Genomic DNA, 230,686 nt, shown 5'->3' with positions numbered 1-230,686 from the left:
GGAAACCTTAGAGAATACAAGGCAATATGAGGAGCGTCACAAATGGGTGGATCATCAGCTGAAATCCAATTCCATCCTGATTCGCGATAAGTTTCTGGTGAAATGGATCGATCATTTGATGGATGAGGATGAGGTGCGCAAGAACCTTGATTTTTTCGGGCTGCAGATCGGACCAAGCATCGGCATCGTGTTGTTGAAGGTGATGAGCCATCTGGATACCGGCGGCACGCACCGCGCTTGGGACCGGGAACTGCTGGAATTCGCCGCAAGAAACGTGGCTGAAGATGTTGTCCGGTATGAGTCCGCAATAGTCTTCAACGATACGAAAGGCCACATCATCGTACTCGTTACGATGGCTGAAGCAGCGGATTGGCCGGCGCTGGGGGAAAAAATTCAACAACGGCTTGAAACGATCCTCGAAAAGGTGGTTTTGCTGGATCAATGTATTGTAGACGATGGAATTGCCGGAGTACCCGCGGCATACCGGAAACTGGCAGACGAGCTGACGACAAAAGGAAGTTTATCTCCGGTCGTTGTGCTGGCAAAAAAGTTCATTGACCGCAATTATCATCAGCCGGACCTGTCCTTGAGCGAAGTGGCGGACGGGGTGCAGGTGAGTCCCGCGTATTTAAGCAAACAGTTGAAGCGGGAGCTGGGGTTGTCCTTTATCGATTATTTGACCAAAGTCCGGATTCAAAAGGCTATTCAGTTCATGAACGATCCTGCGGCAAAAGTATACGAGATCGCCGAAATGGTCGGTTACAGCAGTCAGCATTATTTCAGCAACACCTTTAAAAAAGTGACCGGCACCACTCCGTTGATCTACCGGAAAGGCCAAAGATGATGAGACGTTCTTTGTGGAGCTGCGGCATATTGATGACGGTCGCCTTGCTGTGCATTTTCATTTGGCATTGCATACAGGTTAACGGCAGGGAAGCCGGCAACGACGTTCGATATTTAATCGGCGTTTCCCAACCGAATCTGTCCGAGCCTTGGCGGGTGGTTATGAACGATGAAATCCGCAAGGAGGTGGAGCAGCGGGGCGATGTTCGCGTGATCTTTACGGATGCGGCCCAGAGCAGCAGCCAACAGGCGGAAGATGTGAAGAATCTGCTCGAGTACGGTATCGATCTGCTGATCATTTCGCTTGACGATCCGGTGGCGTTGACGCCGACGATTAGCGATGTATACCGCAAAATTCCCGTCATTGTCATGGGACGGGGCGTAACCGGTTACGATTATACGCTTTATATCGGAACGGATAACGAGATGATCGGTAAAAAAGCGGGCGAATTCGCCCTTGAAACATTAGGTCCGGCCGGCGGGAAAATCATCGAGGTGCAGGGGCTGAAAGGATCGCCAAGCGTTGAAGAGCGCAGCAAAGGCTTTCGCCAAGCTCTAACGGAAAGTCCTAACATTGAAATCACTGCAACATTTAATGCGGATTGGCAGCGCGACATGGCCGAGGACCTGTTGACAGGGTGGTTCGCTGCACATCGCGGGGTCGATATGGTGTTTGCGCATAATGAAGCGATGGCGCTCGGAGCTTATCGCGCCGCACATCATGCAGGCCTGGACCATTTGGATATCATCGGGATCGACGGGGTCAATTCGGAAAACGGCAGCTTCAAGCTAATCTCGGAAAACCGGTTGACGGGTACATTCACAAGCCCTACCGGCGGTAAAGAAGCGGTCCATTATGGCATTGACATTTTGAACAAAGAGAAAGGCATTCCGAAGAAAGTGATTTTACGGAGTCAAAAAATTACCGCCCGGACGGACATGTCGGTAAAAAGATCGGACCCGGCTAAAGATCGAAGCGACCCGGAAAAGCGTGAAACGACGAAACAGGATGAAGGGAAGTCTATCGTGCTTGGCTTTGCCCAGGTCGGTACCGAAAGCAGCTGGAGGCTGGCGAACACGAAATCGGTGATTGCCGCAGCCAAGGAAGCGGGGATCGATCTTCTTTACGATAATGCGGAGCAATCGCAAGAGAGGCAGATTGAGATTATTCGGCGGTTCATTAAACAAAAAGTAGATGTCATCGCTTTTTCGCCGAAGACCGAGACGGGCTGGGAGGAAGTGCTGCAGGAAGCGAAGGAGGCCGGTATTCCGGTCATATTGTCCGACAGGGAAGTGAAGGTAAGCGACGATACGCTTTGGACGGCATATATAGGTTCGGACATGATGGATGAGGGACGAAGAGCGGCGCGTTGGCTGGCCGGCGAACTGACGGGACAGAAGCGATATCGCATCGTTGAGCTGGAGGGCACGGAGAAGTCTGCACCCGCGGTCGGCCGAAAAAAAGGGTTCGAGGAGGTCATCCGTCAGCACGGCAATTTCGAAATTCTGGGGTCGTACAGCGGAGATTACACCTACGAGGACGGCAAGAAGATGATGGAGACCGCATTGCGGCAACACGGCAAGCTGATTGATGTCGTGTACGCTCACAATGACGACATGGCGCTCGGAGCCATACAAGCGATCGAAGAATACGGGCTTCATCCGGGGAAGGACATGGTCATCATTTCAATCGATGCGACACGCCCGGCGTTCCAAGCGATGGTTACGGGCAAATTGAATATGGCCGTCGAATGCAACCCGCTGCTCGGCCCCCAGCTTATGAAAGCAGTCCGGGATCTAATGGACGGCAAGGAACTGCCGATGAAGATCATCACCTCTGAAGGTGTGTTTACTCAGGAAACGGCAAAGCGGGAGCTGCAAAATCGGGAATTTTAAGCCTGATCGGCCAAGTTTGACACTCACCCCAATTGCTAGTTGTCTCTAACAATTGGGGTGTTCTTGGGTGTCTTTTATATTGCTAAATGGTTATATCATGCCTTAGGCATTTCGTTGAAAAATGCGACATCCTCAATCGGCAATCTTGTCGTCGGGTGCCCGGGCTTCGCCGCCTTACCGATGGCGATAAGCATAATAGGAGCATATCTCTCCGGAATATTGAACGCTTCTACAAATTTAGCATGGTCAAAGCCGCCCATCGGAACCGTATCATAGCCTTTGGCGCGGGCGACAAGCATAAGCTGCATGGATACCAATCCACCGTCAATAGATACTTTTTGGCGAACAGTCTCTATAGGCATGCTCGCAAACAACCCTTGATAGCGTTCCACGAACGATTTAGCCGTCTCTTGGGGCATATAACCCGCATCGACCGCCATTCCGTAAATCTTCTCGGCCAATGTATAACCCTTCAAATCTCCGAGTACCGCAATGACGGCCGAAGCCTCGATCACTTGCTGCTGATCGTTGGCGATCGGAAACAGTTTTTGCTTCAGCTCCTGCGAGTCGATGACGAGGAAGCGCCACGGCTGCAGATTGGCGGCTGAAGGAGCGAGCGTCGCTTGCTGCAAGATTTCGTTCATTTCCTCCCGCGAAATCTTGGCTTCGGGATCATAGTAGCGGACGGACCGCCGATCCTGAATAACGTTGAAAAACTGCTGTTGATCCACCGTTTGGGACAATTGTGTAACGGACATGTTTCTCTCCTCCTCATTATTACTGTGCTTAATACAAGCACAGTATATTTCAAAATAATTACTGTGCTTGCAATAAGCACAGTATGTTTTAAAATAAAATGCAGTCGAACTATCAACTGCAACCTATCCGAGTACAGTATATAACGTTCCGACGCACAATGCAATCCGTAATTATTCTTGCATCAAATCGGCTAACGTATGCTGCTTGAGCAGTTCGACAGTCTGCTTCTGAACTTCTGCCATAATCGCTTCGAGCTTTTGCTTGCCCGAGGCGCATTTCTCTTGAACCTCTGGTTCGCAGCAATCCGATTGTACAGCCAAAAAGATGTCCGCCAGCGTAATTTGATCCGGACGGCGTTTCAGATAGTAGCCCCCGTTTCGTCCTTCTCTCGCTTCGACAATACCGGTGTGCATGAGCTGGGCCAATACCCTGCGGAGAAACGTGGCATGCGATTGGACATCGCAGGCAATAGCCGCGCTGGAAAGCGTTCCTTCGCATTTGGCAAGCAAGATCAGGGCATGCACGGCGATGCCGAAACGCGGCGGTCCGATCTGGACGCTCCGGGTAGATATCATAAAAATCCCTCCTGTTTACAGTGTTGCGTCATAAAAAGTGAAAAAAGCAATCTCTTCGACCCTCGCAAAGCAGGGAGATTGCATCTTTTGGATTGCATTGAGCTGTCGCGTACACCCAGTTAATGAGTTTTATTATACCCGTTATGTTGATTCGTTTCAAAACAATCAGGATAGCCGCTCTCGCCGGACCGTGATACAATGAATTGTTGTTATCATCGTTACCGGAAAGGAAGCACCATGAAAAAGAACGCACCGATCCCAACCGCAATTCCTTTAATCATCGGCATTATCGCCGTTTCGTTTTCATCGATCTTCGTCAAATGGTCTTCGGCCCCCGCGTCGATCCAGGGCATGTACCGGCTGCTCATAACGGCCCTGCTGATGCTCCCGTTTATTCGACCGCATTTGACGGAGCTTAAGTCATTAACCCGAAAAAAGATGCTGATGCTGTTTGCTTCGGGATTTTTTCTGGCGCTGCATTTTTTGCTATGGATGGGATCGCTGAAGCTTACGACCGTATCCAGCTCGACGATTATTTTGGCGCTGGAGCCGGTTTTTATCGTCATCGGCGCATTTTTCATATATAAAGAACGTACGTCGCGTGTGGCCATGGCCGGCATGGGCGTGGCGATCATAGGGGCCGTTCTGATCGGCTGGGGGGATATCGGCGTATCCCGGACCAATCTGATCGGCGATTTGCTGTCGGTTTTCGGCACGCTTGCGGTGTCCGTGCATATGCTGATCGGCCAGAAAGTGGTGCAGCAGGTGTCCTCGTACGTGTACAGTTTTACCGTATTCCTGTCGGCAACGGCCGTATTTGCGGTATATAACGCCGTGTGCGGCATTTCCTTTACAGCCTATCCCGGCAAAGACTGGGCGATGTTTGCGCTGTTGGCGGTCGTGCCGACCGTCTTCGGGCATCTGCTGTTCAACTGGCTGCTGCAGTATGTTTCGGCCACGACGATTTCCATGAGCATTTTGGGAGAGCCGGTCGGGTCGAGCCTGCTTGCGTTCATTCTGCTCGGCGAACAAATGACATGGTTCCAGATCGTCGGGGGAATGCTGGCCATTTCCGGCTTGATCGTCTTTTTAAACGCGGACCGTTTCAAATGGAAACCGAAGGGGAAACAGGCGGCCGAACCGTTAAAATCGGCATAGGGTATTGACCGGCCGTGATTGTGATTAACTTAAGCGCCTAAAGCCTGCAAGCGGGCACTTTTACTCGGAACATCGGGGAAGCTCGATGAAAAAAGTGAAGTGCCCGTTTTCGTGTTTAAGGCCGATGCGCCCGCCGTGCAGTTCGGCGATGTTTTTGGCGATGGACAGCCCGAGGCCGGCGCCGGGGGAGGCGCGATATTCGCTGCGCGACGGGTCCGCCTTGTAAAACCGCTCGAACAGCAGTTTTTCCTGTTCTTTTGCGATCGGCTTGCCGAAGTTTTCGACGGCGAAATAAATCTGCCCCAAGTTATCCAAAAGCCGCACCGTGATTTTGCCGGGTTTAAACGAAAACTTCAGCGCGTTCATTAACAGGTTGTCGATGGCGCGGACCATTTTTTCCGTATCGATGGACGCGTACATCGGCCCCGGATCCCGGATCAAACGCACGGAAAGCGCATTTTCCTGCGCGATGGGTTCGAATTCGTTTATGATCTGTTCAAGCAAACCGCCCAAATCGATTTTTTTTAGCGACAGGTTCGCCGTACCGCTCGTTAACCGCGTGTATTCGAACAAGTCGTCGATCAGCTGCTTCAGCTGCTGCGATTTGTTGTACGCATTGTCGACATAGCGTTTATGCTCCTCCAAATCCAAATTCGCGTAATCGTCATGTTTTAAAAGATTCAAATAACCGATGAGGCTGGTCAGCGGGGTGCGCAAATCATGGGAAACGCCCGTGATCAGCTCCATTTTCGATTGTTCGATCCGGCGTTCGAGGTTGATTTTTTCCTGCAGCTGCTCCGCCATGAAATTGATGCTTTTGGCGACCTCCCCCAGCTCATCTTCGCCGGAATCCGGCAGCCGGTAATCGAGATTTCCGCTTGCGATCGTCATGAGGCCGTCGGCCAGCCTCCGCAAATACCGCACGATCGGCCTTGTCAGCATAAAAAAGAAAAACAAAAACGTGACAACCAAAAACGCAAAACTCCCGACCGGCCCGAGCGATATCAAATTGACCGATAAATAGGCAAGGATATACGACAAAGCAATCATCAGTAAAAAGCTGAACAATGCCGCCCAAAACATCCGGACCCGGATATTCTTTTTCCCTGTCAGAAAGGATGCCAGGAAAGAAAAAAACTCTTTACTCAACTTTGTATCCCACTCCCCAGACCGTTTTAATGTACCGGGGTTCCCGCGGATTGTCCTCGATTTTTTCGCGGATATTCCGGATATGGACCATGATGGTGTTGTCGGTTAAAAATTTTTCCTCTTTCCATACGCTTTGATATATTTTTTCCACGTTAAACACATGGCCGCGGTGGGTGGCCATCAGCTCGAGGATCGAAAATTCGATGGGGGTCAGCGATACTTCCTTGCCGCGAACCGTCACGATATGCCGGCTTTTATCGATAATCAGGTCGCCAATCTCAATGACGCTTTCGCCTGTCTGGGATTGGCCGACGCCATCGCCCGCCAGCTTGATTCGGCGCAGCTGCGCCTTCACCCGGGCCATCAGCTCAAGCGGGTTGAACGGCTTTGCGACGTAATCGTCGGCACCCGTCGTAAGCCCCGTAATTTTATCGATATCCTCGCCTTTGGCGGAAAGCATGATGATCGGGATGTTCATCGTTTCGCGGATTTTGAAGCATGCCTTGATCCCGTCCAGGTTGGGCATCATCACGTCCAAGATAATCAAATCCACGACTTCGCGCTTTAGCAGCTCCAAAGCTTCGAGGCCGTCTTCGGCTTCGAAAACGCGAAGGCCTTCGTTTCGCAAAAAGATATGCACGACGTCGCGAATTTCCGGGTCGTCATCGACGACCAGCACAGTATGTGTCAAGACGAACGCTCTCCTTTCGATTTGTGCTGTTTGAACATATAACGAATGGCTAAAACGGCGGCACCCGCGGCAAACGGGATCCAGACCAGTCTCAGACCATAGCGGTAAGCAAGCTCCCCGATCGTCTGCGCATGGTCCCCGACCAGGCGTCCGACCGTGAAAAAAATCGCCGTCCATACGAGCCCCGTCGTAAACGAGAACAAGGCGTATTGCCTGAACTTCATCTGATGAAGCCCGACGACGTAGGGCATGACATGGCGCACGACCGGAAAAAAATAGCTTATGCATAATGCAAACCTGCCGTACTTTCGGACAAGCCTCTCTGATACATCGATATATTTTTTCATGTTTTTCTTCCGGCGCAGCCGGTCGATCACCGCGTTTCCGAAAAAGCGGCCGAGCGCGTAACCTAATGATAACCCGGAGACGACCCCCAAATACGTTAGCGCAAAGGCGGGCAGCACGTGAAGAAAACCGTTTGCCGTCACGGCGCCTCCGGTCATCACAACGACTTCGTCGGGAACCGGCATGCCGACGATGCCGAGCCACAAAGCGAAAAACAGCGCGGCATAACCGAAATGCTGGATAAACGACAGCAGTGTATCAGCATTCATGGGCCGCACGCTCCTTCCCGCTTTCTCTGAACAATCTCCGCCCGATCAAGAAAAAAAGCATTTCCGACAGGAGGATGCCTCCCAAAACGTCCATGATTACGTGCTGCTTAACGAACAGGGTGGAGGCGATGATCGACCAGGAGATCAGCCCTGCCGCCGTCGTCGCCCGTCTGCCCAGTTTGCATTGAAAGGCTGCCTTCAGGACGATATGGCTGGTCAGGACATGGATGCTCGGAAAGCAGTTATACGGCGAGTCCGTCGCATAGACGAAGCCGACAAGCGAGTTCAAAATGCCTCCTTCGCCGATGTCCGGCCGCGGCAGCGTCGTTTGGAACAAATAAAAGATGCAATAACAAACCGCGAGGCCGATGCAGGTCAACGTCAAGGAGCGGTAATACACTTGCCGGTCCTTCTTGAAAAAGACGACGAACATGAAGAAGACGTAAGGGTACCAGATCAGGTACGGAATGATAAACACGGGCATGAAAGGAATCAGCCGGTCCCATTCGGTGACCAACCTTGCGGTATCGGCACCGCCGTGATTCAGCAAACCGTAAAACACGTTCAGGACGGGAATGGCCAGCAGCCAGCAGAGCGGCAAATAGGCGGCGAATTTTCTATTCATACGTATCATATCGCTTGCGGCAAACGTACACAAATGCCGGAGGGATGTTTAAAGGGACATAATGAACATGTTCAATCTCGAACAGACGGGACAGCTGCTTTTTCATCTGCTGCGAATATTGGAAGGCGATAAACAAGCCGCCGGGCTTCAGCGAGGCGACGATTTCGTCCATCAGACGGTCGCGCAGTCCTTGCGGGAAATTGAAAAAAGGCAGCCCGCTCAAAATGCAGTCCAATTGGTCGACGCCCTCGGCCCGCAGCGTTTCCCGAAGGTTGCACGCATCGGCGTAACAGGCGTACCCGGGGTAATCGTTTGTTAAACGGTCGCGCAGAAGCGTATCTTTTTCGAATAATATCACATCGGCACGGTTTGCGTTGTATTCGCCGATATATTTGGTAATTGCGCCTGTGCCTGCGCCGAGCTCGGCGACGTGCCGGACCTCCCGCCAATCGATCGCCTCAAGCATTTTTTTGGCTAGAAAAGCCGAGCTTGGCGTAATGCTGCCGACTTGTTTCGGCGCTTGCGAAAATTTATACAGGAACAGCATTTTTTCCTGGATGGTTTTCATCATACGATTTCTCTCCCTTGCTTTTACATATCCCCATGCTAAAAAAAATTTCTTGGGAACAAGCAAAGGAAAATCTGAATTATTTCTGAAGATCAGCCCGAAAAAAATACGCCGTACCGGAAGACCGGCATCGGCGTACAGATTAAGCGTTTGGTTCGTTTTCTCCCCATTGTTTCTCTTTCCACATGACGGTAATGGCGAGGCCGATGACCATGACGACGGCGGCAAACAGGTAGGGGTAGTGGATGTTTACGTCAAACAAAATGCCTCCGACGGCCGGTCCGGCGATATTGCCGAGGCTTGTATACGTCGAGTTCATGCCTGCGACGAATCCCTGCTCTTTCCCGGCGGCTTTGGACAAAAACGTCGTCAAGGCCGGACGCAGCAGGTCGAAGGCCAGGAAAATGAAGCTCGTGACCACCAAAACCGTCAAAAATCCGGAGATGAAGGTCGAGACCACCGCCAAAACGGCGCCGACGATCAAACACCATTGGATGAGTCTTTTTTCACCGAGAACGTCCACCATTTTTCCAAACATAAATACCTGCACCACGACTCCGAAGATGGAGCTGATCGTAATGATGGCCGCGATGTCTTTCGGCGTGAAGCCGAATTTATGATCGGAAAACAGGCTGAACACCGTTTCGTAAGCCGACAGGCCGAACGCAAGCACAAATACGATGATAAACGCGATAAAGTAGAGCGGGTGCAGCGATTTTTTCAAATCGCCCATAAAGCTGGTTTGCTTGGAGTTCGATGCCATTTCGGCGAGTTCCGCTTTGGTCAGCGGTTCTTTCAAAATAAAGATCGAGAAAACGCACGCTAAAAAGGCGATGGCCGCCGCAAAAAAGAATGGCACGCGAATGCCATACTCGGCGATAAAGCCGCCGATGCCGGGGCCGATAATAAAGCCGGTGCTAATGGCTGCGGAAATGTATCCCATCGCCTTCGGGCGTTCCTCGACGGTCGTAATGTCCGCCACGTACGCGGTCGCGCTTGGCATGATAAAGGCGGCGCTGAACCCGCCCAGAACCCTTGCCAGATAAAGCACCCAGACGTTTGTGCCCAGCCCGAAAATCAATTCGGATACTCCGAATAGGAACAGCCCTATGACGATGATTTTTTTACGGCCGTAGCGGTCGACCCAGCGCCCTGCAAGCGGGGACATCACAAGCTGGGACACGGCGAAGACGGCGACAAGGGCACCCATCGTTTTTCCCGATAAATGCATCATGTCCATAAAGGACGGCATGACGGGGATGATCAGGCCAACCCCCAGAAACGCAATGAAAACATTGCTCAGCAGAATCAGCAGGACCGCTTTTTGCTCTTTGATTGGTTTTTTCATATCTCAACACTCTTTCCGTAAAAATCAAGGATGCGAAATGCCTCTCCAAAATACGCTCCAGCAGGCTTGCAATTTATCTTCCAGCCGCCCTTCGTCATTATCGTAGACCAGGCTGATCAACATGGAATCGACGATTCCGAGGAAGGCAAGCGTGGGCGTTTTGGCCGTTTCTCCGTAAATGGTCTTTGCTTCGATCCAATCCTCGAATTTTTTTTCTAGTTTTTCCTGAATTTCTGTTTCAATGTCGACGACTTCCTTTTCGATGGCTTTCGCAAGATGCGCGGGCGGGAAGAAGGACATGCGCAGCCAAAACTTCAGCTGCTCGTTTTTTTGGAACAAATCGATGACGAGCCGCAAAAATCCGTACAAATCCCGTTCCGGATGGAACGCGTCGATTCGCTCCATATATTCCAGCTTCGACGTCAGCTCCGCTTCTTTTGCATCCCGCAGCACGTGCAGAAAAAGATCGTCCTTTCCTTTAAAGTGGGCGTAAAGGGACTGCTTTTTCATGCCGACTTCTTCGGCGATTTGGGAAAGGGAGGCTCCTTCAAAGCCATGAATCGTAAAATACTTCAAAGCCGCTTCTTTGATTTCATCGACTTTCACATCATAGCACCTCCAGCTAACGAACGTTCGTCAGTTATCTTAACAGATGATGCCAGGAGAAGCAAGGGCATAATTTTTTTAATAGTAATTATTACGAACAACTTGCCAGCGAGAAAAATGTATGTTTTAATGTTAAACGTAATAATTACGAATAAATGAGAGCTGGTTCGTTCGTACAAACATGTGCGTAAGCAGTAGAGATTTTTTTTTGCCTGTTTTTAAATCGTAATTATTACTATTAAATCAAAACAAGGAGGATACATATGATCCTTTGCTCATTACGCGATATCGTGTTTGGATACGAAAATGAACCTGTGATCCGGAATGTATCCGTGGATATTCATGACGGAGAATTCATTGCCGTCACCGGCCCGAACGGGGCGGCCAAAACGACGCTGTTAAAGCTGATGCTCGGGCTGCTGAAACCATGGAGCGGCACGGTACGATTTTCGGCTGAACTTGGCCAAAGCCGGGTGGCGTACGTTCCGCAGCAGGCCGCGTCCTTTAATGCCGGTTTTCCCAGCAAGGTCATCGAATTGGTCCGATCGGGATGTTTCCCGGAGCTGGGATTGTTCCGCCGTTTCCGGAAGGAGCAGCATGAACGAGTCGAAGAGGCGCTGAAAGCGGCAGGCCTGTGGGAGCTGAGAAACCGGAAAATCGGGGAGTTGTCCGGAGGGCAGAAGCAAAAGGCGTGTGTTGCGAGAGCGATCGTTCAGCAGCCGGATTTGCTCGTTTTGGATGAGCCCGTAACCGGAATGGATTCCGCGAGCCGGGTACGATTTTACGAGTGGATGCGACAGCTGGCCAAAGAAGAAGGCAGGACGGTTATTATGGTGACTCATGGCCTGGACGAAGCCCGAGATTACCTGGATCGCGTGATTTATCTGGAAGGGAAGGAAGAAAGCGATGTTTCAATATGAATTTATGCAGCGGGCGTTTTTGGCCGCCGGACTCATTTCGCTCATCGCGCCGGTACTTGGCGTGTATCTCGTGCTCCGAAGGCAGTCCCTCATGTCCGATACGCTTTCGCATGTTTCGATGGCAGGAGTTGCGCTTGGCACCGTTCTTCATTTCAGTCCGATATTATGCGGATTCCTGTTTGCCGTGTTGGGCGGCATCGTCATCGAGCAGCTGCGGCGGACGTACCGCTCTTACAGCGAATTGCCCGTGGCGATCATCATGACCTCGGGTCTTGCGCTGGCGATGGTGCTGATGAGCCTGAAGACGAGCCTGAACCAAAGCATAACCTCATATCTGTTCGGTTCCATCGTGGCGGTAAGCCGGACGCAGCTGATCATCATCGCGGCCGTAACGCTGGCCGGGCTCCTGTTTTTTGTTTTGCTGCGCAGACCGCTTTACAGCCTGACGTTCGAGGAAGATACGGCTGCAGTCAGCGGGGTTCGGGTCAAGCTGCTTTCATTCGCTTTCGCGGTCGTCACGGGCATGATCGTCGCGGCGGCGATGCCGATCGTCGGCGTGCTCCTCGTGTCATCCATGATCGTTTTGCCCTCGGCGTTTGCCCTCCGTTTTGCAGGAGGTTTCACGTCGGCTGCGATTCTTGCGGTCGCCACCGGCATGATCGGCGTGTTCAGCGGCTTGTCCGTTTCGTATTACACGGATACCCCGCCCGGGGGAACCATCGCGCTGATTCTCGTTGCCATCCTGTTGGTCGGCATCACGGTCAAGCGCGTCGTCAAGCTGGGGGCCAAACGGCGTTTCGCCAAAACGGGAACCAGGCGCACAGCAGCAAACCCATCATACGAATCAAACCCATCAAACGTTACGGAAGGAGCTTTAAAATAATGAAGAAACAATGGATTCCGATTGTATCCGCAGTTACGATCGCGGCGTTGGCCTTTCTAATTTCCGGCTGCGGCCAAAAGGAGGAGGTTTCGACGCCGGCCGGAGCGGAACCGGCAACGACGCAAAATCAAAAGCTGAAAATCGAAGCGAGCTTTTATCCGATGTACGAATTCGCCAGCCAGGTTGCCGGCGATTTGGCGGACGTTCATCTGCTGATCCCGGCGGATACGGAGCCTCATGATTGGGAACCTACTCCGAAAGACATCGAAAATATCGAGAAGGCGGATGTGCTTGTCTATAACGGCGCCGGCCTGGAAGGATGGGTCGATCAAATTTTGGGCAGTTCGGACAATAAAAACCTGAGCGTCGTCGAAGCAAGCAAGGGTTTGGATTTGATCGAAGGCAAGGAAGAACACGAGCATGGAGATGATGCGCATTCGGAGCATGCGGACGGCGAAGAACAGGTTACGACGGAAGATCATGCTGCGGAAGCCGATCATTCCCACGAGCATGAGCACGATCATGATCACGATCACGGAGGATTGGATCCGCATGTATGGCTTTCGCCGCAGTTAGCCGTCAAGGAAGTCCGGAATATCGAAGCTGCCTTGATCGCAAAAGCTCCTGAACATAAAGAGCAATTCACGAAAAACGCGGACGCCTACGTCGCCAAGCTGGAACAGCTGGATGCGGATTACAAGAAGGAGCTGCAAAACGCAAAACGGAAAGATTTCATTACCCAGCATGCCGCTTTCGGATATTTGGCCAAGACTTACGGTCTAACGCAGGTGCCGATTGCCGGGCTGTCGCCGGAGCAGGAACCGTCGGCCTCCGCGATGGCGGAAGTCGTGAAATTCGCAAAGGAGCATCAGGTCAAAACGATTTTCTTCGAGACGCTTGTTTCTTCCCAGGTTGCCGATACGATCGCCAAGGAGCTTGGCGCCCAAACGGCCGTTTTGAACCCGCTCGAAGGTTTGACCGCGGACGAGCAAGCGCAGCACAAGGATTATATTTCCGTCATGCGCGCGAATTTGGAGGCGCTGAAAAAAGCGCTGAATGAATAGGGACGAAAGGGGAAACGCCAAATGACTCGAAACATCGTGCCGGTTACCGTATTGAGCGGGTATCTCGGTTCAGGCAAAACGACGGTGCTGAACCATGTCCTGAACAACCGTGAAGGATTGAAAGTAGCCGTCATCGTAAACGACATGAGCGAAATCAACGTGGACGCAGCGCTTGTGCAATCCGGATCCAGCTTGTCCCGCACGGAAGAGAAGCTGGTCGAGATGACCAACGGCTGCATCTGCTGCACCTTGCGCGACGATTTGCTGCAGGAAGTGCAAAAGCTGGCGGAGGAAGGGCGGTTCGATTATATTTTGATCGAATCGACGGGCATTTCCGAACCGATTCCCGTTGCCCAAACTTTCAGCTATGCGGACGAAACCTCCGGCATCAACCTGGCCGAGCATGCCCGCCTGGACTGCTTGGTAACGGTGGTGGACGCGCACCGATTCTGGAAGGATTTTGCGTCAGGCGAGTCCCTGCTTGACCGGGCGGAGGCTTCGGGTGAAAACGACGACCGGGATGTCGTCGACCTGCTGATTGACCAAATCGAAACCTGCGACGTGCTGCTGCTGAACAAATGCGATTTGGTGGGCGAAGAGGAGCTCGGCCGGCTGGAAGGATTGCTCCGCAAGCTGCAGCCTTCGGCCAAACTGATCCGGACCGTAAACGGCCGGGTAAGCCCGTCCGAAATCATGAATACAGGATTGTTCGACTTCGAAAAAGCGAGCATGTCCGCCGGATGGATCCAGGAGCTGGAAAAGGATCATCATACCCCGGAAACGGAGGAATACGGAATCGGCTCGTTCGTTTACCGCAAACGCGTCCCGTTCCATCCGGAACGGCTGGCGGCTATGATGGCGGACTGGCCTGCCGAGGTGGTCCGGGCCAAAGGACTGGTCTGGCTGGCGGTCAAGGACGATGTCGCCGCATCCTTCAGCCAGGCGGGACCGTCGATTCAGTTCGGCCCTGCGGGTTATTGGCTGGCGGCGATGCCTGAAGCCGAGCAGCGCGACATTTTGGCGGCCGAACCCGACCTCAAAAACAAATGGGATCCGACCTGGGGCGACCGGATGAACGAAATCGTTCTGATCGGAATCGATCTGGATCGCGAAGCAATCGAACGGCAGCTGGATGCCTGCCTGCTCACGCCGGAGGAAATGCGCCTCGACTGGTCGCGGTTCCGCAATCCGCTGCCATGGGCGGCCATTTAAGCCAAAAAGCGAACCGGCTCAGCTTTGCCCGACAACCATGGGATGGGTGTTCCAACATCCGGGCAGACTAGGGGAAAACAGCCATGGAGGTTGGAGCATGAAGGCCGTAACGTACCAAGGACGAAAAAAGGTGGAGGTAAAGGAGATCCGCGATCCCGGACTTGAAAAAAAGGACGACATTCTTGTCCGGGTAACGACGACCGCGATATGCGGCTCGGATCTTCACGTGTATCACGGTTTAATTCCCGGCATGTACGACAATTATGTCATCGGCCATGAGCCGATGGGCATCGTGGAAGAAGTGGGCCCGGACGTGACGCGCGTCAAAAAAGGCGACCGGGTCATCATTCCGTTTAACGTCGCATGCGGACAATGCTACTACTGCCAAAACCAGATGGAAAGCCAATGCGACAATGCCAACGACGCAAAGGATACGGGCGGGTATTTCGGTTATTCGGAAACTTACGGCGGTTATGCCGGCGGGCAGGCCGAGCTGATGCGGGTTCCATTCGGGAATTTCATTCCCTTTGTCGTGCCGAAGGACGCCGAGCTGGAGGATGAGCAAATTCTTTTCCTGTCCGACATTTTGCCGACGGCCTTTTGGGGCGTCGATCATGCCGGCGTGAAGCCGGGGGACACGGTCATCGTGCTCGGATGCGGACCGGTCGGGCTGCTTGCCCAAAGATTCGCCTGGCAAAAAGGGGCGAAACGCGTCATCGCCGTCGACCAGGTCGACTATCGGCTGGAACACGCCAAAAAACATAACAACGTCGAAACGTACAATTTCGGAGCGGTCGACGACTTGGACAAGCAGCTGATCGAACTGACTAAAGGCGGCGCCGACGTCGTCATCGACTGCGTAGGACTTGATGCGAAGCGCACGCCGATGGAAAAGGTCGAGACAGCCTTGAAGCTTCAAGGCGGTTCGCTGGGGGCGTTCGACATGGCGGCCAACATCGTCCGCAAGTTCGGCACGATTTCGGTCGTCGGCGTATACGGATTAAAATACAACCTGTTCCCGTTTGGCCATTTGTTCGAACGGAACATTACGGTCAAAATGGGGCAAGCCCCCGTCATACACTATATGCCGGATCTTTTTGAAATGATCAAATCCGGGGAAGTGGACGCCACCGACATCATTACGCACCGGCTTCCCATGTCGGAAGCGGAGCATGCATACCGCATTTTCGATAACAAGGAAGACAACTGCATTAAAGTGGTGCTGAAACCTTAGCGAGGTTGAGAAGTATAAACGGATTCCCGTGAAAATACGGCGGATCCGTTTTTCTTCTTATATATCCATTCCGGGTCCCCGCAAAATAACTGAAACCGGCCCCAAAGTCATTACGGAATACAATATGTATAGGAGTGAAAATCAAAGTTTCCGTTTCCGTTCGAAGACGAGCTGCCCGAACACGGGCAGCCGCGATGAAGCTTTAGCGCTTGGCGAACCATATCGTCCAAGGATCCTTCTCGACAATCGGGCCGGATCCTTTTATTTTTCCATCAATATACGTTATCAGCTCTTCCAACTCTGCATCCGAAAGTTCATGCAAAATCGAACGTCCGGTGCGCCGCCGCAAATCCTCGAACAATGCCTCGGGACGATCATACACCCTACGTGTCTCCCACCATGTCAGCTCATGAACCTCCCGAAATCCGCTAGTACGAAGCGCATCGGTTACTTTTTTTGAATCATGCCTCCGCGCAACCTCCGTTTCAACAAGCCGGGGAAATTTTTCAAATATAAACCCGCGAATATGGGTGACCGATCCGGGGGATACGCTGTCCTCGGGCGTCCGATCCTGCACGATCAGCGTGCCGCCGGTTTTCAAAATTCTTCGGGCTTCGCGAAAACATGCAGGCAAATCGTTCAGGTGATGGATCAGCGCCCGTTCCAGCACGACATCGACATGCTCCGAAGGCAGCGTCGTCTCGGTTGCAGTGCCTTGAATCCACTCCACTTCATGCGTTTCGCCTACATTTTGTTTCGCCCCCCGGAGCATTTCCGCCGAAAAATCGACGCCGATGACATGCTCGGCTCCAAGGGCAAGCAACGCTTTCGTATAGATTCCTCCGCCGCAGCCAATATCCGCCGCCCATTTTCCTTTTAGCGCCACTTGCTTGGAAATCAGCTCCAGCCAAGAGGCATCCGCGACGCGGGTCGTATAAGAAGTTTGGTTTCTTGGATCATGAAAATCCATCGGCATAACAGAAACTCCTCCTTTTAGTTTCATATAATGAAACCATGTTTTATAAAATGGGATGATTCATGTGTATTATAAAACATTCGAGGCAGATTGGCTACATTTTCTAAGAAATTAGCGGACGTTATAAATTCTTTAGAATTGCCCTCTACTATAAATTCCAGGAGGGGAATTAATAATGAGAGTACTGGAAATCGAACATGTAACCAAAAAAACAGGACGGCGGACGCTTATAAGCGACATGTCCTTTGAAATTATGCAGGGGGATGTTTGCGGTTTCGTCGGCCCGAACGGCGCCGGCAAAACAACGCTCATCCGCATGATTACGGGGCTGGTCAAACCGGGCGAAGGCACCATCCGCATCGAAGGTTTCGACGTGCAGCGGGACCGGATGAAGGCGCTTGGCCAGGTGGGAGCCATCGTGGAATCGCCGATCTTTTTCCCATATATGTCCGGCAGGGACAACTTGCTGAATCTCGTGAAACTGCATGCAGGCATCCCGAAAGAAAACCGCGCCGCACGCGTCGACGAGGTTCTGGCCACCGTCGGGCTGGACGGGCGCGGACGCGATAAAGTCAAAACCTATTCCCTGGGCATGAAGCAGCGCCTCGGCATTGCCCAAGCGCTGCTGGGAAACCCGAAGCTCATCATCTTGGACGAACCGGCCAACGGGCTGGACCCGATGGGGATTCGCGAGCTGCGCAACCTGATTCTGAAGCTGAACCAAACGTACGGCATCACCTTTTTCGTATCGAGCCACCTGCTTGACGAACTGCAGCGGATCTGCAACCGCTTCGTCATCATCAAGGAAGGCCGGCTCGTATGGCAGGGCACGCAGGAAGCGTGGCTGCAGATGGCCGGAACGAGCAGCCTGGAAGACCATTTCGTGGAGATGATGACCACATGAGGGCATTATTTCACAGCGAATGGGAACGTTTGTGGAAACGTAAAATCGCCTGGCTGTTCCTGATCGCCATTCCGCTGATCATTGTCCTGACGGCTAAATATTACATCGGCCATAACGCGTCCGTTCCGCTTGGAAGTCCCGAGCACACGACGGCGCAAAACTTTCCGGTCATGGCCATGATCGAGCAGCTGATCGTCGTGTTTAACGTCGTGGCGCTTGTGCTTTTGACCGTTTCCTTTACGGAGGAATACCGTTCGGGCCAGCTGCGGCTCGTCATGCTGAGGGCATACGGCGGCTCGCAAATATTTTGGGCCAAATGGCTGGCTTTTGCGTCCATGATGGCTTTGTTTTTTATCGTTTATTTGGTTTCGGCGGCAATCGCCGGTTACGTTTTTTTCGAATCTTCGCCGCAGCAGACGTTGTTTTATTACGATCATACCGTTTCAAGCAAATACATGATCGGTTATACGCTCAGCTATTACGGGATGGCTTATGCCTCGATCGTTGGAACGGCAGCCGTCTTTATCGCGATCGGCGTCGTCTCCCGTTCGTCGACCGCGGCCATTGGCTTCGGCATGGGATTTTTGCTTTGTTCCCTCGGATATCCGCTCATCTATGACATGTTCAACCGCGTCACGGGGTTCGGCTGGCCAGCCATGCTGAAATACGTCTCGCTGACGGAAATCCAATTTAGCGGGATCGCGATCATGCTATCAGACAGCGCGGCGGTAAGGGGATGGCATGCCGGACTGTGGATGGTGCTTATACTTGCGGGATATATCGCGGTGTTTACGGCAGCCGCCCGTCTCATCTTCACCAAATCGGATCGCTTCATATAAGGAGGAAATGGATCATGATGCAGCTTTTGCAAAGCGACTGGCAGCGGATATGGAAACGGAAAAAAACTTTTGTCAGTTTGTTGATTTTTGTTGCGATCGTGCTGCTCGACTGCCTGTTTTTGGGCGTGCAGTCGTTCGGCGCGTTCGATAACGTATCGTCGGTGCCTTTGACCGCACAAAATTTTTCGCTTTTTTTGCTTAAGGAAGTCTCATTTTTTCTGGTGCTGATTATCGGCCCGATCCTGATGATCGACAGCTTTAACGGCGAATATCACGGAGGGCAGCTGCGTCTGGTGCTGATCCGCCCGATATCGATCCTGCGGCTGTTTGCGGCAAAATGGATCAATCTGGCCGTCATCATGCTGCTGTTTGTGGCCGTAACCTTTGCCGTTGGGGAAGGTTTCGGGCATCTGCTCAAACCAAGCGTCGACTCCGTCGTGTACCTGAATCCGGAACAGGCTTACGGCCCTGCCGGCGCATTCATATACAACCTGGAATCCTACGGATTGTTTCTGCTGATTCTGCTCGCGCAATTAAGCGTGACCGCGGCCCTTTGCACCCTGCTTCCGAGCCCGATCATTTGTTATCTCGGCTGGATCGGAGTGGCTGTCGGCGGCCTGTACGTTTCGGACACGCTCGGATTTTTGCTGATGGGAATGAGCACCGTCTTCCAATGGATGGCCGGCCGGTACGTTCATGCCTTTCTTTTGCCGGTATTCGGTTGTATATTCCTAGGTTTTGCCGTTACAATGTTGTGGTGGAATCGAAGAAACTGGGTGAAATAGCCCGGAAGCAGGGAGATTATTTTACATGCAGGACAAAATACTGATCGTCGACGACGAGGCCCAAATCGTGTCGCTGATGGAGCAGGCCATGACGGCGGAGGGATATCGGGTGCTGACCGCTTCAAACGGAACCGAAGCGATGAATCGGCTCGGCGAGGCGCCGGATCTGATCATTCTTGACGTGATGATGCCGGGCATAAACGGTTTTGAGCTTTGCCAGATGATCCGCGACGAGGTGGATTGCCCGATCCTGTTCGTCAGCGCGAAGCAGACGGAAGCGGACCGGATTCAAGGGTTGTCCATCGGCGGGGACGATTATATTACGAAGCCGTTCAGCCTGCGGGAGCTTAAAGCGAGAGTGGCCGCCCATCTGCGCGGCAGCAGGAGAATGCGGGAAAGCTCCGCGGAACGGTCCCTGCTCCGGTATGGACGGCTGCGCATCGATTTGAAAGGCCGGGAAGTGCATGTCAACGAATCCGTCGTGCCGATGACGGCCAAAGAGTTCGACATCGTCGAGCTGCTGGCGCTGCATCCCGGACAGGTCTTTTCCAAGGAACAAATTTATGACCGGATCTGGGGGCTCGAAGCGAGCGGAGACGCGAGCACCGTGACGGAGCACATCAAAAAGATCCGCGCCAAGCTGGGCGCAAGGGATCCTTTGAACAGCTATATTTCCACGCTTTGGGGGGTCGGCTACAAATGGGAAAGATCGGATTCGTAGAACGTATGCCCATCAAGCGGCAGCTGATTCTCACCTTCATATGGATCATGGTTTTCAGCGTGGCGTGCACGGTCATTACGCTTGTTTTCGGCGTGGGCTGGATCGTTTCGAACAAATGGATACGCCCTGCGAACAGTTATGAAAACAAAATCCCTTCTCTCGTTGCATACGTCAAATCGCAAGGAGACGCGATCCTCGATCCGATAAGCCGGCCGGAGCTGGAAAAACGGATTCCGGGCGACGGAATTCAATACCAGGCGGTCGATCTTTCCGGGAAACCGCTCTATGGAACGATGCAGGAACGCAAGTTTCCAACGAAGCAAGCGATGATCGAGAACCTGAATACGACCAAATCGGCCGGAACGACGAAATCATTTGGCGGAATGTTTATCCGGAGCGTGCCCGTCATGTCGGCGGCAGGGGATTTAAAAGGGGCTATGCTGTTCCGCTATAAGCTGGAAGCGACCACCGCCGCGTCGGGTTCCAACTGGATCAACCTCGCCATCGTCCTTTATTTCGTCGTCTCGCCGTTTTTATACGTCGCTTTGTTCACGTCTCTGTTTGCTGCGAGGTTCGGAAAACGGATTGCCAGACCCGTACATAATCTCATTGAAGCCTCCAAACGCATCCGCGATCAGGACCTTGATTTTACGATTAGTTATAAGGCGGACAATGAGCTGGGCAAGCTGACCGAATCGTTTGAAAACATGCGCAGCGCCCTCAAGGACGCCTTGCTGAGGGAGTGGAAGCTGGAGCAGGAACGCAGGGACATGATGGACGCGATCGCCCACGATTTCCGCACGCCGATGACGGTTATCCAAGGCAACGTAGAGCTGCTCGCGGATACGCCCGATATGCCCCGGAGCCAAGCCGAAGGCCATCTGAAAGTCATCGAAGACAACATCCGCAAGGTGAACCGCTTGATTCAAGACGTACAGATCGCTTCCGAAAAAGATCTGGAATATTTTCCGCTTCGGGGAGCGCATGTCTCTTTACGGCAATTCGTGCAGGACAAGGAGCGTGAGATCGGTTTCATGTGCAGTTCCCGGCGGGTACGGTTCAGCATTGAATACGAGGATCTCGTGCCGAATGCCGAAGAGGCCGTATTTATGGACGTGCAGCGGATCAGTCAAGTGCTGGACAACCTGATCGCCAACAGCTTTCGATATTTGCCGGCAGAAGAAGGCTGGCTTGGCGTTCGGATCGTGAGGATCGCATCCGCGCTGCAATTCGAAATATGCGACAACGGCCCCGGCTTCAACGATAAGGACATCCCTCATGTATTCAAAAAGTTTTACCGGGGGGACAAAGGGCAAACCGGCCTGGGGCTTTATAGCGCCAAAGCCATCGTCGAGAAGCACGGAGGCAGCATTCGCGCATTAAACCGTCAGGAGGGCGGAGCTTGCGTAGCCTTTACGATCCTGACGGACGCCCCGCCGTCAAATGATGAGGAACATTAAACCGAATTTTGGCGTGGGCGGGATCCGGGTATAGGCGATCCCGGACCTTGATTTGAAGGATCCGGGCGATCCCGGCCTGACGAACGGCGAAAAAATGGCTCCAAAAAAGGGAAACATGAAAAGGGGAAAACAACGAATCAAAAACGGAGGGTATCTCAGACGGGCCAAACGCCGCGCAGGATACCCTTTTTCTATGCCTTAACGCCTCAAGTCGGTATTTTTAGCGCCGCTCCGGCTTATGGAACAATCCCAGCGTAGTTTCAAACCATTGGCTAAAGGTGCCTTGGTCCCGTTTAGCCGTATAAGCCATTTGTCTTTCCTGCTCTCTTCGGATCTTTACGGGATTTTTGCGGTCGGCCTGGTCATATTCGAGCAGTTTTTGATACGTGTAATATTCGAGCATGGTTGCTTCCTCCACTTCATTTGATCTGCTTTCATTATGCGCTGTTCAAAAGGGGCAAAAAAGTGTATACTTACCGAAATGATTTTCCCCTTTTATGATGGCATTGCGTTTGGGAGGGAAGGTTCCATGCTGATCAAAGAACAGTATTTAATGCTCCACAGCCGGTTTTCGAACGGAAAAGAAAGCGGTGTCCCGATCGAAGTGACGCTTGAGGATTTGTCCGAAGCGTTGTATTGCACCGTGAGGAACGCAAAGCTGATCTTGCGAAAGCTTGTCGACGAGGGGTGGGTCGACTGGCTCCCGGGCCGGGGCCGTGGCAATTATTCGCGTATCACGTTTCAAGAGGGAAAAGAAGATTTTTTGTTGAATCTGGCGATCGAACTCGCCCAAGATGGCGATTACCGGCACGCTTTCGAAAAAATAGGCTCCTATAGTGGCGGAACGCAAGCCAAGGAGAGATTCCTCGATTGGCTGAACGGTCATTTCGGCTATAAAAAAGAAGAAGGCGCCGAAGGCTCCCCTGCGACGGACACTTTGATTTTTCCCGTCCTGTATCCGCCGCGGACGCTCGATCCCGCGATCGCAAGCTTTGCGTTCGATTCGCATCTGCAAAGACAAATTTTCGACAGGCTTCTGACCTACGATGAGCGGCTCTGCCGAATCGTGCCCGGCGTCGCCCACCACTGGAGCCATAACGAGGCGGCGACCGAATGGACGTTTTATTTGCGCAAAGGCATTCGTTTCCATCACGGCCAGGAGATGACATCCGCCGACGTGTTGTTTTCCCTGAACCGCTTGCGCCGCAACACGGAAAACGAATGGCTGCTTCGCGAAGTCGAGCGGATCGATGCGCTGGGGCCGCGCGTTGTGCGGATTCGGCTCCGCAAACCGAACCGCATCTTCGACCGGTTCATGTGCTCGGTCGGGGTTTCGATCCTGCCTGCCGATTTCGCCGGTCAGGAGGAAGAAAACTTCTGGAACTTGCCGCTCGGCTCCGGTCCGTTTCGCGTCGTCTCCTTTTCCAAACATCGCATCGAGCTCGCCGCGCATTCCCATTATTATCAGGGCCGCCCGTATTTGGACGGCGTCGATATCGTCATCATGCCTGCGGACTGCAACCCGGAATCGGTCGGTTTTACCTCGGTATTGCATATGATGGACCGGTATAGACAGGAAGATCGGGGGGGAGCGGTTCCCGACCTTAGACAAGGCTGCACGATGTTGTGCTGGAACGTGAAGCGGGAAGGCCCGCAGCAGTCGGAAGCCTTCCGCAGGGCCGTAAAGATGATATTGCATCCCGGCGAGATGATCGCGGAGCTGGGAGGCCCCCGCATCCTTCCCGCTTTCGGATTCCGCCCGGGTGAGAGCCGGGGCCGCGTCATCGACCCGATCCGGCCCGAACGCGTTAAGGCAGCTTTGAAGGAATCGTGTTATGAAGGAAGGCCGGTCCGTCTCGCGGTTTATGACAAATACAAGGATGACGCGGCATGGATTCGGAAACGTTTGTCGGAGTGGGGGATCCGGGTCGAAATCGAGAACCACAAAAATTGGAAGGAAGCCGACTGCACCCTATCCAGCATCGTGCTGGCCGAAGATGAGGTATGCGAAATCGAGACGTATGAGAACGGGATCAACGGATTGCGGCTGTACCTGGATGAAGAGCGCATGGACTGGATCAAATCGCGGATCGACGACGCCTTGGAGGCGGAGAGCGGAGAAGCGAGACGAATGACGTTCCGGGAAATCGAGGAATATTTGCGCGACGAAGCCTCGGTTATTTTTCTCCATCACCGGCAGCTTGACGCCTTCCTGCATCCGTTCGTGCGCGGGATGAGCCTCAATCCGCTTGGATGGGTGGATTTCAAGGATATTTGGCTGGAAAAACATGATTAGCAATAAATAAGGGAGCTCCTGTCGATACGGGAGTTCCCTTATTTTTTCGAGATCTAGTCTTAACCACGCTCCTATATTTCAGATGTCTATTTCAATGCTCCCCATTTCGATCCTTGTTAAATGACATTGTGTAAAATACTTCACAAATTAGACGAACGGGTGTATAATTTGATCGTAATCGATTACACAACATAACGAGGCATCATATAGAGAGGAAGATGGACATGGGACGTTTGGCAGGTAAAGTAGCGGTGATTACAGGAGCAGGCAACGGAATGGGCGCAGCCGAAGCGAAATTGTTTGCCCGGGAGGGCGCCAAAGTGGTCGCTACCGACATCAACGAAACGGCATTGAATGAAATTGTAAACGAAATCAAGAGCGGCGGCGGGGAAGTGCTCGGCTTCAAACATAACGTCGCTTCGGAAGAAGAATGGAAACACATTATCGAAGAAACCGTAAAACAATTCGGCAAAGTCGACGTGCTTGTCAACAACGCCGGCGTATCTTCCACGATGACCATCGCCAACCTGGAAATGGACAAGTGGAACAAAGTGATGGATATCAACCTGAACGGCTGCATGCTGGGCATGAAATACGCCATCCCTGAAATGAAAAAGAACGGCTCCGGCTCCGTCATCAACATTTCCTCGATCGGCGGCCTTGTCGGCATGGCCGGCTCCAGCGCATACACGGCGGCGAAAGGCGCTCTGCGTTCGATTTCGAAAGCCGCGGCCGTCGAATATGCGAAAGAGAGCATCCGGGTCAACTCGGTGCATCCGGGGATCATCGTGACGCCGATGACGGCAGGCACGTTCGGGGAAGCGGAGCCATACTACAAAACGTTTACGCAGCTCCCTTACTTCGGCAACCCGGAAGACGTCGCTTACGGCGTGCTTTTCCTGGCATCGGACGAATCCCGTTTCATGACCGGGGCGGAGCTTGTCATCGACGGCGGTTGGACGGCCCTGTAAACGGCAGGCAGCGGCCAAAAAAATAATAACCCTGACGGATTACGGTCCGTCGGGGTTATTTTTCATTTGATTCAATTTTTCAAAAGGGCGGACCCGGTAAGGGCCTAAAATGGAAAGATTCATTAACATTTCGGCCATTTCCTCTTCGCTGTAAGGCATTTGATTTTCGACCCACCATATAATGAGTTCCAGGAAAGCCGATTCGACATATTTGATGACGACTTCCCTGCGCGCAGACAAGTTGGAATCGTCCGGTTCGGTCATATTGATGCCCGCGGAAATAAAGTTGTGAAGAACGTCCAGCAGACCTGCAGTAAACGCCGCAATCCGGTTTTGGACAAGCAAAGCTTGGTACTGGCGAAAATTTTGGCTGACATGCTTGAACATCCGGATGAAAATCGGGTGGGGTTTGCCGCTGTGAAAATCGAATTGCATCGGATCCTCGGTCGAACTGCGGATCGATTCGCTTAACTCGGCGAGCAGATCGGCAATGCATTGGTTCGCGAGATCCTGTTTATCGTTATAATGCAGATAAAACGTTGCCCGTTTGACGGTCGCCCGGTCGGCAATATCCTGCACGGTGACTTGTTCATAATTATGTTCCTCCAGAAGGTCGAACAGCGCGTTTTTGAGCAGCCTTTGCGTCCGTACGACCCTCGGGTCGAGTCGTTGCTGTTGTGCTGAAGCCATGCCTTCATTCCTCCAAAAATCCTGCTGAATAAAATGGACCCCATAAAGACGGCAAGTCCATTTTACGTTGTAATTCTATCCATCATATAACAGAAAGGAGAAGGATTCAATCGGGCAAAGGGCTGAAGATAAGCGGCACTGGCGCTAAAACTTGAAAATCTGGATCGTTTTCTGCAGCTGGAACACGGCTTGTCTCATCGCTTCGGTTTCCTCCACGACAGCTTCGATGGATTTCATCTGTTCGTTCATCGAAGCGGACACCTGCTCGGTTCCCGCCGAAGATTGCTCGGTAATGGCCGAAATGTTCTGGATCGCGGCGGAAATTTTCTGCGCGCTTTCGAGCATGACATCGCTTTCCCTGGAGAATGCGTTGATCTGCTCGTTTATGTATTGGACGCTTTCCACGATGTTCGTAAAAATTTGCTCCGCTTCGCGGATCATTTCATTTTGCATCCGTACGACTTCCTCGTTCACTTGAATGTTCTCGATCGCTTCGCGGATGCCTTGCTCGATGCTTCTGACGAGCCCGAACACTTCCTGGGTCGATGACGTGGATTCCTCGGCCAGCTTGCGGACCTCATGCGCAACGACGGCAAAACCGCGTCCATGCTCGCCGGCTCTGGCGGCTTCGATCGATGCGTTCAAGGATAGCAGATTCGTTTGCTCGGCCAATTCGGAGATGGTTTTGGTGATTTTATGAATGCCGTACGCGTTTTTGGAAAGCGCGTCGATCGTTTTGGCGACGTTTTCGGTCGCTTCGATGTTTTTGCGCATGCCTTCCGCCTGCTTTTCGACCGACTGGCGTCCTTTTTCCACGAAGCCGAACGTCAGGTCGGACTGCTTTTTCATCTCTTTGGTGGATTTGGCATAGTTGCCGACCTTCAATTCAATGTCCTGGATCGATTCGGTCATGCCGGCGACATCGGCCGATATTTCGTTTGCGCCGATCGCCAGCTCGTTGGAAGCCGATGCGACGGAGGCCATCACGTTTTTCAGCTCCTGGTTTTTGTCGGCGATGCCGCGGCTTGCATCGATGACCCGGCGGGTAATGCCGGATACTTCGTTCAAAATTTTCTTCAGCTTGTCGATCATGCTGTTGAACGAACGGCTGACATCCCCCATGGAGCCGGTTTCGTCGACGCGGTTCGTAAAGTCGCCTTTGGCGATCGCGGCCGTTACGTTGGCGATGTTTTCGAACGAGGAGGTAAGCGTTTTCTCCACATAACGGGCAAGGGGAAATGTAAGCGCAGCCAAAACGACGACGAATACGACCCCGATGATCAGCTTGCCGATCAGAATGAAGATGACGAGCGCCGGCAGGGCGAACAGAGCGGCGACCATGTAGCACCCGGCAATAACCCGCTGGGAAAGCGGCAGATTTTTTAACCACGACATAGGAAAATAGACCCCCTTAGTATGTACTAATTCTACCATATTATAGCACCGACCCGGTTCTATGGTCTATAAATGTTTACAAAATGAGCCAAAACCGATGATTATTTTGACATAATTCGATATTTTCGCAGCGAAGAGAGCAAAAAAACAAAGCTGCCGCAAGCGCGCCAGCTTTTTCCGCCATTTTCGTTTATGCGATCCAATAACGCCGCCGCCCGATTCGCGAGACGATGCCGCTTTCCTGCATCCAGTTTTGCTCAAGCGCCTCGGGGTTTACTTCCGAGCCCCCTGCCTCGTATTGGGACAGGTAAAGAAAATCGGGGGAAATCACTTGGTCGGTCAGATAGGCGGACACGGTGCTTCCCGGCTTCCGGTGTCTGTTAAGCTTCGCGATGATCGCCTGGGATGAAACGATCCCGATGCCATGGCCGTAATAAAGGTCCTCTTCAAGCTTGACGGTGTTTTCGCCTTGCCATTCGATTTGCCGCGGATTGACGTCCGGATTTTTGAAATACAGCACGTCGCCCGGAAACGACTGGGATACGCCCTGTTTTTCGATAAGGCGCAGATCGCTGTCGTAATGCCAATCGTACAGCAGCAGGTCCGCGAACATCCGATTAAAATCCCTTTCGTGAATACAATCCAGCAGGCCTTTGTACAGGACGATCACGATGGCCGTCGCACATTCGAACCCGTACCGCGGACCGTTGACGAAAATGTCCCGGATGCCCTCGGCCGGCGTGACGTCGGGTCTTAGCTCAAACCCTCCTTGACGGTTCAGATTCCAATACCGCTCGTTGCAATGGGAGTGCTCAAAGTCTTCGAACTGCACGCCGCTTCGCTTCAGCCCTTTGGCCGCTTCGACGATGGCCGTTCTGAGCCGCAGCTCAAACCGCAAATGACCAAGCGAAACGTAACGGAATACCGTAGCGCTGTTGCGCTTCGCATGAACGATTTTTTGCCATAACGGGGGCCAACTCCCGGTTTCCAGCACCGCTTCTTCGTTGCCGATTCGAATCACTGCCTTATCCCGCTCCTTTCGTTATCCTAAGTAGAGCATATGACGCATACAAGCCAGGAAATGTCAAATGAACAGATTTTTAGACGGAAAAACGCCGGATCTTCGGGTTCGTATTGCGATCCTACAGGTTCTCATATACACTTTTGGGAGAGTCATCGCATGGATTCTACGAAAATATCTGACATGGAAACAGAGGACTGGAGTAACCGAGATGAAGAAATTCAAAAAGTTTTACGTCGAGCTGACGAGCCGCTGCAATTTGGCCTGCACGTTTTGCCCGCCAACGCACCGAGCCACTCAATATATTACGCTTGAACAATTTCAGCATACGCTGGATGAAATCAAGCCGTATACGGATTATATTTATTTTCACGTCAAAGGGGAGCCGCTGCTTCATCCCCACATCGACCAGCTGCTCGATGCCGCCCACGAAAAAGGGTTCAAGGTGAACATCACGTCGAACGGAACGCTGCTGCATAAGGCGGGGCACAAGCTGATGAACAAACCGGCGCTGCGCCAGATCAACTTTTCGCTGCACAGCTTCGACGGGCATATCGGTTCCAAGGACAAAGACGCATACATCGCCAAAGTGCTGAATTTCGTGAAGGAAGCGACGGCAAGCTCGAACCTGATCGTGTCGCTTCGATTGTGGAACCTGGATATGGACAACGCCACGAACCTGGAGAAGCAGCGCAACCGCGAAATGCTGGAATATATCGAAAACGAATTTGGCTTGGATTATAAAATCGAGGAAAAGGTCGAGCCGGGCAAAGGCATCAAAATCGCCGACCGGATTTACATCAACATGGACCATGAGTTCGAATGGCCGGATTTGAACGCGGAAGAGGATTTTGGTCCGGGATTCTGCCACGGATTGCGGAACCAGGCGGGCGTGCTCGCGGACGGCACCGTCATCCCGTGCTGTTTGGACGGGGAAGGGGTCATCAATCTGGGCAATATCTACAAAACGCCTTTTAAAGACATCATCGAAGGCGAACGCGCAACGAACATCGTCGACGGCTTTTCCCGCCGCAAAGTGGTGGAGGAGCTTTGCCGGAAATGCGGGTACCGCAAGCGGTTTAACTATAAGGCGAATGGGTTTGCGGAGGAAGCTCTGTGAATTGTAAATAATGATGTATCATTCTGGAGTAAAAAGGGTGCTTGGATACGATTCCCGGTATCGGCCGAGAAATGCTGAGCAAATCTTGGCGGAAATCGGCACCGACCCGAAGAATTAATATCCATCTGTGTTCATGGGCAGGGATTTCTCCAGGTAACCATGAATGTGCCGGAAACGAAAGTCCGGCCGAACACGAAAAGGCAACAAAAAACGGCGTGATGCTCTTGTCGAGGCAACACAATCGGTCGTGAGAACCCGAACACGCACCTTTCCGCACCGTATCATCGGATTGCCGCTCGGAGCGGAGCCGATCGCGCGACGGTTGCCGTCGGTTATACCATTCTCACGACCCTTTATCATTTTTTCACTGCGGGAACAAGATAAGTTGAACTGGGAGCCGATTTTTCTGGAATGAATACGTAACCCGCCTTGTCAGACTCAAATCTCTCTCTAATACATGTTCTGATCCTGCAATCGAATCAGTACTTTGCCAAAACGTCCTTCCTCCCGAATGACGATTTTGCCGGACGGATAGGCTTGCTCTAGATAGTCGGCAATAATATTCCGATTCCGCTCGTCAACAGGCAGACGGTGATGGCCAAGCCAAGTCATTGCTTCCTTCAACGCCGCTTCTTTGGAGATTTCCGTCGTTTTCCCTTCGCGCGTGATCAACGATTCGTATGCATAATCTTTAAGATACAGCAGATGCAATAAATATCCCATTTCTGTAAGTTTCGATTGGTAGGGTTGACCGGTGACGAGCGGCCAAACCTCCTTCACCAGGCTGTGCTCCGTATGAAGTACCGGCATGCTGATATAACAGAACTTTCGAGCGCACTGGAGCACCTTCTCCACGCTCTCCCAATTGTGCACGACCGGACTCATCGAGACAAAGACGAGATCGAAGGCCTGGTTCCAGCCCTTGGCCGCTACGTCAATATCTTCAAACGGTACGGGTACGATCTTCACCTGATCTTCGGCGAAGTTCGAGATGTTTTCTTCCAGCAATTCGATCAGCGGCGGAGAAGTTTCTACAGCGGTTACGCGGGCCCCTCGCTCCGCGAACGGAACCGTGAACACGCCCGATGCGGCGCCAATATCCAAAATGGAGCTGTTTTCGAATTGAACGCCTTGTCCTTCAAGCCAGTTCATGATTCGTTTGGTTCGTTTTTTCCCCTCTTCGCTAAACGATTGTTCGTTGAAGGTCGCGGCCTTATGATCAAAAGATCGGGTAGGATCGATTCCATTCCTTTTCATCCTGTCGATTTTCAAATCGGACTCGTCTTTCCACGCTTTTTCCCATAGGGCTGCATTAAAAAAATCGTCCATGAGTATTCCCCACGCTTTCCTTATGGTTTATGAATTCCCCAAACTGATTCATCCAGCCGCCTGTTCTTGCTCCGACGACTTCCCTTTACGGATAAAGAGACCGAGCACGAGCGCAACGAGCGCGATGATGACGCCGAACCAGAATGCGTTGTTGATGCCGGCTGCAAGCCCTTTGGCGATTTCCGCCGGAGCCTGCGGATCGCTTGAATTGCTCAAATACTGCTTCTGCCCGCTCGACATAATACTGATGTACAGGGCAGTGCCGATTGCGCCGGACACCTGCTGCAATGTATTTAAGATCGCTGTCCCATGCGGGTGCAGATGGCTTGGCAACTGGTTAAGTCCAGCCGTCTGTGCAGGCATCATGACTAGCGCGATGCCAATCATCAGCGCAATGTGAACGGCCACGAGAAAGCCGGAGCTCGTCGTTTCGTCGAAGCGGGTAAATTGCCATAATGAGATGACGGAGATGGCCAATCCCGGGACGATCAGAACGCGCGGCCCAAACTTGTCAAACAGCTTGCCGGAGATCGGGGCCATGAACCCATTGATAATCCCGCCAGGAAGAAGGATCAAACCGGACTTGAATGCCGTTACCAGAAGTACGCCTTGCATAAACATCGGAAGCATGATGGCCGATGAGAAGAAGGTCATCATAAGCACAAGCAGCAGCACCGCGACAAGCGCAAAGGTCGGATATTGAAATGCGCGTAAATCCATGACAGGCTGCTTCAATATTAGCTGCCTCCAGATGAATAGCAACAGCGCCGCACCGCCCGCTACGATCGTCCAGATGACTTCCGGCTGCGACCAGCCGTGATCCCCGGCACTGCTGAACCCATAGACGATTCCGCCAAAGCCGATCGTCGACAATACTATGGATAAGAAGTCCACTCGCGGCTTCGTAACTTCCCACACATTTTTCAAAACAACGGCTCCTATAATAATGGAGAGCAGCGCAAACGGCAGGACAAGGTAAAACAGCCAGCGCCATGAAAGCCCGTCAACGATTAAACCCGATATAGTCGGACCGATCGCCGGTGCGAACATGACGACAAGCCCTAACATCCCCATTGCGCCTCCACGCTTTTCCGGCGGATAAATGGTCATGATGACGTTCATGACAAGCGGCAGTAGCATGCCGGTTCCGATCGCTTGGATAATCCGCCCGACAAGCAGCACCCCGAATTCCGGCGACAACGCCGAGGTGACCGTTCCCGCGAAGAACAGGCCCATCGCCGACAGAAATATTTGCCGTGTCGTGAACCATTGCTGCAGGATTGCAGTTACAGGTACAAGCACACCAACGACGAGCATGTAGGCGGTGGAAAGCCACTGGACCGTTGCCGCAGATACGCCAAACGATTTCATCAATTCGGGAAGGGCGTTGCCCATTAGCGTCTCATTCAAAGCGGCGACGAACATGCCGATAATCAGGGCAAACATGATCGGTCCGCGCTTAATATTCGTTATCGTGCTCATTTTTTCTCCTCCAGCTCCCTGTATTCAGCTCATTGTGGATGACCGCAATGGTTACATCCAAAAGTTGCTTTTCCATCCTTCAAACACCACCATGCACGACCTACAATATCCATAATTAAAGCGCAAGAAGCGTATCACTTCTTGTTTTCCCTATGGGTACAACGCTTGAAAGCTTCATCCAGTACCGACTGGATCGTGTGTTCCCGCAAATATTGGTACAGATGCTGTTCCGCGCCGTACATAACTTTCTCAACCAAGCATACTTTTTTTTCCGGATGTTTCAGTTCCTGCTGTGCAGCCCTCTCTTCCGCTAACAACCGATGCTGCCGCGAACTCGAATTGGAACATTCGAATAACTTCTGTCTTCCTTCAATCACTTAAATCACGTCAAGAAACGTAATCTGATCCGCCGGCCGTGCGAGCTCGTAACCACCGTTCACCCCTGGGACAGCACGCACGATTCCATCCTGCCTCAGCTTGGACATGATTTTGGATAAATAGCTTTCGGATACGCCGAGTGTCCCGGATAATTCCTTGATCCCGATGTTGTTGCAACGCTCCGAGTTTCCCAGATGAATTAAGGCGTGTAGGGCATAATCTGTACTTTTGGAGAACTGCAAGTTTCCCCCTCCCTTCACAGAATTATCATTAATATAGATCTTCGATATCCATAATAAATGATTCAACTCTAATTTGCAATGAAATTCTTGATCCGAAATTCGCTTCTATCGGCGGCTGCATCTCCTTAGGTTGAAAAAATGAAAAATAGTATGGGTTATCCATGAATTTTCCGCCATACAATCCATATTTGATCCGTAAAGTGATGTGTTTCAGCGGACACTAAGATAGAGGAGTAATTCCATAGTTCATTAGAATTTCAGTCTCCCCGAGTGTACTATAAGGGGCATGCACTTCACACGTAATTACAAATAAAAAACATGATTATGACAATCCCTGTCACTATTAGTGAGTATAGTTGAAATAAGCCGACCGATTGTTTTAATCAAGCAGTCGGGGGAAGTTACTCAAGAAAGGGATGAATCCATGATGTATGTACCGGTTGCGGATTTGATCGCGGAATGGAAAAAGGAAGCTGCATTAACCCAAAACATTTTGGACGCATTGACCGATGGATCCTTGCGGCAGCAAGTGTATCCTGAAGGCCGCACATTAGGAAGGATCGCGTGGCATTTTGTAACGAATGTCCCGGATTACCTGAATGAATTTGGTCTTGCGACCGAGCGGGTGCCTGATTCGGATGTAATACCCTCTGCAAAGGAAATCGCCGAGACTTTTAAAAAAATAAGCCGCGATGCGGCCAAAGCGATTGAAGAACAATGGACGGACGACGATTTGAAGATCATCCGAAATGCTTTTGGAAGACAGGAATCGAATGCGTCCATTTTCATGGGATTGATTAAGCATATCGTCCATCATCGAGGCCAGGTCACCGTGCTTATGCGGCAAGCAGGATTAAATATCCCTGCGGTATATGGCCCGTCCAAGGAAGGTTGGATGCAAATGGGGGTCAAACCGCCGGTTTAAAAGCAGCCAGAAAAAACCTTGGCTGTCGTGTTTTGTAGTTAGGATAAGACGAAGAATTTAACATAATCGGGTGGTTTAAGAGCCGCCTCCCAGAAAGCCCAATAGAACAGCGGCGTCAACACCGCCGGTTCATTGGGCTTTTTTGGGGCTGAAAGGATGGGGCACACGGTTTTTTCAGCCCCGGAATGTTCCTCATAGAATCATCGGTTTTATTAGGAACTGGGTTTCTTTTTCAGCCATTCCTCGAACTGATCCGGCGTTCTAACATGATCGTCCAGCACGGCGGTGTAAATATCGAAGCTTTTTACCTCGTTTCCGTATTCTTCACGGGAGGCCCACATATGTTTGATCGCCAGGATGGATTCCCGCAGCTCGGGGGTGAGCCGATCCGGCATCGTTTTGATATGCGCAAGATCGGGCTGCTTGTCCGGTTCATCCACGAACCACAAATCCAATTTCCAATCCTTCCCGCTTTGGGCCCGGTATTTTAACCCGATGTAAAAACCGTCAGGATAGTTGATATCCGTATTCCAGACACCGGTATCGTTCAGGAAGCGAAGCTCTCTGACGCCTTGCCTGATCATCAGTTTCGAAGCGATTTCTGCCACCTGATCCGCGTCGAGTTTAGGGCTTACGACGGTAATGTCCAGATCCCTCCATGCCATTAAACCGAGCGCTGCGCTGCCGACCCGGACAGGGTTTCCCGCCAAAGACAGCATGTCGTTCAAGCCCAGCTCTTCCGCTACCGCATTGGCTTCAGCTTGCAATTGATCCTGAAGCCTCAATAAATCATTTTCGTACACTTTTTTTCACGCTCCGTTTCATGAAGAAGAATAGACTGTATCAGTTAACATGTTATCCGAAATGCCACGGCGAATAAAGCGGCCGGACTTCAACAGCTTTATCCTATAATCCCTGTAATGAACTGCTTATCTATGCCGGTGCGCTTAACAATAACCGCTCCTTCCTATTCCCCATTGGCAGGCAGGTTAGCTGAATTATATTTACTTTCATGCTATGATTATGAATAAGTCAAGATTCAGAGGAGGGAAATCTATGCATTACATCACTGCATGTTTGAAGATTATTAGTGATAAGGACTTAAATGAAATAATGAAGGAGTTCAAAAAGCTTGAGGAAGAAACAAATAAAGAAGAAGGATGCATTAAATTCCATGCGTATCCTCTTGAGCCGTCTGAACGGAAAATAATGCTTTGGGAAATTTGGGGAAACGAAGAAGCTGTTAAAGTCCACTTTACCAAAACACACACGAAAAATGTTCAAAAACAAAATCTAACGGAAGTGGAATGGTTAATTAAAAGTAACGTGTAAAAAGGAGCAGCAATCTCGGAATGTAGAGGAAAATCAACTACATTTGCCCATGCAATTTTTCCCTATAATATAAAATGTATAATCTTTACGCCGAGCAATATCAATCGGGAAGCAATGGCTAAATTGCTCTTTTTTTAGGCTTTAGCCAGTTGAGCTCGCGAAGCGTGCGAAACAAAAATCCACCCGCTATGCGGGTGGAGGGAACAAGGGTTTGACCACCAAGACCATGCCGATAGAATTGAGATGTTCAGGCGGGGTTGAAAGGAATGGTCACAGATGGCAAACAAGAACTATAGTCTAGCTCACACAAAGTGGATGTGCAAATACACCATTGTAGTTATTCAACAAGTGTTGCGAAATATCGTTAGCCTAAACCTGTTAGAAGACAACATTATATGCGCATATGAAGACGTCTAAATGGCGGCTTTTTATATTTTAACGAGATATGGCCATGATGACTTACAAAGTGGATACATCAATCACAAATCGATAACGCACATCGCTGCGGAGGACCCGCTCATAGGCTTCGGTTACTTGATCGGCACCGATCACCTCGATTTTAGGGGCAATGCCGTGCTCCGCCGAGAAATCAAGCATCTCTTGAGTTTCCCGAATCCCGCCTACAAGTGACCCGGCTATGCTGCGACGACCCATAAGTAAGGAAAACACATTATATTGATCGGGTTTACCTGGAGCGCCGACATTGACAAGTGTACCGTCTACGCGAAGAAGCGATAAATACGCATCGACATCAAGATTCGCAGACACGGTGTTTAAGATGAGGTCAAAACGGCCGGCCAACGCTTTAAATGTTTCCGTATCGCTTGTTGCAAAGTAATGATCCGCTCCAAAGCTCAGGGCTTCGCTTTTTTTATCGATAGAGCGGCTCAAGACCGTAACCTCGGCGCCCAGGGCGTGCGCATATTGGATCGCCAGATGTCCGAGCCCTCCAACCCCCAAAATGGCAACCTTTTTACCGGGGCCGACATTCCAATGCTTCAAAGGGGAATAAGTAGTAATGCCTGCACAAAGCAGAGGGCTAGCCACATCCAGCTCCAGATTGTCCGGTACGCGAACCACGAATCTTTCCGTAACCACGATTTTTTGGCTGTATCCCCCGTATGTTGGGTTCCCATCGTAGTCCAATGAATTATAGGTCTGCACCACGCCTTTCGTGCAATACTGTTCCTCACCCTTGAGGCAATATTCGCACTCTCCGCAAGAGTCTACGAAGCAACCTACGCCAACGCGATCGCCAACTCCAAATTTTGTAACATCGGGGCCCACTGCACTCACGATTCCGGCGATTTCATGGCCGGGAACCATCGGGAATATTCCGTCACCCCATTCACCGTATACACTGTGGATATCGGAATGGCAAATCCCGCTAAACTTAATTTCGATTAAAACATCGTCCGACCGCAATTCCCTCCGCTCGATCATGGTCTTTTCGAAAGATGCTCCTGCGCTATAAGCACTTAGTACGCGTGTTTTACACATCATTTTATACTCCTTTGAAAAAGAAATTGGATTGCGATTACAGTATAGTTGTTAAAGTTAACTTTAAGTCAAGCGTATTTTTCTTTGACGATTTATGTATAATCATATTAGCGTTGAAAAGTACTTTGTTATTATTAAGCTTGAATTTTGTTCTCTATGATACAGCCAATAGCTTGGAGGAAGTTGTGATTGTATTGAATTATGTTAAAGTTTACTTTAATAAAAGTGAAGGAGTTCATCATCATGATAAGTATAAAAGAAGTGGCTGAGATGACAGGTGTATCGGCTCCGACCCTTCGGTACTATGAAAGCGAGGGTTTGCTTCCTTATGTAAAACGTGATGAAAATGGAAAACGTCGATATGATCATGAAGACGTGGAATGGGTGCATTTTATTACCGCACTTCGAGCAACAGGCATGCCGATTGTTCAGATCCAGAAATATGTGCGTTTGTTCAAAGAAGGCGACAACACCATGTCGGAGCGCAAAGCGATGATGCTCAATCATAAAAAAGAAATCGAGAAGAAAATAAAAGACCTTTACTATAATATGGATAAAATAAATTATAAGTTGGCATTATACGATGTTCTCGAAGCTCAAATGAATAATGCATCGATAAAAATATAACAAAAGCAACAGGAACCTACTTGCTGTCTATGCTTTGTCCTGTCTTCCGTCTTAGCGGGGGCAGCTGGGCGGAGCTCCTCTTATCATTGTGTTGAAAATATCCATTTTTCGCATCCCACAGCCCAAGCACCAAAAATACTCTTGACCCTGTACCTAAGTACAGAGGGTAAGATGAACTGTGAAGGGGGAACGGTGTATGGCGCATTTAACGATCGGGGAACTGGCGAACCAGGCTGGCGTCCATCTGGAAACGGTGAGATATTATGAACGGCGTGGATTAATCCCGGAGCCGCCGCGTACGAAAGCAGGGTATCGGATGTACAGCGAAGCAGACGTGGATCATATCCGTTGGATTCGGCAGGCCCAGGCGATTGGTTTCACGTTAGAGGAGATTCGCTATTTGCTCATGCTGCGCACCGGTGCAATATGGCCGGAAAAAGAGATGCGAGCCTACGCCCGAGACAAAATAACGGAAATCGAAAAAAAGATCAACCAGTTGGTGGAAATGAAATCGCTGCTGGAATCTGCGGTTAGCCAAACCAACGATTGCCTTGAGTCATGCCCCGTCCTCTGTTTTATAAACGAAGGAGGAGAATCCGATGAGCAAAAAAGTTGAAGTATACTCAGACGGAAGCGAACCTGGCAATGCCGTGGTGGAGCTGGTTCGAAAGCATGCATGCCCCAAATGCGAAATTGTCGTGCGCAATGTGGAGAAGGGGAACCTGTTGACCATGACTGTCTGGTTGGACGGCAAAAAAGTTGATCTCGATAAAGTGACGAATAAAAGAATTAAACCCCATAAAGCGGATGGGCTAGAAGTAAAGTTTTAACCCAAAAATAGCACATGCCAAACGAAACTTAACAGGAAATTGCCATCGATTTTAAGATAAAATGAGTAAAAGGCTAGAGGGTCGATTTAAGAGGAAAAGGAGCCTCACGAATTTCGTGACGCTCCTTTGTTATAAGTTATCAGTCTGCCAAAAGATACGTATTCAAAAAGTCGTTCCTAAACTTGCCCTCCGGATCGCAGCGCAGAAGAAGCTTCCGGAAATCAGGCAGCCGCTCGTAACGGGCCCGCACATCGGCCGGCGGCATGGTGAACAGCTTGGCCCAATGCGGACGGGCGGCAAAGTGGGAAAGGCTCTCTTCGATCAGCGGCAACACTTGCCGCACCGCTTGCCAGTCCGGCTTCCAGGTAAAATGGATCGCGACCGAATCCTGCTTGTAGCAGGGACTCATCCACAATTCGTCTTTTGCAATCATGCGCACTTCGGAAATATAGAGGAGAGGGGAAATATGCTCCCGCAACCGATCGATTGCGCATAAAGCTTCGTAGGCGAACGGCCGGGGCACGAAATACTCGCTTTGCAGCTCCTCTCCGGCGCTTGGGGTGAATTCCATCCTGAAATGGGGTAACCGCTCGAACCAAGGTCCGGGGACGCCCATTTGTTCGCTGCAGTTTTCCGCCGGAAAACCGGCTACGGGATGCACTCTCCCCGAGGCTCTGACCGCCCCGAAAAACTCGGGCCCCATTCCATCTGCGGTGCCGTCCGTTGCACGATGCTTCAGCCAGACTTGGTTGAAGGAGGATGCCTTCCAATCCGTGAACAGGCTGACGCTGTAAGCAGCGGAGGCGATTTCGCCGAAGTGTTCTTCCAGCTTCCCCAAAGGCAGATTTTCGTAAACGTACTGACTCATTTCAAATGCCGGTATGACATCAAGCGTGATTTTGGTGACGATTCCCAGGGCGCCCAAACCGACAGCGGCTGCATTCACCCCCACGTCCTGGTCCCGGGAGAATCGCATGACGGCTCCGTCCGCTCCGACGATCTCCATCGAATGGACCGCGGAGGACAGATTGGCGCTGCTCACGCCGGAGCCGTGCGTTGCGGTTGCGCATGCGCCGGCGACCGTAATATGCGGCAGCGATGCCAGATTGTGAAGCGCATAACCTTGTTCGTGCAGAAAGCGGCACAAATCCCCGTAGCGAATACCGCCTTCCACCGTTACCCGGTGATTTTCGCGGTCCAGCGCAATGACCCGGTTCAGTTTTTCCAGCGAAAGCTGGGCTTCCGGACTGTCCGCGATGCCGTTAAATGAATGCCGCGTGCCCAGCACCTTAATGCGGCGGCTTTTGGCCGCGAGTTCGCTCACTTGCTCCATGGTTTCAGGGACATAAAGTTTTGAAGCGCTGTATTCGTAATTGCCTGCCCAGTTCCGATTTCGATCCATTATGCTCGCTCCCCCTTGATTTCAATATCCATGACCCCATGATAGCAGGGGGCTTGACACGGACTCAACCCTATTTCATGCAATACAGCGGACAGCCGGTTTTCATACATCACAAAAGGCCGATTCACATGCCTGTGAAAGGGCCTTTTGATTGCTGCGCATCATTTTTTTAGTCGAGGGTTTTGCAAAAATCCAAGGAGCGACTTTCAATGAGCAATATAGAGCGAAACGGTTTAATTCGTCTATATATTGTACGCGGGAGCGGCCGGAATCGAATTTTGCAAAAACCTGAGATATAAGCGTCGCGGGTGTCCGTAACATTTTAAGCTCCGGAAATTCGCGGCATCGGCATCGGTTCCTTTCCAAGCTCAGCCCATGCATATTTAAGCAAAAGTTCGGTTTTCAGCGTTGCGTGCGCCGGGTCGTCCCATAAGTTATTCAGTTCACCGGGGTCTTCATGCAGATCGAAGATTTCTCCATAGATTTGATTGTAATAGACCGTAATTTTATAACGCTCATCGACGTAGGTCTTCTGATGAATGGTGGTCGGTTCATGCCTGAATTCGCAGATGGCGTGGTTGCGCGCCTGCGCGGCTTCGCCGAGCCATACCTTCTTCTGGTCGACGCCCGTCATGGCATAAGGAACGGGAAGATCGCACAGGGACAAGAAGGTTGGAGCCAAATCCACCAAAGATTGAATGGCGCCGCTGCGTTTGCCGGCGGGCACTCGTCCGGGATACCGGACGATAAACGGCAGTTTGATCAGGTCCTCGTAATGAAAACCGCCCTTGGCCTGCAAACCGTGCTGCCCGAAAAAATGGCCGTGATCCGTCGTAAAGACGACAATCGTGTTGTCGGCGATACCCAGTTCGTCCAGCTTATCGAGAATACGCCCGATGTACTTATCCATCATGCTGATCATGCCGTAATAGACGGCGACCAGCTTTTTCTTGTCAAAGTCCGTCAGCCGCGGCCTGCTGCCGTATTCATAATAATGATGCGACCGGTAACCGTGGATGCCGAACCCCGTTTCCTGCAGATCGGAAAAGTCGGGATGTTCTTCCTGCGTTTTTGCAAAATGCGGCGGATTGCGGTCGTGTTCGCCCGGCACCATTTCCGGAATCGTAAGCTCATCAGGGGTGTACATCGTATCCCACGGCTCGGGTACGAGGTATTCGGGATGCGGGTCGAAGAAGCTGGACCAGAGGAAAAAGCTCTCGTCATTTTGGTGATACTGCTCCAGCAAAGCGTTTGTCCTTTCGGCAATCCAGGTGTTGTAATGGTATTCTTCGGGAATCGGCCAACGATACGTTTGATCCCGGTCCATGGTACCGGTGGGCGGCAGGAAGTAGTCCCGCCAGTTATGGCAGCCTTTCTCCTCCATCCACAGCGCATAATGCTGCCCGATATGGGCTTCGTTCGTGTGATTCCGGGCCAGTTCCACATCGTCGAATCCGTAAAATCCATCCTTGTAATTTTTCCAAAATTCCAGATCCTGCAGGATGGGATAGGCTTCGAGCGATGGGAATTCCTCCGTGGAGGCCAGAGGCTGAAAATGGGCTTTGCCGATCAATCCGGTTCGATAGCCGGCCTGCTTGAAATCTTCGCCCACCGTATGCCGATCTTCCAGCAATTTGGTTCCAAGCGTCCACGCGCCGTGCTGGCTCGGGTACATCCCGGTAATGATCGAAGCCCGGCTTGGCGTACACGTCGGGTTGGGGCAATACGCCCGATCGAATGTCGTTCCTTCCCGGACGAGCCGGTTCAGATTCGGGGTGCGTATTTCCGGATTAAACGCGCCAATCGTGTTCCAATGCTGCTGGTCGCTGGTGATTAACAAAATGTTAGGTTTTTTCATCCGTCATCCTCCTTGACCAAATTATATTAAACGGGGTGCGCGAACGGAATGGCGTATTGTATGATATATTTATCATTTTGTCAGTTGACGAAAAAAAATAAAACGGAGGGTGCGGACGAATGCTGCAAGAATATGATCATGAATTTGCGGAATTTTTTTATTACACGCCGACCGAAAACGATAACCTCAGTCCCTTTTGGCTCGTGAGAGCGGGTCAAAACACGGCGAAGCCGGGATATCGGATCGGGCCGCGCAGGATTGAATGCTACAGTATTCATTTTGTCAGGGCGGGAAGCCTGATGGTTGAATATAAGGGGCAATCGCGCAGGCTTCAGACGGGGGATGCGTTTTGTCTGTATCCGAACCGGACTTATATTTATTACAAACCGGAAGACGAACCGTCCCTGCAGTTAACGTGGCTGGCCATGGATGGACCGGAGTTGGAAAAGATGCTGCATCTGGCCGGCTTTGACCCGGACGATCCTTGCTCCAGAGGCCGATGGACCCCGGCGCTCGAGCACGTGATCGGACGGCTTTTTGAGGAGTGGAGAAAAGGGAAGACGGATGGGATTGCCGCCTCCCTATGTTTGAAAGGGCTGATGTACCAAGTGTTATCCCTTTTAATCTCAAGCGCCGGATTGACGGATGCGCACCCAAGCCCGGCAGCGACCCCAAAAAGCAAAGCTTCCCTTTGGACCGAATATATCGAATGGCACGCGGCCGAGGGCATCACCGTTCAGCAGGTGGCCGAATATGCCGGACTGAACCGGACCTATTTTTCCACGCAGTTTACAAGGTCCGTGGGCATGACGCCGGCCGAATACATTGCCATGGTCAAAATGGACAAGGCCAAGCAAATGCTGCTCGGAACGTCGGCGGCCGTGACGGAGATCGCTTATTCCCTCGGCTATCCGACGCTGTTTGCTTTTACCCGGGCCTTCAAAAACTATTGTTCGATGTCCCCGTCGCAGTACCGGAAGCAAAATCAAGATTAATCGGCCTAAACAAGAACTATTTGCCTTTCAAGCTGGATGCGCCGGAAAACGGCGGCCGGCTTTTTCGGCATGGCTCCCGCATGGGGATTTTCGTTCCTATTCATTTGTCAATTTGTCAGGCTATCTCGACAAGTTTAATTTTGCCTTTATATAATATGTATACGTTTTCCTGGTTTGAAAATAGAGCCGAGCATTAGGCTGGTTGTCATTTTGTTGCGGAAAATACGAAAGCCTTCCACCTGTTCCATCCGGATCCATAAAAAAACAGAGAGCTCCGCCGCCGGTTTTGGGAAGCGTTTGCAAGCCGGATTGTTCGTCCATCGAAGGAATCAGGCAGGTTCAATACATCGTTTTGAGGAGAGATATGCTATGAAACTTACGACGCTTCGAAGGTGGTTTTGGCCGCAAACGAGTTTTCAGGGGAAAATATTCATGGCCTTCGGCCTGGTCACCTTTTTGTCCATCGTCTCCGTCACCGGCATCGTGTACGTCAATATGCGCGAAACCATCAAGGACAACGCGGTCACCTCGGTCTCGGACAGCATCCGGCAGGCGGATGAATCCCTCAACGTCATGCTGGAGGAGATCGACAGGCTGAACACCGTGGTCGTGACCAATAAAAGCACGGTGATCGATACGATTTTGAGCCCAAACGAGGAGCCTAGTTATGAATGGTTTCAGGAGCAGAAGCGGATTACGGAATTTCTGTCGGGTCTGACCAAGTATAAGCCCTATATTTCCCGGATGGCTGTCGTGGGTTTGAACGGGAAGGTGTTTTTCACCGGCGGTCCTTGGATGGACCGGAGCGTCCTGGGGACCCCGATGCTGAACTATATGCTGCTCAACGGATCGCGCCATGCGTACTTTAAGCCGGAAGGAACGGCGGATGCCATCACCGTCGGGCGCGAGATTCGCTATAACAGCGAAACCGTCGGTATTGTCATGGTCGATTTGGACTACGAATTTATAAAAAAAACCTATGGCGTAAAGCCGACCGCGGACAGCATGCTGTATGTACTGGATGAACAGAACGGGTATGTCTATCAATCGGAATCTTCACCATCCTCCTATGCGCCTCCTCTGGATACGATTGTCGAGATCAAACGGGACATTGCCGGCCATGACACAGTGGTTGAGCAAAAGATCAATGGAAGATCCTACATCGTCGTCAGCCGTCTTTCCGAGTATACAGGCTGGAGCACACTGGCACTGATTCCGCTGGACTCGCTGCTCAGCGAATCCACGCGAATCCGGAATTTGATGGCCGAGGTGTCGATCATCGTCTTTATCGTCATCCTGATCGCTTCGCATCAGGTTTCTTCCCGAAGCACTTTAAACATCCGCCGGCTGAAATCGATGATGATGCAGGTCAAGGACGGAAATTTGTCTTTTCCCAAAACGGAAATCAACTCCAAGGACGAAGTCGGCGAGTTGTATCGCGTTTTTATCAGCATGGTAGATGAATTGAAACGTCTCATGGAAGGCATCCGAACGAGCGAGAAAAAGAAACGCGAGGCCGAGCTCACCGCCCTGCAGGCGCAAATTCGCCCCCATTTTCTCTATAATTCGCTCAACACGATCAAGTATTTGGCCAAGCTGAACGGAGTGCCCAATATCGAAGAGGTGTCCGGTTCGCTCATCGAGCTGATGCGCGGCTTGCTGGGGAATTCCAACGAATTTCTGACGCTGCGCGAAGAACTGGACTATGTGTACAGTTATATTTCGATCGTGAAATACAAATATTTGGAGCCGATCGAGGTGCACACGCAAATTGAAGACGACGCTTTGCTGGAGTGCGGGGTGCTGAAACTGGTGCTGCAGCCTCTCGTCGAAAATGCGATCATACACGGCATCGGTCCTTCCGGGGAAGGGGGATATGTCCTGATTCGCGTTTATGTGGAGCATCATGATCTGCGGATCGAAGTTACGGACAACGGCCGGGGCATGACGCAGGAACAGATGGACGCCCTGCTGGGAGACATGGGTAAAGAGGACGCCCCGTCCCGCTTCAGCGGAATGGGGGTACGCAACGCGCACGAGCGGATCGTCCGGATGTTCGGCGAAACGTACGGTCTGAGCTTATACAGCGAGCCGGGATTGTATACGAAGGTAGAAATCCGCTTTCCGAAAATGCAACATGCAGAACAATCTGAACAAGAGGTGGTCTAACCATGTTTAAAGTGCTCCTGATCGACGATGAGCCGTTGATCGGCAATGTGATAAGGACGTTATTCAACTGGAAGGAGCATGGGTTCGAGTTCGTCGGCGAAGCATACAGCGGGACGGCGGCTTTGACGATGATCGAAGAGTCGCCGCCGCACATCGCGATCATCGACGTGAATATGCCGGAGATGAACGGCGTGGAACTTCACGGGATCATTCGCGAGCGGTATCCGGCCATCAAGACGATCATGCTCAGCAGCTACGACGACTACGATTACGTGCGCGAATGCTTGCGAAGCGGGGCCGTCGACTATTTGCTCAAGCACCGGCTGGATGAACCGCTGCTGCGAAACGTGTTGAACAAGGCCGTTCAGGACCTGCAGCAGGAGAGCAGGGCGCAGGAAGGCAGGCTGGCAAGCCGCAAAATGGAAGAATCGATGAAGCCGGTATTCATTAGAAGCTACATCGCCGACCTGGTAAGGGGGAAGGAGGATGCCGGAACGCTTGACGCGGCCTCCGGGATGGAAAATTTGTATCCTGACGCCGTCAGTTACACGGCAGCGGCGCTGCAGATCATTCCCTTCCTGCTGCTGACGGAGTCATTCAGCGATAGGCAGACGAACCGGCTGGTGCAGCAGGCGGTCGATGTGATGCAGCAAAGCCTTGGAGATATTCATGAACGGACTGCCGCTTATGTAGAGAACGGAAGGGTGGTTGTCGTGTTTGCGTTCAAGGACCGCAGCGAGCATACCGGCGCGAGCGAGGCACACCGCTGGATGGGGAAGGTTCAGCATGCGCTTGAGCTGATGCTGAACCTGAAATCCGCTTATGCTCTTGGGCATCCTTGCACAAGCCTGTCGCAGCTTGGAGCCAGCTACAGATCGGCCGAGAAGGCGCTCGATGCTTCTCCTGCCGGCGAGCCGGATGCCATGGCCGCAGATGCTGATCGGACGAACCCGTCCGCAGGGGGCAGAACGATCGCACCGCAGCTGCGTGTTGCCCTCACCATCGAAGAACAGAAGCAGCTGCTTCTTGCCATGGAAAGTTTGGACCAAGAGAGGCTTCGCCGCCTCATCGCCTCGGTGTGCGGTTCGGTCCGCCATCAGCCGCTCCATTCCCCTGCGGTGCAATTGATCGTCAGCGAGCTTCTGCACACCGGCGATAAAGCTATAAAAAAATCGATTCCCTCGTCTGCGCCCGAAGCCGCCCGGGATGGACTCCCGCCGCGCGGTGATTTGGGGCGGATCGGCAGCATGGCTGAACTGGAGCAATGGCTGCAGTCCTACTTCGCCGCCTTGCTGAACTTGCTCAAACAGCAGCGTACTGCAGGCAGCTATTCCCGGCATGTGTCGCAGGCGATCCATTTCATTTTGGAGCGGTATCAAGGTTATGTCACCCTGGAGATGGCGGCGGGCGCAATCGGGCTCAATCCTTCCTATTTAAGCCGATTATTCAAAGAGGAGACCGGGTACACCTTCTCCGAATATGTGAACCGGGTCCGAATCGATGCCGGGAAGAAGCTTCTGGAGAGCGGGCAATATTCGGTGAAACAAATCAGCAGCCAAGTAGGTTTTACGACGTACAACTATTTTTTCAAAGTATTCAAAGAATTTACAGGTATGACGCCGCATGCCTATTTGAGCAGCCTCCGGCCGGAGATCATGTGACAAAACCGTAAAAATTGTGGAGTAAATAGTCATATTATTAGAATTTGCGGTCATGACGGATGAACTATAATACTGACAGACACCACGGGAAACGCTTACAACAACGGTTCAGAACTACATAAAACGGAGGTCATTCATTCATGTCCAAACACTGGGGAAGAGGCGCGCTGAGCACAGCGCTCATCTCGGCATTATTACTTGCGGGATGCGGTTCCAATAGCGAAAAAGGAGCCGAATCCAAAAACGCGGAGGGTTCATCCGAAACAACGGTCAACGCATCCGGGTTTCCGCTGACCAAAGATCCTATTACTCTGAAGATGTTCACCCGGATTGCTCCCGCCAACGGCCCGTTCAAGGACATGCCTGTTTTCCAGGATTACGAGAAAATGAGCAACGTCCATGTCGAATTCACCGAAGCGCCGACGGACGGCTTTCAGGAAAAGAAAAATCTCCTGTTTGCGTCCAACGAGCTGCCTGACGCTTTTTACCGGTCGGGAATTACGCAGCTGGAAGCAACCCGCTACGGAACGGGCGGCCAATTGATTCCGTTGGAAGATTTGATCGACAAATATGCGCCCAACCTCAAGGGTCTGATGGAGAAATATCCGGAGATCCGCTCGGGCATCACGACGCCGGAGGGCCATATTTATGCGATCCCGGGCATTGTTACTCTCGACGCCGCCCGCACGGACAAAAAATGGATCAACCAGGCGTGGCTTAAGAAGCTGAACCTGGACGTGCCGGAGACGACAGACGACCTGTACAACGTATTGGTCGCCTTCCGCGACAAGGATCCGAACGGGAACGGCAAAAAAGACGAGCTGCCGATGACTGCGCGTCCGCCGGTGCCGGGTCAGGGGCTGCCGATCGTCAATATGATGAGCGGTTCGTTCGGCCTCGATCAACAGCTGGGTTATAACATCAATCTCGTCAACGACAAGGTCGAAATCTGGATGGGCAACGATCGGAACAAAGAGATGCTACAGTATCTGAACAAGCTTTATACTGAAAAGCTGCTCGATCCCGACATGTTCTCGCAGAAGGAAGCCGACTACCTTGCGAAGCAGTCTTCGGGCAACACCGGCTTATTCTTTGACCAGACGAACAACGTGTTCATGCCGATAAAGGATCAATATACGGGCATCGCGCCGTTCAAAGGTCCGCACGGCGATCAGATGCAAAGCCAGGGCGCGCCTGTCGCCCGGGACTTCGGAGCTTTTGCCATCACCTCCGCGAACAAGAACCCGGAAGTCACGATGCGCTGGATCGATTACTTCTACAGCGACGAAGGCTCGACGATGCTGCGTTTCGGCAGGGAAGGCGAGAACTACGAAATGAAAGACGGCATTCCTTATTATACGGAAGCTTTCCTCGCGACGGGCAACCAAGCCAAAATCACGCCGTATGCAGGCGGCGGAGCGCCGCATCTGATCAGCGATAAGGTTGCTTCCTTCATCAATCCTCCGCAGGTTCAGGAAGCGCAGGACAAGCTGACTCCGTTCATGCCGAAGGTTCGTTACGCATCGCCGATGTTCGATGAGAAAACGGCTCAGGAAGTCAACGTCCTGCGTAATGACATCGACAAATATTACGAAGAGCAGAGCGCGAAGTTCATCGCCGGAGCACTCAGCTTCGATAAGTGGGATGAATTCCAATCCACGCTTAAAAAGATGAAAATCGACAAGCTTCAGGAACTGTATCAGCAAGCCTACGACAAGATGGCAAAATAATGGACATCATACGATTTTCCGCATTCGTTAGGAGTAGATGCTTATGAAGAGCGCTCAAGTCCACGCAAATGCTGCGCCGTCCCGGAACATTCCGGGACGGCGGGGCCGTGTATGGAAGCAGATGGCAAAACGGTGGGACCTGTATCTTATGCTGCTGCTGCCCATCGCCTGGTATTTGATTTTTCATTACGGGCCGATGTACGGACTGCAAATTGCCTTTAAAAATTTTAATCCGGCCAAGGGGATCATCGGCAGCAGCTGGGTCGGTTTCGACCACATTCTACGCTTTTTTGATTCGTTTTATTTCTGGAGGCTGCTGTGGAACACGTTATCGATCAATCTGTTCTCGCTGCTCATCGCATTCCCTATTTCCATCTTGCTTGCACTGATCGTCAACGAAATTCGCAGCAAGACGTTCAGCAAAGTACTGCAAAACATTACATTTATTCCGCATTTTATTTCCGTCGTTGTCATCGTCGGCATTCTGAACGTTTTCCTCTCGCCTACCACGGGGCCGATCAATTCGCTGATCGAAGCTCTTGGCGGGTCGCCGATCCGTTTTCTGGAGGAAGCCGGTTGGTTCAAGACCATTTTCATCGGCTCGAACATATGGCAGAACATGGGCTGGCAATCCATCATCTATATCGCAGCACTCAGCGGGGTGAATCCGCAGCTGTATGAAGCGGCTAAGATAGACGGCGCTTCCAGACTGCGGCGCGTATGGCATATTTCCTTGCCGGGCATCGTGCCCGTTATCGTTATTATGCTCATTCTGGATATTGGACATTTCATGGACATCGGTTTCGAGAAAATCCTGCTCATGCAAAATAATTTGAATATCGAATCAAGCGACGTCATATCCACGTTCGTGTATACAACCGGTATTCTCAAAGGCGAATACAGCTATACGGCGGCAATCGGATTGTTTAATTCGGTTATCAATCTAATCCTGCTGCTGCTTGTCAACCGGTTCGCACGCAAAGTATCGGAAACCAGCTTATGGTAAAGGGGGAAAATGAGCATGTCTAATCAAGCTTCCATAAGCCGATCGTCGGAAAAGATATTCGATGCCGTTATATATACCATTGCTGCACTCATCATTTTGATTGTGTTATATCCGCTCATTTTCGTGGTCAGCGCTTCGTTCAGCGATCCGGCGAAAGTATTGAGCGGGGAAGTATGGCTGCTGCCTAAAAACATAACCTTGGATGCTTACACAAACATTCTGCATAACGGGAAAATATGGACCGGATACACCAACACGATCATATATACGGTGGTTGGTACGGCCGTCAATATCATCATGACCGTGTTAGCGGCGTATCCACTGTCAAGACCGGATCTTCCCGGCCGCAAGCTGCTCATGGTGATCATTACGCTTACGATGTTTTTCGGAGGAGGGCTTATTCCTACGTATCTGCTCGTCAAAAATTTGGGACTGCTCGATACGATGTGGGCTTTGATCATTCCCGGTGCGATCGCAACATATAATCTGATCGTGATGCGGACGTACTTTCAAACCAGCATACCATGGGAACTGCAGGAAGCCGCTCATATCGACGGCTGCTCCAACTGGCGGCTGCTGCTAAACATTATTTTGCCTTTGTCCAAGCCAATCCTGGCTGTTATGGTTTTGTTTTATGCCGTCGGACACTGGAACTCTTATTTTAATGCTTTGATCTACATGCGTAATGAAGCACGTTATCCGCTTCAACTGATTCTGAGAGAAATATTGTTGATCAGCCAAACCGACGCCATTGACGGTAACGTCGGACTGGAAAGTAAAGTATTGCTTGCCGAGAGTATCAAGTACGCGGTCATCATGATCTCCAGCCTGCCCATTTTGATCATGTATCCTTTTGTGCAGCGGCATTTCGTCAAAGGCGTCATGATCGGCTCCATCAAAGGGTAAAGACCTTGTCAGACACCTTGATCTACATCGATTCTTTCATAACATCATGCTAATGGAGGTATATTGTGCAAACGAATGCGACGATTACAATCGACTGCAACAGGCCTAAAGAGCATACGGTCAATCCCTATCTTTTCGGGCATTTCGTCGAAGATATCCGCGACCATATGGAAGCGATGCTGGCTTTTCCTTTAAGAGACATGGATTTCGAGAGCGAAAAGGCCGGAGAGATCGCCGTTTCCGGAAGCTGGCTTCCTTATACGAACGGCAGAAACACGCAATATGCGCTGGAGGCGCCGGCCCAAAGGCATTCGGGCCGCGCACAGCGCATCCGGATTTTAAGCGACGACGAGGCTTATGCGGGCATTGCGCAAAGAGCCGCGCTGAAGGGACCGATGGCTTACACAGTCAAGATCGTTGCCCGTGCATCCGTTGAGCTCCGCTATCTGATCGTGGACGCGGTGGATCGGCGGACGGAGGAACTTCTCGGGCGTGTGCAAATAGAACTGGAAAGCCATAACTGGCAGGAATACGAAGCAAGCTTGACGGTTTCACGGAATTGTTCCGACGCGGAGATTCGCGTTTATGTTCCGGAAGATCATCCCCGCTGGATCGATCACGTATCAACAGGCATGCTTTGGCTCGATCACGTGTCTTTGCTTCCTGAAGACAGCATGGGCATGGTGAAACGCGAAGTGATGGATATGACCAGGCCTCTGAATGCGGGAATGATGAGGCTCGCGGGAAATTACATCAGTGCCTACCACTGGGAACACGGCGTAGGTCCTGTTTTGGAGCGGCCCGTGATGTACAACGAAGCTTGGGGAGGATGGACCAGCAAGTACTTTGGTACGGACGAGTTTATCCGATTTTGCCGGGAGCTGCAGGTGGAACCGTTAATCTGCGTCAACGACGGATCCGGTTCGCCGGAGGAAGCCGCTAATTGGGTGGAATATTGCAACGGTAGCATCGACACGCCGATGGGAGCCTTGCGGGCGGCGAACGGTCATCCGGAGCCGTATAAAGTTCAGTATTGGGAGATCGGCAACGAAGTGTGGGGGCAGTGGCAAGTGGGCACTTGTTCCGCTGACCAGTTCGCCGAGCGATGCAAGACATTTGCACTAGCGATGAAAGCCGTTGACCCTTCGATTGCGATTTTGGCTTGCGGACACACCGATCCGGAATGGAACAAGCCGGTGCTCGAAGTAGCAGGCGAATACATCGAATATTTGACGATGCATTTATACCACGGCTTCGGACGTTTCGGAATGAACCGGGATACGCCGGCGGAGGAGCGATACAAAGCCATCGCGACATTCCCGGAATGGACCCGCAAAGATATCGGGCAAGCGGTGGAGCTTATTCGCGCAAATCCGAAGACCCGCCATGTGAAGCTCGCCATTACGGAATACAACACCATGTATTATCCGAACACGAACCGGAAAGGTCTGCCGGACGAACATACACTGGGGGCAGCTGTCGCGAATGCCGCTAATCTGAACGAAATGCTTCGTTCAAGCGACATGGTGCACATCGGCAGCTTCTCCGATCTGGTGAACGGCTGGCTCGGCGGATGTATACGCGTGGGCGACTACTACGCCGATCAAAACAGCGGCAAGATCTCCGGCTGGAGCGGACTGCCTCTCACGGTGTACGGAACGCCGACGTATGAAGTGTTAAAGCTATACGCCAATCGGGGAATCCGGCGGATCCTGCCCGTGGATACGGAGTGCGGCACCTTTTCCGTGCAGTCGCCGAAACAGACACCGGTGGGACTTGATGAACTTCCCGATTTGGACGTTGTGGCCTGTACGAACGAAGACGAAAGCGCCATCACCTTGTTTATCGTGAACCGTAGCCTGCATGAGGTGAAGGCCAAACTTGCGCTCCAATCCTTTGATTTTTCCGGGGAGACCGTCCTGCATGAGATTACGGGGGATTCTTTTGAAGACATCAATTCCGTATTCGAGCCGGATCGAATCGTTTGTACGACCCGAAGCGTCTCCGCTTCCGAATGGAAGGACGGATATCCTTTACGGAAAACTTCAATTTATGCAGTCGAGATCAAGTCAGCGCAGAAAGCAGGAGGAAAGAAATGACGACCAAAGCGTATATCAAGGATTATCCCAGACCCCAATTCGTACGCAAGGATTGGACGAACCTGAACGGAGAGTGGAACTTCCGGTTCGACGACCCTAACACGGGAGAACGGGAAAATTGGCAGGAGAAGTTCACGGAAACGCATAAGATCAACGTCCCTTTTACGTACGAAACCAAGATGAGCGGCATCGGAGCGGAAGAATTTCACCCGAATGTTTGGTACAGCAGACAGGTACTTATTCCAAAAGAAGCTGAGGGCAAACGGGTAATCCTGCATTTTCAAGCGGTTGATCACGTAGCCAAAGTATGGATCAACGGCAAAATGGCCGGGAGTCATCAAGGCGGGTATGCGGCATTTTCCTTTGATATCACGCCTTACCTGGTCTTCGGATCCGAGAATCAAATTACGGTAAAAGCGGAGGACAGCGACAGCTGCACCCAGCCGCGCGGCAAACAACGGTGGACGAAGGACAATTTTGAATGCTTTTACGTCCAAACGACGGGGATTTGGCAGACTGTATGGCTTGAATACGTGGAGGAACAACGGCTAGAGTCGGTTAAAATCACGCCGGATATCGACCGTAATATCGTACGCTTCGATTATGAGGTGAACGGGGTGCCAGCGGCTGGCGATTTGAAGCTGGAGGCTATCGTTACTTTGAAAGACAAGCCTGTAAAACGGGTAAGCTTGGCGATTGATCGTCCTTGCCTGACGGTGGAAGTCGATCTTATCCACGAGGCTAACGGACCATGGAAAAAAAGTCTGTGGTCTCCGCAACGTCCGAATCTCTACGATGTCGAGTTTGTCCTGACCTTGAACGATCAAGTGGTGGACAGGGTGTTTTCCTATTTCGGGATGAGAAAGATTTCGATTGAAAAAGGCAAGGTGCTGCTGAACAATGTTCCGATCTACCAAAGATTGATTTTGGACCAAGGGTATTGGACGGACAGCCATTTGACGCCGCCAAGCGAGGAAGCGCTCATCGAAGATATCGGCAGAATGCTGGAGATGGGCTACAACGGCGTACGCAAGCATATGAAAATCGAAGACGCCCGTTTTCTCTATTGGTGTGACGTCAAAGGCCTGCTGGTATGGTCCGAAATGGCCGCAACCTTCGAGTTCCATGATCGGGCGGTCGAAGCGTTTACGAAGGAATGGGTGGAGATCGTTCAGCAGCAGTATAACCACCCCAGCATCATCACTTGGGTTCCGTTCAACGAATCATGGGGGATTGCGTCCATCCTTCGCGACCCGAGACAGCAGAAATTTACCGAGGGCATTTATCATTTGACCAAATCGATCGATCCGTACCGTCCGGTCATCACAAACGACGGCTGGGAGCATACCGTATCCGACATTTTGACGCTGCATGATTACGTGGAGACCGGCGACGGATTTATGAAACGGTATTCCAATCTGGAGGCGGTCCTCTCTTGCGAAACGACCTGCAACCAATGGAAATATGCCTTCGCGGAAGGATACGCCTACCGGGGACAACCGATTATCATCAGCGAATACGGCGGCATCGCGTTCCAATCGGACAAAGGTTGGGGCTACGGCCATCAGGTCTCTTCCGAAGAAGAATTTACGGCGCGTTTCGAGGGGTTGACCAAGGCGATCAAAAGCGTCGATGCGATCGTCGGTTACTGTTATACGCAGCTTACCGACGTTCAGCAGGAGATCAACGGTCTCTTGTATGAAGACCGCAGCCCTAAACTCCCGCTTGATAAAATTAAAAAAATCAATATGGCATAACCGCACGACGCAAAGCAACCGGAGCCAAAAGAGAACCTGTTTTTCTTTTGGCTCTTGCCATATGACGGGAAGAGGGTGATAGATTCGTTCTCACGCAGGACGCGATACAGAACCATGCTGCGCCTCAGGTGAATTTGAAATGAAGCCAGAGTCAAGCCATCACCGAAGGTACATCTTCAGAAAAAAAGGGAGGAAATTATGAAGTGAAAACGATGCGATGGTTATTTTTGTTAGCGGTTACATTTTCTCTTGTCGCTTCCGTGCCGACGGAAACGCATGCCTATCAAAATCCGCGATCACTGCCGGGCGAGTGGGAGCAGTACGGGCTCGGCGATCCCTACGTTATGAAATTTAACGGGTATTATTATTTGTATGTGAGCACGAGAGACACGGACGACGGTGTCAAGGTGTGGAGCTCCCGGGACCTGGTGAACTGGTCCTATCGCGGTTTGGCGACAACGGACCCGATTACTCATGGCGCGTACGCCCCTGAGGTCGTTTACTGGAACGGCAAGTTCTATATGTACACTTCTCCCGCCGGAAAAGGCCATTACGTCCTCAGCAGCACGAGTCCGACCGGACCGTTCGAAGTCGTAACCGGCAATCTTGGCAAAACGATCGACGGCAATGTGTTTATCGACGATGACGGCTCGTTCAGCTTTTTTCATGCCGGGCAGGGCCGCATCGATGCGGCGCCGATGAGCAGTCCGACCACCATTGGAACAAGCTCGCCAACGGGAATCGGCATGGGGGGCTGGACCGAAGGGCCGACCGTCTTCAAACGCAATGGAAAATATTATATGACTTATACCGGCAATCACGTATTCAGCAAAGGCTACCGGGTTGATTATGCCGTTAGTACAACGGGGCCGCGGTCCGATTATGTGGCCGACAGCCTGAACCCGGCTTTGATCAGTACGGAAGGGCCAATCGTAGGTCTCGGCCATAATTCCGTGGTGATCGGTCCCAATCTGGACACGCATTACATGATTTATCACAATTTGGAGGGCCCTGGCGTTATCGGCCCGCTGCGCCATTTGAACATGGACCGCATCGTTTGGAACAACGATAAGATGATCGTACTCGGTCCAACCACGACACCGCAGCCTGATCCGGAAATGCCTGCGTTTTACGATTATTTCGATCGCCCTTCGATCGGAAACGGGTGGACCAATGTGAACGGAGGCCATTGGGGGATCTACAATCAAGAGCTGATGTGGCAGGATTCGGTCGGCGATACCACCTGGCATAAACAAATTTCGGCAGCGGCGAGCGCATTCGATTACACGGCTGAATTCAATATGAAGGAAATGAAGCGGGGCGCTTCCGCAAGCCCAAGATACGGCGCCACCTTTTCATATAAAGACGAGAACAATTTCGGGGTAGCGATGCTTAGTTCGAAAAACAACCGCCTCGCCACGTTTTTCCGGATTAACGGCGTGGACCAAGCGTGGCAAACGTTCGACCTGCCCGCAGGTTTCGATTATTCGAAGTGGCATACGATCCGCGTTGAAAAATCCGGATCCACGTTTAAGTTTTATGTGGACGGCATGCTGAAAGGAACGCGTACCGCGAACCTGGGTGGAGGCAAAATCGGGGTCCTGACGGAAGACACGCATGCGGATTTCGGCTATGTCGCTTTCAGTAACGACGTAAACGGAAGCAGCGCATGGGATGCTTACAAACCAGTTCCAGGCACGATCGAAGCGGTGCATTATATGAAAGGAGGCGAAGGGGTCGCTTATCATGATACCACCACGAATAATATCGGAGGCGCGTACCGCAATGATGCCGGCGATATTCGTCTGGGCGGCGAAGGCCTGTTCAATCTGGGCTGGAATCAAACCGGTGAATGGTATAAGTATAAAGTCAATGTGGAATCCAGCGGTTATTACGACATCGATTTCCGCATGGCCACCACGATGAGCGGCGTTCAAATCCGCTTGTGGGACGGATCGACGGACTTAACCGGGATCATTGACGTTCCGAATACGGGAGATTGGGAAAACTGGCGTACCGTATCGAAGAAAGGCGTCTATTTGAATGCTGGACAGCGGGAGCTGAAGGTTGAGTTCGTTAAAGGCGAGGCGGATTTTTCGCGGATGACGTTCCATAAAAACGCAGGCGTCACTGCCATTAGCGATAATTTCAACGATGGCAATGACGACGGATGGACACGCTTTGAAGGAACCTGGGCCGTGGAGAACGGCGAGTATAGCTCGGGAAGCAGCACGGGGCCTGCCAAGACGACGATCGGAGACGCAAATTGGACGGATTATACGGTCGAAGCCGACGTCAAGATGATCGACTCGGGAGGCGACGGGGGATTGCTCGTCAGGGTGTCCAATCCTTCCCACGGCACGGAGCGGGGGCAAAACAACTTTGACGCATTGCAGGGATATTACGCCTACTTGACGACAAGCGGCGTGAATCTTGGCAAGATGAATTACAGTTGGAATTTCATCAAAGGATCGCCGCAGAAGTACGCGACGGACACCTGGTATCATATGAAAGTGGTCGTAAAAGATACAAACATTAAAATCTACGTCGACGATATGAATCAACCGAAAATCGATTATACCGACAACAGCCTGAACCCGTTCACGCATGGCAAAGTAGGCTTCAGAACGGCCGGCAAGCATACGCATTTCGATAACTTCAAGGTTTATCCTTAACAGGTCGGTGGTTTTGCGGGGAATCGTTTCAGAGATACCGATTTCAAAAAACCAAGAGCGTGTCATTCGCTCTTGGTTTTTTTTAAGCTCACGACACTGTCGGCAGATGCTGTTTCAGCAGCATCATCAATTGAATGACCATCTCCTCCGCAGGATAAGGCATGGAATTCACGATCCACCATTCAACCAGGCCGGTAATCGCCGAAGCTAGGAATTGCACGGTGATCTCCCGATTCATCCCTGCAGGAAGGCCGTAAAGATTGATTTGTTCCTCGGCTCCCTTCATGATGTATGCCATGATCTGGCTTCGGAACGCATGGGTTCCTTTTCGGGTCAAAAGCGTTACATAAATGTGCGCGTTTTGTTCCAAATATTCAAAGGTTTGAAGCAGCGGACCTTCGGACGAAAGCAGGGATGTGTCTTTCTTTGGCATGCAGCTTTCGTACAACTGCTTCAAATAGGTGTCGATGCACTGATCCAGCAAGTCGTATTTGTCCGTGTAATGCAAATAGATGGTTCCGCGGTTTACATTGGCCCGGTCGGCAATTTCGTTGATCGTGATCTGCTCGATTTTTTTCTCCTTCAGTAGTTCGACGAAAGCTTTGAGAATCGCTTCCTTCGTTTTCGGGATCCGTCTGTCCATCGTTTCTCCTTTCAATTTTTTTGAACATATCGGGTCGATTTGTTGATTTATCGACAAATGCATGGATATTACCGATTGAAGCGATCCTGACGCATTGCTATGCTAAGTCTAATCAACAAACGTTGATAAATCAATATATGTTTAAAAATGAGCAATCGGAGGAAAACATATGAAAGTATTGGTATTTGGGGCTGGCGTGTTGGGCAGCTACTTGGCCCATGTTCTGGTACGGGGCGGACATGACGTTACTGTATTGGCCAGAGGAAAGCGAGCGGAGGAGCTGGAGCGGAACGGGGTCGTCATCCGTCATTATTTTCAGCGCCGAACGACCATCGATCAGGTTCGTGTCATTCGGACGCTGGAAGAGGATGAGGGCTATGATCTCATCTTTGTGGTGATGACCTATTCGGATTTCCCGTCCGTCCTGCCTATTCTGGCTGCCAATCGGAGCCGTCATATCGTTTTGGTAGGCAATAATGCGGATGCCCGCAGGCTGCAAACGGAGCTGCAAAACATGAGCCGAATGGAAAAACAGGTCGCTTTCGGTTTCCAGATTAGCGGCGGCCGCCGGGAAAACGGACGCATCGTCTGCATCCGCGGAGGCGGGCAAATGGTGCTGGGCGGGCTTGACGGTCCGATTCCTTTTCGGCCTTTGCTGGAAAAGGCATTTGGTGCGGTCAAATATAAACTGATCTTTCACGAAGATATGGATGCTTGGCTGAAAAACCACATCGTGCCGATTATAGCGTTAACTTCAGCCTTGTTTGCCAAAGGGGGCAGGCTAAGAGAGCTTGCGAGGGATAAAGAAATGCTCAGACAGATCATTGCGGCCATTGGCGAAGGTTTCGATGTGCTGGAAGCATTGGGATACATGATGACGCCGGCAAGCCAGGCAAAGCTTTTTCGCAAAAATAAACGCACAGCCTATCTCATGCTGAAAATCTATCATCTCCTGCCATTTTCCCGATTCTTCGACGGTTCCTATGACGAAATTGCCTCTTTATTCGAAGCGTTTGGTGAATGGAAGCGGAAATCAGGCATTCCGACGCCCCGCTTGGACGATCTTGAAAGACGTCTGCTTGGGAGCAGATGATCGGACCAGCCGATAGGCATCGGGTGTGCAGGTCCAAATTCGCCGGCCGTTGAGGTTGAGCAATCTGCGAGAAATGAATCCCAGGCAATGTTGATATAATGGATTCATCATACTCTTGGAGGTGGATTTTGGTATGGGCGAGATTGTTCTAACCATGCAGGTGTCGTTGGACGGGATTGTCTCGGACGAGCACAAATGGATGACTTTGAGTGAGGAGATTTTCGAAAATTATCTGGAATATTATAAGACGATCGATACGATCATCGTCGGCAGAAACACATATGCTTCTCTCGCCGATTATTGGCAGCAGGCGGAGAACTCTTCCAAAAATTCGTTGGAACGGGCTATCGCCAAAAAAATGAATGACGTCCCTAAAGTCGTGATCTCGCACTCCGATGTGGAATTAAGCTGGAGAAACTCGGAGTTATGGTTGGTCCATGACCATCAGTCACTCGCTGAAAAACTTGAAGTCCGGAAAAAAGAGTCGGGACGGATATCGGTTGAGAGCGGGGTTAGGACATGGCAATCCTTTATCGAACACAACCTTTACGATGAACTATGGTTGCTTGTCCATCCCGTCATCGCAGCCGCGGGTGAACGTTTATTCGCATTGGCCGGACAACAGCACCCCCTCCAATTAACCGACGCTAAAACCTATTCAAACGGTGTCGTTGGGTTACTTTACAAAAAATAATCGACCCTAAAAAGAAGGACGGTGGAATCATTCGCCCTTCTTTTTTAATGGAATAAACAATCTTCCCATAAGGTTTGAAGTGGAAGGCCTCGTTCTGCTTTGGCTCACAATGTTGTTGAGGCATCATTCGCCCCAAGAATCTTTTTTATTAGAATTCAAGTCGAAAACGGGCAATGGAATCAAAAAATGCTTATTGTACCGAAAAGAGAGAGGGCTGATAATGAGGGAAAAGTGGATAGACGACGAATAAGGGCGATGGACGTCCGAAACGGGACGCGAACGAAGGTGAATGAACACTATTTTAATAAACGGAGGGTGTATCCCGATGGGGGAACAACCGAAAACAAGGAGCAAGCTCCTGTTATTCGAGGAGCCGGCGAATAAATGGGATGAAGCGTTGCCGATCGGCAACGGCCGGCTGGGCGCTATGGTATACGGTCAGCCGGGCCGGGAGCAGCTGCAGCTGAACGAGGATTCCGTATGGTACGGCGGGCCGCGGGATCGAAACAACCCCGACGCCAAAGAAAACCTGCCGGAGATCCGCAGGCTTATATTTGAAGGAAAATTAGCGGAAGCAGAGCGGCTTGCCCGGCTTTCCCTGTCCGGCCTGCCCGAAACGCAGCGGCACTACCTTCCGCTCGGCCGCTTGATGCTTGACATTATGCTTCCAAACGGGAAGCTGGAGCAGTATACTCGAATGCTGGATTTGGACAGCGGCACCGTCACCGTTTCCTTCACGCAAGGTGGCGTTGCGTTCAAGCGGGAACTGTTCGCCAGCCATCCCGATCAGGTGATCGTCGTGCGGATGACAGCGGATAGACCGGGCCAAATCGGCTTTACTGCACGCTTGGAACGAGGCCAATGGCGTTACGCCGACAGGACCGGCAGATTTGGAGACGACGCGATCTGGATGGGCGGAAGTTGCGGCGGCGAAGGAGGCAGCCTGTTCGGGACGGTGTTGAAGGCGGCAGCGGAAGGCGGAGCGGTTAGAGCCATCGGCGAGCATCTCCTTGTGGAGAGCGCAGACAGCGTGACGCTTGTATTGGCGGCCGCAACCACGTTCAGGTCCTCCGATCCGATCGGTGACGCCTTAAAAAGGGCGGAAGCCGCCATACATGCCGGTTATGCCAATTTGCTCCAACGTCATACAGACGATTATCGCGCATTGTTTAGCCGGGTATCGCTTTCGCTAGGTCCATTCGACGCTGAACTTGAATCCATGAGCCTGCCGGACCGCATGGAACGCGTGCGCCGCGGCGGAGCGGATCCGGGAATGTTTGCGCTGTACTTTCAATACGGACGGTATCTGCTGATTTCGAGCAGCCGTCCCGGCTCACTGCCCGCCAATCTTCAGGGGATTTGGAATGAGGATTTCCTCCCGCCGTGGGACAGCAAATATACGATCAACATCAACGCCCAAATGAATTATTGGCCAGCGGAATTATGCGGCCTCTCCGAGTGCCATGAGCCGCTGTTCGATTTGTTGGAACGGATGCGTGAGACGGGCCGTCACACGGCGAGCGTCATGTACGGCTGCAGAGGCTTTGCGGCTCATCATAATACGGACATCTGGGCGGATACCGCTCCTCAGGATTCATACCTTCCCGCTTCTTACTGGCCGATGGGCGCCGCGTGGCTTTCGCTCCATTTATGGGAGCGTTACCGCTTTACAATGGACGTGGAGTTTCTGAAACAGGCTTATCCCACGCTGCGCGAAGCAGCGCAGTTTCTCATCGATTATGTGACTGAAACTCCAGGGGGCGAGCTGGTGACCTGCCCGTCGGTATCCCCGGAGAATACCTACATTCTTCCAAACGGAGAATCGGGCATTTTATGCGCAGGGCCTTCCATGGACACCCAAATCATCCGCGAGTTGTTTGCAGCCGTTCTTGAAACGGAGGCGATACTTGGAATTACCGGGAAGGAAGCCGCCGGAGGAGAGCTGCGGCAGGTGATGGCCAAACTGCCGCAGCCAAAGATCGGCAGGTACGGCCAACTGCAGGAATGGTACGAGGATGTGGAGGAAGCCGAGCCGGGCCACCGCCATATTTCGCATTTGTTTGCCCTGTATCCCGGCAGCCAAATCACGCCGGAAGGAACGCCGGAACTGGCTATAGCGGCCAGAAACACGCTGGAACGGCGGCTGGCAAACGGCGGCGGCCATACGGGGTGGAGCCGGGCGTGGATCATTAATTTCTGGGCGAGGCTCAGGGACGCGGAAGCGGCGGAAGATCATCTCGCGGCGCTTTTGAAGCACTCCACCCTGCCAAACTTCCTGGATAACCACCCGCCGTTCCAGATTGACGGAAACTTCGGCGGGACGGCTGCGGTAGCCGAGATGCTGCTGCAGAGCCATGCAGGCCGGCTTGATTTGCTCCCGGCTCTTCCGTCCTCATGGTCGGAGGGGGCCGTTAAGGGGCTCCGTGCCAGAGGAGGCTTTACCGTCGACATGGAGTGGAAAGAAGGGGAGCTGACGCAAGCGACCGTTGTATCCACCGTCGGAGGGCCATGTATTCTTCATACACGGCGGCCCGTTGCGGTGAAAAAGGATGGAAAAATGATGCTTCATGAGGAAACCCACGATGGCTGTATCTGTTTTTACACGGAATCGGGAGCAGCCTATAGGATCGAAACGGAGAATTTTCTCCCATCAATGTAACAAAGTATAGGGAAATTCCCGAGATCGATCATCCAACCGTACTTCTTCGAGCGTGATGAAAGAATGATGCTGCGCCACCGACAACTTTCCGACGAAGGGATTTGTCTACCGAGGCGTTCATAATGTATGAAACCGATCTGTGACGGGGCGTAGCACAATGAGAAGGAAGCCGATCCTCTTGAAGGATGGGCTTCCTTTTATTCCGGGGACTGCACTGAAAATATCCGTCTCACAATATATCAATTGGATGTTCGTATATATCATTGTTTAAGTCAGAATGGTCATTTACAATTTTTTTAATTTCGTGAATGACGAAGAAATGAACTTTCGTCATTGAATATCTGGGGGTGATCGCCCAGGGTTCCTTTGCATCTTTGTGAAAACGCTCGCTTTGATTTGTCCAAGTTCGGAGTTCCACTGAATCAACACGAATATGCTGGGATTCACGGAGCGAAATGCCGGGAATTCGCATAACGAAGGGAGACGTTAACCATGCTTCGAATCGTAGAAGTTGAAAACGGATTGGTCCAAGGGCTGCCGGCAGCCGACCCCCGCATCACAAGCTTCAAGGGGATCCCGTTCGCCGCTCCGCCCGTAGGCGACAACCGGTGGCGTGCCCCGCAGCCCGCCAAGGATTGGGAAGGCGTGCTTAAGGCGTATGAATTCGCGCCGATCTCGATGCAGGTGAGGCAGGAGATCGACGAAAACAATATCTATACCCGGGAGTGGGCCGTGGAACCGGATATCGCCATGGACGAGGATTGCCTCTACCTGAACGTATGGACACCGGCCAAACACACCGATGAAAAATTGCCTGTCTATGTATGGTATTTTGGCGGTGGGCTTCAGGTCGGCCATACGGCTGAAATGGAGTTCGACGGCGAACGAATCGCCAGGAGAGGGATCGTGGTCGTCACGATCAACTACCGCCTCAATGTGTTCGGATTTTTATGCCATCCCGAAATTACGGCGGAAGCGCCCGAAGCGCCGGCTAACTTCGGCAATCTGGATCAGCAGGCGGCCACAAGATGGGTCAAACGCAATATCGCGGCTTTCGGCGGCGACCCGGACAACATCACGATCGGCGGTCAGTCTGCCGGCGGCGGCAGCGTGATGACCCAGCTGACTTCGCCCCAGAATGAGGGTCTTTTTCAGAAGGCGATTATTCAAAGCGGGATATATACGAAGCTATACCCGGGAACTCGCATGCCTCCGCTTCGAAGTCGTTTGGCCGAAGCAGAACAGGACGGCGTGAAGTTTTTTGAGTATCTCGGCGTATCTTCGCTTGCGGAAGCCCGGCGGCTGGATGCAGTGACTCTCCGCGACAAGGCTGTGCAGTACAAGGGATTCTGGGGCACCGTCGCAGATCAGGTGTTCAGCGTAGGCAACCCGTTTGAATTGTTTCTTGAAAACAAGCGCTGGAAGGTGCCGGTCATGTTTGGCCACACGTCCTCCGAGTTTTTCAGCGTTCCGGACGTTGATACGCCTGAAGACTTCAAGAAGCTGGCTGTTGACATGTTCGGTGAAGATGCAGATGTGTTCCTGGGGCTATGTGATGCCCAGTCGGCCGACATGGATGAGATCAAGAAGAAGGCCTCGGTGAGCGGCATCGAATATGCCATCCGCATAGCCGCACAGGCCAATGCCGATACCGGCTTCGGAACCCCTTTGTATTATTACAATTTTGATGCCGAGATCCCTGGCTGGGATCATCCGGGTACCTTCCACTCGGTGGATCTCTGGTTTTTCTTTGAAACGCTGGCTAAATGCTGGAGGCCGTTTGTTGGCAAACATTACGATTTGGCCCGCCAGATGTGCAATTATTGGGCCAACTTCATCCGTACCGGAGATCCGAACGGGCTGGATTCAACCGGAGAGGAGATGCCGCGATGGGAACCTTATACCCCCGAAGCTCCGTATGGAATGCTCTTTGCCGATCGGGCCGAATTTTTCCGAGAACAGCCGAGCGGGATCATGAAGTTTCTGGTACACCAATATTTCAAGAAAAACAGGCCCGCCCTGCAGCCGAAAGTTTAGATGAGGTGTATTCGAATCTCAACCTTTTGTTTGCTCTTGGAATGATCTTGGCGTATAACCTGTCATCTGTTTGAACTGCCTGCAAAAATGCTCCACATTTTGATATCCGCAGCGGAAAGCGACTTCAGCAACGCTTTGGGTGCTATGTATTAAATATTCTTTGGCCAACCGGATCCGGCAGTTGATGACGTCTTCCATGCAGGATACTCCAAAGGTTTTTTTGTAGATGTTTTGCAGATAGCCCGGACTGATTCCGAGATCATCCGCCATTTTCGAAACCGTCCAGGTATCGCCCGGATCGTTCTGAATGGCGGTTCGAAGTTTCAATAAGTTATAGTACTGAGGCGTAATGCGTTCATGAAAATAAGATTCCAACAGCTTGTTGAACAGCGTCCGAAGCAAACAGTCGATGGAAGAAGCCCTGTAATCCCGATTAAAGTTGTGTTCGATGGTTAACAGTTCAAACAGCTTGCGGCAGTAGTCCGGATCATCCAAGGAAAACGGGATTCCGAACGGCAGCGGCGATTCCGTAATGTAGGGTTCATTGGATTCGAAGCGGATCCAGTCATTGACGAATTGATCGGCGCATGCTCGATAATAAACTTTCTGTTTCGGGCGATAGAGGACAACGCTATGCGTAGGGTATTCCTTAAGATCTCCATTGACCCAGAATTGCGCCGGAGTCTTGGTGACGACAAGGAGCCAGTGATGACCCACGGGAACATCGATAACAAAATTGCTCGGGTGCGTTGTGTTGCACTCAACAAAATGAATACGGGCCAATCCTTATCCCTCCCTGGAAGTATGTCTCTACTATACCATAGGGAGGGAAACATGAACGATAGAGGAGCGGGCGGCTCTAAAACCCCGGGTGTACAGAAAACAGCATCAGCCGGGAGATTGACAGTGAGATGTTGCTATCATTTCTTACAGGTCGTCTTTCGATGGAATCACTTCTGATCAGGAAGCCTCTCCTATTTGGATAGGTTTCTTTTTTGAGCATTTTCCTGTTAAAGTCGGCGAAGTTCAGGCAGGGCGCAAATGCGAGAGTCGGAAAGGAAATAGAATTGTATTTTTGATAGCCCAAATGATGTTTAAAACTTACAAATGCCATTTAGATTATCCATGGTTGTTTTCCGGAAATCCATTTAACATGATCCATGTGCTTGCTGTTTCATCGGAAACCACCGGCTTCGGAACCGATTCTATCGGTTATCATTCGGCATGCGCATGCAAGCTCATTTTTGAAAGCGCTGTACTTTGAAGTGCAGCGTTATCCAAAGGGGGATATTTATGAGGAAGCGTAAGACGATGGTGCTGGTTTGGTGTTTGGTTTTGATCCTAATGGCCTCTTGCAGCAGCGGTTCAGGACGAGGCGCAACCAACCCGGATTCAAGCGGCGGGAATTCCGCCGAGGGAAGCACGGATGCACCCGCGAAGCCGGATGAAAAAGAAGCGGGTGGTACGACGGAAATGGACTTTGATATGGGCGGCCGGACGATCAAATGGGTGTCATGGTACGACGAATCGATCAAAGAAGATAATCCGGACAATATCAAGAAGAAGCAGAACCTGGACGAACTCATGAAAAAGCATAATTTTAAAATGGAATACGTCATCATCGACTATGCGGAGTACGTGAATAAAGTGACGTCATCCCTGTTGGCGGGAGAGCCGATCGGCGACATCATCCGGATGGCAAGACCTTGGATGATTCCGACGCTCGTGAAGCAGGATTTATTCTCCCCGGTGGATGAATACACGAAAAATCAGAACGTGTTTATTCAGCAGTACACGAACGATTATTCGCAGTTTGAGGGCAGGGGCTACGGGTTCAGGGCAGGCATCAACGGCGCTTCGTCGGGTATTTTTTATAACCGGACCTTGATGGGGAAACTCGGCCTCAAGCCGCTGCAGGAATACGTGAACGAAGACAACTGGAATTGGGAGACGTTCATCCAAGTTGCCAAAGAGGCGAACAAAGATACAAACAATGACGGCAAGCTGGATATATGGGGGCTCACTTCCGCTTCGATTTTAGTTCAGGCTTTGGCGGCCAACGACGCAAATATCGTTTCGGAGGGTAAACAAAATCTTGAAGATCCCAAAACAAAAGAAACCTTAAGCTTCATATCCCGCCTCGCAACGGAACACATCGCCAGGCCTACGGAAGGGGGCGATTGGACCGAACCCGGCCAATTTTTCCGTCAAGGGAACACGTTGATGTATGCCGGAAGCGATTATGAGATGGATGGGTTTAAAAAAGATATGCCCGATTTGGATATAGGTTTTCTGCCTTTTCCGAAAGGGCCCAGCGCTACCGAATATCACTCCCATCTTACGATACCCAATTACTTGACGATCCCGAAGGCGGTCGAACATCCCGAGCAATTGGTGTACATCTATGAAAAAATCAACGATATCGAGTCCATCTACGACTACCCGAAACAGTCGACGCTCGAAACGTTGTTCAAAAACGAAGACGATATCCATAATGCCAAAATGGCAGGGGAAATCATCAACGTCGTCGACGGCAAAGACGGGTATCCTTCCATGCCTTATTATGAGCTTGTCGGAGAAATCCTTGAAGGAAAATCCGTTTCCACGGTCATCGGGAAATATAAAGAGCCGTTTCAGGCTTCGATCGATGAAGTTTGGAAAAAGTAGCATTATGTATACCGTTCAGCATAGAAAAGTTCCGAGGCAGGGACTCCTCCTTAAAGATGCTTCTGCCCCGCCTGCTTTCTGGCAGCGGATGGAGGGTAACCCTTCATTTCCTTGAACAACTTGCTGAAATAATAAATATCGTCGATTCCGCACATCTCCGCCGCGTTTTTCACCGTAAAATCGCCGGATGACAGCATCATTTCGGCATTGTTGATGCGAATGCGTTTGACATACTCCTTGATCGTCGTACCGGTACTCTGCTTAAAGAGCCTGCCCAAATAAACGGGATGCAGCTGCAGCGATTCCGCCAATTCGGCGATCGAGAGATTTTCCGAGTAATGTTCTGCAATGTATTCGGTTAATTTCTTGATCCGCGGATCGATCGGCATGGGAGCTTTTCGGTAATAGTTGCTGAGCAGACGGTGGAGGATGAGTTCGAACAAGGCGCGAGCTTGAATGTGGTAAAACGGTTGCTTGCTCATCCATACATGGTTGAATTCGCGAATATATCCCAGAATCTCCTTGGTGATCACTTTCTTCGTGACGCCTTTAAACGGGAGATGAATATGATTATGCGGTTCGGCCCAAAAAAAGTTGAACGGATACGAATGCATGGGGAACTCCTTGAACGTATGGGCTTCCCTGATGCTTCCTTCCGGAACGTAAACAAGGTCGCCTGCTTCGGCAGTGAATTTCTCTCCATTAATATAGTAATTCGCCTTGCCGTCCACAACAAACGTTAGATCGTGAAAATCGATTTTCGCTTTTTGGATCGTCCACTCGGGAAAACATCTGCGGTCTATGAATAGAAAAATATTCGGAACAAGATGGGGATGATGTTCAATTTCCAAGGATACCGCCTCCTATAAGCTAATCATAGATTTTGCTTCAGAAATTTCAAGAGAAAAAAGCAATTCATTCCGTTCATCAATGAAAGGGGGTTTGTCATGATTACATTAACTGGATTCGCGGATGAGATTTCAGCGGATTTGGAAGAACAGCTGGACGTACTCGAATCGGAAGATATTCGTTATCTGGAGCTGCGAGGGGTCTGGGGAAAAAACGTATTGCACTTAACCGAAGAGGAAACGGCAAAGATTAAAGAACGACTGACCCGGCGGGGATTCGGCGTTTCCTCGATCGGCTCCCCCATAGGAAAAATCAAAATCACCGACGATTTTGATTCTCATTTTGCGGATGCCGAGCATGCCATACGGTTGGCGGTGTTTTTTCAAGCCAAGTATGTCCGCATATTTTCATTTTATATTCCGGACGGAGAACATGATAGATTTCGAGAGGAAGTATTCAGTCGCTTGAAACGGCTCGTTCAGCTGGCGAATGATGCCGGAATCGTTCTGCTCCATGAGAATGAAAGCCGTATTTACGGCGATACGGGGGAACGCTGCCGGGACATCCTGGAGGCGGTTTCATCGCCTGGCTTGAGGGCCGCCTTCGATCCCGTGAATTTCGTGCAATGCAAGGTAAAACCCGTGTCCGAGGCCTACCCGCTGCTTGCCGAATATATTTCGTATATTCATGTCAAGGATGCACTAATGGACAATGGATCGGTTGTCCCTGCCGGCGAGGGAGACGGGCAGACGCATTTGCTACTCCAAGAACTGAAGCGGACGGGATATTCCGGATTCATGTCTTTGGAACCCCACCTACAGGCAACCGGAAGATATGCGGGGTTTAGCAAACCCGAATTGTTCGTGGTAGCCGCCAAAGCCATCAAACGGCTGCTGGCTGAACAAGAAATGAAGTGGAACTAACACGTCGCATGACGATCATAGGCGAACGTATCCGTCAAGGGACGGGTTGGTCACCAGGCTTCCCATGATTCATATAAGCGCAGTGTTCGTCTTAGCAAGAGGACTATATATAAGGAGATGATAACAAGATGTCGCGGTTTAAGAAACCCGTTTGTGCATTGCTGGCATGCTTTACGATGTTGTCACTTATATTTAGCGTTTCGGTGTCGGTACCTAATCAAGCTTTGGCGGCGAGCGATGTAACGATCAATTTGTCGGCCGAAAAACAAGTGATCCGCGGGTTTGGAGGTATAAACCACCCGGTATGGATTGGAGATTTGACGGCAGCTCAACGAGAAACCGCATTTGGCAACGGGGACAACCAATTGGGCTTTTCCATTTTAAGAATTCATGTGGATGAAGATCGAACTCAGTGGAGCAAGGAAGTCGAAACGGCCAAAAGCGCGATCGCGCGCGGAGCCATTGTCTTTGCTTCGCCATGGAATCCCCCGAGCGATATGACCGAGACCTTCAATCGTAATGGAGACACGTCGGCCAAACGGCTCAGATACGATAAATACGCTGCGTATGCGCAGTATCTCAACGATTTTGTTATGTATATGAAGAATAACGGCGTGGATTTGTATGCGATATCGGTCCAAAACGAACCTGACTATGCGCATACCTGGACGTGGTGGACGCCAGCAGAAATGCTTCGCTTTATGAAAGAAAATGCGGGATCCATCCAATGCCGGGTGATCGCTCCCGAGTCATTTTCTTACCTGAAAAACATGTCGGACCCGATTCTGAATGATCCGCAGGCTCTTGCCAACATGGATATTCTGGGCGCTCATCTTTACGGAACTCCGTTCGACAACTTTTCTTATCCTTTATTCAAAGAAAAAGGAGCGGGGAAAGATCTCTGGATGACGGAAGTTTATTACCCCAATAGCGATAATCAATCGGCGGATCGTTGGCCTGAGGCGTTGGATGTTTCCTATCATATTCACAAGGCGATGGCGAAGGGGGATTTTCAGGCTTACGTATGGTGGTATATCCGCAGGCAGTACGGTCCGATCAAGGAGGATGGGACGATAAGCAAGCGAGGTTACAATATGGCTCATTTCTCCAAATTTGTTCGTCCTGGTTACGTGAGGGTCGATGCAACGGAGAATCCGGATACCGACGTATATACATCCGTGTATAAAGGCGACAACAAGGTTGTGGTCGTGGCGATCAACAGAGGCATTTCGGCCAAAAGCCAACATTTCGTACTGCAAAACGGAACGGCATCCAAGGTATCTTCATGGGTGACGGACGCCGGACGCAATATGGCCCCCGGATCCATCAATACGTCCGGAAGTTCTTTTGCGGCACAGCTCCCAGCCCAAAGTGTTACAACGTTCGTAGTAGACTTGGGCAGCAACGGCACAACTTACGAGGCAGAGACGGGCACGGCATTGACCGATGCGGTCGTTGAAACCGTCTATCCCGGATATAACGGTACAGGATATGTTAACTTTAATGCTTCATCCGGCGCAGCCGTTCAGTGGAACGGTATCTATTGCGCAGTGGCCGGAACCAAAAACGTGAATTTTCGTTACGCGCTGGAAACCGGGTCAAGAAAACTGGATGTTTACGTCAATGGGACAAAAGCGATCAGCAATGCCGAGTTTACAGCGACCGGCAGCTGGTCCGCCTGGAGAAATAAAACGATTCAAGTATCCATGGACAGCGGAATCAACACGTTAAAAGTCGTTACAACCGGGACGGAAGGGCCGAATATGGACAGCATTACCGTTTCGCCAGGTTCGTAACGCAGCAGGCAGCGGGTATCAGTATTTTATAAATCAATAAGGGAAGGCCCATTCGCAGTAGCGGGGAGCCTTCCCTTATAAAATGCCGGAAAACCAAAAAAGTAAACATTCGGTATGCAGGTAAAGAGATGCGGATTGTTTTGTCAACGAAATCCATAAATAATAGAAATGATACGCTTCTAACACTAGGAGACGAAATGGGGTTGCACGCTTGCGTATTTCCAGAATAAGCATGGTCATACTTCTTCTAGCGATAGCGTTCCCGTTGTCTATGCTGGCGTCTTGCGACGGAAACGGCTTGACGAATCAGAGCGGCTTACCGTTGAAGAGTGACGGAGAATACACCTATACAGAGCCTGGATTAAGTAAGTACAACCCGCCGATCGAGCTGACCTTCGTGCGGGAGACGAGCGATGATTTGGACAATCTCATCAAAACGTTTCCGGGGGAAACGCTGGAGGATAACCGGTGGACTCACTTGTACGGACAAGTTCTGGGCATCCGAATCAAATATGATTGGACGGCTAAAGGCACCCTCTATAATCAGAAGCTCGGCGTCGCGCTGGCCGCGGGCGACTTGCCGGATGTCGTGAGAGTCAATGCCGAGCAGCTCCGTCAGCTGAGCAATGCGGGCCTGATTCAGGATTTGTCCCAAGCCTATGAGAAATATGCGGCGCCGTTCACGAAGGAAATTTTGGGCCAGGAGGGGACCGGGCCGTTCGAAGCCGCTACGGTAGACGGAAAATTGATGGGCATTCCCGAGACAAGCTCATCGATTGAGGGAGCCCAATATATTTGGATTCGGACCGATTGGCTGAAGCGCCTTGGTCTGCAGCCGCCGCAAACGATGAATGACGTGTTGGACATTTCGAAAGCGTTTACAGAAAGAGACCCCGACCGAAACGGAAAAAACGATACATGGGGGCTTCCGGTGACCCAATATTTATGGGATCCCGTGATGGGCTTGTCGGCATTCATGGCCGGTTACGATGCCTTTCCGAATATGTGGATTCGGGATTCATCCGGCAAGCTCGTATTCGGCTCCGTTCAGCCGGAGGTCAAGACCGCACTGAAGGTCCTGCAGGACATGTATCGGAACGGCCAAATCGATGAGGAATTTATGTTTAAGGACGGCATCAAGGTAAAAGAACAGATTATCGCGGGAAAATATGGCATGATGTACGGCGAACAGTGGGGTTCGTTTGTCGTGCAAGGAAATCATGAGCGGGACCCGGAAGCGAGGTGGCAGGCATTTCCCATCGTATCGGCGACGGGGAAAGCGGCCAAAGTTCCGCTCCGCTTCGCAACCCATCAATTCCTTGCCGTCCGCAAGGGGATGGCTCATCCCGAAGCGGTCGTAAAGCTGCTCAATTTGCATCTGGAAAAGAACTGGGGGGCGACGGCTGAGTACGAAACCTATTACAGCACCCCTTATCCGGCGTGGCAGCTTTCTCCTGTCACTCCGTACCCGGCGCTGAAAAATTTGAATGCCTATTACCAAATCGAAGAAGCTCGCCTAACCGGGAACTCTTCCGTTCTTAAGGATGAGGCAAAGGCGATTCAAAAAAACATCGAGGCCTACCTTACCCGGAACGATCCGTCCGGTTGGGGTTGGGAACGAACCTATGGCCCGTCGGGAGCTTTTTCCATCCTTGACCGCTATAAAAGGAACAACCAGTTATTGTATGAGAGCTTTGTGGGTGCTCCAACCGATACGATGATCGAGAAACAATCGATTCTCGACTCATTGGCGATGGATACGTTCACCAACATTATACTCGGGCGCCCCATTGAGGAATTTGATCGTTTCGTCCAGGAGTGGAATCGTCTGGGCGGGGACAAAATGACGGCCGAAGTCAATGAATGGTATTTGGACAAACAGAAAGATTAGTGCATCGGAGGCGTTAATTTGATAAGGATTCCCGTGAATTCATTGCGTCATACCATTCTGGCCAGGCTCGTCCTGATGTATCTGGTGGTGATCCTCCCGATCATTCTGCTCGGCGTTTATCTGTACAATTGGAGCTATAAAAACGCAAGCGAAGAAATATCAAGAAATGCGCTGGCGCAGTTGTCGTCCTATCTCGAGGGACTGAATCGGGAAATCGAATGGCTGGAAATTCAGCAGTTCGATATTTTGCAGGAAAGCGAGCTCCATAAAATTGCCGTCACGTGGGAGATGATGGACGGTGCGGAGAAAAGGTCCAGCGTAAATTATTTGCTCCATCGCCTGACCTCCATAAAAAACAGCAGCCCATATATTAAAGATATTTATGTCCATATTCATTCGATCGACAAAACGATTTCGGCCAGCAACGCCGTTCGTGCCCTGGATCGGCAAAAATATGAAGAAATACGCTCCATCGGAGAACGAAGCGGCAGCCGGCTGGTCCGGCAGGGCGATTCGCTTCAGCTTACCGCTTCCAAGTACGGCGGGAAAAATGACGAGGATCCGCTGTATCTCGTTCAAATCGAATTGGATAACGACAAGCTGAAGGATTCTATGGGACCGCTAGGAGCGTATCCCGAAAGCGGGTCGATTCTGATCGCGGAGGAAGCGGGGTTCACTTTGTCCAGTACCGGCACGCCGCCGGGACTGCCGGATGAATTGATCAAGGCGGTCAAAAACCTGGATGACAATACGATGCTGCTCGATATCGGGGGAAGGGAGTACCATTTCAACATCGCCCAATCCGACAAGCTGGGCCTCTCTCTCGTATCGTATTTGCCGGAAGGAACGGTGAGGAGGCCGCTGATCAAATTCAATCTTTGGGCATGGGTATTTGCCGTAACTTCGGTTTTTGCCATCGTCGTTTATGCCTTTTCCACTTACCGTTACGTTCATCGCCCGCTGCTCTCGCTCGTCCAAAGCTTTCGCAGAATGGAGGGCGGGACCCTTGATATTCCGATCCGCCATGAGCAAAAGGATGAGTTCGGCTACCTGTATGACCGGTTTAATCAGATGCTCGTCAAGCTGCAAACCTTGATCGACCAAGATTTCAAACAGAAATTGATGATGCAGAAGGCGGAATTGAAACAGCTGCAGTCTCAAATCAAACCGCATTTCCTGTATAACAGCTTCTTTATCCTGAACTCGCTGGCGAAGACGGGCGATACCGACCGGATCGAGCAGTTCACGATCATGCTCGGCGAATATTACCGGTTCATCGCCCGCAATGGCGAGGACCATGTCACGCTGTCGGAAGAAATCAAGCACGCGAGAATGTATACGGAAATCCAGCAGCTTCGCTTCTCCCGGCGCATTCGTGTCCAGTTCGACGAATTGCCGGTGGACATGCAGCGCATCAAGGTGCCGAGATTGATCGTCCAACCGATGATCGAAAACGCCTATGAACACAGTCTGGAAAGCATGCCGAACGAAGGGTTTCTCCGCGTCACGTTTGAGCGTACCGGTTCCGAATGTCTCATCAAGGTCGAGGATAACGGGAACAGCATCGACGATGCCGGGATCGAAGCCCTCCAGCATCGGGTATCAGGTCCCGCCGAATCCCATGAAATGACGGGGATCATTAATATCCATCGGCGGATCCTGCTTACTTACGGAGAAGGCAGCGGACTGTTCTTGTCCAGAAGCAGCCTGGGCGGGCTTCAGGCAGCCATTCGAATCAAGATCAGAGAGGGGAACGGGGATGTACAGACTGCTAATCGTTGACGATGAAGATATCATTACGGACGGACTATATGAAGTATTCAACCGCCATCAACCGGAGCGGCTCGATGTATGCAAAGCCTATTCCGCCAAGGAAGCGCTGGATTGGATGTCGCGCACGAGAATCGACATCGTTTTGACCGATATTGCCATGCCCGGCATGAACGGGCTGGAGTTATCCGAAGAAATTCAGAAGTACTGGCCAAGATGCAGAGTGGTGTTCTTGACCGGACACAGCGAATTCGAATATGCGTACCGTGCCATCCAAATGACGAATGTCCGTTATGTGTTGAAGACGGAAGGGTACGGCAAGGTGATCGACACCGTGCAGGCTGTCATGGACGAAATGGACCGTGACAGCCTGCTGCTGGAACAGTCCCGCGAGCAGCTGCTTGCGTACCGATTCATGGCACAGGGCGACTATATGAGGCATCTTCTCCAGAACAGCCGTGTTTTGTGCAGGGATACGGACGTGATGGTCCGCGAATTCGGCAAGCTGGACATCGGCCTCGATCCTGCCCAGCCGATCGTGCTGGTCCTTGGCCGCATCTCGTATCCGGAGGGCAGGACGTATACCGAAAGATCCGAAATTTTGTCATCCGTCAGAATGGCCTGGGATACCTATTTTTCGGATAGGGCCCGAAGCATGGGGATCATCGATAAGCATGGCGACCTTTTTTGGTTTCTGCAACCGTCTGTGCGGGCCGAAGGCAGGCTTGACAGCCATTTCATCCGTTTCGTGGAAGGGACGCTGGAGATGATTCAGGAATCATGTCTCGGTTCGCATGGATTGACCATCGGATGGGCGCTGAGCTGCGAAGCATGCAGGTGGGGATGCTTGACGCGGCAGTACGAGAGGCTGCGGGAGCTTCAGCAGCTAAGGATCGGCAGCGGGGGAGCCATCATTGTGCGCGACGGCTTCGAGCCGCTCGATGGATTGGCCGGCAAAGAGAGCTTTGCGGACAGTCAGAAGGCGGAGGTGCTGAGAGCTTATCTTGAATCGGGAAGAAACGAGGAGTTTCTTCAGGAGCTTGAAGAGGTGATGGGCAACGCCCTTAAAATGAAGGGAAATGTACAGTTAACGATTGAAACATACTATACGATCGCGTTGATGCTTCATTCCTGCATTGGCCGAATGGGAATGCACGGACGAATCGACGATGCCGGGCAATTGATGCGGCTAAATGATCATCCTTCGATCGAGGAGGCCTTCGGTTATTTGAAGCGCGTCGCGGAATCCATTTTTCAAAGCAAACAAACGCAGGAGAGGGACAGGGCCTCGCTGATCGTCGACCGGATTTGCGAGTACGTCGAAGAACACTTGGGCGAAGATTTGTCTTTGGTACGCCTCGCGGAAATCCATTATTTCAACCCGTCGTATTTGTCACGGTTTTTCAAGCAGGAAAAAGGAATCAATTTATCCGATTTTATTGACAAATGCCGGGTGAAGAAAGCCAAGGAGATGCTGCGGGACAACGATTTGAAGGTGCGGGAGGTGGCGTTATCCGTCGGTTACGAGGCGGCCCATTCGTTCACCCGCTTCTTCAAAAAGGCGACGGGACTTACGCCGCAGGAATACCGGGATACCCTTTCTTTGAACTGAAAGCCGAAAACTAGATTTTGGCGGGTAATCCGGACGGATTAGACAGGTTGTTCCCGCTGAGTGCAAGCCTTACGCTTTTAAGAGAGTTGGGTTTAAGACCAAAAATGCTGAATAACGGGAGTTGACACAAAGATGAATGAAGTCGTTCATGCGCCGATCGGCAAACTGCCGCGAAACGGAAATCCGCTTGTCGCCCATAAATTCGGGGCCGACCCCTATGTGCTTGTGTTCAATGGGCGCGTGTACCTCTACAATACGGACGACGTATTGGAGTATGACGAGCAAGGAGAAGTCAAGGAGAACAGCTATGGCACCATAAACCGCATATCGGTGATTTCCTCGGATGATCTCGCGAACTGGACGGACCACGGCGTCATTCAAGTCGCAGGTCCGGAAGGAGCGGCCAAATGGGCGACGCAATCCTGGGCGCCGGCTGCGGCCCACAAAAGAAAAGACGGCAAAGACCGTTTCTTCTTGTACTTTGCCAACAACGCCAGCGGCATCGGCGTGCTGACGAGCGACAGTCCGACCGGGCCGTGGGTCGATCCGATCGGCAGGCCGCTCATCGCAAGGGACACGCCGGGCGTTCAAGGCGTCGTATGGCTCTTCGACCCGGCCGTCCTGGTGGACGAAGACGGCAAGGGATATATTTACTTTGGCGGAGGCGTACCGGAAGGACAGCATGAGAATCCGGGGACCGCCCGGGTGATGCGGCTGGGTGACGATATGATCAGCGTGGTCGGCGAAGCCGAGCCGATCCCGGCTCCGTTTATGTTCGAGGATGCCGGCATTCACAAGAAGGGCAGCAGGTATTACTTTTCTTATTGCTCCAACTTCTTCGATGGCATGCGGCCGGAGGGGAGCCCCCCGGCAGGGGAGATTGCCTATATGACCAGCACCCACCCGATGGGACCATGGACGTACCAGGGATCGATCCTTAAAAATCCCGGCCATTTTTTCGGTGTCAGCGGCAATAACCACCATGCCATTTTCCAATTTCATGAAAATTGGTATATTGCTTATCACGCGCAGACCTTATCGAAGGCCATGGGCGTGGCGAAGGGATATCGGTCCACTCATCTGAATCAAGTGTTTTTGGACGAAGAGGGGGCGATTCTCCCCATCGAAGCGGACATGGTCGGCGCTAAGCAGATCAAGCCGCTGAATCCGTATGCCCGCGTCGGGGCGGAGACGATGGCTTGGTGCGCGGGGGTGAACGTGCAGCAATTCCAGCCGGGCACAGTGGGACAGGGTGAGCCGCTCGTGGCCTTGGCGGATATTCATCATGGCGATTGGACGGCCGTGTCCGGCGTTGATTTCGGCGCCGGGGCCTCAGCGTTTGCCGCATCCGTATTGTGTACGAATGACGGGGGAGTCATCGAGCTCCGCTTGGACAGTCCTGATGGCCTAAGGATCGGTTCGCTTCAGGTGCCTTCGACCGGCGGACAGTGGAGCGAAATGACGACGCCCGTCAGCGGTGCCGAGGGCGTTCATGATTTGTACCTGGTCTTCAAAGGGAAGCCGGACATCGAGTTGTTCCGGCTAGGTGAATGGAAATTTAAGTAAATAAAGCCGTATTGAACGTTTGTCAAGCAGTGCCGTTCAAAGAATGCCGTCCGATCCAGCGGGCTGCATTCTTTTTTTATTGAACCTCCGCTGCCTCGTTGTTGAAGAAAAACACCAATAGCCGATATCCGTTCCTTGCAATAGGAAGCCGCCAAACCTGCGACCAGCATAATTCTAGGTTTTCTCAGGTAAACGAACGGGAATCAACGGGTATTTCGTTCGAAATGAAAGCGCTAAAATGGGGTTGTGGTGGCGCCTGCGCTTTGCATTGGTTCGCATACAATCCATCCGGATGCGGCTCTGACGCTGAAAATTATCGAATCGGGCCATATCGAAGGAGGCGAGTGCAATGAACACGACGGAAACGGAGATGAATGATTCGGGCAGCGGACCGATCCTGCGGGCATGCGGGATCAAACGGATTTTTGGCAGGGGGGATACGGCCGTTGCCGCTTTGGAGAATATCGATTTGAACATTCCGGCTGGAACGATTGTGGCTCTGAGGGGGCGCTCGGGTTCCGGAAAGACAACGTTATTGAACATTCTCAGCGCATTGGACGACCCGACGGAGGGACAGGTGTATTTCAAGGGGAGGGAAATCACCGGATTATCCGGCTCCGAACGCAGCCAGATCCGGCGCAGGGAAATCGGCCTCGTGTTCCAGTCCTATGGATTGATTCCGCTGATGTCGGCTTACGAGAACGTCGAATTCGGGCTGCGTATCGCGGGACTAAAGGGGAACCGGGAGGCGGTGGAGGATGCGCTTGACCGCGTCGGCATGCGGGAGCGGATGAAGCATCGGCCGTCCGAGCTGTCGGGCGGCGAGCAGCAGCGCGTAGCCATTGCCCGCGCAATCGTGCACCAGCCTGAGCTGCTGATTGCGGATGAGCCGACCGCCGAGCTGGACAGCAGGATGGGGCTGCAGGTCGTCCGCATTTTTCGCGAGCTGGTGAAAGAATCGGGGATGACGGTCGTTCTCACGACGCATGACCCCGGCATGATGGAGCTTGTCGATCACGTTATCGCATTGGAGGATGGAAATATTGTATCGCAGACAACGAACGAATCTCCCCTTATCTAACATAAACCGGCGCTTGCGCCGAATAGCCGCGCTTCTAACGGCGCTGATGCTGCTCTCGGGCTGTTCGCTCCTGCCGGTCGAACCGGAAACGCTGCAGCCGCCTTTGGTCGAGCCGGCCAAAGAACAGTTTAATGTCGTGCAGGCCAGCCGCGGGAAGATTCAGACCTTCCTGAAGGGGACGGCTTATTTCGTCTCGGCCCAATCCGAAGCGCTTTCCTTTAAGAATATGGGCGGAAGGCTGAAATCGATTCCGGTGACGGTGGGCCGGGAAGTGAAGGCGGGCGATCTGCTGGCCGAGCTGGAGACGGGCGATCTGGATTTTCAGGTTCGCCTGCAGCAGCTGAATGTAGAGCGCGCCCAGCTGCTGTACGATCAGGCGCGTGAGGCTGGCGCTGGCGCCGTCGACCTGCGGCTCAAGGAAATCGACCTGGAGCGCGAGCGGATGTCGCTGCAGGAGATGAAAGCAAGGCTGGGGCAATCGCGCTTGTACGCTCCCATATCGGGAACGGTGACGTTCGTCGAGAAGCTGAATGCGGGAGACAACGTGAATGCTTATCAAGCGATCGTCACGGTCTCCGACCCGAGCAAAGTACAGCTGACCTACGTTGCGGCGGACAGCAAGGATCTGAACCCGGTCAAAGCCGGCATGCCTGTCAGCCTCAAGTATAAAGGCAAGGACTATAAGGGAAAGGTTCTTCAGACCCCTTCGGATTTACCGGCAGCCGCCGACAGTTCGAAGGCCGAGAAGAACGGGGTAACGATTTTCATGAGCATGGACAACGCTCCGGGAGACGTCAAGGTCGGCGACAGCGCCGAGCTGACGATCGAGCTTCAGAAGCGGGATAACGCCATCATTGTGCCTTGCTCCGCCATCCGCTCTTATATGGGACGTTCCTATGTTCAGATCGCCGAAGGAGAACGCCGCAAGGAGGTTGACATCGAGATCGGATTGACGACGCCGACGGAAGTCGAGATCGTCAAAGGACTTGAGGAAGGCCAGAAGGTCATTCTGAACAATTAACCGAAGAGCTACAGCCCGGGCCGACCGGGCATGAGGGATGGGGTGTATGTATTGGCTTTGTGGACGATGATCCTGCGCAAGATGGCCAACAACAAGTGGCTGCAGCTGAATTTGTGGGTCGGCCTTACCGTATGCGTGGCCTTGTTCAGTTCCATGCCGCTCTACTCGCAGGCCATCCTGCAGCGGACGTTACTGAAGGAGCTGCAGTCCGTGCAGACCGGGAACGGGGTGTATCCGGGCTATCTCCGAATAAGCACCACGGTCTCGGCATCATCCATGGACGCAAAGACGACGGAAGCCGTCGAAAGCGCCGACCGGTTCGTGAAGACGATTCCGGAGCGTACGGGGCTGGAGGCGCTGTCGTTCTATCAGCAGCGGTTCACGGAGAAGATGAAGGTATACGGCGCGGATGCTTCGGCTCAAGAGAAGCAATCGCAGAGGACGTTAGGCGGCTTTATGTCGCTGTCGGATCTGGAGAAACGGGTCCGGCTGATCGAGGGTCGGATGCCGGCGGATCGTTCGGACGGGATCATCGAGGCGTTGGTCACGCAAAAATTTCAGCTGGCGGCCAAGCGGAAGCTTGGCGAAGAGTTGACCGTAGAACCGCAGGATGAAGGAGGTACCCGCTTTCGGGTCATCCCGGTCGGCATCGTAGAGACGAACCCGGACGCTGACCGGTATTTGCCCTTTCTGACCACGGAGAACGAGGACGGATTCCTGATCCCTCTCGAGCAGTTCGAGCGCGAATTTACGAAGGGCGGCAAAGCCAGGGTTTCCGGCATGGAGTGGCGGCTCGCACTCAATTACGAACAGCTGACGCTCGATAAGGTTGATGCTTTCACCCAGGCGGACCGGGAGGTCCGGCGTTATTTCAAAGGAAAGCTTGGGGTTGCGGATATCAAAATCCCGGCGAGCCAGACCATCGCGTCGTACCAGGGCAAACAGGGGAAGCTCGATACCGTGACGCTTTCGCTGTATACCCCTGTCATGCTGATGCTGGCGTTCTATTTATATATGACCGCCAATCTGATCATCGACCGGCAAAAAACGGAGATTTCCGTGCTCCGCAGCCGGGGAGCCAGCCGTCTGCAGATCATGACGGCCTACCTGCTGGAGAGCCTGCTGCTCGGCCTGAGTGCGCTGGCCGCAGGGCCGTTTCTCGGCGTATGGTTTACGAAATTGCTCGGCGCTTCCAATGGTTTTCTGGAGTTCGTGCAGCGCTCCGCGCTGAAGGTCAGCATGACGAGCAGCGCCTACCAAGTGGCCGCGGCCGCCGTGGCGGGAGCGATCATCCTGATCCTCATTCCGGCCTTCCTCGCAACGCGGGTCAGCATCGTAAGCCACAAGCAGCAGACGGCGCGCCTCACCCGGCTGTCGATCTGGCACAGGACAGGTTTGGATCTCGTTCTCGTCAGCCTGGCAGTTTATCTGCTGCACAATTTCAACCAGCGTCAGGAGGATTTGCGGAAGCTTGCGCTGGGATCTGTCGACCTGCAGGTCGATCCCCTGCTGTTTCTGACGCCGGCTCTCTTTGCGCTTGGAGGCGGTCTGCTGGTTCTGCGGGTATACCCTTGGTTCGTCCGGCTCGTTTATTGGCTGGGCCGAAACGGGTGGCCGCCGGCGCTGTATCATACGCTCGTTCAGATCAGCCGCTCGTCCGGGCAGTATTTGACGATCCAGGTGTTTTTGATCATGACGGTGGCGACGGGCCTGTTCAGCGCGAACGCGGCTAGGACCATCAACGACAACATGGACAGCAAGGTTCGGTATGCCGTCGGCACGGACATTGCGCTGACGACGAAATGGGAAAGCGATGCGCCTCCACCCGTATCCCCGGGGGCGGGAGGGCAGCCTCAGTCCGAGCCGGCAACGACAACAGCGCAGAAACGGGTTCAGTATATGGAGCCGCCCTTCGAGCCCTTTGAGGAGCTGGACGGCGTGCAGACGACAGCAAGGGTATTCAAGAAGCAGGAGGCGAGGTTCAGTGCCGGCAGCAATGAAAAAACGGGCAAAACGGCTCTTTTTGGCATCGACACGAAGGATTTCGGCAATACGGCTTGGATGAAGGAGGGGCTGCTGCAGCATCCGATCAACAGCTACCTGAATCTGATCGCCCCGAATCCGGAGGCCGTGCTCATTTCGCGCTCGCTCGCGGAGGATGCCAAGCTGAAGCCCGGCGATCCGATCCGGGTATACTGGGACGGTCTGGATGGGGCAACGTTCACCGTGTACGGCATCATCGATTATTGGCCGAGCTGGAGTCCGCTGCCGTCCAATCAAGGAAGCGGAAAACCGGAGCAGCCGCATCTCGTTGTCGGACATCTGGGCACGATTCAGAACAGGCTGGCTGTCGAGCCGTACGAAGTATGGCTGAAGCTGGCGGACGGCACAAGCAGCGAACGAATCTACGTGCAGCTGCAGGAGAAGAAGCTGCAGGTGACGGGCCTCCGGGACGCGACCCAGGAGCTGGTCCAATCCAGGAACGATCCGTTCCGTTTGGCGATGAACGGCGTAATGACGCTCGGTTTTGCCATTTCAATGCTGGTCAGCTTCATCGGTTTCCTGCTGTTCTGGGTCCTGACCCTATCCGGCAGAACGCTTCAATACGGGGTTTTGCGGGCGATGGGCATCTCTTTCCCGCAAATGATCGGCATGCTCGTCAGCGAACAGCTGCTCACGTCGGGGGCCGCGGTCCTCATCGGCGTGTTCATCGGCAACGTCACCAGCATGAAATTCGTGCCGCTGTTCGAAATGTCGTTTGCGTCCAAAGAACAAGTCCCTCCATTCACGATTACATATCAGCTCAGCGATTATTTGCAGCTGTACGGCATTATCGGGTTCACACTGGCTACCGGGCTGGTCATTTTGGGATACCGGCTGACACGAATCCGCATCGCGCAGGCGCTGAAGCTCGGGGAGGAATAGTTCATGATTCAATGTGAAGGGCTCGTCAAAATCTATAAATCGGCGGATTTGGAAGTCGTCGCCCTTCAAGGCCTGGACCTTCAGGTGGAGAACGGTGAGTTCATGGCGATCATCGGCAATTCCGGCAGCGGCAAATCGACGCTGCTCAACATGCTGGGAGGCCTCGACAAACCATCGGCCGGCAAGCTGTTCGTAGACGGCAAGGACCTGCTCGCGTTCAGCGAGCGCGACCTCGTGAAATATAAACGGGAGTCGGTCGGGTTCGTCTGGCAAAATAACGCGCGCAACCTGATTCCCTATTTGACCGCGATCGAAAATGTTGAGCTCCCAATTCTCCTGCGGGGCCGAAGACGCCGGGCCCGCGCGCTCGAGCTCCTGGAAGCGGTCGGCCTGAGCCACAGGGTGAAGAACAAGCTCAGCGAATTGTCCGGCGGTGAGCAGCAGCGGGTGGCTATCGCCATCGCACTGGCGAACGAGCCGCGGCTGCTGCTGGCCGATGAGCCGACGGGATCGCTCGATACGGCTACGTCCAACCAGGTTCTCGATTTGTTCCGGACGTTGAATCGGGCGATCGGCATAACGATTGTGATTGTGACCCATGATCCGGAGCTGGCCCGCAAGGTGGACCGGGTTGTTCAGATCCGCGACGGCAAGACGTCCGCCGAGATGATCCGCAGGTCTTATTCCGACGTGTTGACGCAGATGGACGCCGACAGCGCCCGGCGCGAAGCTGAAAGCCATATAGAGTATGCGGTGCTCGACAAGGCCGGCCGGCTGCAGATTCCTGCCGGTTATCTCGACACGGGAAGCTTCAAGGAAAGCAACAAAGTGCGCGTCGAACTGGAAGACGGGCGTATCGTCCTGTACCCGGCGGACGAAAGACAGACGGTCTGAATCCGTGAGCGTGGTTGGTGTCTAATCCTTTTACCCTATGGCAGTGCATTTAACAAGATAGAATGAACGAAGTCTTTTTCTTGTCATCTCTTGATCCACGGGTAACTTCCGAGTCAGAAATGCAATTTTCTTAGTTCATCCTATATAGATTGCGATCCATTACATGGCCATAGAACGCCGTTAAGAGGCGTTTTAATGGAATAGATGACATAAGGAGAGGTGGATTCATGAAGAAGCATCGAATGAAACGTTCCATCCTGCTGATGATTGCGCTTGTTCTCGTGCTGGCCCCATTATCGCTCGGTACACGCCCGAGCTCGGCCGGTGCACAGCAGGAATCGCAAGGACCGCTTTCTGAAGCCCGCGCGGGAACATCTGAGACGAGCAATGGGGCAACAAGCGGCCCGGGACGGATCTCCAAGGATTTCGAGGATGGGACGCTCCAAGGCTGGCTCGGGCGGGGAGGCAACGAAATCCTGACGGTTTCCCCGTTAGCAGCCCATACGGGATCTTACGGCATGCAGGTTACCGGTAGAACCCAGGGCTGGAACGGTCCGCAGCTCGACGTGACGCCAATCATGGAAACAGGAAAAACGTACCATTTGTCGGCTTGGGTCAAGCTGCCTGCCGGAACGCCAAGCTCGCCGGTATCGATGATGGTCCAACGAACGTCGGGCGGCTCCAATACGTATGAAGCCGTCAAATCGGTTCAGGCCGGCGACAGCGGATGGGTCAAACTCAGCGGCGAATATAAGTTGCAGCAGCCGATTGAAAGCTTGGCCGTTTATTTCGAATCCTTCGATCATCCGACGCTGGACTTTTACGTGGACGATGTCGTGATCGAGCGCGCCCCGGATCCGGTTCCGATCGAGATTCAGAAGGACATTCCGAGCCTGAAGGACGTGTTCGCCGGCCAATTCAAGCTGGGGACGGCCCTGCTGGTCAATGAAATCAAGAATCCGAACGGCCCTGATGCAGAGCTGGTCCGGAAGCATTTCAACAGTCTTACGGCCGGCAACGAGCTGAAATGGGACGCCACGGAGCCCGCGGAGGGCCAATTCAATTTTACGGCAGCCGATAACATTGTAAACTTTGCTATGGATAACGGGATCGCCATGCGGGGCCACACGCTAGTCTGGCATTCCCAGACGCCGAAATGGGTGTTTTACGACAGCAACGGCAACCTCGCCGGCAAGGAGCTTCTATATGCGCGGATGAAAAAGCATATTGATACCGTCGTCGGCCGGTACAAGGGAAAAATCTACGCCTGGGACGTCGTGAACGAGGTCATTGAGCCCGGGGACAAGAAGCCGGGTGGCTTGCGCAACAGCTTATGGTATCAAATTGCGGGCGAGGAATTCATTGAAAAAGCGTTCATTTATGCACATGAGGCCGATCCGGACGCGAAGCTGTTCATCAACGATTACAACACGAATGATCCCGTGAAACGGCAGTTTCTGCATGATCTGATTAAACGTTTGAAGGCCAAAGGGATTCCGGTTGACGGAGTCGGCCACCAGACGCATATCGGGATCGAGTATCCCCGGGTGCAGGAGTTAGATGATATGATTGAGGCATTCCGGGACTTAGGCATCGATCAGCAAATTACCGAGCTGGACATGAGTGTCTATACGAATGACACGGACGCTTATGAGACGTTCCCGACGGAGCTGCAAATCAAGCAGGCCAACCGCTACAGGGAGATCTTCGACGTATTTAGGAAGCATGCGGATCAAATCAGCGCCGTCATATTCTGGGGCAAAGACGACCTGAACACCTGGCTGCGGACGTTCCCGGTCGTTCGCAACAATTGGCCGCTGCTGTTCGATGAACGGCTGCAAGCCAAATACGCTTACTGGGCACTCGTCGATCCGTCAAAGGTTCCGGTCGAAACGAAGCGCACGAAAGCCCAGGAAACCAGTGTGAAGATTGACGGTCAGGCGGAAGCGGCGTGGAATGTGGCGCAGGCGGTACCGATCCAGAAAGGCGGCAAAACGGCAGCGACTTATAAAACGTTATGGGATGCGGGACATCTGTACGTATGGGTAGATGTCGATGATGCCACGGTGAACGGCAATGACTCCGTCGAGGTGTACATTGACGGCAACAACGGCAAAACGAATGCTTATGAAGCGGACGACAAAAAGTATACGTTTCGGCGCAGCGGCGCGAATCCGCATAAACCGGCCGATTATAAGGCGGTGAAGACGGAGAAGGGATACCGGATCGAAGCTTCGATCCCGATCGACGGTGCGCAAACCGGAAAGGAAATCGGCTTTGATGTTCGCATTCGCGACCGATCCGGTTCGGCGGAAGAGCTGGCATCTTGGAACGATATTCATCATAGGCAGGACACCGATACGTCCGGTTATGGCGTGTTGACGCTGGTGGAAGGGCCCCGTACGGCCAAAGCGGCGAGGGGATCGGTCGCCATCGACGGCAACATCGATGAAATATGGAACAAGGCGGAGCAGATCGTAACCGACCGCTGGGTCAGCGGATCTTCCGGCTCAACGGCCAAGGTCCGGACGCTCTGGGATGATCACCGTCTGTACGTGTTGGCCGAGGTGACCGACTCTTTGGTGACCAAGCGGAGCGCCAATGTGTGGGAGCAGGATTCGGTCGAAATCTTCATCGATCAGAACAATGCACGAACCGATTCTTATGACGGCGACGACGGGCAATATCGCGTGAACTTCGATAACGAAACGTCCGTCAATCCCGGATCGCTTGGCGCCAATTTGACGTCCGCCGCGAAGCGGACGCCGACCGGCTACATCATTGAGGCCGCTATCGATTGGGTCGGAACACCGCCCAAGGCGGGCAGTACCATCGGGTTTGACGTACAGGTCAATAATGACGAGAATGACGACGGGGTACGCGACAGCGTGGCGATCTGGAACGACACGTCGGACAGAACTTGGCAAAACCTGTCCAACATTGGACTGTTAACATTGGAATAACCCCAGAGAGTGGGGGAACGAATACAGGCCGCTCTCCCGGATGAACAACCGGGAAGCGGCCTTTTATTTTAGAGCTCAGGCGGTCTGGCTTCATGGACTTACTTCGATAGAGATTTTTCTTATGCCGTTATGATCAGGGTCTTCCTATATTTGTTAGCGCTTACACCGGTGTACGTTTTGAACTTCTTGTAGAACCAGTCCATCTCGGTATATCCGACCTCGTTAGCGATTTCATACACCTTCATGTCGGTATTCTCGAGCAGGAATTTGGCCTTTTCCATGCGCTGTTGAAGCAGATATTCCTTGAACGTCATCTTTTCTTGAACCTTGAATTTCTGGCCGAGGTAAGAATAATTGAAGTGAAAAATATGGGAGATTTCCTTCAGCGTGATGTTCTCATGCAGGGCCTCCTCCACATATGCCTTTACCTTGTCGATAATGTCGGCCGAAGAGGCGGCAGCAGCTTGTTGAACGTTTTTTGCCCATGGGATCGGTTGATTTCTGGAAAACAGCGCTGTGTCCAGCTCACGCTTTACGTTCTCGAGGCTCGCCACGAATTCCTCCGGCGATACAGGGTCGGGCAGATAGTCGTTCACCTGATAAAACAAGGCCTTCCGGGCAAACTGAAACTCATTGCGCCCGCCGATCAGAACGATCGGGACGCGGCTTTTCTCCCGGATGCGACCGCACAGCCGCAGTCCCTCTTCCTCCGAGCCTCTCATGTTGATCAGCACCAGCTGATGATCCTGGGCGGAGAGCATCGACATCGCCTCGACAGCTGCAGCGGCATGGGATTCCAGTTCAAACTCCGCTTGGTGTCTGTCCAACATACGCTTCATCCATTCCTTCGCATGATGATCGGAATCAACAAGCAGCATTTTATACACGATATTCCCCCCTACTTCTTTCTCATTCAACCATTGACTCCGGTGAAGCTGCTTATTTCTCATTATGAAAAAAAACCCGTCTCGTAAACAATGTGCTTTTCTTTATATTGCTAACCGTTGTTTACTTATTGGCCATTTATGATGTAAGGGGTTGCAAGAAATCTATATTTTGACGGGTAGAACAACTAACATACCACGGGTTGTTGGTTTTTCGATGTAAGCGCTACACTTTGAATGTAATTGGGATGCAAATCATTTTACGGGGGGATTACAGGAATGCGTATTGGTAAAACGATGACACTGCTTTGCGCGCTGACACTCGTGCTTTCAGCCTGCAGCAGCGGCGGCTCCAAGGGTGGGCCAAGCACAACCGGCGCGACGGAGACGAAAACCGAGACTGCGGCAACCGACACGGAAAATAAGGGGGCGGAGAAAGAATCGGAGCAAACGTACAAAACGCCCGACATGGATTTCGACATGGGCGGCCGAACGATCAAGGTCGTATCGTGGTGGGATATGACGATTCCGGAGGATAACCCGGACAACATCCAGCGCAAAAAAAACCTGGAGGAGCTGGAGAAGAAGCTTAATTTCAAAATGGAATACGTCGCGATCGACTATGGCGAATACCAGCAAAAAGTGACGGCATCCCTGCTGGCCGGCGAGCCGCTCGGCGATATCGTCAGACTGGGCAAAAACTACACGATTCCAACGCTTGTGAAACAGGATCTGCTGACACCCGTCGATGAGTATACGAAGAATCCGGTAGCTTTTAACCAGAACGTGACCAATCAATTTATGCAATATAACGGAAGGGGATACGGATTCACAGAAAACCAAGCCAACCTGGTTCAAGGTGTTTTTTACAACCGGACGCTCATGAACAAGCTTGGCTTGAAGCCGCTTCAAGACTATGTCAATGAAGACGGCTGGAATTGGGATACGTTCCTGCAAGTGGCCAAAGAAGCCAACAAGGATACGAATAACGACGGAAAGCTGGATTCCTGGGGACTCGCTAACCCGTCGCCGCTTGAATTTGCGCTCGCTTCCAACGAAACAAGTTTGACGAAGGACAACAAGCAGAACCTGGAAGATCCCAAAACGATCGAAGCGCTTAATTTCATTTCCCGGATTGTGACCGAAAAAGTGGCCAGACCGACGGAAGGCGGGGACTGGAAAGAGCCGGGCCAATTTTTCCGCCAGGGCAACACGCTGATGTATACGGGAGCTCTTCATGAACTTAGCGGCATCAAGAAGGATATGCCTGATGTGGATATCGGATTCGTCCCGTTCCCTAAAGGCCCGAGTGCAAGCACGTACCATTCATTCGAAGGCCTTTATCAATCTTTGTTCATCCCTAAGGCGGCCAAGGACCCGGATAAGCTGCTCTACATTTGGGAGAAAATCAACGACATCGATTCGATGTACGACTATCCGGATCAGGCCACCTATGAAACCCTGTTCACCGACGAAAACGACATTAAAAATGCGAAGGAAGTCGCCGCTAATTTGGCTGTCCTCGACCATGGCACGTTCCCGAATCTGAAGTTCTATGATTTCCTCGGTGAAATTACCGGCGGAACCTCGGTGTCTACCGTCGTGGAGAAATACAAGGCGCCGTTCCAAGCAGCCATTGACGAAGTATACGGATCGAAATAAATGAGGATTTTGCAAAAATCCAAAAAGCGACTTTCAATCAGCAATATATAGAGCGAAACGGTCTAGTCCGTCTATATATTGTACCCGGGAGCGGCAGGAATCGAATTTTGCAAAATCCTGAAATCCACGCGTTGAAACAACAGTCCCGATTAGAAATGTTCTAATGGGGACTGTTGTTGAATTGATAAGTCTCTTGCTTCAGGAGGGAGAAGAGTGAACAACCGAAAGAAGAGCTACGTCGCTGTCCTGCTCGTCCTTGCCATATTAGTGTCCATTTGGGCCTTCTACCCTTCCGGCTCATCCGAAGTCCGAAGAGTTCATGCCATGGCTGATTTTAAGGCTGTTACGGGATCAGGCGATGATGACGGCGGCTACGATGCGTATTTAAAAGCCCATTCAGCTGCGAAACGTCCGGATCAGGTCATTCGGATTGAGGGCGAGAGCTTTTCCAAAACCGACGGACCGGGATTCGAGGTTGTCCACCCGTCAGGGGAAGACGCTGTCCTTACGCCGGAATCGGGTTCCATCAGCTGGAACGTACCCATCGAACAACCGGGCTTCTATAACATTCGAATCCGATATTTGCCCGTCGGAGGAAAAAGTTCTGCGATTGAGCGCGAGCTTACGATCAATCAACAGATTCCCTTTAAGGGAGCCGACCTTGTTACGTTTGACCGGGTCTGGGGCAACCGGGATGACAAGATCAAACGCGACGACAGGGGCAACGATCTGCGTCCGAGTCAGGTGGAGAAGCCGATATGGCAGATTGAATCCATCACGGACCGAAACGGTTATTATGACGAACCCTATTTGTTCTATTTTGACAAAGGCGTTCAAAGCATAACCTTGACGGCATTGCGCGAGCCTATGGCCATCGATTATATCGAGCTGTACCAGGAAGAAGCATTAAAGACGTATGAAGAAATCAAAAGCGATTATTCAGCCGCAGGGCTGCAGCCGGTCAAAGACCAATACACCCTGATTCAGGCGGAGGATGCAGTGTATAAATCCTCTCCGACCTTGTATCCGGTTTCTGACAGATCAAGCCCCACGGTGATTCCGTACGATGTGTCCAAAATCCGGATCAACACGATCGGAGGGCTGAACTGGAAGCTGCCGGGACAGTGGATCGAGTGGGAATTCGAAGCGCCGGAGGACGGCTTGTATCAAATCGCCTTAAAAGAGAAGCAGGATCAGCTGCGCGGCGTCTTCGCCACGCGAAGCCTGACGATTGACGGAAAGGTTCCGTTCAAGGAGATGAAGCGGATTCCATTCGAATTCGGCAGGGACTGGAACATGTACGTGCTGGGAGGGGATGAGCCGTATCTGTTCCACTTGACCCAAGGGAAGCACCGCATTCGCATGACGGTTTCCCTTGGCGAGCTGGCTCCTTTGATTCAGACAATCGAGTCCAGCGTGCTGCAGCTGAACGAAATGTACCGCAAAATTTTGATGATTACGTCCAATTCGCCCGATCCGTACCGCGACTATCAATTGGAGAAGCGGATCCCGGAAATGGTGGAGGTATTCAGCAAACAAGCCGAGACGATCCAAAGCGTGGCCGATTACCTGGAACAAACGACAGGTGAACAGAGCGACAAAGTTGCCATTTTGCACACGATGGTCAAGCAGCTCCAAGAGATGGCCAAACGGCCGGATACGGTTGCGAACCGTTTGGAGGCTTTCAAGATCAATGTTGGCGGCCTGGGTACCTGGATTCTGACCGTCCGGGAACAGCCGCTTACGCTGGATTATTTAGTCGTTTCCTCGCCGGATCATAAGCTGCCGAGAGCGGATGCGACGTTTCTGCAAGTGGTGAAGCATGAAGCCGGGGCGCTCACCGCTTCTTATACCGAGGATTACGACAGCATCGGCAATACCGGCAAGCAAAAACGATCGACGACGGTTTGGATTACGACGGGGCGGGATCAGGCGCAGGTGTTGAAAAACCTGATCGATGATTCCTTTACTCCGAAATCGAACATTTCGGTCAATCTGAAGCTCGTTCCCGCCAACATTCTTCTTCCCGCGACGCTCGCCGGGGAAGGGCCGGACGTGGCCATGCAAATTGGCGAAGACGTGCCCGTGAACTATGCCATGAGGGGGGCCGCCGCCGATTTATCGAAGTTTGCCGATTATGACACCGTGGCAGCCCGCTTTCGCGAGAGCGGATTGGTGCCTTACGAATATGACGGGGGGGTCTACGCACTGCCGGAGCAGCAGTCGTTCCCGATGCTCTTTTACCGCAAGGACATTTTGAAGGAGCTCGGCCTTGAGCCGCCCCAAACCTGGCAGGATATTTACAACATGATTTCGGTTCTGCAGAAGCATAATATGGAATTTTATCTGCCGATCGAGGCTGCCAACGCGAGCCTGGTGCCGAACCCGACGTTCTCCATGCTGCTTTATCAAGGCGGCGGCGAATTCTATCGGGACGGCGGCAGGAAAAGCGCGCTGGACTCCGAGATCTCCATGGATGCCTTCAAGAAATGGACGCAGTTCTATACGAGCTACAAGTTCCCGCTGCTGGCCGATTTCCCGAACCGGTTCCGGACCGGCGAAATGCCCATCGGCATCGCAGACTATACGACGTACAACATGCTGACCGTCTTGGCGCCGGAAATCAAGGGGCTGTGGGAATTCACGATGGTTCCCGGCACGGAGAAAAACGGCACGATCCATCACGAGGTGGCCAGCCACACGACCGGCGTCATGATGCTTGCGGGCGCGCGGGATCAAGAGGCGGCCTGGGAATTTATGAAATGGTGGACGGATAAGGATACCCAAATCGCTTACGGCCGCGAAATGGAAGGGCTGATGGGCGAGGCGGCCCGTTATCCGACAGCCAACGTCGAGGCGCTCGAGGAACTGCCTTGGCCGGTCAAAGACTATCGTAATTTGGAGAATCAGTGGAAATGGGTCCGGGGAATCCCGCAGGTTCCGGGCGGCTATTTTACCGGCCGACATCTGGACAACGCATTCCGCAAGGTCGTCAACGCCAGCGAGAATCCCCGCGAGGCTTTGTCGGATTACCTCTTGTACATCAATGACGAAATCGCGGTCAAGCGGAAGGAATTCAATTTACCTGAACAGTAAGGGGGGAATCGGATGCAAGCCGAAACAACCAGCACGGCCGCCGTTTCAAACCTCGTGCAGCCGAAAAAGCAATCGCGGCTGGCTAGCTTATGGAGAGAACTGAAGAAGAACAAGCATTATTACATCTTGATGAGTCCGTACATGCTGATCTTTTTTGCCTTTACGGTGGTTCCGGTCGTTTTTTCGATCGTTCTCAGCTTCTTTTATTTCAATATGCTGGAATTCCCCCGATTTGTCGGGTGGCAAAACTACTCCAGATTGTTTTTGAATGACGACGTTTTTATGATCGCTTTGAAAAATACGCTGCTGTTTGCGGTCATTTGCGGACCGATCAGCTATGTGGCCTGCTTTCTGTTTGCATGGATTATCAATGAGCTGTCCCCGAGGGTCCGCGCGTTTATGACGCTTGTGTTCTACGCGCCGTCGATTTCCGGCAACGTTTTCTTTATTTGGCTCATTATTTTTTCAGGCGATAGATACGGCTATTTGAACGGCTTTTTAATTAAATTCGGCTTTATGCTGGAACCGGTTCAATGGCTGACGAACGAGAAGTATATTTTGCCGATCATCATGATCGTCCAGCTGTGGCTCAGTTTGGGCACGAGCTTCCTGGCTTTTATCGCGGGATTGCAGACGATCGACAAGTCCCTGATTGAAGCCGGAGCGATCGACGGCATCCGCAACCGCTGGCAGGAGCTGTGGTTCATTACGCTGCCGTCCATGAGACCGCAGCTGATGTTCGGCGCGGTCATGCAGATTACGAGCTCGTTTGCGGTGGCCGATATCTCGGTGGCGCTCGCCGGATTTCCGAGCGTCAACTACGCGGGGCATACGATCGTCACCCACTTGATGGATTACGGAACGATCCGTTTTGAAATGGGTTATGCGTCCGCGATTGCGACGGTGCTGTTCGCCATGATGCTGGGTGCCAACAAATTGACACAGCGACTGCTAAGAAAGGTAGGGGAGTGACTTGGTTACGAGAATGATGGGCGCCATTCGCATGCCGCGAAGGCTGAACCGCTCTTTTACCGTCAGCTTTATGCTGTTCGCGTTCCTGGCCGTATTCGGCGCATTCATGGCGCTGCCGTTGGTCTATGCCGTAAATAATGCCTTTAAACCGCTGAACGAACTTTTCCTGTTTCCACCGCGTTTTTTCGTGAATAATCCAACGATGGACAACTTTTACGATCTGGTAGCGTTAATGGGAAATTCCTGGGTGCCGCTGTCCCGGTACATCGTGAATACGCTCTTCATTACGATTATCGGGACCGTCGGGCATATCCTGCTGTCGTCCGCGGCTGCTTATCCGCTGGCGAAATACCGTTTTCCCGGGTCAAAGATCCTGTTCTCGATCGTCGTCATGTCCTTGATGTTTTCCGGGCATGTTACGGCGATTCCCAACTATATGGTGATGTCGTGGCTGGGCTGGATCAATACGCACGCATCGATTATCGTCCCGTCGCTCGCATTCTCGTTGGGGTTGTTCCTGATGAAGCAATTCATGGAACAAATTCCGGACGCCCTGCTGGAAGCAGCCAAAATCGACGGGGCGAACGAATACCGGATTTATTGGACGATCGTCATGCCCAACGTGAAACCTGCTTGGTTGACGCTGATGATTTTGCAGTTTCCGATGCTGTGGGGCTCGGACGGGGGCAATTTCATTTACAGCGAGAACCTCAAAACGCTTCACTACGCCTTGGGCCAAATTACCGCGGGGGGGATCGCCCGTGCCGGCGTGGGGGCTGCCGTCGCGCTGATCCTGATGATCGTGCCGATTACACTCTTTATCATTTCGCAGAGCAACGTCCTTCAGACGATGGCGACTTCCGGAATGAAAGAATAGGGGGACACGAGCACGATGCGACTGAGCATAAACAAAGTGAAAACGTACTTCCTGGCTGCCCTCTGCTGCCTGATCGGTTCGAGTATGGTCTTAAGTACAGCCCACGCGGAAGGCAGTGCTTCTTACAACTATTCCTTCTGGAATGATACCACCCCGGCTCCTGCCGCGTATGAGGCCGCGTCTTTGCTGAACGGCGTTCAGCTTGGCGTCGGTCCCTTCAAAAACCCGAGCGACATCCATGTCACGGCTGACAAGCGGATCTATGTGCTCGATTCCGGCAACAACCGCATCGTCGTCCTCGATGAGCAATTCAAGCAGGTGAAGGTGGTAGATTCCTTTGATCACGGGGGGAAAAAGGATACGTTCAATAACCCGCAAGGGATCTTCGTGACCGATCGGAAAGAGCTTTTTATCGCCGATACGGGCAATAAACGGGTGGTTCATCTGGATTCAAACCTAAGGCTCTCGGGAGTGCTCGAAGCGCCGAAGTCCGACCTGCTGCAGGCCAATTTCGATTTCCAGCCGGTTCGGGTGGTCGTGGACAAGGCGCAGCGGATCTACGTCATGTCGATCGGCGTATTTGACGGCTTTATGGAGTTCAATTCTGACGGAGCGTTCACCTCGTTCATCGGCGCCAACCGGGTGACGGTCGATCCGGTGGAGCTGTTTTGGAAAAAGATGTCCACAAAGGCGCAGCGGAGCCGGATGGTCATGTTCACGCCTACTGAATTCACGAACCTTGATATCGATGACGAAGGCTTCATTTACGCAACGAGCGGAGACTACTCGAACAACCCGATCAAGAAATTGAACGCTCAAGGCAACGATATTCTCCGGCGGACGGGATATCTCAGCCTGGTGGGGGATACCCGGTATTCGACCGATGTCGGCCCTTCGCGGCTCATCGATATCGATGTCACCGACAGCGAAATGTATTCGGTCCTCGACTCCAAGCGGGGCAGAATCTTCACTTACAGCGGGGATGGACATCTGATGTACATATTCGGCGGCTTGGGCAACCAAATGGGCCAATTTAACACTCCCGCGGCGATTGAACGGGTCGGGGACGATTTTCTTGTGCTGGATAAGGCATTCGGCGAGATAACGGTGTTTCAGACAACAGCGTACGGCCGGATGTTGAACGAAGCGGTCCGGAGCTACTACAGGGGTGATGAGGAAAAGGCGTTTGATCTCTATCAGCAGGCGATCAATATGAATGCGAACCTGGAATTTGCTTATTCCGGCGTGGGCAAGGCCCTTCTTCGGAAAGGGGACTACAAAGGGGCGATGCAGTACTTCAAGGAAAGCTATGATCAAGTCAATTATTCAAAGGCGTACCTGCTTTACCGCAAGCAGGTGATGAGAGAATATTTCCCGGCAGTCATGACCGGATTGATCGTGCTTGCCGCAGCTCTCCTGTTCTTCAAAAAGCTCCGGAAGCGGATGAGGAGACAAGGAGGTGTTACGATTGAATCGTGAGCTCGTAAAATACCCGCTATATCTCATCGTGCATCCGTTTAACGCCTATTGGGACCTGAAATACGAACGAAACAAGCGGCACACGCTAATCGCTTCCTTGATCATTTTGTTTTTGATGATCATCACCAATGTCCTGAGCAACCAGTACAGCGGATTTCTGGTCCGCCTGTCCAACCCGGACGATATGAACAGCCTGATGGAAGTGGTGTACGTCGTTGTCCCGGTCTTGTTCTGGTGCGTGGCCAACTGGTCGCTGACGACGCTCATGGACGGAGAAGGGAAGTTCGTTGAAATTTTTACGTCGACGTGTTTTGCCCTCGTTCCGATGATGATCATCAACTTCCCGTGGATTTGGCTCAGCAATGTCATATCGCTGCAGGAGACGGCGTTTTATTACTTCTGCAACAGCGCTGCCGTTCTCTGGTCGGCGTATCTCTTGTTCGTCGGCAACATGACCGTGCATCAATATTCGCCGTCGAAGACCATCGGGACGATCCTGCTGACGATCGTGGCGATGGGATTCATGGCTTTTATCTGCCTGCTGTTTTTCGGACTGATCCAGCAGATGATTTCGTTCGTTCATGTCATCTACCAGGAACTCATGCTGAGAAATTAAAGAAAGGAGGAGAAACCATGCGCAAAGCCAGTAAAGCCTTGTGGCTCCCGGTCCTGCTCGCGGGGATTGCGGTGGCCGGCTGCAACGATTCGAACCCGGTCCATACCGGTGCCAACGATGTACCGGCTGCAGTTGAATTCACCAAAGGGCAGCCTGTGAAAGCCGCCTTCACCGATGCCCGGGCAGCCGGCATGAAAGGCGTGGCCGAAAATGAACGGCTGCGGTTGTTCGTGGATGAGAAAACGGGCGTCATCGCCGTTCTGAATAAGCAATCCGGCGAGATATGGTATAGCAACCCGCCCGAACGCGATAAGGATCCGCTTGCGTCCGGGGTGAATAAAGGCATCCTTTCGTCCCAGCTCAAAATCGATTATTACAACAATTTCGGCCAGGTGAATTCAATCAACACGTTCACCGACAGCGTTTCGCATAAGCAGATCAAATTCGAGCCGATCCCACACGGGGTAAAAGTCACGTACCAGTTCGGAACGGCCGTGAAATCGGCCGCCGATTTGCCGATGATGCTCAGCAGCGAGCGAATCGAGGCGATGCTGGGCAAGCTGGACAAAACGGGTCAGCGGGCGTTGAAAATCGCCTACAAAGAGGATCCGGATAAAAAAGTGTATGTCCGGAACGACAGCGCATTAAACGGGCTGCAGCTCGATCGTGCCTTCAAGGCATTCGAAGACGCGGGTTATACCGAAGAGGACCTGAAGAAAGACATGGAGGAGCTGCAATTCACGCAGGAAAAGCCGGAACCGCGGATTTTCCTGGCATCGATCGAATACGCCCTGGACGGCGGCAGCCTAATCGCCAAAATCCCGGCATCCGGCATTCAATACCCGAGCGCATATCCGATCGGGAACATATCCTTCCTCAGCTTTTTTGGAGCCGGCGGTTCCAAGGAGCAGGGGGCGATCTTCGTGCCGGACGGCTCCGGTGCGCTCATCCGTTTCAACAACGGGAAGAAGCAGTATCCCGCTTACCAGCAACCGGTGTACGGGGAAGATCTGACGATGAAGACGATCGAGGATGCCAAGACCGAGCAAGCGGTTCGTCTGCCGGTGTTCGGGATCATCCGCGAAAGCGGCGCGATCCTCGGCATCATCGAGGAAGGCGCCTCGGCTGCGACGATCCATGCCGATATCAGCGGAAAGCTGAACAGCTATAACTATGTGTATCCAAGTTTCAATGTCGTCAACAAGGGCGATGTGGTGCTGCAGGCGAACGGTCAGGAACGCACGCTGCCCAGGTTCCAGGAACGTCCGACGAAATCGGATTTTACGGTCCGGTACGCTTTTTTGAACAAGGAAGAAGCATCGTATCATGGACTGGCGCGGTACTACCGGCGTTATCTTGAAGAGCACGGCGGATTGCCCAAGCCGAAGCCGGCTGCGGAAGCGGCAAATATGCCGTTTTACCTGCAGCTCGTCGGCGGCATCGCCAAAGAAAAGCATTTCGCCGGCATCCCATACCGGACGATCGAACCGCTAACGACGTTCGAACAGTCGCAGGACATCATCAACCAGATGAAAAACCGGAACATATCCAACATTAAACTGAAATTTTCAGGCTGGTTCAATGGCGGGATGGATCATGAGGTTCCGGATCATGTTTCGGTCGACAAGGCTGTCGGCGGCAGCAAAGGTTTGCAAAACTTCATAACCTTCACGCGGGAACAGGAGGTTTCCTTCTATCCAGACGTTGCGGTCCTGACTGCAAATACGGGAAAGGGATTCAACGAGAACGCAAATGCCGCCAGAACGTTGAGAGGCGTTCCTGCCGCTCTTTACCCGCTGGATCAGGCGCTCAACCGAAGGGACCGGGATAAGCAGCCATCTTACGTTGTATCCCCAAGGCTGACCTTATCCTATGCCGAATCGGTGCTGAAGGGCTTGAAAGAGTACCGGCCGGGCGGCATTTCGCTACGGGACCTCGCCGATCAGCTGAGCAGCGACTACCGGAAGCACAATCAGCTGGATCGTACCGAATCCGAGAGCCTATCGATTCAGGCGCTGGGCAGATTCTCGCAGGCGAATCCGAAGGTCATGGCGGATGGCGGCAACGTTTATGCGCTTCCATTCTTGTCGGATATTACGAACGCGCCGATGTCCGGCAGCCATTTCAAGATCGAGGACGAAGAAATCCCGTTCTACCAAATGGTCATTCGCGGGTACGTCGATTACACGGGAAGTCCGTTTAACCTGTCGACCTTTACGGATGAGCGGCAGTATATCCTGAAATGCCTCGAATACGGAGCGGGCGTGTACTTCGAATGGATCCATGAACCGAACGACAAAGTGAAGGATACGGAATACAACGACCTGTATGCCGTCCATTACAAGCAGTGGATCGATCAGGCCGCCGAAATGTACCGCGAGGTGAACGACGTGCTGAAGAACGTCCGGAATGAGCCGATCACGGGCCACGAGAAGCTTGGCGAAGGCGTGTACAAGACCGTGTACGGGAACGGCTTTTACGTCATTGTAAACTATAACCGCACGGATGTGACGGCGGACGGCCGAACGGTGAAAGCCGAGAGCTATTTGACGGGTGGTGTGCAATCTTGAAGTCCATACTGAAATTCGGCATGAAGCGGCGGACGTACGCCGAACAGAAGGCACTCTGGGGCTTTATCTACCTGCTGCCGTGGCTGCTTGGATTCCTTCTTTTTTTCCTGATTCCGTTGGTCTCTTCATTAAGGTACAGCTTCAGCTCCATCGAAGCCAATGCAAACGGCATGAGTATCAGCTTCATCGGCATCTCCAATTACGTGGAAGCCCTTACGGTCAACACGAGCTTTAACCGCACGTTGACGACCTCGATCGTAAACATGGTCATCAACGTGCCGCTGATCGTGATCTTCAGCCTGTTTTTGGCTGTTTTGCTGAACCAGAAGTTTGTTGGCAGAGCCATCGCCAGATCGATCTTTTTCCTTCCGGTCATTTTGGCTTCCGGAGTCATCGCGAATTTGGAGACGGCCAGCCTGGTTCAAGCCATCAACGAGCAGAACGCCGGCGGCGCCGTGAGCGGCCTGGGGACCAGCGAGCTGACGCGGATCATGCTCAATTCCGGCGTCAGCGAAAACGTCGTCGCGTACCTGACCAGCGCCGTGGATCGCATCTACCAGATCGTCAGCCAGTCTGGCGTGCAAATTTTGATCTTCCTGGCGGGGATCCAGTCGGTCTCCCCCCAGCTTTACGAGGCATCCAAAATCGAAGGAGCGACCGGTTACGAAGCGTTCTGGAAAATCACGCTGCCCATGGTCAGCCCGCTCATCCTGGTCAACGTGATTTATACGATCATCGACTCGTTCTCCCGGAGCGAAATGACGACGCTGATCCGGGAAACGGGGTTCACGAATTTCAACTTCGGCCTCAGCTCGGCGATGGCCTGGATCTATTTCCTGGCGATCATGGTCATTTTGTTGATCATTACGTTTTTTATTTCCAAAAGAATTTTCTATCAAGAATAGAAGGAGCGTGAGCAGCGTTGATCATCGCCCGTTTGTTGTCGCTCGAAAGCTGGAAACGCTGGTTATGGACCGTCGTGCGGCTTGTCTTGATGGCAGGACTGTCGTTTGTTATTCTGTACCCCATTCTTCAAAAGATTTCGACGGCCATCAAGGATAAAAGCGACTTGTATTCGCCGATCGTCGTCTTTGTCCCGGAGCATTATTCTCTCGACAATTTCAAAAAAGCCATATCGATCATGGACTACTGGCATACGTTGTTCAATACGTTTACCTTATCGGCCATGACGACGATCCTGACGGCCGTGTCCTGCGCTTTTGCGGGATACGCCTTTGCACGGCTTAAATTCAAAGGCAGCAATTTGCTCTTTGGAGGCGTCATCCTGACCATTCTGGTTCCGCCAACGACCATTTTGATCCCGATCTACATGAATTTGAAGGATTTCAGCCTCATGGGGCTGATCCCGCTGCTGACCGGAAAGTCGGTAAACCTGCTGGATTCGTACTGGCCTTTTATCCTGACCTCGGTCACCGCAAACTCGCTGAAGGCGGGTCTCTACATTTTTATTTTCAGGCAGTTCTTCCGGGGCATTCCGAAAGAAGTGGAGGAAGCGGCTTACATCGATGGGGCGGGCGTAGGCAAAACCTTCCTGCGCATCATGCTGCCGAATGCCGTTCCGGCCATCGTCACCGTGCTGCTGTTTTCGTTCGTATGGCAGTGGAATGACAGTTTCTTTACGACAACGTATTTAACGTCGGGCAAAGTGATGTCCACCCAGCTGTCGTCGCTGCCGCACAACCTCTCCATCATGCTCGAGGGCGGGGTTGCGACCAACAAGGATCCTTTCTATATGAGCATGGTTCAGGATACCGGCATTCTGCTGGCGATCCTGCCGCTGATCATTATTTATTTGTTCGTGCAGCGTTACTTTGTGGAAAGCATCGAGCGTACCGGCATCGTCGGGTAAACGCGGGATACATTCAGGGCGCCTTTCGGAATCAAGCTGCAAATGGCTGGTATTCGAAAGGCGTTTTCGTTACGGCCATGCCGGCAGCGTCTCAAGGCCGCAAATGAGCCGATTGCCGGGTATTCACGAGGCGTGCAGCCCACGACGATACACCGAAACTGTCTGGAGAAATGCTCGACGTTTTTGTATCCGCACAGCTCGCTCCCTGAACCCAGAACTCGGCCGGCGTTTGCGTCAGAATAAGCAGCCAAAAGTCGTGCCCATCCGGTATGTCGTAAATAAAGTCGCCAGGATGGGCGGCATCATATCCGACATAGTAAAAGGATGTGGTCATCGCAATCTCCAATCTTAGAATAGATCAAGTTTCTGTCAGCATAGATCATTCATTTGATGAGGTGTCCTATCTTATAATTTCATAGTAAACGCAATTTAAATCAAGAAATGGCGAAAGCTTCTGTTTACGTATCTGTATTTGAAATGATCAATTCAAGGTGAGGTCCGTGCCATGATACCAAAAAAGAAAAGCGAATTTATCGAGGTGCTATGCTATACGCGCATCCCGCAGGAGGATCGGATCTATGCGCCCAGGCTGGCTTTCAGCATGCATCTTGCCTATCGCGAGGACGGCAAGCCTTTCCAAGCTTTGAACCATAATTCAGGCGTCTTGTTCGCCAAGGCAACCCAAAATGAGAACGGGACGCTCCGAGCCAAAAGCTTGAAAAATCCGTATCTCTTCCGCATGGCCGACGGAAAATTCGGCGTCGTTGCCGTACGGACGGAGGCGGATGGCCAGCAGGATGAGGAGAGCCGAGGGGCAGTGCTGTTCTTTGCTTCCGACGATTTGCTGCAGTACCAAGAAATCGGGCTGATCGATCTGCAGAGCGATGCTTACGTACGCGATGTCGCTTGCGAATATGATGAGTCAAGCCGAGCCTACGTCATCCGCTGGAGCGACGAAAACGGGGGGCATTATCGAAATAGGGTCGAGGATCTTTTCGATCTTACCGGTGCCGGTGTCCCGGAAAAGGCGGAGCCGTTTACGCTGGTAGCCGTATCGGCCGACATCGAAGGCATGCAGCACCGAAACGTGATCCGCGTTCCGCGGGAAACGGCGGACGGTCTCATAGGCCGGCTTACGGTTCCCGAGAATGTCGCCATTGAAGTTCCGGATTGCATCACGGCTGCATCGGCCGAGGATTTGAAGACGCTTAAAGCGACCGCGGTATATAGCGACGGCACCACGGCTCCCAAGTCCGTGAACTGGGACACGGCGGCGGTTCGCTGGGATCAGGCCGGGACTTATCGGGTGAACGGAACGGTTCGTCAGGAGCAGTATGCCTTTCCGGTCGCGGCGAACCGGGCGGACCCATGCATCGCGAAGTGGAACGGCAAGTATTATTTCATCGCGACCAACGACGCCGACGGCAATCAAACCTTATATATCAGGGAAGCGGAGACGATATCCGGTCTGATTCAGGCCAGCGAGTCCTTAATCCTGGATACGCAAACCTATGATCACATTAAAGGGCTGTTGTGGGCTCCCGAGCTCCATATCATCGGGGGCGAGCTGTACATTTTTCATGCGGCAACGACCGGCGAGTTTTTCTATGAAGAGTGTCACGTGATGAAGCTCCGCGAGGGAGGGGATCCTACCTGCGCCGCGGACTGGTCGAAGCCCCGGCGCGTCGTCAAAAGAGACGGCGCCGATTTATGCGAGGCGGGCAAGGTGATCTCCCTGGACATGACGGTCATCCAGGTGAACGGGGAATGTTATGCGGCTTGGTCGGAGCGGCAGTTCGTGCCCGTAGATCTTGGGGCCTGGGTTTATATCGCAAAATTGGATCCGAAAGAACCGTGGAGGCTGACGAGCGATCCGGTGCTGCTGACCAGGCCGGACTTTGGCTGGGCCAATAACCATACCTTTGTCGATGAAGGGCCGTTTGCCCTGATCCGGGAGGGCAGGATCTTTCTAACCTTCTCAAGCGCGGCGATCGATGCGACGTATTGCGTAGGCCTGCTGACCGCCGATGCGAATGCGGATTTGCTGAATCCCGACAGCTGGACGAAGGGCAACTATCCGCTGCTGACGTCGAGAAGCGTTCCCGGCGAATACGGCCCCGGCCATAATTCCTACGTGACCGATGATGAAGGCGTCACTTGGAACGTCTACCACGCCAGATCGGGAGTAGAGGGGCCAAGAGGCTCCGGAATCCGCCGCGTTCATTTCGGCGTGGACGGATATCCGGTGCTTGATTTAACGGAAGAGAGGGATTTGAACCCGGCTTTGGCCGAGGTGTCGATCGAAGTCATTGTAAAACGCGACTAGGAAGGGGCAGAAAGTGTATGTATCCGAATCCGATGATATGGGCTGATTTTCCGGATCTTGACGTGATCCGGGTAGAGGACACCTACTATATGGTCAGCACGACGATGCACATGATGCCGGGCTGCGTCATCCTGCGCTCATACGACCTGATTCAATGGGAAGTGGCTTCTTATGTATACGACGTATTGGACAATACGCCGGCGCAGCGGCTCGAAGACGGCAAACATATTTACGGGCAGGGCATGTGGGCGCCGTCCCTGCGTTACCACAAGGGGAAATTTTACGTGATCTTCGTGGCGAACGATACCCGCCGAACATATTTGTACACGGCAGATAGCGTGTTCGGACCATGGACGAAGCAATACATCGAAGGCTTTTATCACGACTGCTCCCTGCTTTTTGACGATGACGGCCGGGCGTATCTGATTTACGGCAATGCCGAAATTCACCTGACCGAATTGAAGGAGGATCTATCCGGGCCCAAGCCCGGCGGGCTGAACCGCATCATCGTCAAAGAACGCGAGCCGTATCATCTCGGGTACGAGGGCGCCCATTTTTATAAGATCGACGGCAGGTATTACGCCTTCTTTATCCATATTTCGAAGGCTGCGGGACGCCGAACGCAGGCTTGCTTCGCGGCGGATTCCCTGGAAGGCGAGTTTACGGGCGGAGAGGTCTTTAACGACGACATGGGGTATTTTAATTCAGGCGTTGCGCAGGGAGGCATCGTGGATACGCCGGACGGGGAATGGGTGGCCGTGCTGTTTCAGGATCACGGCGCCGTCGGCCGGATTCCGGTGCTCGTTCCGCTGCGCTTCGAGAACGGTTTTCCGGTATTCGCCAAGAAAGCACCCACAATGATCGAGCTGCCAAGCACAAGGCCGGGTTATACCTACCAGCCTTTGGTTGGAAGCGATGACTTTTATTATACGCCGGACGAAGACGGCAAGGTGCGCTTGAAGGATGTTTGGCAGTGGAATCATACGCCTGACGATGCATTGTGGTCCGTAACGGACAAGCCGGGAGCCTACCGGATCCGATCCGGAAAGATCAGCCCCAACTTGACGTTTGCGGTCAATACGCTGACGCAGCGCGCCATGGGGCCGGCATGCGAAGCGACGGTCACGCTGGACGGCAGCGGGCTGAAGGATGGCGATTATGCAGGCCTATGTTTTTTGATCGGTACGTACGGCTTGATCGCCCTGACCAGGGAAGCCGGCCGATCCTACCTGGTTATGCTGGCCAGAGAGCCGCAGGATCATTCCATATTCGGCAATTTGGTAGACGAGAAGCCCGGCACCGAATTTGCCCGTATTCCCGTCTCCGGAGACGTCGTCACGCTCAAGGCGGCCGGCCATTTCGTGAATAACGCGGACGAGTGCATGTTTTATTACCGGGATGGGGCGGATTGGAAGCAGCTCGGGATTGCGCACAAAATGATATACAAGCTGGACCATTTTATGGGTTGCCGCATCGGTCTGTTTTTGTTTTCAACCCGCGAGATCGGGGGAACGGCGGAGTTTTCCGACTTCCAATACCGTGTGCTCAATTAACCGGTCCCTGTTGTTTAATGTCATTTCGAAGGTTATTAGTTATGGCGTAAAGGATCCATGATTTGCCGGGGGATGATACGGTTAACGGCAGGTTGTCTCGCGGCGAGGCGAAAGCTACACTTTGGGGTGAACGTGTGTGCCGTAATTTGTTTGCTTGAGATATTCCGTCGAAGAGGGGATGAGTATGATAAAATTGCGTGAAGCATTTAAAGAGCATTTCCTGATCGGGGCCGCCGTGAATCCGGCGACGTTGGACACCCAGCGTGATTTGCTCATCGAGCATTTTAACAGCGTGACTGCCGAAAATGAAATGAAGTTCGAAAGGGTGCATCCCGAGGAAGACCGGTATACGTTTGAGGCGGCAGATCGTATGGTGGCTCTGGCCAAAGCCAACGGCATGGCGGTCAGGGGGCATACGCTGGTCTGGCATAATCAGACGCCGAAATGGGTGTTTGAACATCAAGACGGCAGCCAGGTTGACAGAGAGACGCTGCTGGCCCGCATGAAATCTCATATCAACACGGTCGTATCCCGTTACCGGGGAGAACTCTTTGCTTGGGACGTGGTGAACGAAGCGGTGTCCGACAGCGGCAGCGAACGGCTGCGGCCTTCGAAGTGGCTCGACGTCATCGGCGAGGATTTCATCGCCAAGGCGTTTGAGTATGCCCATGAAGCCGACCCGGAGGCGCTGCTGTTCTATAACGATTACAACGAGGCCGATCCGATGAAAAGCGAGAAAATCTACTCGCTCGTCAAATCATTGCTCGAACAGGGAGTGCCGATCCATGGCATCGGGCTTCAGGCGCATTGGAGCCTGTATCATCCGTCGCTGGATGATATCCGCCGGGCGATCGAGAGATACGCCAGTTTGGGCGTGAAGCTGCATGTGACCGAGCTGGATGTCTCCATGTTTGCGTTCGATGACCGGCGGACCGACCTCACGGCTCCGACCGAAGAGATGCTCGCTCTTCAAGCGGAACGTTACGGACAATTTTTCCGGTTATTTCAGGAATACAGCGAATACATCACCTCCGTCACTTTTTGGGGGGCTGCCGATGATTATACCTGGCTGGACCATTTTCCCGTACGTGGCCGGAAGAATTGGCCTTTCTTGTTTGATGCGAAGCATCAGCCCAAACCGTCTTATTGGGAAGTGCTAGGGACGATAGAAAAGATAGGGAATACCGGAAGGAAAACGTCTTTGTAATCTGTTCATGGAAAGGATGACGATTCGATGACCGACCCTCGATCATCGGCCGCGGATGCAACGCGGGCGCCGATGGCTCCGCAGGACCCGGCGTCCGGGCGAAACGGGCTGTACATTTTACATGATGCGGCGATTGAAGCAACGGCTCGGCCCGACGGCACTTTTGCGCAAGAGATATATTTGGACGGACAACGGCTTATCGATAAAGCCCGGTATGCCGGAGGGGGCTTGGATGAGGCCATTCTTGAGAATCTGAGAAGCTTCGACGGATTCCGCCGGATGGTCCATCGCATCGGAATTTCGGTCCATGCTCATGGCAACGAGAAATCGCCCGTCTTTTTTACGATTCACAATCGGGGCAAGTCGGGCCGATACGAATCAGGTACCCGGCTCCGGTTCCCTTGTCCGGCCGACGGCTCCGAATCGCTTCTGACACTGGAGGATTACGATTGGTCTCCGGATGACGAAGTGCCCGGCAAATTTGCTTTCGAATTCGAACGGGCGGGCGTGCTGGCGACGGCAAACATCATTTTCTACCTGCATGACGGTTATCCGGTTCCCGAGCCCATCCCCGAACCACCGGTCGATTTCGGTTCCGAATCCTACCGCCGCATGATCGAAAAATCGCTTCTGAACAAAGGCAATAACAAGAGGTTGAAGACGGCCATAGAAAAAGCGAAAAGAGGAGAGCCCGTAACGATCGCCTATATCGGGGGTTCCATTACCCAAGGAGCGGGAGCCGTTCCGCTTTCTGCGAATTGTTACGCTTACAGATCGTACGAACTTTTTAAACGATGGTTCGTGCCGTCCGGCGGGGATTCGGTCCGTTTCATTAAAGCGGGAGTAGGCGGCACGCCGTCGGAGCTGGGCATCGTCCGCTATGAACGGGATGTCCTTAGAGACGGCACGGTGGAGCCGGATATCGTCATCGTGGAGTTTGCCGTTAACGACGCCGACGACGAGACAAAAGGAAGCTGTTACGAGAGCCTGGTGCTCAAGGCGCTTGCCGGCGGGAATAAACCCGCGGTGATCTTGCTGTTCAGCGTGTTTATGAACGATTGGAATCTTCAGGACCGGCTGGCTCCCATCGGTTGGCACTATCAATTGCCGATGGTCAGCGTGAAGGATGCCGTAGTAGAGCAGTTCCGGTTATCTAAAGCCGATGGCAACGTCATCTCCAAACGGCAATTTTTTTACGATATTTATCATCCGACCAATGCGGGACATAAGATCATGTCCGATTGTCTGGGTTGGCTGTTCGAAGTTACGGACCGATCCGCTGCTGACGGGGAGGATCTTTCGGTTGACAAGCCGCCGCTGATCGGGAACGGATACGTTGGGACGCGTCTGCTCGATCGCATGAATTCCGACGGCATTGCGCGGATTCATCCGGGTGGTTTCCAGGAGACCGATGCCGAGCTGCAAATGGCGGAGCTGGATGACCATTCATACGGCACTCCGCTTTTTCCCCATAATTGGATGCATACGGCCGAATCCGGAAATCTCGGCTTCAAAATGACCATCCAAAGCCGGCGTCTTATTCTGGTCTTTAAGGACTCCGGAAACCATGATTTCGGAACCGCGAATATTTGGGTGGATGGGCAGCTGAAAAGAACCGCCGATCCGCATCAGGTGAATTGGACGCATTGCAATGCCGTGCTTTTGTACGATGAAGAGGATGTAAGGGAACATACGGTAGAGATCGCGATGGCGGAAGGCAACGAGGATAAGCGGTTTACGATCTTGGGATTCGGATATGTGCCGTAACCGGCTGAAATAAGCAATATTTTAAATGAAAATACTCACCGGAAAGGGTGATTCCATGATCATAGAAACGGCTCCAATCGGATACGACCAGTACAGGGAAAACATAACCCGGGGGGACATGAATACCGTTGAATATTATTCCTCGACGGTGGGGAAACACCGCAAAGCAATGGTTTATACCCCGCCCGGGTTTTCCGAAAGCGGCAGGTATAACGTGCTTTATCTTCTGCATGGCATAGGAGGGGATGAAGCGGAGTGGTTTAATCACGGGCATCCGGAGATCATTTTAGATAACCTTTATGCGGACAACAAGCTGGCGCCCATGATCGTCGTTTTGCCCAACGGCCGCGCAATGCCGGATGATCGGGCGACGGGGGATATTTTCGACGCCGAAAAGGTAAAGGCATTCGAGACATTCGAATCGGATTTGCTCCACGATTTGATTCCTTTTATGGAATCGAATTACCCGGTATTGACAGATCGCGAGAACCGGGCGCTTGCCGGATTATCGATGGGCGGGGGTCAGTCGTTGAATATCGGGCTGAATCATCTTGACCGCTTCGCATGGATCGGAGCTTTTTCCCCTGCCCCCAACACGAAGGCACCTGAACTGCTTGTCCCGAATCCGAAAGAAACCTCGGCAAGGCTAAGGCTGCTATGGCTTTCATGCGGTGACCAGGACGGACTCCTATCGATTAGCACCCGGACGCATGACTATTTGGCGCGGCACGGCGTTCCCCACGTTTGGTACATTAAACAGGGCGGCGGTCACGATTGGCCGGTATGGAAACACGATCTGCATCATTTTAGCCGGCTCCTTTCCATGACGTTTTGAACGGGGACGAATGAACTTCCATTACGGATCCGAAAATAGTGCATATTCTGCAAGCTTGGCGAAAGCCGCCAGGAATCAAAAGAAACCCTGTTCCTCTAAAAAGGACAGGGTTTCTCGACTGACTGAAGGACGATGGAATCATTCGCCCTTCTTTTTTATGGATATTATAAAGCAGGCCAAGACGGAATCAACCGGCTCCGTAAAAAAGACGATCTAATCTTCCCATACGTTTTGAAGAGGAAGTCCCCGTTCTGTCCGTGCCAAGTCCACAACACGCTGGATAAAGCCGGTTTTTGCCCGCGTATAACCGTCCGGGTCTGAATGATATCGTTCAGCCAACGTCCGTTTTAGTTCACCATACTCCTTGACGAATTCAGGATGGGCCCGAAGGTAGTCGCGAAACAGCAGCTCATTTCTTTCGTAAAATCCTTCGAGGGGGAAGATGTGCAAATGATGCGTACGCGCTCCTTCGTGTTCTTTTACAAAAAAGTGTCGCCCGGTCATGCCGGTGTCAATATAACGATAGCCTGAATGGCTAAGCAAGTCCCCATAGATCTGTTCATCAAGCAGCGTATGAACCGCAGCGGAAATATCGATGATGGGTTTTGCGTCCTGATCGGGTATGGAAGTGCTGCCGGTATGTTCAATGGTAACGACGTGCGGAGCCAGAATTTCAAGCAATCGCGTCTTCTCTTTCTCGAATTCCGTAGACCAGTCGGAACTGTATGGAACGACTTTGACTGCATAATGTTGTGGAGCGGACATTCGCTTTAACTCTCCTTATTTTACGTAAGATTGCATTTTTAAAAAAAACATCGTAGATACTACCACTTCATTTTTGTCTTGTAAATGATTTCCTTTCTTCAAGACTGACGAAGCATTAACTTCATTAGCCAGTTTTCCAACGAACAGCGCAAGCACGTTTCCGATAGGTAGATTGCAGGTATTTGTATAATAAGGAATAATATGGGTATTCATTTGCTTTACCGATAGCCATTCCAAAACGTTATTGTGATATCCTTGATTGGTCAAAAAGATTAAACAGTTAAACGAGTTTTCTTTATGGAAAATCCCGTCATCACAAAACATGTAATAAACGCAATGGTAACAACAATGATTGCAAACATTAATCCAATAGCCGCCATAAAAGGATCGTCACCCGGGTAGGAAGGTTTTAACGTCACGAGCCAACAGACGAACAGGGCGGCCATGAACAAATAAAAACTGCTTCCAAGAGCCCCCATCTTCAAACGGTTTTTCGTCGTACCTTCCCATGCCCTATTGATGAAGAGCCATAAAATGATACTTCCTGTGACTGCCAAAAACATGACAACAAAATGAACAAACGGAATGAAGAAATACGTCAATACATACAGCATGAGACAGGTTGAAAAAAATAGAGCGGCATTCATGACAAATAAAAATATTCCGGATTTCCAGTGATTTTGAAACCAAATGGCATTTTTAAGCCTATGTACCAACGGATTATCGTTTCCAAGCAGGTTAGCTATCGGCCGTTTAAATAAAATAACAAGGAACATTCCAAGAAGACCGATTAAAAGTATGAACGTCATATTGACCTCCCGCCTATATTTTATAAAAATGAATTTCATGCATCCCGATATTCCAAAATATCGCCGGGTTGGCAGTCCAAAGCTTTGCATATGGCCTCCAAGGTTGAAAACTTAACGGCTTTTGCCTTGCCGTTTTTGAGTATGGAAAGATTGGCCATGGTGATTCCGACCCTCTCCGAAAGTTCCGTTACGCTCATTTTCCTTTTAGCTAACATCACATCAATATTAACGATGATTGCCATTTTAGCACCTCAGATTGTCAATTCATTTTCAGTTTTTAAATTAAGAGCACTTCTTAACAGTTCCTGAAGCACCGCAGCAAAAAGTGAAATTACCGTGGCTGCAAAAATGATGACGCCGCCAATGATGGCTAGTCCGGGATGCAAAGCGTTTTGTACGGCTAACAAAAACATCCCAATGACATATAACACGATGATGATCAGCGCACAGTTTTTGATATGTCCTAACGATATAACCGCTAATTTTGAAAATGCATTTCCTTTTTCGATATTATTCAAAAGTGTTAGAGCCTGGTATAGAGCAAAATAAAAAGGTAAGGTTGTCATGTACAAGCCTATAAGAACGGGATATCGCAAGTAGGCGATTTCCGGATTGAACTTTGCTGCATCTCTGGCTAAGCTAGGAAACCAAAATACGCACATGGCAAAAACGGTGATCCCAATGATCCAAACAGCCACCTTTAAAAAGAGTGTTGATCTTAGTCTCATAAAGCACCTCGTTGTTCATCATTTATGTTTTATTATAAGGATGATTTATCGTTTTACAACAAATATTTATCATTTTATATGATATTTTTATTGTTTTCTATTCCGGATATTCAGGGGATTAAAGTGATGATTCGAAGTTTCGTACCGGCGCAATTGGAAAGCGGATGCCGGGTTAAGGAGCGGCGAGGATCGCTGATTGGTTTTCAGGCAAGCAAAAAAGAGCGTTATTAGCGCTCTCTATGCCAATGCCTATATTCGAAACATGTTACAGGATGAATTGCAATGATTAGTTGCCAGACGAATTATTCGGGTGGATGAATGGATTAGCCTTCCGCACGCAACAGCTCGATAATATGCCGTTCGATTTTTTCCGGCTCTTCCGTCGGTGCGAACCGTTTTACGACCTTTCCGCTGCGGTCGACCAGAAACTTCGTAAAGTTCCACTTGATCGCTTTGGAACCCAGCAGGCCCGGCGCTTCTTTGGTCAGATGACGGAACAGCGGATGCGCGTTTTGGCCGTTGACGTCTATTTTAGCGAACAAAGGGAAGTTGACCCCAAAATTCAGCTCGCATGCTTGAGCGACCTCTTCGTCGGTCCCCGGCTCCTGGTTGGCAAATTGGCCGCAAGGAAAACCGAGGACCGCAAATCCCTGCTCCTTGTAAGTATCGTGGAGTTTCTGCAGCCCTTTGAACTGCGGCGCGAACCCGCATTTGGTGGCCGTATTGACGATCAGCAGCACTTGACCGCGATAGGGCTCCAATGTTTGCGGCTCTCCCTTAATCGTGTTAACTTCAATATTATAAAGCGACATGGTTAACTCTCCTCCCAAGCGAATAAAAATTTTGAACAATTAAATTGTATACAACTTAAATGATGATTGCAAGCTTCTCTTTAAATTTTTGACGTACCCGGTTCCTAATGTTATAATTACCCGCATAAATAAATTGCATACAATTAAATGGCAGGTGAGAAATATGCAGCCTAACGAATATATGAAGCTCGAAAACCAGCTTTGTTTTGCTTTTTATACCTGCTCCCGCGAGATCATGAAGCTGTACCGCCCGCTGCTTTCCCCGCTCGGACTGACCTACACGCAGTATATTACGATGCTCTCCCTATGGGAGCGGGACGGGGTTACCGTCAAGGAGCTCGGCGCCAAGCTGTTTCTGGATTCGGGTACCTTGACCCCATTGCTGAAAAAGCTGGAAACGATGGAGCTCATTACGCGAACCCGCGACAAGGTGGATGAACGCAACGTGATCATCGAGCTGACCGACAAGGGAAGCGCCTTTCGGGAGCAGGCCGCCGAAGTGCCGAAAAAGCTTTACGCCGGGACTAACATTCAACTCGAAGACATAACCGCCATGCATGAGCATATTCAATCTTTCCTGCAGAAGATCGGCGAGCTTCCCGAAAAACAGGAATAGATCGACGCTTCTAAAAACCCCGACGATTCCGGGGATTCCCTGTCTTAAATTGAACGTCGAGACACTGCCTATCGCTAACCAAGCCATGCTTCCGTCTGAATAAACTCGGCCCAATTCTCCATAATAGGGAAGTACACCCAAGTCAGAATGGAGGGAAAGCATATGCTGGACAATCTCGAAAGCAGCTATGATTGCGCGCGTGCGGGAGATGACTTGCATCGGCTCAAGCAGGAACTCGCCTCGCTCCGCGGTCTGGGCAGGGAAGATCAAGTAACGCAGGAACAAATCAACCGACTCGAAAATCAGATCGCGTTTATTATGAACAAATGCGATATTAACCACGAATGAAGCGAAAACACCCGTTATCCGGCGCACCTTTGGAGCAGGAACAACGGGTGTTCTTTTTTTCCTCATCCGCAGCCTAATGGATCACCTCTTCAAAGCGGGCGCCCGTTACTTCTTTTAACGCCTCTACGCCCAGCTCGATTTGCATGCCTATTTTCCCTCCGCTGACAACCAATCGTTCAAGTTCGGACGCGCTGCGGTCGATAAACGTCGGATACTTTTTTTTCATGCCCACCGGTGAGCATCCGCCGCGAATGTAACCCGTCCATTTTTGAATGTCGCCGACGGGCAGCAGCTCGACCTTTTTCTCTTCGGCCGCTTTGGCTGCTTTTTTCAAATTCAGCTCGGCTTCGACAGGAATGACAAAAACATAGATTCGGTCTTTCTCCCCATGCAGGACTAACGTTTTATATACCATTTTCGGGTCCTTTCCTATTTTCCCGGCAACGGAAACCCCATCGATTTTGTTGTCTTGGGTCTCATATACGATGACTTCGTACGGAATCTTATGTTGGTCCAGAATTCTCATGGCATTCGTTTTTGCTTTGGACATTTCTTTTACTCCCTTCATAAACCGTAAAGCAGCTTGTCTTATTAGACTAAGGAAAGATGAACGCAAGGTCAATCGGTTTAACGGCGGTTTTTGGCAGACGTCTGCGGTGTAGAGCGATTATGCGGAAGTCGTCTGCTTGAAAAACGGGGCACAGCCGCTGCCTCATCTGGTTGACGCATAACGCGGTTCATCGTAACCTGATGTAGAGATTTCCGACTGTTCGGAAGCCGTTAGCGGCAGGGTTTGTTTTTTGCAATACATGGAATGACCTGGGACGGCGTTTTATCATAAAAAAGAACCTGAAAGGAGGGCCCGCATGGCATCCATCATCGACACAGGTACCTTCGGCTTTCGTTTTGCGCCCCCTGAACGCTTGTCCATGTGCAACCTGTTTGCGGTCGGGCGGGACGTGGTCCTGAGCCCGGCATACCGATGGGACGGGCACGCGCGGAAGGACGGTCCGCTGCTGTTGTTTCAATATACCATTGAAGGCGAAGGGATATTCGAATCGGGCGCGGAAACCTACCGGATGGCATCGGGCCGGGCGTTTATGGCCGACATTCCGGGGGATCATCGGTATTATTTCCCGGAGGACGGATCCCGTTGGTCGTTTATGTTCATCCTGATGCGGCCAACGCTCATTTTGCCGAATTGGGAGGAAGCGAAATCGCGTCTGGGAGAGGCGCCTTATTTGCCGCCCGGAAGCCGGCCCGTCCGCCTCTTGCGTGAAATTTGGGATCAGGCAAAGGACGGAAAGATCACGGATCCGTATACCGCCTCTTCCTGGGTATATCAATTCGTGTCGGAGCTGTGCCGGTTTTCGGCGGCGCCGCAGGGCGATCGCCAACGTTGGCCCGAAAAGGTGCGGCGGGCGGCCGAATTCATGGACGCCAACTACAGCAGCATGATCAGCCTGGAACAGCTGTCCGAGCGTCTCGGCTTATCCAAATACCATCTGCTGCGGGCATTCGCCGCGGCGGTCGGCGAAACGCCGAGCAAATATTTGAACCGCGTCCGCATCGATCAGGCGATGCGGCTTCTCCGCCAGACCGACCTGAGCGTCGAACGGATTGCCGAACAGGTCGGTTTTTCCGGCGGCAGCTACTTCATCAAAGTGTTCCGCAACATGACCGGCCGAACGCCCGGGAGCTTCCGGTCCGAAGAGGGGCAGCTGACGTTCAGCCGGATGTTTTTCGATTAGACCGCCAAACCGCAATATTTTGCTATGGTCTCCGAAAGATTACTATAGAAACGCCATTCCTCCAACCCGTAATATAGGGGCGTAGAACGATAAGCGGCATCCACTGAAGGATGCGCAATCTATTCATGAATCAGGAGGAACGACATGCAGCATCATGCCTTTGCACCAACACCCCCGATGGGATGGAACAGCTGGGATTGTTACGGCGCCGCCGTAACGGAGGAAGAGGTTCGCGGCAACGCCGAATACATGGCGCAGCATTTGAAGGATTATGGATGGGAGTACGTCGTCGTCGACATTCAATGGTATGAACCGGGGGCCGACTCGGACGTGTACAGGCCGTTCGTCCGGCTTGAAACCGACGGTTACTCGCGGCTTATGCCCGCGGTCAACCGTTTTCCGTCCGCGGCAGGCGGCCGGGGGTTCAAACCGCTGGCGGAGTACGTGCACGGCCTTGGTTTGAAGTTCGGGATCCATATCATGCGCGGCATTCCGCGGCAGGCGGTACATGACAATACACCGATCAAAGGAACGGATGCGACCGCCCGGGACATCGCCCATACCTGCTCTTTTTGCGGTTGGAACACCGACATGTACGGCGTCGATGCTTCCAAGGAAGGCGCACAGGAATACTACAATTCGCTGTTCGAATTGTACGCCGGCTGGGGCGTCGATTACATCAAGGTCGACGACATTGCCGCTTCATGGCTGCACGGCGGGCCGCATCTTGCGGAAATCGAGCTGATCCGCAAGGCGATCGACCATGCCGGCCGTCCGATGGTGCTGAGCCTGTCGCCGGGACCGGCTCCCGTGGAGCATGCCGACTTTTTTGAAGCGAATGCGAATATGTGGCGGATGACCGATGACTTCTGGGATCGTTGGCCGCTTCTTTTGGACATGTTCGACCGCTGCGAAACATGGCAGGGCCGGCCAAAACCCGGCTGTTGGCCGGATTGCGACATGCTGCCGCTCGGGCGGATCGGCGTTCGGGCAAGCCATCCCGACCGGATGACGAACTTTACGCGCGACGAGCAGCTCACGATGATGACGTTGTGGACGATCTTCCGCTCGCCGCTCATGTTCGGGGGAGAGATGCGCGACAACGATGAATGGACGTTGTCGCTGCTGACGAACCGGGACGTGCTGCATATGCACCAACACGGCTTCGGCGCCCGGCAAGTCAGCCGCGCAGGCGGCAGCATCGTCTGGGCGGCCGAAGGACCTGACGGAGAGCGTTACGCGGCATTGTTCAATACCGGCGAGACGGCTGCGGAAGTCTCTGTATCGCTTTCCGAGTTAGGGATCGCCGGGGAGGCATTCGCGAAAAACCTGTGGACCGGAGAGGAACATGGAGCGCGGAGAGGAACGTTGGCATCGACGATTGCTCCGCATGGAGCCGCCCTGTTTAAATTAACACCGCAATAAAGCTTTGCGAAACTTTTGGGATGCCGGGGATGGCTTTTTAATCCATAAAGCTCGCTTTCGAGAAAGATGAATAGGATAAGCGAAGTTGAATTTTTTCCTATTCGCCCTTACCAAAGCCTTCTTGACCCATAAAATACAATGTACTCAAAAATCAAGGAGGTATTACGATGAGTGAAGTAGTAGGCGGTGTTGGCGCAGGTTACGGTTACGGCTACGGCGGATTGTGGGGCGGAGGCATCGGAGCAATACTCGTATTGTTCATCCTTCTGGTCATCATCTCAAGAGCCTTCATTTGGTAACAAAGCTGCATGTTCAAGACCTTGCCGGCATGATGCTGGCAGGGTCTTATTTATTGCCTGATCCGGAGAACGTTTCTGACGGCGTTATCAAACGGTAATGGGAAGGAAGTTGTCCCGTTTTGCGGAACTGCCGTATTTTCCGGCGGGAAAGCCGTTTGCCGCTCGAGATTAACGAACCGACATCGCAGCCGAAAAACAGGTTCTGCAGATCGGAAAAATTCATGTTGCCGCGGTAAATGTGGAACCTGCCTTTAAATCCGGGTCTGCTGAACAAGACGAGGGTGGGGCTCCAACAGGCTGAACGGAATCGAAGGCTTTGGGCTCCGCCAAAGACCGAATCCATATTTTCTATGCCCAAATTTCCCGCGATGACCCTGCTGCGGCCCCGAAAATCCTTTTCCTCAAAAATAGTAAGTCTCGGCATTTCTTCGTCCTCCTTTCCTGCTGATAGCATATGAACGAATCTATGAATGGTTTGTATTTTTCCACGGCTTTCGTATTTTTGGCCCGCCGTTCTTAAGCATTTTGCCTTCGAGTATGGTACGATTACTGATGAAATATAAGGTGAAAGCGCGACGGGATTCAAAATGGCCTATCGCACATTCGGGCAGGAGGTAGAACATCATGAATCATTCGTTTATGTTGAAGGCGGAGTGGGACGGCGGCCGCAACAGCCAAGGAACGATCGAAGCGGGGCAGCTGAAAACGGCGATTTCGATTCCGAAGGAAATGGGCGGCCCGGGAATCGGCACCAATCCGGACGAAATGCTTCTTGGCGCCGCGGCGACCTGCTACTTGATTACGCTGGCCGCGATGATGGAGCGGGGCGGTTTGCCCGTTGAGCGGCTGTCGCTGGAATCGGAAGGCATCGTGGACGTCACGAACAACGTGTTTACGTATGTCAGCATTACGCATAAGCCATATATCGTGTTAAAGGCCGAAGCCGGAGAAAAAGATGTGGAGCATGCCCTCAGATTGGCCGAAAAAGCGGAAAGCTCCTGCATGATCTCCCGCGCCGTCGCCGGAAACGTGGCGCTGTCCACCGTTCCGCGCGTCGAAAAAGCTTAAAGCAAAGGGCATCCGGCCGGTAGAATATCATGGCTGCTGAACGGGCATCCAACCGGAAGATGGAGGGCACGAGGGTTACCCGTGAAGTTTTTGGCCGGGTCGCAATCGGATAGCAGTCGTTTCGTTTTGCGGTAACATGCATGAAAAGAAGGGCGTTCAGGCGGTCCGAAACTTCGGATCCGGCCGGCGCCCTTTTGCCGTATTCCATGCCGTACCACGACCGGCGGCAAAACGCGCCCCGGTGGCCCTTTCTTCCGACCTTGCTTTATGCCAAGATAGTACCTGGAGGGATTGCCATATGTTCACCGATTTTAAAATTGTTGAAGGCCGGCCGTTAACGGTGCAGGTTAAAGAATATTTGAAGCAGTGGATTACGAAGGGGAAAGGGAGAGTGGACCAGAAGCTGCCGTCGACCCGGGAGCTCAGCACGATGCTGGGCATCAGCCGCAATACGCTGGTAACCGTCTATTCGGAGCTGGAGGAGGAAGGGTTCATTTATACGGTCCATTCCAAAGGGAGCTTCGTTTCCCGCGTCGGCATCGCCTCGGTTCCGTCCTGGTCGCTGGATTGGCGGCAGCGGCTGAACGATACGGCCCAAAAGGCGATCGACTACGATCTGATGAAACGGGATTTGCGCGGCGAAAAAGGCATGATCAACTTCGCCAGCATCGCGCCGGACGAAAAGCTGTTCGATCTTGCAAACGTCAAGCGCGCTTTTCTCGACCGGATGGCGTTGGAAGGGGAAATTTTGCTCAATTACGGGTATGCCAAAGGTTATAAACCGCTGATTCAATACTTGACGGGGTATATGGAGACAAAAGGCGTCGACATGGAAGGGAAGGACATTTTGATCACAAACGGGTTTACCGAAGCGTACGATATCATTTTGTCTTCGCTGCAGGTGCCGTGCAAACACATCCTTACCGAAAACCCAACGCATCATACCGCGATCAAAATATCCCGCCTGCACGGCTACGACTTGACCGGAATCCCGATGGAACAGGACGGCGTAAGGCTGGATTTGCTCGAACGGGCGCTGAACGAGCGGGAGTTCGGGCTTGCGTACTTGACGCCTTCGTATCATAATCCTACCGGCATCGTCATGTCGGCCGAAAAAAGGGTCGAGGTGCTGCGCCTGCTCGCGGAACGCCGGATTCCGCTGATCGAAGACGGCTTCAACGAGGAACTGCGTTATTCGGGCTCCCACATGGCGCCGCTTGCGGCGTTCGGCGGGGAGGGCAACGGCATCATCTACCTCGGCAGCTTTTCGAAAATTTTGTTTCCCGGAATTCGGATCGGCTGGATCGCGGCAGACCGGGAGCTGATCGATGCGCTTGTCAGCGTGAAACGTTCGCGGAACATCCATACGTCGACGCTGGACCAGGCGGTATTGTTCCAATATTTCCACAACGGCAACTTCGAGAAATATTTGAAAAGGGCAAAATCGGAATATAAACGCAAACATGAGCTTGCCGTCCGGTACTGCACCGAATTCATCCCTTGTAAACGCGTCACCGGCTCGGGCGGGCTTCACCTGTTCATCGAATTGCCGGAGGCGTTGAACGCCCGGGAAATTCTCGCCGATTGCTACAAGCAGGGCGTGGTTTATACCGCGGGGGATGTGTTTTATACCGACGGGGGCGGCGCCAATACGCTGCGGCTCGGCTTTTCGCGGGTCAGCGACGACGAGCTGCGCCGGGGAACGGAGATCATCGGCAGGGAAGTAACCAAAAGAATGGAGGCATTGCGATGAAAGTCGGCGTAATTATGGGGGGCGTTTCTTCCGAACGGGAAGTGTCGCTGGCGACGGGCAAGGAAATGATGACGCATCTGGACCGGAACAAATACGAAATCATCCCGATCGATATTAAAAAGAAGGAGGATCTGCTGATCCGGGCGGCCGGGATCGACGTGGCGCTTCTCGCCCTTCACGGCAGCTTCGGCGAAGACGGCACGGTTCAAGGCACCCTTGAAACGATGGGAATTCCCTATACGGGATGCTCGCTTCTCTCGAGCGCGTTGTGCATGGATAAGGATTTGAGCAAAAAAATTCTTCGTTATGAGGGTCTGCATACGCCGGATTGGGTGCTGCTGCGCGAAATGGACGAAATTCACGGCGCGAGGGTGGCTGCGCTGGGATATCCGCTTGTGGTCAAACCGAATGCGGGGGGCTCCAGCATCGGCGTTACGCTCGTCCGGGACGAAAACAGCCTGCGGCAAGCGGTCCACACCGCCCTTTCCTTCGGCGATGAAGTGCTTGTCGAGGCCTATATTGACGGCGAGGAGATCACATGCGGGATGCTGAACGGGAAACATCTGCCGATATTGACGATCAAGCCAAACGGCGAATTTTTCGACTATACGTCCAAATATGAACCGGGGCAAAGCGACGAGCGGATTGCGGCGTTTGCACCGGAGCTCGCGGAACGCATCCGCGAAGCGGCCGAAAAAAGCTGGCGCGCCATGAAGTGCACGGTATATGCAAGGGTTGACATGATGCTGAAGGACGGCATTCCGTATATTCTTGAAGTCAACACGCTGCCGGGCATGACCCGAACCAGCCTGCTGCCGCAAAGCGCCCTTGCCGCCGGCATTTCCTTCCCGGAACTTTTGGACGCGATCATCGAAGGCTCGTTGTCGGCACGGCCGGACATGAATCCCGGTGGTGCAAGCTCTCAGCACCAGGTTGTTTGACCCCCATAAGGTTAAATGAAAAGGACCTCTTCAATTGAAGAAGTCCTATTTTGATGCGCTCCGAATGTTGAATACGGCCGATGCCATTGCGAGATCAAAGATAAGTGCAGAAGCGATTACGATTTGCCGAATCCGACCGATTGCGCGATCAGCTCAGCCAGCGTTTTTCCGCCTTGCGGCTTCAAATGGACGCCGTCGGGTTCGAAATACGATTGGCCTTTGCTGGCCGCGTGCCAATCGAGCACCGTCGTGTTCGGATAAGCGGCGGCCGCTTTTTTGATCGAAGCGTTAACGACGCTTTCCCAGCTGCGCGGCACTCTGGCGTTCACCAGCACCACCTTGCGGACGTCCTTCAGCGAATCGAGCAGCGACATCAGCTGCTTGGTGCTGAACGGGCCGTTCGTGCCAAGCTCGATCACGACTTGATCGCCGAGCTTGCCATCGGCCCGCAGACGGCTGACAAGCTCCGGCGCTTCGGCCATTTGCCGTCCGATTTTGCCGTCGATCACCGCGCCGGGAATCAGTTGCTGCAAATAAGGCTCCGCGTCCAGCATGACGGAGTCGCCGATTGCCGTTACCGGGACGGCGCCTTTGGTGTTTTTCTTGTCATGCGGAGCCTCCGTTTTGCCGCCGGTCGAATCCCGGCCGGGTTTCGGTTTTTCCGTTTGGGATCCGGAGTCCGCTCGGTCGGACGGCTTTACGGATCCGGATTTGCCCGTCTGCTGCTGCGTTTGGGCCGAATGCTGCGGCTTCCCGTCCTGCGGATTGGCGTCAACGTCAACGGGCGGCGTGATTTGATCCGGTGCCGGTTCCGAACCTTTTGCCGGATCGGAGTCATCCGGCCGGGTCCCGTTCCCGTGCTCTACCGCCGCGGTTCCCGGGAGTTCCTGGCTTGCAGGCGGTTTTTCGCCGGCTGCGGCCTGTGGATCGGATCCCGGATCTGCCGGAGCGCCGTCTTCTTCGGAGGGGCTCCATACTTCGGCCGCCGTTTCTTGATGAAACGTCGATGCGCTTACCGGCGTACGGATGGCGAATCCCGCACATGACACGACGACGAGCAGCAGCACGGAAGTTAAAGTCGCCCAGCCTTTAAACGGTACGAGGGAGAGGTTGACGCTGCCTCTGCGGAGCTTTTTCCACGTACGGCCGATGAGTCCGCCCCGGATCGGCTCTTCGATCAATTTGTAGGACAGGCAGGCCAACGCCACGCTTAACGCCGATTGCAGCAGGGCCCGCCACACGGTCGTATCGCCGCTTGGGTCCGCCGACAGCATGATGACGGGATAATGCCATAAATAAATGCTGTAGGTCCGCACCCCCAGCCACCGCAAAGGTTTCATGCCGAGCACCTTGCCGACGAAGCTGGCCGGATGCGCGGCGGATGCGATGATCATGGCGGTAAGCAGCGATAGAAGCAGGAAGCCGAACGGATACAAAAACGGGTCGTATTCGTTGGTTTTCCATACCATGGCAAAGACCGAAACGAGACCGGCCACGCCGATCAGGTTCAGCGCAAGCCTGGTTTTGATGCCGGCCTTTGCGGACATTTTCCGGCTCGGCCAGACGATGCTGAGGGCAGCCCCGATGAGCAGGGAGAATGCGCGCGTGTCGGTGCCGTAATAGACGCGGCTCGGGTCCGTGTCCGGGTTATACAAAACGAGCATCGCGAGGGCGGATAAGGCGGTCAATGCCAGAATCAGCAAAAAGACCGGCCCGCGTTTTTTCATCCGTTTCATGCCGATAAGAAGCAGGATGGGCCATATCAGATAAAACTGCTCCTCGACCGCAAGCGACCACATATGTCCGAACGGGGACTGCGGCCCGAATTTTTCGAAATACGAAACCTGATGGAAGATCGAATACCAGTTGTTTATGTAAAAAAGCGATGAAACGACGTCGCCGCGCAAGACGGGCATCAGCGAGCGGTCGAACAGCGTAACCCAGGCGACAATCGCAGCCATCATGACGAACATGGCCGGAAGCAGCCTGCGGCACCGCCTGATCCAGAACGATTTCAGGTCGATCGACCGGCTGCGGCTCCATTCGGCCGTCAACAAGTCCGTGATCAAATAGCCGGATAATACGAAAAAGATGCTTACGCCGAGCAGCCCTCCCGGGGCCCATGCGACGTTCAAATGATATAAAACGACAAAAAACAGCGCCAGCGCCCGTAGACCGTCCAGCCCCGGCATGTAGCGTTTATGTGATGAAAGGTGATCAGACATATAGACAAACCCTGCTTTCCACACAGGATTCATTCGTCCAATGGCAGGATAAGGCGGTTATGTATGCGGTCCGTTTCATTTTGCTTACGTTCATGTTCTTGATGCCTCCGTACGGGATGATGAATGTCAATGAAGTAGTTCACAAGTACTTACTTTACCATAAGGGCTTTTGTTTTAAGTTACAAAAAGATTGCTTTCCATTCACATTTTGTTCATTATGCGGTTTCATCCAGGGCATTGAAGCTCCGTTGAACCGTGTATGCGGTTTCCGGTCGGCATGGCGCCGCATTTGCAAGAACCTGAGCCAGGGATGTATCATGTTTCCATGACCACCTGCTTTGAATACGGGGGTCATGCTTCGGAAGAAGATGCTGAAATGAAAGCATTTTCTCATATCGAATTTTTTTTAATGTCATCTCTTAAGCGGGGGAGAGCGGTGAGTCATGGAAATTGTGAAATTCAGCGAATTTACGGCAAGTGAGCTTACAAGGTTATGGAACGAAGGTTTTAAAGGGTACGCATTCGACATGACGTTGGGCGTCGACGCGTTTATCAAGCGGATTCCGGAAAACCAGCTTTCGCTGGATGCTTCGGTCGCCATCTGCGATCAAGGCAAACCCGTCGGCTTCGTGATGAGCGGCTTCCGAACGGTGGATGGACGATTGACGGCCTGGAACGGGGGGACGGGCATCATCCCGGAATACAGGGGCAAAGGGATCGGCAAGCAGCTTATCGCAGGGGCGCTGGACGTATACAGGGAAAAGGGCGCGGAAGTGGCTTTGCTGGAGGCGTTGAGTGAAAATGAGCCTGCCATCAAGCTGTATGCCAAAATGGGGTATCGATGGATCGGCGACTTAAGGTTTTATGAGCAGAAGGAAGGCTTGCAGACGGATGTGCTTGCCGGCGATGCGGCGGAAGCTTATCGGTTCCGTCTCGGGTTGCCGCAAGACATTCAGCGCTTCAAGCTTCCGGTAGGGGACATGCCGTGGCAAACGCATTGGGAAAACATCGTGAACGGCGAATCGGTGATCGCGACAGACGCGAATGGGGACGTTGCCGGCTACGCGTTGTTCAAACGGATTATGGGCGCTGACGGCGAACTTCAGTCCACCATCTTGTACCAATGCCGGGCGGTAAAGGCTTCGGGGGAAGAGGCAGCCGGGCTGTTGAAAGCGCTGTTGTCGCATGTGTATGCGCCGCTTGATCACAACGTAGTGCGCCGTGCCATCAATCTCCCGTTATCCGAAACGACGCTCGTGCGCATCATGGAGGATGCCGGATTTAAAACCACTGTCAATCAGGTTCATATGAAACTCGAATTGACCCCGTAATGAACTTATAGAAAATATTCTAAAAATAGGTTAAAATTGTATTGTTGCATGCTGTCTTGATCGGATCCTTTAAAAACGAAAAATGCAGCGTTGTACAGGAATATAAGCCATGGATGTATCATTCGGTCCATGGCTTTCTTGCTCCGTAATCATGGACGAAGAATTCATCTTTCGAAAGAAGGTGCCTTTTTGGAACTCTATTTTAGAGATAACTTCTTCAATGCCGGCCGTACGGAAATCGTAGGCGCCAATCAGGAACCCGCCGGAATGCTGGACCTGAAAAGCGCCTTCGGCTCGTCCCTCGATGTGCTGGACGCCGACGGAAACTTGGCATGCGGCGGGAAATTCCGTTTGATGTCGAACAAATGGGAGGTTACGGGCGCGGACGGCGGCCTGCTGGGCGTACTGAAGCACCGGCTCAGTTTTTTATCGAAGAAGTTCATTTACGAGACGGAAGGGAGAGGAATTTACGAAATTTTTTCGCCTGCGTTTTTCAAGGAATATTCGATTACGGACGAAAGCGGGATCGCGGTGGCCCAATTCGAAAAAGTGAGCGGTTGGTTCGAATCCGGCGCCTATTGCCTGCGAAACGAATCGGGGCGGTTGGGAAGCTATGAACTGATCGCCGTAGTCATGGGCGTGCACGAAACGAACAAAAGGATGGCGAACGCGCACCACGCCAGCATTCCTTAGCGTCCGCGTGCCTTTCGGTTCGAAGGAAAAATTGGACTGGATGAATGACGGAAGGCTTGTATTGTTGCCCGCCGGCTGTTATGATATGTGCGTGCTGAAATCGATTACATGAGAACTATTACATATAGGAGGAAGCATCATGGCTAACACAAGCATCATTCTGCGCGTTGAACTTGATCATGATAAAGTCACCTTTGGGGATGTCGCTGCCGCAATCAGCAAATCAGGCGGGGATATCACGTCCATCGACGTGATCCGGCCGGGGAAAGATTCTTCCGTCAGGGACATTACGGTAGAAGTAGTGGATACCGAAGAAGACAACGTGGTCGAATCGCTTCGAAAACACGACGGAATCAAGCTCATCAACGTTTCGGACCGGACCTTCCTCGTACATTTGGGCGGCAAAATCAAAATTCAGCCGACGCTGCCGATCAAAAACCGGGACGACCTGTCACGGGTATACACGCCCGGCGTGGCCAAGGTATGCACGGCAATCCATGAAAACCCGGACAAAGCTTATTCGCTCACGATCAAGCGCAACACGGTTGCCGTCGTCAGCGACGGAACGGCGGTGCTTGGCCTAGGGGACGTCGGTCCGTATGCGGCGGCTCCCGTCATGGAAGGGAAAGCGATGCTCTTTAAGCAGCTGGCCGGCGTCGATGCGTTTCCGATCTGCCTGGATACCCGCGACACCGAAGAGATCATCCGGACCATCAAGGCGATGAGCCCGATTTTCGGCGGCATCAACCTTGAGGACATCAGTTCCCCGCGGTGTTTCGAGATCGAAAAAAGATTATCGGAGGAACTCGAAATTCCCGTTTTCCACGACGATCAGCATGGCACGGCGGTTGTCGTCATCGCGGGACTGCTGAACGCGTTAAAGGTCGTGAACAAACGGATCGAAAACATTCGGGTCGTCGTCAACGGCATCGGCGCGGCAGGGGTTTCCATCTGCAAAATGCTGCTGAGCGCAGGCGTGACCAAGCTGGTGCCCGTGGACCGGGACGGCGCGATCGTCAGGGGCGGATCTTATTCTCATCCGATGTGGCAATGGCTCGCGGATCAGCCTCAGGTGGAGGCCACGGAAGGTTCGCTGAAGGAAGTCATTAAAGGCGCCGACGTGTTTATCGGCGTTTCCCGCGGGAATTTGCTTAACGGCGAGGATATCCGGGGAATGGGTCCCGATCCGATCGTGTTCGCGATGGCCAACCCGGTTCCGGAAGTTTCGCCCGAGGAAGCGCTTCCCCATGCGCGGGTATACGCGACGGGGCGGAGCGACTATCCGAACCAGATCAACAACGTGCTCGTGTTCCCGGGATTGTTCCGCGGGGCGCTTGACTGCAGAGCGCGCTGCATCAACGAGCCGATGAAGCTGGCGGCCGCGCGCGCCATCGCGTCGGTCGTTTCCGGCGGGGAATTGAACGAGCTGTATATCATTCCGAGCATATTCAACGATCAGGTTGTCGCCGAAGTGCGCAAAGCCGTGGTGCAGGCCGCCATTTTGACCGGCGTGGCCCGCAGAATTCCAAAGGATTTCCGCTAATTGTTATATATCAAAAACCCGTGTTTCTCTTATCGGAAACACGGGTTTTTTCATTCGTTTCATGCGATTGGCGTCCGGATGCGGATCATTCCGGCAGCAGCAGCGCCTTCGGATCGATGTGCGGGACAAGCCCCTCATCGGCGGCCCGGGTAAGAAGCGATGCAATCGCGGCATAACCGTCTTCGCCCAGATTCGCGGTAAAGCCGTTCACGTACAAATCGATATGCGCATCGGCCACTTTCGGATCCATCTCCTGCGCATGGCTGAGGACATATTCCCGGGAAGCCTCGGGATGCGCCCAAGCGTATTCCACCGAAGCGCGCGCCCACTCGGTAATGGCCTTGAGATCCAGGTTCCGTTTGGCAATGATGGCGCCAAGCGGGATCGGAAGTCCGGTATCCTGTTCCCACCAGTTTCCGAGATCCGTCATCAGCGTCAAGCCGTAATCGGGATACGTAAATCTGGCCTCGTGGATGACAAGCCCGGCATCGATTCGGCCGTCGCGCACGGCCGGCATGATCTGGTCGAACGGCATGACGACGATTTCTCCGACGCCGCCCGGAACGTTTTGGGCTGCCCATAAACGGAACAACAAATACGCGGTGGAGCGCTCGCTTGGAACGGCTACGCGCCGGCCGGACAAATCTTCGGGGCTTTTTGGGGCGTCAGGCCCCCCGGCCGCCAGCACAAGCGGCCCGCATCCTCTGCCAAGCGCGCCGCCGCAAGGCAGTAACGCATAGCGGTCCAAAACCCAAGGCAATGCGGCGTAAGAAATTTTGAGCACATCGTAGTCGCTGTTTTCCTGCGCGGCCAAATGGTTTGTAATATCGATGTCCGCATAGGTCACTTCCAGCGCGGGTGCGCCAGGAATAAGGCCATGCGCCCAGGCATGGAATACAAAGGTATCGTTTGGACATGGTGAAAATGCAATCTTCATTCGGTAAATACCCTCCTTAAGATGTTGCCCGCCGCTTCGAGCGCGGCAAAGGCTTCGCCGAAGCGCCAGGCGGACCGGTCTCTCGGGCCGACGATGTTTGATATCGTGCGGATTTCGAGCACGGGCAAATTCCACAGCTTGGCCGCCGTCGCGACGCCAAAGCCCTCCATCCCTTCGGCCGCGGCATCGCCGTGTCGCGAGAGGAGGGACGCGGTGGTTTCCGCCGTCCCCGTGCCCGTCGTCACCGTCAGGATTGCGCCGCGGACGGCGGAAATTTCGGCGGATATCATGGCGTCCGTTACGGTTTGCACAAGCGCCGAATCCGGCATGATGATGGAGCGGCCGAAACCAAGCTCGTCCACGCTGAGAAATCCGTCAGGGGATTCGGCGCCCAAGTCGGCGGCAACGATCCGATCGGCGATGACGGTTGAGCCGATGTCCGCCCGGCCGGCGAATCCGCCGCCAATTCCGGCGCTGATGACCAGGCTGTATTGCCCTTTCGCCAGCTCCGCGGCCGTTCGCGCCGCCGCCGAGGCCGGACCGAATCCCGCCAATTGCACGTTGAACAGCTCCGCCGCGTCGCCAATCCCGCGCAGCACGGCCTGCTGCTCCGCTTCGACGGCCGTCATGATCAGGATCCGTCCGCCTGCATCCGCAGGCAGGGAAGTTTCATCGTCATGCATCACGGTCTCCAAGTCTGACTTCATGCACAATCCTCCAGTACAAAATCTATTTGAGCATCTATTATTGGGTAGCCGAGAAATTAGACCTCAATATATTAACCTTATAACTTGCGTGGCGCCATGTAAAGCGTATGGGCCATAATCAGGGATTTTCATGCGAAGATCTTTTATGTGGGCCGCCTCATGCAAACTGCGGCTTCCGAATGCGCCAGCAACGGTTTGGTTTCGGAAGGGGACTCGATCACCATAGTTTTTACAAACGCTTTCCAAAAGGTTATAATTAATTTATTAGACATCGTGTCAATAAAAGGAGGAAGCTTTGATGCCTACAGAGCAGCATATCAAAACAGCCATGCAAAGTTATATCGATTGTTTTAATCGCGACGATTTGGAAGGGATTCTTTCGTTGTACGCGGAGGATGCGGTCGTGGAAGATCCTGCAGGATCGGAACCGGTGAGAGGCAAGGCGGCCATCGCCGAATTTTACCGCAACGTCGTGAACGGAACCACCCGCATCCGCCGCGAGGAACCGATCCGGGGCTCTCATGCCAATTCGGGCGCCATGGCGGTGCATATCGAAACCAAGGTGGAAGGTGCGACGATCGTCATTCACGTCATAGAAATCATGAATTTCAACGATGACGGACGGATCGCAAGCATGACGGCATATTGGGGAAAAGGCGACATGGAGACCAAATAATCCAAAACGGAAAACGGACGATATTGATTAGTGCCCGGTAAAAGGGCGGCAGCCGCCGCCTTTTTGCATTTCAGCAAGGTTCGGCGCTTTATTCCCGGTCCGACTGGAAACGTAATAACCCCATGGTCGCGACGAACATTAGGGGAACCGCAGGATCGATGACGGCAATCCATGAATCCTTCCCGGCCGTTTGCAAAAGAAGCGGAAAGATCATAACATGGTTGATGATGCCGATGGATCCTAACCATCTTATCATGCCCTGCGAAGATTCGGTTTGCGCCATGTAACGAATCCCGCGGGAAAAAATTTACAGCGCATACGTCCAGTTTTGACCCGAAATGATGTCCGAGTACTCTGCCCGGCAAGGGTGCCGTTTTCTTTGAAAAGAAAATTGCATACAATTCCTGGAATGGGATATGAATTGACACATGGCGTTATGGCGGACGATATATTAGAATAGATAGGTCTACGTTTCCCGTGACAAAAAGCACTGATCCAACATGAATTTCGATCTTTAATAATGAAGTTGAAAGCGAGAAGGAACCTAATGCTAAATAACCGGATGACATTTGAAAGCCTTTGTCTGCGGAACGAACCGCTGGCGAACCATTCTTCTTACCAAATCGGCGGCGAGGCGAACTTTTTTGCCATGCCCGAAACCGTGGAAGAGCTTTTAACCCTGCTTCGGGGCTGCAAAACGCATGGCCTGAACTATTTTATTTGCGGGATGGGCTCGAACCTGCTTTTTCCCGACCGTCCGCAAGAGGATACGCTGTACATCTCGTTGAAAAAATTCGTTTATTGGGACATTCAGCCTTCCAAATGGTTCATATCCTCCGGGACGCCGATGTCGATGCTGGCGATCAGCGGCAGAATGTTCGGCATACCGGGCTACGAGTTTACCTATTTGCTGCCCGGGGGACTTGGCGCCGGCATTTACATGAACGCCAAATACAACCAGCATCAGATCAGCGACATCGTGAAAACCGTTTATTACGTCGACTTGTCCGATCCTTCCCTGGCGGTTCAATCCATTGACGTTTCGCAGTGCAGATACGGCTACAAGCAGTCGATCTTCCAGATGAATCCTTGGCTGGTGCTCGGGGCGGATATGCTTGCCGTTCCGGACGAAAAACAGATCGCCGCCGGCAATGAGCTGCTCGCGCGCTGGAAAGGGAAAGAGGGCATGTCCACGCTGGCCTCGTTTTATTCGTATATGTCCGCCGAAGCCGAGGCGCTGAAGAAGCAGGGGCTGCTCATTCCGTCCGAGATGACCGACATTGCCGACTACCGCAACGGAAAACGCCATTTCGAATACCCGTCCTGCGGTTCCGTGTTCAAAAACAACTACGATTTCGGCGTTCCCGTCGGGGCGCTGGTCGACCGGCTGAATTTGAAGGGGAAGGAACACGGCGGAGCGATGATCTCCCCTTACCACGGGAACATGATCATCAACCACCGGCATGCGACGGCCGAAGACGTCAAATATTTGATGAATGTCATCATCGAAGGCATCGACAATGCGTTTGGTTTCCAGCCCGAGCCCGAAGTCGTCGTCGTGAAGTGAAAATCAAAAATAAAGTTTATGCCGCGTATAAACCTTTCCGCTTTCGGAAAGGTTTTTTGTTGTTGGGCTCGAATCCCCGCTCCATTGAAAACAAAGTATTGCAAGAAACATGATGGGGATATATAATAAAAAAGTAAGTAAATAAGGTATTGGAGGTAACTATACTTATGTCAAAAGATTTTCTGAACGCGCTCAAAAACAGACGTTCCATTTATGCCATCAGCAAGGATGTCACCGTTTCGGACGAAAAAATTATCGAAATCGTGAATGAAGCCGTTAAACATACGCCTTCTGCTTTTAACTCCCAAAGCGCACGCGTTGTCGTTTTGCTTGGCGAACAGCATGACAAGCTGTGGAACTTGACGGAAGCAACGCTCAAAGGCGTTGTGCCGGCTGAAAACTTTGCGCCGACGGCGGAGAAAATGGCCGCATTCCGCAACGGATACGGCACGGTGCTTTTCTTTGAAGACAATACCGTCATCGAAGGCCTTCAAGCTCAATTCGAGGCCTACAAAGACAACTTCCCTGTGTGGTCCAACCAGTCCTCCGGCATGCTTCAGCTGGTCGTATGGACGGCGCTTGAAGCCGAAGGACTGGGCGCAAGCCTGCAGCACTACAATCCGCTGATCGACCAAAAGGTCGCATACGAATGGAACCTGCCTGCAAGCTGGAAGCTCATCGCTCAAATGCCATTCGGCAACGTGGTGGCTCCTGCCGGCGAGAAGCAATTCCAGCCGCTTGAAGAACGCGTCAAAGTATTTAAATAACCGATAAAGCGATGAGGTTGTTCGGGCGTGCGTTCGCCCGCTCATGAAAGAAGGGACGGCACTCCGGTTGATCCGGATGCCGTCCCTTTCGTTTTTTTGAAATCAGGACGAGGATTTGCCGCGGGAAGCGCTGAGGTGTTGAATTTGTCCCTCGAGTATTTTGCTGGCTTTGCCGATAAACTGCGTAATGAGCTGCAGCTCTTCGTCGTTATAGGACGAGGCCAGTTCAAGCATCGCCGAGTGAAGCGGGGAGTACGTGTTTTTGATCTCTGCGTTATGCTCGTATTCGGGCACGATGATGACTCTGCGCCGGTCGGTCGGGTCCTGTTCCCTGCGCACGTAGCCGCATTTTTCGAGGCGGTCGATCAGGGCGGTAACCGTTCCGGTCGCAAGTCCCGTAAATTTGGACAGCTCGCCGGCCGTAATCGGACCGGTTTCGCGCAGGATATCCACGGATTTCAGGTCATTATTGTATAAACCGTGAGAGGCGGCGACAAACTGTTGGTACAATACGGTTCGGGTTCCCAAGCCTCGCATCAGCAGCACGAGCTGTTCTTTCGGGTCTGTATTTTTATCCTGCTGTTCGCTTGACAAAAGACTAACCTCCTCTTAATATTTACATATCTCGATTGACGAGATATTCGATAAGTGAGATATTCAATTTATTTTATCGAACTTATTCATGCTTTGTAAAGAGGAAGGGGTTTACGGATGGAAGCTAGCAAAAGCAACATAAAGCTGGTTGTGGCAGGCTTATTGCTTGCCATTTTTATGTCGGCTATCGATAATACCATCGTCGCCACGGCCATGGGAACGATCGTCTCCAAGCTCGGCGGGATGGACAAGTTCGTGTGGGTGACGTCCGCATATATGGTCACCACGATGGCGGGCATGCCGATTTTCGGCAAACTGTCGGACATGTACGGCAGAAAAAGATTTTTTATCTTCGGCTTAACGGTATTTCTGATCGGCTCGGCCTTGTGCGGCCTGGCGCAGACGATCGAACAGCTGAGCATTTACCGCGCGATTCAGGGAATCGGCGGGGGCGCGCTGATGCCGATCGCGTTCACGATTATTTTTGACATTTTTCCTCCGGAAAAACGCGGTAAGATGACCGGCCTTCTTGGGGCCGTCTTTGGAGCCGCCAGCGTCGTTGGTCCGCTGCTTGGAGCGTATATTACCGACTTTATGGGATGGGAATGGGTATTTTACATCAACGTCCCGATCGGCATCGTTTCGTTTGCGTTGATCATGAAAAGCTACAACGAGTCTCCGTCCCATCGAAAGCAAAAGATCGACTGGTGGGGAGCGATTACGCTCGTTATTGCCGTCATCAGCCTGATGTTCGCACTGGAGCTCGGCGGCAAGCAGTATGATTGGAATTCGGCACCGATTATTGCGCTGTTCGCCAGCTTTGCGGTCTTTTTCATTGCGTTCTTTTTCGTGGAGCTGCGGGCCGAGGAACCGATTTTGCCGTTTTTCCTGTTTAAGCGCCGGTTGTTTGCATCCTCGCAAATGTTGGCGTTTTTGTACGGCGGCACGTTTATCATTTTGACCGTATACATTCCGATTTTTGTGCAGGCCGTCTATGGCGGATCGGCAACCAACGCGGGGCTCATCCTGACGCCGATGATGCTCGGTTCGGTGGCGGGCAGCTCGATCGGCGGCATTTTCTCGACGAAAACAAGCTACCGCAACCTGATGGCCGTTTCGGTCGTTTTCTATCTTGCCGGAATGTATTTGCTCAGCACGCTGGATCCGGCATCGGCGCGTTATTTGCTGACGATGTTTATGATCGTCGTCGGGTTCGGCATGGGCTTCTCCTTTTCGCTGCTGCCGACGGCTTCCCAGCACAATCTGGAACCGCGCTACCGCGGCACGGCGAACTCGACCAACCAGTTTCTCCGTTCCCTCGGCATGACGATGGGGATTACGATCTTCGGCACGATTCAGAACAATATGTTTACGAACCAGCTGAAAGAGAATTTTAAAGGCATGGGCGGCGGGGCCAATGCGGCCATGTCCAACCTCGGCGATCCGAAGCAGATTTTTTCGCCGAGCGTACGCGTCAAAATTCCGGAGCAAATCCTCTCCAAAATCGTTGACGCCATGTCGAGCTCAATCACCCATATGTTCCTCATCGCCCTCGTTCCGATCGTTATCGCCGTCATTTTTGTTTTTCTGATGGGGAAATCGCGGGTCGAACTGAAACAGGGACCGCAGCAGCATCCACGCGAAGCTGAAGCGAAATAATAAGAAAAACGTCCGATGCGTCGGGCGTTTTTTCTTTTGCGCAAGACTTAGGGCGCTTTTCTTCGAACCCGATGTTTTGCCGTCCTTTGGAATGGTTAGACTCATATTAGGAAAAAGGGTTAAACGACAAATCACAGGAAGAAGGGAAAAGCAATGAGTGACCAACTGAATGCCGCAAAGGCATGGCTTGAGCAAAATACCGGGGAAACGCTGCTGATCCGCAAAGAGGAACGGGACGACATCGACGAAACCAGGGTGCGGCTGAAAAGCGTGGAATATGACGAAACGGTGCCGACCTTCGACGAGTATGCGGAAGGAAGCTCGCTGATCTTGCACGGGCCGGGAAATATTTTAGGCGGACACGGCGATCTGCCGCTGCCCAGAGACCAATACCAAATTTACGTGGACGGGAAGTTCGATTGCAGCCGCGACGGAAATGGGCTGAGCGTGACGACCGGACGCGCCAAATACCACATTTCCGTTATTTCCTGATGTTCATTTTTAATTCGGCGGGTGGGAGCTTTCATGAAAAACCGCCGGCCTTTTTTTAATTTTTTTGCAGAAAATCTGTATTAAACATTTGTCATATCCAAAAAAACGTGGTAAAGTAAAAAATGACCTTATGACTGAAAATGTTTTCTGGTCAATCATACGAAACAGAGCGTTAAACGGGAGGGGAACATCATAGGAACGGTGGATCGTAAAAAGCAGGTGCTGGAAGCGGCTTCCCGGTCTTTTGCGTTGTTTGGCTACAAAGCGACGACGATGGATCAGGTGGCCAAAATCGCCAACGTGGGGAAAGGCACGATCTATACTTTTTTTGACACCAAGGAGCAGCTTTTCGACGAGATCGTCAATGGCGTCATTTCCGAAATGAAATCGATCATTTTGCGGGAAGTGGACCATGACAAAAAGTTTTTTGACAATTTGTTCCGCGTTTTGGATTCGTTTCTGGAATTCCGCAGCGAGCACGAACTCCTCATCAAACTGTCCCAGGAGCTTCGGGACGTCGGCACGCCGCAGTCCCAGGAAGCGATGGCCCAGGTTGAAAACGTCATTTTGGGTTATATCGAAAAAGAAGTTCAACGGGCGGTTTCCCAGCGGGAATTGCGGGAATGCGACCCGAAGATCGTTTCTTTTCTGATGGTGAAGATGTATATCGCACTGACCTCGGAATGGAACAAAAACCACAAGCCGTTGACGAAGGAAGAGATCAAGGAGCATATCCGGCTTTTTTTGGAGAACGGGCTCGCCGCGCACGCTTAATGCATTCCGGAAGCTATGAACGTAGCACCGCCAAACCAAGCTCATACATGGGGTCCCGGAAAGTCCCGTCATGCGAATCGGCTACGAAGGATCGGAGCTTGTTTTCGCATGCGTATGATTGACCAATTGAAAAATTCAGTCAGAATGTTTTTGGTACATCATTTTTGGAAAAGGAGGGGCTACCGCCAGACATGAAAGCATTATCCGTGTTTTTCAAAGATTTAGGTGCAGCCTTAAAAAATCCGAAGGTGCTGATCCCGATCATCGCCGTCATGTTCATTCCGATCATGTACAGCGGCGTGTATCTGGCAGCCTTTTGGGATCCGTACGGCCATCTGGACCAACTGCCCGTCGCCGTCGTCAACCAGGACAAAGGCGCGGAATTCAAAGGCAAAGAGCTTCACATCGGCTCGGACCTGGTGGATGAACTCAAGAAAGGAAAAGACTTCGACTGGCATTTCGTCAGTCCGGAGGAAGCGGAGAAAGGGATCAAGGAAAACCGCTATTATATGAAAATTACCATCCCTGAAAACTTCTCCAGCCAAGCGACCACGCTGATGGACGATCATCCGCAGCCGGCAAAAATCGTATATGAACCGAACGGGGACTACAACTTTATCGCCTCCCAAATCGGGAATACGGCGATCAAGGACATCAAAGCCAAAGTGTCCGCGAAAGTCACCGAATCCTATACGGAAAGCCTGCTGGATAATTTTACGGAGGTATCCGACGGGCTTGCGGAAGCGGGCGAAGGCGCGGATAAAATCCATAACGGCAGCACCGATCTGGATGCAGGCGCCGTCAAGCTGAAGGACAACCTGAAAAAATTGGCGGATGGCACGCTGGAAGCCAAAGACGGCATGGCGCCGCTCGCCAAAGGCGTGAGCGACCTTCATCAAGGCGCGGGTCAGCTGAACCAGGGCGCAAGCAAACTTGCCGGCGGGCTGGGGCAGTTGAACGCCGCGGGCGGCCAGCTGCTGAACGGAGCGAAGCAGGCGCAGCAGGGCGGAGCGCAGCTGCATGCCGGGCTGCAAAGCTCCTTGGATGGCGCGAAAAAGCTGAACGCCGGCATTCAAGGGTCCGAACAGGGTGCGGGCAAACTTGAGTCAGGATTGCAATCCGCCGAGAAAGGCAGCGCGGATTTGGCTGCAGGACTCAAGTCTTCGCTTGACGGGGCATCCAAAGTTTCCGAAGGCGCGAAAGGCGTTGCCGACGGGCTGAAGCAGCTTGCTTCTTCCAGTCCGGAGCTGGCCCAAAATCCGCAGTTCCAGAAGCTGCTGGCCGCCAGCCAATCGGTGGCCGAAGGCAGCGCGAAGGTGGCTGCCGGCCAGGAGCAGCTCTCCCAAGGCGCGGACTCGCTGCACGACGCCCAGCAGCAGCTGCTGAGCGGAGCGACGGCGCTTCATAGCGGGCAGCAGCAGCTGCTGGAAGGCAGCAGCCAGCTCGTGCAAGGCCAGGAGCAGCTCGAGCAGGGCGCGGCGAAGCTGAACGAAGGACAGTCGGCGCTGACGGCGGGACTGACGACGTTTAACGGGAAGCTCGGCGAAGCGGCGAGCGGAAGCAAGGCGCTTGTCGCCGGCTCGAAACAGCTCGTGGACGGCACGTCCAAGCTGAAAGGCGGCGTCGACAAATTGTCGGGCGGCTTGGTGACGTTGGCCGACGGTTCGCTGCAGCTCCATGAAGGCGCGGGCGAACTCGAAAACGGCATTACGAAGCTGGACGACGGCTCGAAGGAATTGGCGACCAAGCTGAACGACGCGGCGGACAAAACCTCCGAGCTGAAAAAGACCGACGATTTGGTCAAAATGTTTGCCCAGCCGATCGACTCCGAGGAAAACGACAGCCGTAAGGTACCGAATTACGGCACGGGCTTGACCCCTTATTTCATGTCCCTCGGCTTGTTCGTCGGAGCGCTCATTTCAACGCTCGTCATTTCGCTGAAAGGTACGACGGTAGAGGGCGCTTCCGGTTTCAGCCGGTTCGTCAGCCGCGCGCTTTCCTTTGCGGGCATGGGCCTGTTCCAATCCGTCGTTGCCGCTACCATTATCTTGTACGGATTGGGGCTGAAGGTGCAGAGCGTGCCGTATTTCTTCCTCTTCACCTTTATTACGAGCCTGACGTTTATGTTCATCGTGCAGGCGGTCGTCACTTGGTTTGATATGCCGGGACGGTTCCTTATTATCATCCTGCTCATTTTGCAGCTGACGACCAGCGCGGGCACGTTCCCGCTCGAGCTGATTCCGGATTGGCTCAAACCGATCAATCCATGGCTTCCGATGTCGCACAGCGTGCTTGGATATAAAGCGATTATATCCAGCGGCGATTATGACCTAATGTGGAAGCAAGCCGGCGTGCTTGGCATCGTTGCCGTGATCTTCCTGATCTTCAGCCTGATCTATTTCCTGTGGAAGGGAAGCAAAAAGCAGCAGCCTGCCGAAGCGGCGGCCTAAAACAAGGGATTCAAAGACGAGTCCTGAAAGAAAGCAGTCCTGATCCGTAAAGGATCGGGACTTTTTTTTGAGGGAACAAGAAAGTGAAAAAATATATGCTAAACACCACGCGATCCGTCTTCTGTGAAAGTACGTCGATGGACGTTTTTCATCCGTTCAGGGTATAATATAGAGATCAGACAGGAATGAGGGATTACATGATTACGATTAAAACGAGATCACAAATCGAGCAGATGAAGGAAGCCGGCGCCATTTTGGCGGCCTGCCACCGGGAGATCAAAAAGCTGATCGCTCCCGGAATTACGACGATCGAAATCGACCGTTTCGCCGAAAAATTCATCCGGGCGGCCGGTGCGACACCGGAGCAAAAAGGATACAACGGATTTCCATACGCGACCTGCACGTCCGTCAACGACGTCATCTGCCACGGCTTTCCGGGCAAATATGCTTTAAAGGACGGGGACATCGTGACCGTGGACATGGTCGTGAATTTGAACGGCTGGCTGGCCGATTCGGCATGGTCTTATACGGTCGGCAACGTGTCCGAACAGGCCCGGCGTTTGCTTGACGTGACCAAAGAATCGCTGTACAAAGGGATCGAAAAAGCGGTCATCGGGAACCGGATCGGAGACATCTCCCATGCGATCCAGGTCTACGCCGAAGCGGAAGGCTTTTCGGTCGTTCGCGAATTTATCGGCCACGGAATCGGCAGGGAAATGCACGAGGAGCCGCAGGTTCCGCATTACGGACCGCCAAACGTCGGGCCGCGCCTGAAAGAAGGCATGGTCATCACGATCGAGCCGATGCTGAACACGGGTACGTACCGCAGCAAAATCGACAGCGACGGCTGGACGGCAAGAACGCTCGACGGAGGATTGTCCGCCCAATACGAGCACACGATCGCGATTACGGCGGACGGCCCGGAAATTTTGACGCTGCAGTAAGCGCATAAGAAGAACGCCAAAAAAGGAGCCCAAGCGGCTCCTTTTGTCATTGAAGCGTATTTGCGATCAAACTATTCCACTCTTTGCTTGTATTTTCCCGAGCTGTCGATGGCGACCCGAACCTCGATCGATTTAATGGAATCCTCATCGAGAATAAAGGGGCTGTTGCGATGGAATTGATGCCATTTTTTGGGATGTTTGCGGTAGAGCTTTTCGTCAAGCATGAACACGTCCGCTTTTTTTTCGAGGCCCTTTTTGAAGCTCACTTTGATCTCGTTTTTGATCGCTTCGCTGGCCATCTCCTCCATTTTTTTTGGCGGCGTATCCGTGGCAAGCTCGTCGATATACGCGTTGAGGGACACGCGGATATTGTAACGGGCTTTGTTGTTTTCGATCACCGGTTTGATATAGAGATGGGGTCTTACAAGAATCAGCGTGGCTACCGGACGTCCTGTATGCGGTATGTTCATCGGGGAACGGACCAGCTTCCGCTGAATCCAGCGCGTTCCCTTCAGATCATCCTCGCTCAAATGGCCGCGGTATTCCCTGTCTTGAAAAAAATAGGCCCCATTGATCCGAAACATGGGACGTTTATCCACGTCCTCAAACCAGCTCGTCCGGTCGATCTCAAGTCGGGGAATCATGGCGAGACCGCTGGGTTCTTTTATCTGAGCGATCGTTTTGAAGCCGTATTCGGGCAAAATAAACGATCTTTCCGAATAGGTTTGGAGTGGCGAATCCATAATCGTCTCCAGTGGTGAAAGATTCAGGATCGATTTTTGCGTAAGAACGTCAGACATAGGTTCCCCTGTGCCGTATATCCAAATGTTGTAGCGAATTTCCCGGTAGCGGTTCAACATGTCGTAAATTTCCAGCAAACCATGTTTCATCACGTTTTCCGACAAAATGACCGATTTCATATGCCCCCAAAACACTCTCATTTGGGAGGTCGAATATAAGGTCGTCATCGATTCGGTCAACGTTTTCCCTTCTCCCGTTCCAACCCAGACGGGAATGGGTTTGCCAATCTCAATGCCTTCCGCTTTGGCGACGTTGGAAAAGTTCAACACCTGCGCATAACTTTTAAACTTTCCATCCTCATAATCAATGCCCAATGTCGTAACATAAGCCAGATTTTGAATGTCCTTGGAATTCCAGCAGCCCGCAAGGAGAACCGTAATCAAAACGGAAATCAATATTTTTCCTGTTTTCTTCATGCCGGACTCTCCCCCTGATGGTCGGAGTCGACAGTGCTCAGCGAGGACGGCTTTTTGCGAAGCGCCTTCCACGGGCTGCGGAGAATGGACAGCAACACATCCTTTGGAATGACAGGCGATACCGGGGACAGATAGGGGACGCCGAAACTTTTAAGCCGTGATATGTAGGCAATCAGCAGGATGCCGCCGAGAATCATGCCGTACATGCCGAGAAAGCAAGATATGAAAAACAGTCCGAACCGGATGACGCTGACGACCGAGCTTAACGTTTGGTTCACCAGCGTTGCGCTTGCAACCGCGGTGATGGCTCCGACGACAACGGAAGAGGGGGAGACGAGCCCGGCCCGAATGGCGGCATCCCCGATGATTAAACCTCCGATGACCGTAAGCGTTTGGCCGATGGTGCTAGGAAGCCGGATTCCCGCTTCGCGAAAAATCTCCAGGAGGATCAGCATCTCAAACAGCTCCATTTGAGCGGAAAGCGGAAGCCCCATTCTGGATGTCGCGATGGTAGCCATAAGCCGGAATGGAATCTGATCTTGGTGAAAGGCCGTCAAGGAAACCCAAAAAGCAGGCAAGCCGATAGTGATAAGCAGGCTTAACAGACGGATGAACCTCACAAAGGATACATAAATATAGTTGAACTGAACGTCTTCCGGCGATTTCATCTGCAGCGACAACGTGGCAGGGCCGATCAGCGCCATCGGAACGCCGTCGATGACAACGACGAAACGCCCGTTGATCAAGCTGCCGATAACATAATCCGGACGTCCGCTAAAGTCCAGCAGTGGAAAAAGCGAAAATTTGGAATCGGCTAAAAACTCCTCCAACTGATTGATCGAATAGATGGCATCGATATCGATCTTTTTTAGTCGTTTTCTCGCTTCCTCTAAAATACTCGGTGAGATGATGTCGTCAATGTACATTAAAGCGATCCTCGTTCTTGATCTCCGTCCTAAAACAAGTTCCTCGCAGCATAAGGTATTGCTGCGGATCCGTTTGCGGATCAAAGCGATATTCGTAATATAATCTTCGGTAAAGCCGTCCTTCGGCCCTTTGATCGAGATTTCGACGTTTGATTCTTCCGGCGCGCGCTTCGGAGCGTTGCAAATATCCAGCGAGTACATTTTGTTGGTCAAGGGGATCAAAATGATCAGACCGCCTTGAAACAGGGTGTCCTCAATTTCTTGCTGCGAGACGGGTTCCTTCATTTCGTCCATCGCCAGCTTGGAATACATTTCGCCGTTTTGTTGCAGGAAGAAGCCGGTTTCCCTGTGCATATCCTGAAGCTCGGGCAGGACGACCTGGCTGATCTGGGCCGAATCCGCGAGACCGCTGGCGTAGACGAGAACGACTTCCGAAGAGGCGGATTCCTTATCCAAACGGTAGGACCTTATGACGACATCGAAGCTTTTGGAAAAGAGATTTTGGATTTTGGCCATGGTCCATAACGTTTTTTCGCTTTTGGATTCTGATTTCGTCACGGGGTATCCTCCTTTCTTTTTCTTGGCAGAAATGATATGCCTGTCCAAATGATGGATAACGCAACGTTCACGTATAACGTGATGGGAAAGTAATATTTATAGTTCGTTTGATAGAATGCGTTTTGACTTAACGGAAACATGGCGATCAGGATGTAACTGAAGGTCACCGCGAGAGTAAAACGGTTGGCCATAACCCTGCTTTTGAAAGGAAGCATTTCGACGAGCAAATATTGCGCCAGCGAAATACGCATAAAAGCGCCGGCAAGCCACTGGTATACGGACAGAAAGTCTACATGCTCCAAGTAATCGCCGATTTTGACAAGCCTCCATTGTTCATAGGGGGATTCCATCTGTTTGGCGGCCTCCTGGGGGCCGAACTCGGAGATCCCGCCAACGATGGGACCAAGCGTAATGTAGGAAATGACCAGCCCGTAGACCACGAGGTGCCATGGTTTGACCTTGTTTTTGATCCGATGCTGCATCGACAAAATAACCAGAATCTCCACGAACCCTCCTCCAATGTACACCATCCCGTGCAATGGCGGTATGATGCCGTGCTCGAAAAGGGGAACCAGCAGATTGAAGTTTTTTTGCGGGGCGTTGGAGATCGATACGAAAAATCCGAGGCAAACGACCAAAGGAAGCAGAATTCCTGCACCGACGGCGATGGCCCGAATCCCCAGCTTGGCCGTATAGAAACAGACAAACGCAAGAGTGGAGACCAAGACGACTTTCGGCGTAAGGGGCAAATAGTTGCTGATCGTCCAACTGGACGTATGATACAAGGTAAGGCCGCCGATAAAATACAAATATATGATTAACGGGGCAACGAGAATCCAAGACAATACGGGATTCGTCTTTTCCGCCAGCCAAGGCTGAAGCTTTTGCTGCCCGCTTCTTCGCATAAACACGGCGAGCATGATCGTCCAAGGGACAAGCAATACGGTCGCGAATAGAACCGAAATCCAGGCATCCCTCCCCGCGGCATCCAGCACCATCGGGTTGGTGACGACATGGCTTGTCAGGCCGTTCATTAACATAAGCATCATGAATATTTGTAAAACATGTACGGGTGCCGTTTTATTCATGGGAGGTTCGTTCCTCTCCTTGAAATCATTTTTCAATCGTATTTTGGCTGAAATCCCCTGCAATTATTCCAAGATCTTGAAACGACGCCAATTGCGGTTAGGACAACATGAATGAAAACATCGATGGCGATTTGATATCGACCGTATCAACGAGGAAAAAAGGCAGGCTAGATTGGAAAAGTGTTGAGAGGTTGGTCAAAAAATCGGAACTAGGGGTTAAACGGAGCAATATGTCACAAATTCAACATATGAAAAATTCACAATGAATGATATACAATCCGAACTTTGCTCAGATAGACGTAAACCTGCCAACGACCGCGTACCAAGGCAGAGGAAAACGGATAAAGGCAATGAACGGATAAAGACAATGGAGGAAGAAGGGGAAGGAAAAAGAAGGATGGGATAAGAAACAAAAAACGCGGGCGCCTGCCGTTTCAAGCAGATTCGCCCGCGTTGCCGTATTATTCCTTGTTCAGCAGTTCCGCCCCGGCGATTCCCGGATTGGTCATTTGATAAGGATCCAGAATGATGTTCAATTCTTCCTCGGAGAGCACGTTATAGAGAAGGCACAATTCGCGAACCGGCTTTCCGGTCATGATGGCTTCGCGCGCGATGCGCGATACGACCTCGTAACCGAGATGCGGATTAAGCGCGGTGATGATGCCGACGCTGTTCTCGACGTATTCGCGGCAGCGTTCCACGTTGGCTTGAATGCCTTCGACGCAATGCTCGCGGAATACGCGGAAGCCGTTGTTCATGATTTCAAGAGATTGCAGCAGGTTGTAGACCAGCACCGGCTCCATGACGTTCAGTTCCAGCTGTCCGGCCTCGGAAGCAAGGCAAATCGTATGGTCGTTGCCGATGACCTGGAACGCGATTTGGTTGATGACTTCGCACATGACCGGATTCACCTTGCCCGGCATGATCGAAGAGCCCGGTTGTCTTGCAGGGAGCGATAGCTCGCCGAGTCCGGCTCTCGGTCCCGATGCCATTAAGCGGATATCGTTGGCGACTTTGGACATGTTCATCATGCAAATTTTGAGCGCGGCCGATACCTCGGTGTACGCGTCGGTGTTTTGCGTGGCGTCGACCAGATGATCCGCCGGCTCGATCGGAAATCCGCTCAGCTCGGCGAGTACCTTGGCGACATGCTCGATATAGCGGACATCGGCGTTAAGGCCCGTGCCGACGGCGGTGGCTCCCATATTGATATGCAGCAGGTTTTTCTTCGTAGCGCTAAGACGTTCGATATCGCGGCCGAGCACGCGCGCGTATGCCTGGAATTCTTGCCCGAGACGGATCGGAACCGCATCCTGCAGGTGGGTGCGTCCCATTTTGATCACGGAGTCGAATTCTTCGGCTTTGCGTTCGAAGGCTTGCTTCAGATCCTTCATCGTCTGCAGCAGCTTTTCGATCATGGTGAGCGTAGCCAAATGAACTGCCGTCGGGAAGGAGTCGTTCGTCGATTGTGCCATATTGACGTGGTTGTTCGGGCTGATGTCGGCGTAGCTGCCTTTCCCTTTGCCGATCAGCTCAAGGGCGCGGTTTGCGATGACTTCGTTCGTGTTCATATTAATAGACGTGCCTGCCCCGCCCTGGATCGGATCGACGATGAAATGATCGAACCATTTACCGTCAATGAGCTCATCAGCAGCTTTGACGATGGCTTCGCCTTTGGACGGGAGCAGCCGTTTAATCTCCATGTTTGCGATCGCGGCCGCTTTCTTGACCATGGCCATCGCCCGGATCAGTTCCGGATGAATCCGCTGGCCGGTGATCGGAAAGTTCTCCGCGGCACGCATCGTTTGAATGCCGTAATATGCTTCTTCGGGTACTTCTTTGGTGCCGAGAAAGTCTTTTTCTAGTCTCATGAATACATTCCTCCGAGTTTGGTGAACTGGAAATTAGAGTCAGATGAGAACGCTTTATTTTATCGGACCCGCTATCATTATACGTTTTAAACGTGGGAACTGCCAGTCCTATGTCATTACGGAATGAAAAAAAGGTGGAAATGTCCGCCAAGAGCGTACAAGTGTATTTCCGAGTGAGAAAGGGAAGGGGAAAAAGGGGAGGGGCAGGGATAGAGAGTAAGGAAAAAGCCCGCAAAGCGGGCTCTGGTCTTCATATCAGAAAGTATAAACTACAGAGCCGTTGCTTCCTGATATTGCGAGAGAAAAACTACCTTTAAACGTGATCTGTCTTCCTGAAGTGCGTCGATAGACGTTTTTGTATGTTCATCTATCAGATTGAATTCGGAACTTTCACGTCCGGATCGACGTCGGTGTCGTAATCCACGCCTTCGGTTTCAAACCCGAACAGTTGGAAAAATTCCTTGCGGTATCCTTCAAGATCCGTCAGATCATAAATATTGTCGCTTGTGACCTGATCCCAAATTTTGACCACTTCGGCCTGAACGTCCTCGCGCAGCTCCCAGTCGTCGATGCGGATGCGACCGGCTTCGTCGACAGGAGGTTCTCCCCCGGCATACAAGCGATCCGAGAACAGGCGATAGGTCTGTTCGATGCAACCTTCGTGGATGCCTTTTTCCTTCATGGTTTTGTACAGGGAGGAGATGTAAAGCGGCACGATCGGGATCGCGGAGCTGGACTGCGTGACGAGTCCTTTGCTCACCACGACATAGGCGCGGCCGCCGGTGGATTGGAGCTCGTCGTTCAATTTCAGAGAGGTAGCTTCCAGGTGATCTTTTGCCCGTCCGATCGAACCTTCCCGGTACACCGCTTTCGTAATTTCGGAGCCGATGTAAGAGAACGAGATCGTCGTAACGTCCTCGCTAAGCACCTCCGCCGCACGCAGCGCCTCGATCCATGCCTCCCAGTCATCGCCGCCCATGACGGCAACCGTTTCGCGGATTTCTTGTTCCGTCGCCGGCTCCAGCGTGATGTCGGTCACTTCGCCCGTATGGAAATTGACCGTTTTATTCGTAAAAGGCTTGCCGATCGGCTTCAGCACGGAGTTGTAGGTTTCTCCGGTTTCCGGATCCGTTTTGCGGGCGGAAGCCACGCTGTAAACGACAAGGTCGACCTTGCCGAGCTTTTCCTTTATCAGTTGGATGGTTTTATCTTTTGTTTCCTTCGCGAAAGCATCGCCGGTTACGCTGTAAGATTTCAAGCCCGCCTCCTGAGCGGCCTGCTCGAAGGCAGCCGAATTGTACCACCCGGCCGAGGCGGTACGTTTCTCGGAGCCGCTGCTTGGGCGGTAGACGCCTACCGTGTTGGCTTTGGCGCCGAAGGCCGCCGTAATCCGGGCCGCAAGTCCGTAACCTGTGGATGCGCCGATGACCAGCACGTTTTTTGGCCCTTCGATCACGGGTTTGGACTGCACGTAGTCGATTTGCTTTTGAACCTGGGCCGCGCAGCCGGCCGGATGTGAAGTGGTGCAGATAAATCCGCGTGTTCTCGGTTTAATGATCATATTAGACTTTTCCTCGCTTCCAAATAGTAATGCATCATAAGAAGATATGGACATACTCCATCCTATTGTATCAATTTTTTGGGAAAGGACCAACCTGAAAGCTGGGGTAGCGGATGAAAAACGAACCGTGCGCAAAAGCAATTGACGATGATAATCATTATCACTTAAAATAAAAAGGGAGGTTCAGATGATTTTTGCATGATACATAACGCATAACGTCATTTTGCCGAAATCAACCATTACAAAAACGTAGGAGGCGGCTTATATGTTTGTTCAGCTTCGAAAAATTACGGTCAAAGCGGGTAACGCCGATCAAGTCGTGGCCCGGTTCAGCAAGGAAAGCCCGATCGACGGCATGGAAGGTTTGATCGATAAAACGGTTATGACGACCAAACTCAGCAAGGAAGAAGAGGAAGTAGTAGTCATGATCCGCTGGCGTTCGCGCGAAGACTGGAAAAACTGGGAGAAAAGCGACGCGCATCTGCAGGGACACCGCGAGAAGAAAGGGCAGGAGCCCCCAGAGTATATCCTTGGCACAAAAGTGAACATGTACGAGGTTCAGAGCATAACCCAAGGAAAAGCTTCGCAAAGCCTATAACAGAGCGGACTGTTGCAGCAAGACCGGCCTTTGGTCAAGACAGTCGGCGACAAGAGCCGCTCCCTGATTTATCCGGAAGCGGCTCTTGCATTAGGGCGAACCGTATTTAGTTCCTTTTCCATGTACCAAAGACTTGTCCGCAGGCTACGAGGTTTCCCCAGATTTTCTCCGTCCGTACACGCGGTAGAGCGCAATTCCGAACAGCATGCCGATAAAAGACATGCCCGAAATCGTCAAATACATGGTCCGTCCGCCGAAAGCCTGGTATAAGGCGCCGCCCGCAAAGGAGGACAAAATGCCGGATACCCCGAAAAACAGCAGCGCCAGCACGGTTTGGCCGGTTGCTCTCCACTCCACGGGAACGATGTTGTACAGATATTGGATGGCCGCCGTATAAAAGACCGGAAACGTTAACAGCTGCAGCAGCTGGATGTAGGCGAGCCAATTCGGATCCTGAATCCAGGCCGAAATGAAAAAGCGCAAAAAATAGAACGCTCCGGAAAACGATATAATGGCCAATTCCTTGTTTTTGCGCAGCCACCAAAAGCTTAAGGAAAACACAAGAATCTCGCTGCCCGCCGCCAAAAACCACGCGAGCCCGAGCAAATCCGGTTTCCCGCCCAAATCCTTGATGTACAACCCCAGAAACGTGTCGTTCATTCTCGCCGGAACCGAGCTGATAAATACGAGGATGAGAAACAGCAGCGTTTCCTTGTTGCTCAAAAAGTTTTTCAGGCTTTTCATCGTGACGGGTTTCCCGGACACGGGTGCGTCCGGCATAAAGAAAGTAACGACCAGGCTGACGATCCCGAGTCCCGCGAACGTATATCCCAGACTGCGGGAGCCGAATTCAGTCATCAAATAACCGGCCAGCAAGGACATTACGGCATAACCGAGGGCACCGAATGTCCGCAAGGAGCCGTAGCTGATTCCAGCTTGTTCCGCCACGCGGAAATTCAGGCTTTCCGTCAAAGGATCGACCGGCATGAGAAAAAAATAGGTCAGCATGACGAACAGCACGATCAAAGCATATTGGCTTGTACTGTAAAGCAGGTATCCCGTTACCGTCGAACAGAGCACCAAAATCAGCAGAACCTTGCGGATGGTCCGCGTGCGGTCGCTGATCATGCCCCACAGCGGCTGCGCGATGAGCGTAATGAAACCGCCGGTCCCGACGATGACGCCGATTTGCGTCTCGTTTAATCCCTGGTCGCTGAAATAAAGGGGCAAAAAAGGAATAAACATCGACAGCAGCGCAAAGAAAAGAAAATTAAATGATTTAACCGTAAACGAAGATCTCATTTTGTCCTGTCCTTCTTCAATTTTCAAGATTACTGCAAAATCCTTCAATAAAGCAGCAGTTCTGCTATTTTAACACAAATGAAAGCCCGCAGGCAGATAAAATTATTCAAGAGCCATGCCATGTTTTTACCCGTTCTTGCGACTCCTATATTGACTAACCCGCATATAACGCCTATATTGTATCGAAGAAAAACGCAATGTATGGATTCCTTTTTTACGACTCTGATGACAGCGGTTACATTTTCGACAAAATGGTCATCGGGTAAGCTGAAAACCGATCAGGATGCTTATGACCGCTGGAACAAACCGAAATAAAAGAAAAAGGTGTGACTTCTAATGACGAAACCGAATATCGTGGTCATTTATTGTGATGATTTGGGATACGGCGATTTGGGATGTTACGGATCGGATGCGATTCGAACCCCTCATTTGGATGCGCTTGCGCGGCAAGGCGTCCGGTTCACCAACTGGTATTCCAACTCCCCTGTATGTTCACCTTCCCGGGCCGCCCTTTTGACGGGGCTATATCCCGCGAAAACGGGCGTGAGCCATATTTTGGAGGGGAAGCGAGGCACGGCGGGGCTGAAGCCGGAAGCGAGAACGCTGCCGGAACGCTTGAAGGAATTCGGCTACAGTACGGCGTTATACGGAAAATGGCATTTGGGTTCGGCGGAAGCCACGAAACCGAACGCGCGCGGCTTCGACGAATATTTCGGTTTTCAAGCCGGCTGCGTGGATTACTATTCCCATATTTTTTACTGGGGGATGCCTCACACGAATCCTGTGCATGATCTGTGGAGCAATGAGGAGGAGGTTTGGCATGACGGCGAATATTTAACCCATCTGATCACGGACAAGTCGGTCGATTTCATTGAACGGAACCGGGCGGCGGACAAACCGTTTTTCCTGTACGCAGCTTATAATGCGCCTCATTACCCGATGCATGCGCCGGAAAAATACATGAAACGTTACAAGCATCTGCCGCGGGACCGCCAGCTCATGGCGGCGATGATTTCCGCCGTGGATGACGGGGTCGGGGAGATCGTGGCTGCCTTGAAGCGCAACGGCATCGACGAAAACACGCTGATCTTTTTCTCCAGCGACAACGGTCCATCCTCGGAGTCCCGCAATTTCTTGGACGGCACGGAAGACGTTTACTACGGGGGAAGCGCCGGGATTTTTCGCGGGCATAAAGGAAGCCTGTTCGAAGGCGGAATCCGGGAGCCGGCCATCCTCGTCTACCCGGCAGCCGTTCCGGCGGATCAGGTTTGCGAAGAAGTCGGCATGATGGCGGACATCCTCCCGACCGTGATGGAGTTTGCCGGCCTGCCTGTGCCTTCGCCCGGGGAAATTGACGGGTTCAGCGTGGCGGGCATGATCACGAAAGGCGAAAAAACGCCGCATCAACAAATTTTTTGGGAATACGGCAGCCAGCTTGCCGTCCGTGAAGGCAAATGGAAGCTGGTATTGGGCGGGAAACTGGATTTTGACCGTTTGCAGCCGGATGACGTTCACCTCTCGGACCTGGAAGCCGATCCGGGGGAACGGGTGAATCTAAAAGATCAACTCCCGGAACTTGCAAGCCGCCTCGAGGGTGAAGTCCGTGCCTGGTATGAGCAGCTGAAGGCTCAGGCTGGATCGTAAGGCTGACCGTCCTGCTCCGTCCTGTTCGGGCCGTATCAACCGCAGGTAGGACATGAAGGCGAAGCGCCACGGCATATCCCTTTTATGGTACACTATCAAATGTGGATAGATTCATATTTTGCAAAATCCCGAGATGGATAGCCATAAGGAGAGTCGCGGATGAAGCTTGTATCATGGAACGTAAACGGCCTGCGGGCCTGCGTCAATAAAGGTTTTAACGATTATTTTGCGGCAAGCGATGCCGATTTGTTTTGCGTGCAGGAAACGAAGCTGCAGGAAGGGCAAATTTGCCTCGATTACGGGGAGGAATACGGACAGTATTGGAATTATGCCGAGAAAAAAGGCTACTCCGGGACTGCGGTGTTTTCGAAATTGAAACCTTTGTCCGCCTATTACGGCATGGAGGAAAACGCGGAGGCGGAAGGACGGCTCGTTACGCTGGAATTCGAGCATTTTTATCTTGTGAACGTGTATACACCGAATGCCAGAAGAGACCTGTCCCGGCTGCCGCTGCGCCTGGAATGGGAAGAGCGGTTCCGCCGCTACGTCACGTCGATTGATGCCAAGAAACCCGTCATTATATGCGGAGACATGAACGTCGCTCACCGGGAGATCGACCTGAAGAACTGGAAGTCGAACATGGGCAATTCCGGATTCACCGACGAGGAGCGCGGCAAAATGACTGAGCTGCTCGAAGCCGGGTTCGTGGACTCTTTCCGGCATTTTTATCCGGACCGCGACGACGCGTTTACGTGGTGGTCGTTTATGCCAAAGGTAAGGGAACGGAATATCGGATGGCGGATCGATTACTTTCTTGTCTCGAAGCGGCTTGTTCCTGCGCTGACCGATGCGCGGATCGATGCCGGGGTGATGGGCAGCGACCACTGTCCGGTTATTTTGGAGCTGAACGAGGCCCGGCTAGCGCAAATCGGGAGCGAAAGCTGATCGGGCGGAAAAATGTTGGATTTCAAATGAATGTTTAATGGGGCCGTCCCAAAAGACGGCCCCTGATTTTTTGTTTGGGAGTTCGGTTTGTGTTCGAAAGGCTCCAAGAACGTACGTTGCTCCCATCGCCGTTGGTTTTGGATTTCCTGAATGATGCTACCACCCCCTAACTCCTTGTGCGTTGATTTGAGGGCTAATCATCTTCCGGCCCGTTCCAAGCAGCGTTCGGCGCATCCTGAGAGCACCCGGCCAAGGCACGGAAGCTCCTCTTCGGAATACCGGTTCAATCCCGCTTTCAAGTCTACAGCATAAAGTGCTTGTTTTTCCCGCAATAATCACAAGCGACATGCGTCGTACCGGCGGCTATAATGGGTGGAAAAAAAAGAGGATGTGGGAGAAATGTCAAAACCAAACCCGGCGTTATCGCCACCCCATGCCGCCGCCGGCAATACGGCGTTCGGCGTTTTGCTGGCCGTCAGCGCGGCCCATCTGCTGAACGATGCGATGCAGTCGGTCGTACCTTCGATGTTTCCGCTTTTCCAGCAGCAGATGCGGCTTAGCTACGCGAGATCGGATGGGTTGCTTTCACGTTGAACATCACGGCTTCCATTCTTCAGCCGATGATCGGTTATTTTACGGACCGCCGGCCGGTTCCGCTGTTGCTTCCGCTAGGCATGCTGTTCACGATGCTGGGAATGGTGGGGCTGGCTTTATCGCCGTCGTTAGGGTGGCTTCTGCTGTCGGCATCTTTGATCGGCATCGGATCATCCGTACTCCATCCGGAGTCATCGCGGGTGGCCCACTTGGCGATGAGTAAGCGCAAGGGCTTCGCCCAATCCGTGTTCCAGGTCGGCGGCAACGCCGGGCAGGCGATCGCCCCGCTCATGGCGGCGTTCATCATTAGCCCGCAAGGGCAGCTTGGTTTCCTTTGGTTTATTTTGCTTGCCGGAGCGGGATTCGTACTTCAAATCGGGGTTGGCCGCTGGTACGGACGCAAGACCCGACCGAATGGCCCGGCCGTTAGTCGAGCGGGAAATGCCGGAGAAAAACGATTCGGCAAAAGTTTCATTATGTATGTTCTTTGCATTTTGATTTTGATGCTGTTTTCCAAGTTCGTTTATTTGGCCAGCATGACGGGTTACTATTCCTTCTATTTCATGGACAAATACCATTTGCCCTTCAAGGACGCGCAAATATCGATCTTTGCCCTGCAGTTTGCCGGCATGGTAGGAACCTTTATCGGAGGACCTCTGGCCGACCGGTTCGGCCGCCAAAAAATGATCTGGTTTTCGATTCTCGGCACGGCCCCGTTTTCATTGCTTCTCCCGTATGCGGGACCGGTAGGCTCCGTCATAGTATGCGTTTGCATCGGACTGATTCTGATGTCGGGGTTTTCGGTCATTATCGTCTATGCGCAGGAACTGCTTCCGGGCCACGTGGGGACGGTTGCGGGGTTGTTTTTTGGCCTGTCGTTCGGCATGGCCGGCCTGGGTTCCGTCGTGATGGGTTGGCTTATGGATACCCATGGGGTTGAAATCATGACGCGGGTGTGCGCATTTCTGCCTCTCCTGGGGCTGCTGGCGCTGTTGCTGCCGAAGGACTCCGTCATCATGGGGACGAGGAAAGAAAGCGCAGGACTTCCGGCCGCCGAAGCCGTCAAGGGATGACGCGGCATCCGCCTGCATATTCAAGCGCTTTGCGTCTTCCCGTACAATAGGGCTCACTGCCTAAGAATGATTTCATTCGCCTAATTTTTTCGGGAGACTCTTGACAATTTCACCCAATCGCTATATTTTTGTTGTACATACAAAATAAACTCGCGTCACCGATCCGACGAAGGAGGAATTTCCATGACCAACGAAATCAACAACGCAACCAAGCCATCATCTGAAGAAGACGGAGCGTTTTTGCACAGCTGTATGTACTTCACCACCAACCGTTTAAGCCGGGCGATTACGCGCCTCGCCGACGATGCGTTTGCCGTGACGGGGCTTGCGCCGGCTTACGGTTATCTGGTTCGGCTCGTCATCGCGAATCCGGGCATCACTCAAAAGGAGCTGTCCGAGAAGCTGTACATCACTCCTTCAACGCTGACCCGTTTCATCGACAAGCTGGAAGGAAAACAGCTCGTGGAGCGTCAGGTGCAGGGGAAAACCGTGCTCGTGTATCCGACGGAAAAAGGGACGGCCATGAAGGAAACGCTTCGCGAAGCATCCAAAAGGCTGAAAGCCGCTTACGTGGCCAAACTCGGCAAGGAGCTGGCAGATATGCTGACCTCGATGCAGGAGTCGTCAAGCGAACTTTTGGAGAACTGACAGAGGCGCATACACAGATTTAGCACCAAAGCGCAATTCTTTTCGGCACATACCCGATAAGCGCTTGGTTGTTTTCTTTTTTAATTTTGTATGTACAACCAAAATATAATGAAAAGGGAGAATCAAACGATGAGCATGACGGAAGAACAGGTTCAAATCAGGCCGAAATCGCGTTTTTATTATGGTTGGATTATCGTTTTGCTTACCTTTGCCACGCTGCTTATATCGGCGGGCATTCGTTCGCTGCCCAGCGTTTTGCTGGTTCCGTTCCAAAACGAGTTCGGATGGAGCCGCGGCAGCATTTCGAGCGTCATCTCGATCGGCATTTTCCTTTACGGCCTTGTGGGGCCGTTTTCGGCGGCGCTGCTGCTGAAATTCGGTTTCCGCAAAGTGATCGTTGCTTCGCTTGCCGTGTTGGGGCTCAGTCTGGCCGTGACGCCTTTGATCCGTTCGTTTTGGCAGTACGAACTGCTTTGGGGAATCGTGTCCGGGCTTGCAACAGGCATGATGGCCAACGTGCTGGGTGTAACGGTCAGCAATCAGTGGTTCGTGAAACGCAAAGGACTTGTCGTCGGGTTGCTGACGGCCAGCGCCGCCACCGGCCAGCTGCTTTTTTTGCCGCTGTTTGCCAAACTGACGTCCGAACTCGGTTGGAGATACGCCGTGTACGCCGCGGTCTTCAGCATCGTCGTCGTGCTTGCCGCCGTAGCCGTATGGATGCGCAACCACCCGTATGAAGTGGGCGCCGCACCGTACGGTTCGACCGAAATGGCGAAACCGGTTCCTTTCAAAGGGAACATATTTCTCGCTCCGCTGCAAAATTTGCGAATGGCTTTGGGAAGCGCAACGTTTTGGCTGCTCGCGGGCACGTTTTTCTTTTGCGGGTTGTCCACGAACGGGCTGATAGGCACCCATCTCATCGCCGCCTGCGGCGACCATGGCATATTGGAGGTTGCGGCCGCCGGGCTGCTTGCCATGATGGGGGTGTTCGATTTGTTCGGCACGACGATTTCAGGCTGGTTGTCCGACCGTTTTGACAGCCGGAAACTTCTGTTTGTGTACTATGGTTTTCGCGGGTTGTCTTTGCTGTTCCTGCCTTATGCGCTAAACAGCGCCTCTCCGTACATGCTTGTCGCTTTCTCCGTATTTTACGGCCTGGACTGGATCGCAACCGTTCCGCCAACCGCCAAGCTGGCGGGAGAAGCGTTCGGCAAGGAGAGATCCGGCATGATTTTCGGCTGGGTCGTCGTCGCCCACCAAATCGGCGCATCGGCGGCCGCTTACGGCGCAGGCGCCTTGCGCGACTGGCTCGGCAGCTATTCGCAGGCGTTTGTCGTCGCCGGCTTCCTATGCTTTATCGCCTCGGTGATGGCGATGCAAATCCGCAAAAACCAAGCGCGGAACGCCCGCGCGGCGGCTTGAACGACAAAACCCGCCTTCGGCTGCCGCAGCCAAAGGCGGGTTTTGCACAAGAACATATCGCAAAGCTCATTTCATCCCGTTTACACCCATACGCCGTTCCGGAATACCGGCTCGATCGTACCGTCCGGCAAAATGCCGTCGATTTCGAGCGCCGCGGAGCCGACCATAAAATCGACGTGGGTCAGGCTGACATTGGCGCCGCGGGCGAGGAGCTCTTCCTTGCTCAGCTTTGTACCGCCTTCGATGTTTACGGGGTAAGAGCTGCCGAGCGCGAAATGGCAGGAGGCGTTTTCGTCGATGCCGGTGTTGAAAAATACCCGCTTCATTTTCGAAATCGGCGAGTCGTTTGGCACGAGCGCCATTTCGCCGAGATACGACGCGCCTTCGTCCGTTTCGAACAGCGACGCCAAATGCTCGCGGCCGGAATCCGCGTCGTATTCCACAACCTTGCCGTCCTTGAACGTCAGCTTGATGCCTTCGACCAGGCGGCCGTTCAGGTTCAGCGGAAGCGTGCTGGTTACGGTGCCGTTGACGCCGGTCCGGTGCGGCATCGTATAGATTTCTTCCGTCGGCATGTTGGCGACGAAATAATGCCCTGCTTCGTTATAGTCGCCCCCGCCGAGCCAGAGATAACCGTCAGGCATGTCGACGTGCAAATCCGTGCCCGGAGCGCGGTAATGAAACGCCTTGTACCGTTTGTTGTTCATGTGCTCCTGCTTTTCCTTCAGCGTCCGGATATGCTCCTTCCAGGCGGCGACCGGATCGTTGTCTTCGGTGACGCGGTTCATTTGGAACACGGCCTCCCACATGGCAGGCACGCGCTCGTCCTCCGGAAGGTCGGCGAACACTTTGTCCGCCCAAGCTTTCGTCGGCGCCTTGATCAGCGACCAGGTCACTTTGTTGCTGCGCACGTAAGCCTGGTATTTTTCGCGGGCGACCGCGGCGGCTTTCACGGCGGTGGACACTTTGGAAGAATCGATGCCGCGGAACAGCTCCGGATCCGGCACTTTGATATGTAATACGGCGCCCCCGCCTTCGGCAAGCTGCTCCATCATGTCGGCCGTCCACTTCGGATAAAAGCCGAACGAATCGTCCGGAGCTTTTTCGTAGCGGATACGCGTTATTTTTTCGTCATCCCAATCGACCTGCACGTATTTAGCGCCTGCATCGTAGGCTTTGGCGACGACGTGACGGGTAAAGTCGGCGGTTTCGAGCGGCGCCTGCACAAGCAGCACCTGCCCAGGTTGAATGTTTACTCCGACCTTGACAACCAGCTCGGCGTATTTTTCCAGCATGCGATTGAAATCTTTCATGGCTTTATCCTCCGGTTTCGTTGAAAATCTCTTACAGGAATGATGCTCCGAAGAGGCAATCCCTATTATAACCCGAAATCCATATATTCGCTTTCGATTTTAAGCCAAAAAGCGCTGCGCAATTGGTGTATAATGGAAGTGGAATGCCAAAAGCAATGCCACTTCAATATAAGGGAGAGTGGATGTATGCAGAAAACGGAAACGTCGCTGCCAAGAAAAAGCCCGGAAGAGTTGGGGATATCCTCGGAAAAGGTAATCGGGTTCCTCGATGCGCTTCAGGAACGAGGGCTTGAAGCTCACGGTTTTATGCTTCTCCGGCACGGACACGTGGCGGTGGAGGGCTGGTGGGACCCTTATGCGCCCGAGCTTCCGCACATGCTTTTTTCGTTAAGCAAAAGCTTTACTTCAACGGCGATCGGCATGGCGGTTCATGAGGGGCTGTTAACGCTTGACGATCCGGTCGTCTCGTATTTCCCGGAAGACTTGCCTTCGGAAGTATCGGAGAATCTTGCCGCCATGAAAATCCGCCATCTGTTGATGATGGGGACAGGCCATGACAAGGACACGACGGATGCGCTCCATGATGCCGAGGACGGCAACTGGGCCAAAGCGTTTCTTGCGCTGCCGGTTCCGCATGAACCGGGCACTCATTTTCTGTACAACACCGGAGCGACATACATGCTTTCAGCCATTCTGCAGAAGGCTTCGGGACAACGTTTGCTCGACTATTTGCAGAGCCGCTTGTTCGAGCCGCTGGGCATTTTGGGTCCGACATGGGAAACTTGTCCCCGAGGCATACATACCGGGGGGTACGGCTTGAGCGTAACCACCGAGGATATCGCAAAGTTCGGGCAGCTTTACCTGCAAAAAGGGGTATGGCACGGAAAACGGCTCATTCAAGAGGATTGGATCGAAGAAGCCACCGGCAAGCAGATTTCGAACGGAGACGGTGGAGACAGCGACTGGGCGCAAGGGTACGGGTATCAATTCTGGCGCTGCCGCCACGGCGTTTACCGCGGAGACGGCGCTTTCGGGCAATTTTGCATCGTGCTGCCGGAGCAGGACGCGGTAGTTGCGATCACGGCCGGAACCGGGGATCTTCAAGGCGTCCTCAATTGCGTATGGGAACATCTGCTGGACGCATTTTTGCCTGAACCGGTCCAGGAAGATGAAAGGTTTTCCGAACTGAAGGAACGTCTCGCGAAGCTGCGCCTGGACATGCCCGGGTTTGAACCGCGATCCGACATGGAGGCTCGAATCGGCGGCAAAATCTATGATCTGGAGGAAAATCGGTTTTCGCTTCAAAGCTTCCGCATCGATTTTGGCGAAGACTCCGCCTGCCTGACTTTCGAAAAAGAAGAGGGCGACGAAATCATCACGTTAGGGCGCCAGTGCTGGGCTATGGGACAATCGCCCGCGTTCGGCGGAAGAGACACCCGTACCGCCTCCAGCTTCACGTGGAAAGCGCCGGATCAAATTCTGCTTTCGATCCGGGGCGTGGAAACCCCGTTTTGCATCACGATGGAGGTAAGGTTCGGTGAAGAGGATATAAAGATCGACCACAAGTTCAACGTTTCTTTCGAAGCGGATGAGGATCGTCCGATCGTGGGAAAAGCCGCCCGATAAAATGATACGCCCGCCCGCGGCCTTCACGGCTGCCGAGCGGGCCTTTTTGTTATGATGGGCGCCATATCGGGTAAATCCTATGAAACTTGACCATGAAACCTGGACAAGCGGTTTCCCGTCAGAGGAAGAAGGAGGTGGCACTGCGCATGCACAACAAAACAATGAAGTTAAGCCTCGTTTCGCTGGCCGCGTTGCTGATCTTTGCGATCGCGGCATGCGGTGACAAACCAGAGCGGGAGGGACAAGATCGGCCAGCTGCCCAGCAGCCGGAGCAGCAAGCGGAAAAGCCGGCGACTCCCCCGAACCCTGAGCAACCGTCGGGAGAGGAGACCCCGGTCGTCAAGCAGGGACAAGGCAGCTTTACCGGACTTGCGGATCCGCATACCGTCGAAATTATCGTGGACGGCAGCCCGATGGCTTTTCAATTCGGCGAAAAGCTGAAATCTGCCGTAGAAGCGATCGCACCCGACCAGCAGGTCGAGTTTAAATACGAGGAAAAGGCGATCGAAGGAGACGCTTCCTTGAAGCAGCTCGTGTTGACCGAAATCTCGAAAGCGGGCTCCGGGCGATAACCGGCGTGACCGCCAGCAGGCCGCCGTGCGGGGCGGTTGGCATCATACGGCATGAAAAATCATCCATGCATCCAAAAAAGCACGCATACCTAAACGGTCCGCGTGCTTTTGTCTTCCCGAAATCTTTCTTTCGCATCGTAATCTTTCCGAGCTTGTTCGATTTGAGGATAATGCTCGTTCAACCAATGGTTAAGTTGGCGCAGGTAGGGGATCAGGCTCGCTCCCAGCGGAGTCAGAGCGTATTCCGCCACAGGCGGAACCTCCGGAAGGACGCTGCGCTCAACAAGGCCGTCCCGCTCCAGCTGGCGGAGCGTCTGGATCAGCATTTTTTGGGAAATGTCCGCGATGCTGCGCTGCAGCTGACCGTAAGGCTTAGAGCCTTTTTCCAATACGAAAATGATGAGGACGGGCCATTTATTCGAAACGATTTCCAGTACGCGCCGAGCCGTGCAGGACGTTACCGAAAATGCGGGTTCCGCTGCTTTCATGTTTTCCATCCATTCCACCTCCTAACGCACCTTCGGGTTCGCGACGAACCGAAAAGTGCCTTCTTTTCACATTGTACCCACTGTATTAATCTATGTCTACCAACCCGAAAGTCTTGAAAAATTTGTCAGATCAATAAGAGGATCCCTTATCGACGCTTAGAAGATTAAATTTTTTCCACCCTGTTTCAAAAACGATGTTAAATGCTTATAATGTTTCATACATATTAATCATAAAAGCTTTGTCCAAAGGAGTGATGATGTAAAAACTGCATTACCATAAGCCAGCGATGGGAGGCCGAAGCGATTGAAAAAATTATGCATGTCGTTCACGTGTCTATTGCTTGTCGTTCTCATGGTTAGCGGGTGTTCAAGAGGTTCTTCATCTAACGAAAATGTGAAAACGCTTACTTTGTGGTACTGGAACCGAAGCATCGATGACAACCTCATCAAATCGGTCCAGAAGCAGTTTCCGGGTATTCGCCTCAACGCCCAAAAGATCGGCGGCGATTTCAAATCCAAATTGAAAACGACGCTGGCGGCGGGCACCGGCGGACCGGACATCGTAGCCTTTAACGACTGGGTAACGGAGCTGTTCCCAAGCGCCGACCGTTTTTACGATTTGTACGAACTCGGCGCCAAAGACATCGAGCAGGATTACCTGCATTGGAAATGGAAACTGGGCGTGACGCCGGAAGGGAAAATGATCGCGCTGCCGATGGATACCGGTCCTACCGCATTATTTTACCGTGCCGATCTGTTCGAACAGGCCGGGCTTCCGAGCGATCCGGAAGAGGTCCACAAGCTGATGGGAACCTGGGACGATTATTTCGCCGCAGGCAAAAAGCTGCAGGACGCACTGGGAGGCAAGGTCAAGTTTACGGACAACATCGGCAACATTTATACCCAGGTGAATGCCCAGTCGGACAAAATCTATTTTGATAAAAACGAAAACTTCATAGGCGAAAATCCTTCTTCTTCCATGAAAAAAGCATGGGACTTCGCCGTCAAAGCATCCCAAATAGGACTGCTGGCCAATGCGAGCACCTTCTCCTCCGAATGGAACGCCGCGGCGAACAATGGAAAGATAGCTTCGTTCGTCGGCGCGGTCTGGTGCAAGGAAATTCTGATGCAGGCGGCTCCGGACACTTCAGGGAAGTGGCGCGTTGCAAGGGCACCGGGAGGGGACGGCAACAACGGCGGGTCCTTTCTGGCCATCATGAAAACGAGCAAACATCCGCAGGAAGCTTTTGACGTTATCCAATGGCTCGAAAATCCGGAAAACCAGGTAACCGCCATGAAAGAAATCAACCTGTTCCCGTCCGCCGTGAAAGCGTTGGATTCCGACGTCATGAAACAAAAGGAAGATTTTTTCGGCGGCCAGGTGACCGGCGAAATCTTTTCGGAGTCCGCACGCCATGTGAAACCGGCCTATTTCGGGACGAAATACGCCAACCTGAACGGCATCGTCAGCCGGGAGCTGTCGGCGGTGGCGATTCAGGGCAAAAATTCGGATCAGGCATGGGAAGACGCGCTCTCCAGGGTCAAAAAGGAGCTGCTGCGGTAAACGATCATACCATCATCGACAATGGAGGTTGAGTCTTATGGGTGAACCTTTACAGAAGCAAACTCATTTCGATCCGGGAAGCTCCATGCAGCCTATGGGGCGGAAGACGGGATTGGCGTCCGAAATATGGAAGCACCGGAAAGAGTACCTGGCGATTTCTCCGTTTTACATTTTGTTTACGGTGTTCGGACTGTTTCCGATTTTGTTTTCGATGTATCTTTCTTTCCAAAAATGGGACGGCATCGGCGAAATGACCTTTAACGGCCTGAACAACTATCGGTTCATGGTCACCGATCCCGAATTTTGGAAGGCGGTCGGCAACACGCTGCTGATCTGGATCTATTCCACGATTCCGATGCTGTTTTTCGCGCTGATCGTGGCGTTTCTGCTGAATGCGTCCTTCGTCAAATTCCGGACATTTTTCCGGATCGGCTATTTCCTTCCGAACGTCACTTCGCTCGTCGCCGTAGCCATCGTGTTCAGCACGCTGTTTTCCAACAACTATGGTTTGCTGAACTATTTGCTTTCGCTCTTTGGCATCTCGCCCGTGGAATGGCTGAACAAAACGTGGGGCATTCAGCTGGCGGTGTCCGTGATGGTCATCTGGCGCTGGGTTGGCTATAACGCGATCATTTACCTTGCCGGCCTGCAAAGCATTCCGACCGTATTGTACGAAGCGGCCAAAATCGACGGCGCCACAGGCGTTCAGGCTTTTTTTCGCATCACGATCCCGAATTTGCGGCCGATCATTTTGTTTACGGTCATTACGTCGACGATCGGCGGCATGCAGATTTTCACCGAATCCCAGGTGCTGGTCGGCAATGACGGCGGCGTCAGCGGCGGCGGCCTGACGATCGTGCTGTATTTGTACCGCGAAGCTTTCGTGAACAACTATTTCGGTTACGGTTCGGCCGTCGGCTGGGGAATGTTCATCCTGATCGCCCTGTTTTCGATCTTCAACTGGCGGGTCGTTCAGGGCGGCGGCGCCAAAGACGAATAAACGGGGGTGCATCGCATGGCTATCCGAAAATCGATCCTGCTCTATTTCGGTTTGATCGTTGGACTCATCATTTCCGTCTTTCCGTTTTATTGGCTTGTGGTCATGTCTACGCGCACGACGGCGGAGATTTACAGCTTCCCGCCCAAGTTTTGGTTCGGGACCCACCTGATCGACAACATTTCGCGGGTGCTGCAAAACATCGATTTCTTCGGCGCTTTCCTGAACACGCTGTTCGTGGCGGGGTGCAGCACCGTGCTGGTGTTGTTCTTCGATTCGCTCGCCGGTTATACGTTCGCCAAATTCAAATTTCCGGGCAAAAAATGGCTGTTCGTTCTGCTCTTAGCGACGATGATGGCTCCGGCGCAGCTTTCGCTTGTTCCGTCTTTCGTCATCATGGCGAAGTTCGGCTGGGTCGGCACCTTCAAAGCGCTGATCATCCCGGGCATGGCGAACGCGTTCGGAATATTCTGGATTCGGCAATATGCCGAGGAATCCGTGCCTACCGAACTGCTTGATGCGGGACGGATCGACGGATGCGGCTTTTTCCGGCTCTATTGGAACGTGGCCTTGCCGATTTTGCGGCCGGCCCTTTCCTTCCTGGGCGCGTTTACGTTTATCGGCGCTTGGAACGATTATTTGTGGCCGCTGATCATTTTGAACGACGAGCGCAAATTCACGCTCCAGGTTGCCCTGTCTTCCTTGAACGGCATTTACACAACGGATTATTCGATGGTCATCGCCGGTACGCTGCTTGCGGTGGTGCCGCTGATCATTTTGTTCCTGTTCGTCAGCAAGCAGTTCATTTCGGACATTGCCGCCGGCGCAATCAAAAGCTGAAATGCCCAGACTGTCGGACTGCCCGGCTGCAGCGCCGCTTCAAGATGATCGAAGGCTTGAGGCTACCATAACTTTGCAAAGCCGTCCCGGCGACAGCCTGGGCGGTTTTGCTTTTCTGGAGGAGAACAATTCACGCAGGATTTTGAAATCATGATGCCCGTGAGTGTAAAGTTGACTAAACTTATTCATTGCCTATCTCCGCATCAAGGCCGATGGTATCATTACCAATATCAGGTGCGCGCAACCATTGTTAATAACAGGATTTTGCAAAATCTTCAATATAAAAGGGGATATGGATATGAGTAAAGACAGTATCATTAAGTCGATGTTATCGGATCAAGTAAGCATGACGCCAAACGGATTTCTCGCAGATCACTTAAGCCCGGCCCAATTTGCGGATTGTTATGAGCTTTTTTTTGACAAGATCCTGGAAATTAGTGCGTCGGATATCGCCGGAGTAGAGGGCTACGGCGAGTTCAACGAGGATTGCAAAACAGAGTACCCAACCTGCAGGGAATATCTGATCGACACCTTTGCGGAAGAGAAAGAAGGATATTGGTTTCATTGGAAGGAACTTTACGATACGACGATGTTGGACCGCGGCTTTGTCGAAACGTATTTGAAGGAAATGGAAGCCAGAATTGATTATTGTGAAGGACAACGGTATTTGGTCAATAATAATACGTTTTTTGAGATTATGATCACGGATGGAAAAACAACGGTCGGTTTCCCGGATTGGAGCCGATCCGGCATATGCGATTTCCTTTTGGATTTTGCCATTATGGACTTAAATAAGCCTTACTTGCACATCCCTGAATTGCTGTTCGAGTATTGCGGAAAAAGGGACATCGTCATCCCGGATTTTAAAGAAAGATTTTTATGCATGGCGTATTATAAAGGGATCGATACCTTGCGTTGGCATGCGTCGATCGATGACACGGAATCTTGCACGTCCATCATGACATCGATCAGTCAGCTGAAGGATCGAATATACGCCTTATAAAGGGTGATCGTATGAAATATGAAAACGCCGGCGAAGTCATACCCGAGAAGCTATTGAAAGAAATCCAAAAATACGCGGCCGGGAAACTGTTATATATTCCAATCGGAAAGGAAAAGAAGGGTTGGGGTGAAACAACAGGTTACCGGGATCGATTGCAGAAGCGGAATAGGATGATTCGCAATAAATATGCCGGCGGAATGACCGTTTCGGAACTCGCGGACGAATATTTTTTATCTTTGGATTCGATCAAGAAAATCATTTATTCGAAGAAAAATGACGGACATATGACGTATGCTCCAACCGTACGATCGGCCGTCGAATATACGAATATCGGGATGCTCGAAGAATGGATCCAATGTTTTCTGCAACTGACTCTAAAAACGGACCCCGTATTATATGATTTCATGGAAGAAAAAAATGTCTATTTTGGCGTCGTAAAGTTTCCCTTGCGTCTTGTCCAGCTAGATGGAATAGAGGTGTGGGGAAATGCAATTGGAGCGGATGAACCGGATGAAACGGGTGATCACGCGGCGGATCTTCCGCCTCTCCTGATTCAGTATGAAGAAGGCAAATTTTATTGCATCGAGCAAAAAGACATGTTAGCCGCATTAAAACGACGCAAAGTAAACGCATATCCAACCGTCATTGTTTTAAAAGAAACGGCGGATTATAAAAGGTTTATGAAGCATTATGGGAATGTGTTGTTTTTTATCGACCGGACATGAGTACGCATATTTTCAAATTTGGGGCCGTCCCAAAAGTCATCTTGACCAGGGCGGCTCTTTTGTCTGTTATAAGGACGCTGCGGAATGAAGCATTCCTTTCAATCGCTGCCCGCCCCTGAACATATAAAAAGGCGATCTTCGCCCGTCTTTTGTCGGGGAAAATCGCCTATAAGCACTTATTTCTTCTGAACCGTAATCGTCCAGGAAGCATCGTCTATCTGTTCGAAGTTCGTGACGGTGTGACCGGCTTCGGCAGCCCAGCGCGGAATGGCTTCCGTCGCTTGCGTGCAATCAAAATCGATCACCAGTTCATCTCCGCTGTCGAGCGTTTCGATCGCCTGCTTGGCTTCGATTAACGGAAACGGGCATACCATTCCGACGACGGCCAGCTTTTGTTGTTTCATGATAAGATCATCCTCCCTTAAGTTGTTGATGTGCGAAACGCCGCACTTGGATTCGTTTTGGTTTTGGTCCGCGGGCGTACATAAACGAAGTAAGACGCCGTCCAGGTACCGAGAATCATAAAGGCAAGGGAAACCCAGCCCTGCCAGGTCATCATCGCGGTCATCACCAGACCGTTACCGATGGAGCAGCCGCCGGCCCAGCTGGCGCCAAAGCCCATTAAAATCCCGCCAATGAAGCTTGAGACCGCCGTTTTGGCATCCGGAGCTCTGAAACGGAATTCACGGCTGCCTTTTGCGGCGATAAAAGATCCGATCAGAATGCCGAGAACGAGGAACATGCCCCAATTCACGAATTTATCGCTGTCCCCTGTAACCAAATACTGCAAAATATTCGCGGAAGGCGTGGTTATGCCCAGACCGGACATCCGGCCGGTCGCTTCGCTGAGCGGCCAAGCAAGAAGAGCGATCAACCCTACCAAAATCGCCGTAAAAAACGGATGCCACCGCTTTTCGAACAACAGGTGGTTCAGACCGGAACGTTTCGCTTTCATGGTCGGAATGGCAACCTTCGGTTTGCGCAGCTGCCGAATGACAAAAATTACAGTGATAACGGCAAGAATAGCAATAAACGGCCAGACGGAAAGGCCGAACGTTTCCGGAATCGAATTCACCGGTGCGTCAAATTTTTTGATTCCATTGTTGATTGGGGCAAGCGCTCCGGTTTTCATCGTCGCACTCATCGCCATGTAACCAAAAAGCGCGATCCAGCTGCCGATCAGACCTTCCCCGGCACGGTACCATGTACCCGTCGCACAACCGCCGGCAAGGATTATCCCGATCCCGAAAATAAAAGATCCGAGGATCGTTGCGACCCAAGGAAATGCGCCTGCGCTAAATTCAATCAGACCAGCCTGAATGAGGGCAAAAACGCCGACGCTTTGAATCGTGATGGCGATCAGCAGGGCGTAGAACATGCGATTATCTTTGGTTAAATACATGTCTCTGAACCCGCCGGTCAGGCAGAAGCGGCCGCGTTGCATCACAAATCCCAGCAAGGCACCGCATAACAAGCCCGTTAACATCATAAGGGAACCCCCTTTTTCTATGGATTTAAATACAAGTAAGACGCTTTGAATTATCGGTATTACCGATTTTAGCAGATCAAAAGGAGATGTCAATGGTCAAAAATGTTAGCGGGGCTGTTCAAATGATGGGAAGTATGCGCCTCAAAAAAATGATTGTAAAGGAAGTTTAAACACAAACGTAGCGAAATAGTTTAGAATAGGGTGAAATAATATTTCATCATTCAGTTTGTTTTATGACATTTTACTTAGGAGGTCATCATGGTGAACCGTGTCTGGCAAACGTATCGCACTGTGTTGTTTTGTCGGCTTTTCGCCAACTATTTTGCGCTGATTCTCATTCCAGTCATCGTAGCCAGCGTACTGACCCACTTCTTTGTCGTCCGGTTGATCGAGCGTGATGCGGAAACATTAAACAACACCATCATGCAGCATTTCTCGGAGCAAATTGACGACACCTTCGGTACGCTTGAGCGGGATATGGTGAACATGCTGTCGACTGTAAGCGTCAAGAGCTTTCTGAGATCGACCGGCGATCCGGCCGAACTTCAGCAACACTATGAATCGATCCATTCGCTTATGCAGCAGATGAACAAACTGGATTCTGGAAATCTGGTGTACAAATCGTTCCTGTACTTTGCGAATGAGGACCTTGTCATCGACGGCAAAACGTACAACGGCAAAGATGAGTATTTCCGGGAACAATACCCGATCAAAGACACGGATATACCCTCGTATGTCGCCAATTTTACCGGCAAGAAGTCGATGGTTTTTGCCAAATCCCATACCGTTTATGAAAGGCCGCCATACACCCGGGACATCGTCTCGACCCATTCGAACATCGCCGTGATGATGAGCTATCCGTTCAACAGCAGCAGCCCCGACGTCTATTTGGTTGTGAATTTAGATGAGGAAAAGCTTCGCGAACGACTGGGCATTCAGGAGAAATGGGTGACGGATACGATGCTGGTCAACTCGGACGGCTCCGTCCTGATCGCAAATGGATCGTCCGGATTCCGGCCGGATTCGTTCGCGTCGATGATCCGCAAGAAGCCGGAACATGATTTATTTTTAAACGACGAAGGGAAAGCGCTTACATATACGGAATCCCGGTTCGATGATTCATGGTACTATGTGAGCATGATCGACCTGCCAACCTTGTTGAAGCCGGCTCATACGATCCGTATGATGACGGTCGCGCTGCTTTGCATGTTTATCATCGTGGGCGGCCTGGTTTCTTATGTGTTGAGCAAGAGGTTGTACAACCCGATCCGCGAAATCAAATCCGGGCTGGAATCGCAGCATCTGGGCGATGCACCCGGTTTGCATAACGGCAACGAGTTCGATATGATCAAACGGTTTTCCCGTTTGCTGATATCGAGGAACAAAGAGCTGGCACAAACGGTGGACGGCATGTTTCCGATCGTCCGGGAGCAGTTTATCGTCAAAGTATTGCTCGGTGAATACCGCGACAGCCTGTCGATCGGATATTACGCGAAAGAAATTTCCTTCCCCTACAACCCGGTTGCAGCGGCAACGGTACTTTGTATTGAAATCCAATACTACTCGCCATTTGCGGACCAACTGTCCGAGACGTCCAAATCTTTTATGCTGGCCGAGCTGAAGGAGAAGATCCGCAAACTGTCTCCGGCCATGATTTGGGTATGTCAGACGCGTTCCGATCTATTGGCCTGCGTGCTGCATCACGAAGAGAATCGGCTTTGCGATCCCGGGGAGACGGCGAATGCCATCAAGCAGCTTCTGCAGCAGCCTGATTACAAAGCTTCCATTGGAATTGGGAAAACGGTTCACGCGATCGCCGCCCTCCATCAGTCTTACAACCATGCGCTTTCGATGCTCAAATATAAGAGTCTGCAGCCCGGTGCGGAAATTTGCAGCGAACAAAGGGAGTGGAAAGGAAGAATATCAGGCGACAGTTTCTTGTCTGCCCATGAAGTAAACCGGATCTTGAACAGGTATAAAGCCGGGGATTGCAAAAGCTTGCTCCAGTCCGTGTTCGACTTGCTGGACGCCGGGATGCGAAGCAACACAAACGCACACCAGATGAAAAATTTAGCCATCGATGTGCTGAATACTTGGACCCGCGCCGTCGAGAGCGAGCGCAACGATTTTGACATTTCGGTCTATTCCGAGTTTTTTGCCGCCATCAACCGCTGCGTGACCTGGGAAGAAATGAGGCAAACGTTCCGCGACATCCACGGCGTTTTGTTCCGGACGATCGAACCGTCGGATCGGAAACAGCAGTTTGCCGAAATTTTGGCCTATATTCAGAACCACTATAATGAAGAGCTTTCCATTGAATATTTCGCGGAGCAAATGAACATGTCCGCCGGACATTTCAGCCGCATGTTCAAGGAAGAAGTGGGTGAGAAGTATGTGGAATACATTGCCAAATACCGGATTTCGAAAGCGAAGCAATTTTTGCTGGAAACGGATCTGAAAATCGACGATATCGCAGAACAAATCGGCTATTGGGGAAGGAATTCGTTCATCCGTAATTTTCGCAGGTATGAAGGAATTACCCCGGCTAAATATCGCATGATGCATCAATCCTGAGACTTCTTTTTTTGGGAAGTCTCATTTTTTTCGCCCGCTTGTCATGCGAGTAGCGCTGCGGTGCGGGATGTAAAAACGGAGACGTTCCGAAAACATGATGCTTTACCCGTGCCGCGCCAAACCCGTATAGTCAGGGCAAAGATTCAGTATGGCTTTGGCGTGCAAACGCCTGCCAAAGGGGGTGAAACCGTTGTCATTGGAACGAAGCGATGCTGCGAACGCACGAATGCCTGCCCCGCGTAGGGGAAAGGGGGCTTCTCTCCGATTCTTTCCGAAGAAGTACCGGACGTTATATTTGTTAATGCTGCCCGGCATGTTGTATTACATCCTCTTCAAATACGTGCCGATGTACGGGGTGATCATTGCGTTTCAGAATTTCTCGATCGGCCGCGGCATCATGGGCAGCAAGTTTGTCGGCCTGCAGCATTTCATCGATTTTTTCGTCAACACGCCGGATGCCTGGAAGCTGATCCGGAATACGGTCATGCTGAACGTGTACGACCTGTTGTTCCGTTTTCCGGCGCCGATCATCCTTGCTCTGCTGTTTCATGAAATTCGAAGCCGGAAGTTCAAATGGTTCGTGCAGAGCGTCAGTTACATGCCTCACTTTTTATCAACCGTGGTGATCGCCGGCATTATGGTTACCTTTTTGTCGCAGCAGACCGGAATCATCAATCATATGCTCAGCTGGCTCGGATTCGAGCGGGTCCTGTTTCTGGGACAACCCGAATGGTTCCGTACGATTTACGTCGGCTCGGAAATATGGCAAACGATCGGCTGGGGCACGATATTGTACTTGGCTGCCATTGCCGGGGTCGATCCGACCTTGTACGAGGCCGCCAAAATCGACGGCGCCAATCGGTTTCAACAAATGCGCCATGTGACTTTGGTCGGCATGATTCCGGTTATGATCGTCCTGTTTGTCCTGACGCTCGGTCACTTTATGGAAACCGGCTTTCAAAAAATCATTTTGTTGTACAATCCGATGACTTACGAGACCGCGGACGTCCTCAATACGTTCATTTACCGGCGCGGCATCCTGTCGGCCGACTTCAGCTTCGCTACGGCTGTCGGTTTGTTTCAGTCGGTGATCGGCTTCGTGCTGGTCGTGGCGGCGAATCGCGTCGTCAAGAAATTTTCGGACACGAGTCTATGGTGAAGGGGGCGGGGAAATGAAAATCAAGGAAAGTTTTGGCTCGCGGCTGTTTGACGCCGTCAATATCTTCCTCATGATCGTCCTCGTGATCGTCATGGTTTATCCGCTCGTATATGTGTTTTCCGCTTCCATCAGCGACAACGCGATGGTCATGAGCGGGCAGGTCGTCCTCTGGCCAAAGGCGGTCACCCTGGCTGCTTACAAACGGCTCGTCGGCAACCCGGATTTATGGATCAGTTATTGGAACACGATCCGTTATACCGCCGTTCAAACCTTTTTATCGCTCGCCGTCACATCCGCCATGGCTTACCCGCTTGCCAAAAGGTGGCTGCCAGGCCGTCGGCTGATACTTCTTCTCGCGGCTTTCACATTGATGTTCGGCGGAGGGATGATTCCGACCTTCCTTGTCGTGCAGAAACTGGGCTTGCTCAATACGATCTGGGCGATCGTGCTGCCGTCGTTAGTCAGCACCTGGTATTTGTTTATCATGCGCACCTTTTTCGAAGCATTGCCGGAAGAGCTTGAAGATGCCGCCACCATTGACGGCTGCGGCATGATGCAGGTGTTTCTGCGGATTGTGCTGCCGCTTTCGCTGCCGGTACTCGTCTCCATCGGTTTGTTTACCGCCGTCAATCAATGGAACTCGTTTTTCGATGCGCTGCTGTATTTGAACGATCGGAACATGTACCCATTGCAGATCATGCTGCGCAACATTATTATCGCCGGCTCCAATGTACAGGGCGAAGGAAACACGGATTATATAGAAACGCTGAAATACGCCATGATCACGATCGCTACGGTGCCGATTTTATGCGTATATCCGTTCATTCAAAAATATTTCGTCCAGGGCGCCATGATCGGCGGGATCAAGGGGTAGCCGTAGATTCCACCGGAATCTATTTCTATAACCGATGCCAATAAAAGGAGGGTACAAACAAATGGGAAAAAGAACGATGGCCATCATGCTTGCCGCCGTTATGCTGGGCGGTTTGACCGCAGGCTGCAGCGGAAAGGGCGGGACCCAAGACGGGGCGGGTGAAGGGGGAGCAGGCTCGCAAAAGCCGATTACGTTTTCCTGGCTCGTCTACGACCGCCCGGAAGGAAAGGTAAAGGACGACTGGGAGATTTTCAAGCAGATCGAAGCCAAGACGGGCGTCAAGGTGGATTGGCAGGTCGTCAGCCAGGAAGGGTTGACGGAGAAACGGCAGATTATGATCGCCACCAACTCGGTCACCGATTTTAGTCAGCCGACGAATCAAGAGGCCAGGGAGAACGGGCCGGAGAAAGTGTTCCTGAACTTGAAAGATTATTTGGATATCGCGCCCAACCTCAAAAAGTTCTACGATAATTATCCCGAAGCAAAAGCCGTGGCGACCGGCGCGGACGGCGGCCTCTACGACGTTCCTGTGCTCGAAGGCGACCCCGCGGGGAAAGGCTTCAATTATATTTGGATGGCGCGGAAAGATTTGATGGATAAATACAACCTGAAGGCACCGACGAATTTGAATGAATTTTATCAGTTCCTGAAAGATTTGAAGGCGAAAGAGCCTGACAGCTTCCCGCTCAGCTTCAATACCCCGGTGACGGGGGATACCGGAATGTATACCGTTTTCGGAAAAATATTTACGGGTATATCCGGCTTTTTCAATCTAAGCCCGACAGGTGACAAATACGAGTTCTCGCCGTACAACAGCGGGTACAAAGATGCGCTTATATTTATGAATAAGTTGTACAAGGAGCAGCTGCTCGACCCCGAATTTTATTTGTTGACCCCGGAACAGTGGGAAGAGCGGTTCTTAAAAGGGAAGTCGACCGTAACGTACTACTGGAAGGCGGAAGTGAACCCGATGATCGACAAAGCGAAGCAGTCCGGGAAGGCGGATTACAATCTGGATGCGCTTCCCGAAATTGCCGCGGACGGCATTCAGAGCTACCAGTTTTCCCGTCCGGTCGTCGGATCGTCGGGACGGGCCATTTCTGCAAAAGTGAAGGACAAGGAGCGAGCCGTCAAATTCCTTGACTATCTGGTGAGTGAAGAAGGCACCAAATATTTATCGCTGGGCATCGAAGGCAAATCGTATACGCTTGAGGACGGGAAACCCGTCTTCATGAAAGAGTTCGGAGCGAGCCCTTATGTGCCGCTGCGCCGCGATTTCGGCGTATGGTACGACAACATTTCGCTGAACAATGCGCTTGCGCGCGAAACGTGGGAGAGAGGGCTCGACGACAAAAGCAAGGAGATCAATAAAAGCTATGAAAAGTTCATCATCCCCGCGCCTAAGGCCATCGTGAAGACGACGGAAGAGCTCGACCTGGAAAAATCGAAGCTGACCCCGCTCACCAAGTTTTTGGAGCAGAAAATTACGGAATTCGTTACAGGCAAAACGCCGATTACCGACGCGAATTACCAGCAGTTTTTGGATCAATTGAAGAAGCTCGGCGCCGATGAATTGTTGAATATGTACAACACGGCGTATACCCGTACGTACGGTTCGAAGTAAGCGATAAGATTCAAATCAAAAGGGGGGCATGGAATGCGATCCGCACCGTTTATCGTCGATGCCGACGTCCATAATTCCATCGGCAAGCCGGAGGACTTGTTGGCTTATTTGCCGAAAGCATGGCATCAGCAATGGCTCGAAAGCGGGGTCGGCGTGCATGGGCAGTATTATTCGCCCGTCGGCGTGATGCGTCAGGACGCAAGGCCCGAAAACGGCGGGGCTGCCGGCAGCGATCCGCATTTTGTCCTGCGGCATTATATGGAACCGTTCGGCATCGATTATGCCATACTGACCGGCGGGGGAGAGCAAGGCCTCTCTCTTCACGCCGATCCGGACTATGCGAATGCCTTGGCTTCCGCCTTTAACGATTGGCTGGTGGACCGTTGGCTTGGCGTCAGTCCGAAATTCAAAGGTTCGATTCAGATCAACCATTCCGATCCGGCCGAAGCCGTCAAAGAGATCGACAGGATGGGAGCGCATCCGGGCATGGTGCAGATCGTGATGGGAAGCGGAGCGCGAATGCCGTACGGCAACCGCTTCTACCACCCGATCTATGAAGCGGCGGAACGGAATGGTCTGCCGGTCGCCATTCATCCGGGCACCGAAGGGAAGGGGATTGCCGGCGCGCCGACACCTTCCGGGTACCCGACCCGGTATATGGAATGGCATAATATTTTGCCGGCGAATTTCATGACCCATATCAACAGCCTGGTGTGCGAAGGGGTGTTCGAAAAATATCCGAAGCTCAAATTTATAGCGATTGAAGGCGGCATAGGCTGGTTGCCCCATTTGATTTGGCGCATGGACAAAAATTACAAAGCGCTGCGCGATTCCGCGCCATGGCTCAAGCGGCTGCCGTCGGAGTATATTGTAGAGCATGTGCGGGTAACAACGCAGCCGATCGAAGAACCGCAGAAGCCGGAACATCTGCTGCAAATCTTTGAGATGATGCATGCCGAACGGATCGCCATGTTTTCGTCCGACTACCCTCATTGGGACTTCGACAATCCGAAAGTTGTGCTGAGGGGTCTTCCGCAGGGATTGAAAGAGCGTATTCTAGGGTATAACGCGGCGGAGTTGTACGGCTTCCCGATCCCTTCCGAGCACATAGGGGAGGATTCTGTATGAGGGTAAAAGTGGCGGAGCCGGATGAGCTCAGCAGCGGCGGCAAACGTATCGTAAAAGTAAAAGAGATGGAAATCGGCTTGTTTCGAATCGAAGACGAATACTATGCGTGGCTTAACGTTTGCCCGCATGCGGCGGCGCCGGTATGCGCGGGTGTGATTCGGGGGACCCGGCTTCCTTCCGGCGTGTACGATTATTCATACGGCATGGACGATCAAGTGCTGCGCTGCCCGTGGCACGGCTGGGAGTTCGACCTGAAAAGCGGCCGTCACCTGGCTGCCGGCAGCGATGCAAAGCTGCGGGGTTATCCGGTGGAATCCGACGATACCGGGGTGTACATTGTGTTGGGCGACCGAAAAAGAAGCTAGGTTGGCTGCTGCGCCGGCGCGATCCAGCCTTGTGTTTTGGATGAAGGGATCTTTTCCGGCGAATCAATGATCACAAATTGAACAAAACGGCTGAGGGTATATTCCTGAAGCCGTTTTTTCTTTTTTCCTAGGGGGCCGGTCAGGTTTGGTTTCTCCGCAATCGCAGTTAAGTTTTCTTTAAGCTGGCGGTGCTACGATCATATTCATTCAAGGGAAGGGAGTATGAAGATGAATGAACAAGGTGACTAGGAACGTATTAATCATCTGCGGCTGCGTCGTCGTGATCGGAGCGGGAGGGACTTATTTTGTCCAGAAAAGCGCGGCGAAACCTAAAATGGAAACGGCGACGATTACATACGAAGTCAAGAAAGGGGATTTATCAAAAACGGTTACCTCTTCGGGGAACGTGGAAGCTTCGGATTCCGTCAACCTTTCCTTTAGCGGAAAATCCAAGGTGACCAAAGTTCACGTGAGCCCCGGCGATAAGGTTCAAAAAGGCCAGCTGCTCGCCGAAATGGATACCACCGCGCTGCAAAACTCGCTTTTGTCCGCTCAAGCGAATGTTGAGAGTGCGGCCGCCAAGCTGAAGAGCCTCGAGGAAGGAACGGATGCGGATACGATAGCGGACCAGAAGTATGCAGTATCCCAGGCGAAAGCGGATTGGGACAGCGCGCAAAGCGATCTGGCGGAAGCCAAAAAGCAGGCGGATCCGTCATATGTCCAGCAGCAGCTGGATAAAGCGAAAACCGCCGTTGTCAATGCGCAGACAAAGCTGGATCAAGCCAAGCAAGGCACGGATCAATCCCAAGTCTTATTCGCTCAGGTGGCGCTGGAAAACGCCCAAAATGCGTACAAGCAGGCGGCGGCGCAGCAAAACGGCGCAAATTCCTCCGACGCCGCGGTAAAGACGGCGGCAAGCAAAGCCCAAAACGCCAAGCGGGTATACGATCAGGCGGTTCAGCAGCTGAACAAATTGCAAAAGGGACCGGAGGAAAGCGACCTTGCGATGGCCAAAGCCAATGTGGCGCAGGCGGAGGCGGGTTTAAGCGATGCGAAGGCCAACCTGGCGGGAGCCAAAATCTACGCTCCGTTTAACGGGATCGTGTCGGCGGTCAACGTCAAAGCCGGGGAATACCCTTCCGGGGATACGGCCGCCGCGGTTTCGATGTTTTCCACCGAGGGCAATTATAAAATTTCCGCCTCCATCGACGATACCGATATTACGGACGTCAAGGTCGGTCAAGAGGTCCGAGTCACGTTCGACGCGCTGACGGGCGTGACGTTAAAAGGAAAGGTCACAAACAAGGCGGTTCTCGGCGAAGTGCAAAGCAGCGGGCTGGTCACGTTCCCGGTGACCGTCGAAATCACTCCGGGCCAGGACAATGCCGATAAACTCATTCCGGGCCTTAGCGCAACGATTGCGATCGTCACCGACGGGAAAAAGGATGTGCTGACCGTGCCGGATGCCGCGATCAAATCGTTTGGCGGCCGAAAGATCGTCATGGTGGAAACGGGCGGCAAAACGGAACAAAAAGAAATTGCGACCGGCCTGGATGACGGGGTAAGCTCGGAAGTCGTTTCCGGCTTGGCGGAAGGTGACAAGGTCAGCATTACGATGACAACCTCGTCCTCGTCCAGAACGTCTTCTTCGATGATGCAAGGCGGCTTTGGAGGTTTTGGCGGATTCGGCGAAATGGGCGGAGGAAGACAGCAGTTCAAGCAGTCGGACCGCAGCGGAGGCGGCATGCGCCAAGGAAACGGCGCCGCCGGGGGTGGCGGCCAATGATTACATTTGAGCATGTGGACAAAATATACACCTCCGGCGAGATGAGGGTCCATGCGTTAAAAGATGTATCGCTGCACATTGAGCCGCGGGAATTCGTGTCCATCATGGGCCCGTCCGGCTCCGGAAAATCCACCATGATGAACGTGATCGGCTGCCTGGATAAGCCGACCTCCGGCATGTACATCCTGGACGGGATCCAGATCGGTTCCGCATCGGCCAAACAGCTGTCGGCGGTCCGCAACCAAAAAATCGGCTTCGTATTTCAAAACTTCAACCTGCTGAAGCGGACCTCGGCGATCGAAAACGTGGAGCTGCCGCTTTTGTACGCCGGAAAAAACAAAAAGGAGCGGCGCGAACGGGCGGAATATTGCCTGGAGCTGGTCGGCTTAAAGGACCGGATGCACCATAAACCGAACGAGCTGTCCGGCGGGCAGCAGCAGCGCGTGGCCATTGCCCGGGCGCTCTCGAACGAACCTGCGATTATATTGGCGGATGAGCCGACAGGCAACCTCGATACGGCTTCATCCGAAGAAATCATGGGGATTTTCAAGCGACTGAACGACAGCGGCAATACGATCGTATTGGTGACGCACGAGCCGGAAATCGCGGCGCATACGAAACGGATCATTTGGTTCCGGGACGGAAAAATCGAATCGGACCGGCCGAACCTGGAGCGTGTGTCGCTATGAATATGATGGAACTGCTGAAGCTGTCGTTTCGGAGTTTGCAAAGCAATATGCTCCGCTCGTTTTTGACGATGCTGGGCATCATGATCGGCGTTGCGACAGTCATCGCCATGATTTCGATCGGGCAGGGAACAAACAACCAGGTGACCAGCCAAATCCAAAGCCTCGGCTCCAACCTGATCACGGTGACCGCATCTTCGTCGGGGCAACAGGCTGGCGGGGGAAGCGGCAGCGGCATGCTGAAGCTGACGGACGCCGACCCGCTCTCCAAGATCAATACCGTCAAATACGTCGCGCCGGTCACGCAGGCGAGCGGACAATTCAGAAACGGAAAAAATGTTACGTCAACCAGCGTAATCGGAACCTCGCCGAATTATGCGGACATCAAATCATGGGAAACGGATATCGGCCGCTTTTTTACCGAGGATGAAGTGACGGATAAAGCCAAGGTGGTCGTCCTCGGCGCCACCACGGCCGAAAACTTGTTCGGAAATGCGGGATTTGATGCGATCGGCAGCATCGTCAAAATCAACGACATCCCGTTTCGCGTCATCGGGGTGCTCAAATCGAAAGGCTCCTCGGGCTCCATGGATCAGGATGACACCGCCATCGCGCCGATTACGACCGTGCAGTCCCGCTTCATGTCCGGCAGCTCGAGGAACGGCCTCCGCCAAATTCTGGTGGAAGCGAACTCGCCGGAGGCGATGCAAAGCACGATCGCGCTGATCGAATACACGATGCGGCAAAGCCACAAGCTTGGCAGCGCCGAGGATGACTTTAAAGTTCAAAGCCAGGAGGACGTTCTGTCCTCGGCGCAAAGCGTGACGAAGACGCTGACGCTGTTCCTCGGCGGCATTGCGGCCATTTCGCTCCTTGTCGGCGGAATCGGCATCATGAACATCATGCTGGTGTCCGTCACCGAGCGCACCCGGGAGATCGGCACCCGGAAAGCGATCGGGGCGAAGGAAGGTACGATTTTGGCCCAATTTCTCGTCGAATCCGTTACGCTGGCCATTTTCGGCGGCATCGTCGGCGTCATGCTTGGTTTTGGCGGCTCGAAGCTGGTCGGCCATTTCATGAGCATCCAAACGGCGGTATCGCTGAACTCCGTGCTGCTGGCCACATTGTTTTCGGCGTGCATCGGCATGATTTTCGGGGTGTTCCCGGCAAGAAAAGCGGCGAAGCTGGACCCGATCGAAGCGTTGAGATACGAATAGAAATAAGCGTTGAGATACGAATGAAGAATATGGAAAAAGAGCCCGCTTAAGCATCGCTTAAACAGGCTCTTTTTCTTGTTTTTCCGCCGGTTTGTTCCAGAGGATGACGTGTTTGGTTTTGCTGAATTTCTCGTAAAAGAGCTGGGAATCCTTTCGAAACAGACGGATGACGACATGGATAAAAAACCAGGCATCCATCGCAAACACGATCACGCCGAGCCCAAGCCTCCCGATGTCAGGCACGTTATCGATCGATCCGGCAAGCAGGCGATTCAGGCCAAAAAATACCCAATACAGCAGCCCGTACCGTAAAAGCAGCGACGAAAGCGTAACGCGTTCCCCCATTTTCGTAAGCTTGATGCGGACCAGCCATTTTCCGGGAGTGACGCCGTGCGTCAGCCATGGAATCAATATAAAATAGATGCCCGTAGCCACCCAAAACGAGGCTCTGATATGGAGAACGAAACAGATCGCCATCAGGATCGGCCAAATGACCGAATCGATCAAAAATGCAACGGCCCGGCGGGTATAGGTGACTCTTTTGGCCGTTAGGTCCACGTTTTCGTCCAGCTTTTCGATTCTCGGCAGCAGCCCCGACAACCATTCGGCCGCCAAATATCCGCAAATGCCGCCCAGCGTGTTCATGATCAAATCGTCAACGTCAAACACGCGGTAAGCATGGTCATACAAGCCGTAGATGCCGGTCAGCTGGGTAACCTCGAAAAAGAGGGACAGCAGGAACGAAAACAAGATGGAGCGTACCCAGCCCTTGCGGAAATAATAACGGAGCATCATGCCGAAAGGCACCGTCAGGATAATGTTGAAAACGACCTGCAGAAATGCCCGTTCCTTCAGCAAATGCCAGTAGGTGGACGGATCCGATCCGACGACCGAAGTTTCTTTTAAAATGTCCAAAATGAAGTTCAGCGGCACAAGCTGCATGGCTCCCGACGCAAGCGCGGCATTATGCCGCGATGACGGCAGCGGTAGAATGACAAGGAAAAACGCGTTCATCAAATAAAGCAAAAACAGGTATAGCACGAAAGCCCGAACTTTATTGATATAACCGTATTTACGGTATTGCACGATCAAAAACGGCAGCGTAAACAATAACGCCGCAAACGGAAAAGACATAAAGGCGTAAGAAATGGGAAACAGATAGGATTGAAGCATACGATCACCGCCAATGTTTAATCAATGCTGCCGAACAAGACAGCCGATATTGATCATAACATAATCGCGTGTGGTACACGATTAAATTAAGTTTAAATTTTCCTGTAGCCAGCTTTAAATTCGGCCATTATTATTCACAAAAACACAAAATGGTTTATACTGAACTATACATTTATTAAAAATTATAGTCATTCATCAATGAGTGTACACCGGGAGGATATGGATGGGACAACCAGAAGGATCGCTACAAAAAAAACTAAAGCCTAGACATATCAGTTTTATGGCCATGGGCGGCGTCATCGGAACCGGCATTTTTAAAGGAAGCGCGGAAACGATCGGGTTGGCGGGCCCCGGCGTTATCGTGACTTACGTGTTTGCCGGTTTGCTGCTTTTGGTCGTGATGGCGGCGATGGCGGAAATGGCCACGGTATACAAAGGCCGGAACATGAAGGATTTCGTCAGGGAGGCGTTCGGCGAGAAGGTTTCCTTTATTCTGGGCTGGATGTATTGTTTTATGTGGCTTTCGGTATGCGTTATCGAAATCATTGCAGCCGGAAGCTTTTTGCAGTATTGGCTGCCGGGAGTCCCGTTATGGGTGCTTAGCCTGGCCTGCGCCGCCTTGATCATTCTGATCAATTTGCTGAGCGTAGGCACGCTCGGAGAATTCGAATTTTGGCTGGCCGGCATCAAGATTGCCATGATCATCCTATTTATCGTGCTCGGCACTTGTCTTATCTTCGGCATCATCCCGAGCGGCAATACGCCATACCTTCGCAACTTCACCGTTTCCGGAGGATTTTTTCCGGGGGGCTTGTCCTCCGTGTTTTCGGCGATGCTTGTCGTCATGTTTTCTTACGGCGGTTCCGAGCTGATCGGCTTGACGCTGACCGAAACGGAAAATGCCGAACGGATTTTGCCCAAAGTGGTCGGCAACTTCATATTGCGGATCATTTTGTTTTTTACGCTGCCGATTCTCGTCATTTGCGGTTTGATTCCGTGGAACGAAGTCGGGTCCGAGAGCAGCCCGTTCGTGCAGGTATTATCGGCGACGGGGCTTGCGGGCGCGGCGCATATCATGAACTTTATTCTGATCACGGCGGTGCTGTCGGCGGCCAATTCGGGGATCTACGGCGCATCCCGGATGCTCTATTCCATGGCTGCGGCCGGAGAAGCGCCGAAAGGACTGGCGAAAACGAACCGGAAAGGCAGTCCGGTCAACACGCTGCTGTTATGCGCCGTTTTGCTGCTTGCGGGCGCCATGCTCGGCATTTTTGCCCAGGATCAGCTTTTTCGCGTGTTGATGGCGGTGCCGGGTTTCGTCGTGCTGCTGGTTTGGATTTGCATCGCGTTATCGCAGATAAAGCTGCGGAAAACATATCCGGCGAAACCGACGTTTAAAGTGTGGGGATACCCGTACGTAACCGGATTTGCCGTGTTGTGTCTGGCGGTCATTGCCGCGTTTTTTGTGGTGGACCAACAAAACCGCCTGAGCATCGGGATATGCCTTGCCGTTCTGCTGCTGCTTATCATCTGGGCTTTTGTAAAATTCCGCGGGAAAAGGGCAGGGGGATAACACAAACAAGAGGAGTTTTTGTCAAAGAAAGACCGGTCGTTCCATGTAAAGGAAACGGCCGGTCTTTTTTGCGAAAAGGAACTTTAGTTCCAGCTCAGCTGCCAGGAAACGCCGAACCGATCCTGTACCCAGCCGAATTTTTCGGCAAACGGGTACTTGTCCAGCGGCATCAGGACGGCGCCACCTTCGGCAAGCTTGCCGAAGGCTTCCGTCAATTCCTCTTCCGAATCGCAATGGACGAACAAGGAAATCGCCGGCGTAAACGTAAATGCGTGCTGAACGAAGCTGTCAATGCACATGATGTTTTGTCCTTTGATCGAGAAGGCGGCTTGCAGCACCGATCCTTCCGGTCCCGCTTCATTCGGCCCGTAACGCTTGATGCTGACGATTTCCGCGGGAGCAAACACCGAGGTGTAAAAATTCATCGCCTCCTCGGCTTGCCCCTCGAACATTAAAAACGGCGCCACTTTGGATTCCATTATGTTTCGCTCCTTTAAAGTATGTTAAAATCACTAACGAGCCGATGTGCTGTTATATGCGTTAATTGCAGGCATCTCTACATTTACATTGTACCGGAACGGAATCGGGGCGAACAAGCCTTCGGCCGTTGCAGGCAGATCTTACAAGGCGGCGGCGTCCGGCAAACGGAAGCCTCAAGCCGAGAAACGAAGCGTAAGCGTTCAAAGAACCTGTCTGAAACCTATTGCAAAGGAGGCTGCCGTATTATGGCGACAGTCCGCGAGCTGTTGACGGAAGCGGATTTTCGGGAGGCCGAGGAAAAAAAGCTGACGATTCGCGTTTTTCGCGACGACCATTTGATTGATTCCAAGACAACCATCATCCGTTTTACGGACACGACGGTCATTACCCAGTCGGATGTCAGCGACGTAACGTATCATCCTCGCAAGGAATGCCAATTTTTCGAAATCCGTAAAGCATGACGGAAGTCGGGTGGCTTTCGCTTGCCCATAATCTTCTGAAAAAGCATATAGCATACCAAAATAGCAAAGCGCCAGCCCAAGGATACCCCCTTGGATTGGCGCTTTGCTTACTTTTTTTGCAAACCGTCCACTCTGCTGCAAGATGACTTGCTTTTGGGACGGCCCCTCCGTTCGACTTATGTCGCTTTTAAATAACTAAGAATCATGGATTTCAAAATTTCAAGCTGCTTTACGGGCTCGATGTTCGGCTGAAGCATCGGAATGCTGTTTTGCAGCGACAATTTTTTGGCAAACTGGCCAAACGCGTTTGTAACGGTCGCGATCGTTTCCTCCAGAGGCAAGTCGGAGCGCAGAGAACCGTCGTTGACGCCGTCTTTTAAAATTTGGGATAAGGAAGATTGAATCCGTCCGACGGCGGCGCTATAAACCGGAAGATCCTCGAGGGGTTCGCGGGATTGGGCGGCGTAGCTCTCGAACGCTTCGATCAGTTTCGTGTTTTCGCTGTGCTGGTCGCCGACAAAACCGATGAATACGTCCAGCATTTGCTCCAGCCTTTCATAACAAGTGCCGGGACGATGAAGGATTTCTTCGAACGTTTCTGTTTGGGAATCGATAATCTTGGTTGCAACGGCGACGATGAGCTTGTCTTTTTTCGGAAAATGACGGAACACCGTGGCTACCCCCATATGGGCCTCCGTCGCGACATCCTGCATGGTCGCTTTATCGAGCCCTTTCCGGTTGAAGACCCTTTGGGCCGCTTCGAGCATTAGGGATACCCGCTGCTGCTTGGCCTCCTCGCGTTCCCGATCCCATCTGGTTTTTGAATTCAATTGGTCCACATTCCTTCCAAACGGTTCGTTTTTTTTGTTTCGTGATCATATCAAATGGGCGGGAGCCTGTCAACCAAACGAAGCGGGAAAAGCTTGCGCGCCGACTCCCGGATGGAAGGGTTGTCACCCGCCGGCGAGCGGAGTATAATAATCGGTGTAGTGATAGTCTTACTATCATAATGATACATAGACTATCACAACTCGATTTTTATTCTAAATCTTAAAGGAGTCGGTCCATATGTCGGAAAACGATCAAGTTGTTGTCATTACAGGTGCGGGAAGCGGCATCGGCCGCGCGACGAGTTTGAAATTCGCCGCAGGCGGCGCCAAGGTCGTGCTGGTAGACTTTAATCAGCAAACGGGAGAAGAAACGCTGAAGCTCGTGAAGGAGCAAGGCGGAGAAGGTATCTTCGTGCAAGCTAACGTTGCAAACAGCGACGACGTCCAAAATTACGTGAACAAAGCCGTTGAGGCCTATGGCCGGATCGACGTCTTCTTCAACAACGCGGGCGTCCTGCAAAAATTCTCTATGTTTGCGGATATCGAGGACTCCGAATTCGACCGGATTTTCTCCGTCAACGTCAAAGGCGTTTTCCTTGGCATGAAATATATGCTGAAAGTGATGGAAAAACAGGGCGAAGGGGTCATCATCAATACAGCCTCCACGGCCGGACTGCGGAGCGAACACAGCCTGGCGGCTTATTCGGCAAGCAAACACGCCGTTGTAGCGCTGACCAAATCGGCCGCGCTTGAATACGTGAAAAAAGGAATCCGCGTCAATGCGATTTGCCCTGGCGGCGTGGATACCTCGTTGACGCAAGCCGTTCCGTCCATGATGCAGGAGTCCGGGTACGTTCCGGAGGAACTGCCTAACATGAGGATCGGACGTTACGCCAATCCGGAGGAGCTGGCGGAAGTCGTTACGTTCCTGGCTTCGCCGAAAAACAGCTACATGACCGGTTCGATCGTCCCGGTTGATGGCGGGTTGACGCTGTAACAAAGAAAGGCTTTTTCGGCCCGTGCGGGTGACGCATGGGCCTTTTTTGCGTTATGCGGAAGAATTCGCTCTAAAAATCGCTACCGCAACCATATTTGACAGATCAGTACAAAATAAGTATGATGATTCCACCAACATTTTCCGGAAAGGAGGATGCGAGAGATGAGCAAAAGCGGAAGACCGCGCGAGTTTAAAGATACAGCCGTGATCGATGCCGCCGTGGAGGTTTTTTGGGACAACGGCTACGAAGCTTGCTCGACCGAGGCATTGTGCAGTAAGACCGGTCTTGGCCGGGGGAGCTTGTACAACGCGTTCGGAAGCAAACACGAGCTGTATGAGCAAGCCCTCCAAAGGTACCATGAGCTTGGAATCCGGGAACAGATGGACATCCTGGAGAAGGAGGGGCCGATTCGGGACCGTTTGCGAGCGCTGCTCGAGTGGGAAATCCATGAGGATTCCAAATCGAAAAACAGGGGATGCCTACTGATTAACGCGGCATCTGAGCGCAGCAAAACCGATCCCGCCGTTGAGCGCATTTTCAAGCAGCATGTCGACCTGCTGGAGCATGCGATCGAAAAAACGATCAAAACAGGGCAGGAGACGGGCGAAATCCCGCGAAACCGCGAAGCTTCCGAGCTTGCGGACATGTTTTTGAGCAGTTACTACGGGCTCCGCGTCATTTATCCGGCGACGCTGAACCGGGGTTTGGCGGAACGGATCATCCAAGGAACGTTATCATCCATTTTTTAGAAGCGGTATTTGCGCTTTCCGGACTGGAGAGCGCAAATGCTGCCTGCGGCTGCCGGCGAGTGCGATTGATCAGGTAAGAGGTTTATATGATGCGGACTTCTTTTTTTGATTAATTTTTTACTGATTAGTACAAAATCATCTAATGAGTTTTACAATCCATCCCTTATGAACGAAGGGTCGCTTTTTTAGTCTTTATTTTGTACTGTTTATTACAAAATAGTTAATCCGGGAGTGATTATATGCCGTTGGCGATTTATGTGTTGGGACTTATGATTTTTTCCATGACGACATCGGAATTTATGGTTGCGGGCATCATGCCCTCGCTTGCGGCGGAATTCGGGGTATCGATCGCGGCGATCGGCTATTTGGTTTCCGGTTACGCCGCAGGCATGATCGTCGGCGGGCCGCTGCTGACGATCGGGCTGCTCAGGCTGCCCCGAAAAACCGCCTTTTTGACGCTGTCCTTTGTGTTTCTGGCCGGTCAAATCTTGGGCGCGCTTGCTCCGAACTATGAGCTGATGATGGCGGCGAGGGTAATAACGGGCATTGCCTCTTCGGCCTGCTTCGGGGTTGCCATCGAAATCGCATTGACCCTTGTCCGGCCGGAAGCCAGCGGGCGCGCAGCTTCGATCGTGCTTGGCGGCTTGATGGTCGCGACGGCGATCGGCCTGCCTGTCGCGATGTTGTTCGATCAGTATTTCGGTTGGCGCTCCAGCTTCTGGGCGGTCGCGATTCTCGTGCTGCTGTCCGGAATCATGGCGCTGCGGCTCATCCCTTCATCGCCTTCGGTCGGATCGGTAAGCATCCGCGGCGAATTGGCGGCTTTTAAAAACCGTCACCTATGGGCGGCCTTCGCGACAAGCATGCTGATCATCGGCGCGACCTTTGCCGCATTCAGTTATTTTTCGCCGATATTAACCGATGTGGCCGGTTTTGACGCGAAGATCGTCCCGCTTCTTCTCGGTATCTACGGCGCGGCGACGGTTGTCGGCAACCTGGTCACCGGAAGGCTCGCGGACCGCTTCATGATGCCGATTCTGACGATCGGGCTTACGGTGCTCGCCGCGGCGCTGATCCTGTTCGGTCTGTTTGCGGGCAATCCGGTCATTGCGATCGCTGCCGTAATCGTCATCGGCCTCGCCGGCGTGCCCATGAATCCAGCCATGGTGACGCGGGTCTCGCGGACGTCGAACAGCGGATCCTTGGTCAGCACGGTTCACGTTTCCGTCGTCAACTTCGGCATCGTGGTCGGATCGACAATCGGCGGACTTGCCATCGACCACGGACTTGGTCTATCATCCCCGCTGTGGGTAGGGGCGATTTTGGGGATTCTCGGCCTTTTGTCCTTGCTGCCGTATCTCGTGAAGGAGCGCGAACCGAAAGCCGGAATTCAAAAGGGCGGGCAAACCTGCGCATAACGCATCCATGGAATAAAAATCGGCAGGCCCGGCTTTCATGCCGTGGCCTGTTTTTTTAAACGGCAGCATGCCTGATCCGATCAACCAGTTCGCGAAGCGGGTTGGAAATCCACTTTTTGGGATGCATGGCGAGCAGCAAGGTTAACCGGAGACCGGGATGGGCAAAGGGAAGGCTGACCAGTTCCCCTCTGCCGATTTCGGCGGCGGCGACCATCCGCGGCAGCAGCGATATGCCCGAACCGCTCATCACGCATCGTTTGATGGCTTCGGGATTGCCGAGTTCAAGGCCGATAACATAAGGCGTCCCGCTTTGCTTTAATGCTTTTTCGAGCATGATCCGGTAGTTGCAGCTTTCTTCAGGCATGATCCATTCGGCGCCGGCCAAATGCTCCAAGGTGATTTCTTTCTCCCGGCAGAGGGGATGTTCCGGGCTCGACAGCAGGACCAACGGTTCGTCGCGGATCGTTTGCCATGCCAATGTCGGATCGGAAGGTTCGTCGTCCAGGATCAGGCCGAGATCCAGTTCGCCATCTTTGACTTGCTTGAAGATATGCGCCTCACGGCCGGTCTGCAGCCGGACGGACAGCCCCTCGTGACGCTCCCGGAGTTCCTGCAGGTAAGGGGGGAGGAAATAGGCGGCCAGCGAATCGATGGTGCCGATGGAGAGGGTGCCCCCGCTTTGGTTGCCCAGCCTTTCTTTGGACTGTTGGTAGAGATCCAGCATTTGGACTGCGAACCGCAGCAGCTCTTCCCCCGCGGAAGTGAGGCGCAACCCTTTGCCGAAGCGCTCGAAAAGCTGGACGTCATAGGCTTTTTCCAGTTTTTGAATTTGCGTCGTGACGCTGGACTGCGCGTATCCAAGCTCCTCGGCCGCCCGGGTAAAGCTTTGGCGAAGGGCGACCTCGCGAAACGTGTGCAGGTAAGTCAAATCCATCCGTTTCAACTCCCATCAATAATATTGATAATGCTTATCGATTATTATAGATAACACCGATGGCAATTCCTATGGTAAATTGGAGCCACAAACCGATAGGAGGTCATCCCGATGTTGAAAAGAGAAGATTTGCAGGGCGTCTTCGTGCCTGTCGTTACGCCGTTTACGCAAGATGGGGAGCTTGATTTGGTTTCGTATCAAAACTATGCGGGGCAGTTGGTTGAGCATGGGATTGCCGGACTGGTCGTGAACGGTACGACGGGGGAAGCACCGACGGTACGCTGGGAAGAGGTGCGGGAGCTGGCGGAAGCGACGCGGACGATTGTGAAAAATAAAAAAAGGGCCTTGCCCGTCGTGATCGGAACCGGAACCAACGATACGGCTTCGACCGTCGATCGAACCGAAAGCGCCGCCAACATGGGGGCCGACGCGGTCCTTGTTGTCGTTCCGTATTATAGCAAACCTTCGCAGGAAGGGATCTTGGAGCATTTTCGGAGCGTCGTTCAGGTCGGAATACCGGTGATCGCCTACGAAATTCCTTCCCGCACGGGAGTCCTCTTAAGCATGGATACGGCAAAAGCCATCATGGAATTGGACGGAGTTATCGGCATCAAGGACAGTTCCGACAGCCTGGAGCTGATCGGAGAGCTGACGAGGCATAATGCCGGACCGGTCCTTTGCGGGGATGACCCGCATTATTTCGCCAAGCTGGCGCTAGGGGCAAGGGGAGGAATATTGGCTTCAGCGAACGTAAACACGCAGCGTTTCATCGACGTATTTAATCATGTTCAACAAGGAGATCGCTTTGCGGCCGAACAAATCTTCGACGCCATGCTTCCCTTGATCCAAGGCCTTTTCCGGGAACCGAACCCCGCTCCGCTCAAATGGATGTTGGCAAGCTTGGGCCGAATCGCCTCGGATCGCCTGCGGCTGCCGCTGATGCCGATTTCCGAGCAGCTGAAAAACGAACTTAAGCCGTGGCTCCATTACCTATAACCCGAACATTCCCTTATAATAATAGATAAAGACCGCAGGACCAAATAAAAGCCGGCGGGCGATTCGAACGAAGGGGATTTGTGAATTGGCGGCGCGAAGAGAACGGATATTGGAACGGTTGAACAAACAAATACAGGCGAAAGAGCATCTCATCGGCGTGGCGGCGGGTGCCGGCATCTCGGCCAAATACGCCGTCAAAGGCGGAGCGGATCTCATTTTGGCGCTGAATTCCGGAAGATTCAGACAGATGGGACTCGGCTCCGTCGCCGGTTTTTTGCCATTCGCAAACAGCAATGACATGGTCATGGAATTCGGCTCGAGGGAAATTTTATCCGTGGTGGGAGAGACGCCTGTCATTTTCGGCCTGTGCGCGACGGATCCGACGATGGAACCGGAAGCTTTTTTGAAACGGATTCGGGAAAGCGGCTTTGCGGGCGTCATCAACTATCCGACCGTGGGGCTGATCGACGGGAAGTTCCGCGAAGCGCTGGAAGAAGAGGGCGTGACGTATCTGCAGGAGGTGGAAGCCGTCAGGCTGGCGCATGAGCTGGGGCTTTTCACGATGGCTTTCGTTTTTAACGAGGAACAGGCCTCGTTGATGCTGAACGCGGGCGCCGAGTGCATCTGCGCTCATTTGGGGGTTACCGGAGGCGGATGGATGGGCACGAAAAAAGTGTTGTCCCTGGAAAAAGGGGCGGAGCTCGCCCGGCAAATTTTCGATGTTTGCGACGCTTCGGGCAAGCGTCCGATCAAGCTCGTCTACGGCGGTCCCGTGCATGCTCCCATTGATGTGCAATATATGTACGACAATACGTCGGCGATGGGGTATGTCGGCGGGTCCAGCTTCGAGCGGATTCCGACGGAAGAAGCGATCGTGGAAACGACGCACCGTTTTAAGCTGACCGGGCATCTGGAGCAGGACAAGCAGCTGATGGACCGGCTGTCGCATGCGAACGAACCGTACGATTATGTCGCTTTTGTCAAAGAATTCGTGGCGGAGCATTATATGAACAATATTTCGCTCACCGAGCTGGCGGAACGGATTCACGTATCGCGCACCCATTTGAGCGCTTTGTTCAACAAAGAGGTCGGCTGCAGTTTTCCGGAATACATCGCGAAATACCGCATCCATAAGGCGCAGGAAGTGATCAAGCACACCAGGCTGCCGCTGGCGCGGATCGCCGAAACGGTCGGTTATCCGGACTACGTCCATTTCAGCAAAACGTTCAAAAAATATACGGGCATGACCCCGCAAGCCTACCGCCGACAAACATAAGACAAATATACATAAAGATCGTACATGGATACGATCCTTTTTTGATGAAAGCGCTGTATCCTTAACTTGTAACGGGATGAACGGCAGCCCGATCCGGGAGGCCGCACGAGGCTCAAGTGAAGGAGGTTGTTTTCATGAAAACGATTGCGATTGCCGGAACGTTCGATTCCAAGGGCGAAGAGTTTTTGTACGTGAAATCGGTCATTGAAAACCTTGGCTTAAGAACGTTTACGATCCACTGCGGCGTATTCGAGCCCATGTTTACGCCCGACGTGTCGAACAACGAAGTGGCGCAGGCGGCAGGAGGGGACATCCGGGAAATTGCCGCAAGGAAAGACCGGTCCGCAGGAACGGAAGCGCTCGCCAGGGGAATGGAACGGATCGTTCCGAAACTGTACGCGGAAGGGAAATTCGACGGCATCCTGTCATTCGGCGGCACCGGCGGCACGTCCATCGTTACCGCAGGCATGCGAGGTTTGCCGATCGGCGTTCCGAAGCTGATGGTTTCGACCGTCGCGTCCGGCCAGACCGAGCCGTATGTGGGAACCAGCGACATCGTTATGTTCCCGTCGATCGTTGACGTATCCGGGCTGAACTCTTTTTCGACCAAAATCTTTACGAACGCGGCGCATGCCATCGCAGGCATGGTGCAGTTCGAATCGGCTCCGCCGCCGGATAAGAAGCAGCTGGTCGCCGCGACGATGTTCGGGGTGACGACTCCGTGCGTGAACTATGCCAGGGAATATTTGGAGCAGCAGGGCTTCGAGGTGCTTGTATTCCACGCGACAGGCACCGGCGGTAAAACGATGGAAAGCCTGATCGAAGGCGGCTTCATCGACGGCGTCCTGGATCTGACCACGACCGAATGGTGCGACGAGCTTGTCGGCGGGGTGCTTGCCGCCGGACCGCATCGCCTTGAGGCGGCAGGCCGCTGCAAGGTGCCTCAGGTCGTATCGACGGGTGCTCTCGACATGGTCAATTTCGGGCCTTACGATACCGTGCCGGCTGCGTTCAAAAACCGCAATTTGTACAAACATAATCCGTCGGTCACGTTAATGCGGACGACCGTAGAGGAAAACAGGAAGCTTGGCGAAGTGATCGCGGATAAACTAAACCGGGCGCAGGGGCCGACGGCGCTCATGCTTCCGCTGAAGGGCGTGTCCATGCTTGACGTGGAAGGCCAGTCGTTCCACGGAACGAAAGAAGACGAAATGCTGTTCAACACGTTAAGACAACGGATTGACCGCCATACGGTGGAACTGATCGAGCTCGACTCCGACATCAACGACAAAGCTTTTGCCGTGGCGGCGGCGAAAAAATTGATCGAACTGATGAAAAAAAGCTAACCGGAGAACGACCTCAAACAAACGCGATATGGAGGAGGAAACATACGATGAAAACCAGAACTGAAATTTTGAAAAAATTAAAAGCGGAGGTTGCTGCAGGCAACGTGCTGCTGGGCGCAGGAGCGGGAACGGGCATTTCGGCCAAAAGCGCCGAAGCCGGCGGCGTGGATCTCATTATCATTTATAACTCCGGCCGGTACCGGATGGCGGGACGGGGGTCGCTTGCCGGACTGATGGCGTACGGGGATGCGAACCAAATCGTCGTGGACATGGGGAACGAAGTGCTGCCGGTCGTCAAAGAAACGCCGGTGCTTGCCGGCGTCTGCGGGACCGATCCGTTCCGGATCATGGATATTTTCTTGAAGCAGCTGAAGGAGCAAGGTTTTGCAGGCGTCCAAAACTTCCCGACGGTAGGCCTGATCGACGGCGTGTTCCGGGCGAATCTTGAGGAAACCGGCATGGGGTATGATCTGGAGGTCGACATGATCCGCAAAGCGCATGAGCTTGATCTGCTGACCACACCGTACGTGTTTGACGAGGAACAAGCGAAAAAAATGGCCGAAGCCGGGGCCGATATTTTGGTTGCGCATATGGGATTGACGACCAAAGGAACCATCGGCGCGAAAACGGCGCTTACTTTGGACGATTGCGTAGAAAAAATCCAGGCGATTTGCGACGCGGGCAAGGCGGTTAATCCGGACATCATGGTTCTGTGCCATGGCGGCCCGATTGCCGAACCGGAAGATGCGGAATACGTACTGTCCAGAACGAAAGGCGTCGAAGGATTTTTCGGAGCTTCCAGCATCGAACGTTTTGCGACAGAGGTGGGCATCAAGCAGCAAACCGAAGCGTTTAAGAACATTTTGAAATAGAACGCTCGGACTGAATCCCTCACAGAAAAATACATCAGATTTAGCCTTGCCGTTACCATGCTAAAAGGAATCGATCCTTGAGGCATGGAATGGCCGAGGCTTTTTTTATTTCACACTGCGTAAAAAAAGAAATGCCTGCAAAGATCTTGCGCGCATGATTTTGGTTTGTCGCCGCATTGCAGACGGACAGGATTATGGGAGCGTAACGTCGAATAAGATCAATACAATGACCATGATGCAACAACTAAAATGTAGGAGGCGAATGGATCGTGAAAAAGGTAGAGGAGTATATTCAGGAATGGCTCCGGCATCGATTGGTGCTGCAGGACATGGTTGCATTGATTCCCGATGAACACATCGGATTTAAACCTTGGGAGAATGCAATGCCAATGGGAACTTTAATAACCCATATCGTCACATCAACGGATATGTTCGTAAAAACGGTAAAAAACGGCATGTTTACACCTCCGGCAAAAATAAATCCATGCGAAACGATGGAGGAAATCGGAAATGTCGTCCGGCAATTGACGGAGGAGACACGTGAAAATTTGAATTCGATCAACGATGAACAGTTGGAAAAAGAAATTGAGTTTAACGGCTTTATAGGTACGGGCAGATTATGGTTGGCTTCAGCAAAGGACCACGAAATCCACCATAAAGGCCAATTGTTTACGTATGCAAGAATGGTTGGAGTTGAAAATCTGCCATTTATGATGAAACAACCTCCAAAAAAACAATAAATGATTTTAAAGAGAGAGGCTGCAGCCGGAAATCCGGCTGCAGCCCTGTTTTTTGATCGAAGTCTCTTGTTTTATGAAAAACCGCTTCACCTTCCTATTTGACGGTCACTTTTAGAATGTCGCTTTTGGTAACCCCGCTGCCGTTCTCCAGCTCAACCTGGTATTTGTACACGCCCGGGGTTCGGCCTTCCACCTTGGTGGCGGCCGTTTGCGCCCGCGGCGTTGCGGCAGTCAGCGTCTGCGTGTCGATGAGAACGCCGTTTTCGTATAGCCGATAAACGTTTCCGTTGGTGCCCCACCACAGATTCATCGTGACCTGGTAGTTCCCGTCGCCATCCCAGTTGTCATCCGACAGGACCGGTTTGCCGGGAGCGGCGTGCTTGACGGTAACCGTATGCGGTTCGCAAGCGGTCGTTCCGAAAGCGTTCGCGAGCTCGCAGGTATATTGATAGATGCCGTCCGCCCGCCCCGAAATCGGCGTTGCCGCCGTCTGGGCGGCAGGGGAGTCGTCCGTCAGCCTCTGCGTATCGATCAGCTTTCCGTTTTCGTACAGCTTATATTCCGTACCGTTATTCCCCCACCACATGTTCATGGTGATCGTGTAGTCGCCGTCCAACAGGCCGGTATCCTGTCCGTTGTTGTCGGAGAGGACGGGCTTTCCGGGAACGCCTTCGGCTTTCACGGGCTCTTCCGGTCCGCCGACGTAGCGGATCTGCGGCGCAGCCGGTTCTTTCATGCCCTCCCCGAGGTAAAAGCTTGGATGGGGCGGCTGGTTGTAGCCGACATTTTGCCAGGCGACGCCAAGCCGGTACACGGGATCGTGCATCAGCGTGCGCAGACGGTGTTCCGTCGGATCGACCGTCGTGTAAATCCGCAGCTCGGTGCTGTCCGCGGAGCGCCAAACGGCTTCTTCCCGCCAATCGCCGAACAAGTCGGCCTGGATCATCGGATTGCCTTTCGTGAAATTGTTGGAAAGCGTGCCCTCCGCCGTTAGGAGGTTGACTGTTTTTTTGTTTTCGTAATCCCATTTGTCGATCGTTCCCGGACCGGCGCCAAGCTCGCTTTTCCAATCGTGGTTCAGCAGTTCGCGCAGCAGATCGCCGTCCCACCAGATTGCGAAATTCGTGGAAGAAGGAATCGCGCTGCTGATAAGCTCTCCTTTGGCGCTGTAAAGTCCCGTTATCGGGATGTGCTGCTCGTTCGTAATCGTCGATGCCCATGCTTCTTCGCCAGGATAATTCGGATCGATATCCGCCGTTAACCCCCGACCTGTGTCCATGCCGGTAAACACACCCCATAAAATTTCACCGGTCGAAGCATCATGCATTTCCATCCCGTACGTCGCGTCCTTATGTTCATGCACGCCGAACACTTCTAGACCCGGACGTTCCGGATCCAGATCGCCGAAGTGCATCGCGTCGCCATGTCCAAGCCGGGTGCTGTATAGCGGCTTTCCGTTATCGTCAATGGTCAAGGCCCCGAACAGCACTTCGTCTTTGCCGTCTCCGTCCACGTCCCCGATGGACAAATTATGGTTGCCTTGACCGACGTAGCTTTCGTAACCTTTGTCGTTCGTGTCGAATCGCCACTGCTGCGCCAGCTTGCCGTCCTGGAAGCGGTAAGCGGTCAAAACGGTACGCGTATAATAGCCGCGGCTGAAAATGACGCTGGGGTGTTCGCCGTCCAAATAGGCGACGGCAGCCAAAAATCGGTCAACCCGGTTGCCGTACGTGTCGCCCCAAGATCCGACGTCCCCGCGCGGAGGATCATACGGAACCGTAGAGAGCTCTTTGCCCGTCAGGCCGTCGAACACCGTGAGGAATTCGTTGCCGAGCAGCACGTACCCCGAGCTGTTCCGGTGGTCCGCTTTCGGGTCGCCGATCACGTTGCCTTGGCCGTCCACCGTGCCGTCGGCGGTTTTCAGCGCCACTTCGGCTTTGCCGTCGCCGTCCAGATCGTAAACGAGGAACGGGGAATAATGAGCTCCCGCCCGAATGTTCGGGCCGAGGTTGATTCTCCAAAGCCGCGTGCCGTCAAGCTTGTAGGCGTCCATGTAAACGATGCCCGTATAACCGCTTTGCGAATTGTCCTTTGCATTGGACGGGGACCAAAGCATCACGATTTCGTATGCGCCGTCGCCGTCCAAATCGCCGACGCTTGCGTCGCCGGCCACATACGTATAAGGCTGGCCGTCTTTCGTATAGGCATCCCCCGGCTTTTGCAGCGGAACCGAAAGATATTGCCGCTGCCATACGCCAAACCCGGGGCCGGCTGCTTTTTCTTTGCCCTGCACCACCGTCGTCAGCTTATAGACAGAGTCCGGCTTGCCGCGGGTATCCATCATATTCGTGCTGTCCTTGATCGGCTGTTTGTTCAGCTTCACGCCGTCCCGATAGACGTTGAATGCGATGTCGTCCGGATCGAGGCCAAGCATCCGCCAGCCGATATAGTTCCCTTGTTCTGTTCGCACTGCGACTGGGGCCCGGTCCAAATATTCCATGTCCCGGTACAACGTCGTCACGGCTTCGGTTTTTAGCGGTTCGGACATAGGGGAGATGCCGCCCGCGTTGACCGACGCCACCTTATAGTAGTAAGGAATGGTGGTCAACACGGTTGCGTCCGTATAGGAATTCGTTTTGGTCTGGCCGACAAACGCGTATTCGCCGTCGGCTTTGTCGGCACGGTATACGTTGTACAATCGGGCTCCGTCGACTTGGTTCCAAGCGAGCGCGATATCGTTTTTATGAATCGCCTCGACCTTCAAACCGTCCGGCGCAGCGGCGACCGGAACGTTCGGGTCGATCATCGCGATTCGAAGTCCGCCGGACGGAACCGATTCGAAGCCTCCGCCGTCAACGGATGTGACCGTATATTCGTAAACCTGCCCGACATCGGCCGTCGCGTCGGCAAAGGCCGTTTCGGTCGTTTCCCCGATCAAGACGGGGGAAGCGGAACCTTCCGTTTTCCGGTACACTCGGTATTTCGCCGCGTCTTCCGATGCCTGCCAGGACAGGTTCGCCACCACGGGATCGCCCGCAAGATCCAGTTCATCGACCTTCAGCGCCGTGGGGGCAAGCAGGATCGGGGTAATCTCCAGGCCGTTCAAATGCGCGGTTTGGCCGCTGAATACGAGGTTCATCTGGCCGTCCGTCACCGCGATCTGGTTGAATACTTTTTCAGCGATGTTTTCTTTGCCGGAAGAGACGGTACCGTAGTCTTTGCCTTCGATGTTCACATTGGTTTTCGTCGAGCCGATCCAGTCGCCGGTGTAGGTTTTGACGGCGTAGGACCCGTTCGGGAGATCGACTTTGAATTCGTAGCTGCCGCCGAAATAAATGACGAAATCCCGGCGGAGCGCATCCGTGGCGTTACCTCGGTCGCGGTCGGCCATGCCGGCGCTTGAAGCCAGGCCATACCCGCGCTCTGGCGTATACAGTATATTGCGGTTGACTTCGGTATATCCTTCGGCGACCGGGGAACCGACGGGGCCGAAATCAAACCGGTACGCCGCCGACTTCGTCCCGATCCGCACCTCGTCCGAAGGCTGCGATTCCCCGCGGCCGTTGACGGCCGTCACGCGGATCGTGTATACCGCGCCTTCCGCCATGCCGCCGATCGTCATCGACGGAACCGTCGTCGTGCCGATCATCGCGTAGGACGATTCAGGCTCGGATTCGAGTTTGCGGTAAACCCTGTAAATTTCCGCCGTGTCTACCGGATTCCATTTCAGCGCCGCGCCTGCGTTGCTGATGCTGCCCGCCGTAAGCCCTTGCGGCTTGGCGGGCACGGTTTCGGGCTCGCCGGTCTCCTTGACGTACCCGGAGAGAGGCAGCCCCAATCCTTTTATGCCGCCCGCCACGAGCCGCGCGATCTGAATGGCGCCGTATTTTTGAAAATGGGTATTGTCCTCCACGCCGTTCGGGAACGCCTGATACACGCCGGGATCGGCAAACAGGAAGACCGATTTGGCGGCTTCGGGGCCGATGGAGTCATAATAGGCTCTGCTTAACGAGCTCAAGTCGACCAGTTTGACGTCCAGTTCCGCAGCGACTTCCTTCATGGCCTGTACGTATTCCGGAAAACTGACGTTAAATTTGCCCGTATCCGCATTAAAATCCCTGCGGCCGACCGGCGTGATCAGCATCGGCGTGGCGCCGCGTTCCCTCGCGCCAAGCACGTAGGTTTTCAAATAGGTTTTGTAATCCTCCGGCGAGGCGTAGCGGTCCGGCCTGCTGATCGTCGCATCGTTATGCCCGAATTGGATGAGCAAATAATCTCCTGGCGCAATGCTCCGCAAAATTTCGTCCAATCGTCCTTCGGTGATAAACGTTTTGGAGCTGCGGCCTCCGATGGCCCGGTTGTCGAAACGCACGTCCTCCGTAAAATAGCGGTCGATCATTTGACCCCACCCCGCTTGGGGCTCCCAATAGGGATCATAGGTCTGCACGGTGGAATCGCTTGCGATGTACGCCGTAGGCAGCGCCCCCGGCAGACGCTCAGGCAACTTGCGGATGACGAGGGCGTTGAGTTTCGGAGCCGTTCCCGAAAACTCCAAATTCAGCCGGCCGTCCACAAGCGCGATATCGAAATCCATTTCCAAATATTGACCGGCAGGCTTCGTGGTCTGCTGCACTTTTTGCATGAGTTCGGCCTTGATTGCAATATCCGTCGATTCAACTTCGTCCCCGGCGATCAGCGACACCGTGTAATCTCCGTTCGGCAGGTCGACCATGAACGATGTATCCTGCGGCATGACAAAGTCCGTCCGAACCGGATCCGGGATGCCTCTGTCGGCCTCGGAGACGTTGGACGGATCGGCAAAACCGTACTTCAACTCCGGCGAGTACGCGGTCGACGCCGGCACCGCCGTATATCCTTCAGCTACCGCGCCGGGACCGAAGTCAAAACGCCACTCCCCGTCGCCGGAAAGCGGGGAAGGGGTGCCGTAAACGGAGCCGGTGACGGTTGCACCCGGGCCGTCCAACAGCTCGGATACCTCCGCCTGAGCCCGAACAATGCCCGATGGAAGAAGGGGGGCAAGGAGCAAGGCTGCGCTGACCAGCGTGAGGAAAGGACGTTTAAAATGTTTAAAAGTTCGCATATAACGGTCATACCCTCTTTCTAATGGAATCTGTTCAGGTGCGTTCAATCGACAGAAAGCGCTTGCAAAGTGGTGCATATCGATGATGCCTCAACAAGGAAACCGATCCGGATATTTTCTGAAAGTTACCCCCCCCTTATGCAAAAATTGGCAAAAAACAAATGCACAATCAAATGATAGGATGTTCGGAGCGTCATGCCCATGCAAAAATCCGTCCTCTTTCATTAAAAATCAGACATTTCAATGTTTAACATTTTTGCGGCATCGTTCGGTGAGAAAGGCGCAAAAAAGACCGCATTTCAGCCAGCGTGCCGACGTTTGCGGTCTTTTCGTCCCGGGCGAACCCGGAGGAATGCCTTAGTGAACATCCGAGAAGGGAGCCTATTTCGCCGTAACCTGCTTTCGCTCAAAGCAAGTCACCTCGAACAGGATCCCTCCCAAGGCGGTAAAATATAGCGAGTATCCGCCTCGAATATTGCGCGGCCGGGTTCCATCATGCATGCGGGCGGCGGTCAGCCTGTCGCAAAACCGGTCGACTTCTTCCGGCGTATCCACGATAAACCCTAGGTGATAACCTTCCGGATAGACGGGAGCTTCGCCCCCAAATGCTTTCGGGTTGCTTAAGACGAGCGTGAAGCCGCAGCGGTCGTTCATGACCAGCATGGCGTCTCCTTTTTGCTGCTCCAATTCGAAATCGAACAGGTTTTGAAATAGCTCTTTGGCTTCGGCCAGGTCGCCGACGCATAGATTCAAATGGTTTAAACGCATGTTATTCTACCTCCCACGCGGCTTCGATTTGTACGCCGTTCTGATCGACGAATATAAAATTGCGGATGGCGCCTTGCCCGTAAATGTCCGTCATAACGGTGCCTTGCTGCTGCAGCGTTTGGCGCAGTGTCATGGCCTCTTGCTCGGAAGCCAACGCAAACGCGATATGCTGCAGCGCTCCCGGCACGAATCGGTACAAGTCCGCAGAACCCGGATCGTCCATCAGCCGGCGGATCGCATCGGCGCTTGAGGTTATTTCGGCATCGGGGTATTCAAAAAAATGGAGCCCCCATGCATCGGTGTCGCCCGGCTTGATAAAGCAATGCCTGCCGCGCTGTTTCATCGCCGGGTAAATGTTGCCGGCTTTCATGCCGAGAACATCCTCATAAAAGCGAATCGTTGCATCCAAATCCGGGGTTACCAAGGCGATATGATGGAAGCCGAGCCAATGAAAGCGCGGTTGTTTCCCATGTTGATCCAATACATCCATTTCAAATGCTCTCCTTTCAACAAACTAATTAGAATTCTAACTACTAGGCGAAAAAAGCGGATTTTACCGCTTCTCGAATATTCCGACCATTTTGACCAACAGCTTCTTCAACGAGTCGAACTCCTCGGGCGTTAAGCCAGCCTTGACCTTGTTTTCGACGTCCGCGGCAAACCGCTCCGTTTCATCGGCCGTCCGCACGCCTTCGTCGGTCAAGAAGATCAGCTTGAACCGGCCGTCTTCAGGGTGATCCTTGCGCACGATGAGCCCTTTTTTCTCCAGGCCGTTCATCAGGCTCGTCACGCTGGGACGTTCGATCATCAGGATCGGCTCGATTTGGGAGGAAGTGATGCCCGGGAATTGCCGGATGATGCGCAGCGCGCTCCACTGCGTATGCGTCAGCCCCAAGGGTTTCAACATTTCCTCGACATCCTTGCGAAGCGTAATGTACCCCATCTTCATCAACCGCCCGATGGGACCGTCCTGCCATTTCCACTCGGATTTTCGCTCCGTCACGATCATGCACCCCAAACTAGTTAGAATTCTAACTAGATCATAGCGATGCAGATCCTCATTTGTCAATAGGCAAATTCCAATGGCCGGCCGAAGACCCACAGACTTCATAAGCTTTGAGGAGAAAGGGGAGACGCATTCCATCAGTATAAAAAGAAATCCAATGGGCAAATCTACCTTTGACGAAAATATGCAGGGCAAAAATTTGCTTTTAAGGAGACAGCGACCTATGACGAACGAACAAAAGCCATCGGAACACGGAATTTCGGTCACGGGCTCGGGCGACGCGCTGGACCGGCGGATGGGCACGGGGGAAGACGACATGACGTTGACCACAAGGCAGGGCCATCCGGTAACCAATAATCAAAGCATTCGGACGGTAGGGAACCGCGGACCGGCGACTCTTGAAAACTATCAATTCATCGAAAAAATCACCCATTTCGACCGGGAACGCGTGCCGGAGCGGGTGGTGCATGCCCGTGGCGCGGGCGCGCACGGCTATTTCGAATCCTACGGGAAGGTGGGAGACGAGCCGGTTTCGAAATATACCCGGGCCAAGCTATTTCAGGGGGAAGGCAAAAGAACTCCCGTTTTTGTCCGTTTCTCAAGCGTTATACATGGCGGGCATTCCCCGGAAACGCTGCGCGACCCGAGAGGATTTGCCGTCAAATTCTATACGGAAGACGGCAACTGGGATTTGGTGGGCAACAACCTGAAAATCTTCTTTATCCGCGATGCCATCAAATTCCCCGATATGATCCATGCCTTCAAACCCGATCCGGTGACGAACATTCAGGACAACGAACGCTTTTTCGACTTTTGCTCCAACTCGCCGGAAACGCTGCACATGGTGACGTTCGTGCAATCCCCATGGGGGATTCCGGCCAACTACCGGCAAATGCAGGGTTCCGGGGTGAATACCTACAAATGGGTGAACGACAAGGGGGAAGCGGTGCTCGTCAAATACCATTGGGAGCCGAAGCAGGGCATCAAAAATTTGACCCAGAAGGAAGCCGAAGCGATTCAGGCGAAAAATTTCAACCATGCGACGCAGGATTTGTACGAGGCGATCGAACGCGGCGACTATCCGGAATGGGAGCTGTTCGTGCAGATTTTAAGCGACGACGAACACCCGGAACTGGATTTTGACCCGCTGGACGATACGAAGCTGTGGCCGAAAGAGCAAATTCCGTGGCTTCCGGTCGGGCGGATGGTGCTGAACAAAAATCCGGAGAACTATTTCGCGGAGGTCGAGCAAGCGGCGTTCGGAACCGGCGTTCTCGTGGACGGTCTGGATTTTTCCGATGACAAAATGCTGCAAGGCCGCACGTTGTCCTATTCCGACACCCAACGATACCGCGTCGGCGCGAACTACTTGCAGCTGCCGATCAATGCGCCGAAAAAGCGCGTAGCGACCAACCAGCGCGACGGGCAAATGACGTACCATGTGGACCTGGCTCCCGGCCAAAACCCGCACGTCAATTACGAGCCATCTTCGTTAAACGGGCTGCAGGAGGCAGCCCGAACGAGCGCCGACTATACGCCTCACGTCGAAGGAAAGCTGGTGCGCGAGAGCATCGACCGGACGAATGATTACAAGCAGGCAGGGGAAACGTACCGGGCGTTCAGCGATTTCGAAAAAGACGAGCTGATCAGCAATCTAGTGAACGGTCTCTCTTCCTGCAAACCGGTCATTCAGAACAAGATGATCGAGCATTTGACAAAATGCGACCCGGATTACGGGCGCCGCGTTGCCGAAGGACTCAAGCGGCATGGGGCTAGCAATGACCACGGCCCGCTAGGTGCGACCGGAACACACGAGGCGGTGAAGGAAGCGGAGCGTAAAGGCCACGAGAGTGATTCCTATTAAGCAATTTGACGTGAACGAAAAATAGAACGGCAGCAAAACTGAAGCTAACCAGCGCAAACGTTCCCCCGGAATCCCCGCGCATGGTTAGCTTGTTTTTTTGAGCGATCCAAATGCGGATTGCAAAAAAATTTTTCAAAAACCGTTGACATACCTTCGGTAGGTATGTAAAATTTGAGATACCTACCGAAGGTATGTTGAAGCTTTTGCCGAATAATTACGAGCAGCAAACAAGTATGACGTTTAAAAATCAATGGGAGAGGATGATCCAGGTTGAGCAAAGGATCGAAATGGCTGTTTACCGATTTGAAACAAGAGCTTGAACGGGAGCCGCTTCATATTCAAGGGATCTTCCCGGAATGGCTGTCGGGAACTTTATTCCGGAACGGACCGGCCAAGTTTATGGAAAGCCATCTGTTCGATGGACTCGCAATGATTCATAAATTTGCGATTGACCACGGCTGCGTGACGTACTCGAATCGTTTTCTGCGTACGCCGGCCTACGATCGGGCCATGACAAACGGGCAGACGTTATCGGGATTCGCCTCCCCTTCGTCTTCCGGGGCCAAAGGCTATAACGCCAATGTCAGCGTCACCCGGATTGACCATCACTTTGCAGCCCTGACCGAATCGCCCGACATCGTCGCCTTCGATCCTTGCTCACTGGGAACGATCGGCGTTCTCCCTTACGAGGACGACCTGCCCGCACATTACACAACGGCTCATCCTCATTACGATTTTCGCCGCAAAAGCTTGTTTAATTTCACGGTCCAGTTCGGCCGAACTTGTTCCTATCATGTGTACGGGATGCCTGATGGGACCCGCCGCCGCAAGCTGATCGGCACGGTGGAGACGACGGCGCCTGCGTATATGCACAGTTTTGCCATGACGGAAAACTATATCGTCCTCGTGGAATTTCCGTTGATCTTCAATCCACTCGAATTGATGCAAGGCGAGAAATCGATCGCGGACAGCATGCACTGGATGCCTGAAAGAGGAACCCGTTTTCTCGTGGTCGGCAAGAACAGCGGCAAGCTTGAACGTGTTTTCGAAAGCGATTCTTGCTTTTCGTTCCATCTGATCAATGCATACGAAAAGCAAGGCGACATTTTTATTGATGCGTGTGCGATGAAAAAAATCTCCATGGGCTCGATCAATCCCGGGCATTTGAGCGAATTGGCGTATAACCCCTCCAATCAGCCGGCGATGCTGCGGTTCAGATTGTCGCCCGGGAAAACCGTGGCGGCCGTTGAACGCTTATCCGAGGAAACGATGGAATTTCCAGGGATTCATTATCGCTGGTCGAACGCAGCGGAATACCGATACGCCTATGGTACCAGCACCAACCGGAATCGTCCCGAAAGCATAGAGAATCAGTTGGTCAAGGTGGATACGCACTTCGGAACGGCAAAAACCTGGTTTCAGGAAGGTCATTATCCGGGGGAGCCCGTGTTTGTGGCCACGCCCCAAGCTTCAAGCGAAGACGATGGCGTCATTTTGTCCGTCGTATTGGACGGCGATGGCGGAAGCTCCTACCTGCTTGCGCTTGATGCGGTTACGTTTGAAGAGCTTGGCAGGGCCGTCGTCCCGCATCATATTCCGTATGGGTTTCACGGTTTGTACACGAATGAATTATTTAATGAAGAGGAAGGGGTATAACTATGAAAACTCGTCGAGCCATCATCGTTACTCTGGTTTTGAATATCGTGCTGCCTTACTTGATTTACACCATGCTTATCCCGCATACTAGCAGCATTGTCGCTTTGTCCATCGCTTCCGTCGTTCCGCTTTTCGATTCCGTTTACAGCCTGATCAAGTCGCGCAAAGTGGATGCATTCTCCAGCTTTATCTTTTTGGGCCTTATTCTTGGGGTCATTGCCGTTCTCGTTGGCGGCGACGAACGTTTCATCCTGCTGCGCGAATCCTATGTGACCGGGATCATGGGGATTTTGTTTTTAGGTTCGCTCTGTTTTGCCCGGCCGCTCATTTATTATTTTGCCGACAGATTTACGGGGCATGATCCGAACATGGAGCAGAAGTGGAACCAATCTCCGGTTTATCGGCGCAGGTTCCGTTTGATGACCGGAGTCTGGGGCGTTTGCTTGCTGCTGGAGGCAGGCGTCAAAGTGGTGCTTGTTTACAGTTTGTCGGTGCCGGCTTTCCTTGCGATTTCGCCTTTTTTCACTTATGGCATCATCGCGTTGGCGATTTGGTGGAATATCGCCTATGTCAGAAAAATAAAAAAACAGGCTGCGCGCAATACCGGCGTGACACCGTAATAGGGAGGTTAACCATATCATGTCCATAGACAAACCAATGAATGAAAGCTTAAAACTGCTGCTAGACACTGCGGAAGAGATGATATTGGAAAAGGGGTGCCGGGCGACGACGCTTCAGGATATCGCGGACCGGGCCGGATTGACCAAAGGAGCGATCTATCACTACGTCAAAAGCAAAGATGAGCTTTTCGGCATGATTTTGGAGGCGGGATTGGAAAAAACGAACCAGCGTTTTTATGAATCCGTCGAAAAATCCCCGGGCGGCGACGAAGGGCTTCAAGGCCCGATGAACGCGCTGTCGCAGCGGATCGGGAGGGTCGGGGCGGCCGACAACGCAACCACCCTGATCTTCATGTATTTGCTGAGCAACAAAGATAAACCCGCCGTGGCGGATATTTTGAAACGGCATTACGAAGCTTCCATCGAGTCTTCCACGAAATGGATCGAGGTCGGGCAACAGCATGGAGGCATTCCTGCCACGATCGATGCGAGAAAGGCTTCACGCATGTTGGCGTTGTTCAAGAATGGACTGCAGATTCAGCGCATTATCGGCGCGGACGACCATATCGACGAAGCGGAAGTATACAAGTTTTTGATGAGCGCGCTCACGCATGATGATGCTAAAACGGATGAAGCCTAGTGTTTCATTCGTTTTTTTGCTTTACAAGAATTTTGCAAAAACGCGGCGCCGATAGTCGTTAGGAGGTTATTTTTTTGATCTTTTTCCCTGTTTTCACATAACCGTATCCCAACAAACCAAATAAAAGCACGTAAATGCAGGCGACAGGAAGGATGATTCCCCATACGCCGCTGTAATGGTTCAATACATTGACCATATTGGTTGAAAAAATGATGACATTCGTAAGCATCAATATTCCGATGACGCGCTGAATCTTTTTGTAATGCTCGGTCAAAGATTCGGTATCCGTATACAGCTTCGGGAGGTCACCCGATTCCCATTCCGTGCGGAAATAATGCCACGCGCCTTTGTAAGAAGACACATATTCCCATCCCGCGTCTTGATACAAATCCCTATATTCCTGCAGGCGTTCTTTCGTAAGTCCCGGCTGATAATCCAAACGGTAGGTGTATCGTACCGAAGGATTGCGCGTGAAAAAGCTATTGAATGCGCCCGCTTTCTTAAAGTGGAGCCCTTGGGCGGACAATCCATTTAACCATTCTTCTTCTTTCTCATAGTTCCAGCTTGTCGTGAAGCGGAATCTTTTCTCCAAATGCTCAACCATGCATCGTCACTCCTTCGTTTCATTTACTGCCTGTTCGCCTGCCGCCAGAAGCTCCTTCAGCCGAACGATTTCCGCAGCGACAACGGTTTTTCCGTCTGGCGTAATTTGATACATTTTACGCCTTGGGTCCGAGCCTTCAGGCATCGGAAAATGATCGATCAGTCCTTTTTTCAGCAACGTATTCAGCGCTGTGTACAGCGTTCCCGCGCCGATTTTTACTCTGCCGCCGCTCATTTTTTCCGTATCCTGCATGATGCCGTAGCCGTGTGCGGGCTCTTTGTACAAGGCGATCAATATATAATAAAAAGCTTCGGTCAGCGGCAGCATCTGTTCAGGTGGTTTCAACGGTGTTCTCCTCCGAAATATAATGAGTATCGATATATCATATAACGATATATTAAGATCAGTTATATCGAATGTCAATATAAAAACTGCATATATTTTCTTCATTAAACGTGAGGGCGTATAATGCGTTATCATCCGTTTTTATTTTAGTTACATGTTAAATAAAAATCCGAACGTCGTTTCGAACGCGAACAAATGAAATGCCAACTATGATTATGTTTTTCGCTCTCTTTAGTGCAATAGCTTATTTGGGATCGATAAGGCGCCCTAAAACCTATGAACTTTAGTATTGAATTTCAAATCGATTTGATATAATATAATCTAAAATATTTTAATTGTTTTCAAATTAAATGGTTTTGAAAGCGTTTAATTATTCGCGGGAATGAAAGAAAGGAGATGCGGCCGGTTACATAAAGGAAAATACGATGCAGGAAGACATGTTCCGCTACGCAAGGACAAGGGAGGAGAAACATAAATGAAAAGAAAAAGCGTATCCATGCTCGCCGCGTTGATGCTGTTTGCATCGGTTGCGGGGCAAGGGTTTGGACAGGATGCGGCCGGAGCTGCTTCAAGCCGCGGCAATGAGGGGAAAACGGAAAGTCAGGGAGGAACCAAACCCGTGTTTGCGAACGTATCCGTACATGACCCTTCGATCGTGAAGGACGGCGATACGTATTACGTATTCGGTTCGCATATCGAGGCGGCGAAGTCGAAGGATTTGCAGAACTGGACCCGGTTTACGAACGGATATACGACGCCAAGGAACACGCTGTACGGGGATTTGTCCAAAAATCTTGCGGAGTCCTTTGCTTGGGCGGGCGAGAACGATTCGGACAGCAAAGGCGGTTTTTCGGTATGGGCGCCCGAAGTGTTCTGGAACAATGACTACGTCAATGCCGACGGAACCAAAGGGGCGTACATGATTTATTATTGCACGTCCTCGACGTATATCCGGTCCGCGATCGGTTACGCGGTATCTCAAAACATCGAGGGCCCTTACAAGGACGTCGGCACGCTTGTATACTCCGGATTTACCCGCGACGATGCGAAGGATAAGGACAGCCAGGTCAACAAAAAATGGACGAATACGAACATCCGGAAACTGATCGAAGGCGGCACATTGTCCGGCGCCAACGACCGATGGTTTAACCCGGACGGCTCTTACGCCAACGGCACCTATCCGAACGCGATCGATCCGAACCTGTTCCGCGATAAGGACGGCAAGCTTTGGATGAGTTACGGCTCGTGGTCGGGCGGTATCTTTGTGCTTCAGGTCGATGAAAAGACCGGCAAGGTCATCTATCCCGGCAAAGACGGCAAAACGGCGGACGGACGTCTGATCGACCGGTATTTCGGAACGAAAATCGCCGGCGGATTCGGCAAATCCGGCGAAGGCCCTTACGTCATTTACGACAAGGAAACCGGATATTATTACCTGTATGTGACTTACGGATGGCTTGGCGCCGACGGCGGCTACAACATGCGCGTATTCCGCTCGAAAAATCCGGACGGCCCTTACCTGGATGCCGGCGGGCAAAACGCCGTGCTCCCGGCCGATACCGACAATGCGCCTTACGGCAACAAACTGATGGGCAATTACTTGTTCCAGCGGGATGTGGGTGATCCGGGAACCGGGATTGGCGTGGGTTACGTATCTTCCGGACATAATTCCGTCCTGATCGATGAGAAGACGGGCAAACGCTTTTTGGTATTCCATACCCGCTTCCCGAACATGGGCGAGGCGCATGAGCTGCGGGTGCACCAGATTTTCATGAACGGGGAAGGCTGGCCGGTTGTCGCTCCATACCGCTATACAGGGGAAACCTTGCAGAAGGTCGACCGCCAGGAGCTGATCGGGGAATACAAATTCATTAATCACGGCAAAGAGACGAGTCCGGCGATCCAAAAGGCGCGGTATATCCAGCTGGACAAAAATAATACCATTTCCGGAGACGTGACCGGTACGTGGAAAAAGACGGCACATAACGAAGCCGAGCTTACCATTGGCGGCAAAGTCTATTCCGGCGTGTTCGTCAGCGAATGGGATCCGGTGTCCGAACGCCGCGTCATGACCTTTACGGCGTCTTCGCATGAAGGCGAAGCCGTGTGGGGAAGCAAGCTGGAAGAACAAACCGATAAGCAAATCGTACAGTCCGTTTATCAAGATCTGAACCTCGGGGATACGACCAAGGTCGTTTCCGATTTGGTTTTGCCGGCAGAAGGAACGCGTCATACGGCAATTACGTGGGAGAGCTCGGATCCGACCGTCGTATCCGCCAAAGGAGAGATTCGCCGTCCGGAAGAAGGATTTGCGGTTACTGCGGAGCTTACGGCAACGATCACGAGAGGAAAGGAAAAGCAAACGAAGCGCTTTGAGGTTACCGTCCTTCCGTACGTCAAAGCGAAGCTTCAAGCCCGTTACGGGTTTGACGGAAATTTGGCGGAGGAATCCGGACGATTCGAAGCCGGCACCGTTTCCGGGGACCGGATCGACAAGGCCGGAGGCAGCATTACGTTTGCCGATGGCAAAAACGGCCAAGCGGCCCGCTTTGACGGCAAGTCGGGGATCCGCCTTCCGAAAGGGCTCATCGCGAGCAATACCTATTCCGTATCCCTCTGGGTCAAACCGGAGGCGTTAACGGCGTATACTCCGACCTTTTTCGGCGCCAAAGACAGCGAGCATTGGGTAAGCCTGGTGCCGCGCGGCCCGGTGAAGGACAACACGATGGTATGGTCGGGCAGCGCAAGCTGGTACGACGGTCCGGCGGGAATGACGGTTCCGGCCGGGGATTGGACTCATCTGGCATTCTCCGTGGACCTCGGCACGTTAACGGTTTATGTAAACGGGGTTCAGAAATTTAAAGGGGCAAACTTCCCTGACGTATTTAGCGGAGGGGATGCAGTGTTCAGCCTCGGGGTCAATTGGTGGGATGCCCCTTTCAAAGGGCTGATCGACGACCTTCGCATTTATGACGGGGCGCTGACGCCTGCACAGGCTGGCGAATTGCCGAATTTGAAGTCGTAGCGAAAACGAAAGAGCGAAAAAAGATAAAAAAGTGCAGATCGTTTCAAACCGGGGCGCAAGCAGGGAAATAACCTGCTTCGCCCCGATTTCTTTTTGGCGGAGATTGGAGATATTTGGATTCCGTCTGAAACAAAAGGGGCGCAAGCGCGTATAACAAAAAAGCACCGAAAACGTGGTGCAAGAAAGGAGGTGATCGCGATGAGCACGATTCATATGCTGGTCGGCCTCCCGGGCAGCGGCAAAAGCCATTACGCCAAAGAATTATGCAAACGTCAGCGCGCCGCACTGGTCGCGACGGACGCCATCCGCGAAAAATTGTTCGGCAGCGAATCGATTCAAAAAAACGCGTACCTGGTTTTTGAAGAAGCTTTTTTGGAGATCAGGAAGGCTCTGGAATCCGGCCGAAACGTCGTTTTTGACGCCACGAACGTGAGCCGGGACCGCAGGTTGAAGTTTTTGAAAACATTCACGGACGCACCCGTGGAATGCCATGTCATGACGACGCCGTACGAGGTGGTTGCGGAGCGCAATCTTTCGAGAAAACGCCGGGTCGGTGAAAGGATTTTAACGAAATACGCCAAAAGCTTCGAATTCCCCGTCGCCGGTGAAGGTTTCCAGGAACTGCATTTGGTTCATTTCCCTTCGGGAACGGGTCTTGAGCGGGAGACGCTGGAGCAGCTGCTTGCGAGCGGGGCGGACCACGACACGCTTTTTGCGTATTTATCGGCATATCCGCACTTTCGGACGATGCTTGGCTTCGACCAGGAAAATCCGCATCATTCCAAGACGTTGTCGGAGCACACGTATGCCGTGCTGGAATACTTGAACGCCTGCTACGAAGGTGAGCATTTGCTCGCCATGCAGCTGGCCGCATTGTTCCATGACATAGGCAAGCCGTTCAGCAAAGTATGGAAAGCATCCCGCGGCTATTATTCGTATTACGGGCATGAGCATGTATCGGCAAGCATCGCCGCCCATGCATTGCAGGAGCTCGGATATGACAAAGGGTTCGTCCTTCATGTCGTACATCTGGTCAGCTTCCATATGGATATTTTGCATGGCGGGGATGCAGGAGCATCAAAAATTTACCATCTGCTCGGCGAGGACGTGCTGGCGGAGCTTTATTTTTTCGCCGAAGCGGACACGTTTGCCAAATAAGAAATTGGCGGCTGTTTCGGAGCATACAAGCTCAATTATGGGCGAGTTGACGGGAGGTGAACGAAATGAAAATAAAATACCCGCGCACGATGCATCTGCCATGGTCGAGAAGCTATACCGACGATGACAAAATTTTGCGGAACACCGATCATTTTGCGGGCCGCGAAGTGGTCATTACCGAAAAAATGGATGGGGAAAACACGACGATGTACCCCGACGACATCCATGCCAGATCCCTTGACAGCAAGGATCATCCGTCCCGGCACTTTGTCAAAACGCTGCATGGCGGGATCCGGTATTTGATACCGGAGGGCTACCGGTTATGCGGGGAAAACGTATATGCCAAGCATTCGATTGAATATGTATCATTGCCTTCGTATTTCATGCTGTTTTCGGTATGGAACGAGCGCAACGTATGCCTTTCCTGGGACGAAACGGAAAGCTGGGCGGCGCGTCTTGGGCTATCGACCGTTCCGGTATTGTACAGGGGGATATGGAGCGAAGAAGCGGCTAAAGCTTGTTACACGAAGCTGTCCCGCTGCGGCGGAGAGCAGGAAGGGTACGTCGTAAGGCTGGCGTCCGCGTTCCGATACGAGGATTTTCAGCAAAGCGCGGCCAAATTCGTCCGCAAAAACCACGTGCAAACCGACGAGCATTGGTTAAGCAAGCCGGTCGAACCCAATCGGTTAGCCCCATCGCCGTAAAAATAGCAGCTAGGTCAAGCAACGGGATAAGCGGTTCACAATTCAAGAAAAGAAAGGCGTGTTGATCATGTAATTCGTCCGACAGATTTTCCGAGTTGAAGAAAAACCCGGCGGTACTATACATACGATGGGAGCAATCCTTAAAATTCCGTGCCTAAAGACGTTTATTCGGTTATCGTCATCATGCACAGGGAAAATCGAATGTTAGGAGAAATCTACTAAACATTCTAGTTCAAAAGCATTGTTTAAAGCCGTTTCACGTCCGGAAAATTGATGCAGCAGCGCAAAGGTTATATACTAATACATAATCAGGCTATGGAACCCCCTTCCTTCTATTCATCTTCCAATGGGCAATAGGGATTCCGATTTCCTGATTTTTTAGTTTCATAGCTTCATAACCTTACGGGGTACCCAAAAAATGCGACATTCACCCAAGAGCACCAAGTATCGAAACGTTTCTTTCGATTGAAGCTGCAACATACATAGGAAATTCAAAGAATCGCAACTCTCTTGGAAAGGAGATGGCCTCATGTGTACGGGGGCGGCTTTTTATCACACGGACCATATAGGTCCGCTGGAAGCCCTTGAGATCGGATGCGCTTTTTTCGAATCGACGGGCATTCGGATCACGAGTGCGGGTTATTATGAATATCTCGAGAACGGCGATCATGAAGGGGACCATGACATCATGGAAGTGTCCTTGGAAAAGTTGAGAGCACTGCTTGCAAGCGGGAAAGCAACCGCCTTCTGGCTGTACAACCAACAGGGGACGGTCCCTTGGAACGCCGCATTTGAATACCAAACGGACGGATTCGGGAGTTTCCCGCATATGGGCGCGTATTGCGATATCGGGATCGATCGGATTTACGGGAGGCTGACGGGTTGGATGAGGCAAACCGCCAAGCGGGTCCGTTTTCCGTACGGCATTCTGTATACGGCCGAAGACATGACGGATGCCTTTTATTATGCGGCGGGATATAACTTCACAACGATGTTTGCAACCGAAAACGGCTCTGCGTTCAACCGTGAAACGCCGGGCTTGTATAATGGACAGGCGCGTTATGTCGACAAAATGCTGCGGATGGCATATCCGTGCAATCTGTTGAATATGGAGCACTTAAAGATCGAACTCGGCGGAATCGCGCTTGGGGACTGGATTCAGTCTGATCCGAAACATGGGATTTTAAGCCGGGTCCGCGAAGATTTGTGGATGTGGGATGTGGAAGCCGGGCAGCTCGAAGAGATCAACAGGATTTTGGGAGAAGCGGGCATTCTGGTGGCATGGAGACCGCCGCAGCCGAAGAAGCCCCGAAGAAAATTGCCCTGATCAGCATATCAAAGGAATGGGTACCATCAAAGATTCGGAGGAAATGTATGTCGCGCCGACGGTTCAGCCGCTTGCAGGGGAACAGCAGGGGATGCCTTGCGTTCGAGCCCTTTTTTCTTATTCCTTACAGCATGTTTGGTACATATGCAACGCTTTATATGCATAACCTTGGCGTTTCCGAGACGAACATCGGATGGATTACCACCATCGGCCTCGTCGTCCAAGTGTTTTCTTCTTTCATCAGCGGGTACCTAACCGACCGAATGGGACGAAAATCGGCGATTTTGTATTTCGATCTATTGAGCTGGACATTGGCGACGTTGTTATGGGCCGTATCGCAAAACGCATGGTTTTTTGTGGCAGCGGCGATTGTGAACGGTTTTCAGCGGGTGCCGCATGTCGCGTTTTATTGCTTGGTGGTGGAGGATACGAAACCTTCCGACCGAACCTACGTTTTTACGCTGCTGCAGATTATTAGCGTCATCGGCGGGCTGTTTGCGCCGCTTGGCGGTTTGCTTGTAGAGCGTTTTGGCCTCGTGCCCGGCGTCAGGATCATGTATGTGCTTGCGTTTCTCATGATGACCTTTCAGTTCGTCGGACGGCATCTGACGACGCGCGAGACGGAAATCGGCCGGCGAAAAATGCGGGAAACGCGGGAGCTTGGCCTCAAAGAAAGCCTGATCGATTACGGCGGGGCCGTCCGCGATATTTTTGCCAGCAAACCGCTTTTTATCATTTTTGGCATTTATATTCTGTTCAATTTCCAAGCGACGATGAAATCGACGTATCTCTCGCTGTATCTGGCCGATTACTTGCATGTCAACAGCGGGTTGATCTCCCTTTTTCCGGCGGTGTCATCCGTCATCATGCTGCTGACGTTGTGGCTTCTTATGCCCAAAATCCCGGAACATGCCACAAACCGGGCCATGATGGCGGGTTTTGCGTTATCCGTCTTATCTAATGTCATGCTGGTCATTCTGCCGACTTCCAACCTGGCATGGATTGGATTAAGCACCGTATTCGCAGCCGTCGGATTGATGATCAGCTCTCCTTATTTGGAAGCGGCCGTACAAAATGCGATCGACGACGAGAAACGGGCCAAAGTATTTTCCATGCTGTCGGTGCTGATCCTGCTGCTGACTTCGCCTGCAGGCATTATCGGAGGCTGGGCTTACGAACTGGATCCGCGCATTCCGATTTGGATCGTTTCGGCTGCGTTTGCCGTTTCCGTCCTGCTGATGCTGATGCACCGCCAAGGGGAGCGGGTCCGCACTGACCGGGCGCTTAAACAATGAAGCGGATCGAAGAAAAAACTGCAACGCAATTAAAAGAAAGAACGTGGGAGGATGTCACGAATGAGCGAAGAAACAAATGCACCCGGCTGGGATGCCATCGAACAGCAATTTACGAAAATTTACGGGGAGCAGGAACCCAAGCATTACGGAACGATTCTTCCCTATATGCTCGGAGGGCAGGACCCTCTGCAGGGAATCAGCGCCTATCAAAGCGAGACGCCCGTTCCGCATTGGCATGTGGTGACTTACGGCTTTTCGGAGCTGTATGAAAAGGAATCGGAAGACGCGGAAATCAGCGGATACGGGTTCGAATTAACGTTTCGCCTCGCCCGGAGCCCGGAAGAGGAAGAACCGCCGGCTTGGGCTTTGAACCTGCTGCAAAACATGGGCCGATACGTGTTTAATACAGGCAACGTATTCAGGTCCGGGGATTATTTGGACGCAAACGGCCCGATCTGCCTCGGTTCCGACACGCAGCTCACAGCGCTCGCTTTTGTCCATGATCCGGAGCTTCCAGCCATTATCGAGACACCAAACGGAAACTTGGAATTTATTCAGATGGTCGGAATTACGAAGGATGAGCTCGAGTCCATGCAAACCTGGAATACGCTGGGGGTGCTCTCTACGGGACTTCCGTATATCCCGCAATACATCACCGATTTGGAACGGGAGTCGCTTCTCCGGATTCCCGCCGTCTCGGAAGCCGTGGAGAAAGGAATGGAAGAAGAAGGATCGAACACCGGCTTTTTGTTTGTTGATCAATTGGCTTGGACCCCGGGCAAAAAGGGACTGTTCAGCAAAACGCCTTCGGTGCTTTCTCTGGGAGCGAAGCAAGCCGGTATCGTCGGAAAGCTGCTTCGCGGACGGATTTTGAAAGGGAAAAGCTTAACCTTGGTGGGGCCGGACGTCAGGGTTGTGCTTGAACCGGGCGAACAGGCCGCGTGCGTGTTTGAAGAAGGGGAGGCCCGCATTTCGCTGAATGAAGAAGCCGTAACGGATTTTAGCCGAAATTTGCTTCCGAAAGAAAGCACGTTCAAGCTTCCGGCACTAAAAGGCGCCGAGATTCAAATCGTGAAAACCTACATCAAGGACCAGGACGGAAACGTGGTGGAGACGATCGGTTAGCGGGAGCAAGGGACAAGCAGAACTCCCCGGTCCAGGGGACAACGCCTGAACGCCGCGCCGTTGCAGCGATCTGCCGGGTCTGTTTTTGCATAGAGCTTTTATCATTAGTAGCGGTGAAGTTTCCGATATCGTCGTAGAGCATGAAACGCTGCTATTTTAAAGGAGGTTGGAACGTTGAACCAGGCTGCCGAAGCCTTTTTGCAGGATGTATGGCAACAAATAACGGATATTTACGAGAAAGAAAATGAAAGAATCGGGGAGCTGCCGAAGGGCAGAAAGCTGCAGGCGGGAATCAACGACTACTTGAGGGTCGCGTGGCGAAAGCCGAAGCTGGGCGGAGGATACGGACAATTCCATATCGATGTGTACGAACCGTTCGATTGGAGCGACGATTCTTACAAATTTGAGGCAGGGCCTTATGTCGAAGAGCTGACGGACGAGGTTCTTGCAAACGAATTTTTCCCTGCATTGTTGGAGCGGATGAACCGGATTTTTTTGGACGGACCTTATGATCCCCGTTTTTTTGACTACCGCTTGGAACTGGTATTCGAGTTTGATCGCGGCGAATCCGTGCTCCGGCACTCCCGGGTGTTACGAAATGAGGCGAAACGGCTAGAGCTCAAGCAGCGGTTGGAAACCTTCATTCAAACCAAAATCATGTCCGATCTTCCGGTGCTTCCCGCTCGGGAGGATGAATTTTTCTTTGCGCGCCTCCTTATGAATCCGGATGTTTTCGAGCAAAAACAAGAAAAAGTCGATCCGCTCATTCGCCGTCTCAGCGAGAAGCTGCGCTCAAACCGCGAACGGGCCGAAGGATGGGAATCCGAATGCGCTTCAGCGTTTAGAGGCTGGGCGGAGGAGCGCTTTTTGCCCCGTTATTTTCATCGAACCGGAAACTTTGGATTGGATTGGGCGTTGAAGGAAGCGGGAGAGAGAGAAGAGCCGCGATCCGGCGAACTGGAGTTTTTTATTTATGCTGCGCAGGAAATCGGGATCAAAGAACCGGATACCCGGCAGCAATATCTTGAGCTGGCCGCACGGCTCGGTTCGGAAAAGGCGGAAAGGTTTTTGAACGAAGGCAGCGGCCGGTTCGAAAGCTTGCGCAAGGGCAGCATGTTCCAAGGGAAAGCGAACGATATTTTGCAGACCATCGACGTCCGCATTCTTTCCGAAGAAGAAGCGGCCTACGGGGAGGCGCTGGACTACATCATCGACTTGCTGAAGCAAAGGTTTCCGAAAGGGTACAAGCTGGCGTTCAAGAGCAAAGAGAAGCATTACCTGCCCCTGAAAAAACTGGCGAAATCCCAGCAGCATCAATTTTTCGGCAATGCGCTTCGCTATCCTTCGCTTTACCCGCGGCTCGCGGCATATGCGGAGCTGGCGATGGAGGAATTTGCTTGGTACCGTGACGTGGAGCCGGGCGAGAAGTCGGTCATGCCGGGAACCTATGCCGTTTTTGGGCTTGGATTATACAGCGATGCCTATTTCCCTTTAGTTGAAAAATATATGGAGCTTGTCGATTCCGAGCATCAGTCGATGCAGGACGATTATGCGGATGCTTTTATCGAAGCCCATGGGCTCTCGGCCGAACGGATGCCGGTATTGGTGTCGATCCTGCTGGGCAGCGGCGAGTCGGCGAAACCCGCCAAAAATATCCCGATCGACCGCCCGGAATTGGCGGACGCGCTTTTGGCCGAGCTTGAAGCAAAAGAAGACGCTCGGCGGGAAACGGTACTGTACCGGATATTCGGCAGCTCAAGCAAACTCGCGCAGGCGGTCAAAAAAGCGTCTCCTCCCCTGAAGGACAAGCTGGAACGGCTGCTCGCGTGGTATCGGTAACGCCGAGGACATTCTCAGCGGGAACAAGCTTAATGAAGACGGCCATGCCCGCTGCGCATTTTGACGGTATGAAGCTGAAAGGAAGAAGCCCATGAACTGGAATGAGGCGGGAAATCCAAGGATGTGGATGCCGTCCGCTTGGCAGCGGAGCGGCTCGATCCGAACGAACGGGACGCCCGCGGAAGAACGCCGCTGATGCTTTGCATCACCAACCGGATGCCCCCCGAAGGAATTCGGCTTTTGCTGGAAAAGGGCTCGGATCTGGAAGCGGAAGACAAGCTGGGCGATACGGCACTAAAAAAAGCGGTGAAGTTTAAGCAAACGGAGACCGTCAAACTGCTGCTCGAATTCGGGGCTAAGCTTGATTCTCTGCACGGCATGGGCACGGCATGGAATGCGGCGAGGTTGGACAAATCGATGGCGGACCTGCTTCTGAATACGAAAGGGGCGGTGCGCCTAACTTTGGATAAACAAGAACGGAAAATCGTTGACGGCATTTTGTGCTTGGAATCGCTCGAAGACATGTGCGGTCGAATCCGACAGTTATCCTCGTCCGTACTTCTCCATGCCGTCCTCGACGGCTATAACTGGGACGATGGTCCGGAACCGATGATCGCCGCCTTCGAAAATCCGGCCATTGCCGACATCACGCTGCTCGATATGTACGAGCTGACGGATGCCGAATATTGGCTTGGCATGGACGGGGATGAATGGAAAATTTCGCGGAAGGCGGCCGATGGAGCAAACTTGCCAAAGGACTGCGGGAAAAAGTCGCGTCCCCGCCCGCATATTGAATTGTTGGGAGATGTGCGATGACGAACATGAGTCCTCTACAAATGGAACAGCTAAGGACATTGAAGGCTGCAAGCGAAAAGATTTGCGAGTTTATTGATTTTGAAATATTTGACCCGGAGCAATTGGATCGCGAGCAAATCGGATATGCCATGGATCCGGAAGGAAATTCCCTGGTCACCGGTGAAGAGGGCGCGTGGCAAGACGGCTGGCTCGTGATCGGGTATATGACAACGACGGGCGATCCGATCATCATCGAAACGGATGAACCGGGGCAGCCGGTGGCGGTTCTCATGCATGGTTTGGGCTACTGGGGCGCCGGCAGTTATATAGCGGGTTCGGTCGCACAATTTATCGAAGGCGTTAACCGCATCAGTCGGTTTCTTTCTCTGAAAACGAACGGGGAATCGGGTTTGCAGGTTACCTGCGATGAATTGAACGGGGTGGTTCATGCCATTTCGAACGCCGACGAATATGCGGATGGCGATATATGGAAAATGCTGCTGGAACCCGCTTACCGCTACGGACAACATCAAGAGGACGAGCTGGCCCGGCAAGTGAAAGCGATGAACGAACGTGGGATGAGCATTAAAGACATCGCCGAGAAGCTTTAAGTCCCTATTAAAGCGGCATATGGCATTTTAAAGAAGGCAAGAGGATTGTAAAAATGCAGCTGCGTCAAATCGGCCGCAGAAGGGAGAATGATATGTTCGCGGAACAACTCGATCGCATACGCAGAAAACTGGGGGAAGCGGCCGCGGCCGATGCGGAAAACACCGTATTTGGAGCACGCGTTCATAAGTATCGGCTCCATGAGCCGCTGAGACGAGAAGAACTGGAACGGTTCGAAAAAACGCATGGCATTCGGCTGCCGGAAGAATATGCAGCTTTTTTGACGGAAATCGGTAACGGCGGGGCGGGACCGTATTATGGCATACATCCGCTGGGTGCCAGACAGTCGATCGAGCTTGACGGCATCGGGCTGCCATCTCCGCTGCGGCCGCAATCACCCGTAGAGGCTTCGGAAAAAGGTGCGCATGAGGGTATGGATGAAGAAACGACGGGGATGGACGAAGAAAGCGAGTGCGAGTCTGAAATCTATCACGGGCTGCTGAATATCGGCGAGCAAGGCTGTTCGTATGAAACGATGCTGGTGGTTACCGGGGGATACCGGGGAAAGGTCGTATATATGAATTTGGACCATCCGAGGCCCTTTTTTACATATGAGGACCATTTTCTGGATTGGTACGAACGCTGGCTTGATGAGGTTATCGCCGGATATGAAAGCGCATGGTTCGGCCTTCGGCGCGCCGGAGACGAACGGGTATTAACGGAACTGTACCGCTCGCAGTCTTCCGAAGCCGTTCAAATCGAAGCGCTCGAAGGCATGCTGAAGCTGCGGGCGATCACGGATGAAACCGCCGACTTTATATGCAGCGTCCGTGCCGAGGCGTCGGAGAATGTCGGGCATGCTGCGCTTCATGTTCTGGCTAAATTCAAATTCGGCCGCGCCGAGGCGCTTTTGCGGGAGATGCTTGGGAGCGGCGACGCGGAATGCAGACTGAATGCGCAGCAGCTGATCAAATGGTATATGCCGAAAGGGGACGCGAGCTTTAACAAAGAACTGATTGCAATGCTGCCAAGCGAGACGGACGAGCGGTCGTTTCGGTTTATAACCATGGTTTTGAGCGACTCTGGTGCGGAAATGCTGCCGCTGCTGCTGCCTTTTTTTACTCACCCGGACAAGGAGTTTCGGATACAGGCCTTGTATCAGGCTGGCCACTCGAAGGCCAAAGCCGACTACCTCGAAGCCTTTTTGACGGCGCTGGAAGACGTCGAACCCCGGGTTCAGCATACGGCATTGCAGGCGCTCCGGGGGGTCACAGACCGAAGGCTGCTCCCGGCTTTTGAAAAGCTTTTGCAGCAGCATAAAACGAACAAAGATGATATCCGTTCCAACGTGAAGGGACTGCTGGAACATTTTCCGTTCACATCGATGGAACAGGTCGAACGCGAGCTTCCGTCTTCCCTGTTGCAGGTCAAAGGGATGCTGAAAAAAATATTGGACCCTTACCGCCGATCCTGAGCAGGCCGGGCTAGGGGATTGACGTTACCAAGAAGCGATAAAGAAAGGGGGGGAATGATGCGCGCGTTATCCGTAAAAGATTTGATCGACAACGAAAACGATGCATGGGCCGAAGTGAGCGAGATGCTTGAAAAGGGCGGCAATCCCTATGCGATCGTGCCGAACGAACCGGCTGCCGCCGAAGACGCACTGTATCGGCTTCAGGTCAGCACGAGATCGTATTTGGGGTCCGTTGCCTACCGAACAGGGGGAATCTTGTTCGACCACGGCTGGATCAAGCTGCTCGGGGCGGGCGGAGCCGGAATCCACGGCAGCTTGACCTTTTGGAACGGACTGCTAGAGGAAGCCGTGACGGAGCCTCTTGAAAGCGTGCTGCTTGTGGCTTACGATGCTGCAGGCGGTTTTTTCGCACTGGATACCGGGAGGTTCGGGCGTTCCGGCCATGTCTACTATTTTGCGCCGGATACGCTGGAATGGGAGTCAACGGAGCTGGCTTATTCCGGATTTTTAAGCTGGCTCGCCGCAGGGGATTTACGCTTGTTTTACGAAACGTTCCGTTGGGAGGGCTGGCAGGAGGCGGTTCGGCAGCTTGGGGCCGGCCAGGTGTTTGCCTATTATCCGCCGCTGTGGTCGCGGGAAGGAAGCGGGGAAACGAGCAGCAAGACGCCGATTCCCGTAGAAGAAGCTTGGCAGGCTGCAGCGGAGCGCAAATGACATAGACGTTATGACGAGTTTCATAGAATCGGGGGGACAAGCGATGACGGAACGGATTCCATGCCAAAGCGTAGGCTGCAAGGCCACGATATTGCCTGCCACGGCGGCCAAAACGGGCGGATACTGCATGCCCTGCCGTCAGGAACAGCAGCGGAAAGAACGGCAGGCTTACATAGAGAAGCATCGCAAAACGGTGAATCTTTACGAGAACCTGACCGATCCGGTGGATATTCTCAAAATGATGCATACGCCGAAACATAGCGATCCGCTCGTCCAATACGTACCTTATCCGCTCCGCGAGGAAGAAGTCTATGTTTCTTTATCGCCGGAAGACGCCGAAAAAATGCTGGAACATGCACTCGGCCTGTTGAAGGCGGGCGATGAAGAGACGTGCCGCGACATCCTCGCCTCGCTGGTATGCTACAGAAACGAAAATATCGGGAAATGCCTGCCGGTCTTGATGGAGCACGGCATATACGACCCCGAAATATTGTATAAGGATGCCGGGCCCGTTGTCCGCGACAGACTGATTGAGCGGGTGGAATCGGACGATGAACACCGGAATGAAATTTTGCTTGTGCTGGGATGGATTGGCGATGAGCAAGTGGCTGGAAAGTTCCGGTCATGGCGCATGAACCGGCCGGTATGGGCGGAGCGGCTTTACGTCCCGCCCGAAAGCTATTCGCTTTATGCAGGCTGGGAGCTTGACGCTGACGGGAAACGAAGGAACTTGGTTTATGGCCGAAGCTATGCTATACGCCAAACGGGAGAATCCGCGGCACCCGACTCCGTAAAAACCAGTGGCGAATTTCTGAAATTAAGCGGGGCGGATTGCCCATGGTGCGGAGGGAAGTTGACCACGCTGATGAACGTCCGGACTACGCATCCTTCGCTGGCGCATTTAAAACGGTTTTGGGACCGCCTGCAGGTGGATACCTGCATGAATTGCGGCTGTTTTGGCGTGGTTTATATGGATTGCGACAGCAATGGAAAAACGGCATGGAGTACATATAACCGGAAGCCGCGATATTTAGGGGACATTGCTCCGGAAGAAATGAACGACGAGTATCCGAGATGGGGTTCAAACCTGGCATTATCTTGCGAGCCGCGTTCCGCGTATTATTCGTCTATTTGGGGATTATCCCAGGCCGGGTCCCAACTCGGAGGTCACCCAAGCTGGATTCAGGATGCGGAATATCCTTCCTGCCCCTGCTGCGGGCGCAGCATGCTTTTTATCGGCCAACTGGACCTGGCGGAACTGGAGGAGTACGGGGAAGGCATCTATTACATGTTCGTTTGCCCACAGCACAAATTGACGGCGACAACGTATCAGCAAAGTTAGAGGTACCATTTCAGATTCCAAGGAATGACAGGGAGTGTCGGCATGGTAAGAACAAAACGGATGGAGCGGGGAAAAAATGAAGATTTATGCAAAGGTTAAAAAGACGGGAAAACGCAAAGAGCTCATGATGCAGGAAATCGAGCTTTCTGTCGTACCGAATACTCTCCGAGAGCTGATTGCCGCCGTCGTGGAACACAGCCTGCAGTCGTTTAAGGGCCGGCAGTCCGGTAAAAGCCTCATTCCCTATTTGACGGAAGCGGAGATCGGGGAGCGGGCCGAGCTTGGCAAGGTTGGTTTCGGCGCGATTTACGACGATCGGCTGCCGAATGACAAGCGGGCGATCGAGGCTGCGAAGGCCGCTTTTGAAGACGGTCTTTACCGGGTATTCGTGAACGAAACGGAAGCAGAAGACTTGGACAACCCGCTGACGCTGGAGGAAGGCGACCATATCGTATTCATGCGGTTCACCATGCTTGCAGGCGGCATGTGGTAAAAGAGAGGGAGGAGAAACGATGCCAAACAAAAATCCAGATGAAACGTTCTGGGAGGAAATGGAAGATAGGGCCAAAGAGGCCGGAAACGAAGGGAACGAGCTAGCTGTAAATCTCTATCGCCTGTGCCGCGAGCCTCATTTCGATATGGAGAGCAGCGAATACACAGCGGTGCTTCATCACCTGAAAAAACTGAACGATACCCGAGGCCCATCTTTTTTTGCTCCAATTTCGGAAGCCGTTTCGATATTGGCGGGCGGGAAAACCGCGGATATCGTCCAGTACATAGCCGAGCATACGGCCGAGTATCCTTATGCCGTCGGATATTACCGCAGGCCGTATCGTACCAGCAATCTTGAAGTGCATTTCCGCACCCTGATCTTCAAACTAAACCATTTGTTTGCCGCAGAAGCGCTGCGTTTTTCGCTGCGGGATTATTTGACGAAACCGGACTACAAATTTGACCGCATCTATTGGATCAACCGCGTGATCCCGGATTTGATCGCATACGAGCTGGATCAAGGCGACGGATGGGCGGAAGAGGCGCTGAGAGAGATCATTTTCGGCGAAAACCAGACCGCGCTTCTGAAACCCGAGATGATCAAGGGTATTCTGATGAGTCACCGCAAGGAACTTTACGCCATGATCGGCGAGCTTCTGGTCGCCGCCCGTTTGCAGGAAGGATTGCGCCAGGCCGTTGCCGAGCAGATGGATGCGGGCACGCTTGAGGCTAATTTGCATCTGCTGAAGGTCATACTGGACCAGGGACTCATCCGGTACAGCTCCATCGTCCGCGCGCTCGGCACCTGGACAGGCATGGGGCTTAAGACGGCCAATCAGCGCGTGGCGGGCCAACTTCTCGAACAGGCATACAGGGCACTAACCGACGAGAAGCAGCGCGATGAATGGTTGGCTTCCCCGAATGCGAACCAGGTTTATTTGAGCTTGTGGGCGGCAGCCGTTCATGAGGAAGAGGATTTGCCGGAACGAATCAGGCATTTGATGGTTACCGGAGAACGGTATCAAAAAATCGTGGCCCAGTACGTGTTGGCGAACAGCCAAAACGACGCGGTCAAGTTCGCCATTGCCCGGGAATGCCTGGATGAAACCGATCCGGAGCTGCTGTATTGGGTGCTGCGGAACTACGCATACGATTATGCATATGAGTGGCAGGTCGGCGGAATCGAGGACCGTCTTTTGAAAGTCAACCGCACGCCGGTTCTGGAAGACAAAAAAACGCGGACGTTGGAATACGAGCGGTTCAAAGCCATTTTGGAGCGGGTCCCGGTGAAAGAAAAATCCGGCGCATCCGGCGTGCTCGATTTTACCGGTTTCCATTATTCGAGCGACTTGGTTCTGCATAAAATGATGTATTTGGCAGCCTACGATATGGACGAAACATGGATCGCCGAGCTGATCGGCTTTAGCGGGCAAATGGGCCCGGATTTGCGGGGCGATCTCATTAACTATTTTACGGGAAATCCGGAATCGGCAAAGCAGCGTGAATTTATATTTTCATCGTTGACCGATAAAAGCATGACCAACCGCGAAAATGCGCTCCGCCAGGTGAAAAAGCTGACGCTGAACGAGGAAGAGCTGCTTCTAGTCGAAGGTTTGCTGAAGCTGAAAACGGGGTCGCTGCGCCAAAGCGCCATCGCAATTCTTTTGCAACAACCGAACGGATCGCTTGCTTCAAGCCTCGAGCGGCTGCTGAAGTCCAAAGGCGAACTCCAGCGCCTCGCCGGATTGGAACTGCTGACGGAGTTAAAAGAGGATCGGGAACGAACGGAAGCATACGAGTCGCTTCAGCCTTTAGCCGGGGTGATCGCGAGCCCGACGCCCAAAGAGAAGCAGCTTTTGGACAAGCTGCAGCAGCAGCGGGGATATACGGAGGAAGAAGGTTTTGGTCTGTATAACCCGAAGGAAACCGAGGCATGGCTTCTGGAGCGGCCGGACACTTCTTCCTTTAGCCTGGGGCAGCTTTTTTCGCTTTCGGAAGAACGCGCCGGCGCGTTTCTTCGGGGCCTGAACGATCTTGTGCATGAGCACCGCGATACCGAATACGATGTTGTATATTACGGCGGCCAGCGAGATACGAGACTCATCGGGGTCACGTTAAGTCCATTGACGTACGCCCCGCGCCAAGAACCGCTGGATGCCGACGATTTTGCCCGACTAGGCTGGTTGGAGCAGTATCCGCTGGCGGAAACGTGGCGGCGTTATTCCGAGGAAAACGGCTTGACATCAAGCGAGCTGATGGAGCTCTATTACTGTATCTTGCTGAAGGATATCACGAAGACGCTGTATTCGTATTACAGCTACTTTTCCGGCGCATTCGACTACGATCCATTAAGAAAAACTCTGCTGCTGGAAGGCCGGCGGAAGGAGTATCTGGAACAAACCATTCCTCTCGGGCAAATCCTGAAAATCCAGGAAATCATGGCGGGATTGCGCTACAGGGAGCAAGTGGAGACGCTGGTGGCCGCTTATTTCGGCGACAGCGAGCGCAGCGAAACGTACGGGCTTGCCGAATCCGCCTTGCGAAAAACGCTGGAGAGCGATTTCAGGCGGCTGCCGGAACAGGACCGGCCGGTTTTGTATGTCGCCGCAAATCCTTGGTATGCGATCATGCGCAGCCGGGTGCATGACATGGAATCGTTCCGGGCTTTCTTCCGGACGGCATATCAATATGATCTGGCAAGAAAAGAAAACGGAAACGGGGATTATTCGATCCTTCATACAAACCACTTTTTGAGGGCCTATCGCGATGGGCTCATCGGAGAAAACGAGATTTGCAAGGAGCTGTTTGGCCGAAACGTCCGCGGTTATATGCGGGAAATAACCTCGCCGCAGCATGCGATGGTAAACGGAAGCGAAAAGCTGTCCATGCTGCGGGAACGGATCGTTTCGCGACTGCTGGAGATCGAGCTGGGGCGCGGCGACCTAAAAACGGAAGCAAGCGCGTATACGATGTCCTTCCAGCGGATTTACGGCATGGAGCCTTTTGTCCGGATTTTGACGAGCCTGGACGGGGAAACGTTTGTCCGCGGGTACATCTACAGCTATGGTGACCCGACGAAAAAAGAATCGTTCAGCCATCTGCTAAAGGTTTGTTATCCGCGCGAAGGAGAAGACGAAGGCAAGCTGAAGCAGCTCCTTGCCGGAACGGGCATCACGGACAAGCTCCTGCTCGAAGCCGCGATGTACGCGCCTCAATGGATCGAGATCGTCGCCAAATATTTGGGCTGGGAAGGGCTGCGCAGCGCCGCATGGTATTTCCATGCGCATATCAACGAGAGCTTTTCGGCCGAAAAAGAAACGGTCGTCGCCCATTATTCGCCGATCACGCCGCAGGAGTTCAACGATGGGGCTTTTGACGTGAAATGGTTCGAAGAGGCGTATCGAACGCTCGGCGAGGAAAGGTTCCGGCTGCTGTACGACTGCGCCAAATACATTTCGGGCGGAGCCAACCACCGTCGGTCCCAGCTGTTTTCGGACGCTGTGCTCGGGCGGCTGCGGCTGGAGGACATGAAACGCTCCGTCGAGGAAAAGCGGAACAAAGACCATTTGCTGGCTTACAGCCTGATTCCGCTGGGCAGCGACCGTGAGGGAGATTTGCGCGAAAGGTATGATTTCATCCAGCTGTTCCTCAAGCAAAGCCGGAATTTCGGCGCGCAGCGTCGGGCCAGCGAAGGCACCGCGGCCCAAATCGCGCTCGGCAACCTTGCCCGCAGCGCGGGTTACGCCGACGTGATTCGGTTGACTTGGGATATGGAGGCACGCAAGGTCGAAACGTTGGGAAGCCTGTTCGAACCGCAGCCGCTCGATTCCGATACGTACGTGTCGCTTGCCATCGACGAGTTAGGGAAAACCGAGCTTGAAATCACGAGCAAAGGCAAGAAACTGAAATCGGTGCCCGCGAAATTCAAGAAACACGGTTATGTAGAACAGTTGAAGGAAGCGAAAACGGAGCTGACCGACCAGTACCGCCGGGCAAAAAGGGAGCTGGAGCGTTCGATGGAAGAGGAAAGCCGCTTCCGGGCGGGAGAATTGGCGGCGCTTGCGCACAATCCGGTGATCCGGCCGCTGGTTGAAACCCTGGTATTCAAAGCCGGGGATCGGCTAGGATATTTTGCTGTGGGGCAGGATGGCGAATCCCGTCTGGAGCAACCCGGCGGCGAATCCTGTAAGCTTGAGGAAAGCAATGAGCTTACGATCGCCCATCCGGTGGATCTGTATGACAGCGGGCAATGGGGTGTGTATCAGCGCGACTTGTTCGAGCGCGGCATCCGTCAGCCGTTTAAGCAAGTGTTCCGTGAGCTGTATCTTGTGAATGAAGATGAGCGGAAAGAACATGCCGGATCGCGGCGATATGCGGGATACCAGGTGCAGCCGAGCAAAACGGTGGCGCTGCTGCGCGGACGCGGCTGGACGGTCAGTTACGATTCCGGGCTGCAGAAGGTGCATTACCGGGAAAATATCATTGCGACGGTCTATGCAATGGCAGACTGGTTTTCGCCCGCGGACAGCGAAGCGCCGACACTCGAAACGGTCGAGTTTTTGGACCGGAAGACGTATAAACCCGTCGCCGTCGACCGAATCCCGCCGATTTTATTCTCGGAAACGATGCGCGACATCGATTTAGTTGTCAGCACGGCCCATGTGGGAGGGGTCGATCCGGAAGCCAGCTTGACGACCATCGAGCTGCGGAAAGTCATCGTGGAAGAGTCGCTGCGTCTGCTTAAGCTGGACAACGTGAAGCTGGACGGCAACCATGCCCGCATTGCCGGCAAACTCGGCGAATATGCGGTCCATCTGGGCAGCGGCATTGCGTTCAAGCAGGGAAAGGGAGCATTAAACATTATTCCGGTGCATTCCCAGCATCGCGGGCGGTTGTTCCTGCCGTTTCTGGATGAGGATCCGAGAACGGCCGAGGTGTTGTCCAAAGTGGTGCTGCTGGCTGAAGACCATAAAATCAAGGATCCGCAAATCCTGATGCAGCTGTAAAAACGGGACACGGATTTTGAATATCGATAAGAAAACGCTAAAAGCTGTGCCCCGGTTCGGGCACAGCTTTTATTTGCTGAGGATGAATTAGCCGCAGTTTTCCCTTTATCCGATTACTATTTTGTCTCATAAGGCCTTCAGCCGGCTGTTACGCTCGTTGTCTACGGACTCCGGCATCGTCCCGGAGAAGCCAGATATGGTAAACGTACTCAAAGACCCCTGCCAAAACCGCAATCAGCAAAATTTCGGAGAAGCTCAGCGTCCAACCGGTCACATCGGCAATGATCCATAACATGAGAAAGACCAACCCTGCATCCGCGATGGTCGCTACGGTATTTCCGGTAAATGGCAGGATCATCACATCACCCAGCAAATAAGCAACGATGCCTATACCGAGTGCAGCGAGCAGCGCGGAAATCAGCGTGGCGTTCGACAGCACATAAACCAAGGTCGTAATCATTACGCCGTGAACCAGCAGCTTGACAACAAGCTTTGCCATTCATATCAACTCCTTCTGAAAGTTAGGTTATCCAATCGTTGCATATATAACCCGTATTATGGTGTGATTTGCGTATCAACTAAAAAAGCCGCGCATATGAATGCACGGCTTTTTTTCCCATAACTTGAAGTTTATATTCTCTATTTATTTCAGCGGCAGCTGCTTGGACAACCGCTCAAATTCGTCCAAAATCGGATTGAATTTGGAGGTATGGCTTTGGAAATATTTTAGGGCCGCATCGTATTTGCGCTGTTCCGCTTTGGTATCCACAGGGAATATGCTATAGGCGTGGTGAACGGAGCCGCTGCGGTAATCGGCGCTGAACATTTGCCCTTTTTTAAACATGGCTTTCATGTTAACGTTGCTGTTAAGAATGTTCAACGTTTCATTCGGACTTTTGTAGGTGAAGCTGTAATCCGGGTCCGCCAGCGCATGGATCACGTTGTAACCGGTTTGAAGTACGCCGCCGCTGAAGGTGCCGGTTTGAATTTCGTTCCAGCGGACTGATCCGTCTTCCTGGGTTACTTTGTGGGTCAACGTTCCTTGACCGCTCATTTTGTCTTGTTTCCATGTACCGGAGTATACGACTTTATGGTTTTCGCCGTCCTGAACGTACTCGTTAATATATTTTCCCGAGCCTTCGCGTTTGCCGTTGACGAATTCGCCGGAATATTGTTTTCCTTCGCCCCATTGAATGGTTCCGCGTCCGTTCGGAATTCCGTTTTTGACCTCGCCGTAATAAGAGGCTTGATTCGGTAATTTCACCCATTCTTTGGCTGCCTCGGCCTTCGCCGGGATGGAACTTGCAGCGAGGGAAGCGGTTGTCAATGATGCGCACAGCGCCATGGATAAGGATAATGCCGTCAATTTCTTCATGTGTAAAGCACCCTTTCAAGGATAAGAATGATGTATGCCTGATAGTCGCGGGATCGTCTTGCATGATGATGAGACGGAACGATCCCGGCGACTCATTTTATATACGCATTTCGAGCGTGGGAAGTTGCCGGTCAAGTTGGAATTTTTCAGCAAATTTCAGCAATGAGGGTAACGGGTATGAAAGCTTACAATCGTCTTTTCTAATCTTTTATGAAAGTAAACGGACGTTTTCGTTCTCTATGCTCTCGCGTCGCAACACCCGAATTCCGAAATCCCGCCCAAACTGCGGCGAAAGAATGCCCCAAAGCGCGCCTATAGCGGCGTCGATCTTTTCCATGTTTACCGAATCCCCTACGTCGACCGGATCAAGGCTGATTTCCTGCATTAATTGGGCGACGGTCTCGTTGGCTTCGGAATGCATTCCGCTCAGAAATGCGGTCGCGTTTATCTGCCCAAATTGAGGATTCGCGATCACTTCCCACGGCAGCGTGTGAAAAGCCCTTACAACGCGCGCGTTTTGGGCAAGCCGAAGCACCTCCGCATCCGCTGATTTTCCGTCAAAGCGGTTCGTGCAGTTGATGAGAATTTTGCCGCTTAGATCGCCAGCCGTGCTTAGGATCCGTTCGGCTTCGTCAAACATAACGGCCAGCAAAATAACATCGCCGAAAGCAATCGCTTCCTGCACCGTTCCCGCCTGAGCCTTTGATCCAGCGGCTTGAAGCAGTGTTCGAATGCGGTCGCTGTGGGGCTCGCGTGATCCGAACATCACTTCATGACCGGCTTCGGCCCATCGTTTTCCTAACGTCCCGCCCATATTCCCTGTACCAATCGATGCGATTTTCATTTGAAAGACTCCTTTTCCATGACTGTTTTTGGTTCTTCATTCAGTATTTCGTTATAATACTCCAAATTCGCTTTGGTACGGTCGATGATGGTTTTCAACTCCTGATATTGGCGCTCCATGTTTTCCAGATGCTTGGAAAGAATATCTCTGCGGCTTAATATTTTCCGAAGATCCTCATCGGTTAACACATTGGAAGAACTCTTATAACATTCGCCATTCTGAATAAATTCCTTCAAATCTTCCAGGGATAATCCGGTTTTCTTCAGACAGTGGATCGACGTCAACTGCTTGACGTCATCATCACTGTATTGCCGTACATCGCCCGGCCCCCTACTGGGAGAGTTCAACAAGCCGATCTTTTCGTAATATCGCAGCGTATCAGGGCTAAAGCCCGTAACTTCGGCAGCTTGCCGGATCGTATACACCAAATGGGTCGCCTCCTTTATCCGTATTTTAATCGCTGGAGTTAACTCCAAGTCAACAGCTGAGAACAAAAAAAGAAAGATTGAACAGGTGCTCCAAGACCTCTATTCCATAAACAATCAAATTCACTCTTGAATCTGACGTAACGTTAGGTTGTATGATGGTACGAAAGAAGAAAGGAGCACCAGAGATGAAAGCGACAATTGCAAAATTGATGACTACGGACAAACAAGCCAGAATTTTGTATCTGGACAACACGTTCATGATGCGCGAGCTGATCGGCGAGCGTCCCATACATCCCGTATGCGCGGAAGCGTTGGCTGCGAGTTTTACGCTATCGAGTCTGGTTTGCGGTTTACTGAAGGATGGTCAGCGGTTAAGCATCCGCATCGACACGTCGGTGCCTTCCGCATATATTCATTGCGATGTTGATTCGGAGGGCAATGTCAGGGGTTACGCCAGCGATACATTCATCAAGCAAAAACCCGTGACGATCCCGGAACTGATCGGGGACAAAGGCGTGATCCGGATCACGAAAGATATCGGAATGGGGGCGATGTATACCAGTGCCGTCGATATGCCGCACGCCAACATTACGGACGATTTCTCCCATTTTTTCTTGCAAAGCGAACAGGTGGAAACTTTTTTTCGTTATGATTATGGCACGGACAAAAACGGTAACGTCGCTTTTAGCCGCGGCATGCTGTTTCAACTGCTGCCGTTTGCAGGAAACGGGTTGTTCGAAAAGTGGGCAAGTCGGATGGATGAAAGCCGGGAGAAATTCAAGGCTGCGTCCTTGCCAATGGACCCACAGACATTAAAAACGTTGTTCCCGGACGCCGATGTCATGGAATTTGGCACCGTGCGGCTTTTTTGCGGATGTTCCAAAGATGCTTTGATCGGCTTGCTGTTCGGATTGGGCATGGAAGAATTGAATCAGGCGATCGACAAGAACCAGGAAATCGAGATCGGATGCAGCACCTGCGGCAAAACATACGTATATAACAGCAGGGACTTGCTTGCTCTCATGGGGAAAGGATAAGATGCGCAATGGAACAAGAGTACATGAAAATCGGCGATTTGGCTAAAATGGTCGGCGTTTCGGTCCGAACGCTGCATCACTACCATCAGATTGGGGTGCTGATTCCCGGCCATATGACGGAAGGCGGACACCGGTTATACGACGAAGAAGACCTCAAGAAGTTATACCACATTATAGCGCTAAAAGATTTCGGATTCAGTCTCGAAGAGATTCGGGACCTGATGCATTCGGTTTCCGTGAACCCGCTGTTTTTGATTGATTTGCAATTGAAAAAGGCGACGAAAATGCTGCAATGGCAGCAAAAGCTTTGCGATTCGCTGAAAGAAGTCCAAACCATGCTGCGCGCGCAAAAATCCCCGTCCGTAAGCGATCTTGTCGAAATTGTCGTCATGATGCAGATGAACACGAGGTTTTATCTAACGGATGAACAAATCGCGCAAATCAAAGAAGTTTATCGATCGATTCCGCCCGAAGAGGAACGGGATTTAAAGGAAGGGTGGCGGAGCTTCATATCCCGGTTGGAGAAATGCCGAAGCAACAAGCTGCCGGTAGAAGATCCCGAAGTAAAAGCGCTGGCGGACTACTGGCAACGTTTTGTGAAAACCGTAACCGGCAATGATCCGGATATCATTAATGCCGCATATACGTTCCATGCCGATCATGCCGGAAGCAAACAAAATGTTCTTCAATACGGGCTAACCCCGGAGTTGTTTCAATATTTACAGCGGGCAATGCAAGCAATTGACGCGAATGAAAAAGGGGAAGGCAGGGCCGACGTGATCTGCGGCATGTCTAACGATGAAGACGGCGATCAGAAGTTAACAAATGAATAAGCCGAACTGGAGGAGCCGAAATCGGCTTCCTTTTTATGTTCCAAAATATAATCGCTTAAACCTTTATTAACACCAAATTAACAGCCTCCCCCTTATAATGGGCATAAATCGGGAGGGATCGCCAGTGGCCAACATTCTATTCAATCAGGTTTACAAGCGATATGGAAAATACAAAGAGATTGCTGTAAGCGATTTCAATTTGAACGTGGAGGATACGGAATTCATCGTCCTGGTGGGTCCGTCCGGCTGCGGAAAGTCCACGACGCTGCGCATGCTGGCGGGTTTGGAAGACGTATCCGACGGCGAGATTTATATCGGCGACAAGCTGGTCAACGATATTCCCCCAAAGGACAGGGATATCTCCATGGTTTTTCAAAACTATGCGCTGTATCCGAATATGAGCGTGTATGAGAACATCGCCTTCGGCCTTCGCTTGCGGAAGCTGCCTAAACATGAAATCGACCTTGCCGTGAAGAGGGCGGCCCGCGTGCTTGAAATCGAAAATTTTTTGAATCGGAAGCCGAGGGAACTGTCCGGCGGACAGCGTCAACGGGTGGCGTTAGGCCGGGCCATCGTACGGACGCCGCAAGTGTTTCTCATGGATGAGCCGCTTTCGAATTTGGATGCCAAACTGCGCGTGCAGATGCGCTCGGAGATCATCAATTTGCACCGCAAAATCGAAGTGACGACGATTTACGTTACCCATGACCAGATCGAGGCGATGACGATGGGGGATCGGGTGGTCGTTATGAACCGGGGAATTATCCAGCAAGTCGATTCGCCGGAAGTGATCTATAACAAACCCGTGAATATGTTCGTGGCCAACTTTATCGGGAATCCGCCGATGAATTTCATCAAAGGCAAGCTCCAGGAGCGGGACGGGGAATTGCAGTTTTATACGAACCGCTTTGACTTGACCGTACCGCCTGCGCAAGCCGGCACATTGCGGTCGCTCCATATGGCAGACCGGGAGATTATCCTGGGGATACGCCCCGAGCATATCAGCTTTGAACCGCACCGGATCGAGGCTTCCTCGAAATCCCTGGTTACAGGTGTCCTGCAGTTCAATGAATTCGTCGGCTCCGACCGTTATTACCATATTGACATCAAGCAGGATCGCCGGCTCGTCATCCGCGCGAACGAGGGCATCCGCTGCGATGACGGGAGTTTGGTTACCGCGGCGGTCAATATGGATAAGGCTTTGTTTTTCCACAAAGATACCGAAATGCTCCTGACGAAATAAGGGGGTGCAGACGTGAAACACAGCATGCATAAGTGGAGAAAACGCTCCATCATCGTCGGTTTGCTGCTGGCGGCAGCCATCAGCCTCATCAAGCCGCAACCTTTCGGTCATCAGCCTTCTGCATATGCCGAACCGACCGGATCCCAGCAAAAAAAGGAAGCATCAGACGTCGAGCAAGCAGGCCAAGAGGGGGCGATCGAACCCTATTATTTGGAACGGCTTCAAGCATGGCAAAAAGCGGGCATATCGAAGGGAACATCCGAGCAAACGCTGCGTGCGTCGGCGTTCACCGCCAAATCCGACGATGCCGGCCTTAAAGTCGAAACGTTCGAAGGGAAACCCGAATCGCTTGTCTGGTCGGGCCAGCGCGGATGGGTGGAGTACGAAGTCGATGTGGCCCGGGAAGGGCTGTATGAGATTTGGGCCGATTATTACCCGCTGTCCGTGAACGACGGAGGCAATCGCCAACCCGTGCTGCTTTCGGTGTTCGTCAACGGGGAATACCCGTTCAACGAGGCGAGATCCATCGTACTGGAGCGTTACTACCGGGACGTTGAGCGAGAACGGTACGACGAATCTGGAAATCAGCTGCGCGCCCAGGTCGAAGAAGTCCCCGGCTGGAAAAAGACGGCTTTCCGGGAATCGAACGGAGCGTACGCCCTTCCCCTCCAGTGGCATTTGAAACAGGGGAAAAACACGATCCGCCTGCAAGTGCTGCAGCAGCCCGTCGCGCTGCACGAAATGACGATCAAACCTGCCGAAGAATTGCCAGCGTATGCGGAAGTCAAGTCGACATATCCGGCGGATGCGGTTCGCGTTGGCACTCCGGTCGTCATCGAGGCGGAGCATTACGATCAGAAAAACTCGACATCCATTCAAAACGTGTATGACCGCGATCCCGCGTCGCATCCCAAATCGATCGGCTCCATCGCCTACAACACGTTGGGAGGCTCAAGGTGGATGGAGGGCGGACAATCGGTCGACTGGACGATCGACGTGCCGGAGACCGGGCTGTATAAACTGGCGATGCGGGTCAATCAGAACGGCATGAAAAACATGGCGGTTTTCCGCAGTTTATATATCGACGGCAGCATTCCTTTCCAGGAAATGAAAAACGTTCAATTCCCTTATGATTCGGATTGGAAAGGAATGACGCTCGCGGACTCGGAAGGCAAACCGTTTGCTTTTTACCTAACCAAAGGCAAACACACCTTGTCCATGGAAGCCCATTACGAGCCTTATATGCCCATGATGATCGAGATGGACCATATATCCAAAGAGCTGCGGTCCATTTTGCTGGAGCTTCGGATGGCCACCGGCAACCGGGAAGACAAATACAGGGTTTGGAACGTCGAAAAGGATATTCCGGGGTTAATCGAACGGCTGGAACGGATCCGCGAACAATTCGTTTCCTTGCAAAACCAAATGAAGGGCATCAACCCGAAAACAGATAACGTGGCGCAAATGCTGAAAAACGGGGCCGCCGATCTGAAAAGCATCCTGAATAGACCGAACCAAATTCCTTATGCGAAGGAGCGCATCGCTTCGGTGCAGGAATCGCTCGAATCGAACCGATCCCTTCTGATGGATAGCCCGCTGCAGCTGGACCAGTTGTTCCTTGCCCCTCTGGACGAACAATTGCCGGGCATGACGTCTAATTTTTGGCAAAAAACGGGCGGTATGTTCCAATCCTTATTTTATTCTTTTGGAAAAGGTTCGACGACGAAAGCCCAAGACGAAAATGTGCTCGAAGTTTGGATGGTTTGGGGACGGGACTACGTGGACGAACTGCAGCGCCTGGTCAATGACCGGTTCACGCCGGAGACGGGGATCAAGGTACATATCAACATGATCCAGAATCCGCAAATGCTCACGCTTGCCAATGCGTCCGGCATGATGCCCGACGTCGCTTTGGGGGTCCCGGCCAACGTTCCGTTCGATATGGCGCTGCGCAATGCGGCGCTTGATTTAAGCAAGCTTCCCGGCGCGGATGAGTTTTTCTCTTCGTTTAATCCGGGCATGCTGCAGCCGCTGTATTATGACGGCGGTTATTACGGGGTGCCGGAAACGGTAAGGTTCAAAGTTTTGTTTTACCGAAAAGACATTCTGGATCAGTTGGGCTTGAAGGTGCCGGATACGTGGGACGACGTTTACACGGCCCTGCCGACGCTGCTGCAAAATCATTACAACTTCTACATGGACCCCGTGGATTATACGCCGATTCTGTTCCAGAACAACGTCAATCTTTATACGGCGAACGGCTTAAAAACCGGGCTGGATACGCCGGATGCGTTCAAATCGTACAAAATGTGGACGGATTTCTACAACGTTCAAGGGCTGGAGCGCGTCGTGCAGAGCTTCTACAACCAGTTCCGGCGCGGGGACATTCCGATCGGCATTTCCGATTTTAATATGTACATCCAGCTGCTCGTGGCTGCGCCGGAAATCGCCAACGATTGGGCGATCGCCCCGATTCCGGGGACGAAGCGGGAAGACGGTAGCGTGGTGCGCTGGTCAGGGGGCGCCAATCCGACCAACGCCATGCTGTTCAAGAGCACCGTGCCTGAAAAGCAGCAGGATGCCTGGAAATTCCTCCAGTGGTATATGTCTGCCGAGGTTCAAACGGAGTTTGGGCTCAATCTAGAGCAGTATTACGGTGAAACGTTCCGCTGGAATACGGCCAATGTGCGGGCTTTCGCGCAAATGCCGTGGAAGCCGCAGGACTTGAACGTCATTCTGGAGCAGTGGCAGTGGACCAAGGAAGTTCCTCAAGTCCCGGGCGGGTATATGACCGACCGCGAGATCGGGTTCGCCTGGAACCGGACGGTCGTGGACGCGGAAAATCCCCGCATTTCGCTCGAAAAAGCGATCAAGGAAATCAACCGCGAGCTCGCGCGGAAGCAGCAGGAGTTCGGGATCGCGGGGCCGAACGGCGAAGCGCTGAAGTCGCTGGATCTTCCGCATATGGATAAACCATGGGAAGGAGTGGATCAGCTTGTCGAATGAAGCGACCCGGGTCGTCCGGCAGCCGGCGGCGGCGCGAAACCCGAAGCTGAAGGGTCAGCTCGGCCGGATGCTGCAGGACAAGATGAGAGAAATATGGAAGTTCCGGCTTTCCTATCTCTTTATCGCGCCATTCCTCATCGTGTTCAGTTTATTTATTATCATTCCGGTTATTACGGGAGTCGCCCTCAGTTTTACGTATTTCAACTCGATCGAGTTCCCGAAGTGGGCCGGGTGGATGAATTATCAAAATTTATTTTCGCAGGACGTCATTTTCCTGCAGCACGTCATCCCGAATTCCTTCAAGTTTGCCTTATTCGTAGGGCCGATCGGATATATTCTGGCTTTTGTCCTCGCGTGGCTGATCGCCCAGCTTCCGGGCACCCTTCGCGTTTGGTACGCGCTTGCGATGTACGCGCCTTCCCTGACGGGCGGGATTGCGATGGTCGTCGTATGGCAGGTTATGTTTACGGGGGATCGTACCGGTTATATCAACAGCTTCCTGCTGAAATGGGGGTTTATCGATCAGCCCGTGCTGTTAACGATCGATAAGGACTACCTGCTGGGCATCATGATCGTCGTGTCGATCTGGTCCAGCATGGGTCTGGGATTCCTCGCCATTCTGGCGGGCATTCTGAACGTCGACCGCACGCTGTACGAAGCGGGGAGGATCGACGGCATTTCCAGCCGCTTGCAGGAAATCTGGTACATTACCGTTCCGATGATGAAACCGCAGATGTTGTTTGCCGCGGTCATGGCGATCGTCGGGACGTTAAAATCCGGCGGCATCGGAACGCAGCTGTCCGGGATGAACCCGACGCCGGATTATTCGGGACAGCTATTCATGAATCATATCGAGGATTTCGGCTTTACGAGGCTTGAGCTGGGTTACGCGAGCGCCATCTCGATCGTTCTGCTCATTTTAACCGTCCTTCTAAGCCGATTCCTGTGGATGCTGCTTGGGCCGAAGGAGGATGAATAGCATGACGCTGCTGAAAAAAATGCGGCAATCCATGGCCAGATCATGGTCTTTGTACCGGAGCGATTTCCGCAGCATGGACAAAACGCAAATCTTTTTGCTTGTTCTGCTGACGCTTCTTGCCGTATTTATGCTTCTGCCCCTCGTTTTTATTTTCAACCATGCGTTCAAGCCGCTGCACGAGCTGTTTCTGTTTCCGCCGACGTTTTTCGTCCGCGAGCCGACGACGCAGAACTTTGCCGACCTGCTTCACGCGACGCAGGACACGTTTCTCCCGGTGACCCGGTTTATTTTCAACAGCATCGTGGTCACGTTGCTTTCAACGGTCGGCATGGTCATCCTGGGAGCCTTGTGCGCCTATCCGCTGGCAAAACATCCGTTCCCGGGGCGGAAGTTCGTATTCGGCGTCATTCT

General features: G+C 52.5%; 197 protein-coding genes and 2 pseudogenes (2 of these 199 cut by a window edge). 137 read left to right on the top strand and 62 right to left on the bottom strand.

Features of this window, described 5'->3' with window-relative positions; translation table 11 throughout:
- Together RJP21_RS16605 and RJP21_RS16600 are read left to right on the top strand one after the other, a co-directional pair.
- Window positions 1–844: the 3' portion of a response regulator transcription factor gene (locus RJP21_RS16605; protein ID WP_310860248.1), read on the top strand. Its footprint begins 359 nt before the window's first position; the window shows 844 of its 1,203 coding nt (coding positions 360–1,203); the start codon falls outside the window, past its left edge; the stop codon is at window positions 842–844.
- Window positions 841–2,739: a substrate-binding domain-containing protein gene (locus tag RJP21_RS16600; protein ID WP_310860247.1), complete on the top strand. Its 1,899-nt coding sequence runs from the start codon at window positions 841–843 to the stop codon at window positions 2,737–2,739. The genes RJP21_RS16605 and RJP21_RS16600 overlap by 4 nt, the downstream gene beginning before the upstream one ends.
- Window positions 2,740–2,834: 95 nt before the next feature.
- On the opposite strand, the gene RJP21_RS16595 is transcribed toward RJP21_RS16600, so the two are convergent.
- Together RJP21_RS16595 and RJP21_RS16590 are read right to left on the bottom strand one after the other, a co-directional pair.
- Window positions 2,835–3,497 carry a nitroreductase family protein gene (locus tag RJP21_RS16595; RefSeq protein ID WP_310860246.1) on the bottom strand — a complete coding sequence of 221 codons (663 nt, stop codon included), beginning with the start codon at window positions 3,495–3,497 and terminating at the stop codon, window positions 2,835–2,837.
- Between the two features lie 171 nt (window positions 3,498–3,668).
- Window positions 3,669–4,073, bottom strand: coding sequence for an RrF2 family transcriptional regulator (locus RJP21_RS16590; RefSeq protein ID WP_160037664.1), 405 nt, complete (start codon window positions 4,071–4,073; stop codon window positions 3,669–3,671).
- Window positions 4,074–4,310: 237 nt separating this feature from the next.
- Between RJP21_RS16590 and RJP21_RS16585 the strand changes: the two genes are divergently transcribed.
- On the top strand, window positions 4,311–5,231 hold the full coding sequence (locus RJP21_RS16585; protein ID WP_310860245.1) for a DMT family transporter: 921 nt from the start codon (window positions 4,311–4,313) through the stop codon (window positions 5,229–5,231).
- Between the two features lie 60 nt (window positions 5,232–5,291).
- Here RJP21_RS16585 and RJP21_RS16580 read toward each other — a convergent pair whose 3' ends face one another.
- The 7 genes from RJP21_RS16580 to RJP21_RS16550 form a co-directional block, all read right to left on the bottom strand.
- Window positions 5,292–6,380: a sensor histidine kinase gene (locus RJP21_RS16580; protein ID WP_310860244.1), complete on the bottom strand. Its 1,089-nt coding sequence runs from the start codon at window positions 6,378–6,380 to the stop codon at window positions 5,292–5,294.
- Complete coding sequence (locus RJP21_RS16575; protein WP_310860243.1) at window positions 6,373–7,071, bottom strand: response regulator transcription factor; 699 nt, start codon at window positions 7,069–7,071, stop codon at window positions 6,373–6,375. Before RJP21_RS16575 ends, RJP21_RS16580 begins: the two co-directional genes overlap by 8 nt.
- On the bottom strand, window positions 7,068–7,685 hold the full coding sequence (locus RJP21_RS16570; protein ID WP_310860242.1) for a DedA family protein: 618 nt from the start codon (window positions 7,683–7,685) through the stop codon (window positions 7,068–7,070). The genes RJP21_RS16575 and RJP21_RS16570 overlap by 4 nt, the downstream gene beginning before the upstream one ends.
- The gene (locus RJP21_RS16565; RefSeq protein WP_310860241.1) at window positions 7,675–8,310 is read right to left on the bottom strand and encodes a phosphatase PAP2 family protein; all 636 of its coding nucleotides are present in this window, start codon (window positions 8,308–8,310) and stop codon (window positions 7,675–7,677) included. Before RJP21_RS16565 ends, RJP21_RS16570 begins: the two co-directional genes overlap by 11 nt.
- Window positions 8,303–8,878 (bottom strand): class I SAM-dependent methyltransferase, encoded by a 576-nt coding sequence (locus RJP21_RS16560; protein WP_310860283.1) that lies wholly within the window; start codon window positions 8,876–8,878, stop codon window positions 8,303–8,305. The genes RJP21_RS16565 and RJP21_RS16560 overlap by 8 nt, the downstream gene beginning before the upstream one ends.
- 142 nt (window positions 8,879–9,020) lie before the next feature.
- Window positions 9,021–10,226, bottom strand: a complete 1,206-nt coding sequence (locus RJP21_RS16555) for an MFS transporter (protein WP_310860240.1) — start codon at window positions 10,224–10,226, stop codon at window positions 9,021–9,023.
- A gap of 24 nt (window positions 10,227–10,250) precedes the next feature.
- Window positions 10,251–10,832, bottom strand: a complete 582-nt coding sequence (locus tag RJP21_RS16550) for a TetR/AcrR family transcriptional regulator (protein WP_310860239.1) — start codon at window positions 10,830–10,832, stop codon at window positions 10,251–10,253.
- 263 nt (window positions 10,833–11,095) lie between these two features.
- Between RJP21_RS16550 and RJP21_RS16545 the strand changes: the two genes are divergently transcribed.
- The 5 genes from RJP21_RS16545 to RJP21_RS16525 all read left to right on the top strand — a co-directional run bounded on the left by RJP21_RS16545 (window position 11,096) and on the right by RJP21_RS16525 (window position 16,145).
- Window positions 11,096–11,752, top strand: a complete 657-nt coding sequence (locus RJP21_RS16545; RefSeq protein ID WP_310860238.1) for a metal ABC transporter ATP-binding protein — start codon at window positions 11,096–11,098, stop codon at window positions 11,750–11,752.
- Entirely contained in the window at window positions 11,739–12,635 is an 897-nt protein-coding gene (locus tag RJP21_RS16540) for a metal ABC transporter permease (RefSeq protein ID WP_310860237.1), read from the top strand. The genes RJP21_RS16545 and RJP21_RS16540 overlap by 14 nt, the downstream gene beginning before the upstream one ends.
- Window positions 12,635–13,699 (top strand): metal ABC transporter substrate-binding protein, encoded by a 1,065-nt coding sequence (locus tag RJP21_RS16535; protein ID WP_310860236.1) that lies wholly within the window; start codon window positions 12,635–12,637, stop codon window positions 13,697–13,699. Before RJP21_RS16540 ends, RJP21_RS16535 begins: the two co-directional genes overlap by 1 nt.
- Before the next feature lie 21 nt (window positions 13,700–13,720).
- A complete protein-coding gene (locus tag RJP21_RS16530) occupies window positions 13,721–14,911 on the top strand; it encodes a GTP-binding protein (protein WP_310860235.1) in 1,191 nt (396 codons plus the stop codon).
- A gap of 97 nt (window positions 14,912–15,008) precedes the next feature.
- Entirely contained in the window at window positions 15,009–16,145 is a 1,137-nt protein-coding gene (locus RJP21_RS16525) for a zinc-dependent alcohol dehydrogenase (protein WP_310860234.1), read from the top strand.
- A gap of 202 nt (window positions 16,146–16,347) precedes the next feature.
- Here the strand turns inward: RJP21_RS16525 and RJP21_RS16520 are convergent, their stop codons facing one another.
- A complete protein-coding gene (locus RJP21_RS16520) occupies window positions 16,348–17,121 on the bottom strand; it encodes a methyltransferase domain-containing protein (RefSeq protein ID WP_310860233.1) in 774 nt (257 codons plus the stop codon).
- A gap of 175 nt (window positions 17,122–17,296) precedes the next feature.
- Between RJP21_RS16520 and RJP21_RS16515 the strand changes: the two genes are divergently transcribed.
- The 5 genes from RJP21_RS16515 to RJP21_RS16495 are packed head-to-tail and all read left to right on the top strand — an operon-like array spanning window position 17,297 to window position 21,830.
- Window positions 17,297–18,025 (top strand): ABC transporter ATP-binding protein, encoded by a 729-nt coding sequence (locus RJP21_RS16515; RefSeq protein ID WP_310860232.1) that lies wholly within the window; start codon window positions 17,297–17,299, stop codon window positions 18,023–18,025.
- The gene (locus RJP21_RS16510) at window positions 18,022–18,864 is read left to right on the top strand and encodes a hypothetical protein (RefSeq protein WP_310860231.1); all 843 of its coding nucleotides are present in this window, start codon (window positions 18,022–18,024) and stop codon (window positions 18,862–18,864) included. The genes RJP21_RS16515 and RJP21_RS16510 overlap by 4 nt, the downstream gene beginning before the upstream one ends.
- A gap of 14 nt (window positions 18,865–18,878) precedes the next feature.
- Window positions 18,879–19,649, top strand: a complete 771-nt coding sequence (locus RJP21_RS16505) for an ABC transporter permease (RefSeq protein WP_310860230.1) — start codon at window positions 18,879–18,881, stop codon at window positions 19,647–19,649.
- Window positions 19,650–19,674: 25 nt separating this feature from the next.
- A complete protein-coding gene (locus RJP21_RS16500; protein WP_310860229.1) occupies window positions 19,675–20,370 on the top strand; it encodes a response regulator transcription factor in 696 nt (231 codons plus the stop codon).
- Window positions 20,349–21,830 (top strand): HAMP domain-containing sensor histidine kinase, encoded by a 1,482-nt coding sequence (locus RJP21_RS16495; protein WP_310860228.1) that lies wholly within the window; start codon window positions 20,349–20,351, stop codon window positions 21,828–21,830. The genes RJP21_RS16500 and RJP21_RS16495 overlap by 22 nt, the downstream gene beginning before the upstream one ends.
- A 220-nt stretch (window positions 21,831–22,050) precedes the next feature.
- On the opposite strand, the gene RJP21_RS16490 is transcribed toward RJP21_RS16495, so the two are convergent.
- A complete protein-coding gene (locus RJP21_RS16490) occupies window positions 22,051–22,233 on the bottom strand; it encodes a hypothetical protein (RefSeq protein WP_310860227.1) in 183 nt (60 codons plus the stop codon).
- Window positions 22,234–22,359: 126 nt separating this feature from the next.
- On the opposite strand from RJP21_RS16490, the gene RJP21_RS16485 reads away from it, so the two are divergent.
- A complete protein-coding gene (locus RJP21_RS16485) occupies window positions 22,360–24,126 on the top strand; it encodes an ABC transporter substrate-binding protein (RefSeq protein ID WP_310860226.1) in 1,767 nt (588 codons plus the stop codon).
- Between the two features lie 224 nt (window positions 24,127–24,350).
- Window positions 24,351–25,097, top strand: a complete 747-nt coding sequence (locus RJP21_RS16480) for an SDR family NAD(P)-dependent oxidoreductase (RefSeq protein WP_160037708.1) — start codon at window positions 24,351–24,353, stop codon at window positions 25,095–25,097.
- A 39-nt stretch (window positions 25,098–25,136) separates the two neighbouring features.
- Here the strand turns inward: RJP21_RS16480 and RJP21_RS16475 are convergent, their stop codons facing one another.
- The 3 genes from RJP21_RS16475 to RJP21_RS16465 form a co-directional block, all read right to left on the bottom strand.
- A complete protein-coding gene (locus RJP21_RS16475; protein WP_310860225.1) occupies window positions 25,137–25,787 on the bottom strand; it encodes a TetR/AcrR family transcriptional regulator in 651 nt (216 codons plus the stop codon).
- Between the two features lie 144 nt (window positions 25,788–25,931).
- Window positions 25,932–27,182: a methyl-accepting chemotaxis protein gene (locus tag RJP21_RS16470; RefSeq protein WP_310860224.1), complete on the bottom strand. Its 1,251-nt coding sequence runs from the start codon at window positions 27,180–27,182 to the stop codon at window positions 25,932–25,934.
- Between the two features lie 190 nt (window positions 27,183–27,372).
- Complete coding sequence (locus RJP21_RS16465; RefSeq protein WP_310860223.1) at window positions 27,373–28,203, bottom strand: protein-glutamine gamma-glutamyltransferase; 831 nt, start codon at window positions 28,201–28,203, stop codon at window positions 27,373–27,375.
- Window positions 28,204–28,414: 211 nt separating this feature from the next.
- Between RJP21_RS16465 and RJP21_RS16460 the strand changes: the two genes are divergently transcribed.
- A complete protein-coding gene (locus RJP21_RS16460; protein ID WP_310860222.1) occupies window positions 28,415–29,323 on the top strand; it encodes a radical SAM/SPASM domain-containing protein in 909 nt (302 codons plus the stop codon).
- A 41-nt stretch (window positions 29,324–29,364) separates the two neighbouring features.
- A pseudogene (locus tag RJP21_RS16455) lies at window positions 29,365–29,683 on the top strand (transposase); the annotation flags it as partial.
- A gap of 90 nt (window positions 29,684–29,773) precedes the next feature.
- On the opposite strand, the gene RJP21_RS16450 reads toward RJP21_RS16455, so the two are convergent.
- From RJP21_RS16450 to RJP21_RS16440, 3 genes and pseudogenes are all read right to left on the bottom strand, one after another.
- Window positions 29,774–30,652: a class I SAM-dependent methyltransferase gene (locus RJP21_RS16450; RefSeq protein ID WP_310860221.1), complete on the bottom strand. Its 879-nt coding sequence runs from the start codon at window positions 30,650–30,652 to the stop codon at window positions 29,774–29,776.
- Between the two features lie 48 nt (window positions 30,653–30,700).
- Window positions 30,701–32,134, bottom strand: a complete 1,434-nt coding sequence (locus RJP21_RS16445; protein ID WP_310860220.1) for an MDR family MFS transporter — start codon at window positions 32,132–32,134, stop codon at window positions 30,701–30,703.
- Between the two features lie 134 nt (window positions 32,135–32,268).
- Window positions 32,269–32,754: pseudogene (locus RJP21_RS16440) on the bottom strand (RrF2 family transcriptional regulator).
- Between the two features lie 427 nt (window positions 32,755–33,181).
- Here RJP21_RS16440 and RJP21_RS16435 point away from each other — a divergent pair.
- Entirely contained in the window at window positions 33,182–33,679 is a 498-nt protein-coding gene (locus RJP21_RS16435) for a DinB family protein (protein WP_310860282.1), read from the top strand.
- A gap of 212 nt (window positions 33,680–33,891) precedes the next feature.
- On the opposite strand, the gene RJP21_RS16430 is transcribed toward RJP21_RS16435, so the two are convergent.
- Window positions 33,892–34,482, bottom strand: coding sequence for a hypothetical protein (locus RJP21_RS16430; RefSeq protein ID WP_310860219.1), 591 nt, complete (start codon window positions 34,480–34,482; stop codon window positions 33,892–33,894).
- 220 nt (window positions 34,483–34,702) lie between these two features.
- Between RJP21_RS16430 and RJP21_RS16425 the strand changes: the two genes are divergently transcribed.
- On the top strand, window positions 34,703–35,011 hold the full coding sequence (locus tag RJP21_RS16425; protein WP_310860218.1) for a putative quinol monooxygenase: 309 nt from the start codon (window positions 34,703–34,705) through the stop codon (window positions 35,009–35,011).
- A 459-nt stretch (window positions 35,012–35,470) separates the two neighbouring features.
- On the opposite strand, the gene RJP21_RS16420 is transcribed toward RJP21_RS16425, so the two are convergent.
- Window positions 35,471–36,511, bottom strand: coding sequence for an NAD(P)-dependent alcohol dehydrogenase (locus tag RJP21_RS16420; protein WP_310860281.1), 1,041 nt, complete (start codon window positions 36,509–36,511; stop codon window positions 35,471–35,473).
- 243 nt (window positions 36,512–36,754) lie between these two features.
- Here RJP21_RS16420 and RJP21_RS16415 point away from each other — a divergent pair, with 243 nt between their 5' ends.
- From RJP21_RS16415 to RJP21_RS16405, 3 genes are all read left to right on the top strand, one after another.
- Entirely contained in the window at window positions 36,755–37,138 is a 384-nt protein-coding gene (locus RJP21_RS16415) for a MerR family transcriptional regulator (RefSeq protein WP_310860217.1), read from the top strand.
- A 196-nt stretch (window positions 37,139–37,334) separates the two neighbouring features.
- Complete coding sequence (locus RJP21_RS16410; protein ID WP_310860216.1) at window positions 37,335–37,754, top strand: MerR family transcriptional regulator; 420 nt, start codon at window positions 37,335–37,337, stop codon at window positions 37,752–37,754.
- The gene (locus tag RJP21_RS16405) at window positions 37,738–37,968 is read left to right on the top strand and encodes a hypothetical protein (protein WP_310860215.1); all 231 of its coding nucleotides are present in this window, start codon (window positions 37,738–37,740) and stop codon (window positions 37,966–37,968) included. Before RJP21_RS16410 ends, RJP21_RS16405 begins: the two co-directional genes overlap by 17 nt.
- Window positions 37,969–38,107: 139 nt before the next feature.
- On the opposite strand, the gene RJP21_RS16400 is transcribed toward RJP21_RS16405, so the two are convergent.
- On the bottom strand, window positions 38,108–39,370 hold the full coding sequence (locus RJP21_RS16400) for an FAD-binding protein (RefSeq protein WP_310860214.1): 1,263 nt from the start codon (window positions 39,368–39,370) through the stop codon (window positions 38,108–38,110).
- Window positions 39,371–39,692: 322 nt separating this feature from the next.
- On the bottom strand, window positions 39,693–41,228 hold the full coding sequence (locus RJP21_RS16395; RefSeq protein ID WP_310860213.1) for a sulfatase family protein: 1,536 nt from the start codon (window positions 41,226–41,228) through the stop codon (window positions 39,693–39,695).
- Between the two features lie 119 nt (window positions 41,229–41,347).
- Here RJP21_RS16395 and RJP21_RS16390 point away from each other — a divergent pair, with 119 nt between their 5' ends.
- From RJP21_RS16390 to RJP21_RS16350, 9 genes are all read left to right on the top strand, one after another.
- On the top strand, window positions 41,348–42,223 hold the full coding sequence (locus RJP21_RS16390; protein ID WP_310860212.1) for an AraC family transcriptional regulator: 876 nt from the start codon (window positions 41,348–41,350) through the stop codon (window positions 42,221–42,223).
- A gap of 369 nt (window positions 42,224–42,592) precedes the next feature.
- Window positions 42,593–44,392, top strand: a complete 1,800-nt coding sequence (locus RJP21_RS16385) for a cache domain-containing sensor histidine kinase (protein WP_310860211.1) — start codon at window positions 42,593–42,595, stop codon at window positions 44,390–44,392.
- 2 nt (window positions 44,393–44,394) lie between these two features.
- On the top strand, window positions 44,395–46,053 hold the full coding sequence (locus RJP21_RS16380) for a response regulator (RefSeq protein WP_310860210.1): 1,659 nt from the start codon (window positions 44,395–44,397) through the stop codon (window positions 46,051–46,053).
- A 140-nt stretch (window positions 46,054–46,193) separates the two neighbouring features.
- The gene (locus tag RJP21_RS16375; RefSeq protein WP_310860209.1) at window positions 46,194–47,783 is read left to right on the top strand and encodes a type 2 periplasmic-binding domain-containing protein; all 1,590 of its coding nucleotides are present in this window, start codon (window positions 46,194–46,196) and stop codon (window positions 47,781–47,783) included.
- Between the two features lie 43 nt (window positions 47,784–47,826).
- Complete coding sequence (locus RJP21_RS16370; protein ID WP_310860208.1) at window positions 47,827–48,789, top strand: ABC transporter permease; 963 nt, start codon at window positions 47,827–47,829, stop codon at window positions 48,787–48,789.
- A gap of 15 nt (window positions 48,790–48,804) precedes the next feature.
- The gene (locus RJP21_RS16365; protein WP_310860207.1) at window positions 48,805–49,695 is read left to right on the top strand and encodes a carbohydrate ABC transporter permease; all 891 of its coding nucleotides are present in this window, start codon (window positions 48,805–48,807) and stop codon (window positions 49,693–49,695) included.
- A 65-nt stretch (window positions 49,696–49,760) separates the two neighbouring features.
- Window positions 49,761–51,794, top strand: coding sequence for an alpha-L-arabinofuranosidase C-terminal domain-containing protein (locus RJP21_RS16360; protein WP_310860206.1), 2,034 nt, complete (start codon window positions 49,761–49,763; stop codon window positions 51,792–51,794).
- The gene (locus tag RJP21_RS16355) at window positions 51,791–53,551 is read left to right on the top strand and encodes a glycoside hydrolase family 2 protein (protein WP_310860205.1); all 1,761 of its coding nucleotides are present in this window, start codon (window positions 51,791–51,793) and stop codon (window positions 53,549–53,551) included. The genes RJP21_RS16360 and RJP21_RS16355 overlap by 4 nt, the downstream gene beginning before the upstream one ends.
- Window positions 53,552–53,763: 212 nt before the next feature.
- Entirely contained in the window at window positions 53,764–56,226 is a 2,463-nt protein-coding gene (locus RJP21_RS16350; protein WP_310860280.1) for a family 43 glycosylhydrolase, read from the top strand.
- Window positions 56,227–56,314: 88 nt separating this feature from the next.
- Here RJP21_RS16350 and RJP21_RS16345 read toward each other — a convergent pair whose 3' ends face one another.
- Window positions 56,315–56,869, bottom strand: coding sequence for a TetR/AcrR family transcriptional regulator (locus RJP21_RS16345; protein ID WP_310860204.1), 555 nt, complete (start codon window positions 56,867–56,869; stop codon window positions 56,315–56,317).
- A 169-nt stretch (window positions 56,870–57,038) separates the two neighbouring features.
- Between RJP21_RS16345 and RJP21_RS16340 the strand changes: the two genes are divergently transcribed.
- From RJP21_RS16340 to RJP21_RS16325, 4 genes are all read left to right on the top strand, one after another.
- The gene (locus RJP21_RS16340; RefSeq protein WP_310860203.1) at window positions 57,039–57,962 is read left to right on the top strand and encodes a ketopantoate reductase family protein; all 924 of its coding nucleotides are present in this window, start codon (window positions 57,039–57,041) and stop codon (window positions 57,960–57,962) included.
- A 133-nt stretch (window positions 57,963–58,095) separates the two neighbouring features.
- Window positions 58,096–58,656, top strand: coding sequence for a dihydrofolate reductase family protein (locus RJP21_RS16335; RefSeq protein ID WP_310860202.1), 561 nt, complete (start codon window positions 58,096–58,098; stop codon window positions 58,654–58,656).
- A 325-nt stretch (window positions 58,657–58,981) separates the two neighbouring features.
- The gene (locus tag RJP21_RS16330) at window positions 58,982–61,315 is read left to right on the top strand and encodes a glycoside hydrolase family 95 protein (RefSeq protein WP_310860201.1); all 2,334 of its coding nucleotides are present in this window, start codon (window positions 58,982–58,984) and stop codon (window positions 61,313–61,315) included.
- Between the two features lie 492 nt (window positions 61,316–61,807).
- On the top strand, window positions 61,808–63,352 hold the full coding sequence (locus RJP21_RS16325; RefSeq protein WP_310860200.1) for a carboxylesterase/lipase family protein: 1,545 nt from the start codon (window positions 61,808–61,810) through the stop codon (window positions 63,350–63,352).
- A gap of 18 nt (window positions 63,353–63,370) precedes the next feature.
- Here RJP21_RS16325 and RJP21_RS16320 read toward each other — a convergent pair whose 3' ends face one another.
- Complete coding sequence (locus tag RJP21_RS16320) at window positions 63,371–64,135, bottom strand: helix-turn-helix transcriptional regulator (RefSeq protein ID WP_310860199.1); 765 nt, start codon at window positions 64,133–64,135, stop codon at window positions 63,371–63,373.
- Window positions 64,136–64,645: 510 nt separating this feature from the next.
- Between RJP21_RS16320 and RJP21_RS16315 the strand changes: the two genes are divergently transcribed.
- Complete coding sequence (locus RJP21_RS16315; protein ID WP_310860198.1) at window positions 64,646–66,019, top strand: ABC transporter substrate-binding protein; 1,374 nt, start codon at window positions 64,646–64,648, stop codon at window positions 66,017–66,019.
- 50 nt (window positions 66,020–66,069) lie between these two features.
- Here the strand turns inward: RJP21_RS16315 and RJP21_RS16310 are convergent, their stop codons facing one another.
- Window positions 66,070–66,870, bottom strand: a complete 801-nt coding sequence (locus RJP21_RS16310; RefSeq protein ID WP_310860197.1) for a helix-turn-helix transcriptional regulator — start codon at window positions 66,868–66,870, stop codon at window positions 66,070–66,072.
- Between the two features lie 96 nt (window positions 66,871–66,966).
- Here RJP21_RS16310 and RJP21_RS16305 point away from each other — a divergent pair, with 96 nt between their 5' ends.
- The 11 genes from RJP21_RS16305 to RJP21_RS16255 all read left to right on the top strand — a co-directional run bounded on the left by RJP21_RS16305 (window position 66,967) and on the right by RJP21_RS16255 (window position 85,310).
- Complete coding sequence (locus tag RJP21_RS16305; protein WP_310860196.1) at window positions 66,967–67,791, top strand: sugar phosphate isomerase/epimerase family protein; 825 nt, start codon at window positions 66,967–66,969, stop codon at window positions 67,789–67,791.
- A gap of 128 nt (window positions 67,792–67,919) precedes the next feature.
- Window positions 67,920–69,587, top strand: coding sequence for a glucuronoarabinoxylan endo-1,4-beta-xylanase XynC (gene xynC / locus RJP21_RS16300; RefSeq protein WP_310860195.1), 1,668 nt, complete (start codon window positions 67,920–67,922; stop codon window positions 69,585–69,587).
- 232 nt (window positions 69,588–69,819) lie between these two features.
- Window positions 69,820–71,478, top strand: coding sequence for an extracellular solute-binding protein (locus RJP21_RS16295; protein ID WP_310860279.1), 1,659 nt, complete (start codon window positions 69,820–69,822; stop codon window positions 71,476–71,478).
- An 18-nt stretch (window positions 71,479–71,496) separates the two neighbouring features.
- The gene (locus RJP21_RS16290; protein WP_397386224.1) at window positions 71,497–73,260 is read left to right on the top strand and encodes a sensor histidine kinase; all 1,764 of its coding nucleotides are present in this window, start codon (window positions 71,497–71,499) and stop codon (window positions 73,258–73,260) included.
- Complete coding sequence (locus RJP21_RS16285) at window positions 73,238–74,860, top strand: response regulator transcription factor (RefSeq protein ID WP_310860194.1); 1,623 nt, start codon at window positions 73,238–73,240, stop codon at window positions 74,858–74,860. The genes RJP21_RS16290 and RJP21_RS16285 overlap by 23 nt, the downstream gene beginning before the upstream one ends.
- Before the next feature lie 132 nt (window positions 74,861–74,992).
- Complete coding sequence (locus RJP21_RS16280; protein WP_310860193.1) at window positions 74,993–76,426, top strand: glycoside hydrolase family 43 protein; 1,434 nt, start codon at window positions 74,993–74,995, stop codon at window positions 76,424–76,426.
- A gap of 349 nt (window positions 76,427–76,775) precedes the next feature.
- A complete protein-coding gene (locus RJP21_RS16275) occupies window positions 76,776–77,507 on the top strand; it encodes an ABC transporter ATP-binding protein (protein WP_310860192.1) in 732 nt (243 codons plus the stop codon).
- A complete protein-coding gene (locus RJP21_RS16270) occupies window positions 77,470–78,528 on the top strand; it encodes an efflux RND transporter periplasmic adaptor subunit (protein ID WP_310860191.1) in 1,059 nt (352 codons plus the stop codon). Before RJP21_RS16275 ends, RJP21_RS16270 begins: the two co-directional genes overlap by 38 nt.
- A 42-nt stretch (window positions 78,529–78,570) precedes the next feature.
- Window positions 78,571–81,453, top strand: coding sequence for an ABC transporter permease (locus tag RJP21_RS16265; protein ID WP_310860190.1), 2,883 nt, complete (start codon window positions 78,571–78,573; stop codon window positions 81,451–81,453).
- Window positions 81,454–81,456: 3 nt separating this feature from the next.
- Complete coding sequence (locus RJP21_RS16260) at window positions 81,457–82,347, top strand: ABC transporter ATP-binding protein (protein WP_310860189.1); 891 nt, start codon at window positions 81,457–81,459, stop codon at window positions 82,345–82,347.
- A 227-nt stretch (window positions 82,348–82,574) separates the two neighbouring features.
- Window positions 82,575–85,310 (top strand): endo-1,4-beta-xylanase, encoded by a 2,736-nt coding sequence (locus tag RJP21_RS16255; RefSeq protein ID WP_310860188.1) that lies wholly within the window; start codon window positions 82,575–82,577, stop codon window positions 85,308–85,310.
- A 119-nt stretch (window positions 85,311–85,429) separates the two neighbouring features.
- Here the strand turns inward: RJP21_RS16255 and RJP21_RS16250 are convergent, their stop codons facing one another.
- On the bottom strand, window positions 85,430–86,188 hold the full coding sequence (locus RJP21_RS16250) for a response regulator transcription factor (protein ID WP_310860277.1): 759 nt from the start codon (window positions 86,186–86,188) through the stop codon (window positions 85,430–85,432).
- Window positions 86,189–86,473: 285 nt separating this feature from the next.
- Here RJP21_RS16250 and RJP21_RS16245 point away from each other — a divergent pair, with 285 nt between their 5' ends.
- The 9 genes from RJP21_RS16245 (at window position 86,474) to RJP21_RS16205 (ending at window position 99,336) form a co-directional block, all read left to right on the top strand.
- Complete coding sequence (locus RJP21_RS16245; RefSeq protein WP_310860187.1) at window positions 86,474–87,856, top strand: ABC transporter substrate-binding protein; 1,383 nt, start codon at window positions 86,474–86,476, stop codon at window positions 87,854–87,856.
- A gap of 213 nt (window positions 87,857–88,069) precedes the next feature.
- The gene (locus tag RJP21_RS16240) at window positions 88,070–90,952 is read left to right on the top strand and encodes an extracellular solute-binding protein (protein ID WP_310860186.1); all 2,883 of its coding nucleotides are present in this window, start codon (window positions 88,070–88,072) and stop codon (window positions 90,950–90,952) included.
- Between the two features lie 12 nt (window positions 90,953–90,964).
- Complete coding sequence (locus tag RJP21_RS16235) at window positions 90,965–91,924, top strand: carbohydrate ABC transporter permease (protein WP_310860185.1); 960 nt, start codon at window positions 90,965–90,967, stop codon at window positions 91,922–91,924.
- A gap of 13 nt (window positions 91,925–91,937) precedes the next feature.
- Window positions 91,938–92,801 (top strand): carbohydrate ABC transporter permease, encoded by an 864-nt coding sequence (locus RJP21_RS16230; protein WP_397386229.1) that lies wholly within the window; start codon window positions 91,938–91,940, stop codon window positions 92,799–92,801.
- Between the two features lie 15 nt (window positions 92,802–92,816).
- Window positions 92,817–94,280, top strand: a complete 1,464-nt coding sequence (locus RJP21_RS16225; RefSeq protein WP_310860184.1) for a hypothetical protein — start codon at window positions 92,817–92,819, stop codon at window positions 94,278–94,280.
- Entirely contained in the window at window positions 94,270–94,896 is a 627-nt protein-coding gene (locus tag RJP21_RS16220; RefSeq protein WP_310860183.1) for a Yip1 family protein, read from the top strand. The genes RJP21_RS16225 and RJP21_RS16220 overlap by 11 nt, the downstream gene beginning before the upstream one ends.
- A 17-nt stretch (window positions 94,897–94,913) precedes the next feature.
- Entirely contained in the window at window positions 94,914–97,466 is a 2,553-nt protein-coding gene (locus RJP21_RS16215; RefSeq protein WP_310860182.1) for a DUF5696 domain-containing protein, read from the top strand.
- On the top strand, window positions 97,463–98,371 hold the full coding sequence (locus RJP21_RS16210; RefSeq protein ID WP_310860181.1) for a carbohydrate ABC transporter permease: 909 nt from the start codon (window positions 97,463–97,465) through the stop codon (window positions 98,369–98,371). Before RJP21_RS16215 ends, RJP21_RS16210 begins: the two co-directional genes overlap by 4 nt.
- Before the next feature lie 17 nt (window positions 98,372–98,388).
- A complete protein-coding gene (locus tag RJP21_RS16205; RefSeq protein ID WP_160037899.1) occupies window positions 98,389–99,336 on the top strand; it encodes a carbohydrate ABC transporter permease in 948 nt (315 codons plus the stop codon).
- A 91-nt stretch (window positions 99,337–99,427) separates the two neighbouring features.
- On the opposite strand, the gene RJP21_RS16200 is transcribed toward RJP21_RS16205, so the two are convergent.
- Window positions 99,428–99,670 (bottom strand): hypothetical protein, encoded by a 243-nt coding sequence (locus RJP21_RS16200; RefSeq protein ID WP_310860180.1) that lies wholly within the window; start codon window positions 99,668–99,670, stop codon window positions 99,428–99,430.
- 171 nt (window positions 99,671–99,841) lie between these two features.
- On the opposite strand from RJP21_RS16200, the gene RJP21_RS16195 reads away from it, so the two are divergent.
- From RJP21_RS16195 to RJP21_RS16175, 5 genes are all read left to right on the top strand, one after another.
- Window positions 99,842–101,662, top strand: coding sequence for a family 43 glycosylhydrolase (locus RJP21_RS16195; protein WP_310860179.1), 1,821 nt, complete (start codon window positions 99,842–99,844; stop codon window positions 101,660–101,662).
- A gap of 17 nt (window positions 101,663–101,679) precedes the next feature.
- Window positions 101,680–103,215, top strand: coding sequence for a glycoside hydrolase family 43 protein (locus RJP21_RS16190; protein ID WP_310860178.1), 1,536 nt, complete (start codon window positions 101,680–101,682; stop codon window positions 103,213–103,215).
- Window positions 103,216–103,399: 184 nt separating this feature from the next.
- Window positions 103,400–104,422 (top strand): endo-1,4-beta-xylanase, encoded by a 1,023-nt coding sequence (locus tag RJP21_RS16185; RefSeq protein ID WP_310860177.1) that lies wholly within the window; start codon window positions 103,400–103,402, stop codon window positions 104,420–104,422.
- Window positions 104,423–104,449: 27 nt separating this feature from the next.
- Window positions 104,450–106,189 (top strand): SGNH/GDSL hydrolase family protein, encoded by a 1,740-nt coding sequence (locus RJP21_RS16180; protein WP_310860176.1) that lies wholly within the window; start codon window positions 104,450–104,452, stop codon window positions 106,187–106,189.
- Window positions 106,190–106,244: 55 nt separating this feature from the next.
- A complete protein-coding gene (locus RJP21_RS16175) occupies window positions 106,245–107,024 on the top strand; it encodes an alpha/beta hydrolase (RefSeq protein ID WP_310860175.1) in 780 nt (259 codons plus the stop codon).
- Between the two features lie 213 nt (window positions 107,025–107,237).
- Here the strand turns inward: RJP21_RS16175 and RJP21_RS16170 are convergent, their stop codons facing one another.
- From RJP21_RS16170 to RJP21_RS16150, 5 genes are all read right to left on the bottom strand, one after another.
- Entirely contained in the window at window positions 107,238–107,789 is a 552-nt protein-coding gene (locus RJP21_RS16170) for a GrpB family protein (RefSeq protein WP_310860174.1), read from the bottom strand.
- 272 nt (window positions 107,790–108,061) lie between these two features.
- Window positions 108,062–108,598: a hypothetical protein gene (locus tag RJP21_RS16165; RefSeq protein ID WP_310860173.1), complete on the bottom strand. Its 537-nt coding sequence runs from the start codon at window positions 108,596–108,598 to the stop codon at window positions 108,062–108,064.
- 35 nt (window positions 108,599–108,633) lie between these two features.
- The gene (locus RJP21_RS16160) at window positions 108,634–108,840 is read right to left on the bottom strand and encodes a helix-turn-helix domain-containing protein (RefSeq protein WP_310860172.1); all 207 of its coding nucleotides are present in this window, start codon (window positions 108,838–108,840) and stop codon (window positions 108,634–108,636) included.
- Between the two features lie 9 nt (window positions 108,841–108,849).
- Entirely contained in the window at window positions 108,850–109,326 is a 477-nt protein-coding gene (locus RJP21_RS16155; protein WP_310860171.1) for a DUF2975 domain-containing protein, read from the bottom strand.
- 323 nt (window positions 109,327–109,649) lie between these two features.
- Entirely contained in the window at window positions 109,650–110,138 is a 489-nt protein-coding gene (locus tag RJP21_RS16150; RefSeq protein ID WP_310860170.1) for a glutathione peroxidase, read from the bottom strand.
- 163 nt (window positions 110,139–110,301) lie between these two features.
- On the opposite strand from RJP21_RS16150, the gene RJP21_RS16145 reads away from it, so the two are divergent.
- Window positions 110,302–110,754: a MarR family winged helix-turn-helix transcriptional regulator gene (locus RJP21_RS16145; protein ID WP_310860169.1), complete on the top strand. Its 453-nt coding sequence runs from the start codon at window positions 110,302–110,304 to the stop codon at window positions 110,752–110,754.
- A 162-nt stretch (window positions 110,755–110,916) separates the two neighbouring features.
- Window positions 110,917–111,102 carry a DUF2524 domain-containing protein gene (locus RJP21_RS16140; protein ID WP_310860168.1) on the top strand — a complete coding sequence of 62 codons (186 nt, stop codon included), beginning with the start codon at window positions 110,917–110,919 and terminating at the stop codon, window positions 111,100–111,102.
- 73 nt (window positions 111,103–111,175) lie between these two features.
- Here the strand turns inward: RJP21_RS16140 and ybaK are convergent, their stop codons facing one another.
- Entirely contained in the window at window positions 111,176–111,652 is a 477-nt protein-coding gene (gene ybaK / locus RJP21_RS16135; RefSeq protein ID WP_310860167.1) for a Cys-tRNA(Pro) deacylase, read from the bottom strand.
- A gap of 316 nt (window positions 111,653–111,968) precedes the next feature.
- Between ybaK and RJP21_RS16130 the strand changes: the two genes are divergently transcribed.
- The 3 genes from RJP21_RS16130 (at window position 111,969) to RJP21_RS16120 (ending at window position 114,577) form a co-directional block, all read left to right on the top strand.
- Complete coding sequence (locus RJP21_RS16130; protein WP_310860166.1) at window positions 111,969–112,853, top strand: helix-turn-helix domain-containing protein; 885 nt, start codon at window positions 111,969–111,971, stop codon at window positions 112,851–112,853.
- Between the two features lie 144 nt (window positions 112,854–112,997).
- Window positions 112,998–114,278: a glycoside hydrolase family 27 protein gene (locus RJP21_RS16125; protein WP_310860165.1), complete on the top strand. Its 1,281-nt coding sequence runs from the start codon at window positions 112,998–113,000 to the stop codon at window positions 114,276–114,278.
- 167 nt (window positions 114,279–114,445) lie between these two features.
- Complete coding sequence (locus RJP21_RS16120) at window positions 114,446–114,577, top strand: YjcZ family sporulation protein (protein WP_310860164.1); 132 nt, start codon at window positions 114,446–114,448, stop codon at window positions 114,575–114,577.
- Window positions 114,578–114,623: 46 nt separating this feature from the next.
- Here RJP21_RS16120 and RJP21_RS16115 read toward each other — a convergent pair whose 3' ends face one another.
- Window positions 114,624–115,001: a beta/gamma crystallin family protein gene (locus RJP21_RS16115; protein WP_310860163.1), complete on the bottom strand. Its 378-nt coding sequence runs from the start codon at window positions 114,999–115,001 to the stop codon at window positions 114,624–114,626.
- 200 nt (window positions 115,002–115,201) lie between these two features.
- On the opposite strand from RJP21_RS16115, the gene RJP21_RS16110 reads away from it, so the two are divergent.
- From RJP21_RS16110 to RJP21_RS16100, 3 genes are all read left to right on the top strand, one after another.
- Window positions 115,202–115,645 (top strand): OsmC family protein, encoded by a 444-nt coding sequence (locus tag RJP21_RS16110; RefSeq protein ID WP_310860162.1) that lies wholly within the window; start codon window positions 115,202–115,204, stop codon window positions 115,643–115,645.
- A gap of 298 nt (window positions 115,646–115,943) precedes the next feature.
- Complete coding sequence (locus RJP21_RS16105; protein ID WP_310860161.1) at window positions 115,944–117,398, top strand: aminotransferase-like domain-containing protein; 1,455 nt, start codon at window positions 115,944–115,946, stop codon at window positions 117,396–117,398.
- A complete protein-coding gene (locus RJP21_RS16100) occupies window positions 117,395–118,339 on the top strand; it encodes a D-alanine--D-alanine ligase (protein WP_310860160.1) in 945 nt (314 codons plus the stop codon). Before RJP21_RS16105 ends, RJP21_RS16100 begins: the two co-directional genes overlap by 4 nt.
- A gap of 116 nt (window positions 118,340–118,455) precedes the next feature.
- Here RJP21_RS16100 and RJP21_RS16095 read toward each other — a convergent pair whose 3' ends face one another.
- Window positions 118,456–120,564 carry an acyltransferase family protein gene (locus tag RJP21_RS16095; RefSeq protein ID WP_310860159.1) on the bottom strand — a complete coding sequence of 703 codons (2,109 nt, stop codon included), beginning with the start codon at window positions 120,562–120,564 and terminating at the stop codon, window positions 118,456–118,458.
- Between the two features lie 443 nt (window positions 120,565–121,007).
- Here RJP21_RS16095 and RJP21_RS16090 point away from each other — a divergent pair, with 443 nt between their 5' ends.
- The 3 genes from RJP21_RS16090 to RJP21_RS16080 all read left to right on the top strand — a co-directional run bounded on the left by RJP21_RS16090 (window position 121,008) and on the right by RJP21_RS16080 (window position 124,131).
- Window positions 121,008–121,895: a GNAT family N-acetyltransferase gene (locus tag RJP21_RS16090; RefSeq protein WP_310860158.1), complete on the top strand. Its 888-nt coding sequence runs from the start codon at window positions 121,008–121,010 to the stop codon at window positions 121,893–121,895.
- Window positions 121,896–122,084: 189 nt separating this feature from the next.
- Window positions 122,085–122,588: a hypothetical protein gene (locus RJP21_RS16085; protein ID WP_310860157.1), complete on the top strand. Its 504-nt coding sequence runs from the start codon at window positions 122,085–122,087 to the stop codon at window positions 122,586–122,588.
- 139 nt (window positions 122,589–122,727) lie between these two features.
- A complete protein-coding gene (locus RJP21_RS16080) occupies window positions 122,728–124,131 on the top strand; it encodes an NAD-dependent malic enzyme (protein ID WP_310860156.1) in 1,404 nt (467 codons plus the stop codon).
- 85 nt (window positions 124,132–124,216) lie between these two features.
- On the opposite strand, the gene RJP21_RS16075 is transcribed toward RJP21_RS16080, so the two are convergent.
- Both RJP21_RS16075 and RJP21_RS16070 read right to left on the bottom strand, forming a co-directional pair.
- Entirely contained in the window at window positions 124,217–125,068 is an 852-nt protein-coding gene (locus RJP21_RS16075) for a 1,4-dihydroxy-6-naphtoate synthase (protein ID WP_310860155.1), read from the bottom strand.
- Window positions 125,065–125,751, bottom strand: a complete 687-nt coding sequence (locus RJP21_RS16070; RefSeq protein ID WP_397386228.1) for a futalosine hydrolase — start codon at window positions 125,749–125,751, stop codon at window positions 125,065–125,067. Before RJP21_RS16070 ends, RJP21_RS16075 begins: the two co-directional genes overlap by 4 nt.
- Window positions 125,752–126,073: 322 nt before the next feature.
- On the opposite strand from RJP21_RS16070, the gene RJP21_RS16065 reads away from it, so the two are divergent.
- On the top strand, window positions 126,074–126,451 hold the full coding sequence (locus RJP21_RS16065; RefSeq protein ID WP_310860153.1) for a nuclear transport factor 2 family protein: 378 nt from the start codon (window positions 126,074–126,076) through the stop codon (window positions 126,449–126,451).
- A gap of 88 nt (window positions 126,452–126,539) precedes the next feature.
- Here the strand turns inward: RJP21_RS16065 and RJP21_RS16060 are convergent, their stop codons facing one another.
- Entirely contained in the window at window positions 126,540–126,734 is a 195-nt protein-coding gene (locus tag RJP21_RS16060) for a hypothetical protein (protein WP_310860152.1), read from the bottom strand.
- Window positions 126,735–126,998: 264 nt separating this feature from the next.
- On the opposite strand from RJP21_RS16060, the gene RJP21_RS16055 reads away from it, so the two are divergent.
- Window positions 126,999–128,018 (top strand): UDP-N-acetylmuramate dehydrogenase, encoded by a 1,020-nt coding sequence (locus tag RJP21_RS16055; protein WP_160037953.1) that lies wholly within the window; start codon window positions 126,999–127,001, stop codon window positions 128,016–128,018.
- A 167-nt stretch (window positions 128,019–128,185) separates the two neighbouring features.
- Window positions 128,186–128,785, top strand: coding sequence for a nitroreductase family protein (locus tag RJP21_RS16050; protein WP_310860151.1), 600 nt, complete (start codon window positions 128,186–128,188; stop codon window positions 128,783–128,785).
- A 102-nt stretch (window positions 128,786–128,887) separates the two neighbouring features.
- On the opposite strand, the gene RJP21_RS16045 is transcribed toward RJP21_RS16050, so the two are convergent.
- A complete protein-coding gene (locus RJP21_RS16045; protein WP_201452091.1) occupies window positions 128,888–129,322 on the bottom strand; it encodes a MarR family transcriptional regulator in 435 nt (144 codons plus the stop codon).
- A 174-nt stretch (window positions 129,323–129,496) separates the two neighbouring features.
- Here RJP21_RS16045 and RJP21_RS16040 point away from each other — a divergent pair, with 174 nt between their 5' ends.
- The 5 genes from RJP21_RS16040 (at window position 129,497) to map (ending at window position 135,698) form a co-directional block, all read left to right on the top strand.
- Window positions 129,497–131,038 carry an MDR family MFS transporter gene (locus tag RJP21_RS16040; RefSeq protein WP_310860150.1) on the top strand — a complete coding sequence of 514 codons (1,542 nt, stop codon included), beginning with the start codon at window positions 129,497–129,499 and terminating at the stop codon, window positions 131,036–131,038.
- 153 nt (window positions 131,039–131,191) lie between these two features.
- Window positions 131,192–131,530, top strand: coding sequence for a protein YmzB (gene ymzB / locus RJP21_RS16035; RefSeq protein WP_160037961.1), 339 nt, complete (start codon window positions 131,192–131,194; stop codon window positions 131,528–131,530).
- Between the two features lie 192 nt (window positions 131,531–131,722).
- Window positions 131,723–132,304, top strand: coding sequence for a TetR/AcrR family transcriptional regulator (locus RJP21_RS16030; RefSeq protein WP_160038517.1), 582 nt, complete (start codon window positions 131,723–131,725; stop codon window positions 132,302–132,304).
- A 191-nt stretch (window positions 132,305–132,495) separates the two neighbouring features.
- The gene (locus tag RJP21_RS16025) at window positions 132,496–134,754 is read left to right on the top strand and encodes a YhgE/Pip family protein (protein WP_310860149.1); all 2,259 of its coding nucleotides are present in this window, start codon (window positions 132,496–132,498) and stop codon (window positions 134,752–134,754) included.
- A 197-nt stretch (window positions 134,755–134,951) separates the two neighbouring features.
- Window positions 134,952–135,698: a type I methionyl aminopeptidase gene (map, locus tag RJP21_RS16020; RefSeq protein WP_310860148.1), complete on the top strand. Its 747-nt coding sequence runs from the start codon at window positions 134,952–134,954 to the stop codon at window positions 135,696–135,698.
- 71 nt (window positions 135,699–135,769) lie between these two features.
- On the opposite strand, the gene RJP21_RS16015 is transcribed toward map, so the two are convergent.
- From RJP21_RS16015 to fabV, 5 genes are all read right to left on the bottom strand, one after another.
- Entirely contained in the window at window positions 135,770–136,915 is a 1,146-nt protein-coding gene (locus RJP21_RS16015) for a Ger(x)C family spore germination protein (RefSeq protein ID WP_310860147.1), read from the bottom strand.
- Window positions 136,912–138,399: a spore germination protein gene (locus tag RJP21_RS16010; protein ID WP_310860146.1), complete on the bottom strand. Its 1,488-nt coding sequence runs from the start codon at window positions 138,397–138,399 to the stop codon at window positions 136,912–136,914. Before RJP21_RS16010 ends, RJP21_RS16015 begins: the two co-directional genes overlap by 4 nt.
- Window positions 138,396–139,487, bottom strand: a complete 1,092-nt coding sequence (locus RJP21_RS16005) for a GerAB/ArcD/ProY family transporter (RefSeq protein WP_310860145.1) — start codon at window positions 139,485–139,487, stop codon at window positions 138,396–138,398. Before RJP21_RS16005 ends, RJP21_RS16010 begins: the two co-directional genes overlap by 4 nt.
- A gap of 461 nt (window positions 139,488–139,948) precedes the next feature.
- Window positions 139,949–141,358, bottom strand: coding sequence for an aspartate ammonia-lyase (gene aspA, locus RJP21_RS16000; RefSeq protein ID WP_160037971.1), 1,410 nt, complete (start codon window positions 141,356–141,358; stop codon window positions 139,949–139,951).
- Window positions 141,359–141,728: 370 nt separating this feature from the next.
- On the bottom strand, window positions 141,729–142,919 hold the full coding sequence (gene fabV / locus RJP21_RS15995) for an enoyl-ACP reductase FabV (RefSeq protein WP_310860144.1): 1,191 nt from the start codon (window positions 142,917–142,919) through the stop codon (window positions 141,729–141,731).
- Between the two features lie 265 nt (window positions 142,920–143,184).
- Here fabV and RJP21_RS15990 point away from each other — a divergent pair, with 265 nt between their 5' ends.
- Window positions 143,185–143,517, top strand: a complete 333-nt coding sequence (locus tag RJP21_RS15990) for an antibiotic biosynthesis monooxygenase (protein WP_310860143.1) — start codon at window positions 143,185–143,187, stop codon at window positions 143,515–143,517.
- A 144-nt stretch (window positions 143,518–143,661) separates the two neighbouring features.
- Here RJP21_RS15990 and RJP21_RS15985 read toward each other — a convergent pair whose 3' ends face one another.
- The gene (locus tag RJP21_RS15985; protein WP_310860142.1) at window positions 143,662–144,846 is read right to left on the bottom strand and encodes an MFS transporter; all 1,185 of its coding nucleotides are present in this window, start codon (window positions 144,844–144,846) and stop codon (window positions 143,662–143,664) included.
- Between the two features lie 309 nt (window positions 144,847–145,155).
- Here RJP21_RS15985 and RJP21_RS15980 point away from each other — a divergent pair, with 309 nt between their 5' ends.
- The 6 genes from RJP21_RS15980 to RJP21_RS15955 all read left to right on the top strand — a co-directional run bounded on the left by RJP21_RS15980 (window position 145,156) and on the right by RJP21_RS15955 (window position 151,145).
- Window positions 145,156–146,463 carry a sulfatase-like hydrolase/transferase gene (locus RJP21_RS15980; RefSeq protein WP_310860141.1) on the top strand — a complete coding sequence of 436 codons (1,308 nt, stop codon included), beginning with the start codon at window positions 145,156–145,158 and terminating at the stop codon, window positions 146,461–146,463.
- Window positions 146,464–146,622: 159 nt separating this feature from the next.
- A complete protein-coding gene (locus tag RJP21_RS15975; RefSeq protein WP_310860140.1) occupies window positions 146,623–147,408 on the top strand; it encodes an exodeoxyribonuclease III in 786 nt (261 codons plus the stop codon).
- 399 nt (window positions 147,409–147,807) lie between these two features.
- A complete protein-coding gene (locus RJP21_RS15970; protein WP_310860139.1) occupies window positions 147,808–148,002 on the top strand; it encodes a hypothetical protein in 195 nt (64 codons plus the stop codon).
- Entirely contained in the window at window positions 147,999–149,075 is a 1,077-nt protein-coding gene (locus RJP21_RS15965; RefSeq protein ID WP_310860138.1) for an MFS transporter, read from the top strand. The genes RJP21_RS15970 and RJP21_RS15965 overlap by 4 nt, the downstream gene beginning before the upstream one ends.
- A 183-nt stretch (window positions 149,076–149,258) precedes the next feature.
- Window positions 149,259–149,723, top strand: coding sequence for a MarR family winged helix-turn-helix transcriptional regulator (locus RJP21_RS15960; RefSeq protein ID WP_310860137.1), 465 nt, complete (start codon window positions 149,259–149,261; stop codon window positions 149,721–149,723).
- Between the two features lie 129 nt (window positions 149,724–149,852).
- Window positions 149,853–151,145: an MFS transporter gene (locus RJP21_RS15955; RefSeq protein ID WP_310860136.1), complete on the top strand. Its 1,293-nt coding sequence runs from the start codon at window positions 149,853–149,855 to the stop codon at window positions 151,143–151,145.
- A gap of 80 nt (window positions 151,146–151,225) precedes the next feature.
- Here RJP21_RS15955 and RJP21_RS15950 read toward each other — a convergent pair whose 3' ends face one another.
- Window positions 151,226–152,458, bottom strand: coding sequence for an aminopeptidase (locus RJP21_RS15950; RefSeq protein WP_310860135.1), 1,233 nt, complete (start codon window positions 152,456–152,458; stop codon window positions 151,226–151,228).
- A gap of 186 nt (window positions 152,459–152,644) precedes the next feature.
- Here RJP21_RS15950 and RJP21_RS15945 point away from each other — a divergent pair, with 186 nt between their 5' ends.
- Complete coding sequence (locus tag RJP21_RS15945; RefSeq protein ID WP_310860134.1) at window positions 152,645–154,084, top strand: serine hydrolase domain-containing protein; 1,440 nt, start codon at window positions 152,645–152,647, stop codon at window positions 154,082–154,084.
- A 146-nt stretch (window positions 154,085–154,230) separates the two neighbouring features.
- Window positions 154,231–154,656: a hypothetical protein gene (locus RJP21_RS15940; protein WP_310860133.1), complete on the top strand. Its 426-nt coding sequence runs from the start codon at window positions 154,231–154,233 to the stop codon at window positions 154,654–154,656.
- A gap of 89 nt (window positions 154,657–154,745) precedes the next feature.
- On the opposite strand, the gene RJP21_RS15935 is transcribed toward RJP21_RS15940, so the two are convergent.
- The gene (locus RJP21_RS15935; RefSeq protein WP_310860132.1) at window positions 154,746–155,153 is read right to left on the bottom strand and encodes a winged helix-turn-helix transcriptional regulator; all 408 of its coding nucleotides are present in this window, start codon (window positions 155,151–155,153) and stop codon (window positions 154,746–154,748) included.
- Window positions 155,154–155,448: 295 nt separating this feature from the next.
- Here RJP21_RS15935 and RJP21_RS15930 point away from each other — a divergent pair, with 295 nt between their 5' ends.
- From RJP21_RS15930 to RJP21_RS15910, 5 genes are all read left to right on the top strand, one after another.
- On the top strand, window positions 155,449–156,708 hold the full coding sequence (locus tag RJP21_RS15930) for an ABC transporter substrate-binding protein (RefSeq protein ID WP_310860131.1): 1,260 nt from the start codon (window positions 155,449–155,451) through the stop codon (window positions 156,706–156,708).
- Window positions 156,709–156,802: 94 nt separating this feature from the next.
- The gene (locus RJP21_RS15925) at window positions 156,803–157,708 is read left to right on the top strand and encodes a carbohydrate ABC transporter permease (RefSeq protein ID WP_310860275.1); all 906 of its coding nucleotides are present in this window, start codon (window positions 156,803–156,805) and stop codon (window positions 157,706–157,708) included.
- A gap of 15 nt (window positions 157,709–157,723) precedes the next feature.
- Entirely contained in the window at window positions 157,724–158,545 is an 822-nt protein-coding gene (locus RJP21_RS15920; protein WP_310860130.1) for a carbohydrate ABC transporter permease, read from the top strand.
- A 298-nt stretch (window positions 158,546–158,843) separates the two neighbouring features.
- On the top strand, window positions 158,844–159,548 hold the full coding sequence (locus RJP21_RS15915; RefSeq protein ID WP_310860129.1) for a hypothetical protein: 705 nt from the start codon (window positions 158,844–158,846) through the stop codon (window positions 159,546–159,548).
- An 11-nt stretch (window positions 159,549–159,559) separates the two neighbouring features.
- Window positions 159,560–160,273 (top strand): CD3324 family protein, encoded by a 714-nt coding sequence (locus RJP21_RS15910; RefSeq protein WP_310860128.1) that lies wholly within the window; start codon window positions 159,560–159,562, stop codon window positions 160,271–160,273.
- 176 nt (window positions 160,274–160,449) lie between these two features.
- Here RJP21_RS15910 and RJP21_RS15905 read toward each other — a convergent pair whose 3' ends face one another.
- Together RJP21_RS15905 and RJP21_RS15900 are read right to left on the bottom strand one after the other, a co-directional pair.
- Window positions 160,450–160,677, bottom strand: a complete 228-nt coding sequence (locus RJP21_RS15905; protein WP_310860127.1) for a sulfurtransferase TusA family protein — start codon at window positions 160,675–160,677, stop codon at window positions 160,450–160,452.
- 17 nt (window positions 160,678–160,694) lie between these two features.
- A complete protein-coding gene (locus tag RJP21_RS15900) occupies window positions 160,695–161,762 on the bottom strand; it encodes a YeeE/YedE thiosulfate transporter family protein (protein WP_310860126.1) in 1,068 nt (355 codons plus the stop codon).
- A 258-nt stretch (window positions 161,763–162,020) separates the two neighbouring features.
- On the opposite strand from RJP21_RS15900, the gene RJP21_RS15895 reads away from it, so the two are divergent.
- From RJP21_RS15895 to RJP21_RS15855, 9 genes are all read left to right on the top strand, one after another.
- Entirely contained in the window at window positions 162,021–164,336 is a 2,316-nt protein-coding gene (locus RJP21_RS15895; RefSeq protein WP_310860125.1) for a helix-turn-helix domain-containing protein, read from the top strand.
- Window positions 164,337–164,562: 226 nt separating this feature from the next.
- Complete coding sequence (locus RJP21_RS15890) at window positions 164,563–165,495, top strand: ABC transporter permease (RefSeq protein ID WP_160038531.1); 933 nt, start codon at window positions 164,563–164,565, stop codon at window positions 165,493–165,495.
- Window positions 165,496–165,508: 13 nt separating this feature from the next.
- A complete protein-coding gene (locus tag RJP21_RS15885) occupies window positions 165,509–166,369 on the top strand; it encodes a carbohydrate ABC transporter permease (RefSeq protein WP_310860124.1) in 861 nt (286 codons plus the stop codon).
- A 61-nt stretch (window positions 166,370–166,430) separates the two neighbouring features.
- Window positions 166,431–167,993 carry an extracellular solute-binding protein gene (locus RJP21_RS15880; protein ID WP_310860123.1) on the top strand — a complete coding sequence of 521 codons (1,563 nt, stop codon included), beginning with the start codon at window positions 166,431–166,433 and terminating at the stop codon, window positions 167,991–167,993.
- A 33-nt stretch (window positions 167,994–168,026) separates the two neighbouring features.
- Window positions 168,027–169,121 carry an amidohydrolase family protein gene (locus RJP21_RS15875; RefSeq protein WP_310860122.1) on the top strand — a complete coding sequence of 365 codons (1,095 nt, stop codon included), beginning with the start codon at window positions 168,027–168,029 and terminating at the stop codon, window positions 169,119–169,121.
- On the top strand, window positions 169,118–169,486 hold the full coding sequence (locus RJP21_RS15870; protein WP_310860121.1) for a Rieske (2Fe-2S) protein: 369 nt from the start codon (window positions 169,118–169,120) through the stop codon (window positions 169,484–169,486). Before RJP21_RS15875 ends, RJP21_RS15870 begins: the two co-directional genes overlap by 4 nt.
- A gap of 232 nt (window positions 169,487–169,718) precedes the next feature.
- Window positions 169,719–171,272 (top strand): efflux RND transporter periplasmic adaptor subunit, encoded by a 1,554-nt coding sequence (locus tag RJP21_RS15865; protein ID WP_310860120.1) that lies wholly within the window; start codon window positions 169,719–169,721, stop codon window positions 171,270–171,272.
- Window positions 171,269–171,961 carry an ABC transporter ATP-binding protein gene (locus RJP21_RS15860; protein ID WP_310860119.1) on the top strand — a complete coding sequence of 231 codons (693 nt, stop codon included), beginning with the start codon at window positions 171,269–171,271 and terminating at the stop codon, window positions 171,959–171,961. The genes RJP21_RS15865 and RJP21_RS15860 overlap by 4 nt, the downstream gene beginning before the upstream one ends.
- Complete coding sequence (locus RJP21_RS15855) at window positions 171,958–173,175, top strand: ABC transporter permease (RefSeq protein WP_310860118.1); 1,218 nt, start codon at window positions 171,958–171,960, stop codon at window positions 173,173–173,175. The genes RJP21_RS15860 and RJP21_RS15855 overlap by 4 nt, the downstream gene beginning before the upstream one ends.
- A gap of 57 nt (window positions 173,176–173,232) precedes the next feature.
- Here RJP21_RS15855 and RJP21_RS15850 read toward each other — a convergent pair whose 3' ends face one another.
- Window positions 173,233–174,348 (bottom strand): VanZ family protein, encoded by a 1,116-nt coding sequence (locus tag RJP21_RS15850; protein WP_310860117.1) that lies wholly within the window; start codon window positions 174,346–174,348, stop codon window positions 173,233–173,235.
- A 223-nt stretch (window positions 174,349–174,571) separates the two neighbouring features.
- Here RJP21_RS15850 and RJP21_RS15845 point away from each other — a divergent pair, with 223 nt between their 5' ends.
- A complete protein-coding gene (locus RJP21_RS15845; protein ID WP_310860116.1) occupies window positions 174,572–175,921 on the top strand; it encodes an amino acid permease in 1,350 nt (449 codons plus the stop codon).
- A gap of 83 nt (window positions 175,922–176,004) precedes the next feature.
- Here RJP21_RS15845 and RJP21_RS15840 read toward each other — a convergent pair whose 3' ends face one another.
- On the bottom strand, window positions 176,005–176,400 hold the full coding sequence (locus RJP21_RS15840; protein ID WP_160038021.1) for a VOC family protein: 396 nt from the start codon (window positions 176,398–176,400) through the stop codon (window positions 176,005–176,007).
- A gap of 246 nt (window positions 176,401–176,646) precedes the next feature.
- On the opposite strand from RJP21_RS15840, the gene RJP21_RS15835 reads away from it, so the two are divergent.
- Window positions 176,647–176,862: a hypothetical protein gene (locus RJP21_RS15835; RefSeq protein WP_160038023.1), complete on the top strand. Its 216-nt coding sequence runs from the start codon at window positions 176,647–176,649 to the stop codon at window positions 176,860–176,862.
- A gap of 176 nt (window positions 176,863–177,038) precedes the next feature.
- Here RJP21_RS15835 and RJP21_RS15830 read toward each other — a convergent pair whose 3' ends face one another.
- Window positions 177,039–177,701 (bottom strand): TetR/AcrR family transcriptional regulator, encoded by a 663-nt coding sequence (locus tag RJP21_RS15830; RefSeq protein ID WP_310860115.1) that lies wholly within the window; start codon window positions 177,699–177,701, stop codon window positions 177,039–177,041.
- 229 nt (window positions 177,702–177,930) lie between these two features.
- Here RJP21_RS15830 and RJP21_RS15825 point away from each other — a divergent pair, with 229 nt between their 5' ends.
- The 3 genes from RJP21_RS15825 (at window position 177,931) to RJP21_RS15815 (ending at window position 180,857) form a co-directional block, all read left to right on the top strand.
- Window positions 177,931–178,689, top strand: coding sequence for an SDR family NAD(P)-dependent oxidoreductase (locus RJP21_RS15825; RefSeq protein WP_160038027.1), 759 nt, complete (start codon window positions 177,931–177,933; stop codon window positions 178,687–178,689).
- 162 nt (window positions 178,690–178,851) lie between these two features.
- On the top strand, window positions 178,852–179,439 hold the full coding sequence (locus RJP21_RS15820) for a TetR/AcrR family transcriptional regulator (protein WP_160038029.1): 588 nt from the start codon (window positions 178,852–178,854) through the stop codon (window positions 179,437–179,439).
- Between the two features lie 239 nt (window positions 179,440–179,678).
- Window positions 179,679–180,857, top strand: a complete 1,179-nt coding sequence (locus RJP21_RS15815; protein WP_310860114.1) for an MFS transporter — start codon at window positions 179,679–179,681, stop codon at window positions 180,855–180,857.
- 55 nt (window positions 180,858–180,912) lie between these two features.
- Here RJP21_RS15815 and RJP21_RS15810 read toward each other — a convergent pair whose 3' ends face one another.
- Window positions 180,913–181,791, bottom strand: a complete 879-nt coding sequence (locus RJP21_RS15810) for a LysR family transcriptional regulator (RefSeq protein WP_310860113.1) — start codon at window positions 181,789–181,791, stop codon at window positions 180,913–180,915.
- 111 nt (window positions 181,792–181,902) lie between these two features.
- Here RJP21_RS15810 and dapA point away from each other — a divergent pair, with 111 nt between their 5' ends.
- The 5 genes from dapA (at window position 181,903) to RJP21_RS15785 (ending at window position 187,021) form a co-directional block, all read left to right on the top strand.
- On the top strand, window positions 181,903–182,787 hold the full coding sequence (dapA, locus tag RJP21_RS15805) for a 4-hydroxy-tetrahydrodipicolinate synthase (RefSeq protein WP_310860112.1): 885 nt from the start codon (window positions 181,903–181,905) through the stop codon (window positions 182,785–182,787).
- An 85-nt stretch (window positions 182,788–182,872) separates the two neighbouring features.
- Window positions 182,873–184,063 (top strand): phosphoenolpyruvate hydrolase family protein, encoded by a 1,191-nt coding sequence (locus RJP21_RS15800; protein ID WP_310860111.1) that lies wholly within the window; start codon window positions 182,873–182,875, stop codon window positions 184,061–184,063.
- Between the two features lie 134 nt (window positions 184,064–184,197).
- On the top strand, window positions 184,198–185,409 hold the full coding sequence (locus RJP21_RS15795) for a Tm-1-like ATP-binding domain-containing protein (protein ID WP_310860110.1): 1,212 nt from the start codon (window positions 184,198–184,200) through the stop codon (window positions 185,407–185,409).
- 47 nt (window positions 185,410–185,456) lie between these two features.
- The gene (locus RJP21_RS15790; RefSeq protein WP_036714086.1) at window positions 185,457–186,281 is read left to right on the top strand and encodes a phosphoenolpyruvate hydrolase family protein; all 825 of its coding nucleotides are present in this window, start codon (window positions 185,457–185,459) and stop codon (window positions 186,279–186,281) included.
- Between the two features lie 269 nt (window positions 186,282–186,550).
- A complete protein-coding gene (locus RJP21_RS15785) occupies window positions 186,551–187,021 on the top strand; it encodes a DinB family protein (RefSeq protein ID WP_212947687.1) in 471 nt (156 codons plus the stop codon).
- Window positions 187,022–187,115: 94 nt separating this feature from the next.
- Here the strand turns inward: RJP21_RS15785 and RJP21_RS15780 are convergent, their stop codons facing one another.
- The 4 genes from RJP21_RS15780 to RJP21_RS15765 all read right to left on the bottom strand — a co-directional run bounded on the left by RJP21_RS15780 (window position 187,116) and on the right by RJP21_RS15765 (window position 193,893).
- Window positions 187,116–192,122 (bottom strand): rhamnogalacturonan lyase family protein, encoded by a 5,007-nt coding sequence (locus tag RJP21_RS15780; RefSeq protein ID WP_310860109.1) that lies wholly within the window; start codon window positions 192,120–192,122, stop codon window positions 187,116–187,118.
- A 381-nt stretch (window positions 192,123–192,503) separates the two neighbouring features.
- Window positions 192,504–192,890, bottom strand: coding sequence for a VOC family protein (locus RJP21_RS15775; RefSeq protein ID WP_310860108.1), 387 nt, complete (start codon window positions 192,888–192,890; stop codon window positions 192,504–192,506).
- Window position 192,891: 1 nt separating this feature from the next.
- Complete coding sequence (locus RJP21_RS15770; RefSeq protein WP_310860107.1) at window positions 192,892–193,380, bottom strand: VOC family protein; 489 nt, start codon at window positions 193,378–193,380, stop codon at window positions 192,892–192,894.
- 63 nt (window positions 193,381–193,443) lie between these two features.
- A complete protein-coding gene (locus RJP21_RS15765) occupies window positions 193,444–193,893 on the bottom strand; it encodes a MarR family winged helix-turn-helix transcriptional regulator (RefSeq protein WP_397386223.1) in 450 nt (149 codons plus the stop codon).
- Between the two features lie 298 nt (window positions 193,894–194,191).
- Here RJP21_RS15765 and RJP21_RS15760 point away from each other — a divergent pair, with 298 nt between their 5' ends.
- The 4 genes from RJP21_RS15760 to RJP21_RS15745 all read left to right on the top strand — a co-directional run bounded on the left by RJP21_RS15760 (window position 194,192) and on the right by RJP21_RS15745 (window position 198,676).
- Entirely contained in the window at window positions 194,192–195,760 is a 1,569-nt protein-coding gene (locus RJP21_RS15760; protein ID WP_373316199.1) for a catalase, read from the top strand.
- 270 nt (window positions 195,761–196,030) lie between these two features.
- On the top strand, window positions 196,031–197,416 hold the full coding sequence (locus RJP21_RS15755) for a carotenoid oxygenase family protein (RefSeq protein ID WP_310860104.1): 1,386 nt from the start codon (window positions 196,031–196,033) through the stop codon (window positions 197,414–197,416).
- 2 nt (window positions 197,417–197,418) lie between these two features.
- Complete coding sequence (locus tag RJP21_RS15750) at window positions 197,419–198,036, top strand: VC0807 family protein (protein ID WP_310860103.1); 618 nt, start codon at window positions 197,419–197,421, stop codon at window positions 198,034–198,036.
- A gap of 19 nt (window positions 198,037–198,055) precedes the next feature.
- Entirely contained in the window at window positions 198,056–198,676 is a 621-nt protein-coding gene (locus RJP21_RS15745; RefSeq protein ID WP_052147297.1) for a TetR/AcrR family transcriptional regulator, read from the top strand.
- Window positions 198,677–198,734: 58 nt separating this feature from the next.
- Here the strand turns inward: RJP21_RS15745 and RJP21_RS15740 are convergent, their stop codons facing one another.
- Window positions 198,735–199,280, bottom strand: a complete 546-nt coding sequence (locus tag RJP21_RS15740) for a DUF2812 domain-containing protein (protein ID WP_310860102.1) — start codon at window positions 199,278–199,280, stop codon at window positions 198,735–198,737.
- Window positions 199,281–199,286: 6 nt separating this feature from the next.
- On the bottom strand, window positions 199,287–199,625 hold the full coding sequence (locus tag RJP21_RS15735) for a PadR family transcriptional regulator (protein WP_373309108.1): 339 nt from the start codon (window positions 199,623–199,625) through the stop codon (window positions 199,287–199,289).
- Window positions 199,626–200,100: 475 nt separating this feature from the next.
- On the opposite strand from RJP21_RS15735, the gene RJP21_RS15730 reads away from it, so the two are divergent.
- The 14 genes from RJP21_RS15730 (at window position 200,101) to RJP21_RS15665 (ending at window position 220,530) form a co-directional block, all read left to right on the top strand.
- A complete protein-coding gene (locus RJP21_RS15730; RefSeq protein WP_310860101.1) occupies window positions 200,101–202,650 on the top strand; it encodes a LamG-like jellyroll fold domain-containing protein in 2,550 nt (849 codons plus the stop codon).
- A 198-nt stretch (window positions 202,651–202,848) separates the two neighbouring features.
- Complete coding sequence (locus RJP21_RS15725; protein ID WP_310860100.1) at window positions 202,849–203,808, top strand: AAA family ATPase; 960 nt, start codon at window positions 202,849–202,851, stop codon at window positions 203,806–203,808.
- 65 nt (window positions 203,809–203,873) lie between these two features.
- Window positions 203,874–204,512: an RNA ligase family protein gene (locus RJP21_RS15720; protein WP_310860099.1), complete on the top strand. Its 639-nt coding sequence runs from the start codon at window positions 203,874–203,876 to the stop codon at window positions 204,510–204,512.
- Between the two features lie 529 nt (window positions 204,513–205,041).
- On the top strand, window positions 205,042–205,839 hold the full coding sequence (locus tag RJP21_RS15715) for a hypothetical protein (RefSeq protein ID WP_310860098.1): 798 nt from the start codon (window positions 205,042–205,044) through the stop codon (window positions 205,837–205,839).
- Between the two features lie 47 nt (window positions 205,840–205,886).
- Window positions 205,887–207,134, top strand: a complete 1,248-nt coding sequence (locus tag RJP21_RS15710) for an MFS transporter (RefSeq protein ID WP_310860097.1) — start codon at window positions 205,887–205,889, stop codon at window positions 207,132–207,134.
- 60 nt (window positions 207,135–207,194) lie between these two features.
- Window positions 207,195–208,259 carry a suppressor of fused domain protein gene (locus RJP21_RS15705; protein ID WP_310860096.1) on the top strand — a complete coding sequence of 355 codons (1,065 nt, stop codon included), beginning with the start codon at window positions 207,195–207,197 and terminating at the stop codon, window positions 208,257–208,259.
- 174 nt (window positions 208,260–208,433) lie between these two features.
- Window positions 208,434–210,098 carry a DUF6138 family protein gene (locus tag RJP21_RS15700; RefSeq protein WP_310860095.1) on the top strand — a complete coding sequence of 555 codons (1,665 nt, stop codon included), beginning with the start codon at window positions 208,434–208,436 and terminating at the stop codon, window positions 210,096–210,098.
- 123 nt (window positions 210,099–210,221) lie between these two features.
- Window positions 210,222–210,914: a DUF4274 domain-containing protein gene (locus RJP21_RS15695; RefSeq protein WP_310860094.1), complete on the top strand. Its 693-nt coding sequence runs from the start codon at window positions 210,222–210,224 to the stop codon at window positions 210,912–210,914.
- A 20-nt stretch (window positions 210,915–210,934) separates the two neighbouring features.
- A complete protein-coding gene (locus tag RJP21_RS15690; RefSeq protein WP_310860093.1) occupies window positions 210,935–211,504 on the top strand; it encodes a hypothetical protein in 570 nt (189 codons plus the stop codon).
- A gap of 53 nt (window positions 211,505–211,557) precedes the next feature.
- The gene (locus RJP21_RS15685; protein ID WP_310860092.1) at window positions 211,558–212,976 is read left to right on the top strand and encodes a HEAT repeat domain-containing protein; all 1,419 of its coding nucleotides are present in this window, start codon (window positions 211,558–211,560) and stop codon (window positions 212,974–212,976) included.
- A 57-nt stretch (window positions 212,977–213,033) separates the two neighbouring features.
- Window positions 213,034–213,690, top strand: a complete 657-nt coding sequence (locus RJP21_RS15680) for a DUF2625 family protein (RefSeq protein WP_310860274.1) — start codon at window positions 213,034–213,036, stop codon at window positions 213,688–213,690.
- Between the two features lie 43 nt (window positions 213,691–213,733).
- Complete coding sequence (locus RJP21_RS15675; RefSeq protein WP_310860091.1) at window positions 213,734–215,032, top strand: DUF1963 domain-containing protein; 1,299 nt, start codon at window positions 213,734–213,736, stop codon at window positions 215,030–215,032.
- Between the two features lie 76 nt (window positions 215,033–215,108).
- Window positions 215,109–215,525, top strand: coding sequence for a hypothetical protein (locus tag RJP21_RS15670; protein ID WP_310860090.1), 417 nt, complete (start codon window positions 215,109–215,111; stop codon window positions 215,523–215,525).
- 19 nt (window positions 215,526–215,544) lie between these two features.
- Entirely contained in the window at window positions 215,545–220,530 is a 4,986-nt protein-coding gene (locus RJP21_RS15665; RefSeq protein ID WP_310860089.1) for a DUF4132 domain-containing protein, read from the top strand.
- A 148-nt stretch (window positions 220,531–220,678) separates the two neighbouring features.
- Here the strand turns inward: RJP21_RS15665 and RJP21_RS15660 are convergent, their stop codons facing one another.
- From RJP21_RS15660 to RJP21_RS15645, 4 genes are all read right to left on the bottom strand, one after another.
- Window positions 220,679–221,029, bottom strand: coding sequence for a DUF2512 family protein (locus RJP21_RS15660; RefSeq protein ID WP_310860088.1), 351 nt, complete (start codon window positions 221,027–221,029; stop codon window positions 220,679–220,681).
- A 144-nt stretch (window positions 221,030–221,173) separates the two neighbouring features.
- Window positions 221,174–221,905 (bottom strand): MORN repeat-containing protein, encoded by a 732-nt coding sequence (locus tag RJP21_RS15655; protein ID WP_310860087.1) that lies wholly within the window; start codon window positions 221,903–221,905, stop codon window positions 221,174–221,176.
- 208 nt (window positions 221,906–222,113) lie between these two features.
- On the bottom strand, window positions 222,114–222,749 hold the full coding sequence (locus tag RJP21_RS15650) for an NADPH-dependent F420 reductase (protein WP_310860086.1): 636 nt from the start codon (window positions 222,747–222,749) through the stop codon (window positions 222,114–222,116).
- Window positions 222,746–223,174, bottom strand: a complete 429-nt coding sequence (locus tag RJP21_RS15645) for a MerR family transcriptional regulator (RefSeq protein WP_310860273.1) — start codon at window positions 223,172–223,174, stop codon at window positions 222,746–222,748. Before RJP21_RS15645 ends, RJP21_RS15650 begins: the two co-directional genes overlap by 4 nt.
- Before the next feature lie 188 nt (window positions 223,175–223,362).
- On the opposite strand from RJP21_RS15645, the gene RJP21_RS15640 reads away from it, so the two are divergent.
- From RJP21_RS15640 to RJP21_RS15615, 6 genes are all read left to right on the top strand, one after another.
- Window positions 223,363–224,214: an Hsp33 family molecular chaperone HslO gene (locus RJP21_RS15640; RefSeq protein ID WP_310860085.1), complete on the top strand. Its 852-nt coding sequence runs from the start codon at window positions 223,363–223,365 to the stop codon at window positions 224,212–224,214.
- Window positions 224,215–224,222: 8 nt separating this feature from the next.
- Window positions 224,223–225,047 carry a MerR family transcriptional regulator gene (locus RJP21_RS15635; RefSeq protein ID WP_310860084.1) on the top strand — a complete coding sequence of 275 codons (825 nt, stop codon included), beginning with the start codon at window positions 224,223–224,225 and terminating at the stop codon, window positions 225,045–225,047.
- Window positions 225,048–225,171: 124 nt separating this feature from the next.
- Entirely contained in the window at window positions 225,172–226,290 is a 1,119-nt protein-coding gene (locus tag RJP21_RS15630; protein WP_310860083.1) for an ABC transporter ATP-binding protein, read from the top strand.
- A gap of 12 nt (window positions 226,291–226,302) precedes the next feature.
- Window positions 226,303–229,296, top strand: a complete 2,994-nt coding sequence (locus tag RJP21_RS15625) for an extracellular solute-binding protein (protein ID WP_310860082.1) — start codon at window positions 226,303–226,305, stop codon at window positions 229,294–229,296.
- Between the two features lie 67 nt (window positions 229,297–229,363).
- Entirely contained in the window at window positions 229,364–230,275 is a 912-nt protein-coding gene (locus RJP21_RS15620; protein ID WP_373309160.1) for a carbohydrate ABC transporter permease, read from the top strand.
- Window position 230,276: 1 nt separating this feature from the next.
- Window positions 230,277–230,686, top strand: partial view of a carbohydrate ABC transporter permease gene (locus tag RJP21_RS15615; RefSeq protein WP_310860081.1) — the beginning only. It continues 499 nt past the right edge of the window; the window shows 410 of its 909 coding nt (coding positions 1–410); its start codon is at window positions 230,277–230,279; its stop codon lies beyond the right edge, outside the window.

It is taken from the genome of Paenibacillus sp. VCA1 (assembly GCF_031583795.1).
Lineage (GTDB): Bacteria > Bacillota > Bacilli > Paenibacillales > Paenibacillaceae > Paenibacillus_AQ > Paenibacillus_AQ albilobatus.
Note: the sequence above shows the minus strand (reverse complement) of the source record. Positions and strands in the feature narration are given on the sequence as shown.

Excerpts from the sequence above, each read along its gene's own strand:
- RJP21_RS16370 (WP_310860208.1), top strand. The coding sequence starts at position 47,827 with ATGAAGAGCGCTCAAGTCCACGCAAATGCTGCGCCGTCCCGGAACATT.
- RJP21_RS16375 (WP_310860209.1), top strand. The coding sequence starts at position 46,194 with ATGTCCAAACACTGGGGAAGAGGCGCGCTGAGCACAGCGCTCATCTCG.
- RJP21_RS16110 (WP_310860162.1), top strand. The coding sequence starts at position 115,202 with ATGAATCATTCGTTTATGTTGAAGGCGGAGTGGGACGGCGGCCGCAAC.
- RJP21_RS16070 (WP_397386228.1), bottom strand. The coding sequence starts at position 125,751 with ATGCATGACGATGAAACTTCCCTGCCTGCGGATGCAGGCGGACGGATC.
- RJP21_RS16595 (WP_310860246.1), bottom strand. The coding sequence starts at position 3,497 with ATGTCCGTTACACAATTGTCCCAAACGGTGGATCAACAGCAGTTTTTC.
- RJP21_RS15935 (WP_310860132.1), bottom strand. The coding sequence starts at position 155,153 with ATGGAAAACATGAAAGCAGCGGAACCCGCATTTTCGGTAACGTCCTGC.
- xynC (WP_310860195.1), top strand. The coding sequence starts at position 67,920 with ATGTCGCGGTTTAAGAAACCCGTTTGTGCATTGCTGGCATGCTTTACG.
- RJP21_RS16195 (WP_310860179.1), top strand. The coding sequence starts at position 99,842 with ATGATACCAAAAAAGAAAAGCGAATTTATCGAGGTGCTATGCTATACG.
- RJP21_RS15860 (WP_310860119.1), top strand. The coding sequence starts at position 171,269 with ATGATTACATTTGAGCATGTGGACAAAATATACACCTCCGGCGAGATG.
- RJP21_RS16385 (WP_310860211.1), top strand. The coding sequence starts at position 42,593 with ATGAAACTTACGACGCTTCGAAGGTGGTTTTGGCCGCAAACGAGTTTT.
- RJP21_RS16185 (WP_310860177.1), top strand. The coding sequence starts at position 103,400 with ATGATAAAATTGCGTGAAGCATTTAAAGAGCATTTCCTGATCGGGGCC.
- RJP21_RS16200 (WP_310860180.1), bottom strand. The coding sequence starts at position 99,670 with ATGACCACATCCTTTTACTATGTCGGATATGATGCCGCCCATCCTGGC.
- RJP21_RS16525 (WP_310860234.1), top strand. The coding sequence starts at position 15,009 with ATGAAGGCCGTAACGTACCAAGGACGAAAAAAGGTGGAGGTAAAGGAG.
- RJP21_RS16565 (WP_310860241.1), bottom strand. The coding sequence starts at position 8,310 with ATGAATAGAAAATTCGCCGCCTATTTGCCGCTCTGCTGGCTGCTGGCC.
- fabV (WP_310860144.1), bottom strand. The coding sequence starts at position 142,919 with ATGATCATTAAACCGAGAACACGCGGATTTATCTGCACCACTTCACAT.
- RJP21_RS15925 (WP_310860275.1), top strand. The coding sequence starts at position 156,803 with ATGGGGCGGAAGACGGGATTGGCGTCCGAAATATGGAAGCACCGGAAA.
- RJP21_RS15850 (WP_310860117.1), bottom strand. The coding sequence starts at position 174,348 with ATGCTTCAATCCTATCTGTTTCCCATTTCTTACGCCTTTATGTCTTTT.
- RJP21_RS16350 (WP_310860280.1), top strand. The coding sequence starts at position 53,764 with ATGCGATGGTTATTTTTGTTAGCGGTTACATTTTCTCTTGTCGCTTCC.
- RJP21_RS15945 (WP_310860134.1), top strand. The coding sequence starts at position 152,645 with ATGCAGAAAACGGAAACGTCGCTGCCAAGAAAAAGCCCGGAAGAGTTG.
- RJP21_RS15710 (WP_310860097.1), top strand. The coding sequence starts at position 205,887 with ATGTCGCGCCGACGGTTCAGCCGCTTGCAGGGGAACAGCAGGGGATGC.
- RJP21_RS16260 (WP_310860189.1), top strand. The coding sequence starts at position 81,457 with ATGATTCAATGTGAAGGGCTCGTCAAAATCTATAAATCGGCGGATTTG.
- RJP21_RS16165 (WP_310860173.1), bottom strand. The coding sequence starts at position 108,598 with ATGACGTTCATACTTTTAATCGGTCTTCTTGGAATGTTCCTTGTTATT.
- RJP21_RS16390 (WP_310860212.1), top strand. The coding sequence starts at position 41,348 with ATGCTGCAAGAATATGATCATGAATTTGCGGAATTTTTTTATTACACG.
- RJP21_RS15655 (WP_310860087.1), bottom strand. The coding sequence starts at position 221,905 with ATGAAGAAATTGACGGCATTATCCTTATCCATGGCGCTGTGCGCATCA.
- RJP21_RS15740 (WP_310860102.1), bottom strand. The coding sequence starts at position 199,280 with ATGGTTGAGCATTTGGAGAAAAGATTCCGCTTCACGACAAGCTGGAAC.
- RJP21_RS15970 (WP_310860139.1), top strand. The coding sequence starts at position 147,808 with ATGTCAAAACCAAACCCGGCGTTATCGCCACCCCATGCCGCCGCCGGC.
- RJP21_RS16125 (WP_310860165.1), top strand. The coding sequence starts at position 112,998 with ATGCAGCATCATGCCTTTGCACCAACACCCCCGATGGGATGGAACAGC.
- RJP21_RS16510 (WP_310860231.1), top strand. The coding sequence starts at position 18,022 with ATGAGGGCATTATTTCACAGCGAATGGGAACGTTTGTGGAAACGTAAA.
- RJP21_RS15990 (WP_310860143.1), top strand. The coding sequence starts at position 143,185 with ATGTTTGTTCAGCTTCGAAAAATTACGGTCAAAGCGGGTAACGCCGAT.
- RJP21_RS16470 (WP_310860224.1), bottom strand. The coding sequence starts at position 27,182 with ATGTCGTGGTTAAAAAATCTGCCGCTTTCCCAGCGGGTTATTGCCGGG.
- RJP21_RS16505 (WP_310860230.1), top strand. The coding sequence starts at position 18,879 with ATGATGCAGCTTTTGCAAAGCGACTGGCAGCGGATATGGAAACGGAAA.
- RJP21_RS16305 (WP_310860196.1), top strand. The coding sequence starts at position 66,967 with ATGATTACATTAACTGGATTCGCGGATGAGATTTCAGCGGATTTGGAA.
- RJP21_RS16170 (WP_310860174.1), bottom strand. The coding sequence starts at position 107,789 with ATGTCCGCTCCACAACATTATGCAGTCAAAGTCGTTCCATACAGTTCC.
- RJP21_RS16280 (WP_310860193.1), top strand. The coding sequence starts at position 74,993 with ATGAATGAAGTCGTTCATGCGCCGATCGGCAAACTGCCGCGAAACGGA.
- RJP21_RS15875 (WP_310860122.1), top strand. The coding sequence starts at position 168,027 with ATGCGATCCGCACCGTTTATCGTCGATGCCGACGTCCATAATTCCATC.
- RJP21_RS16190 (WP_310860178.1), top strand. The coding sequence starts at position 101,680 with ATGTATCCGAATCCGATGATATGGGCTGATTTTCCGGATCTTGACGTG.
- RJP21_RS16410 (WP_310860216.1), top strand. The coding sequence starts at position 37,335 with ATGGCGCATTTAACGATCGGGGAACTGGCGAACCAGGCTGGCGTCCAT.
- RJP21_RS15685 (WP_310860092.1), top strand. The coding sequence starts at position 211,558 with ATGCAGCTGCGTCAAATCGGCCGCAGAAGGGAGAATGATATGTTCGCG.
- RJP21_RS16400 (WP_310860214.1), bottom strand. The coding sequence starts at position 39,370 with ATGGATCGAAATCGGAACTGGGCAGGCAATTACGAATACAGCGCTTCA.
- RJP21_RS16600 (WP_310860247.1), top strand. The coding sequence starts at position 841 with ATGATGAGACGTTCTTTGTGGAGCTGCGGCATATTGATGACGGTCGCC.
- RJP21_RS16225 (WP_310860184.1), top strand. The coding sequence starts at position 92,817 with ATGCGACTGAGCATAAACAAAGTGAAAACGTACTTCCTGGCTGCCCTC.
- RJP21_RS16545 (WP_310860238.1), top strand. The coding sequence starts at position 11,096 with ATGATCCTTTGCTCATTACGCGATATCGTGTTTGGATACGAAAATGAA.
- RJP21_RS16420 (WP_310860281.1), bottom strand. The coding sequence starts at position 36,511 with ATGTGTAAAACACGCGTACTAAGTGCTTATAGCGCAGGAGCATCTTTC.
- RJP21_RS16245 (WP_310860187.1), top strand. The coding sequence starts at position 86,474 with ATGCGTATTGGTAAAACGATGACACTGCTTTGCGCGCTGACACTCGTG.
- RJP21_RS16425 (WP_310860218.1), top strand. The coding sequence starts at position 34,703 with ATGAATAAGTCAAGATTCAGAGGAGGGAAATCTATGCATTACATCACT.
- RJP21_RS16520 (WP_310860233.1), bottom strand. The coding sequence starts at position 17,121 with ATGCCGATGGATTTTCATGATCCAAGAAACCAAACTTCTTATACGACC.
- RJP21_RS15730 (WP_310860101.1), top strand. The coding sequence starts at position 200,101 with ATGAAAAGAAAAAGCGTATCCATGCTCGCCGCGTTGATGCTGTTTGCA.
- RJP21_RS16480 (WP_160037708.1), top strand. The coding sequence starts at position 24,351 with ATGGGACGTTTGGCAGGTAAAGTAGCGGTGATTACAGGAGCAGGCAAC.
- RJP21_RS16330 (WP_310860201.1), top strand. The coding sequence starts at position 58,982 with ATGGGGGAACAACCGAAAACAAGGAGCAAGCTCCTGTTATTCGAGGAG.
- map (WP_310860148.1), top strand. The coding sequence starts at position 134,952 with ATGATTACGATTAAAACGAGATCACAAATCGAGCAGATGAAGGAAGCC.
- RJP21_RS15955 (WP_310860136.1), top strand. The coding sequence starts at position 149,853 with ATGAGCATGACGGAAGAACAGGTTCAAATCAGGCCGAAATCGCGTTTT.
- RJP21_RS16295 (WP_310860279.1), top strand. The coding sequence starts at position 69,820 with ATGGTCATACTTCTTCTAGCGATAGCGTTCCCGTTGTCTATGCTGGCG.
- RJP21_RS15960 (WP_310860137.1), top strand. The coding sequence starts at position 149,259 with ATGACCAACGAAATCAACAACGCAACCAAGCCATCATCTGAAGAAGAC.
- RJP21_RS16335 (WP_310860202.1), top strand. The coding sequence starts at position 58,096 with ATGGGCGAGATTGTTCTAACCATGCAGGTGTCGTTGGACGGGATTGTC.
- RJP21_RS15890 (WP_160038531.1), top strand. The coding sequence starts at position 164,563 with ATGCCTGCCCCGCGTAGGGGAAAGGGGGCTTCTCTCCGATTCTTTCCG.
- RJP21_RS15810 (WP_310860113.1), bottom strand. The coding sequence starts at position 181,791 with ATGGATTTGACTTACCTGCACACGTTTCGCGAGGTCGCCCTTCGCCAA.
- RJP21_RS16080 (WP_310860156.1), top strand. The coding sequence starts at position 122,728 with ATGGCTAACACAAGCATCATTCTGCGCGTTGAACTTGATCATGATAAA.
- RJP21_RS16530 (WP_310860235.1), top strand. The coding sequence starts at position 13,721 with ATGACTCGAAACATCGTGCCGGTTACCGTATTGAGCGGGTATCTCGGT.
- RJP21_RS16275 (WP_310860192.1), top strand. The coding sequence starts at position 76,776 with ATGAACACGACGGAAACGGAGATGAATGATTCGGGCAGCGGACCGATC.
- RJP21_RS16145 (WP_310860169.1), top strand. The coding sequence starts at position 110,302 with ATGCAGCCTAACGAATATATGAAGCTCGAAAACCAGCTTTGTTTTGCT.
- RJP21_RS16160 (WP_310860172.1), bottom strand. The coding sequence starts at position 108,840 with ATGGCAATCATCGTTAATATTGATGTGATGTTAGCTAAAAGGAAAATG.
- RJP21_RS16415 (WP_310860217.1), top strand. The coding sequence starts at position 36,755 with ATGATAAGTATAAAAGAAGTGGCTGAGATGACAGGTGTATCGGCTCCG.
- RJP21_RS16005 (WP_310860145.1), bottom strand. The coding sequence starts at position 139,487 with ATGAATAAAACGGCACCCGTACATGTTTTACAAATATTCATGATGCTT.
- RJP21_RS16050 (WP_310860151.1), top strand. The coding sequence starts at position 128,186 with ATGTCAAAAGATTTTCTGAACGCGCTCAAAAACAGACGTTCCATTTAT.
- RJP21_RS15650 (WP_310860086.1), bottom strand. The coding sequence starts at position 222,749 with ATGAAAATCGCATCGATTGGTACAGGGAATATGGGCGGGACGTTAGGA.
- RJP21_RS15780 (WP_310860109.1), bottom strand. The coding sequence starts at position 192,122 with ATGCGAACTTTTAAACATTTTAAACGTCCTTTCCTCACGCTGGTCAGC.
- RJP21_RS16095 (WP_310860159.1), bottom strand. The coding sequence starts at position 120,564 with ATGTCTGATCACCTTTCATCACATAAACGCTACATGCCGGGGCTGGAC.
- RJP21_RS15880 (WP_310860123.1), top strand. The coding sequence starts at position 166,431 with ATGGGAAAAAGAACGATGGCCATCATGCTTGCCGCCGTTATGCTGGGC.
- RJP21_RS15895 (WP_310860125.1), top strand. The coding sequence starts at position 162,021 with ATGGTGAACCGTGTCTGGCAAACGTATCGCACTGTGTTGTTTTGTCGG.
- RJP21_RS15795 (WP_310860110.1), top strand. The coding sequence starts at position 184,198 with ATGAAAACGATTGCGATTGCCGGAACGTTCGATTCCAAGGGCGAAGAG.
- ymzB (WP_160037961.1), top strand. The coding sequence starts at position 131,192 with ATGAGTGACCAACTGAATGCCGCAAAGGCATGGCTTGAGCAAAATACC.
- RJP21_RS16560 (WP_310860283.1), bottom strand. The coding sequence starts at position 8,878 with ATGAAAACCATCCAGGAAAAAATGCTGTTCCTGTATAAATTTTCGCAA.
- RJP21_RS16175 (WP_310860175.1), top strand. The coding sequence starts at position 106,245 with ATGATCATAGAAACGGCTCCAATCGGATACGACCAGTACAGGGAAAAC.
- RJP21_RS16570 (WP_310860242.1), bottom strand. The coding sequence starts at position 7,685 with ATGAATGCTGATACACTGCTGTCGTTTATCCAGCATTTCGGTTATGCC.
- RJP21_RS16115 (WP_310860163.1), bottom strand. The coding sequence starts at position 115,001 with ATGCCGAGACTTACTATTTTTGAGGAAAAGGATTTTCGGGGCCGCAGC.
- RJP21_RS15690 (WP_310860093.1), top strand. The coding sequence starts at position 210,935 with ATGGAACAGCTAAGGACATTGAAGGCTGCAAGCGAAAAGATTTGCGAG.
- RJP21_RS16450 (WP_310860221.1), bottom strand. The coding sequence starts at position 30,652 with ATGGACGATTTTTTTAATGCAGCCCTATGGGAAAAAGCGTGGAAAGAC.
- RJP21_RS15905 (WP_310860127.1), bottom strand. The coding sequence starts at position 160,677 with ATGAAACAACAAAAGCTGGCCGTCGTCGGAATGGTATGCCCGTTTCCG.
- RJP21_RS16325 (WP_310860200.1), top strand. The coding sequence starts at position 61,808 with ATGCTTCGAATCGTAGAAGTTGAAAACGGATTGGTCCAAGGGCTGCCG.
- RJP21_RS15815 (WP_310860114.1), top strand. The coding sequence starts at position 179,679 with ATGCCGTTGGCGATTTATGTGTTGGGACTTATGATTTTTTCCATGACG.
- RJP21_RS15845 (WP_310860116.1), top strand. The coding sequence starts at position 174,572 with ATGGGACAACCAGAAGGATCGCTACAAAAAAAACTAAAGCCTAGACAT.
- RJP21_RS16445 (WP_310860220.1), bottom strand. The coding sequence starts at position 32,134 with ATGAGCACGATAACGAATATTAAGCGCGGACCGATCATGTTTGCCCTG.
- RJP21_RS15715 (WP_310860098.1), top strand. The coding sequence starts at position 205,042 with ATGTGTACGGGGGCGGCTTTTTATCACACGGACCATATAGGTCCGCTG.
- ybaK (WP_310860167.1), bottom strand. The coding sequence starts at position 111,652 with ATGTCCAAAGCAAAAACGAATGCCATGAGAATTCTGGACCAACATAAG.
- RJP21_RS15840 (WP_160038021.1), bottom strand. The coding sequence starts at position 176,400 with ATGGAATCCAAAGTGGCGCCGTTTTTAATGTTCGAGGGGCAAGCCGAG.
- RJP21_RS16060 (WP_310860152.1), bottom strand. The coding sequence starts at position 126,734 with ATGGCGCAAACCGAATCTTCGCAGGGCATGATAAGATGGTTAGGATCC.
- RJP21_RS16585 (WP_310860245.1), top strand. The coding sequence starts at position 4,311 with ATGAAAAAGAACGCACCGATCCCAACCGCAATTCCTTTAATCATCGGC.
- RJP21_RS16235 (WP_310860185.1), top strand. The coding sequence starts at position 90,965 with ATGCAAGCCGAAACAACCAGCACGGCCGCCGTTTCAAACCTCGTGCAG.
- RJP21_RS16395 (WP_310860213.1), bottom strand. The coding sequence starts at position 41,228 with ATGAAAAAACCTAACATTTTGTTAATCACCAGCGACCAGCAGCATTGG.
- RJP21_RS16380 (WP_310860210.1), top strand. The coding sequence starts at position 44,395 with ATGTTTAAAGTGCTCCTGATCGACGATGAGCCGTTGATCGGCAATGTG.
- RJP21_RS15855 (WP_310860118.1), top strand. The coding sequence starts at position 171,958 with ATGAATATGATGGAACTGCTGAAGCTGTCGTTTCGGAGTTTGCAAAGC.
- RJP21_RS15915 (WP_310860129.1), top strand. The coding sequence starts at position 158,844 with ATGAGTAAAGACAGTATCATTAAGTCGATGTTATCGGATCAAGTAAGC.
- RJP21_RS16040 (WP_310860150.1), top strand. The coding sequence starts at position 129,497 with ATGGAAGCTAGCAAAAGCAACATAAAGCTGGTTGTGGCAGGCTTATTG.
- RJP21_RS16120 (WP_310860164.1), top strand. The coding sequence starts at position 114,446 with ATGAGTGAAGTAGTAGGCGGTGTTGGCGCAGGTTACGGTTACGGCTAC.
- RJP21_RS16045 (WP_201452091.1), bottom strand. The coding sequence starts at position 129,322 with ATGCGAGGCTTGGGAACCCGAACCGTATTGTACCAACAGTTTGTCGCC.
- dapA (WP_310860112.1), top strand. The coding sequence starts at position 181,903 with ATGTTGAAAAGAGAAGATTTGCAGGGCGTCTTCGTGCCTGTCGTTACG.
- RJP21_RS15910 (WP_310860128.1), top strand. The coding sequence starts at position 159,560 with ATGAAATATGAAAACGCCGGCGAAGTCATACCCGAGAAGCTATTGAAA.
- RJP21_RS15825 (WP_160038027.1), top strand. The coding sequence starts at position 177,931 with ATGTCGGAAAACGATCAAGTTGTTGTCATTACAGGTGCGGGAAGCGGC.
- RJP21_RS16495 (WP_310860228.1), top strand. The coding sequence starts at position 20,349 with ATGGGAAAGATCGGATTCGTAGAACGTATGCCCATCAAGCGGCAGCTG.
- RJP21_RS16105 (WP_310860161.1), top strand. The coding sequence starts at position 115,944 with ATGTTCACCGATTTTAAAATTGTTGAAGGCCGGCCGTTAACGGTGCAG.
- RJP21_RS16555 (WP_310860240.1), bottom strand. The coding sequence starts at position 10,226 with ATGAAAAAACCAATCAAAGAGCAAAAAGCGGTCCTGCTGATTCTGCTG.
- aspA (WP_160037971.1), bottom strand. The coding sequence starts at position 141,358 with ATGAGACTAGAAAAAGACTTTCTCGGCACCAAAGAAGTACCCGAAGAA.
- RJP21_RS15865 (WP_310860120.1), top strand. The coding sequence starts at position 169,719 with ATGAACAAGGTGACTAGGAACGTATTAATCATCTGCGGCTGCGTCGTC.
- RJP21_RS16285 (WP_310860194.1), top strand. The coding sequence starts at position 73,238 with ATGTACAGACTGCTAATCGTTGACGATGAAGATATCATTACGGACGGA.
- RJP21_RS15940 (WP_310860133.1), top strand. The coding sequence starts at position 154,231 with ATGCACAACAAAACAATGAAGTTAAGCCTCGTTTCGCTGGCCGCGTTG.
- RJP21_RS16150 (WP_310860170.1), bottom strand. The coding sequence starts at position 110,138 with ATGTCGCTTTATAATATTGAAGTTAACACGATTAAGGGAGAGCCGCAA.
- RJP21_RS16215 (WP_310860182.1), top strand. The coding sequence starts at position 94,914 with ATGCGCAAAGCCAGTAAAGCCTTGTGGCTCCCGGTCCTGCTCGCGGGG.
- RJP21_RS16540 (WP_310860237.1), top strand. The coding sequence starts at position 11,739 with ATGTTTCAATATGAATTTATGCAGCGGGCGTTTTTGGCCGCCGGACTC.
- RJP21_RS15820 (WP_160038029.1), top strand. The coding sequence starts at position 178,852 with ATGAGCAAAAGCGGAAGACCGCGCGAGTTTAAAGATACAGCCGTGATC.
- RJP21_RS16315 (WP_310860198.1), top strand. The coding sequence starts at position 64,646 with ATGAGGAAGCGTAAGACGATGGTGCTGGTTTGGTGTTTGGTTTTGATC.
- RJP21_RS16140 (WP_310860168.1), top strand. The coding sequence starts at position 110,917 with ATGCTGGACAATCTCGAAAGCAGCTATGATTGCGCGCGTGCGGGAGAT.
- RJP21_RS16485 (WP_310860226.1), top strand. The coding sequence starts at position 22,360 with ATGCTGATCAAAGAACAGTATTTAATGCTCCACAGCCGGTTTTCGAAC.
- RJP21_RS15980 (WP_310860141.1), top strand. The coding sequence starts at position 145,156 with ATGACGAAACCGAATATCGTGGTCATTTATTGTGATGATTTGGGATAC.
- RJP21_RS15790 (WP_036714086.1), top strand. The coding sequence starts at position 185,457 with ATGAAAACCAGAACTGAAATTTTGAAAAAATTAAAAGCGGAGGTTGCT.
- RJP21_RS15870 (WP_310860121.1), top strand. The coding sequence starts at position 169,118 with ATGAGGGTAAAAGTGGCGGAGCCGGATGAGCTCAGCAGCGGCGGCAAA.
- RJP21_RS15920 (WP_310860130.1), top strand. The coding sequence starts at position 157,724 with ATGGCTATCCGAAAATCGATCCTGCTCTATTTCGGTTTGATCGTTGGA.
- RJP21_RS16180 (WP_310860176.1), top strand. The coding sequence starts at position 104,450 with ATGACCGACCCTCGATCATCGGCCGCGGATGCAACGCGGGCGCCGATG.
- RJP21_RS15745 (WP_052147297.1), top strand. The coding sequence starts at position 198,056 with ATGTCCATAGACAAACCAATGAATGAAAGCTTAAAACTGCTGCTAGAC.
- RJP21_RS16340 (WP_310860203.1), top strand. The coding sequence starts at position 57,039 with ATGAAAGTATTGGTATTTGGGGCTGGCGTGTTGGGCAGCTACTTGGCC.
- RJP21_RS15900 (WP_310860126.1), bottom strand. The coding sequence starts at position 161,762 with ATGATGTTAACGGGCTTGTTATGCGGTGCCTTGCTGGGATTTGTGATG.
- RJP21_RS15675 (WP_310860091.1), top strand. The coding sequence starts at position 213,734 with ATGACGGAACGGATTCCATGCCAAAGCGTAGGCTGCAAGGCCACGATA.
- RJP21_RS15635 (WP_310860084.1), top strand. The coding sequence starts at position 224,223 with ATGGAACAAGAGTACATGAAAATCGGCGATTTGGCTAAAATGGTCGGC.
- RJP21_RS16345 (WP_310860204.1), bottom strand. The coding sequence starts at position 56,869 with ATGGACAGACGGATCCCGAAAACGAAGGAAGCGATTCTCAAAGCTTTC.
- RJP21_RS16075 (WP_310860155.1), bottom strand. The coding sequence starts at position 125,068 with ATGAAGATTGCATTTTCACCATGTCCAAACGATACCTTTGTATTCCAT.
- RJP21_RS16155 (WP_310860171.1), bottom strand. The coding sequence starts at position 109,326 with ATGAGACTAAGATCAACACTCTTTTTAAAGGTGGCTGTTTGGATCATT.
- RJP21_RS15835 (WP_160038023.1), top strand. The coding sequence starts at position 176,647 with ATGGCGACAGTCCGCGAGCTGTTGACGGAAGCGGATTTTCGGGAGGCC.
- RJP21_RS15975 (WP_310860140.1), top strand. The coding sequence starts at position 146,623 with ATGAAGCTTGTATCATGGAACGTAAACGGCCTGCGGGCCTGCGTCAAT.
- RJP21_RS16090 (WP_310860158.1), top strand. The coding sequence starts at position 121,008 with ATGGAAATTGTGAAATTCAGCGAATTTACGGCAAGTGAGCTTACAAGG.
- RJP21_RS16055 (WP_160037953.1), top strand. The coding sequence starts at position 126,999 with ATGCTAAATAACCGGATGACATTTGAAAGCCTTTGTCTGCGGAACGAA.
- RJP21_RS16355 (WP_310860205.1), top strand. The coding sequence starts at position 51,791 with ATGACGACCAAAGCGTATATCAAGGATTATCCCAGACCCCAATTCGTA.
- RJP21_RS16515 (WP_310860232.1), top strand. The coding sequence starts at position 17,297 with ATGAGAGTACTGGAAATCGAACATGTAACCAAAAAAACAGGACGGCGG.
- RJP21_RS16250 (WP_310860277.1), bottom strand. The coding sequence starts at position 86,188 with ATGCTGCTTGTTGATTCCGATCATCATGCGAAGGAATGGATGAAGCGT.
- RJP21_RS16535 (WP_310860236.1), top strand. The coding sequence starts at position 12,635 with ATGAAGAAACAATGGATTCCGATTGTATCCGCAGTTACGATCGCGGCG.
- RJP21_RS15680 (WP_310860274.1), top strand. The coding sequence starts at position 213,034 with ATGCGCGCGTTATCCGTAAAAGATTTGATCGACAACGAAAACGATGCA.
- RJP21_RS16015 (WP_310860147.1), bottom strand. The coding sequence starts at position 136,915 with ATGAAGAAAACAGGAAAAATATTGATTTCCGTTTTGATTACGGTTCTC.
- RJP21_RS15725 (WP_310860100.1), top strand. The coding sequence starts at position 202,849 with ATGAGCACGATTCATATGCTGGTCGGCCTCCCGGGCAGCGGCAAAAGC.
- RJP21_RS16025 (WP_310860149.1), top strand. The coding sequence starts at position 132,496 with ATGAAAGCATTATCCGTGTTTTTCAAAGATTTAGGTGCAGCCTTAAAA.
- RJP21_RS16405 (WP_310860215.1), top strand. The coding sequence starts at position 37,738 with ATGAGCAAAAAAGTTGAAGTATACTCAGACGGAAGCGAACCTGGCAAT.
- RJP21_RS16460 (WP_310860222.1), top strand. The coding sequence starts at position 28,415 with ATGAAGAAATTCAAAAAGTTTTACGTCGAGCTGACGAGCCGCTGCAAT.
- RJP21_RS15775 (WP_310860108.1), bottom strand. The coding sequence starts at position 192,890 with ATGCGTTTAAACCATTTGAATCTATGCGTCGGCGACCTGGCCGAAGCC.
- RJP21_RS15885 (WP_310860124.1), top strand. The coding sequence starts at position 165,509 with ATGAAAATCAAGGAAAGTTTTGGCTCGCGGCTGTTTGACGCCGTCAAT.
- RJP21_RS16230 (WP_397386229.1), top strand. The coding sequence starts at position 91,938 with ATGATGGGCGCCATTCGCATGCCGCGAAGGCTGAACCGCTCTTTTACC.
- RJP21_RS16365 (WP_310860207.1), top strand. The coding sequence starts at position 48,805 with ATGTCTAATCAAGCTTCCATAAGCCGATCGTCGGAAAAGATATTCGAT.
- RJP21_RS16500 (WP_310860229.1), top strand. The coding sequence starts at position 19,675 with ATGCAGGACAAAATACTGATCGTCGACGACGAGGCCCAAATCGTGTCG.
- RJP21_RS15750 (WP_310860103.1), top strand. The coding sequence starts at position 197,419 with ATGAAAACTCGTCGAGCCATCATCGTTACTCTGGTTTTGAATATCGTG.
- RJP21_RS15770 (WP_310860107.1), bottom strand. The coding sequence starts at position 193,380 with ATGGATGTATTGGATCAACATGGGAAACAACCGCGCTTTCATTGGCTC.
- RJP21_RS15720 (WP_310860099.1), top strand. The coding sequence starts at position 203,874 with ATGAAAATAAAATACCCGCGCACGATGCATCTGCCATGGTCGAGAAGC.
- RJP21_RS16130 (WP_310860166.1), top strand. The coding sequence starts at position 111,969 with ATGGCATCCATCATCGACACAGGTACCTTCGGCTTTCGTTTTGCGCCC.
- RJP21_RS15950 (WP_310860135.1), bottom strand. The coding sequence starts at position 152,458 with ATGAAAGATTTCAATCGCATGCTGGAAAAATACGCCGAGCTGGTTGTC.
- RJP21_RS16490 (WP_310860227.1), bottom strand. The coding sequence starts at position 22,233 with ATGCTCGAATATTACACGTATCAAAAACTGCTCGAATATGACCAGGCC.
- RJP21_RS16435 (WP_310860282.1), top strand. The coding sequence starts at position 33,182 with ATGTATGTACCGGTTGCGGATTTGATCGCGGAATGGAAAAAGGAAGCT.
- RJP21_RS16100 (WP_310860160.1), top strand. The coding sequence starts at position 117,395 with ATGAAAGTCGGCGTAATTATGGGGGGCGTTTCTTCCGAACGGGAAGTG.
- RJP21_RS16065 (WP_310860153.1), top strand. The coding sequence starts at position 126,074 with ATGCCTACAGAGCAGCATATCAAAACAGCCATGCAAAGTTATATCGAT.
- RJP21_RS15665 (WP_310860089.1), top strand. The coding sequence starts at position 215,545 with ATGCCAAACAAAAATCCAGATGAAACGTTCTGGGAGGAAATGGAAGAT.
- RJP21_RS16590 (WP_160037664.1), bottom strand. The coding sequence starts at position 4,073 with ATGATATCTACCCGGAGCGTCCAGATCGGACCGCCGCGTTTCGGCATC.
- RJP21_RS15640 (WP_310860085.1), top strand. The coding sequence starts at position 223,363 with ATGAAAGCGACAATTGCAAAATTGATGACTACGGACAAACAAGCCAGA.
- RJP21_RS16475 (WP_310860225.1), bottom strand. The coding sequence starts at position 25,787 with ATGGCTTCAGCACAACAGCAACGACTCGACCCGAGGGTCGTACGGACG.
- RJP21_RS15670 (WP_310860090.1), top strand. The coding sequence starts at position 215,109 with ATGAAGATTTATGCAAAGGTTAAAAAGACGGGAAAACGCAAAGAGCTC.
- RJP21_RS15760 (WP_373316199.1), top strand. The coding sequence starts at position 194,192 with ATGGGCACGGGGGAAGACGACATGACGTTGACCACAAGGCAGGGCCAT.
- RJP21_RS15620 (WP_373309160.1), top strand. The coding sequence starts at position 229,364 with ATGCTGCAGGACAAGATGAGAGAAATATGGAAGTTCCGGCTTTCCTAT.
- RJP21_RS16255 (WP_310860188.1), top strand. The coding sequence starts at position 82,575 with ATGAAGAAGCATCGAATGAAACGTTCCATCCTGCTGATGATTGCGCTT.
- RJP21_RS15705 (WP_310860096.1), top strand. The coding sequence starts at position 207,195 with ATGAGCGAAGAAACAAATGCACCCGGCTGGGATGCCATCGAACAGCAA.
- RJP21_RS15660 (WP_310860088.1), bottom strand. The coding sequence starts at position 221,029 with ATGGCAAAGCTTGTTGTCAAGCTGCTGGTTCACGGCGTAATGATTACG.